The sequence below is a fragment of the Pseudomonas sp. Van50 genome (assembly GCF_055390755.1).
Genome location: NZ_AP024343.1, coordinates 6,123,494 through 6,351,393 on the forward strand (window position 1 = coordinate 6,123,494; position 227,900 = coordinate 6,351,393).

198 protein-coding genes and 4 pseudogenes (2 of these 202 running past the window's edge) are annotated in these 227,900 nt (G+C 62.1%); 85 read left to right on the plus strand and 117 right to left on the minus strand.

The genetic code is table 11. The annotated features are described in order from the left end of the window. The 6 genes from ACZ5M5_RS26485 to ACZ5M5_RS26510 form a co-directional block, all read left to right on the plus strand. Nucleotides 1-2,932, plus strand: partial view of a sensor domain-containing protein gene (locus ACZ5M5_RS26485; protein ID WP_464738190.1) — the 3' portion only. 917 nt of this gene lie to the left of the window's left edge; only the last 2,932 of its 3,849 coding nucleotides appear in the window; the start codon falls outside the window, past its left edge; it ends in the stop codon at nucleotides 2,930-2,932. A gap of 229 nt (nucleotides 2,933-3,161) precedes the next feature. Next, nucleotides 3,162-4,415: a serine hydroxymethyltransferase gene (gene glyA / locus ACZ5M5_RS26490; RefSeq protein WP_060740543.1), complete on the plus strand. Its 1,254-nt coding sequence runs from the start codon at nucleotides 3,162-3,164 to the stop codon at nucleotides 4,413-4,415. A gap of 207 nt (nucleotides 4,416-4,622) precedes the next feature. After that, on the plus strand, nucleotides 4,623-5,168 hold the full coding sequence (locus tag ACZ5M5_RS26495; protein ID WP_464738191.1) for a hypothetical protein: 546 nt from the start codon (nucleotides 4,623-4,625) through the stop codon (nucleotides 5,166-5,168). Nucleotides 5,169-5,490: 322 nt separating this feature from the next. Next, entirely contained in the window at nucleotides 5,491-6,804 is a 1,314-nt protein-coding gene (locus ACZ5M5_RS26500) for a C4-dicarboxylate transporter DctA (protein WP_103311376.1), read from the plus strand. 59 nt (nucleotides 6,805-6,863) lie between these two features. Then, a complete protein-coding gene (locus ACZ5M5_RS26505; RefSeq protein WP_060740540.1) occupies nucleotides 6,864-7,568 on the plus strand; it encodes a FadR/GntR family transcriptional regulator in 705 nt (234 codons plus the stop codon). Nucleotides 7,569-7,590: 22 nt separating this feature from the next. Continuing rightward, nucleotides 7,591-8,304, plus strand: coding sequence for a GntR family transcriptional regulator (locus tag ACZ5M5_RS26510; RefSeq protein WP_103311379.1), 714 nt, complete (start codon nucleotides 7,591-7,593; stop codon nucleotides 8,302-8,304). Here ACZ5M5_RS26510 and yjiA read toward each other — a convergent pair. The 3 genes from yjiA to ACZ5M5_RS26525 form a co-directional block, all read right to left on the minus strand. Further along, a complete protein-coding gene (gene yjiA / locus ACZ5M5_RS26515) occupies nucleotides 8,296-9,264 on the minus strand; it encodes a GTPase (RefSeq protein WP_060740538.1) in 969 nt (322 codons plus the stop codon). The genes ACZ5M5_RS26510 and yjiA overlap by 9 nt on opposite strands. 285 nt (nucleotides 9,265-9,549) lie before the next feature. Next, the gene (locus ACZ5M5_RS26520) at nucleotides 9,550-9,747 is read right to left on the minus strand and encodes a YbdD/YjiX family protein (protein WP_003182142.1); all 198 of its coding nucleotides are present in this window, start codon (nucleotides 9,745-9,747) and stop codon (nucleotides 9,550-9,552) included. A 15-nt stretch (nucleotides 9,748-9,762) separates the two neighbouring features. Next, the gene (locus tag ACZ5M5_RS26525; protein WP_060740537.1) at nucleotides 9,763-11,829 is read right to left on the minus strand and encodes a carbon starvation CstA family protein; all 2,067 of its coding nucleotides are present in this window, start codon (nucleotides 11,827-11,829) and stop codon (nucleotides 9,763-9,765) included. Nucleotides 11,830-11,987: 158 nt separating this feature from the next. Between ACZ5M5_RS26525 and ACZ5M5_RS26530 the strand changes: the two genes are divergently transcribed. After that, nucleotides 11,988-12,344, plus strand: coding sequence for a PilZ domain-containing protein (locus ACZ5M5_RS26530; protein WP_060740536.1), 357 nt, complete (start codon nucleotides 11,988-11,990; stop codon nucleotides 12,342-12,344). A 138-nt stretch (nucleotides 12,345-12,482) separates the two neighbouring features. Here the strand turns inward: ACZ5M5_RS26530 and radA are convergent, their stop codons facing one another. The 3 genes from radA to katB all read right to left on the minus strand — a co-directional run bounded on the left by radA (nucleotide 12,483) and on the right by katB (nucleotide 16,102). After that, nucleotides 12,483-13,850, minus strand: a complete 1,368-nt coding sequence (radA, locus tag ACZ5M5_RS26535) for a DNA repair protein RadA (RefSeq protein ID WP_060740535.1) — start codon at nucleotides 13,848-13,850, stop codon at nucleotides 12,483-12,485. Nucleotides 13,851-13,892: 42 nt separating this feature from the next. Beyond that, complete coding sequence (locus ACZ5M5_RS26540; RefSeq protein WP_464739459.1) at nucleotides 13,893-14,441, minus strand: ankyrin repeat domain-containing protein; 549 nt, start codon at nucleotides 14,439-14,441, stop codon at nucleotides 13,893-13,895. Nucleotides 14,442-14,560: 119 nt separating this feature from the next. Further along, nucleotides 14,561-16,102, minus strand: coding sequence for a catalase KatB (katB, locus tag ACZ5M5_RS26545; protein WP_464738192.1), 1,542 nt, complete (start codon nucleotides 16,100-16,102; stop codon nucleotides 14,561-14,563). A gap of 283 nt (nucleotides 16,103-16,385) precedes the next feature. On the opposite strand from katB, the gene mscL reads away from it, so the two are divergent. Then, nucleotides 16,386-16,799 carry a large-conductance mechanosensitive channel protein MscL gene (gene mscL / locus ACZ5M5_RS26550; protein WP_003205779.1) on the plus strand — a complete coding sequence of 138 codons (414 nt, stop codon included), beginning with the start codon at nucleotides 16,386-16,388 and terminating at the stop codon, nucleotides 16,797-16,799. Between the two features lie 2 nt (nucleotides 16,800-16,801). Here the strand turns inward: mscL and ACZ5M5_RS26555 are convergent, their stop codons facing one another. Beyond that, nucleotides 16,802-17,578, minus strand: a complete 777-nt coding sequence (locus ACZ5M5_RS26555; RefSeq protein WP_464738193.1) for a ferredoxin--NADP reductase — start codon at nucleotides 17,576-17,578, stop codon at nucleotides 16,802-16,804. 292 nt (nucleotides 17,579-17,870) lie between these two features. Between ACZ5M5_RS26555 and ACZ5M5_RS26560 the strand changes: the two genes are divergently transcribed. Next, nucleotides 17,871-18,584, plus strand: a complete 714-nt coding sequence (locus ACZ5M5_RS26560; protein ID WP_103310198.1) for an autoinducer binding domain-containing protein — start codon at nucleotides 17,871-17,873, stop codon at nucleotides 18,582-18,584. A 181-nt stretch (nucleotides 18,585-18,765) separates the two neighbouring features. Next, on the plus strand, nucleotides 18,766-19,905 hold the full coding sequence (locus tag ACZ5M5_RS26565; RefSeq protein WP_060740532.1) for a methyltransferase: 1,140 nt from the start codon (nucleotides 18,766-18,768) through the stop codon (nucleotides 19,903-19,905). Nucleotides 19,906-19,946: 41 nt separating this feature from the next. Here ACZ5M5_RS26565 and ACZ5M5_RS26570 read toward each other — a convergent pair whose 3' ends face one another. From ACZ5M5_RS26570 to ACZ5M5_RS26580, 3 genes are read right to left on the minus strand one after another with little or no spacing between them, the layout of a single operon-like run. Next, the gene (locus ACZ5M5_RS26570) at nucleotides 19,947-20,111 is read right to left on the minus strand and encodes a DUF2474 domain-containing protein (RefSeq protein ID WP_003205785.1); all 165 of its coding nucleotides are present in this window, start codon (nucleotides 20,109-20,111) and stop codon (nucleotides 19,947-19,949) included. An 11-nt stretch (nucleotides 20,112-20,122) separates the two neighbouring features. Then, nucleotides 20,123-21,130: a cytochrome d ubiquinol oxidase subunit II gene (cydB, locus tag ACZ5M5_RS26575; protein WP_053125566.1), complete on the minus strand. Its 1,008-nt coding sequence runs from the start codon at nucleotides 21,128-21,130 to the stop codon at nucleotides 20,123-20,125. A gap of 3 nt (nucleotides 21,131-21,133) precedes the next feature. Continuing rightward, nucleotides 21,134-22,570 (minus strand): cytochrome ubiquinol oxidase subunit I, encoded by a 1,437-nt coding sequence (locus ACZ5M5_RS26580; RefSeq protein ID WP_103310203.1) that lies wholly within the window; start codon nucleotides 22,568-22,570, stop codon nucleotides 21,134-21,136. A 517-nt stretch (nucleotides 22,571-23,087) separates the two neighbouring features. On the opposite strand from ACZ5M5_RS26580, the gene ACZ5M5_RS26585 reads away from it, so the two are divergent. Further along, the gene (locus ACZ5M5_RS26585) at nucleotides 23,088-24,326 is read left to right on the plus strand and encodes an MFS transporter (protein ID WP_060740530.1); all 1,239 of its coding nucleotides are present in this window, start codon (nucleotides 23,088-23,090) and stop codon (nucleotides 24,324-24,326) included. On the opposite strand, the gene ACZ5M5_RS26590 is transcribed toward ACZ5M5_RS26585, so the two are convergent. From ACZ5M5_RS26590 to ACZ5M5_RS26610, 5 genes are all read right to left on the minus strand, one after another. Continuing rightward, nucleotides 24,323-26,524: a xanthine dehydrogenase family protein molybdopterin-binding subunit gene (locus ACZ5M5_RS26590; protein WP_464738194.1), complete on the minus strand. Its 2,202-nt coding sequence runs from the start codon at nucleotides 26,522-26,524 to the stop codon at nucleotides 24,323-24,325. The genes ACZ5M5_RS26585 and ACZ5M5_RS26590 overlap by 4 nt on opposite strands. Then, nucleotides 26,524-27,525, minus strand: a complete 1,002-nt coding sequence (locus tag ACZ5M5_RS26595; RefSeq protein ID WP_192263580.1) for an FAD binding domain-containing protein — start codon at nucleotides 27,523-27,525, stop codon at nucleotides 26,524-26,526. Before ACZ5M5_RS26595 ends, ACZ5M5_RS26590 begins: the two co-directional genes overlap by 1 nt. Then, complete coding sequence (locus ACZ5M5_RS26600; RefSeq protein WP_060740527.1) at nucleotides 27,522-28,043, minus strand: (2Fe-2S)-binding protein; 522 nt, start codon at nucleotides 28,041-28,043, stop codon at nucleotides 27,522-27,524. Before ACZ5M5_RS26600 ends, ACZ5M5_RS26595 begins: the two co-directional genes overlap by 4 nt. 178 nt (nucleotides 28,044-28,221) lie before the next feature. Beyond that, nucleotides 28,222-28,788 (minus strand): DJ-1 family glyoxalase III, encoded by a 567-nt coding sequence (locus tag ACZ5M5_RS26605; RefSeq protein WP_092174023.1) that lies wholly within the window; start codon nucleotides 28,786-28,788, stop codon nucleotides 28,222-28,224. A 138-nt stretch (nucleotides 28,789-28,926) separates the two neighbouring features. Next, nucleotides 28,927-29,379, minus strand: coding sequence for a DUF4879 domain-containing protein (locus tag ACZ5M5_RS26610; RefSeq protein WP_060740525.1), 453 nt, complete (start codon nucleotides 29,377-29,379; stop codon nucleotides 28,927-28,929). Nucleotides 29,380-29,583: 204 nt separating this feature from the next. Here ACZ5M5_RS26610 and ACZ5M5_RS26615 point away from each other — a divergent pair, with 204 nt between their 5' ends. From ACZ5M5_RS26615 to ACZ5M5_RS26630, 4 genes are all read left to right on the plus strand, one after another. Beyond that, nucleotides 29,584-30,879 carry an NCS2 family permease gene (locus ACZ5M5_RS26615; protein WP_060740524.1) on the plus strand — a complete coding sequence of 432 codons (1,296 nt, stop codon included), beginning with the start codon at nucleotides 29,584-29,586 and terminating at the stop codon, nucleotides 30,877-30,879. After that, nucleotides 30,876-31,955: a tRNA (uridine(54)-C5)-methyltransferase TrmA gene (trmA, locus tag ACZ5M5_RS26620; RefSeq protein ID WP_464738195.1), complete on the plus strand. Its 1,080-nt coding sequence runs from the start codon at nucleotides 30,876-30,878 to the stop codon at nucleotides 31,953-31,955. The genes ACZ5M5_RS26615 and trmA overlap by 4 nt, the downstream gene beginning before the upstream one ends. A gap of 300 nt (nucleotides 31,956-32,255) precedes the next feature. Further along, nucleotides 32,256-32,696 (plus strand): type II 3-dehydroquinate dehydratase, encoded by a 441-nt coding sequence (aroQ, locus tag ACZ5M5_RS26625; protein WP_060740522.1) that lies wholly within the window; start codon nucleotides 32,256-32,258, stop codon nucleotides 32,694-32,696. A 5-nt stretch (nucleotides 32,697-32,701) separates the two neighbouring features. Continuing rightward, nucleotides 32,702-33,553 carry a shikimate dehydrogenase gene (locus ACZ5M5_RS26630; protein WP_464738196.1) on the plus strand — a complete coding sequence of 284 codons (852 nt, stop codon included), beginning with the start codon at nucleotides 32,702-32,704 and terminating at the stop codon, nucleotides 33,551-33,553. 150 nt (nucleotides 33,554-33,703) lie between these two features. Here the strand turns inward: ACZ5M5_RS26630 and ACZ5M5_RS26635 are convergent, their stop codons facing one another. Continuing rightward, on the minus strand, nucleotides 33,704-34,381 hold the full coding sequence (locus ACZ5M5_RS26635; protein ID WP_060740520.1) for a TetR/AcrR family transcriptional regulator: 678 nt from the start codon (nucleotides 34,379-34,381) through the stop codon (nucleotides 33,704-33,706). Between the two features lie 103 nt (nucleotides 34,382-34,484). After that, complete coding sequence (gene quiC / locus ACZ5M5_RS26640; RefSeq protein WP_464738197.1) at nucleotides 34,485-36,386, minus strand: 3-dehydroshikimate dehydratase QuiC; 1,902 nt, start codon at nucleotides 36,384-36,386, stop codon at nucleotides 34,485-34,487. A 271-nt stretch (nucleotides 36,387-36,657) separates the two neighbouring features. Between quiC and ACZ5M5_RS26645 the strand changes: the two genes are divergently transcribed. Then, nucleotides 36,658-37,995, plus strand: coding sequence for an MFS transporter (locus tag ACZ5M5_RS26645; RefSeq protein WP_060740518.1), 1,338 nt, complete (start codon nucleotides 36,658-36,660; stop codon nucleotides 37,993-37,995). Between the two features lie 177 nt (nucleotides 37,996-38,172). Here ACZ5M5_RS26645 and ACZ5M5_RS26650 read toward each other — a convergent pair whose 3' ends face one another. Next, nucleotides 38,173-39,051 carry a DMT family transporter gene (locus ACZ5M5_RS26650; RefSeq protein WP_060740517.1) on the minus strand — a complete coding sequence of 293 codons (879 nt, stop codon included), beginning with the start codon at nucleotides 39,049-39,051 and terminating at the stop codon, nucleotides 38,173-38,175. A 252-nt stretch (nucleotides 39,052-39,303) separates the two neighbouring features. On the opposite strand from ACZ5M5_RS26650, the gene ypfJ reads away from it, so the two are divergent. Continuing rightward, complete coding sequence (ypfJ, locus tag ACZ5M5_RS26655; RefSeq protein WP_060740516.1) at nucleotides 39,304-40,188, plus strand: KPN_02809 family neutral zinc metallopeptidase; 885 nt, start codon at nucleotides 39,304-39,306, stop codon at nucleotides 40,186-40,188. Then, nucleotides 40,189-41,136 carry an alpha/beta hydrolase gene (locus ACZ5M5_RS26660; protein ID WP_464738198.1) on the plus strand — a complete coding sequence of 316 codons (948 nt, stop codon included), beginning with the start codon at nucleotides 40,189-40,191 and terminating at the stop codon, nucleotides 41,134-41,136. A 126-nt stretch (nucleotides 41,137-41,262) separates the two neighbouring features. Here ACZ5M5_RS26660 and ACZ5M5_RS26665 read toward each other — a convergent pair whose 3' ends face one another. The 3 genes from ACZ5M5_RS26665 to ACZ5M5_RS26675 form a co-directional block, all read right to left on the minus strand. Next, on the minus strand, nucleotides 41,263-41,856 hold the full coding sequence (locus ACZ5M5_RS26665; RefSeq protein WP_103310987.1) for an HAD family hydrolase: 594 nt from the start codon (nucleotides 41,854-41,856) through the stop codon (nucleotides 41,263-41,265). Then, nucleotides 41,853-42,722: an acyl-CoA thioesterase II gene (gene tesB, locus ACZ5M5_RS26670; protein ID WP_060740513.1), complete on the minus strand. Its 870-nt coding sequence runs from the start codon at nucleotides 42,720-42,722 to the stop codon at nucleotides 41,853-41,855. Before tesB ends, ACZ5M5_RS26665 begins: the two co-directional genes overlap by 4 nt. A gap of 105 nt (nucleotides 42,723-42,827) precedes the next feature. Further along, nucleotides 42,828-43,397, minus strand: a complete 570-nt coding sequence (locus ACZ5M5_RS26675; protein ID WP_072411436.1) for a GNAT family N-acetyltransferase — start codon at nucleotides 43,395-43,397, stop codon at nucleotides 42,828-42,830. 73 nt (nucleotides 43,398-43,470) lie between these two features. Here ACZ5M5_RS26675 and ACZ5M5_RS26680 point away from each other — a divergent pair, with 73 nt between their 5' ends. Further along, nucleotides 43,471-44,391 carry a histone deacetylase family protein gene (locus tag ACZ5M5_RS26680; RefSeq protein WP_092258409.1) on the plus strand — a complete coding sequence of 307 codons (921 nt, stop codon included), beginning with the start codon at nucleotides 43,471-43,473 and terminating at the stop codon, nucleotides 44,389-44,391. 281 nt (nucleotides 44,392-44,672) lie between these two features. Next, nucleotides 44,673-45,914, plus strand: a complete 1,242-nt coding sequence (locus ACZ5M5_RS26685; protein ID WP_464738199.1) for a TIGR03862 family flavoprotein — start codon at nucleotides 44,673-44,675, stop codon at nucleotides 45,912-45,914. Nucleotides 45,915-46,038: 124 nt separating this feature from the next. On the opposite strand, the gene ACZ5M5_RS26690 is transcribed toward ACZ5M5_RS26685, so the two are convergent. Both ACZ5M5_RS26690 and yedA read right to left on the minus strand, forming a co-directional pair. Then, a complete protein-coding gene (locus ACZ5M5_RS26690) occupies nucleotides 46,039-47,376 on the minus strand; it encodes a DEAD/DEAH box helicase (protein ID WP_060740509.1) in 1,338 nt (445 codons plus the stop codon). A gap of 58 nt (nucleotides 47,377-47,434) precedes the next feature. Beyond that, a complete protein-coding gene (gene yedA, locus ACZ5M5_RS26695) occupies nucleotides 47,435-48,337 on the minus strand; it encodes a drug/metabolite exporter YedA (RefSeq protein WP_060740508.1) in 903 nt (300 codons plus the stop codon). A 161-nt stretch (nucleotides 48,338-48,498) separates the two neighbouring features. Here yedA and ACZ5M5_RS26700 point away from each other — a divergent pair, with 161 nt between their 5' ends. Then, nucleotides 48,499-48,951 carry an Lrp/AsnC family transcriptional regulator gene (locus ACZ5M5_RS26700; protein WP_014340343.1) on the plus strand — a complete coding sequence of 151 codons (453 nt, stop codon included), beginning with the start codon at nucleotides 48,499-48,501 and terminating at the stop codon, nucleotides 48,949-48,951. Nucleotides 48,952-49,069: 118 nt separating this feature from the next. On the opposite strand, the gene ACZ5M5_RS26705 is transcribed toward ACZ5M5_RS26700, so the two are convergent. From ACZ5M5_RS26705 to ACZ5M5_RS26715, 3 genes are all read right to left on the minus strand, one after another. After that, complete coding sequence (locus tag ACZ5M5_RS26705) at nucleotides 49,070-49,681, minus strand: 3'-5' exonuclease (protein ID WP_057451857.1); 612 nt, start codon at nucleotides 49,679-49,681, stop codon at nucleotides 49,070-49,072. A 21-nt stretch (nucleotides 49,682-49,702) separates the two neighbouring features. Then, nucleotides 49,703-50,182 carry a LabA-like NYN domain-containing protein gene (locus tag ACZ5M5_RS26710; RefSeq protein ID WP_053182045.1) on the minus strand — a complete coding sequence of 160 codons (480 nt, stop codon included), beginning with the start codon at nucleotides 50,180-50,182 and terminating at the stop codon, nucleotides 49,703-49,705. A 128-nt stretch (nucleotides 50,183-50,310) separates the two neighbouring features. Further along, nucleotides 50,311-51,060 carry a DUF2076 domain-containing protein gene (locus ACZ5M5_RS26715; protein ID WP_103310685.1) on the minus strand — a complete coding sequence of 250 codons (750 nt, stop codon included), beginning with the start codon at nucleotides 51,058-51,060 and terminating at the stop codon, nucleotides 50,311-50,313. A gap of 175 nt (nucleotides 51,061-51,235) precedes the next feature. Here ACZ5M5_RS26715 and ACZ5M5_RS26720 point away from each other — a divergent pair, with 175 nt between their 5' ends. The 3 genes from ACZ5M5_RS26720 (at nucleotide 51,236) to ACZ5M5_RS26730 (ending at nucleotide 54,326) form a co-directional block, all read left to right on the plus strand. Then, nucleotides 51,236-51,898 (plus strand): YciC family protein, encoded by a 663-nt coding sequence (locus ACZ5M5_RS26720; RefSeq protein ID WP_072411456.1) that lies wholly within the window; start codon nucleotides 51,236-51,238, stop codon nucleotides 51,896-51,898. 90 nt (nucleotides 51,899-51,988) lie between these two features. Continuing rightward, the gene (locus ACZ5M5_RS26725; RefSeq protein WP_464738200.1) at nucleotides 51,989-53,068 is read left to right on the plus strand and encodes an endonuclease/exonuclease/phosphatase family protein; all 1,080 of its coding nucleotides are present in this window, start codon (nucleotides 51,989-51,991) and stop codon (nucleotides 53,066-53,068) included. A 13-nt stretch (nucleotides 53,069-53,081) separates the two neighbouring features. Continuing rightward, nucleotides 53,082-54,326: a hypothetical protein gene (locus ACZ5M5_RS26730; RefSeq protein ID WP_464738201.1), complete on the plus strand. Its 1,245-nt coding sequence runs from the start codon at nucleotides 53,082-53,084 to the stop codon at nucleotides 54,324-54,326. Between the two features lie 9 nt (nucleotides 54,327-54,335). On the opposite strand, the gene hrpB is transcribed toward ACZ5M5_RS26730, so the two are convergent. After that, a complete protein-coding gene (gene hrpB, locus ACZ5M5_RS26735) occupies nucleotides 54,336-56,855 on the minus strand; it encodes an ATP-dependent helicase HrpB (RefSeq protein WP_464738202.1) in 2,520 nt (839 codons plus the stop codon). Nucleotides 56,856-56,953: 98 nt separating this feature from the next. On the opposite strand from hrpB, the gene ACZ5M5_RS26740 reads away from it, so the two are divergent. Together ACZ5M5_RS26740 and ACZ5M5_RS26745 are read left to right on the plus strand one after the other, a co-directional pair. Then, nucleotides 56,954-57,373 (plus strand): hypothetical protein, encoded by a 420-nt coding sequence (locus tag ACZ5M5_RS26740; protein ID WP_060740501.1) that lies wholly within the window; start codon nucleotides 56,954-56,956, stop codon nucleotides 57,371-57,373. A gap of 28 nt (nucleotides 57,374-57,401) precedes the next feature. Then, nucleotides 57,402-58,295: a cation diffusion facilitator family transporter gene (locus tag ACZ5M5_RS26745; protein ID WP_207280711.1), complete on the plus strand. Its 894-nt coding sequence runs from the start codon at nucleotides 57,402-57,404 to the stop codon at nucleotides 58,293-58,295. A 130-nt stretch (nucleotides 58,296-58,425) separates the two neighbouring features. On the opposite strand, the gene ACZ5M5_RS26750 is transcribed toward ACZ5M5_RS26745, so the two are convergent. After that, nucleotides 58,426-59,427, minus strand: a complete 1,002-nt coding sequence (locus ACZ5M5_RS26750) for a DUF6515 family protein (RefSeq protein ID WP_464738203.1) — start codon at nucleotides 59,425-59,427, stop codon at nucleotides 58,426-58,428. 414 nt (nucleotides 59,428-59,841) lie between these two features. Between ACZ5M5_RS26750 and ACZ5M5_RS26755 the strand changes: the two genes are divergently transcribed. Continuing rightward, nucleotides 59,842-60,321: an Lrp/AsnC family transcriptional regulator gene (locus ACZ5M5_RS26755; RefSeq protein ID WP_003185723.1), complete on the plus strand. Its 480-nt coding sequence runs from the start codon at nucleotides 59,842-59,844 to the stop codon at nucleotides 60,319-60,321. Nucleotides 60,322-60,561: 240 nt separating this feature from the next. Beyond that, nucleotides 60,562-60,771: a DUF2788 domain-containing protein gene (locus ACZ5M5_RS26760; RefSeq protein ID WP_003228500.1), complete on the plus strand. Its 210-nt coding sequence runs from the start codon at nucleotides 60,562-60,564 to the stop codon at nucleotides 60,769-60,771. Here ACZ5M5_RS26760 and ACZ5M5_RS26765 read toward each other — a convergent pair. The 4 genes from ACZ5M5_RS26765 to ACZ5M5_RS26780 all read right to left on the minus strand — a co-directional run bounded on the left by ACZ5M5_RS26765 (nucleotide 60,766) and on the right by ACZ5M5_RS26780 (nucleotide 67,653). Next, complete coding sequence (locus ACZ5M5_RS26765; protein ID WP_162491256.1) at nucleotides 60,766-61,332, minus strand: pseudouridine synthase; 567 nt, start codon at nucleotides 61,330-61,332, stop codon at nucleotides 60,766-60,768. The genes ACZ5M5_RS26760 and ACZ5M5_RS26765 overlap by 6 nt on opposite strands. A gap of 139 nt (nucleotides 61,333-61,471) precedes the next feature. Further along, nucleotides 61,472-62,971, minus strand: coding sequence for an AMP nucleosidase (gene amn / locus ACZ5M5_RS26770; protein ID WP_162491255.1), 1,500 nt, complete (start codon nucleotides 62,969-62,971; stop codon nucleotides 61,472-61,474). Between the two features lie 576 nt (nucleotides 62,972-63,547). Next, on the minus strand, nucleotides 63,548-65,197 hold the full coding sequence (locus ACZ5M5_RS26775) for an acyl-CoA dehydrogenase family protein (RefSeq protein WP_103311361.1): 1,650 nt from the start codon (nucleotides 65,195-65,197) through the stop codon (nucleotides 63,548-63,550). Between the two features lie 71 nt (nucleotides 65,198-65,268). Further along, on the minus strand, nucleotides 65,269-67,653 hold the full coding sequence (locus ACZ5M5_RS26780; protein ID WP_464738204.1) for a 7TM diverse intracellular signaling domain-containing protein: 2,385 nt from the start codon (nucleotides 67,651-67,653) through the stop codon (nucleotides 65,269-65,271). Nucleotides 67,654-68,068: 415 nt separating this feature from the next. Here ACZ5M5_RS26780 and ACZ5M5_RS26785 point away from each other — a divergent pair, with 415 nt between their 5' ends. From ACZ5M5_RS26785 to ACZ5M5_RS26800, 4 genes are all read left to right on the plus strand, one after another. Further along, nucleotides 68,069-68,866, plus strand: coding sequence for a hydroxymethylpyrimidine/phosphomethylpyrimidine kinase (locus tag ACZ5M5_RS26785; RefSeq protein WP_060740495.1), 798 nt, complete (start codon nucleotides 68,069-68,071; stop codon nucleotides 68,864-68,866). Nucleotides 68,867-68,883: 17 nt separating this feature from the next. Then, a complete protein-coding gene (gene thiE, locus ACZ5M5_RS26790) occupies nucleotides 68,884-69,510 on the plus strand; it encodes a thiamine phosphate synthase (protein ID WP_134925951.1) in 627 nt (208 codons plus the stop codon). A gap of 27 nt (nucleotides 69,511-69,537) precedes the next feature. After that, entirely contained in the window at nucleotides 69,538-70,821 is a 1,284-nt protein-coding gene (gene hemL, locus ACZ5M5_RS26795) for a glutamate-1-semialdehyde 2,1-aminomutase (RefSeq protein WP_464738205.1), read from the plus strand. Between the two features lie 217 nt (nucleotides 70,822-71,038). Continuing rightward, nucleotides 71,039-71,593, plus strand: a complete 555-nt coding sequence (locus ACZ5M5_RS26800) for a tetratricopeptide repeat protein (protein WP_053188388.1) — start codon at nucleotides 71,039-71,041, stop codon at nucleotides 71,591-71,593. Nucleotides 71,594-71,732: 139 nt separating this feature from the next. On the opposite strand, the gene ACZ5M5_RS26805 is transcribed toward ACZ5M5_RS26800, so the two are convergent. Beyond that, a complete protein-coding gene (locus ACZ5M5_RS26805; protein WP_003185742.1) occupies nucleotides 71,733-72,062 on the minus strand; it encodes a DUF1820 family protein in 330 nt (109 codons plus the stop codon). A 133-nt stretch (nucleotides 72,063-72,195) separates the two neighbouring features. On the opposite strand from ACZ5M5_RS26805, the gene miaB reads away from it, so the two are divergent. The 5 genes from miaB (at nucleotide 72,196) to lnt (ending at nucleotide 77,632) form a co-directional block, all read left to right on the plus strand. Continuing rightward, entirely contained in the window at nucleotides 72,196-73,524 is a 1,329-nt protein-coding gene (gene miaB, locus ACZ5M5_RS26810) for a tRNA (N6-isopentenyl adenosine(37)-C2)-methylthiotransferase MiaB (protein ID WP_060740492.1), read from the plus strand. A 216-nt stretch (nucleotides 73,525-73,740) separates the two neighbouring features. Further along, nucleotides 73,741-74,751 (plus strand): PhoH family protein, encoded by a 1,011-nt coding sequence (locus tag ACZ5M5_RS26815; RefSeq protein WP_060740491.1) that lies wholly within the window; start codon nucleotides 73,741-73,743, stop codon nucleotides 74,749-74,751. Next, entirely contained in the window at nucleotides 74,744-75,202 is a 459-nt protein-coding gene (gene ybeY / locus ACZ5M5_RS26820; protein WP_003205868.1) for an rRNA maturation RNase YbeY, read from the plus strand. Before ACZ5M5_RS26815 ends, ybeY begins: the two co-directional genes overlap by 8 nt. 39 nt (nucleotides 75,203-75,241) lie before the next feature. Further along, the gene (locus ACZ5M5_RS26825) at nucleotides 75,242-76,081 is read left to right on the plus strand and encodes an HlyC/CorC family transporter (protein ID WP_003205870.1); all 840 of its coding nucleotides are present in this window, start codon (nucleotides 75,242-75,244) and stop codon (nucleotides 76,079-76,081) included. Between the two features lie 27 nt (nucleotides 76,082-76,108). Beyond that, nucleotides 76,109-77,632: an apolipoprotein N-acyltransferase gene (gene lnt / locus ACZ5M5_RS26830; protein ID WP_464738206.1), complete on the plus strand. Its 1,524-nt coding sequence runs from the start codon at nucleotides 76,109-76,111 to the stop codon at nucleotides 77,630-77,632. 141 nt (nucleotides 77,633-77,773) lie between these two features. Here lnt and ACZ5M5_RS26835 read toward each other — a convergent pair whose 3' ends face one another. After that, nucleotides 77,774-78,535: a YdcF family protein gene (locus ACZ5M5_RS26835; protein WP_103311293.1), complete on the minus strand. Its 762-nt coding sequence runs from the start codon at nucleotides 78,533-78,535 to the stop codon at nucleotides 77,774-77,776. A 103-nt stretch (nucleotides 78,536-78,638) separates the two neighbouring features. After that, nucleotides 78,639-78,958 (minus strand): annotated as a pseudogene (locus ACZ5M5_RS26840) (hypothetical protein). A 292-nt stretch (nucleotides 78,959-79,250) separates the two neighbouring features. Between ACZ5M5_RS26840 and leuS the strand changes: the two are divergent. From leuS to ACZ5M5_RS26865, 5 genes are all read left to right on the plus strand, one after another. Further along, nucleotides 79,251-81,857 carry a leucine--tRNA ligase gene (gene leuS / locus ACZ5M5_RS26845; protein WP_464738207.1) on the plus strand — a complete coding sequence of 869 codons (2,607 nt, stop codon included), beginning with the start codon at nucleotides 79,251-79,253 and terminating at the stop codon, nucleotides 81,855-81,857. Between the two features lie 90 nt (nucleotides 81,858-81,947). After that, nucleotides 81,948-82,553, plus strand: a complete 606-nt coding sequence (locus ACZ5M5_RS26850) for an LPS-assembly lipoprotein LptE (RefSeq protein ID WP_060740486.1) — start codon at nucleotides 81,948-81,950, stop codon at nucleotides 82,551-82,553. A 39-nt stretch (nucleotides 82,554-82,592) separates the two neighbouring features. Then, nucleotides 82,593-83,630, plus strand: a complete 1,038-nt coding sequence (gene holA, locus ACZ5M5_RS26855) for a DNA polymerase III subunit delta (protein ID WP_060740485.1) — start codon at nucleotides 82,593-82,595, stop codon at nucleotides 83,628-83,630. A gap of 227 nt (nucleotides 83,631-83,857) precedes the next feature. Then, nucleotides 83,858-84,022 carry an alternative ribosome rescue factor ArfA gene (gene arfA / locus ACZ5M5_RS26860; protein WP_030140368.1) on the plus strand — a complete coding sequence of 55 codons (165 nt, stop codon included), beginning with the start codon at nucleotides 83,858-83,860 and terminating at the stop codon, nucleotides 84,020-84,022. Nucleotides 84,023-84,094: 72 nt separating this feature from the next. After that, the gene (locus tag ACZ5M5_RS26865) at nucleotides 84,095-85,417 is read left to right on the plus strand and encodes a lytic murein transglycosylase (RefSeq protein ID WP_060740484.1); all 1,323 of its coding nucleotides are present in this window, start codon (nucleotides 84,095-84,097) and stop codon (nucleotides 85,415-85,417) included. Between the two features lie 127 nt (nucleotides 85,418-85,544). Here ACZ5M5_RS26865 and ACZ5M5_RS26870 read toward each other — a convergent pair whose 3' ends face one another. The 13 genes from ACZ5M5_RS26870 to ACZ5M5_RS26930 form a co-directional block, all read right to left on the minus strand. Then, on the minus strand, nucleotides 85,545-86,477 hold the full coding sequence (locus ACZ5M5_RS26870) for a S66 peptidase family protein (protein ID WP_464738208.1): 933 nt from the start codon (nucleotides 86,475-86,477) through the stop codon (nucleotides 85,545-85,547). A gap of 983 nt (nucleotides 86,478-87,460) precedes the next feature. Next, nucleotides 87,461-88,483, minus strand: coding sequence for a lipoyl synthase (gene lipA, locus ACZ5M5_RS26875; RefSeq protein WP_014340371.1), 1,023 nt, complete (start codon nucleotides 88,481-88,483; stop codon nucleotides 87,461-87,463). Nucleotide 88,484: 1 nt separating this feature from the next. Next, on the minus strand, nucleotides 88,485-89,132 hold the full coding sequence (gene lipB, locus ACZ5M5_RS26880; RefSeq protein ID WP_464738209.1) for a lipoyl(octanoyl) transferase LipB: 648 nt from the start codon (nucleotides 89,130-89,132) through the stop codon (nucleotides 88,485-88,487). Beyond that, nucleotides 89,132-89,407, minus strand: coding sequence for a DUF493 domain-containing protein (locus ACZ5M5_RS26885; protein ID WP_053125656.1), 276 nt, complete (start codon nucleotides 89,405-89,407; stop codon nucleotides 89,132-89,134). Before ACZ5M5_RS26885 ends, lipB begins: the two co-directional genes overlap by 1 nt. 80 nt (nucleotides 89,408-89,487) lie before the next feature. After that, entirely contained in the window at nucleotides 89,488-90,645 is a 1,158-nt protein-coding gene (locus ACZ5M5_RS26890) for a D-alanyl-D-alanine carboxypeptidase family protein (RefSeq protein WP_060740482.1), read from the minus strand. 168 nt (nucleotides 90,646-90,813) lie between these two features. Continuing rightward, entirely contained in the window at nucleotides 90,814-91,824 is a 1,011-nt protein-coding gene (locus tag ACZ5M5_RS26895; RefSeq protein ID WP_060740481.1) for a septal ring lytic transglycosylase RlpA family protein, read from the minus strand. Continuing rightward, nucleotides 91,824-92,834 (minus strand): lytic murein transglycosylase B, encoded by a 1,011-nt coding sequence (mltB, locus tag ACZ5M5_RS26900; protein ID WP_060740480.1) that lies wholly within the window; start codon nucleotides 92,832-92,834, stop codon nucleotides 91,824-91,826. The genes ACZ5M5_RS26895 and mltB overlap by 1 nt, the downstream gene beginning before the upstream one ends. Before the next feature lie 17 nt (nucleotides 92,835-92,851). After that, nucleotides 92,852-93,955, minus strand: coding sequence for a rod shape-determining protein RodA (rodA, locus tag ACZ5M5_RS26905; protein ID WP_060743125.1), 1,104 nt, complete (start codon nucleotides 93,953-93,955; stop codon nucleotides 92,852-92,854). Between the two features lie 31 nt (nucleotides 93,956-93,986). Then, complete coding sequence (gene mrdA, locus ACZ5M5_RS26910; RefSeq protein ID WP_060740479.1) at nucleotides 93,987-95,882, minus strand: penicillin-binding protein 2; 1,896 nt, start codon at nucleotides 95,880-95,882, stop codon at nucleotides 93,987-93,989. Between the two features lie 9 nt (nucleotides 95,883-95,891). Beyond that, the gene (rlmH, locus tag ACZ5M5_RS26915; protein WP_047229490.1) at nucleotides 95,892-96,359 is read right to left on the minus strand and encodes a 23S rRNA (pseudouridine(1915)-N(3))-methyltransferase RlmH; all 468 of its coding nucleotides are present in this window, start codon (nucleotides 96,357-96,359) and stop codon (nucleotides 95,892-95,894) included. Between the two features lie 9 nt (nucleotides 96,360-96,368). Next, nucleotides 96,369-96,863 (minus strand): ribosome silencing factor, encoded by a 495-nt coding sequence (gene rsfS / locus ACZ5M5_RS26920; protein WP_058543147.1) that lies wholly within the window; start codon nucleotides 96,861-96,863, stop codon nucleotides 96,369-96,371. Between the two features lie 71 nt (nucleotides 96,864-96,934). After that, entirely contained in the window at nucleotides 96,935-97,621 is a 687-nt protein-coding gene (nadD, locus tag ACZ5M5_RS26925) for a nicotinate-nucleotide adenylyltransferase (RefSeq protein WP_072411928.1), read from the minus strand. Nucleotide 97,622: 1 nt separating this feature from the next. Beyond that, a complete protein-coding gene (locus ACZ5M5_RS26930) occupies nucleotides 97,623-98,894 on the minus strand; it encodes a glutamate-5-semialdehyde dehydrogenase (RefSeq protein WP_464738210.1) in 1,272 nt (423 codons plus the stop codon). A 196-nt stretch (nucleotides 98,895-99,090) separates the two neighbouring features. On the opposite strand from ACZ5M5_RS26930, the gene ACZ5M5_RS26935 reads away from it, so the two are divergent. Both ACZ5M5_RS26935 and ACZ5M5_RS26940 read left to right on the plus strand, forming a co-directional pair. Beyond that, nucleotides 99,091-99,768 (plus strand): DNA-3-methyladenine glycosylase, encoded by a 678-nt coding sequence (locus ACZ5M5_RS26935; RefSeq protein ID WP_060740476.1) that lies wholly within the window; start codon nucleotides 99,091-99,093, stop codon nucleotides 99,766-99,768. A 200-nt stretch (nucleotides 99,769-99,968) separates the two neighbouring features. Next, nucleotides 99,969-101,285, plus strand: a complete 1,317-nt coding sequence (locus tag ACZ5M5_RS26940; RefSeq protein ID WP_464738211.1) for a bifunctional DedA family/phosphatase PAP2 family protein — start codon at nucleotides 99,969-99,971, stop codon at nucleotides 101,283-101,285. A 167-nt stretch (nucleotides 101,286-101,452) separates the two neighbouring features. On the opposite strand, the gene ACZ5M5_RS26945 is transcribed toward ACZ5M5_RS26940, so the two are convergent. Genes ACZ5M5_RS26945 through ACZ5M5_RS26955 form a run of 3 tightly spaced genes read right to left on the minus strand, consistent with a single transcriptional unit; the run spans nucleotide 101,453 to nucleotide 103,132 of the window. Next, on the minus strand, nucleotides 101,453-102,043 hold the full coding sequence (locus tag ACZ5M5_RS26945; protein WP_060740474.1) for an LON peptidase substrate-binding domain-containing protein: 591 nt from the start codon (nucleotides 102,041-102,043) through the stop codon (nucleotides 101,453-101,455). Between the two features lie 10 nt (nucleotides 102,044-102,053). Continuing rightward, nucleotides 102,054-102,770, minus strand: a complete 717-nt coding sequence (locus ACZ5M5_RS26950) for an LrgB family protein (protein ID WP_060740473.1) — start codon at nucleotides 102,768-102,770, stop codon at nucleotides 102,054-102,056. Beyond that, nucleotides 102,767-103,132, minus strand: coding sequence for a CidA/LrgA family protein (locus tag ACZ5M5_RS26955; RefSeq protein WP_192263513.1), 366 nt, complete (start codon nucleotides 103,130-103,132; stop codon nucleotides 102,767-102,769). Before ACZ5M5_RS26955 ends, ACZ5M5_RS26950 begins: the two co-directional genes overlap by 4 nt. Nucleotides 103,133-103,492: 360 nt before the next feature. Here ACZ5M5_RS26955 and ACZ5M5_RS26960 point away from each other — a divergent pair, with 360 nt between their 5' ends. The 3 genes from ACZ5M5_RS26960 (at nucleotide 103,493) to ACZ5M5_RS26970 (ending at nucleotide 106,438) form a co-directional block, all read left to right on the plus strand. After that, nucleotides 103,493-103,948, plus strand: coding sequence for a MaoC family dehydratase (locus tag ACZ5M5_RS26960; RefSeq protein ID WP_060740471.1), 456 nt, complete (start codon nucleotides 103,493-103,495; stop codon nucleotides 103,946-103,948). Nucleotides 103,949-104,050: 102 nt separating this feature from the next. Further along, nucleotides 104,051-105,769: a C13 family peptidase gene (locus ACZ5M5_RS26965; protein ID WP_060740470.1), complete on the plus strand. Its 1,719-nt coding sequence runs from the start codon at nucleotides 104,051-104,053 to the stop codon at nucleotides 105,767-105,769. Nucleotides 105,770-105,796: 27 nt separating this feature from the next. Continuing rightward, on the plus strand, nucleotides 105,797-106,438 hold the full coding sequence (locus ACZ5M5_RS26970) for an oxidoreductase (protein WP_060740469.1): 642 nt from the start codon (nucleotides 105,797-105,799) through the stop codon (nucleotides 106,436-106,438). Between the two features lie 151 nt (nucleotides 106,439-106,589). On the opposite strand, the gene ACZ5M5_RS26975 is transcribed toward ACZ5M5_RS26970, so the two are convergent. From ACZ5M5_RS26975 to ACZ5M5_RS26990, 4 genes are all read right to left on the minus strand, one after another. Continuing rightward, complete coding sequence (locus ACZ5M5_RS26975) at nucleotides 106,590-106,874, minus strand: YceK/YidQ family lipoprotein (protein WP_060740468.1); 285 nt, start codon at nucleotides 106,872-106,874, stop codon at nucleotides 106,590-106,592. Then, complete coding sequence (gene ubiX / locus ACZ5M5_RS26980; RefSeq protein WP_060740467.1) at nucleotides 106,867-107,514, minus strand: flavin prenyltransferase UbiX; 648 nt, start codon at nucleotides 107,512-107,514, stop codon at nucleotides 106,867-106,869. The genes ACZ5M5_RS26975 and ubiX overlap by 8 nt, the downstream gene beginning before the upstream one ends. Then, nucleotides 107,511-108,860, minus strand: a complete 1,350-nt coding sequence (gene mpl / locus ACZ5M5_RS26985) for a UDP-N-acetylmuramate:L-alanyl-gamma-D-glutamyl-meso-diaminopimelate ligase (protein ID WP_192263507.1) — start codon at nucleotides 108,858-108,860, stop codon at nucleotides 107,511-107,513. The genes ubiX and mpl overlap by 4 nt, the downstream gene beginning before the upstream one ends. 352 nt (nucleotides 108,861-109,212) lie before the next feature. After that, entirely contained in the window at nucleotides 109,213-111,120 is a 1,908-nt protein-coding gene (locus ACZ5M5_RS26990) for a sigma-54-dependent Fis family transcriptional regulator (RefSeq protein ID WP_092476839.1), read from the minus strand. A gap of 490 nt (nucleotides 111,121-111,610) precedes the next feature. Here ACZ5M5_RS26990 and exaC point away from each other — a divergent pair, with 490 nt between their 5' ends. From exaC to ACZ5M5_RS27040, 10 genes are all read left to right on the plus strand, one after another. Further along, a complete protein-coding gene (gene exaC / locus ACZ5M5_RS26995; RefSeq protein WP_464738212.1) occupies nucleotides 111,611-113,131 on the plus strand; it encodes an acetaldehyde dehydrogenase ExaC in 1,521 nt (506 codons plus the stop codon). A gap of 260 nt (nucleotides 113,132-113,391) precedes the next feature. Beyond that, nucleotides 113,392-114,762 carry an ethanolamine permease gene (eat, locus tag ACZ5M5_RS27000; RefSeq protein ID WP_060740463.1) on the plus strand — a complete coding sequence of 457 codons (1,371 nt, stop codon included), beginning with the start codon at nucleotides 113,392-113,394 and terminating at the stop codon, nucleotides 114,760-114,762. Nucleotides 114,763-114,964: 202 nt separating this feature from the next. Continuing rightward, complete coding sequence (locus ACZ5M5_RS27005; protein ID WP_103309209.1) at nucleotides 114,965-116,359, plus strand: ethanolamine ammonia-lyase subunit EutB; 1,395 nt, start codon at nucleotides 114,965-114,967, stop codon at nucleotides 116,357-116,359. A gap of 11 nt (nucleotides 116,360-116,370) precedes the next feature. After that, entirely contained in the window at nucleotides 116,371-117,195 is an 825-nt protein-coding gene (eutC, locus tag ACZ5M5_RS27010) for an ethanolamine ammonia-lyase subunit EutC (protein WP_060740461.1), read from the plus strand. 107 nt (nucleotides 117,196-117,302) lie between these two features. After that, nucleotides 117,303-117,764, plus strand: a complete 462-nt coding sequence (locus ACZ5M5_RS27015) for a GNAT family N-acetyltransferase (RefSeq protein WP_053125701.1) — start codon at nucleotides 117,303-117,305, stop codon at nucleotides 117,762-117,764. Nucleotides 117,765-118,164: 400 nt separating this feature from the next. Then, the gene (locus tag ACZ5M5_RS27020) at nucleotides 118,165-118,821 is read left to right on the plus strand and encodes a DedA family protein (protein ID WP_106274660.1); all 657 of its coding nucleotides are present in this window, start codon (nucleotides 118,165-118,167) and stop codon (nucleotides 118,819-118,821) included. Between the two features lie 5 nt (nucleotides 118,822-118,826). Next, the gene (locus ACZ5M5_RS27025; protein ID WP_464738213.1) at nucleotides 118,827-119,639 is read left to right on the plus strand and encodes a M90 family metallopeptidase; all 813 of its coding nucleotides are present in this window, start codon (nucleotides 118,827-118,829) and stop codon (nucleotides 119,637-119,639) included. Nucleotides 119,640-119,751: 112 nt separating this feature from the next. Next, nucleotides 119,752-120,279, plus strand: a complete 528-nt coding sequence (gene ppa / locus ACZ5M5_RS27030) for an inorganic diphosphatase (protein ID WP_053151827.1) — start codon at nucleotides 119,752-119,754, stop codon at nucleotides 120,277-120,279. A 194-nt stretch (nucleotides 120,280-120,473) separates the two neighbouring features. Then, nucleotides 120,474-121,205 carry a LexA family transcriptional regulator gene (locus ACZ5M5_RS27035; RefSeq protein WP_092333808.1) on the plus strand — a complete coding sequence of 244 codons (732 nt, stop codon included), beginning with the start codon at nucleotides 120,474-120,476 and terminating at the stop codon, nucleotides 121,203-121,205. Between the two features lie 825 nt (nucleotides 121,206-122,030). After that, a protein-coding gene (locus tag ACZ5M5_RS27040) for an IS5 family transposase (RefSeq protein ID WP_464738214.1) occupies nucleotides 122,031-122,887 on the plus strand; the annotation gives its coding sequence in 2 pieces (ribosomal slippage) (nucleotides 122,031-122,369 and nucleotides 122,372-122,887; 855 coding nt in all). Nucleotides 122,888-122,947: 60 nt separating this feature from the next. Here the strand turns inward: ACZ5M5_RS27040 and ACZ5M5_RS27045 are convergent. From ACZ5M5_RS27045 to ACZ5M5_RS27115, 15 genes and pseudogenes are all read right to left on the minus strand, one after another. Then, entirely contained in the window at nucleotides 122,948-123,691 is a 744-nt protein-coding gene (locus tag ACZ5M5_RS27045; protein WP_464738215.1) for a hypothetical protein, read from the minus strand. After that, complete coding sequence (locus tag ACZ5M5_RS27050; protein WP_464738216.1) at nucleotides 123,691-124,932, minus strand: DNA cytosine methyltransferase; 1,242 nt, start codon at nucleotides 124,930-124,932, stop codon at nucleotides 123,691-123,693. Before ACZ5M5_RS27050 ends, ACZ5M5_RS27045 begins: the two co-directional genes overlap by 1 nt. Before the next feature lie 201 nt (nucleotides 124,933-125,133). After that, a pseudogene (locus tag ACZ5M5_RS27055) lies at nucleotides 125,134-125,936 on the minus strand (IS5 family transposase). A gap of 301 nt (nucleotides 125,937-126,237) precedes the next feature. Then, on the minus strand, nucleotides 126,238-126,597 hold the full coding sequence (locus tag ACZ5M5_RS27060) for a DUF6124 family protein (RefSeq protein ID WP_464738217.1): 360 nt from the start codon (nucleotides 126,595-126,597) through the stop codon (nucleotides 126,238-126,240). A 595-nt stretch (nucleotides 126,598-127,192) separates the two neighbouring features. Then, nucleotides 127,193-128,466 (minus strand): annotated as a pseudogene (locus ACZ5M5_RS27065) (glycoside hydrolase family 68 protein). A 559-nt stretch (nucleotides 128,467-129,025) separates the two neighbouring features. After that, on the minus strand, nucleotides 129,026-130,030 hold the full coding sequence (locus ACZ5M5_RS27070) for a hypothetical protein (RefSeq protein ID WP_464738218.1): 1,005 nt from the start codon (nucleotides 130,028-130,030) through the stop codon (nucleotides 129,026-129,028). 225 nt (nucleotides 130,031-130,255) lie between these two features. After that, a complete protein-coding gene (locus tag ACZ5M5_RS27075) occupies nucleotides 130,256-131,668 on the minus strand; it encodes an aldehyde dehydrogenase family protein (RefSeq protein ID WP_464738219.1) in 1,413 nt (470 codons plus the stop codon). Beyond that, entirely contained in the window at nucleotides 131,665-132,723 is a 1,059-nt protein-coding gene (locus ACZ5M5_RS27080; RefSeq protein ID WP_464738220.1) for a homoserine dehydrogenase, read from the minus strand. Before ACZ5M5_RS27080 ends, ACZ5M5_RS27075 begins: the two co-directional genes overlap by 4 nt. 1,434 nt (nucleotides 132,724-134,157) lie before the next feature. Then, nucleotides 134,158-134,595 carry an Lrp/AsnC family transcriptional regulator gene (locus ACZ5M5_RS27085; RefSeq protein WP_053125728.1) on the minus strand — a complete coding sequence of 146 codons (438 nt, stop codon included), beginning with the start codon at nucleotides 134,593-134,595 and terminating at the stop codon, nucleotides 134,158-134,160. Nucleotides 134,596-134,606: 11 nt separating this feature from the next. Continuing rightward, a complete protein-coding gene (thrC, locus tag ACZ5M5_RS27090) occupies nucleotides 134,607-135,971 on the minus strand; it encodes a threonine synthase (protein ID WP_464738221.1) in 1,365 nt (454 codons plus the stop codon). A gap of 30 nt (nucleotides 135,972-136,001) precedes the next feature. Further along, entirely contained in the window at nucleotides 136,002-136,886 is an 885-nt protein-coding gene (locus ACZ5M5_RS27095; protein WP_103311159.1) for a LysR substrate-binding domain-containing protein, read from the minus strand. A gap of 59 nt (nucleotides 136,887-136,945) precedes the next feature. Further along, a complete protein-coding gene (locus ACZ5M5_RS27100; protein ID WP_060740446.1) occupies nucleotides 136,946-138,376 on the minus strand; it encodes an amino acid permease in 1,431 nt (476 codons plus the stop codon). Between the two features lie 135 nt (nucleotides 138,377-138,511). After that, nucleotides 138,512-139,765: a cystathionine gamma-synthase family protein gene (locus tag ACZ5M5_RS27105; RefSeq protein WP_072410372.1), complete on the minus strand. Its 1,254-nt coding sequence runs from the start codon at nucleotides 139,763-139,765 to the stop codon at nucleotides 138,512-138,514. A gap of 341 nt (nucleotides 139,766-140,106) precedes the next feature. Beyond that, nucleotides 140,107-140,508 (minus strand): hypothetical protein, encoded by a 402-nt coding sequence (locus ACZ5M5_RS27110; protein WP_081015364.1) that lies wholly within the window; start codon nucleotides 140,506-140,508, stop codon nucleotides 140,107-140,109. A 3-nt stretch (nucleotides 140,509-140,511) separates the two neighbouring features. Next, the gene (locus ACZ5M5_RS27115) at nucleotides 140,512-145,350 is read right to left on the minus strand and encodes an RHS repeat-associated core domain-containing protein (protein WP_464738222.1); all 4,839 of its coding nucleotides are present in this window, start codon (nucleotides 145,348-145,350) and stop codon (nucleotides 140,512-140,514) included. Nucleotides 145,351-145,732: 382 nt separating this feature from the next. Here ACZ5M5_RS27115 and ACZ5M5_RS27120 point away from each other — a divergent pair, with 382 nt between their 5' ends. The 6 genes and pseudogenes from ACZ5M5_RS27120 (at nucleotide 145,733) to ACZ5M5_RS27145 (ending at nucleotide 151,556) form a co-directional block, all read left to right on the plus strand. After that, a complete protein-coding gene (locus ACZ5M5_RS27120; RefSeq protein ID WP_103309243.1) occupies nucleotides 145,733-146,356 on the plus strand; it encodes a CDP-alcohol phosphatidyltransferase family protein in 624 nt (207 codons plus the stop codon). Nucleotides 146,357-146,367: 11 nt separating this feature from the next. Then, a complete protein-coding gene (locus tag ACZ5M5_RS27125; protein ID WP_464738223.1) occupies nucleotides 146,368-148,125 on the plus strand; it encodes a bifunctional alpha/beta hydrolase/class I SAM-dependent methyltransferase in 1,758 nt (585 codons plus the stop codon). Further along, a pseudogene (locus ACZ5M5_RS27130) lies at nucleotides 148,125-149,467 on the plus strand (phosphatase PAP2/dual specificity phosphatase family protein). Before ACZ5M5_RS27125 ends, ACZ5M5_RS27130 begins: the two are co-directional and overlap by 1 nt. Then, nucleotides 149,457-149,912, plus strand: a complete 456-nt coding sequence (locus tag ACZ5M5_RS27135) for a hypothetical protein (RefSeq protein WP_060740440.1) — start codon at nucleotides 149,457-149,459, stop codon at nucleotides 149,910-149,912. The pseudogene ACZ5M5_RS27130 and the gene ACZ5M5_RS27135 overlap by 11 nt, the downstream one beginning before the upstream one ends. An 89-nt stretch (nucleotides 149,913-150,001) precedes the next feature. Next, nucleotides 150,002-150,622, plus strand: coding sequence for a lysophospholipid acyltransferase family protein (locus ACZ5M5_RS27140; protein ID WP_003205972.1), 621 nt, complete (start codon nucleotides 150,002-150,004; stop codon nucleotides 150,620-150,622). Between the two features lies 1 nt (nucleotide 150,623). Further along, the gene (locus tag ACZ5M5_RS27145; protein ID WP_060740439.1) at nucleotides 150,624-151,556 is read left to right on the plus strand and encodes a phosphatidate cytidylyltransferase; all 933 of its coding nucleotides are present in this window, start codon (nucleotides 150,624-150,626) and stop codon (nucleotides 151,554-151,556) included. Between the two features lie 189 nt (nucleotides 151,557-151,745). Here ACZ5M5_RS27145 and ACZ5M5_RS27150 read toward each other — a convergent pair whose 3' ends face one another. The 13 genes from ACZ5M5_RS27150 to ACZ5M5_RS27210 all read right to left on the minus strand — a co-directional run bounded on the left by ACZ5M5_RS27150 (nucleotide 151,746) and on the right by ACZ5M5_RS27210 (nucleotide 168,941). After that, entirely contained in the window at nucleotides 151,746-152,903 is a 1,158-nt protein-coding gene (locus tag ACZ5M5_RS27150; protein ID WP_092172849.1) for a glutathionylspermidine synthase family protein, read from the minus strand. Between the two features lie 12 nt (nucleotides 152,904-152,915). Then, nucleotides 152,916-153,620: a DUF1190 domain-containing protein gene (locus ACZ5M5_RS27155; protein ID WP_060740437.1), complete on the minus strand. Its 705-nt coding sequence runs from the start codon at nucleotides 153,618-153,620 to the stop codon at nucleotides 152,916-152,918. Nucleotides 153,621-153,639: 19 nt separating this feature from the next. Further along, the gene (locus ACZ5M5_RS27160; protein ID WP_060740436.1) at nucleotides 153,640-154,068 is read right to left on the minus strand and encodes a DUF350 domain-containing protein; all 429 of its coding nucleotides are present in this window, start codon (nucleotides 154,066-154,068) and stop codon (nucleotides 153,640-153,642) included. A gap of 15 nt (nucleotides 154,069-154,083) precedes the next feature. Further along, the gene (locus ACZ5M5_RS27165; RefSeq protein ID WP_464738224.1) at nucleotides 154,084-154,746 is read right to left on the minus strand and encodes a DUF2491 family protein; all 663 of its coding nucleotides are present in this window, start codon (nucleotides 154,744-154,746) and stop codon (nucleotides 154,084-154,086) included. After that, on the minus strand, nucleotides 154,733-155,767 hold the full coding sequence (locus ACZ5M5_RS27170) for an ion channel (RefSeq protein ID WP_060740434.1): 1,035 nt from the start codon (nucleotides 155,765-155,767) through the stop codon (nucleotides 154,733-154,735). Before ACZ5M5_RS27170 ends, ACZ5M5_RS27165 begins: the two co-directional genes overlap by 14 nt. Nucleotides 155,768-156,124: 357 nt before the next feature. Continuing rightward, nucleotides 156,125-156,823: a PspA/IM30 family protein gene (locus ACZ5M5_RS27175; RefSeq protein ID WP_003185899.1), complete on the minus strand. Its 699-nt coding sequence runs from the start codon at nucleotides 156,821-156,823 to the stop codon at nucleotides 156,125-156,127. Nucleotides 156,824-156,845: 22 nt separating this feature from the next. Then, the gene (locus tag ACZ5M5_RS27180; RefSeq protein ID WP_003205989.1) at nucleotides 156,846-157,427 is read right to left on the minus strand and encodes a YjfI family protein; all 582 of its coding nucleotides are present in this window, start codon (nucleotides 157,425-157,427) and stop codon (nucleotides 156,846-156,848) included. A 1,319-nt stretch (nucleotides 157,428-158,746) separates the two neighbouring features. Further along, the gene (locus ACZ5M5_RS27185) at nucleotides 158,747-159,580 is read right to left on the minus strand and encodes a YfaP family protein (RefSeq protein WP_464738225.1); all 834 of its coding nucleotides are present in this window, start codon (nucleotides 159,578-159,580) and stop codon (nucleotides 158,747-158,749) included. A 3-nt stretch (nucleotides 159,581-159,583) separates the two neighbouring features. After that, nucleotides 159,584-161,203 (minus strand): DUF2300 domain-containing protein, encoded by a 1,620-nt coding sequence (locus tag ACZ5M5_RS27190; RefSeq protein ID WP_464738226.1) that lies wholly within the window; start codon nucleotides 161,201-161,203, stop codon nucleotides 159,584-159,586. 1 nt (nucleotide 161,204) lies between these two features. Next, complete coding sequence (locus ACZ5M5_RS27195) at nucleotides 161,205-165,773, minus strand: alpha-2-macroglobulin family protein (RefSeq protein WP_464739463.1); 4,569 nt, start codon at nucleotides 165,771-165,773, stop codon at nucleotides 161,205-161,207. Next, complete coding sequence (locus tag ACZ5M5_RS27200; RefSeq protein ID WP_464738227.1) at nucleotides 165,770-166,429, minus strand: DUF1175 domain-containing protein; 660 nt, start codon at nucleotides 166,427-166,429, stop codon at nucleotides 165,770-165,772. Before ACZ5M5_RS27200 ends, ACZ5M5_RS27195 begins: the two co-directional genes overlap by 4 nt. Next, nucleotides 166,414-168,123 (minus strand): DUF2138 domain-containing protein, encoded by a 1,710-nt coding sequence (locus ACZ5M5_RS27205; RefSeq protein WP_060740428.1) that lies wholly within the window; start codon nucleotides 168,121-168,123, stop codon nucleotides 166,414-166,416. The genes ACZ5M5_RS27200 and ACZ5M5_RS27205 overlap by 16 nt, the downstream gene beginning before the upstream one ends. 29 nt (nucleotides 168,124-168,152) lie before the next feature. Then, entirely contained in the window at nucleotides 168,153-168,941 is a 789-nt protein-coding gene (locus tag ACZ5M5_RS27210) for a YfaP family protein (protein WP_060740427.1), read from the minus strand. 487 nt (nucleotides 168,942-169,428) lie between these two features. Between ACZ5M5_RS27210 and ACZ5M5_RS27215 the strand changes: the two genes are divergently transcribed. From ACZ5M5_RS27215 to ACZ5M5_RS27230, 4 genes are all read left to right on the plus strand, one after another. Continuing rightward, entirely contained in the window at nucleotides 169,429-169,671 is a 243-nt protein-coding gene (locus ACZ5M5_RS27215) for an exodeoxyribonuclease VII small subunit (protein ID WP_003185917.1), read from the plus strand. Beyond that, nucleotides 169,668-170,555: a (2E,6E)-farnesyl diphosphate synthase gene (gene ispA / locus ACZ5M5_RS27220; RefSeq protein WP_464738228.1), complete on the plus strand. Its 888-nt coding sequence runs from the start codon at nucleotides 169,668-169,670 to the stop codon at nucleotides 170,553-170,555. Before ACZ5M5_RS27215 ends, ispA begins: the two co-directional genes overlap by 4 nt. Nucleotides 170,556-170,670: 115 nt before the next feature. Beyond that, a complete protein-coding gene (gene dxs / locus ACZ5M5_RS27225; RefSeq protein ID WP_207280649.1) occupies nucleotides 170,671-172,569 on the plus strand; it encodes a 1-deoxy-D-xylulose-5-phosphate synthase in 1,899 nt (632 codons plus the stop codon). 146 nt (nucleotides 172,570-172,715) lie between these two features. After that, complete coding sequence (locus tag ACZ5M5_RS27230; protein WP_103309260.1) at nucleotides 172,716-174,596, plus strand: TonB-dependent receptor domain-containing protein; 1,881 nt, start codon at nucleotides 172,716-172,718, stop codon at nucleotides 174,594-174,596. Nucleotides 174,597-174,710: 114 nt separating this feature from the next. On the opposite strand, the gene ACZ5M5_RS27235 is transcribed toward ACZ5M5_RS27230, so the two are convergent. From ACZ5M5_RS27235 to nrdR, 12 genes are all read right to left on the minus strand, one after another. Beyond that, the gene (locus ACZ5M5_RS27235) at nucleotides 174,711-175,496 is read right to left on the minus strand and encodes a cobalamin-binding protein (RefSeq protein WP_464738229.1); all 786 of its coding nucleotides are present in this window, start codon (nucleotides 175,494-175,496) and stop codon (nucleotides 174,711-174,713) included. Next, nucleotides 175,496-175,915 (minus strand): hypothetical protein, encoded by a 420-nt coding sequence (locus tag ACZ5M5_RS27240; protein WP_060740421.1) that lies wholly within the window; start codon nucleotides 175,913-175,915, stop codon nucleotides 175,496-175,498. The genes ACZ5M5_RS27235 and ACZ5M5_RS27240 overlap by 1 nt, the downstream gene beginning before the upstream one ends. Then, entirely contained in the window at nucleotides 175,912-176,529 is a 618-nt protein-coding gene (gene ribA / locus ACZ5M5_RS27245) for a GTP cyclohydrolase II (protein WP_014340439.1), read from the minus strand. Before ribA ends, ACZ5M5_RS27240 begins: the two co-directional genes overlap by 4 nt. 109 nt (nucleotides 176,530-176,638) lie before the next feature. Then, nucleotides 176,639-177,397, minus strand: coding sequence for a substrate-binding periplasmic protein (locus ACZ5M5_RS27250; RefSeq protein WP_060740420.1), 759 nt, complete (start codon nucleotides 177,395-177,397; stop codon nucleotides 176,639-176,641). An 11-nt stretch (nucleotides 177,398-177,408) separates the two neighbouring features. Beyond that, the gene (locus ACZ5M5_RS27255) at nucleotides 177,409-177,912 is read right to left on the minus strand and encodes a phosphatidylglycerophosphatase A family protein (protein ID WP_186614572.1); all 504 of its coding nucleotides are present in this window, start codon (nucleotides 177,910-177,912) and stop codon (nucleotides 177,409-177,411) included. Beyond that, nucleotides 177,909-178,874: a thiamine-phosphate kinase gene (gene thiL, locus ACZ5M5_RS27260; protein WP_060740419.1), complete on the minus strand. Its 966-nt coding sequence runs from the start codon at nucleotides 178,872-178,874 to the stop codon at nucleotides 177,909-177,911. The genes ACZ5M5_RS27255 and thiL overlap by 4 nt, the downstream gene beginning before the upstream one ends. 18 nt (nucleotides 178,875-178,892) lie before the next feature. Then, nucleotides 178,893-179,393 carry a transcription antitermination factor NusB gene (nusB, locus tag ACZ5M5_RS27265; protein WP_003185935.1) on the minus strand — a complete coding sequence of 167 codons (501 nt, stop codon included), beginning with the start codon at nucleotides 179,391-179,393 and terminating at the stop codon, nucleotides 178,893-178,895. Further along, a complete protein-coding gene (gene ribH, locus ACZ5M5_RS27270) occupies nucleotides 179,390-179,866 on the minus strand; it encodes a 6,7-dimethyl-8-ribityllumazine synthase (RefSeq protein ID WP_003206025.1) in 477 nt (158 codons plus the stop codon). The genes nusB and ribH overlap by 4 nt, the downstream gene beginning before the upstream one ends. A 253-nt stretch (nucleotides 179,867-180,119) precedes the next feature. After that, nucleotides 180,120-181,211 (minus strand): bifunctional 3,4-dihydroxy-2-butanone-4-phosphate synthase/GTP cyclohydrolase II, encoded by a 1,092-nt coding sequence (ribBA, locus tag ACZ5M5_RS27275; protein WP_003206026.1) that lies wholly within the window; start codon nucleotides 181,209-181,211, stop codon nucleotides 180,120-180,122. A gap of 16 nt (nucleotides 181,212-181,227) precedes the next feature. Continuing rightward, nucleotides 181,228-181,905 carry a riboflavin synthase gene (locus ACZ5M5_RS27280; protein WP_464738230.1) on the minus strand — a complete coding sequence of 226 codons (678 nt, stop codon included), beginning with the start codon at nucleotides 181,903-181,905 and terminating at the stop codon, nucleotides 181,228-181,230. 46 nt (nucleotides 181,906-181,951) lie between these two features. Further along, a complete protein-coding gene (gene ribD / locus ACZ5M5_RS27285) occupies nucleotides 181,952-183,085 on the minus strand; it encodes a bifunctional diaminohydroxyphosphoribosylaminopyrimidine deaminase/5-amino-6-(5-phosphoribosylamino)uracil reductase RibD (RefSeq protein ID WP_464738231.1) in 1,134 nt (377 codons plus the stop codon). Then, nucleotides 183,082-183,546, minus strand: coding sequence for a transcriptional regulator NrdR (gene nrdR / locus ACZ5M5_RS27290; protein ID WP_013694316.1), 465 nt, complete (start codon nucleotides 183,544-183,546; stop codon nucleotides 183,082-183,084). The genes ribD and nrdR overlap by 4 nt, the downstream gene beginning before the upstream one ends. 127 nt (nucleotides 183,547-183,673) lie before the next feature. On the opposite strand from nrdR, the gene ACZ5M5_RS27295 reads away from it, so the two are divergent. The 3 genes from ACZ5M5_RS27295 (at nucleotide 183,674) to trxA (ending at nucleotide 185,826) form a co-directional block, all read left to right on the plus strand. After that, nucleotides 183,674-184,144, plus strand: a complete 471-nt coding sequence (locus ACZ5M5_RS27295; protein WP_464738232.1) for a hypothetical protein — start codon at nucleotides 183,674-183,676, stop codon at nucleotides 184,142-184,144. Next, nucleotides 184,141-184,794 carry a class I SAM-dependent methyltransferase gene (locus tag ACZ5M5_RS27300; protein WP_464738233.1) on the plus strand — a complete coding sequence of 218 codons (654 nt, stop codon included), beginning with the start codon at nucleotides 184,141-184,143 and terminating at the stop codon, nucleotides 184,792-184,794. The genes ACZ5M5_RS27295 and ACZ5M5_RS27300 overlap by 4 nt, the downstream gene beginning before the upstream one ends. Before the next feature lie 159 nt (nucleotides 184,795-184,953). Further along, nucleotides 184,954-185,826: a thioredoxin gene (gene trxA / locus ACZ5M5_RS27305; RefSeq protein WP_092172783.1), complete on the plus strand. Its 873-nt coding sequence runs from the start codon at nucleotides 184,954-184,956 to the stop codon at nucleotides 185,824-185,826. 99 nt (nucleotides 185,827-185,925) lie between these two features. On the opposite strand, the gene ACZ5M5_RS27310 is transcribed toward trxA, so the two are convergent. Then, entirely contained in the window at nucleotides 185,926-186,276 is a 351-nt protein-coding gene (locus ACZ5M5_RS27310; protein WP_060740414.1) for a hypothetical protein, read from the minus strand. Nucleotides 186,277-186,396: 120 nt separating this feature from the next. Between ACZ5M5_RS27310 and ACZ5M5_RS27315 the strand changes: the two genes are divergently transcribed. The 5 genes from ACZ5M5_RS27315 to ACZ5M5_RS27335 all read left to right on the plus strand — a co-directional run bounded on the left by ACZ5M5_RS27315 (nucleotide 186,397) and on the right by ACZ5M5_RS27335 (nucleotide 190,596). Further along, nucleotides 186,397-186,984, plus strand: coding sequence for a DUF2796 domain-containing protein (locus ACZ5M5_RS27315; protein ID WP_464738234.1), 588 nt, complete (start codon nucleotides 186,397-186,399; stop codon nucleotides 186,982-186,984). Between the two features lie 157 nt (nucleotides 186,985-187,141). Beyond that, the gene (locus tag ACZ5M5_RS27320) at nucleotides 187,142-187,852 is read left to right on the plus strand and encodes an ABC transporter ATP-binding protein (protein ID WP_464738235.1); all 711 of its coding nucleotides are present in this window, start codon (nucleotides 187,142-187,144) and stop codon (nucleotides 187,850-187,852) included. A 1-nt stretch (nucleotide 187,853) separates the two neighbouring features. Continuing rightward, nucleotides 187,854-189,119 carry an ABC transporter permease gene (locus ACZ5M5_RS27325; RefSeq protein ID WP_060740411.1) on the plus strand — a complete coding sequence of 422 codons (1,266 nt, stop codon included), beginning with the start codon at nucleotides 187,854-187,856 and terminating at the stop codon, nucleotides 189,117-189,119. Nucleotides 189,120-189,130: 11 nt separating this feature from the next. After that, nucleotides 189,131-189,649, plus strand: coding sequence for a DUF3299 domain-containing protein (locus tag ACZ5M5_RS27330; protein WP_025215734.1), 519 nt, complete (start codon nucleotides 189,131-189,133; stop codon nucleotides 189,647-189,649). A 248-nt stretch (nucleotides 189,650-189,897) separates the two neighbouring features. Continuing rightward, nucleotides 189,898-190,596 carry an OmpW/AlkL family protein gene (locus ACZ5M5_RS27335; protein ID WP_060740410.1) on the plus strand — a complete coding sequence of 233 codons (699 nt, stop codon included), beginning with the start codon at nucleotides 189,898-189,900 and terminating at the stop codon, nucleotides 190,594-190,596. A 119-nt stretch (nucleotides 190,597-190,715) separates the two neighbouring features. On the opposite strand, the gene ACZ5M5_RS27340 is transcribed toward ACZ5M5_RS27335, so the two are convergent. Next, nucleotides 190,716-191,645: an NAD-dependent epimerase/dehydratase family protein gene (locus tag ACZ5M5_RS27340; RefSeq protein ID WP_060740409.1), complete on the minus strand. Its 930-nt coding sequence runs from the start codon at nucleotides 191,643-191,645 to the stop codon at nucleotides 190,716-190,718. Beyond that, nucleotides 191,638-192,522: a sugar nucleotide-binding protein gene (locus ACZ5M5_RS27345; protein WP_060740408.1), complete on the minus strand. Its 885-nt coding sequence runs from the start codon at nucleotides 192,520-192,522 to the stop codon at nucleotides 191,638-191,640. Before ACZ5M5_RS27345 ends, ACZ5M5_RS27340 begins: the two co-directional genes overlap by 8 nt. A gap of 293 nt (nucleotides 192,523-192,815) precedes the next feature. Here ACZ5M5_RS27345 and ACZ5M5_RS27350 point away from each other — a divergent pair, with 293 nt between their 5' ends. After that, nucleotides 192,816-197,129: an Lhr family helicase gene (locus ACZ5M5_RS27350; protein ID WP_464738236.1), complete on the plus strand. Its 4,314-nt coding sequence runs from the start codon at nucleotides 192,816-192,818 to the stop codon at nucleotides 197,127-197,129. Nucleotides 197,130-197,252: 123 nt separating this feature from the next. On the opposite strand, the gene ACZ5M5_RS27355 is transcribed toward ACZ5M5_RS27350, so the two are convergent. Next, on the minus strand, nucleotides 197,253-199,340 hold the full coding sequence (locus tag ACZ5M5_RS27355) for a mechanosensitive ion channel family protein (RefSeq protein WP_464738237.1): 2,088 nt from the start codon (nucleotides 199,338-199,340) through the stop codon (nucleotides 197,253-197,255). A 257-nt stretch (nucleotides 199,341-199,597) separates the two neighbouring features. On the opposite strand from ACZ5M5_RS27355, the gene ACZ5M5_RS27360 reads away from it, so the two are divergent. Genes ACZ5M5_RS27360 through ACZ5M5_RS27375 form a run of 4 tightly spaced genes read left to right on the plus strand, consistent with a single transcriptional unit; the run spans nucleotide 199,598 to nucleotide 203,613 of the window. After that, the gene (locus ACZ5M5_RS27360) at nucleotides 199,598-200,524 is read left to right on the plus strand and encodes a DUF72 domain-containing protein (RefSeq protein ID WP_464738238.1); all 927 of its coding nucleotides are present in this window, start codon (nucleotides 199,598-199,600) and stop codon (nucleotides 200,522-200,524) included. Further along, on the plus strand, nucleotides 200,521-201,330 hold the full coding sequence (locus ACZ5M5_RS27365) for an endonuclease/exonuclease/phosphatase family protein (RefSeq protein WP_060740404.1): 810 nt from the start codon (nucleotides 200,521-200,523) through the stop codon (nucleotides 201,328-201,330). The genes ACZ5M5_RS27360 and ACZ5M5_RS27365 overlap by 4 nt, the downstream gene beginning before the upstream one ends. After that, on the plus strand, nucleotides 201,327-202,625 hold the full coding sequence (gene clsB / locus ACZ5M5_RS27370; protein WP_464738239.1) for a cardiolipin synthase ClsB: 1,299 nt from the start codon (nucleotides 201,327-201,329) through the stop codon (nucleotides 202,623-202,625). Before ACZ5M5_RS27365 ends, clsB begins: the two co-directional genes overlap by 4 nt. After that, complete coding sequence (locus ACZ5M5_RS27375; RefSeq protein WP_464738240.1) at nucleotides 202,612-203,613, plus strand: lysylphosphatidylglycerol synthase domain-containing protein; 1,002 nt, start codon at nucleotides 202,612-202,614, stop codon at nucleotides 203,611-203,613. Before clsB ends, ACZ5M5_RS27375 begins: the two co-directional genes overlap by 14 nt. A gap of 132 nt (nucleotides 203,614-203,745) precedes the next feature. On the opposite strand, the gene ACZ5M5_RS27380 is transcribed toward ACZ5M5_RS27375, so the two are convergent. The 3 genes from ACZ5M5_RS27380 to ACZ5M5_RS27390 form a co-directional block, all read right to left on the minus strand. Then, nucleotides 203,746-204,504 carry an alpha/beta hydrolase family protein gene (locus ACZ5M5_RS27380; RefSeq protein ID WP_060740401.1) on the minus strand — a complete coding sequence of 253 codons (759 nt, stop codon included), beginning with the start codon at nucleotides 204,502-204,504 and terminating at the stop codon, nucleotides 203,746-203,748. Beyond that, complete coding sequence (locus ACZ5M5_RS27385) at nucleotides 204,494-205,597, minus strand: DUF3182 family protein (protein ID WP_464738241.1); 1,104 nt, start codon at nucleotides 205,595-205,597, stop codon at nucleotides 204,494-204,496. The genes ACZ5M5_RS27380 and ACZ5M5_RS27385 overlap by 11 nt, the downstream gene beginning before the upstream one ends. Before the next feature lie 349 nt (nucleotides 205,598-205,946). Then, nucleotides 205,947-206,942, minus strand: coding sequence for a GlxA family transcriptional regulator (locus ACZ5M5_RS27390; protein ID WP_060740399.1), 996 nt, complete (start codon nucleotides 206,940-206,942; stop codon nucleotides 205,947-205,949). A 98-nt stretch (nucleotides 206,943-207,040) separates the two neighbouring features. On the opposite strand from ACZ5M5_RS27390, the gene ACZ5M5_RS27395 reads away from it, so the two are divergent. Further along, nucleotides 207,041-207,595, plus strand: coding sequence for a cysteine hydrolase family protein (locus ACZ5M5_RS27395; RefSeq protein ID WP_060740398.1), 555 nt, complete (start codon nucleotides 207,041-207,043; stop codon nucleotides 207,593-207,595). Nucleotides 207,596-207,676: 81 nt separating this feature from the next. Here the strand turns inward: ACZ5M5_RS27395 and ACZ5M5_RS27400 are convergent, their stop codons facing one another. Beyond that, a complete protein-coding gene (locus tag ACZ5M5_RS27400; RefSeq protein WP_464738242.1) occupies nucleotides 207,677-210,976 on the minus strand; it encodes an AAA family ATPase in 3,300 nt (1,099 codons plus the stop codon). Between the two features lie 211 nt (nucleotides 210,977-211,187). On the opposite strand from ACZ5M5_RS27400, the gene ACZ5M5_RS27405 reads away from it, so the two are divergent. The 3 genes from ACZ5M5_RS27405 to ACZ5M5_RS27415 all read left to right on the plus strand — a co-directional run bounded on the left by ACZ5M5_RS27405 (nucleotide 211,188) and on the right by ACZ5M5_RS27415 (nucleotide 214,905). After that, the gene (locus ACZ5M5_RS27405) at nucleotides 211,188-213,113 is read left to right on the plus strand and encodes an MAC/perforin domain-containing protein (RefSeq protein ID WP_060740396.1); all 1,926 of its coding nucleotides are present in this window, start codon (nucleotides 211,188-211,190) and stop codon (nucleotides 213,111-213,113) included. 171 nt (nucleotides 213,114-213,284) lie between these two features. Further along, a complete protein-coding gene (locus tag ACZ5M5_RS27410; RefSeq protein WP_464738243.1) occupies nucleotides 213,285-214,025 on the plus strand; it encodes a hypothetical protein in 741 nt (246 codons plus the stop codon). A gap of 259 nt (nucleotides 214,026-214,284) precedes the next feature. After that, nucleotides 214,285-214,905 carry a hypothetical protein gene (locus ACZ5M5_RS27415; protein ID WP_464738244.1) on the plus strand — a complete coding sequence of 207 codons (621 nt, stop codon included), beginning with the start codon at nucleotides 214,285-214,287 and terminating at the stop codon, nucleotides 214,903-214,905. A 124-nt stretch (nucleotides 214,906-215,029) separates the two neighbouring features. On the opposite strand, the gene ACZ5M5_RS27420 is transcribed toward ACZ5M5_RS27415, so the two are convergent. Both ACZ5M5_RS27420 and ACZ5M5_RS27425 read right to left on the minus strand, forming a co-directional pair. Then, entirely contained in the window at nucleotides 215,030-215,551 is a 522-nt protein-coding gene (locus ACZ5M5_RS27420; protein ID WP_003206078.1) for a single-stranded DNA-binding protein, read from the minus strand. 9 nt (nucleotides 215,552-215,560) lie between these two features. Further along, complete coding sequence (locus ACZ5M5_RS27425; RefSeq protein WP_053125859.1) at nucleotides 215,561-216,958, minus strand: MFS transporter; 1,398 nt, start codon at nucleotides 216,956-216,958, stop codon at nucleotides 215,561-215,563. A 179-nt stretch (nucleotides 216,959-217,137) separates the two neighbouring features. Between ACZ5M5_RS27425 and uvrA the strand changes: the two genes are divergently transcribed. Continuing rightward, a complete protein-coding gene (gene uvrA, locus ACZ5M5_RS27430; RefSeq protein ID WP_060740395.1) occupies nucleotides 217,138-219,972 on the plus strand; it encodes an excinuclease ABC subunit UvrA in 2,835 nt (944 codons plus the stop codon). A 157-nt stretch (nucleotides 219,973-220,129) separates the two neighbouring features. On the opposite strand, the gene bfr is transcribed toward uvrA, so the two are convergent. The 12 genes from bfr to rpsE form a co-directional block, all read right to left on the minus strand. Beyond that, nucleotides 220,130-220,594, minus strand: coding sequence for a bacterioferritin (gene bfr / locus ACZ5M5_RS27435; RefSeq protein WP_003186005.1), 465 nt, complete (start codon nucleotides 220,592-220,594; stop codon nucleotides 220,130-220,132). A 157-nt stretch (nucleotides 220,595-220,751) separates the two neighbouring features. After that, complete coding sequence (locus ACZ5M5_RS27440; protein WP_103308225.1) at nucleotides 220,752-222,200, minus strand: catalase; 1,449 nt, start codon at nucleotides 222,198-222,200, stop codon at nucleotides 220,752-220,754. Between the two features lie 223 nt (nucleotides 222,201-222,423). Then, nucleotides 222,424-222,810, minus strand: coding sequence for a 50S ribosomal protein L17 (rplQ, locus tag ACZ5M5_RS27445; RefSeq protein ID WP_003186009.1), 387 nt, complete (start codon nucleotides 222,808-222,810; stop codon nucleotides 222,424-222,426). A 42-nt stretch (nucleotides 222,811-222,852) separates the two neighbouring features. Next, entirely contained in the window at nucleotides 222,853-223,854 is a 1,002-nt protein-coding gene (locus ACZ5M5_RS27450) for a DNA-directed RNA polymerase subunit alpha (protein WP_003186012.1), read from the minus strand. 22 nt (nucleotides 223,855-223,876) lie between these two features. Further along, the gene (gene rpsD / locus ACZ5M5_RS27455) at nucleotides 223,877-224,497 is read right to left on the minus strand and encodes a 30S ribosomal protein S4 (RefSeq protein ID WP_003176404.1); all 621 of its coding nucleotides are present in this window, start codon (nucleotides 224,495-224,497) and stop codon (nucleotides 223,877-223,879) included. Nucleotides 224,498-224,515: 18 nt separating this feature from the next. Continuing rightward, nucleotides 224,516-224,905, minus strand: coding sequence for a 30S ribosomal protein S11 (rpsK, locus tag ACZ5M5_RS27460; RefSeq protein WP_002555466.1), 390 nt, complete (start codon nucleotides 224,903-224,905; stop codon nucleotides 224,516-224,518). Nucleotides 224,906-224,935: 30 nt separating this feature from the next. Then, nucleotides 224,936-225,292 (minus strand): 30S ribosomal protein S13, encoded by a 357-nt coding sequence (rpsM, locus tag ACZ5M5_RS27465; RefSeq protein ID WP_003186020.1) that lies wholly within the window; start codon nucleotides 225,290-225,292, stop codon nucleotides 224,936-224,938. Between the two features lie 130 nt (nucleotides 225,293-225,422). Further along, nucleotides 225,423-225,539, minus strand: a complete 117-nt coding sequence (gene rpmJ / locus ACZ5M5_RS27470; RefSeq protein WP_002555468.1) for a 50S ribosomal protein L36 — start codon at nucleotides 225,537-225,539, stop codon at nucleotides 225,423-225,425. Nucleotides 225,540-225,569: 30 nt separating this feature from the next. Further along, complete coding sequence (secY, locus tag ACZ5M5_RS27475) at nucleotides 225,570-226,898, minus strand: preprotein translocase subunit SecY (protein ID WP_003186029.1); 1,329 nt, start codon at nucleotides 226,896-226,898, stop codon at nucleotides 225,570-225,572. Beyond that, on the minus strand, nucleotides 226,899-227,336 hold the full coding sequence (gene rplO / locus ACZ5M5_RS27480) for a 50S ribosomal protein L15 (protein WP_003186032.1): 438 nt from the start codon (nucleotides 227,334-227,336) through the stop codon (nucleotides 226,899-226,901). 3 nt (nucleotides 227,337-227,339) lie between these two features. Continuing rightward, nucleotides 227,340-227,516 carry a 50S ribosomal protein L30 gene (rpmD, locus tag ACZ5M5_RS27485; RefSeq protein ID WP_003176408.1) on the minus strand — a complete coding sequence of 59 codons (177 nt, stop codon included), beginning with the start codon at nucleotides 227,514-227,516 and terminating at the stop codon, nucleotides 227,340-227,342. A 2-nt stretch (nucleotides 227,517-227,518) separates the two neighbouring features. Next, nucleotides 227,519-227,900, minus strand: partial view of a 30S ribosomal protein S5 gene (gene rpsE, locus ACZ5M5_RS27490; protein ID WP_003186035.1) — the 3' portion only. Its footprint extends 119 nt past the window's final position; only the last 382 of its 501 coding nucleotides appear in the window; its start codon lies beyond the right edge, outside the window; the stop codon is at nucleotides 227,519-227,521.

The following is a 227,900-nucleotide window of genomic DNA, read 5'->3' on the forward strand; positions in this document are numbered from 1 at the left end:
GGCCCTGTGCGTGCTGGACCTGTCGGGGCTCAAGGCCTTTTTTGAGCGGGTCGGCCTGCACAATGGCGATCAATTGCGCGCCTGGCTGCGAACCGCTCACCAACTCGAGCAATTGCGCCAGGAAGTCCACGTCACCGAGGTCAACCAGATGGCGTTGAAACTGCTCAACGTCGACTCCTGTGCCCAGGCTTGGCAGTTGCTGGTCGGCAAGGGCACGCCAGACAACAACCCCATCGGCTCGAAACTGCTCGAAGCGCTGCTCGACCAACACAAACAACTGGAACTGGAAATCAAGCTCCAGGACGCCCATGGCCGCGACCAGCACCTGTGGCTGGTGCTGCGCCTGCCGGAAAAACAGCCCGACTACAACGCGGTCATCCTGAGCATCAGCGACATCACCAGCCGCAAGCTGATCGAACTCTCGCTGCTCGAACGCGAAGGTTTCTGGTCCGACGTGGTGCGCACCGTTCCGGACCATCTCTACGTGCAGGATGTCATCAGCCAGCGGATGATCTTCAGCAACCATCACCTGGGCCAGACCCTGGGGTACGATCGCACCGAACTGCACCAGATGGGCGAATACTTCTGGGAAATCCTGCTGCACAGCGACGACGCCGATCACTACCACAACCTGCGCCTGGAACAACGCCGTGGCGGGTACACGCAGCTGTTGCAATGCCAATTGCGCTTTCGCCATCGCAATGGCAAATGGCGCTGTTTCGATATTCGCGAACAGGCACTGGCCCGTGACCGGCATGACCAGGTGACCCGGATCATCGGCGTGGCCAAGGACGTCACCGAGCAGATCGAGGCCAGCGAATCGCTGCGCGACAGCGAGCAACGCTACCGGATGCTCGCCGAAAGCATCAGCGACGTGATCTTCTCCACCGACAACAAGCTTTCGCTCAACTACGTCAGCCCGTCGGTGCAAGCGGTGCTGGGCTACACCGCCGACTGGATTTTCCAGAACGGCTGGCAATCGATCATCGCCAATCCACAACAACTGACCGGCATCTACAGCCTGATGGACCGCGTCAGCAAAGCCCTGGACAAGCCCGAGCATCTGGCCGAGCTGCGCAACCAGATGCAGACCCAGCTGTTCCTGTTCGACTGCCTGCGCGCCGATGGGCGCAAGATCCCCATCGAGCTGCGACTGGTGCTGGTGTGGGATGAACACGGCGCGTTCGAAGGCGTGCTCGGCGTTGGCCGCGACATCAGCCAGCAGCGTCGCGCCGAAAAAGACCTGCGCATGGCCGCCACGGTCTTCGAGCACTCGACCTCGGCGATCCTGATCACCGACCCGGCCGGCTACATTGTCCAGGCCAACGAAGCCTTCAGTCGCGTCAGCGGTTATGCCGTGTCGCAAGTGCTGGACCAGTTGCCCAACATGCTGACCGTGGACGAGCAACAGGAAGCCCACTTGCGCTACGTGCTCAAGCAGTTGCAACAGCACAGCACCTGGGAAGGCGAAGTCTGGCTCAAGCGTCGCAATGGCGAACACTACCCGGCCTGGGTCGGCATCACCGCCGTGCTGGACGACGAAGGCGACCTGGCCAGCTATGTGTGCTTCTTCAGCGACATCAGCGAACGCAAGGCCAGCGAGCAGCGTATCCATCGCCTGGCCTACTACGACGCCCTGACCCACCTGCCCAACCGCACGCTGTTCCAGGATCGCCTGCACACCGCGCTGCAATCAGCCGAGCGGCAGAAGACCTGGGTGGTGCTGATGTTCCTCGACCTCGATCGCTTCAAGCCGATCAACGACTCCCTGGGCCACGCCGCTGGCGACCGGATGCTCAAGGAGATGGCCACGCGCCTGCTCGGCTGCGTCGCCGACGACGACACTGTGGCGCGCATGGGTGGCGACGAGTTCACCCTGCTGCTGCAACCCCGCGCCAGCCGGGAAACGGCGCTGAACCGGGCAATTGCCGTGGCCGAGCAGATCCTTGCCAGCCTGGTCCGGCCCTTTGTGCTCGAAGGCCGGGAGTTCTTTGTCACCGCCAGTATCGGTATTGCCCTGAGCCCCCAGGATGGCAACGAACTGAGCCAGTTGATGAAGAACGCCGACACGGCCATGTATCACGCCAAGGAGCGTGGCAAGAACAACTTCCAGTTCTACCAGGCCGACATGAACGCCAGCGCCCTGGAACGCCTGGAGCTGGAAAGCGACCTGCGCCACGCCTTGGAGCAGAACGAGTTCGTGCTGTATTACCAGCCGCAGTTCAGCGGCGATGGCAAACGTTTGACCGGCGCCGAGGCCCTGCTGCGCTGGCGCCATCCGCGACGTGGGTTGGTGCCGCCAGGGGATTTCATCCCGGTGCTCGAAGAGCTCGGGCTGGTGGTGGACGTCGGCGACTGGGTCATCACCGAAGCCTGCCGGCAACTCAGGACCTGGCACCAGGCCAAGGTCCGGGTACCGAAGGTCTCGGTCAACATTTCGGCCCGGCAATTCTCCGACGGCCAGTTGGGCACGCGCATCGCCAATATCCTGCGCAGCACCGGCCTGCCCCCGGCCTGCCTGGAGCTGGAACTGACGGAAAGTATCCTGATGCGCGAAGTCAGCGAGGCGATGCAGATCCTCGCCGGGCTGAAAAACCTGGGCCTGAGCATCGCCGTCGATGACTTCGGCACCGGTTATTCATCGCTCAACTACCTCAAGCAATTCCCCATCGACGTGCTGAAGATCGACCGCACCTTCGTCGACGGCCTGCCGTCCGGCGAGCAGGATGCGCAGATCGCCCGGGCAATCATCGCCATGGCCCACAGCCTCAACCTGGCGGTGATCGCCGAGGGCGTCGAGACCCACGAGCAGTTGGATTTCCTGCGCGAGCACGGCTGCGACGAAGTCCAGGGCTACCTGTTCGGCCGGCCGATGCCGGCCAATCGGTTCGAAGCGCAGTTCAGCAATGATGCGTTGTTCATGCTCGACTGAGGCTCTTCGGTGCCTGTAGTGGCCTCATCGCGAGCAAGCTCGCTCCCACAGGGTGATGGGCACGCAGGTCCAAATGTGGGAGCGAGCTTGCTCGCGATGGGGCCCGCCAAGGCTACGCAGAATGTCGCGTGAATCCCATTCGTCCGCGACATGACGCCCTTTCATATGCCTTCCAAAACCGGTTGAGGTAGAATGCCCCCCTTTTCTGCCCCGATCCTTGAGGACCGCCATGTTCAGCCGTGATTTGACTATTGCCAAGTACGACGCCGATCTCTTTGCCGCCATGGAGCAAGAAGCTCAGCGCCAGGAAGAGCACATTGAGCTGATCGCTTCGGAAAACTACACCAGCCCCGCGGTGATGGAAGCTCAAGGCTCGGTACTGACCAACAAGTACGCCGAAGGTTACCCGGGCAAGCGCTACTACGGTGGTTGCGAGTACGTCGACGTGGTCGAGCAACTGGCCATCGACCGCGCCAAGGAACTGTTCGGCGCCGATTACGCCAACGTCCAGCCGCACGCCGGTTCCCAAGCCAACGCCGCCGTGTACCTGGCGCTGCTGTCGGCCGGTGACACCATCCTGGGCATGAGCCTGGCCCACGGCGGTCACCTGACCCACGGCGCCAGCGTTTCCTCCTCCGGCAAGCTGTACAACGCCATCCAGTACGGCATCGACGGCAATGGCCTGATCGACTACGACGAAGTCGAGCGCCTGGCCCTCGAGCACAAGCCGAAAATGATCGTGGCCGGTTTCTCCGCCTACTCGCAGATCCTCGACTTCCCGCGTTTCCGCGCAATCGCCGACAAGGTCGGTGCCTACCTGTTCGTCGACATGGCCCACGTGGCCGGCCTGGTTGCCGCGGGCGTGTACCCGAACCCGGTGCCGTTCGCCGACGTGGTCACCACCACCACCCACAAGACCCTGCGCGGTCCACGTGGCGGCCTGATCCTGGCGCGCGCCAACGCCGACATCGAGAAGAAGCTGAACTCCGCCGTCTTCCCGGGCGCCCAGGGTGGCCCGCTGGAGCACGTGATCGCAGCCAAGGCGATCTGCTTCAAGGAAGCGCTGCAGCCTGAGTTCAAGGCTTACCAGCAACAAGTGGTGAAGAATGCCAAGGCCATGGCCGGCGTGTTCATCGAGCGCGGCTTCGACGTGGTGTCCGGCGGTACTGAAAACCACCTGTTCCTGCTCTCGCTGATCAAGCAGGACATCTCCGGCAAAGACGCTGACGCAGCGCTGGGCAAGGCGTTCATCACCGTGAACAAGAACTCGGTACCCAACGACCCACGCTCCCCATTCGTCACTTCGGGCCTGCGCTTCGGCACCCCGGCCGTGACCACTCGCGGCTTCAAGGAAGCCGAGTGCAAGGAACTGGCCGGCTGGATCTGCGACATCCTGGCGGACCTGAACAACGAAGCGGTCATCGACGCCGTGCGTGAGAAGGTCAAGGCTATCTGCAAGAAGCTGCCGGTATACGGCGCTTAATCAGCTCGCCCACACGTAGCCAAAAAGGCCCGCATCGAAAGATGCGGGCCTTTTTTATTGGTATGCAAAACATACGACCAGACAACTAACGCCAGCCAGCATTTAACGTCCTGCAATATAGGCAGCCCCACAAGCGACTAATAACTCAATAAGATCCAGCTCGCCCCACCCCAAACTTGATCAACCCTTACAGGAGTCAATATTCACATGGACAGTGAACATTCCTTTCATGCAACACTTGATATGTTTAGCGCTCACGTCAACCTACTGGAAAGGCTGCATGGCAAACCCGCGATGGCGACCGTCAGTTCTTTCAGCGGTGGATTTTATACCGGCAAACCCCAGACCCAGGACCACTCACACCTGCTTGGCATGCGCGCCGAAGATCCGAGGACGCGTGGCGAGCCCTTGCGACTGCATTTCCGGCATACGGCGGGTGGCTATCTGCTGACCATGAAAAACGCCGGCGAGCACTACAACAAACTGCTCAGTAAAAGTTGGTTTGAAGTACTTGGCGCACAGGATCCCAATACTCAAAAGCCGACACTTTTTACTCTTATCGACTTTCAACAGAATGTCCTCACGCCGAAAACCATCAAACCCGGTCACAGCCGTATTTCGCTCATGACAGCCAATAGAAAACATGTGGGGGGATTAAGGCTACGGGGCTCGCCTTATCTCTATCTTGCCGAGACGGAAGAACAGTCAAAGGTGACGTTCATTCTGAGCATCCTCGGAGAAAAATACCCGTAGGACATTTAATGCAAGGCAGGGACAACCCATCTATCCCCCTGTGGCGAGGGAGCTTGCTCCCTCGCCACAGTCCTGGGTTCTCTCCTTAACTGACCACTTAGGCATCTGGCGATATTTTTTTCCGGCCGAGAAAAGGCTCAAGCTCAGGGCTTTCACCGCAACTGGTAAGACCGGTCAAGCCAAATCCTCATCATCGTACTTGCACATCCGCGAAAACAGCGCCTAGACTGCGCCTGCACTGGACAAACCGGTAAGACCACAATAATGAAGTCCCGACGCCAGCCCCCTGGCGAACAAGGACACCGAACCAGGAATCCCTCCCATGCTCAAATGGTGCTCGCGGTCGATCTTCCTACAAGTTGTCCTCGGACTGATGCTCGGCATCGTCTGCGGGCTTACCCTTCCCGAATACTCAGCACAGCTCAAACCCCTCGGCGACGGCTTCATCAAGCTGATCAAGATGCTCATCGGCCTGATCGTTTTCTGCGTGGTGGTCAGCGGCATCTCCGGCGCCGGTGATCTCAAGAAAGTCGGGCGCATCGGCCTCAAGTCGGTCATCTACTTCGAAGTCCTCACCACCATCGCCCTGGTCATCGGCCTGGTCCTCGCTTTCAGCACAGGCATTGGCAGCGGCGCGAACATCCATCTGGAGCAGCTCTCCAGCGCGGACGTGAACGACATCGCCCAACGCGGCGAGCACATGGTCACTACCACCCAGTTCCTGATGAACCTGATCCCAACCTCGGTGATCGGTGCCTTCGCTGAAAACAACATTCTGCAAGTCCTGCTGTTTTCAGTGCTGTTCGGCAGCGCGCTGAACCTGGTGGGCGACGCGGCTTCCGGCATCTCGCGGCTGATCAACGAACTCAGCCATGTGATCTTCCGCATCATGGGCATGATCGTGCGCCTGGCCCCTATCGGTGTGTTCGGGGCCATTGCCTTCACCACCAGCAAATATGGCCTCGACTCGCTGCAGCACCTGGGCAGCCTCGTCGGCCTGTTCTACCTGACCTGCATCGCCTTCGTCACGCTGATCCTTGGTCTGGTGATGCGTGCGTCGGGCCTGCCGATGCTGCCGTTTCTCAAGTACCTGCGCGAAGAGCTGCTGATCGTACTCGGCACTGCTTCGTCCGATGCCGTGCTGCCCCAGATCATGCGCAAGCTCGAACACCTGGGGATCGGCAGCTCCACCGTGGGCCTGGTGATTCCAACCGGTTACTCATTCAACCTGGACGGGTTTTCCATCTACCTGACCCTGGCGATTGTCTTTATTGCCAACGCCACCGGTACGCCCTTGGCCCTGAGCGATCTGTTGACCATCCTGCTGGTATCCCTGATCACGTCCAAGGGCGCCCACGGAATTCCCGGCTCGGCGCTGGTGATACTGGCGGCGACGCTGACCGCGATCCCGGCGATCCCGGTGGTCGGCCTGGTGCTGGTGTTGGCCGTGGACTGGTTCATGGGCATTGGCCGGGCCCTGACCAACCTGATCGGCAACTGTGTGGCGACCGTGGCGATTGCCCGCTGGGAGAAAGACATCGACGTCCCCCGGGCGCGCAAGGTGCTGTCCGGCCAACAAGGCTATACCTTCCAACCCAGAAAACCGGTGGGCAGTGCCCATCACCAGCAATTCTGAAAGACGGCGATGCCGGCCCGAGAGCCGGCATCGCCTGATTGATTTCCAAGGAGTCACATGTGATCAGCTCATCGACCGTCGTCAATTCCGTGGTGGAGAAACTCCGCGCCGCCCTCGCCCGGGGCCAGTGGCGCTCGGGTGACATGCTGCCCGGCCAGCGCGAGTTGGCCGAGCAACTGGGCATCAGCCGGCCAAGCCTGCGTGAAGCGGTGATTGTGCTGGAAACCCTGGGCCTGGTGCGCTCGATGCCCGGCAAAGGCGTCGTGGTGCTGGAGGCCAATCCCGGCGATGCCGTCAGCGAAGGCAGTGCCATGGCCGGCGCGAGCCTGGAAGACTTGCTGCAGCTGCGCTACACCCTGGAGCCCTTCATCGTCGGCCTGGTGGCCCAGTCCATCAGCAGCAAGGATGTCGGCCAGTTGCGCCTGACCCTCATGGACATGCGCGAAGCCCTGGAAGCCAACGACAGCGACGCCTGCGCCAACGCCTACATCGCTTTCCATGAAGAACTGTTTGCCCTGACGTCCAACCCGATCTTCCAGAACGTGGTCCAGCAAACCAGCAACGCCCTCAAGCAAAGCGCCGATGTATTGCGCAACTCGCCCGAGCACCTGGCCGAACGCCTGGAAGAGAACGAAGCCGTGGTCCGCGCCATTCGTGGCAAGAACAGCGCCCAGGCCAGCGCCGAAATGCGTCGGCACATTCTCCGGGAAGGCCAACGCATGGGCATCGAATTGAATATTCCGGACGACAACCTCGGCACTTGAACCTGGGCCTGCGGAGACCGCCATGAACACTCTCGTTTCCCATCAGCACAACCGCAACGTACTCGCCGCCCTGCCCCTGCCCGGCCGGATTGGCAAACCGTCGGTGGACGATATCTACCCGCGGATCTTCGACGCCATTCTTGAACAACGCATCGCTCCGGCCAGCCGTTTCACCGAGGAAAGCCTGGGAGACGTGTTCGGTGTCAGCCGCAGCATCATTCGCCGTGTCCTGGCGCGCCTGTCCCATCAGCAAGTGGTGATATTGCGGCCCAACCATCGGCCACAAGTCGCCGCGCCGGATCTGGAGCAGACGCGGCAGATCCTCCATGCTCGCCGCCTGGCCGAGCAGACCCTGGTGCGCCTGGCCTGCAAGGCGCCGCAACCCAAAGACTTGCAGTGCCTGCGCGACCTGGTGGAGCACGAGCGCCAGTGCCTGGACCGCGGCGAGCGTGGCCCGGCGATACGCCTGTCCGGCGAGTTTCACCTGCACCTGGCCGCCATGGCCGGCAACGCGCCGTTGACGCAATTCCTCGGCAGCCTGGTGCCCTTGACCTCGCTGGCCCTGGCACGCCACGAGGTCAAGTCCCGCCGGCATTGCGCCTGGCAGGAACACCTGGCGATCGTCGACGCGGTGGAAGGCCGCAACGTCAATGAAGCGGTGCGGCTGATGGACGAGCACCTGGACCATCTGGAGCAAAAACTGCTGCTGGTCGCAGGCGCGGGATCGTCAAAGTAGCGCGGCTTCGAAGCCAGCGCGGATCTTCTCTTCGGGCAGTTCGTCGGCGATGAACACGATCACGCTTTCCCGGGCTTCGTCGGGCGCCCATTCAGTGTCCCAATCGAAACCGTACAGCTTGAGCACGCCTTGGAACACCAGCCGGCGGGGTTCGCCGGCGATGTTCAGCACGCCTTTGTAGCGCAGCAATTGCTTGCCGTGCTCTTCCAGCAACTGGTTCATGAACTCGCTGAGCTTGTCGATATCCAGGGCCTTGTCGGTGCGCAGCACCAGGCTGCTGATGCGATCGCCCGGGGTTGCCTTGCCCACCGGGCGCAGGCTGAACCCTGCGCCAAGGTCCGCATTGAGATTGAAACCGCGAATGTCGAGCAGCTCGGCCAGGTCGATCTGGCCGTGTTCAACCACCCTGATCGGTGCCCGTCGGTTGATGCGCGTCAAGCGCTCGCCAAGGGCCTGGACCTGGGCGGCGTCCACCAGGTCGGTCTTGCTCAGGAGCAGGCGGTCGGCAAACCCGACCTGGGCCTGGGCGATGGCCTGGGTCAGGTGGATGTCGGCGTGAGCCGCGTCCACCAGGGTCAGGATCCCATCGAGGATATAGCGCTCGCGCAGGTCCTCGTCGATGAAGAAAGTCTGCGCCACCGGGGCCGGGTCGGCCAGGCCGGTGCACTCGATCACCAGGCGATCGAAGGCAATCTCGCCGCTGTCCAGCCGCTCGAGCAACAGGTACAGGGCTTTGGTCAGGTCGGTGTGAATGGTGCAGCACACGCAGCCGTTGGCCAGGGTCATGACTTGCACCGGCTCGTCGCCCAACAGTTGGGTGTCGATACCGGCATCGCTGAATTCGTTCTCGATCACGGCGATTTTCAGGCCGTGCTCGGCCTTGAGCAGATGGCGCAACAGCGTGGTCTTGCCGGCGCCGAGGAAGCCGCTGAGGATGGTGACCGGGATGGGAGAGGACAAACTGAATCTCCTTGATGCCTGAAAGGAAAACGGTTTTGTGGGAGCGAGCCTGCTCGCGAAGGCGTCGGGTCAGTCGACATTATCATTAACTGACACTCCGCCATCGCGAGCAAGATCGCTCCCACAGGGATTCTGTGGTGTGCGCCAATGTTGAAACCATCCCAAAACAACTGTGGGAGCGAGCTTGCTCGCGATGGCGGTGGATCAGCGACATCATCGTCAACTGACCCACCACCATCGCGAGCAAGCTCGCTCCCACAGGACTACCTCAACCCAAGCGGTGCTTCAACAGCACTTGGGCCCACCCTTGCCACCGTAACGGGCCTCCTGGCGTTCGCGAAAGAACGCCTCGTAGTCCATCATCGGTTTGTCCGGGTGCTTGGTTTGCATGTGCTCGACGTAGTTGTCGTAGTCGGGCATGCCGACCATCAGGCGGGCGGCCTGACCGAGGTATTTACCCAGGCGACTCAAGTCATTGAACATCGTTGCAATCCTCTATCAAGCGTCCGGCAGGGCCTGGAATGGCGCTTCTTTGTCCGTGCGTTCCTTGGTGCCCCAGGCGGCGATGCCGACCTTGAGCGCGTAGAACAGGATGCTGAAGACCACGAACAGGAACAACACCGTCAGCGTCGCGTTGGTGTAGGCGTTGAACACCACGTGCTGCATCTGCTCGATGCTCTTGGCCGGGGCCAGGATCTGGCCGGCGGCCAGGGCATCGTTGTATTTGCGCGCCAGGGCCAGGAAGCCGATCGCCGGGTTGGCGTCGAACAGCTTGATCAGGCCCGCGGTGGTGGTGCAGATCAGCAGCCAGGACGCCGGCAGCAGCGTGACCCAGACGTAGCGCTGGCGCTTCATCTTGATCAGCACCACGGTGGCGAGCATCAGGGCGATACCGGCCAGCATCTGGTTGGAGATGCCGAACAGCGGCCACAAGGTGTTGATGCCGCCCAGCGGATCGATCACGCCCTGGTACAGCAAGTAACCCCATAGCGCCACGCAACCGGCGGTGGCGATCAGGTTGGCGGTCCACGATTCGGTGCGCTTGAGGGCCGGCACGAACGAGCCGAGCAGGTCCTGGAGCATGAACCGCCCGGCACGGGTGCCGGCGTCCACGGCCGTGAGGATGAACAACGCTTCGAACAGGATCGCGAAGTGGTACCAGAACGCCATGGTGTTCTCACCCGGCAGCACCGAGTGCAGGATCTGCGCGATCCCCACCGCCAGGGTCGGCGCACCGCCGGCACGGGCCAGCACGGTGGTCTCGCCGATGTCCTTGGCCACCGCTTGCAGCGCCTCGGGCGTGATGGCAAAACCCCAACTGCTGACGGTCTGCGCCACGGCCACCACGTCACCGCCGACGATGGCCGCCGGGCTGTTCATGGCGAAGTACACGCCCGGCTCGATCACCGAAGCGGCCACCATGGCCATGATCGCCACGAAGGACTCCATCAGCATGCCGCCGTAACCGATGTAGCGGGCGTTGGTTTCATTATCCAAAAGCTTGGGCGTGGTGCCCGAGGAGATCAGCGCATGGAAGCCCGAGACCGCGCCGCAGGCGATGGTGATGAACAGGAACGGGAACAGCCCGCCCTTCCACACCGGCCCGGTGCCGTCGGTGAACTGGGTCAGCGCCGGCATTTTCAGCTCGGGCATGGTGACCAGGATGCCGATCGCCAGGGCGACGATGGTGCCGATCTTGAGGAAGGTCGACAGGTAGTCCCGCGGGGCCAGGATCAGCCACACCGGCAGTACCGCCGCGACGAAACCATAGCCGATCAGCATCCAGGTGATCTGGATCCCGGTGAAGGTGAAAGCCTTGGCCCAGACCGGGTCGGCGGCGATTTGCCCGCCCAGCCAGATCGACCCCAGCAGCAACAGCACGCCGATGATCGAGATCTCACCAATGCGGCCCGGGCGGATGTAGCGCATGTAGATGCCCATGAACATCGCGATCGGGATGGTCGCCATCACCGTGAAGATCCCCCACGGGCTCTCGGCCAGGGCCTTGACCACGATCAGCGCCAGCACCGCGAGGATGATGATCATGATCAGGAAGCAGCCGAACAGCGCGATGGTGCCGGGGATGCGGCCCATTTCCTCGCGCACCATGTCACCCAGGGAGCGACCGTTGCGGCGGGTGGACAGGAACAGGACCATGAAGTCCTGCACCGCACCGGCCAGCACCACACCGGCGATCAGCCAGAGCGTGCCGGGCAGGTAGCCCATCTGCGCCGCCAGCACCGGCCCGACCAGCGGCCCCGCACCGGCAATGGCCGCGAAGTGGTGGCCGAAGAGGATGTGTTTGTTGGTCGGGACGTAGTCCAGGCCATCGTTGTTGAGCACGGCGGGGGTGGCCCGGCGCGCATCGAGTTGCATCACGTTGTTGGCGATGAAGAGGCTGTAGTAGCGGTAGGCGACCAGGTAGATGGCCACGGCGGCGACGACGATCCACAAGGCGTTGATCGCCTCGCCTCGACGCAATGCCACGACGCCCAGGGCGCACGCTCCTACGACGGCCAGCAGTAGCCAGGGCAGATGGCGCAGCAGGCTATTATTGTTTTTCATTTTTATATTCCAGCCAGGGTGGACAAGAAAGATAGCCATTGGAGTTTAGCGCTAACCCGGGCAAAGGCCATACTCGACATTCGTCTGTCTGTTGCCGAACGGTGACGATGCCCCGTCAGTTGGGTCTATAGTCAATGAATCTTCAGAGGGAATGCGTCATGAGCGAGCGTCGCCGCTTCGTACGAGTTGACTTCCATGCCAGGACCGAGCTGAGCCAAGGCCCCTATATCTGGTCGGTGGAACTGCTGGACCTGTCCCTCAAGGGGCTGCTGATCAAGAAACCCGAGCCCTGGCTTGGCGATCCCGAACATTCCTTCATGGCCGATATCCATTTGAGTCCCGATGCCGAGATCAAAATGGAAATTCGCCTGGCCCATGATGACCATGGTCACCTGGGCTTCGTCTGCAAGCATATCGACCTGGCATCCATCGCCCACCTGCGCCGATTGATAGAGCTGAACCTGGGCGACCATGACGAGCTGGAGCGGGAATTGGCGGCATTGATCCAGACTTGAACTGCCATCCCCTTGGTGAGGGACTCATGTGGGAGCAAGGCTTGCCCGCGATGGCTGCAATGCGGCCCTTCAAAATCGAGTCGCCTGCATCGCGAGCAAGCTTTGCTCCCACATACATTCCTTGCGCAATTGCCAGTGTTATTCGAACAGCGCATCCAACGCCTGTTCCAGACGGGTCACTGCGATAATCTGCAACCCCGGCGGCGCTTCCTTCGGCGCGTTGCCCTTGGGCACGATGGCGCGTTTGAAACCGTGCTTGGCCGCTTCCTTGAGCCGCTCCTGCCCGCTGGGCACCGGTCGCACTTCCCCCGACAACCCCACTTCGCCAAACACCAGCAAATCATGGGGCAGCGGCCGGTTGCGCAGGCTGGACATGACCGCCGCCATCAACGCCAGGTCGGACGCGGTCTCCAGTACCTTGACCCCGCCCACGACGTTGAGGAACACGTCCTGGTCGTGAGTCGGAATCCCGCCGTGTCGGTGCAACACCGCCAGCAGCATGGCCAGCCGATTCTGATCCAGGCCCAGGGTGACCCGCCGAGGGTTCGCCAAGTGGCTGTCATCCACCAGCGCCTGCACTTCCACCAACATCGGCCGGGTCCCTTCCCACGTCGCCATGACCACACTGCCCGGGACTTCTTCCTGGGCACGCGTCAGAAAGATCGCCGAAGGGTTCGAGACTTCTTTCAGGCCCCTGTCGGTCATGCCGAACACGCCCAATTCATTGACGGCACCAAAACGGTTCTTCACCGCCCGGAGCAAACGCAGGCGGCCATCGGATTCGCCTTCGAAGTACAACACGGTATCGACCATGTGCTCCAACACCCGCGGTCCCGCCAACGCACCCTCCTTGGTGACGTGGCCCACCAGGAAAATCGCCGTGCCGCTCTGCTTGGCGTAGCGCACCAGCAACGCCGCGCTTTCACGCACCTGGGACACGCCGCCCGGGGCCGATTGCAGCTGTTCGGTGAAAATGGTCTGGATCGAGTCGATCACCATCACCTTGGGCTTTTCCACGCGCGCCGTGGCGATGATGGTTTCGATGCAGGTCTCGGTCATGACCCGCAACTGGTCCTGGGGCAAGCCCAGGCGCCGGGCGCGCATGGCGACCTGTTGCTGGGACTCTTCGCCAGTGACGTACAGCGCCGGCATGCGGGTGGCGAGGTTGCACAAGGTTTGCAGCAGGATGGTGGATTTGCCGATGCCCGGGTCTCCACCGATCAGCACCACCGAACCGTCCACCAGGCCGCCGCCCAGCACCCGGTCCAGTTCACCGGACGCGGTGGAAAATCGCGGGATTTCTTCAACGCTGACTTCGGCCAGGGTCTTGATCTGCGCCTGCTGACCGGCCCAGCCGGTGCGCCCGGTGGGGGCCGCCGCGCCGCCGCTTTCCACCATGGTTTCGGTCAGGGTGTTCCAGGCCCCGCATTCGCTGCATTGGCCGGCCCATTTGGGAAAGGTCGAACCGCACTCGGTGCAGCCGTACATGCGCTTTGCCTTGGCCATCTGAACTCCGGGGTAAAACCGCGATGATAGCCCAGCCAAGGTTCACTGAGGGGCCGGCATTCTGATTTCACCCTTCGCCAGATCTGCCGCGGTATTGCCCAACGGATCCCGGGCCTCCAGGTCGGCGCCCTTGGCCTTCAAGGCATCGAGCAACTCGCCACGCTTGAACAGACCCGCATACATCGCGGCAGTCTGTCCGGCACCGTTGCGTTGGTCCGGGCTGCAATCGGTGGACAGCAAGCGACGGGCAATCTGCACTTCGCCCTTGAAAATGGCCCCCATCAGCGCCGTATTGCCGCGTTTGTCCTGGGCACAGGCATCGGCCCCCGCGGCCAGCAACCGCTCCACCGCCGGAGCGTGGCCGTGATAAGCCGCCAGAATCAGCGCGGTGTAGCCCTTCTCATCCCGGGTATCCAACGAGTAACCGGCCTCGATAAACGTATCGAGCATCGGCACATCGCCCCGGCGAGCGGCGTCGAAATAATAGTTTTGCAGCTGTTCCTGGACCGCAGCCGGTTCGGTGGGTATTGGCTGATCGGCCAGTACGCTCAGTGACCAGGTCGCAAGCATCGATAAAAGGAATTTACCCATCATGACGTCTCCCCATGAACTCAAGACTGTGGGAGCGAGCTTGCTCGCGATGCAGACGCTGCGGTGCACAGCCAGGCCGAGTCGCCTGCATCGCGAGCAAGCTCGCTCCCACAGGTGGATCAGTCAGTCAGTTTTTCCGCCAGCGCCTTGACCCGGGTGAGGTCGCCCTTGGCGACACGGGCCACGCCAGTGCCGTATTCAGGATCGGCCTTGTAGAGGAACGACAGGATGATGTGCTTGCTCTCGTCATCAGTGGTCGCCAAAGAGCCACCAAAGCTTTCGATCAGGTCATCACGTTCTTTCTTGCTGAACGAACGATACAAATCGCCGGCCTGCTTGAAGTTCTGCTCGCGCTGGATTTTCGCCTGCTGGGTGCTGCCACTCAGCGCGGCCTGGCTGTAGCGTGCCGCTTGCGGTTCTTCACGAGGCGTCAGGCGGCTCGGCTGGTAATTCACGCCGGTGCTGGTGCTGCCTGGGTTCATCGCACCGTCCTGGTTACCGTTGTTCACCGCCACCTTGGGGGCGTTGATCGGCAATTGCAGGGCATTGGCGCCTAGACGGTACATCTGCGTATCGGCATAGGAAAACACCCGGCCCTGAAGCAAACGGTCCTCGGAAGGCTCGATGCCTGGCACCAGATTCGCTGGCGCCATCGCCACCTGCTCGGTTTCCTGGAAGACGTTCGCCGGGTTACGGTTCAAGACCATTTGCCCGACCTTGCGTTCAGGCACGCCCGGCCAGATCTTGGTCGCATCCAGTGGGTCGAAGTCGAACTTGGCAAGGTCTTGTGGATTGAGCACCTGGACGTACAAGTCCCACTTCGGGAAGTCGCCCTTATTAATATGGCTCACCAGATCATTGGTCATATGGCTGTAATCTTGACCCTGAACTTTCACAACTTCTTTCGGATCGAGATTTTTCAAGCCCTGCAAACTTTTCCAATGAAACTTCACGTAGTGAATTTCACCCTTGGCGTTAATCAGCTTGTAGGCATGTACACCGTTGCCGTCCATTTCGCGGTAACTGGCCGGTGTGCCGGAGTTGGAATACAACTCGGTCAGGGTACGGGTCGATTCTGGAACATGGGAGAAGAAGTCGAAACGCCGTGAATCATCGTCCAGGTTGGTCCGCGGGTCGGGTTTGAACGCGTGGACCATGTCCGGAAACTTGATGGCATCGCGAATGAAGAAAGTCGGGAAGTTGTTGCCCACCAAGTCCCAGTTACCGTCGGCGGTGTAGAACTTCGTGGCAAAGCCACGGGGGTCGCGCAGGGTTTCCGGCGAATGATTACCGTGCACCACGGCCGAAAAACGCACGAACACCGGGGTGACCTGGCCCGCGGCGAAGACCTTGGCCTTGGTCAGGTCGCTGAGATCGTCGGACACCGTGAATGTGCCGTGGGCACCGGTACCACGGGCATGCACCACACGCTCGGGGATGCGTTCACGATCGAAGCGCTGGAGCTTCTGGATCAACTGCACGTCTTGCAGCAGGGTCGGACCGTTGGGACCTGCCGTCTGCGAATTCTGGTTATCGCCGACCGCCGCACCGTTGTCCCGGGTCAGGGTGGCCGCGTTGACAGACAAGGATAGAAGGCTCGCGGTCAGCACAAAAAGAGCGCGGCGATGGGAGTAAGCCCCGTGGCCGAGGGAAGTGTTCATAGGCATGTTCCTCTGATGTTATAGAGCGCATCCATGTGCGCCATCCAGAGGCTAGTGCCGGGAAAAGAAAAACCTAAATAGAAATGCCGTACCGCACCGATAGAAAAAACGTTATAGGGCCCCCGGGCCGAAACCGCGTATCACGCGCGATTGATGGCACTTTGTAAACTTTTCATCCAAGCCCCGGTCGATAACTGAAGCTTTGTAAGCAGGCGTTTCGAGCAAGACTCGTTGGGCTGATTTACACTGCCACTCATCTTTCATCTGTTACAAGGAATAACTCATGGGCGTGCTAAGCGAGTTCAAGGCCTTCGCGGTCAAAGGCAATGTCGTCGACATGGCCGTCGGGATCATCATCGGCGCCGCTTTCGGCAAAATCGTTTCGTCATTCGTGGGCGACGTGGTCATGCCGCCAATCGGCCTGCTGATCGGTGGCGTGGATTTCAGTGACCTGGCCATCACCCTCAAGGCCGCCCAGGGTGATGCGCCTGCCGTGGTACTGGCCTACGGTAAATTCATCCAGAGCACCATCGACTTCATCATCGTGGCGTTCGCCATTTTCATGGGCGTCAAGGCCATCAACCGCCTCAAGCGTGAAGAAGCCGTAGCCCCCAGCGCCCCTCCGGTTCCGACCAAGGAAGAGCTGCTGCTGAGTGAGATTCGCGACCTGCTCAAGGCTCAGAACGAGCGGCCCTGAGCCTACCAGTAGTTTTCCACCGCCACCTGGCCCGGACGACGGGTCAGGCTCAGTTGCAGGCCCCTGGCCTTGAGCAGCTTGCGTGTGTCGTCGATCATTTGCGGGTTGCCGCACAGCATCACCCGCGAATGCTCCGGCGTCAGCGCTACGCCGGCCGCGAGCTCTAACTCGCCATTGTCGATCAACGTGGTAATGCGCCCACTGAGCGCCCCCGGGTGCTGCTCACGGGTGACGGTCGCAATGAAACGAAACTTGTGAGCGTACTTGGCCAGGTAGTCGCGCTGGGGCAACTCCTTGATCAGGTCCTGATACGCCAATTCCCGCGCCTCGCGCACGCTGTACACCAGGATGATCCGCTCGAATTTTTCCCAGGCCTCGAAATCCTGGAGGATCGAAAGAAACGGCGCCACGCCCGTCCCCGTGGACAGCAACCACAAATCCCGGCCATCGACGAAGCGGTCCAGCGTCAGGTAGCCAAAGGCCTGGCGATCCACCAACAGTTCGTCACCCGGCTGCAAGCGGCTGAGTTCGCTGGTGAACTCGCCCTCGGGCACCACGATGGAAAAGAACTCGAGGAACTCGTCGAAGGGCGACGACACCATGGAGTACGCCCGCCAGACGGTGGTGCCGTCCGCCTTGGCGACGCCCAGCCGGGCGAACTGACCCGCCCGGAAGCGAAAGCCGCGATCCCGGGTCGTGCGTAACGTAAACAAATGAGACGTCACTGGCTGGACATCGAGCAAGGTTTGGCGGGTGAACTTCTCTGCACTGTCGGTCATGAGCCACTCCTAGGGGACAAGACCTGCAGTGTCCCGCAAAGTGAGCGTCTTCACCACCGACGGCAGGTAATGGCACTTTAGTCATAGTCGTTGCCTTCGCCCTCTAAATCCTTCACCAAACTTGTACAAAGTTACAATAATGTAAAACCAACCAAATAAAAGTTTATTCACTTAAACACTTATAAACGTAAGGAAATTAAAAAAATCCCACTACAAATTAGGAATAGTCCTACACTAAAAATTCGCATCATGGATTGGATCCGCATGGACGAATCAAACCCAGGAGAGAGCGATGGACAGGTGGAAGGACTTGTTACTGAGGAAGTTATCCTGTGAAAAAGACCTGCAGGCGGCCTATCGTCTGGTGTTGAATTTCTTTAACAATCAGGGATTTGAATATTGCGCATTTGCAGCCTATCTCGGAAGCCCCGACAAACACACCAGCAAGGTGAACCTGAATAACTACCCTTATGGATGGGACCGGCTTTATGAACAAAACGGTTATGCGTCGAGCGATCCATTAGTAGCACATTGCAATCAATCACCGCTCCCGATCTTGTGGGATGAGACTGTTTTCGCTCAGGCCCCCAAGTTATGGCGAGAACTTAATCGACAGGGACTCAAGTACGGCTGGACCCAGGCCGTTCATGACGACCAAGGGCCACAGTGCAGCCTGTTCAGTCTTGCACGAACCCATTGTCCCATTGATATCGAGGAACACTATGGCAATCTCGGCTACGCCATCTTCGCCAGTCAAAAGCTGCATGCGCTCGCCAGTAAAAAACTGTCTGACGCCATCGTAGTCAAGCAGAACTATCACTTGTCGCCGAGAGAAATCGAAGTACTGAGGTGGTCAGCCGAAGGCAAGACGGCTTCGGAAGTGGGCAGGATTCTCTGCCTTTCCGAACGAACCGTGAATTTCCATGTGTGCAGTTGCATGCGAAAACTGAACGTCAGCAATAAAATTTCAGCGGTGGCCAAGGCTGCCCAGATCCATGTGATCTGACCCGTGGCGCGGCACTGCCGAGCTGAAAAACCCGCGAGTAATGTGCAACAAAAAAACGTACCATTTACGGTCCCTCTTGAATGATGCCGCTTTTTAGCGCGACGCAGTTCATTCAGGCGGTCCCGCACAGACACCTACCTCCAGGCAGCGGGACATTCGTTGATTTCCAGAGTCCCCAGCCATGCCCCTGCTCGACAGTCCTTTCGCCCAACTCGATCTGATCCGCCAACCCGAACAGCAGAACGAACCGCTGCAAGCCTTCGATGCGGCCGATGAATACCTGCTCGCGTATCTGGCCGAACAACAACCGGCCGCGCAGACTCGGGTCCTGGTGCTCAATGACGGCTTCGGCGCCCTGGCCGCCAGCCTGGCCGGCAACGTCCTGGTGACCAGCAGCGGTGATTCTTTCCTGGCATTGCAGGCACTGGAGAAAAACCTGGTGCGTAATGGCCGGCCCTTCGATGCCGTGCCAACGTTGCCGGCCAGCGAAGCGTTGACCGGCCCGTTCGATCGCGTCCTGATCAAAGTACCGAAAACCCTGGCCCTTCTGGAGGAACAACTGATTCGCCTGCAAGGCCAACTGGCGCCGGGCGCCCAGGTGATTGCCGGAGCCATGATCAAGCACCTGCCCCGGGCCGCCGGCGATTTGCTGGAGCGTTACATCGGCCCGGTGCAGGCTTCCCTGGCAGTGAAAAAAGCGCGGCTGTTGATCGCCACACCACCCAGCGCCTCTTCACCCAACAGCACGCCGGTCGTGTCGCCCTACCCCACGCGCTACTGGCTGGACGAGCCGAAGATCGAACTGCTCAACCATGCCAACGTGTTCTGCCGCGAAGGCCTGGACATCGGCACGCGCGCGTTCCTGCCACATCTGCCGAAAAACCTCGGCACGGCCCGGGTCGCGGACCTGGGCTGCGGCAATGGCGTGCTGGCCATCGCCAGTGCCCTGCAAAACCCCGAGGCCCGCTACACCCTGGTGGACGAGTCGTACATGGCCGTGCAATCGGCCGCCGAGAACTGGCGTGCGGCCCTCGGCGAACGCGAAGTGACCATCAGAGCCGGCGATGGCCTGGCCGGGCAAGAAGCGCAGTCACTGGATGTGGTGTTGTGCAACCCGCCCTTCCACCAGCAGCAAGTGGTGGGCGACTTCCTCGCCTGGCGGATGTTTCAGCAGGCTCGCGAAGCGTTGGTGGTGGGCGGTGCGCTGTACATTGTCGGCAACCGGCACCTGGGCTACCACAGCAAACTGGCGCGGTTGTTCCGAGGCGTCGAGCAAGTGGCCGCCACACCGAAATTCGTGATTCTCAAAGCGCGCAAATAGACCGTCCGCTGCGGGAGCGAAGCTCGCTCCCAGCAGGAAAATCAGTGGGTGGTCAGCCCCGCGGCATTCATGAACATCCGCATCAGGCTGGCGACGATGAACAACGCCAGCACACTGCCAGCCCAGATCAACGCCAGCCAGCCGAGCCGCTGCCAGAGAGGCTTGCGTTCGGCGGCCTCGATGTCTTTCAAGTCAGGTTTGGCCATGCTCGACGCCCTCAATGGTAGCCATCGTCGTGGGTCACCTTGCCGCGGAACACGTAGTAGCTCCAGAAGGTGTACACCAGGATCAACGGAATGATGAACAGCGTGCCCACCAGCATGAAGCCTTGGCTCTGGGGCGGTGACGAGGCGTCCCAGATCGAGATGGACGGCGGCACGATGTTCGGCCACAGGCTGATGCCCAAGCCGCTGTAGCCGAGGAAGATCAGCACCAGGGTCAGGATGAAGGGCGTGTAGTTGGCATTGCGGGCCACCGCGCGGAACAAACCGTACATGGTCACCAGCACCAGGATCGGCACCGGCAGGAACCAGAACAGGTTCGGCAATGTGAACCAGCGGGCCGCGATGTCCGCGTGGGCCAGCGGCGTCCAGATGCTGACGATACCGATCACGGCCAGCACCACGAACGCCAAAGGCCGGGCCAGGTCATGCATCTGCTCTTGCAGCTTGCCTTCGGTCTTCATGATCAGCCAGGTGCAGCCGAGCAACGCGTAGGCCGCGATCAACGCCAGGCCACAGAACACCGTGAATGGCGTGAACCAGTCCAGGGAACCGCCGGCGAACTGGCGATTGACCACTTCAAAACCGTCGATGAACGCCCCCAGTGCCACGCCCTGGAAGAAGGTGGCCGTCAGCGAACCGCCAATGAATGCCTTGTCCCAGAGGTGACGCTTCTCAGCCTTGGCCTTGAAGCGGAACTCGAAGGCCACGCCGCGAAAGATCAGGCCGATGAGCATCAGGATCAACGGCAGGTACAGCGCCGAAAGCACCACCGAGTAGGCCAGCGGAAACGCCCCGAACAGCCCGGCACCGCCCAGCACCAGCCAGGTTTCGTTACCGTCCCAGACCGGTGCCACGGTGTTCATCATGACGTCACGGTCGCGCTCGCCCTTGACGAAGGGGAAGAGGATGCCAATCCCCAGGTCGAAACCGTCCATGATCACGTACATCATGATGCCGAAGATGATGACCACGGCCCAGATCAGCGGAAGATCAATACCCATGACTCAATTCCCCTTGTTCGAGCGGTCGTTGTGGTCCACATCGTCGCCGTCGTCGGCGGCCGACAATGGCCGGGCCGGCGTGCGTTTCTGGCCCGGGCCACCATCGCTCGGCTCGGCTTCGTGGGCCTCCGGCCCCTTGCGCACCAGGCGCATCATGTAGCTCAAACCTGCACCGAACAGCGCGAAATACACCACGACGAACAACACCAGGGTGATGCTCATCTGCGCGAAGCTGTGGCCGGACGAAGCATCGGCCGTGCGCATCAAGCCATAGACCACCCAGGGCTGGCGGCCGATCTCCGTGGTAAACCAGCCGGCCAGGATCGCAACCAGGCCGGACGGGCCCATCCACAGCACCATGTAGAGGAACGGTCGGGATTGATAGATCCGATCCTTGCGGCGCAGCCACAGGCTGCACAGCCCAGTGAAAATCATCAGCAAGCCGAGGCCGACCATGATCCGGAACGACCAGAACACAATGGTCGAGTTCGGTCGGTCCTCAGGCGGGAACTCCTTGAGGGCCGGCACCTGCTTGTCCAGGCTGTGGGTCAGGATCAGGCTGCCCAGGTAAGGAATTTCCACGGCGTACTTGGTTTTTTCCGCTTGCATGTCGGGCCAGCCGAACAGGATCAGCGGGGTCGGTTCATTGCCGACGTTTTCCCAGTGGCCCTCGATGGCGGCGATTTTCGCCGGTTGGTGCTTGAGGGTGTTCAGGCCATGGAAGTCGCCGATGACCGCTTGTATCGGCGCCACCAGCAAGGCCATCCACATCGCCATCGACAGCATCCGGCGGATGGCCGGGTTATCGCGGCCGCGCAGCAAATGCCAGGCCGCCGACGAGCCGACGAAGAACGCCGTGGCGACAAACGCCGCAGTGGACATGTGCAGCAATCGATAAGGGAACGAGGGGTTGAACACCACCGCCAGCCAGTCCACCGGGATCACCCGGCCGTCGATGATTTCGTAGCCCTGGGGGGTCTGCATCCAGCTGTTGGAGGACAGGATCCAGAAGGTCGAGATCAGGGTGCCGATCGCCACCATGACCGTGGAAAAGAAATGCAGCCCACGGCCGACGCGGTTCCAGCCAAACAACATCACCCCCAGGAAACCCGCTTCGAGGAAGAACGCCGTGAGCACCTCGTAGGTCAGCAAGGGGCCGGTCACCGCACCGGCGAAGTCCGAAAAGCGGCTCCAGTTGGTCCCGAACTGATAGGCCATGACCAACCCGGACACCACCCCCATGCCGAAGTTGACGGCAAAGATTTTCGACCAGAAGTGGTACAGGTCGCGGTAGGTGTCATCGCGGGTCTTGAGCCACAGCCCCTCGAGCACCGCCAGGTAACTCGCCAGGCCGATGGTGATGGCCGGGAACAGGATGTGGAACGAGATCGTGAACGCGAACTGGATTCGGGCGAGATCAAGCGCCTCCAAACCGAACATAAGTCTTCCTCTGTCAGGTAAAACCGGCTGCGGGCGGGGCTGGCACCAGCCTCCAAGGGATATGGAGTGCGATGCTTTTCAAATCGTTCTTTTTATAACCGTCACAACGCAGGACTCTGGCCGGATGGCCGCCAGCCCAACGCCCCGAAGGGTATTGATCTGGATCAAGCAATGCTCAAAGAGTAGTCGCAATATTGCCGATGGACGGCGTGGTCTTTTGTCGCGTGACAGGTTGTCTCAGCACGGGGTGCCAGCATCGACCCCGTTGTTTTGAAGGCACGATATCCCGTGGCGAGGGAGCTTGCTCCCGCTCGACTGCGCAGCAGTCGCCTTTCTTGGGGCTGCTTCGCGGCCCAGCGGGAGCAAGCTCCCTCGCCACAGTTGTCCGCCATGCCCCTGGCCTACAGAGTTCCAAGGATTGAAGTAGATGTTTGGCTAACTATTTTTTCCAGCGGGCGTAATTTCTGGTTACAGCTCGGTGATAATCTCGATGCCTTCCTCATCGGACCTGTCATAGATGCCCAGCCAAGCGCCGCTGCTGCTCCGTCACCATCGTCCCTTCATCGCCTTCTGGCTGGCCCGGATATTCACCGCCAGCGGCTTCCAGATGCTCACCGTGGCCATCGGCTGGAACCTCTATCAACTGACCGGCAACGTGCTGGACCTGGGCCTGGTGGGGTTGGTGGAGTTTGCCCCGCGCGTGCTGTTCATGCTCCACACCGGGCATGTGGCGGACCGCTATGACCGGCGCAAGGTCGCCGCCATTTGCCAGTCATTGCAGGCCATGATTGCCCTGGCGCTGGCGATTGGCAGCGCCACCGACAACGTCACGCGGGAGATGATCTTCATCCTCGCCTTCCTGCTGGGCGCCGCTCGCTCCTTCGAAATGCCGACCACCCAGGCGTTGCTGCCGAGCATCGTGCCGGCGGGCCTGTTTCCCCGCGCCGTGGCCGCCGCGCAATCGGCCCAGCAATCGGCCACCATCGTCGCACCGGCACTCGGCGGCTTGCTCTACGCCTTCGGCAGCGTCTGGGTCTATGGGCCGACGGTGCTGCTCTACATCATCGCCTGCTGCCTGATGCTGAACCTGCCCGCCCGGCAGACGCCGCTGAACAAAGGCAAGGCGACCTTGGATTCTTTGCTGGCCGGGATTCGCTTCATTCGCAGCCGCCCGGACATTCTCGGGGCGATCTCCCTGGACCTGTTCGCGGTGTTGCTCGGCGGCGCGACGGCGCTGCTGCCGGTGTTTGCCAAGGACATCCTGCTCACCGGCCCCTGGGGCTTGGGCCTGTTGCGTTCGGCACCGGCGGTCGGCGCCTTGCTGATGTCGTTGTGGCTGGCGCGGTTTGCCGTGGAGCGCAAGGTCGGCCGGGTGATGTTCACCGCGGTGGGCGTGTTCGGCGTCGCCACCATTGCCTTCGGCCTCTCCACCTCGTTCTGGTTTTCCCTGGCGGTGCTGGTGGTGCTGGGCGCGGCAGACATGATCAGCATGGTGATCCGTGCCTCGTTCGTGCAACTGGAAACCCCGGATGAAATGCGCGGCCGGGTCAGCGCGGTGAACGGGCTGTTCATCGGCGCTTCGAACCAGCTGGGCGAGTTCGAATCCGGCCTCACCGCCCACTGGTTCGGCACGGTGCCGGCGGTGGTCATGGGCGGTGTCGGCACGCTGTTGGTGACCGGGACCTGGATCAAGCTGTTCCCAACCTTGGCCAACCGCGATCGGATGCACGAACCCGTGGATGCAGCAAAAGCCTAGAGCAACTTGTCGAGGGTGATGGGAAAGTCCCGCACCCGCTTGCCGGTGGCATGGTAAATCGCATTGGCCACCGCCGCGGCCACCCCGACGACGCCGATTTCGCCGACGCCCTTGGACCCGAGCGCATTGACGATTTCGTCATGTTCCTCGACGAAAATCACCTCAATGTCGCCGATGTCGGCGTTAACCGGCAGGTGATACTCGGCCAGGTTGTGGTTCATGTGACGCCCCAGGGTGTGATCGGTCAGGGTTTCTTCGTGCAGGGCCATGCCGACGCCCCACACCACGCCACCGAGAATCTGGCTACGGGCGGTTTTCGGGTTGACGACCCGGCCGGCGGCGATGGCGCTGACCACTCGGTTGACCCTCACCGTTCCCAAGTCCTCATCCACCCACACTTCGACAAACACCGCCGAGTGAGTGGCCGTGGCGTAGGCCTGGCGTTTTGCATCCGGCTCGGCGGTGACCTGGGCCTGCAACGGTGTCTCGCCACTTTTTTGCGCCAGCTCCGCTAATGCGACACTCGCCTCGCCCAGCCGCAGTTGGCCATCCACGAAGGTGACTTGTTCAAGGGTGGCGCCACTGAAGGCCGGGCAGGCCTGGCGAGCCACGGCCAGGAGTTTTTCCTTCAGCGCTTCACAGGCCTGCTGCACGGCGCTACCCACCGACGAGACGGTGAACGAACCGCCCTGCAGCGGCGCAGTGGGCAGCGACGAATCCCCCAGGACAAACGTGACGTCCTCAAGGGAAACGCCTGACGCCTCGGCGGCGATCTGGGTCATGACCGTGTAGGTCCCGGTGCCGATGTCCGTGGTGGCGCTGCTGACAGTCAGCTTGCCATGCGTATCCAGAGAGGCTTGGGCACTGGCCTTCTGCTGCATGGCTTCCCAAACGCCACCGGCCATGCCCCAGCCGACCAGTTGCCGGCCTTCACGCATGCTGCGTGGTTCCGGGTTGCGCTTGTCCCAGCCGAAACGACGGGCGCCTTGGGCATAACACTCACGCAGTTCCTTGCTGGAATACGGCTTGCCCTCGTTCTCGTTGCGTTCGGCGTAGTTGATCAAGCGCAGCTGGATCGGATCGATCGCCAGGGCACAGGCCAGTTCATCCATGGCGCATTCCAGGCCAATCAGCCCGAGGGCGGCACCGGGCGCGCGCATGTCCAAGGGCGTGTAGACGTCCAGCGGCACCAACTTATAGGTCAACGCCACGTTGTCGCAGTGATAAAGCATGCCGCTCCACTCCACCACGTGTTCGGTGAAGTCCTCGAAACGCGAGGTCTGGCCGATAGCGGTGTGCCCCACAGCCAGCAAGCGACCGTTGGCCGCCGCCCCCAGTTGCACCCGTTGGAGGGTTCGCGGCCGATAGCCAAAGGTGAACATCTGCTGGCGCGTCAGGCTGACCCGCACCGAGCGTTTGAGGGCCAGTGCCGCCATCACGGCCAACGGCAATTGATACTGCGGGCGCAGCCCGGAACCGAAGGCGCCGCCGACAAACGCGGCAAACACCCGCACCTGTTCTTTCTCGAGACCGAAGACCTTTTGCACATAGGTTTGGCAGTTCTGCGTGCCTTGGGTCTTGTCGTGGATGTGCAGGGTGCCATCAGGCTGATACAACACGGTGGAGGCGTGTGGCTCCATCGGGTTGTGGTGTTCGACCGGCGTGCTGTAGGACACATCCACGCTGAGCGCGGAGCTGGCGTATTCGCCCTGAAAATTCCCACGGGGCTTGGGCAGTTCGGCCGGTGCCGGATGGGCGTCATATTGCAAGGTGATCAGATCGGTCTGATGCGCCTCGGCGTCGTATTCGATTTCCACCAGCGAACCGGCATACCGGGCCAGCTCAAGGTTTTCCGCCACCACCAGGGCCAGCGGCTGGCCGCTGTAGAGCACCTGGTCGTTGTACAACGGCCGGAACGGCGAGCCGTCCGCCGCATCGGCATCCTGGTAGGGCTCGTCGTAGCTGGCAATCCTTGGCCGGTTGGTGTGGTCGATGACCGCGACCACGCCGGGCAGTGCCAGGGCTCGGGATGCATCGATGCGCACTACGCGACCACGGGCGACCGTACCGGAGACAACGCTGCCGTGCAGCAAGCCGTCCTCGGGGTATTCAGCGGCGTAACGGGCCTGGCCCGTCACCTTGAGCAGGCCGTCGACCCGGTCGAGGGGTTGCCCTATGGATTTGCTCGGAGCGTTCATCAGGCGTGTCCTCCCTGGGGTGCGCAACCCAATGCGGCGTCACTCAAGGCACGGACAATCGCCCGGCGCGCCAGTCTGACTTTGAAGCCGTTGTGCTCCAGTGGCTCGGCGTTTTGCAGCAGCGCGTCGGCAGCGGCGGTGAAGGTTTCACGGCTGACGGTCTGCCCGGTCAGCCAGCTCTCCACGGCGCGGTCGCGCCAGGGTTTGTGCGCGACGCCCCCCAGGGCCAGGCGTGCCTGGCGAATCACCGGCCCGTCCAGCTCCAGCGCTGCGGCCACTGAAACCAGCGCGAAGGCGTAGGAGGCGCGATCACGGATCTTCAGGTAGTGGCTATGGTCGGCAAAACCGGCTGCAGGCAATTCGATAGCGGTGATCAGCTCATCGTCGGCCAGTTGGTTATCCCGCTCCGGAGCAGCGCCGGGCAGGCGATGGAAGTCGGCGAACTCGATGGTCCGCGCCCCGCCCCGGCCCAGGACATGGACCACCGCTTCCAGGGCCGCCAAGGCCACGCACATGTCGGAGGGATGGGTGGCCACGCATTGATCGCTGGCACCGAAAATCGCGTGGATCCGGTTCAAACCGTTCCGGGCCGGGCAACCGCTGCCGGGTCGGCGTTTGTTGCACGGTACGCTCGCATCATAGAAGTAATAGCAGCGGGTGCGTTGCAGCAGGTTGCCGCCGGTGCTGGCCATGTTGCGCAGTTGCGGCGAGGCACCCGCCAGGATGGCTTGGGCCAGCAGTGGATAACGGCGCTCAATCCACGGGTGCCAGGCCAGGTCGGCGTTGCTCACCAAGGCCCCGATCATCACCCCGCCGGAAGGGGTTTCACTGAGGTCCGCCAGGGGCAACCCGGTGATGTCGATCAGGTGCTCGGGACGGGTGATGTTTTCCTTCATCAGGTCCAGCAGGTTGGTGCCGCCGGCGATGAAGCGGGAAACCGGGCTCGACAAATCGACGGCGGCCTGCAGCGTGTCGGGCTTGCTGTATTGGAAGGGATTCATTGATCACCTCCCTGCTGGCAAAGTGGCAGAGCCTCTTCGATGGCATCGCGAATGTTGGTGTAGGCGCCGCAGCGGCACAGGTTGCCGCTCATCAACTCGCTGATCTGCCCACGGGTCTTCGCTCGGCCCTCATTGGCCAAGCCCACCGCCGAGCAGATCTGCCCCGGCGTGCAATAACCGCACTGGAACGCGTCGTGCTTGATGAAAGCCTGCTGCATGGGATGCAACTGGTCGTCGCTGGCCAGGCCTTCGACAGTGATCAGTTCGGCGCCATCACACATGACGGCCAGCGTAAGACACGCATTGATCCGCTTGCCATCGCGCAGCACCGTGCAGGCACCGCACTGGCCGTGGTCGCAGCCTTTCTTGCTGCCCACCAGGTCCAGTTGCTCGCGCAGCAGGTCCAGTAACGTGGTCCAGGCCAGCACTTGCAACTCTCGCACCTGGCCATTGAGGGTCAGACGGATCGGATGACGGACGAAGGACGCCTGCGTCGCTTCGGACAGGGTCGCGCTCATGGAACACCTCACGGTTGGTCGTACTCGCGGCGTTTTGGAGAACCGCCGTCATAAGGGGTACGACTTCAGGGTGGGGGTGAGCGTTCAAGGCAAATGCGCGATGAAAGAATGCCAGCGTCTGCTTCGCAGCCGAGCGGGAGCAAGCTCCCTCGCCACAGGCCGATGTGGATCAAGAGTGTCAGGCCAGCAATTCTGCCGCCACCACGCTCCTCACGCCCTTGCCACAGAGTTGCTCCACCAGCGTCAAGGCAAACGCCAGGGCAGCGGCCGAGCCTTGGGCGGTGATGCAGTTGCCGTCCACCACCACAGGCTGATCGACGAAGCTGCAACCGGACAACTGCTGGCTCACTGCGGGCAGGCAGGTCATGCGGCGCTGGCGCAGGACGCCGGACGCCTGTAGCGCCAGGGCCGGGGCTTCGGCGATGGCGGCGAAGAAACGTCCGGTAGCGGCCTGGTCCTTGAGCCGTTGTTGCAGCGGCTGATGAGCCGCCAAGTGCTGGGCGCCGATGATGCCGCCTGGCAGGACGACCAGGTCGAAATCCTGTGCGAGCACGTCCACCAGCATGCCATCGGCCGTCAGGCGCGTGCCGCGGGCGCAGGTGAGCATGCGCCGCCCTTCGATGCTCGCCACCACGGTTTCGATCTGCGCTCGACGCAGCACGTCGATCAAGGTGACCGTCTGCAAGTCGTCGACACCCTCGGCGACGGCTATCAGGGCTCGGGGGATCTTGGTTCCAGGCATCATGGGCACTCTCCGCTGGGTGATGCTTGTAGTGTAGGAGCTGCCGAAGGCTGCGATCTTTTGATATGCGCTTGGGATTCAAGCGTCGGGGGGAAAGATCGCAGCCTCGCTGCGCTCGGCAGCTCCTACAAGGGCCAGCGATTATTTGATGTACAGCTGGGTCGACATCCGGTTGCCCGGTGCGTTGATCGACTGGTTGCTGAAGCTGAAGGTGCCCTCTTGCTTGCCTTTCAGGTCGAAGATGTACAAATAGCCGACGACCTTGGTCCGCACGGAGCAATCATTGAGATTGCCATTGCTGTACGCGCACACTGGCGAGCGGGTGCCGTCGACTTCAAAGCCGTCCAGGGTGACATGGGGTTGACGGCCATAGCCGACCTCCAGCACATAGACCTTGATCGTCGGGCCGTGATCGCAACGCGTCTGCGCCTGCCCCGGGACGATGTCCTCGAAGCCGCAGGCCGGCGACTCGACCTTGAGCACCTTGACCTCACTCAAGGGCGGCGCCGACGCGGCATGGGCGGCCTGGCCGGGCAACCACAGGCCCAGCGCGCAGCCCATGACCGCTAGCAGCTTTTTATTCATCTGAAGCATAGAGACCTCCCGGAACCGCGCGCAGTATGGCCCACTTGGCGCGTTGGCAAAACATCGACGACGATCGCAGCCACAACGCTACGCTGCTGGTATGATGCGCGGCTTTTTCCGACCCGCAGAAAATTCCCGGGCGCCGCTGGCGACCTGTGCTTTGCTGTTGAGGTCGATACATTCACGGCGCCGGGCGCGCCACGGGGAGCAGACATGCTGGAAAGGCTGTTTCAACTCAAGGCACACAACACCAACGTGCGGACCGAGATCCTGGCGGGCGTCACGACCTTCCTGGCCATGGCCTACATTCTGTTCGTCAACCCGAGCATCCTTGGCGAAACCGGCATGGACAAAGGCGCGGTGTTCGTCGCCACCTGCCTGGCAGCGGCCATTGGCTCCACGGTCATGGGCCTGATCGCCAACTACCCGATCGCCCTCGCACCGGGCATGGGCCTGAACGCCTTCTTCACCTACACCGTGGTCCTGCACATGGGCCATACCTGGCAAGTGGCGCTGGGCGCGGTGTTCATCTCCGCCGTGCTGTTCTTCCTGCTGTCGATCTTTCGCATCCGCGAGTGGATCATCAACAGCATCCCGCTGCCGCTGCGCTCGGCCATCGCCGCGGGCATCGGCCTGTTCCTGGCGCTGATCGCCTTGAACAATGCCGGCATCGTGGTGAAAAACCCGGCGACCATGGTCGGCCTCGGCGACTTGAAGCAACCGGCACCGATCCTCGCGACCCTCGGTTTCGTCCTGATCGTTGCCCTCGAAGCGCTGAAAGTGCGCGGCGCGGTGCTGATCGGCATCCTGGCGGTCACCCTTGTCTCGATCCTGATGGGTTTCACCCCGTTCAGCGGCGTCATCTCCGCGCCGCCGTCCCTGGCCCCGACCTTCCTGCAACTGGACATCAAGGGCGCCTTGGACATCGGCCTGGTGAGCGTGATCTTCGCCTTCCTGTTCGTCGACCTGTTCGACAACTCCGGCACCCTGATCGGCGTCGCCAAGCGCGCCGGGCTGATGGGCAAGGACGGCCACATGCCGAAGATGGGCCGTGCGCTGATCGCCGACAGCACCGCCGCCATGGCCGGGTCGCTGTTGGGCACCTCCACCACCACCAGTTACATCGAATCGGCAGCGGGCGTCAGCGCCGGCGGGCGCACCGGCCTGACCGCCATCGTGGTGGCGATCCTGTTCCTGCTGGCGCTGTTCTTCTCGCCACTGGCCGCCAGCGTCCCGCCTTTCGCCACTGCGCCGGCCTTGCTGTTCGTCGCCGTGCTGATGACCTCGGGCCTGGCGGAAATCGACTGGGACGACATCACTGTCGCTGCCCCGGTGGTGATCACCGCCCTGGCGATGCCATTCACCTATTCCATCGCCAACGGCATCGCTTTCGGCTTCATCGCCTGGACCGCCATCAAACTGGTGTCTGGCCGTGGCCGTGAGCTGAACCCGGCGCTGGTCATTCTGTCGATCCTGTTCGTGATCAAGTTGGGTTGGTTCAACGCATGACTTTTGATTCCCAGGCCTACGCCGCTCAGTTGCAGGACAAGGTCACCCGCTTGCGTGACCTGTTGGCCCCATTCGATGCACCGGAACCTGCGGTGTTCGATTCGCCCCTGAAAAACTTTCGCCTGCGGGCCGAGTTCCGCCTGTGGCGCGAGGCCGGCGAACGGCATTACGCGATGTTCTCCCAGGACGACAAGCGCACGCCGATCCTCATCGAGGAATTTCCCATCGCCAGCCTGCGCATCAACCAATTGATGCTGCAACTCAAGGCCGCCTGGCAAGCCAGCGCGCCCCTGAGCCATAAACTGTTCCAGGTGGAGTTCCTGACCACCCTGGCGGGCGACGCGATGATCACCCTGTGTTATCACCGCCCGCTGGACGAGCACTGGCACGCTGCGGCCTCGAAACTGGCAACCGACCTGGGCGTGAGCATCATTGGCCGCTCCAAGGGCAAGCGGGAAGTGATCGGCCATGACTATGTGGTGGAGCAACTCGAAGTGGGCGGCCGCACTTTCAGCTATCGCCAGCCCGAAGGCGCCTTCACCCAGCCCAACGGCACGGTGAACCAGAAGATGCTCAACTGGGCCTACGAGGCATTGGGCGAGCGCAACGACGATCTGCTGGAGTTGTACTGCGGCAACGGCAACTTCACCCTGCCCCTGGCCACCCGCGTGCGCAAAGTCCTGGCCACCGAGATCAGCAAGACCTCGGTGAACGCCGCGCTGAGCAATCTCAGCGAAAACGCTGTGGATAACGTCACGCTGGTGCGCCTGTCAGCCGAAGAGCTGACCGAAGCCCTGAACGAAGTCCGGCCGTTCCGCCGCCTGCAGGGCATCGACCTGAAAAGCTACGAATTCGGCAGCGTCTTCGTCGACCCGCCTCGCGCCGGCATGGACCCGGATACCTGCGAGCTGACCCGGCGCTTCGACAACATCCTGTACATCTCCTGCAACCCAGACACCCTCGCCGCGAACATCGCGCAACTGAACGACACCCACCGCATCACGCGTTGCGCGTTGTTCGATCAATTTCCTTGGACCCACCACATGGAATCCGGGGTGTTGTTGACTCGGCGGTAAGTCCTTCCTTTTGAGGTGAAGGATTACCCTGTGGCGAGGGGATTTATCCCCGCCGGGCTGCGAAGCAGCCCCAAGCTCTTCAGTCCTGCAAAAAGCTTGCGAGCGCTGCGCACTCGAGCGGGGATAAATCCCCTCGCCACAATGCCCCCCTTTAACCTCGGCAGGCCCCATTGTTCGATCATCGAACACTTATTGCCCGACGTCATCGGCTTTATTTGACCAAATTAACCATCTAGTACAATTTATCTCCACCGGCTGAACCCCCGCCGACACCAACAATAAAAATGTGGAGAAATTGCGATGCCTCCGATCGTTCTGGTGCTCAACGGCCCGAACCTGAACCTGCTCGGCACCCGTGAGCCGGCAACCTACGGCCATGAAACCCTGGCCGACATCTCGGCACTGTGTGGCCGCGCCGCTGAAGAATTCGGCTTGGCGGTGGAGTTTCGCCAGACCAATCAGGAAAGCGAGCTGCTGGACTGGATTCACGCCGCCCGGGGCCGGTGCGCCGGTATCGTCATCAACCCGGCAGCCTGGACCCACACCTCCGTGGCGATCCGCGACGCCCTGGTGGCCAGCGAAGTACCGGTCATCGAAGTCCACCTGTCCAACGTCCACGCCCGCGAAACATTCCGCCATCACTCCTTCGTCTCATCCGTCGCCATTGGCGTGATGTGCGGGTTTGGCAGCCATGGTTATCGCCTGGCCCTTGAACATTTCAGTCAGCGGTTGAAGGGTTGATGTCCATGTCGAATATCACTGTGCTGGCCGGCCTGATCGGTGCGGGCATCCAGGCGTCCCGCACGCCTGCGCTACATGAGCAGGAAGGCGATGCCCAAGGCATGCGCTACCTCTATCGGCTGATCGACCTCGACGCGCTGAAGCTCGACAGCGGCGCCCTGGCTGATTTGCTGGTGGCCGCCGAACGCATGGACTTCACCGGCCTGAACATCACCTTCCCCTGCAAGCAGGCGATCATCCCGCTGCTGGATGAGTTGTCGCCCGAGGCCCGTGGCATCGGCGCAGTCAATACGGTGGTGCTCAAGGACGGCAAGCGCATCGGCCACAACACCGACTGCCTGGGGTTCGCCGAAGGTTTTCGCCGTGGCCTGGGGGATGTGGCGCGCCAGCGCGTGGTCCAGATGGGCGCCGGGGGCGCCGGCGCGGCGGTGGCCCACGCGTTGCTGCTGGAGGGCGTGGAAACCCTGAGCATTTTTGACGTCGAGGTCAGCCGTGCCGAGGCACTGGTCAACAACTTGAACCAACACTTCGGCCCAGGCCGCGCTCGCGCCGGGCATGACCTGCCCAGCGCCATGGCCGAGGCCGACGGCCTGGTGAACACCACGCCCATGGGCATGGCGAAACTACCGGGCATGCCGGTGCCGGTCGAGCTGTTGCGGGGCACCCTGTGGGTCGCGGAAATCGTCTACTTCCCACTGGAAACCGAACTGCTGCGTAACGCCCGCGCCATCGGCTGCCGCACCCTGGATGGCGGCAATATGGCGGTGTTCCAGGCGGTGAAGGCGTTCGAACTGTTCAGCGGCGTGGCGCCGGATGCGCAGCGGATGCTGGAACACTTCCAGAGCATGAACCACTAAAGCCAGGTGATAAATCCCTTGTGGGAGCGACTTGTGGGAGCGAGCTTGCTCGCGATGACGGTATCTCAGTCACAATCGGTGTTGGCTGATCGACCGCTATCGCGAGCAAGCTCGCTCCCACACAAGCCCGCTCCCACATTCGGTTCGGTGTCAGGGCTGCAGGTAGCGCAACACCGACTCACAAACCATCTGCCGATGCCGCTGCTTGACCGCTTCAGCCGACAGGTCGATCTGAAAGATCTCACCGAACGTCTGGCGGTTGGACACTCGGTAGAAACAGAACGAGCTGATCAGCAGGTGTATATCCAGCGGCTCGAGGCCGGCACGGAACACGCCCTCTTCGGCGCCGCGACGCAGGATCACCCCCAGGGAATCGAGGATGGTGTTGGTCATCGCCTTGATCGTGCCTGACTGCTTCACGTACTCGGCGTTGTGGATGTTCTCGATGCAGACGATGCGCACGAAATCCACGTTGCGGTCGTGGTGGTCGAAGGTGAATTCCACCAGGCGCCGGATCGCGTCGACCGGGGCCAGTTCCGCCAGGTGCAAGCGGCTCTCGGTGGTGCGGATATCCCCGTAGAGTTTTTCCAGCACCTCGACGTACAACTGCTCCTTGCTGCCGAAGTAGTAGTAGATCATGCGCTTGGAAGTGTGGATGCGCTCGGCGATGGCATCGACCCGGGCGCCGGCCAGGCCTTGCTGGACGAACTCGACGATGGCTTCCTGAAGAATGTTTTCCCGGGTCTTTTCCGGGTTGTTCTTGCGACTCTTGCGCGGCGTGGCGACGGGTTCGTCGAGCGCTGCGGAAAGCTCTGGATTCATAGTCATTGCGGGGCTCACGGCCATCACTGCACAGGCTGGCGATTATGGGCCGCACCGTGCACTGAAGGAAGCCACGCCACTGCCCATTACCGCCGCGTTTACGATTTCTCTACAACTTGGCGTGCCGCAAGCCACCGCTGCGGGACTTGGCCATGGCCGCCAGGCGCACCGCGACGTTGGCGGCGCCATAACCGGCGTAACCGTTCTTGCGCTGGATGATCTCAAAGAAAAACCGCCCCTCGAACGGCTCGGTGTAAACGTGAAACAGCTCGCCACCCTGGGCGTCGCGGTCGTACAGCACGTTGAAATAGGCCAGTTCGCTAAGGAACTCGTCGTCGAAATCGAAACGCGCCGCCAGGTCGTCGTAGTAGTTGAGCGGGATGTCCAGCAACGGCACGCCCGCCTCTTTGGCACGACTGACCTGGGCGAAGATGTCGTCGCAATCGAAGGCGATGTGATGCACGCCGGAGCCGCGATAACTCGACAGCGCGTGTGAGATCGCGGTGTTGCGGTTCTCGGAAATGTTCAGCGGCAAGCGGATCGAACTGCAGCGGCTGCGCAGCGCACGGCTTTTCACCAGGCCATAGGGGTCGGGCAAGACGACTTCGTCGTCGGCCTCGAAATCCAGCAGGCTCTTGTAGAACAGCACCCAACTGTCGAGGCTGTCGGCCGGCAGCGCCATGGCCATGTGGTCGATGCGCTTGAGCCCGGCCCCGATGACAGCCCCCGGCTGCAGGTTGAAATCGGTGCCGTAGACGTCGGCTTCCTGGTCCACCAGGTAGATCAGGCTGCCGTCCGGTGCACGCACCGCCGCCAGCTCCAGCTCATTGGGCCCCACCAGCCCGCGGTAGGGCTGGCCCTTGTAGGCAATGGCCCGCTCCAAGGCGCTGGCACTGTTTTTCACGCGCACGGCGGTGGCGCACAACGAAGGCCCGTGGGCTTCGAAAAAACTGTGGGCGAAGGAGTACGGTTCGCTGTTGAGGATCAGGTTGATATCGCCCTGGCGCAGCAGGCTGACATTCTTCGAACGATGCTGGCCGGCCTTGACGAACCCCAGCCGCTCCAGCCAATGGGAGAGCTTGGCACCGAGGCTATCGTCCACGGCGAACTCGAGGAATTCGATGCCGTCATATTCGCTGGCCGGCGGGGTGGCGAACAAGATGTCGGCATTGCCGACGACGCTCGCTTCTTCGGCCAGGCGTTGGCGGGTCTTTTCTTCCAGGTACAGCAGCGAGCGCAGACCGTCGGCAGCATTGGCCCGTGGCGGCGCGGCGCGGAAGCCGTCGTTGAAGATCTCCAGCGACAGCGGCCCGGTATAACCACTCTTGATGATCGGCGCCAAGAACCCCGGCAAGTCGAATTCGCCCTGCCCCGGGAAACAACGGAAATGTCGGCTCCACTCCAGGACATCCATGGCCAGGATCGGCGCGTCGGCCATCTGCACGAAGAAAATCTTCTCGCCAGGGATCTCGGCGATCGCCCTCGGGTCGCCCTTGAGGGACAAGGTATGGAAGCTGTCGAGCAACACGCCAAGGCTGGGGTGATCGGCCTGACGCACGATGTTCCAGACCTGTTGATACGTATTGACGTGGCGGCCCCAGGCCAGCGCTTCATAACCAATGCGCAAGCCCCGCGCGCCGGCCCGTTCGGCCAGCAGGCGCAGGTCATCGATCAGGATCTGTTCATCGCCGACGCTGTCGGCCGAGGCGTTGCTGCACACCAGCACCAGGTCGGTGCCCAGTTCCTGCATCAAGTCGAACTTGCGCTCGGCCCGCTCCAGGTTGCGCGACAGGCGATCGCGACGGCAGCCCTCGAAGTCGCGAAACGGTTGGAACAAGGTGATGGCGATGCCCAGGTCGGCGCACATCTGCCTGATTTCCCGCGGGCTGCCATCGTAATAGAGAAGGTCGTTCTCGAAAATTTCCACCCCGTCAAAACCGGCGGCGGCAATGGCTTCGAGTTTTTCCGGCAAGGTACCGCTCAAGGATACGGTGGCAATGGAACGCTGCATGACTTCGGCTCCCGGGACAGGCATCGGCTACAAAAGGTGCGCCGCTTTTGAAAGAGTCAGGCGATTATTGAGCTGCCGGTTTCTTTCAGCAATTTAATATGTACCATCCGGTTAGTTTTTTGGGCGATTATCGAACAAAATGCCGATTGCCGAATTGACGATTTTTTGCTCACTGCGCACCATCGCTCCCCACATCGACGCAAGCCCTGATCGCCGACGTCGATGGACAGACCCAGACCGACCATAAGAATTTCAAAAACGGGTACACGCTATGATTCCTTCCCAAAGTTCCCGCCTGGCCCCTGGCCTGGGGGCCTCCACCGGCAGCGTCGGTGACAAGATCCGCGGCGCCATGGCCGTGGGCAAGACCCGTTGGGGCATGCTCGCCCTGGTGTTTTTCGCCACCACCCTGAACTACATCGACCGCGCCGCCCTCGGCGTCATGCAGCCGATCCTGGCCAAGGAAATGAGCTGGACGGCGATGGATTACGCCAACATCAACTTCTGGTTCCAGGTCGGTTATGCCGTCGGCTTCGTGTTGCAGGGGCGGCTGATCGACCGGATCGGCGTCAAGCGTGTGTTCTTCTGTGCCGTGCTGCTCTGGAGCCTGGCGACCGGCGCCCATGGCCTGGCGACGTCGGCGGTGGGCTTCATGGTCTGCCGCTTCATCCTCGGCCTCACCGAAGCCGCCAACTACCCGGCCTGCGTGAAGACCACCCGGCTGTGGTTCCCGGCGGGCGAACGGGCCGTGGCCACCGGCATTTTCAACGCCGGGACCAACGTTGGCGCGATGTTCACCCCGATGCTGCTGCCGCTGGTCCTGCACGTGTGGGGCTGGCAGGCCGCGTTCCTGTGCATGGCCGCCCTGGGCGGGATCTGGTTGCTGTTCTGGGGCCTGAAATACTTCAACCCCGAAGACCACCCCACCGTCAAACAGTCGGAGCTGGACTACATCCAGGCCCAGGATGAACCGGACCAGGTCCGCGTACCGTTCTCACGCATCCTGCGCATGCGCGGCACCTGGGCATTCGCCCTGGCCTACTCGATCACCGCGCCGGTGTTCTGGTTCTATCTCTATTGGTTGCCGCCGTTCCTGAACCAGCAATACAACCTGGGCATCAACGTGACCCAGATGGGCATCCCGCTGATCATCATCTACCTCACCGCCGACTTCGGCAGCGTGGGCGGCGGGATCCTGTCTTCGTTCCTGATCGGTCGCGGCCTCAATCCGATCAAGGCGCGGCTGGTGTCCATGCTGCTGTTCGCCTGCTGCATCATCGGCGTGATCATGGCCGCCGGCGCAAGCAACCTGTGGATGGCAGTGTTCGCCATTTCCCTGGCCATCGGCGCGCACCAGGCCTGGACCGCCAACATCTGGAGCCTGGTGATGGACTACACGCCCAAGCACATGATGAGTACGGTGTTCGGCTTTGGCGGCATGTGCGCGGCCATCGGCGGGATGTTCATGACCCAGTTGGTGGGCCACATCCTCACGATCACCAACAACAACTACACCGTGCTGTTCACTCTGATTCCGGCGATGTACTTCATTGCCCTGACCTGGCTGTACTTCATGGCGCCGCGCAAGGTGCCGACCCTGGAAAACTGATTCCAGTCAGCCCGGATCATTCATCCAACGGTGGGAGCCAAGCCACTGCTGTGGGAATGACTCTCTACTGTGGGAGCAAGGCTTGCCCGCGATACAGGCGCCTCGGTTCATCAAGGACCGCATCGCCCTCATCGCGGGCAAGCCTTGCTCCCACAATCGATCCCTCCACAATCCGTGCTAAACCCGCCGCTGCTGCCACGCCGCCGCCAACCCACTCAAGCAGATCAGGGCGATGCCCACCACGGTGGTCAGCGTCGGCGTATGGCTGAAGAACAGCCAGCCCAGCAGGCCGGCAAACACGATCTGGCAATACCCGAACGGCGCGAGCAGCGCCGGGGCGGCAAAGCGGAAGGCTTGGGTCAGCATCAGGTGCGCCGTCATCCCACAGGCACCCAGCGCCAGCATCATCACCCCATGCCACAGGCTCGGCACTTGCCAGAAGAACGGCACCAGCGCGCTCATCACCAAGGTGTTGCACAGGCCAGCAAAGAAATTACTGGTGGTCGGGCTGTCGATCTCGCTGAGCTTGCGCGTGAGCAGTTGGTAGAAACAGAAAAACAACGCCGAACAGAAGGGCAACAACACCGCCGGGGTGAACAGATCGCCACCGGGATGGACAATGATCAACACCCCGATAAAACCGAAGATCACCGCGATCCATTGACCGCGCGTCACGTGCTCCCCCAGCAACGGCACCGACAACGCGGTCACCAGCACGGGCGCGAGAAAGTTGACCGCCGTCGCCTCCGCCAGTGGAATGAACATCAACGCGGTGGTGAAAAACAGACTGGTGCCCAGCAGGCACAAAGCCCGGGCCAGTTGCCATAAAGGGCGCTTGGTACGCAGGACACGCAACCCAGAACGGGGCAGGAAAATACCCGCCATCAGCAATGTGTGCACCACATAGCGGGCCCACACCACCATGACGATCGGATAGAAACCCGAGAGATATTTTGCTAAAGCGTCATGACTGGAGAACAGGAACGTTGCGACCAGAATAAGCACGATGCCCTTGAAAGCCTGATTGACGCCGGAGAGCGGTGTGCTGACGGTCATGAGGGAAACCTGCGTTGCTTGATGTAGGGGCCGTGACGCACGTTGCAGTTATTGGGCCAGCGAGCATAGCGATAAGTTCTGAATCCGAAGTGTAATGAAAATTCCGCAGCCAGGCAGGATTGGCTCACCGCTGAACCAAAACCCGTGTCCGTTGCCTGACAGCTCAAGCGCGGCGCGCACCTTGGGCGCCTAAAAGCTAGACTCACCGCCACAGCAGTCATTTTTAGCAGGGTCATTCAGAGGACTTCCCACATGTTATGGAAAAAAGGTCGCCGCAGTGACAACGTGGTGGACGCCCGTGGTGACGGTGGGGGCGGTGGCGGAATGCGTTTCGGTGGCGGCAAGGGATTGAGCCTGACCGCCATTCTCCTGATCGTCGGCATTGGCTGGATCACTGGCCAGGACCCGATGCAGATTCTCGGGCAACTGGCCGGACAGATGGACCAGTCCGCGCCTGCCACTTCACAAACCCGCCAGGCGCCACCGGCCAACGATGAACAGGCCGAGTTCGTGCGCTCGATCCTCGGCGATACCGAAGACACCTGGGGCCAGGTTTTCCAACAGGCCGGACGCCAGTACCAGCAACCCAAACTGGTGTTGTTCAGCGGTCGAGTCAACTCGGCCTGCGGCCTGGCCTCCTCGGCGACCGGTCCGTTCTATTGCCCGGCGGACCGCCAGGTCTACCTGGACATGAGCTTCTTCAAGGAAATGTCCCAACGCTTCGCCGCCGCTGGCGATTTCGCCCAGGCCTACGTCATTGCCCACGAAGTCGGCCACCACGTGCAAACGCTGCTGGGTGTATCGGCGAAGATCCAGGAAGCCCGCCAGCAAGGCCGGCAGATGGAAGGCGACGGCGGCTTGTTGGTACGCCAGGAGTTGCAGGCCGACTGCCTGGCCGGCGTCTGGGCCAACCATGCGCAAAAACGCCTGAACTGGTTGGAGCCGGGGGACATCGAGGAGGCCTTGACCGCCGCCAACGCCATCGGCGATGACCGCTTGCAGCAACAAGGCCAGGGCCGCGTAGTGCCGGACTCCTTCACCCACGGTACTTCGGCGCAGCGGGTGCGCTGGTTCAAGACCGGCTTCGCCCAGGGCCAGGTCAGCCAGTGCGACACGTTCGCGGCGAAAAACCTGTAGATGAAATGGCGCGCGTTGATCGGGCTGGTGCTGTGCTGCGCCGTTGCCCAGGCCGAGGAACACGGCGTCAACGTGGTCGCCCAAGGGCGCCTGCAACTCAAGGGCGGCGCCATGACCGTCGCCGTCAGCCCGCCCCCGGCGTCCATCCAGCGCGTGCTGATCATCCTCCATGGTCGGCTGCGCAATGCCGAGACCTACCTGCACAGCGCCGAAAAAGCCGCCGAGCAGGCGGGTCAATTGGCCACGACCCTGATCATCGCCCCGCAGTTTCTCAACGAACAGGACGTGGCCCGGCATCAATTGCCCAACGACCTTTTGCGCTGGCACGGCAACGACTGGATGGCCGGTGGTTTATCCACAGGGCCGAATCCGGTCAGTTCCTTCCAAGTGCTCGATGACATCCTTGCGCGGGTCAGTGACCGGCAGCAGTTTCCCGAAGTGAAGGAGATCGTCATCGCCGGCCACTCCGGCGGCGCCCAGGTGGTGCAGCGCTATGCCCTGCTCGCCCACGACCAATACCGGATCAAACCGCGTTTTGTCATCGCCAACCCGTCGTCCTATGCCTATTTCGATGGGCAACGGCCCATGGCATTCGACTCCGCCAGTTGCCCTGGTTTCAATCGCTGGAAATACGGCCTGCAGGACCTGCCCGCCTATGCCGCCGGACAGACGCCCGCCCGCCTGGAGGAGAACTACGTCAAACGCGACATCGTTTATCTGCTCGGGCAGCAGGACGTCGACCCGGAGCATCCGGCGCTGGACAAGGGCTGTGAAGCGCAAACCCAGGGCGCGTACCGGTTACTGCGCGGGCATTTCTTTTTCGACTACCTGACCCGGCGTCATCCCGTGGGGCTGAACCAGCGGCTGATCGAAGTGCCGGGGGTTGGGCATAACGGCAATGGGATGCTGACTTCGCCTGAGGGGTTGAAGGTGTTGTTTGGGCAGTGAGTTTTGTATCGGTTGGACGGGCTTCATCGCGAGCAAGCTCGCTCCCACAAAGTTTTCTGCATTCGCCGCATATCCACTGTGGGAGCGAGCTTGCTCGCGATAGCGGCTAGCCAGCCAATATTAATCTCAAGCCAAAAGCATCCGCCGCAACTCAACACAATCGCGCGCATGCCAGTCCGTCAGCTCCGGCCATGGATTGTCCGGCAGGTTCACCAACACCGTCCGCGCACCCGCTGCCCGGCCACAGTCCAGATCGAAGCGGTAGTCACCCACCATCACCAGCGTGTCCGGCGCCACGTTCCAGGCCTCGGCCAGTTTCAGCAGGCCACCGGGATGCGGCTTGGGCGGTGCCTCGTCGCGGCCCAGCACATCCTCCACGGCGAAACAGTCCGCCAGGCCAATGGCCTCCAAGGTCACGTGGGCCAATTCGCGGGCGTTGCGGGTCAGGATCCCCAGGCGATCGCCGCGCCCGGCCAGTTCTCGCACCAACTCGACCGCGCCAGGAGCAGGCTTGGAACCCAGCGCCAGGTCCCGTTCGTGTTCCAGCAACCAGGCATGCTTGGCCGCCGCTTCCTCGGCGGGCAACCCTGCCAGATGAGTGAGGATGTCATCTTCGGCGGGAATCGCCAGGGCCACGCGGATTGCCGCGAAGTCATGCACGGCGATGGTCAGCGTGCCATCCATGTCGAACACCCAGTGACGAACCTCGGACAGGCTCATGCCCAGTCCTTGCGGTGGCGAATCAGGCCTTCCTGGGTAACCGAGGCCACCAGTTGCCCGGCGCGGTTGAACACGCTGCCCCGGGAGAATCCACGGGAATTGCCGGCCCACGGGCTGTCCATGGCGTAGAGCAACCAGTCATCGGCGCGCAGGTCGGCATGGAACCACAAGGCGTGATCGAGACTGGCGACCTGCATATCCTTGTGCCACACCGATTTGCCATGGGGCAGCAGCGAAGTGGTCAGCAGGCCGAAGTCCGACGCGTAGGCCAGCAGGTATTTGTGCAAGGCCGGCGAGTCCGCCAGGGCGCCATCGGCACGGAACCACACGTATTTCACCGGGTCGGCCGGTTGTGGGTTGTAAGGGTCTTTTTCGGTGACCGGGCGCACCTCGATCGGCTTGGGGCACAGCAGTTTTTCGCGCATGTGCTCGGGCAGCAGGTGCGCCCGCTGCTGGGTCAGTTCCAGTTCTGAAGGCAGGTTTTCCGGCCCCACCACCTGGGGCATGGTGCTCTGGTGTTCAAAGCCCTCTTCGTCGTACTGGAATGACGCACTGCAGGTAAAAATCGGGTTGCCCTTCTGGATCGCCGTCACCCGCCGGGTGCTGAAGCTGCCCCCGTCGCGCACCCGGTCCACCTGGTAGACCACCGGCAGCGCGGCATCGCCCGGACGCAGGAAATAACCGTGCATCGAATGCACATGGCGCGCCTCTTCCACGGTCTGGCTGGCCGCCGACAACGACTGGCCCAGCACCTGGCCGCCGAACAATTGGCGAAAGCCCAGATCCTGGCTGCGACCGCGAAACAGGTTCTCTTCGATCGGTTCCAGGGTCAGCAGGTCGACCAGATCTTCCAACACGTGGCTCATTCAGACTTTCCTCACACAGCGCAATGACCGCGCAGTCTACGCTGCGGCGGTGGATCGATTGTTGGCCCGGGCCATTTGGGCGGGCATTGTAAACGTCCGTGTCGGCTAACCGTGCAGGGTCTGCAACCACTGCTCACGATTGATGCGATAGAGCACATGGTGACGCAATGGATGACCGACGGCGAGTGTCGGGTGCTCGAAGTCGTCCGCCGGGTCGTGCTGCATGCCAATGGCCTGCATGACCTTTTGCGAGGGCAGGTTATCGACGGCGGTGAACGCCACCACTTCGTCCAGCGTCAACTGGTCGAAGGCACAACGCAGGGCGGTCCACGCCGCTTCGCTGGCATACCCCAGGCCCCAGTGCTCCCGGGCCAGGCGCCAGCCGATTTCGATGGCCGGCGTGAACGGCGCGTCGAACCCGACCACACCGAGCCCGGTAAAGCCGATGAAGTCTCCGGTGTCCTTGCGTTCCAGCGCCCACAAACCAAAACCATGCTCGGCGAAATGCCCCCGCACGCGGCCGATCAGGGCGGCGCTTTCCAGGCGGCTCAGGCGCTCAGGGAAATAACGCATCACCTGCGGGTCGGCGCACATGGCGGCAAATTCCGGCAAGTCATCATCGCGCCACTGCCGCAAGAGCAACCGTGCGCTTTCCAGTTCCAGTATCGGCTCCATCTTCACTCCCTTTCCATGCTCCAGAGTCTACATCGCTGGTAGGATCCGTCACTCAATCACTACTGAAAACACCATGCCACTGCCGCTGATCTATCACGAAGACTACAGCCCCGAATTCCCGGCGGAACACCGTTTCCCCATGGACAAGTTTCGCCTGCTGCGCGATCACCTGGTGGACAGCGGCCTGACTCGCGACGCGGACCTGTTGCGTCCGGCGCTGTGTCCGCCGGATATCCTCGCCCTGGCCCACGACCGTGCCTATATCGAACGCTACATGGGCGGCGAGTTGTCCCGCGAAGACCAACGGCGACTTGGCCTGCCCTGGAGCGAGGCCCTGGCCCGCCGAACGGTGCGCGCCGTGGGCGGTTCGCTGCTGGCCGCCGAACAAGCCCTTGAACACGGACTGGCCTGTCACTTGGCCGGCGGCACCCATCACGCCCACTACGACCACCCGGCCGGGTTCTGCATTTTCAACGACCTGGCGGTGATCAGCCGTTATTTCCTGGCCAGCGGTCGGGTTTCACGGGTGCTGATTTTCGATTGCGATGTGCATCAGGGCGACGGCACCGCCCGAATACTCCATGACACCCCGGACGCCGTGACAGTTTCCTTGCACTGCGAAAAGAATTTTCCCGCACGCAAGGCGCACAGCGATTGGGACATTCCCCTGCCGATGGGCATGGAGGACGCCGCCTACCTGAAGGTGGTGGACGACGCGCTCAACTACCTGCTGCCGCTCTACCAGCCGGATCTGGTGCTGTATGACGCCGGCGTCGACGTACACAAGGACGACGCCCTCGGTTACCTGAAACTGACCGACGAAGGCCTCGCCGCCCGGGACGAGAGCGTCATGCGCCATTGCCTGGGCCGCGACATCCCGGTGGTCGGCGTGATCGGCGGTGGCTACAGCAAGGACCGCCAGGCCCTGGCTCGCCGCCACGGGATCCTGCACCACAGCGCACAAAGGGTCTGGACGTCATCAGGTTGTCACTGAAACCTGGGCTTTACCCACAATGCCTGTGGAGCGGCCTGTGGATAACCTGAGCGAAACGGCCTACAGGCTATGTTGCCTATAGCTTGCAGGGGCTTGGCTGTTTTTTGATCAGAGTTCTCAACAACACCTACCGACCCAGTTGTGGGAGCGAGCTTGCTCGCGATAGCAGAGGGTCAGCTACATCAATGTCGCCGACACACCGCTATCGCGAGCAAGCTCGCTCCCACCGGGATCTGTGCTGGTAGAATGCCCCGCCTACCCCAGCCCCCACAGTTCAAATCATGACCTCGACCGCCAAGCCCTCCCCCTCAGACATCGCCATCATCGGCGGCGGCCCCGCTGGCCTGATGGCGGCCGAGGTGTTGAGCCAGGCCGGCCTGCGAGTCGACCTGTACGACGGCATGCCATCGGTGGGCAGGAAATTCCTGCTGGCCGGCGTGGGCGGCATGAACATCACCCACTCCGAAGCCTTTCCGGCTTTCCTGTCCCGCTACGCCGAACGCGCGCCAAACCTCGCGCCGCTGTTGCGGGCATTCGGGGCGGATGAGTTATGCACATGGATTCACGGGCTGGGCATCGACACCTTTGTCGGCAGCTCCGGGCGGGTATTTCCTACCGACATGAAGGCCGCCCCGCTGTTGCGCGCCTGGCTCAAGCGCCTGCGCGATGCTGGCGTGGTGATCCACACACGTCATCGCTGGCTCGGCTGGAACCCGGATGGCAGCTTGCGCATCGCCTCCCCGGAAGGCGACAAAACCCTGCACCCCAAGGCCACCTTGCTGGCGTTGGGCGGCGGCAGTTGGTCGCGCCTGGGCTCCGACGGCGCCTGGATGCTACCGCTGGAACAACGCGGCGTAGCCCTGGCGCCACTGCAACCCAGCAACTGCGGGTTCGAGGTAGAAGCCTGGAGCGACCTGATGATCAGCAAATTCGCCGGGGCCCCACTCAAGAACATCGCCATGGGCCTGAACGACGATGTACCGCGCCTCGGCGAATGCGTGCTCACCGCCACCGGCCTCGAAGGCAGCCTGGTCTATGCCCTGTCGGCAACGATTCGCGAAGCCATCAACCAATACGGCAGCGCGACCATTCATCTGGACCTGTTGCCGGGCCGGCCTGTGGATAAAATCCTCCAGGCCCTGAACAAGCCACGGGGCTCACGCTCGATGGCCAAGCACTTGCACAGCCAGTTGGGGATCGACGGCGTCAAGGCGGCGCTGTTACGCGAGCTCACGCCGGCCGAGCGTTTCACCGACCCGGCGCGGCTGGCCCAGGCCATCAAGACCTTGCCGGTCACCCTGGTGAAGCCCCGCCCCTTGGACGAAGCCATCAGCAGCGCCGGTGGCGTGACGTTCGAAGCCCTGGATGAACGCCTGATGCTCAAGCAAGTGCCCGGGGTTTTCTGCGCCGGGGAAATGCTCGACTGGGAAGCGCCGACCGGCGGCTACCTGCTCACGGCATGCTTTGCCAGTGGCCGGACAGCGGGGTTGGGAATGCTGGAGTGGCTACAGCGCCAGGGTTGAAGACCAAGGCGCGCCTATCGCGAGCAAGCTCGCGCCCACATTTACCGCAATCCTTCTGACAGAACCCGATCAACTGTGGGAGCGAGCTTGCTCGCGATAGCGGTTTATCAGACCTGACAGGCCATCAAGGCTTACGCTTACGCGGCCCGGTATTGAACACCGGCACTTTGCGCACAGGCTTGACCGAAGGCTCCACCGGCGCAGCGTCGCCACTGTCCACCCACTTGCCCAGGTTGCGCTTGCCGCCACCACCGGAGGTTTTCGGTTTCTTCGGCTTTTTCGGCTTCTTGATCACCTGGCCGCTGGCATCGGTGTCCGGCACGCGGTGCTCAGGCTCGAAGTCTTGTTCCATCTGGCGAGGCAACGTCTGACGGGTCAACATCTCGATGGCTGACAGCAAATTCACTTCATCGGCGCAGACCAGGGAAATTGCCTGCCCTGTAGCGCCCGCCCGGCCGGTACGGCCGATGCGATGGATGTAGTCCTCGGCCACGATCGGCAGGTCGAAGTTCACCACCAACGGCAAATCCTCGATGTCCAAGCCACGGGCGGCGACGTCGGTGGCGACCAGGATCTGCACCTCGCTGGCCTTGAAGCGGTCCAGCGCACGTTGGCGGGTGGCCTGGGGCTTGTCACCGTGGATACCGTCGGCGTTGACGCCCAGGCCCTGGAGCTTCTCCACCAGCGCATCGACGCCGTTGCGGGTCTTGGCGAATACCAGTACCTGTTTCCACTTGTGCTTGCGCATCAGGTGCACGAACAATTCCGGCTTGCGCTTCTTGTCCACCGTCACCACCCATTGCTTGACGGTGTTGGCAGCCACGTTGCGCGGGCTCACTTCAATGCTTAGCGGATCATTGAGCATCTGCCCGGCCAGCAAGCGGATCGCATCGGAAAAGGTCGCCGAGAACAACAGGGTCTGGCGTTTCTTCGGCAGGGCCTTGTAGATATTCGCCAGTTCCTCTGAGAAACCCAGGTCGAGCATGCGGTCGGCTTCGTCCAACACCAACGTCTGCAGTTGATTGAACTTCAGCGCATTCTGGCGGAACAGATCGAGCAAGCGCCCCGGCGTGGCGACCAGCAGGTCGACGCCTTTGCGCAGCTTCATCATCTGCGGGTTGATGCTGACACCGCCGTACACCGCGTAGGTGCTCAACGGCAGGTTTTGCGCGTACTGACGCACGCTTTCATGGACCTGCTCAGCCAATTCACGGGTCGGCACCAGGATCAGCGCCCGCACCGAATTGGCCGCGACCTTCGGCCCTTCGGTGGTCAGCAACTGCAACAACGGCACCGCAAAGCCGGCGGTCTTGCCGGTACCGGTCTGGGCCGCGGCCATCAGGTCGCGACCGGCGAGCACTGCCGGCATGGCTTGGGCCTGAACCGGAGTCGGGGTCTGGTAGCCGAGCGTCTCGAGGGCGCGCAGCAAGGGTTCGATCAGGCCAAGGGTGGCGAAAGTCATGGAAATACCGTAGGAAAAATCAGCGCAAGGTGTGCAATGCGCGGCAGTTTACCCTAAATCAGGAGACGGCCGGCGCAGGCTTGGGTTTGCGCCACTGCGGCAAACCGATCAACACCACCGCACTGATGATCACCAACATCGCCAAGGCCTCCTCGATGCCGATGGTCTCACCGGCGAATACGATGCCCAGCAACACCGCCACGGCCGGGTTGACGTAGGCATAGCTGGTGGCCGCCGCCGGACGCACATGCTTGAGCAGGTACATGTAGGCGTTGAAGGCGATGATCGAACCGAAGAAGGTCAGGTACGCCAGCGCGAACCAGCCTTCCAGCGGCGGCATGCTGTCCAGGTGTTCACCGCTGGCCACGCTGCCGATCAACAGCACCACACCGCCCACCAGCATCTCCACGGCGCTGGCCATTGCCCCGGCCGGCAGCGGCAGGTGTTTGCTGAGCACCGAGCCGAAAGCCCAGGAGGCCGCCGCGAACACCAGCAAGGTCGCCCCCAACGGGCTGGATTGCAGATTGGAACCGAGGTTGAGCATGGCGATGCCGATCAACCCCAGCACAATCCCCGCCCATTCCAGACGGGTATTACGCGCGCCCCAGAAATATCCGCACAGCAGGGTAAATAAAGGCACCGTCGCCACCGCCAACGCCGCAACCCCGGACGCCACGCCCGTGTGCTCGGCCACACTGACCGCACCGTTACCGAAACTGAGCAACAGCACGCCAATGATGGCCCCGGCTTTCCATTGCGCCCAGGTCGGCGCCGGCGCCCCGCGCCAGCGCAGGAAGCCGTACATCAGCGAACCGGCCAACACAAAACGAATCCCGGCCAGCAACAGCGGCGGCCAATGCTCTACACCGATGCGAATCACCAAGTAGGTCGAACCCCAGATGACGTACAAGGCAAAGAAAGCAGCGATCAATGGCAAGGGGAAACGGCGTGGGCCAGGCATGTTCAGCTCGAAGTCAGGACAATGAGAGACGCTATTCTAGAAAGGCGATAGACGGAAATTAAGCTACAAAACCTGTTTATCCAGGCCATACACTTTTCAAAACACGGCGATCAGCGCTATAAATCGCGCTTTCGAAAGTCGCACCGACAGGAAGCCAAACCGTGGATAAATACGACCGCATGTTGCTCAGTGCTCTGTTGGACAACGGTCGTGCGTCCTACGCCGAACTGGCCCGCAAAGTGAACCTGTCAGCCCCCGCCGTGGCTGAACGAGTCAGCAAACTGGAAGCCAGCGGTGTCATCACCGGTTATCAAGCCAAAGTCGACATGGCGAAGATCGGCCTGCCGGTGCAGTGCGTCATCGAACTGCGAATGAACCAGCACGGCAACCAGAAGACCTACGACGAACTGTGCAAGATCCCACAACTGACCGAATGCCACCGGGTCACCGGGGATCCGTGCGTGATCATGCAAGCGGCGGTTGGCTCGATGCCCGAGCTGGAAGAGCTGATCAACCGCATTGCCAAGTTCGGTTTCAGCAAGACGTCGATCGTGCTGTCCAGCGCCATTGAAAAGCGCGTGCCGTTGGGGCAGTTGGAAGGCAATGGGAAATAACACTGATCAACTGTGGGAGCGAGCTTGCTCGCGATGGCGGAGTGTCAGTCACAAAGCGGCTGACTGATCCGACGCTATCGCGAGCGAGCTCGCTCCCACAGTTGTCCCAGCGGTGTGTTTAGAACCCGCGATGGCGCTTGAGATGCTCGTTGATCTTCGCCGCCGGCACTTTCTGCAAACTGCACAGCAAATCATGGGACAACTCCCGCAACCCATGCTTTTGCCGCAGTTGCGAAGCCAGGTGCGCGGTGAGGTTGGCGGCCATTTCGGCGTCGGCCATGGCCCGGTGAGCCTGGCCGGTGTGGGGCAAGCCGGCGAACGCATTGAGCGTGCCGAGCTTGTGGTTCGGCGCCGCCGGCATCAGGCGCCGGGCCAGCAACAGTGAGCAGGCAAAATTCTGCAAGCGGGTGCGTTTGATACGTCCCAGCTCGAAATCCCAGAACTTCTGGTCGAACGCGGCGTTGTGGGCCAGCAGTGGCGTGATGCCGACGAACTCGTTGACCTCGTTCATGACCTTTTCCGCCGAGGGTGCGCTGCGCAGCATGGCGTTGCTGATGCCGGTCAGTTGCTCGATAAACGCAGGGACGCGCACACCGGCATTCATCAGGCTCTGGTAGCGGTCGACGATCCGGCCTTGCTCGAGCATCACCACTGCGATTTCAGTGGCCCGGCAACTGCTGCTCGGGGTGATCCCGGTGGTTTCAAAGTCGATGACTGCGATGCGTTCCAAACCTTTTGAACTCCGTGAAAATCAATTCTTGAGCAACAACGCGCCTTCGATGGGCACATAGCGACTGGCGGCGCGGATCAGCGAGTTGGCGGTCAACCCCGGCACGCCATAGGCCACGGCTTGCACACCGTGCTTCTGGATGATGCGTTCGAGCAACATGTCGAAATCGCCATCGCCGGAGGCCAGCACCACTTCATCGACATGGTCGGCGGCGTCCATGATGTCCAGCGTGATGCCCACGTCCCAGTCGCCCTTGGCCGAGCCGTCGCTGCGCTGGATGTAGGGCTTGAGCTTCACGACGAAACCCAGGTTGCGCAGGATCTGCTGGAATTGCTGCTGCTTGCTGTCACCGCGATCGATCGCATAGGCATAGGCCTCGACGATCTGCCCCTGTTTGCTGACATCGGCCCACAGCGCGGCGTAGTTGAAATGGCAACCGTAAGCCTGGCGCACGGTGTAGTAGAGGTTCTGGACATCGGCGAACACTGCAATTTTTTTCACCGCGTTTCCTCTTGGATGCACACGTACGCAGCCCACCAGGGCCGAAAAGTCGCCCAGTATGCCAGCCAGAAGGATTGTTCCGCGAATAATCGACCCGAGGCGCCAGGGCGCCCCGGACGAATGGCAGGTCAGACGAAAGAGTCGTCGTCGCCGAAGGAAGATGAATCGTCACTGTAGTCCGCGTCGCTGAACCCGCCCTGGTCGTTGCCGTAGGTGTCGTTGTCGGCCACGCGCGAGTCATCGCCCCAACCGTTGCCTGCGGTGTCGTTGACCGGTTGCGCCGGTTCTTCCTTGATGACCTCGACGATCTCCTGCGGTTGCTGATTGCTGTGGAACAGGCTGCTGATGCCTTGGGCCAGCATCACGCCGCCCGCCACGCCCGCCGCGGTTTTCAGGGCGCCGCCGAGGAAGCTGCCCGCTGCCGGGGCCTGTTGCTGCGGTGCGCCATAATTGCCGGGCGGCGCGCCGAAGCCCTGTTGGGGCGGGGCATTGAAGGACGGTTGCGCCGGTTCGCGCCAACCGCCACCGCTGGCGGCCGGCGCGCTCGCCGGGCGCGAATCCCGCGGGCTGCCGCCGAAAATACTCGAGAGGAAACCACCGCCACCGCTGGGTGCCGGCGCTTGCTTGCGCGCTTGTTGCAGCTCGGCCTGCAATTGCTCGACCTGCTGGGCGAGTTGCCTGTTCTGCTCATCGAGGCGCTTGATCGCGGCCTCCTGCACCAGGATCGCCTGGGCCATGAAATAGCCCGCCGCTGGCTGGCTCGCCAGGTGCTCCTTGATCCGCGCCTCGGCCTGGGCGTCGCGCGGGGCTGAATCCTTTTCGGCCTGTTGCAGCCGTGAAAACAGTCCATCGATCAGGGTTTGTTCTTCGTTGTTCATGGCGACCTCATTCGATTGCCGGGTAGAAACCATTCCGATCCCGAAGACCGGTGCCCATCAGTAATGGGGCTCGCCGGAAAGCTTTCAATGGTCTTTACCTGATGTTTACGTTTGCTTGTGCGGGCGCCTGATCGGTTAAAGTGTCGGACCGCTTTTTCAACTGCGATACCGACCCATGAATCCGTTTGACGTGTTGCGCGACTCTTTGTATTTCTTCAAGCGCCATTTGGGCCGGATCGCCCAGTTGTGCCTGCCACTGGTGATACTCGAGGCCCTGCTGCAGCAAGGCGTGGACAGCGCCCTCGGCCCCGACGGTTTTCCCGGCTACAGCGTGATCGTCGGGCTGCTGGTGTACCCCTTGTACACCGCCGCGCTGATCCTGTTTCTCGACGCCCGCAGCCGCGGTGAAGCACCACGCACGCGGGACCTGCTCGCAACGGCCCTCACGCTGTGGCCACGCTTTGCCTTGCTGACGGCCCTCAACACGTTGTTGATCCTGGTGGGGCTGTCGTTGTACTTCCTGCCGGGCCTGTGGCTGATGGTGACCCTGGCCTTCGGCGAATACCTGTTGGTCCTCAGGGGCCTGGCCCCCCTGGCGGCGATGAAGGAAAGCCTGAACCTGTCCCGCGGCAACTTCTGGCGGATCCTGCTGTGCATTCTCGCGGTGATGGGCCCGCTGTGGCTGCTCAAGGGCGCCAGCGTCTCGGTGTATCCGTCACCCCAGAACCCCGCGGTCAGTTTGCTGATCGACAGCGTCCACAGCTTCCTGCAACTGTTCACCACCGTGGTGCTGTTCCGCCTGTTCATGCTGATCGAGGCCAAGCCCGAGCGCCGCTGATCGCACACGGCGACAGCCCTGGGCTTGGGCTTGAGAACCGCTCTCGGTTATGCTCGGGAGCACTTTTGCGTTTCGCCCATAAGCCGAGCCATGACCCGTCTACTGCGCCACACCTTGCTGGGCCTGCTGTTGATCCTCAGCCTGGCCGCCCTGTCGATCTACGGCCTGACCTGGCGGCCAGAGCCCCGGGAAAGCGTGCCGGTCAGTTGCACCGCCAATGCAGCCGCGCTGGCACCCGGCCAAGCCTTGAAGGTGATGACCTGGAACGTCCAGTTCCTCGCCGGCAAGCGCTACGTGTTCTGGCACGACCTGGCCCAGGGCGACGATGAAAGCCCGACCCTGGAAGACATGGCCTTCAGCCTCGACGAAGTGGCCCGGGTCATCCGCGACGAGCAACCGGACATCGTGTTGCTCCAGGAACTGGACAAGGGCGCCAAGGCCAGCGATTACCAGGACCAGCTCAAGCTACTGCAGGAACGCCTCGCCGACCTCTATCCGTGCGGCACCAGCGCCTTCGACTGGAAAGCCGACTTCATCCCCGACCCGCACATTTTCGGCAGCGTCGGCCGGCAACTGGCGACCCTGAGCCGCTACCGCATCGACCATGCCGAACGGGTGCAACTGCCGGTGGCCGACACCAACGTCATCAGCCGTCAGTTCCAGCCGAAAAATGCCTTGTTGGTGAGCTATCTGTCACTGAGCGACGGCAGCCAGCTGGCGGTGCTCAACACGCACCTGGAACGGGCCACTGAACCGGACGAAACCCTGCCTAGACAAATCACCGCCGTGACCAAGGCACTGGATAAGTTCGAATCCGCAGGCACGCCCTGGCTGATCGGCGGCGACTTCAACCTGCTGCCCCTGGGCCAGTACCGACGCCTGCCGTCAGAACAACGCACGCCCTACTCCGCCGACAGCCCGCTGCACCTGCTGTGGGACAAGTACCCGATGATTCCCACCAACAACGAAGCCAGCGGCATCGACCGCGAGCACTGGCTGACCCACTACCCGAACGACCCCGGCCTCAACGGCCCGGACCGCACCGTTGACTACCTGTTCTACAGCCCCCGGATCAAACGGGTCGAAGCCCAGGTGCGCCAGGACGATACCTTGCGCATCTCCGACCATTTACCGGTGATTGCGCGTTTTTTGTTGCCAGCCATACCTTGAAAGGAATCTCACCATGACGGTAATCGCCCTGATCAACCCCGAGCATGACCCACACTTGATCGCCGACTGCTTGATCAGCGCGGACGGTCCAGACAAGCGCCAGTCGATGTCCGTGTGGGTTCCTTCGCTGGGGCTGATACCCACTGATTGGCATGACGCTGACGGGCCGTTTCATATCGCGCGCATGGGTCGAAAAACCTACATCCTGCCGAACAACAGCGGCATGCTCGCCTTTGCAGGGGATTGTCGGTCGGCCTATGAGTTCTGGGTGGCGCTTGCGAAGTCGATTGACATCAAGCTCGGCTATCAACCCGACGCCATGATCGATGCCAACACGATCGACCAGATTCTAATGGGCATGGGCCAGACCGCGGGTGCATTCCACATGCTGGGCGTTCTACTGGATGGAAAGGGTGGCAAGTGCGCCTATACCCACCGCCCTGAAGCCACGATGACCACCCAGAACTTTGGAACCTGCTACCTCGCCGGTTCAGGGACAAACCAGCTCAAGCAGCGGATCGAAACGGAAGACGAACGCTTCGCTCCCCTGGATGAATGGCCTTGGACGCATATCTCGCCGACTGAAGAACTGGCGGAATCCTTGTGTTCCAACATGCTGTATTACGAATCCGACATCAACAACGGGCGCAAACCCAACACACCCATTCATGACCGGTTCGGCGGATTTTATGAATGGTATGGCATTAAATCCATCGGGATAAAAACCACGCCTCCCAGGATCGACTTGAACATCCTGGTCAAGGACGATGCCCTGTATCTGACCCGGCTCCATTTCTCCGAAAGCGCCCACCCAGCGGTAGATGACCCTGACTTCAAAGGGTCGCAAATCATCTTGAAGGTCTTGACGTTCTGCCTGAGAACACAAGAATTTGACCCACATCGGCTTTTCGACAACCTGGTGTTCACCTTCGAGCAGGTAGAGGGGGTACTCATCGAGCGGTTCTTCAACCACTACGAGAGAGACGCAAGTTCGCCACTGTCGGACCCGAGGATTTCAGGCATTGTCCCAGCGGACGTCTTGCAAAGGGACTTTAGAGAAGGCTTGCCGGTCAAGCGAGTTCGCCTGATCGTCTCGGTCAATGGCTATGCCGTGGTCAAGGGCGTGACCGAAAGCGACGAATCCCTCGCGCCGGCCAGAATCCAGTATGCCAACGGCCAGGTATCCGTGGCCTTTTCCGAAAAAACAGGCCTTTTGATTGCAGATATCGTCAGGAGGCATCTGCAGCAGTCGTTGTGATACAGGGTGCTAGGCCTTACGCGGTTTGACCCGCGCCGTCGCCTCCGCCACCAGCGGATCGTCCGGCCAGTAATGCTTGGGATAGCGCCCCTTCAAATCCTTCTTCACCTCGGCATAGGTGCTGCGCCAGAAGTTCGCCAGGTCCTGGGTCACCTGCACCGGTCGGCGGGCCGGTGACAGCAGGTGCAGCTTGACCACCTGGCGTCCGCCGGCAATGCGCGGGGTGTCGGCCAGGCCGAAGAGTTCCTGCAAGCGCACCGCCAGGATCGGTGGATGTTCGCTGTAGTCCAGGCGGATCGACGAGCCCGAGGGCACGCTCAGATGGTGCGGCGCCAGTTCATCCAGGCGTTGCGGCAACGGCCAGGGCAACAGGTTGTGGACGATGCTCGACAGGTCCAGGTTGGCGAAATGGCTGAGGCGCGAGACACGGCCCAGATACGGCATCAACCAGTGCTCGAGGGTGTTCAGCAGCGCTGCGTCGCTGACGTCTGGCCATTCACTCTCGCCCTTGGCCTCCAGTTCAAGGCGACGCAACAAGGCCACCCGCGCCTGCCATTGCCGCAGTTCCGGGGTCCAGGGCAGCAACTCCAGGCCCTTGCGCCGCACCAGGTTCACCAGGGCCTGGCTACGGGCTGACTCGTCCAGGCCGGTCAACGGTTCGCGGCTGAGGACCAGTTCGCCGACCTTGCGCTGGCGCTCGGCCCGCAGCACACCTTCGCGTTCATCCCAATCCAGTTGATCCACCACGCGGACCTGTTCGGCCAGCACCGAATCGAACAGCGCCGGGTCGAAATCCGTCGCCAGGTAGATCCGCTCTTCCCGCTGGCCCTGGCGGCTGCCCAGGTCGGCGATTACCAGCCATGCCTGTTTCATCAGGCTGTCAGCCTCGGCAAACAGCGCCGCCCGGCCGTTGGCCAGGCGATACTCCGCGCCGCCGGGCCGGCGCTGTTGGGCGACGCGGTCGGGGTAGGCCAATGCCAGCAACGCGCCAAGCCAGCGCGGATGATCGGGATCGGCTACGGCCTCTTCGGCCTTGCCCCGCAGGTAACCGCGATATTGCCGGGCCAATTGCCGCGCCCGCTGCACCCCGCCCTGGGCGCCGCGCGCCGCTCGTTCTTCGCCGGACAGCAAGGCCAGGCGACTGTGCAGGTCGGCACCGGCACCGCGCAGAATGTCGCGCTCGCCCAATAGCGCGGCGACATTGCAAGCCATGTCCGCCAGCCCCAGCGACTGGCCACGCAACAGCAGATGCGCGATACGCGGGTGAGCCGGCAGTTCGGCCATGGCCTGGCCGTGGCGGGTCAGTTGCTCGCCCTCCAGCGCGCCCAGGCGCTGCAGCAGGTCCTGGGCCTGGGCATACGCAGCGGCGGGCGGAACGTCGAGCCAGACCAATTGCTGCGGCGTCACGCCCCAGCGCCCCAGTTGCAGGGCCAACCCGGCCAGGTCCGCCGACAGAATCTCCGCGCTACCGTAAGCGGCCAATTGTTCATGCTGGTCTTCGGACCACAACCGGTAGCACACACCCGGCTCCAGGCGCCCGGCGCGACCGGCCCGCTGGGTGGCGCTGGCCCGGGAAATGCGCTGGGTGTCGAGCCGGGTCATGCCGCTGCCCGGGTCGAAACGCGGCACCCGGGCCAGTCCGGCGTCGATCACCACGCGCACGCCATTGATGGTCAGGCTGGTTTCGGCAATGTTGGTGGCCAGCACCACCTTGCGCTGGCCGGCAGGTGCCGGGTCGATGGCGGCGCGTTGAGCGGCGAGGTCCAGTTCGCCGTGCAACGGGCAGAGCAAGACGTTGCCGCCCTCGCCCAAGGCCTCGGCCAGTTGCTGATGGACCCGACGGATCTCCGCCTGCCCGGGCAAGAACACCAGGACGCTGCCGGTTTCATCGTGCAGGGCTTCGAGCACGGTCTGCACCAGCCGTGGCTCGATGAACTCGCCAGGCTGGAATGGCCGGCCCCAGCGCACCGTCACCGGGAACATGCGGCCTTCGCTGCGCAGGATCGGCGCGTCGTCCAACAACCCGGCCAGGCGCTCGCCTTCGAGGGTCGCGGACATCAGCAGGATTTTCAGCGGTTGGTCTTCGCGAAACAACTCCCGACCGTTGAGGCTCAAGGCCAGGGCCAGGTCGGCATCGAGGCTGCGTTCGTGGAATTCATCGAAAATCAGCAGCCCCACCCCTTCCAGCGCCGGGTCGTCCTGCAATCGGCGGGTGAGGATGCCTTCGGTGACCACTTCAATGCGGGTCCTGGGCCCGACCTTGCTGTCGAGACGAATCCGGTAGCCGACGGTTTCACCAACCTTTTCCCCCAGTTCGCTGGCCAGCCGCTCAGCCGCCGCCCGTGCCGCCAGGCGCCGGGGTTCGAGCATCAGGATGGTCTGTCCGGCCAGCCAGGGCTCGTTCAGCAAGGCCAGGGGAACACGGGTGGTTTTACCGGCACCGGGCGGTGCTTCGAGCACGGCTTCGTGGCGTGATGCCAAGGCTTGACGCAGGGCGGGTAAAACTTCATCAATCGGCAAAGAAATCATGCTGGCTCCAAAACAGAGGGCCGAGTATAACGGCGAACTGTTTAGCGTGGTCTGGACTCCAACCAGCAACGCCTCTACTACCTGTTCAGGAGATTGCTATGCGTATTCCCTTTCGCGTGATCGGTGGCGTGCTGGTCGCCTCCCTGCTGACTCAAATCAGTGCCTGTGGCTCGATCTTCTACCCGGACCGCCGCGGCCAGATCGACGGCAAGATCGACCCGGCCATCGCCGCCCTCGATGCCGTCGGCCTGCTGTTCTACATCATCCCCGGCCTGATCGCGTTCGCCGTGGACTTTGCCACCGGCGCCATCTATTTCGAACCGGGCCGCAGCGTCCAGATCGAGCCAGAGAAACTCAAGCCGGCCATCAACCCCGACGGCACAGTCAATAACCAAAAACTGCAGGCGATCCTGGAACGTGAACTGGGCCGCAGCTTCCCGCTGGACGATCCTCGACTGATCCAGCACAAGGGCAGCGCGCAACAACTGGCCACCCTCGGTCTGAAACCGGCCGCATGACCGGCGCCACTGAAGGAACGACCGCGCCATGACCACCAGCACCGAACACGCTCGCCTGCTGCGCCTGGCCACCCGGGCGTCGGTGGCCGTGGCGCTCACACTGGTGATCGCCAAGGCCCTGGCCTGGTGGCTCAGCGGTTCGGTGAGCATGCTCGCCGGCCTGACCGACTCGGCCCTGGACGGCGTCACCTCGCTGCTCAATCTGCTGGCGGTGCACTATGCATTACGCCCCGCCGACGATGACCATCGCTACGGTCATGGCAAGGCCGAATCCCTGGCCGGCATGGCCCAGGCGCTGTTTATCGGCGCCAGTGCGGTGCTGATTGCCTTGCAGGCCTTCGAACGCCTGAAAACCCCGATACCGGTGGAGGCGCCCTGGCTCAGCGTCGGTGTGATTGTGTTTTCCCTGGGGCTGACCCTGGCGCTGCTGGCGTTGCAGCATCGGGTCATCCGCGCCACCGGCTCCAACGCCGTGCGCGCCGACTCGCTGCACTATCGCTCCGACCTGCTGCTCAATGGCAGCATCCTGGTCGCGCTGGTACTGGCCGGGTTCGGTTGGTATCGACTCGACGCCTGGTTCGGCCTGGGGATCGCCGCGTACATCCTGTGGAGCGCCATCCAGATCGCCCGGGAAAGCTTCGCGGTGCTGATGGATGAAGAACTGCCGCCCGACGTCAGCCAGCGCATGCTGGAACTGGCCTGCGCCGTGCCCGGCGTGCTGGGCGCCCATGACCTGCGTACACGGGTCTCCGGCAACCACTGGTTCGTGCAGCTGCACCTGGAGTTGCCGGGGGACCTGACCCTGTCAGTGGCCCACGGCATCAGCGATCAGGCCGCCGATGCCATCCACCACGCTTATCCGAAGGCCGAAGTGCTGGTGCATGCCGATCCGTCGGACGTGGTGAAGCGCGCCAGCGCGTGATGCCGAACACAGAACCGGAGGCGAGGGAGCTTGCTCCCGCTCGGTTGCGCAGCGACCGCAAGATCCTGGGCCTGCTGCGCAGGCCAGCGGGAGCAAGCTCCCTCGCCACAAGGGGATTTGCACTGGATAGTCAGTACGTCACCTGATACCCACGACTGCTCAAGCAACTGCCCTGGGCCTGGCGATAGGTCTGCACCACTTCCGGTGCCGGCGGGTAGGTGTAGTTGCGCGGATCGAACCCGCTCTGCTGCACCGCCCAGCGATAGCAGTCGTAGCCATCCTGATTGACCTGCTCGGGCGACTGGCCGTTGGCCGGATAGGCCACCACATCGAAACTGTTGCCTTGGGGTTGCGGCTGCGGGTTGGCGACCGGCGCATCGACCACGACATAATCCTGGGTGTTGGCTTCGTAGATGTAATAGGCGCCGGCAGCGAGGAAGAACAGCGAACTGCCGATCCATACTTCCCGGGCGTAATCGGGCAGGTAACGAGTGCGGATGCCCCGCGGTGGCGCGACCACGACGTAACGCGGTCCTTGCGGGCGATACCAGTAGCCGCCGGAATAGAAATAGTCCTGGCCGCGATAGGGCACGCGGTAGTTGCGATCCGGGAAACGGTCGATCACATAACCCGGACGGTATTGCGGCCCCGGGCCCCACCCGTTGCCATGCCCATCCGGCCGACCGGGCCAATGCTGACCGGGACGACCGTCATGGTCTGGTCGCGGACCTGCGTTCGGATAGCCATCGTTGCGCCGAGGGATATCGCGGTAATACCCCGGTTGCGGTTCGCGGGTCTGGGTCACGCTGTCGGGCCGGCCCTGGATGGGCAAGTTGTTGCCAGGCTGCGGCGGACGACCGTGAGCGTTAGGGTCCTGCGGTGGGCGATCGTAGTGTTGTCCACCCGGGTTCTGCGGCTTGACCTCGAACTGACGACTGTTGTCGCCCCGAATGATTTCGTTGCTCTGCGGCCGCGGCTGGCCCGAGTAACCCTGGCCGTTGCCGCCGCGCCCGTCCTGCCCGCGACCGCCGTCCGGGCCGCCACGGTTTTGCTGATCGTCGGCGATTCCCTGCGCACTGACACTTGCCCACAACAGACCAACACCTGCCAAACGCCAGATGCGCGACTTCATGAAATTCCTCACAACGGTTCAGGGCCTGATGATAAGACTGGAAAAGCCCAGGCCGGTTCTGCGACAGATTATCAGCCACGGGGTTTATTTCGCAGGCATTAAAAAAGGGAGGCCCGTCGGCCTCCCCTTGAGAATTTCGTCCGTGCTCGACGCTTATGACGTCGGCTCACCTCACGCCGTCTTCTGGACGGTGTGCAGCTCGGGGGTCTGCCAGTACCGGTGGGTACTGCGACCGCAGCCGGCCGGATTGGGCGGGCTGCACTGGACTGTTTGTCCGAGCAGTGATCTTGGTGGTAAGCATAAGCCTGGGGTGCCGACAGATGATTGCGAAGATTGCGGAAATAAACATCACTTGCGCAATTTTTAACCCCGGATAGATAATCCTCCGCAATTATCAAGATAAAGGCCCGACCGATGAGCAAACTCGACCGTTATGACCTGAGCATTCTGGCGGAATTGCAGCGCGATGCGCGCATCTCCAACCAGGAACTGGCCGAACGCATCGGCCTGTCGCCCTCCCCCTGCTCGCGGCGGGTCAAGCAGTTGGAGGATGACGGCTACATCACCCGCCAGGTCGCCCTGCTCGACCGCAAGCTACTGGGCCTGAGCCTGACGGCTTATGTGCTGATCGGCATGGACCGCCACACACCCGAGCGTTTCGAGAACTTCGAAGCCGCCATCCGCAACCTGCCGCAGGTGCTGGAGTGCAGCCTGGTCACCGGCATGGACGCGGATTACCAGCTCAAGGTGGTGGTGCCGGACATGGACCATTACCAGAAACTGCTGTTGGGGCACCTGACCCGGATCGACGGGGTGACCAGCGTGCGTTCGAGCTTTGTGCTGAACCAGGTGCTCAACAGTACCGAGTTGCCGTTGACTCACCTGCGCAGCTGAATATCGCCATGAACCCTGTGGGAGCCGAGCTTGCTCGCGATGGCGGTGGATCAGCCAAGTCATTGTCAGCCGTAATGCCGTCATCGCGAGCAAGCTCGGCTCCCACAGGTTCCGGGGCAGTCACGCCACCGGTAAGGCGATGAATAGCTGCGACACACCGCCGCAGGCCAATCCCTCGTCGTTCCCCCATGCCGTATACTCGCCCCGCCCTTACAACCCCGCCCACGCCGGAGTGTCCTGATGGATCCTGCTGTTTTCGAAGAGTGGATGATGACCGGCCTGGTCAGCATCCTGATCATTTTCATGGGCTTCATCGTCTGGGACCTGGCGAAGAAGTCCAAGGCCGGACGCTTCGGCTCGTTCATCCTGTTTTTCGTGTTGGGCCTCGGCGTGGCCGCGTTCATCATCAAGAGCGTAGTGATCGGCCTGATCGAATCAGGCGCGTTATAAGCGCGCCGGAACTTCTTTCCACTGGCCCTGATCGAGCCCTTCGATCGTCCAGTCGCCGATCCTGACCCTCACCAGGCGCAGTGTCGGCAAGCCTACCGCGGCGGTCATGCGCCGTACCTGGCGGTTGCGCCCTTCGCGGATCACCAGCTCCAGCCAGCTCGTGGGCACGCTTTTACGAAAACGCACCGGGGGGTTGCGCGGCCATAACTGCGGCTCGTCCAACTGGCGCGCCTCGGCTGGCAAGGTCATGCCGTCGTTCAACTCCACCCCATCGCGCAAACGCTGCAACTGTTCGGCATTCGGTTCGCCTTCCACCTGCACCCAATAGGTCTTGGCCAGCTTGTGCTTGGGGTCGGCGATACGCGCCTGCAATTGCCCATCGTTGGTCAGCAACAGCAAACCTTCACTGTCGCGATCCAGCCGCCCGGCCGGGTAGATGCCCGGTACGTCGATAAAGTCCTTGAGCGTCGCCCGCCCCTCACCGTCGCTGAATTGCGTCAGCACGTCGAAGGGTTTGTTGAACAGGATCAGCTTTGGCTCGGCCGGCGGAGCCTTGGCCACACGGCGCGGCGCAGCGGCGGGAAGCTTCGCGCCAGGGCGACGGGAGGCAGGGCGTGGAGGACGGGGCATGGCGAATACAACATCTAACAGTCGGGGCCGACCATGCTAGTGGCCCGACCGTTAAATGACCACCATCCGATCAGCGGAACGGCGGCTCGTCGAAGCTGCGCAGTTTGCGCGAATGCAACGAGTTGAGTTCGGTGCGCAACAGGTCCAGCGCCTCGATGCCGATCTTCAGGTGCTGGTTGACCGCTCGCTCATAGAACGCGTTGGCCGAGCCCGGCAGCTTGATCTCGCTGTGCAGCGGTTTGTCCGAGACACACAGCAACGTGCCATAGGGCACCCGCAGACGATAACCCTGGGCGGCGATGGTGCCGCTTTCCATGTCCACCGCCACGGCGCGAGACAGGTTGATCAGCGGACGTTCCTGGGCCCAGCGCAGTTCCCAGTTGCGATCGTCGTAAGTCAGCACGGTGCCGGTGCGCAGGCGCTTTTTCAGCTCGTCGCCCTTCTCGCCGGTGATATTCGCCGCCGCCTGCTGAAGCGCCATCTGCACTTCGGCCAGGGCTGGAATCGGAATGTTCGGCGGCACTACCCGGTCGAGAATGCCATCGCGACGCATATAGGCGTGGGCCAACACGTAGTCACCGATGGTCTGGGACTGCCGCAGCCCGCCGCAGTGGCCGATCATCAGCCAGCAATGCGGGCGCAGCACAGCCAGGTGGTCGGTGATGTTCTTGGCGTTGGACGGGCCGACGCCGATGTTCACCAGGGTCACGCCATGGCCGTCGTTGGTCTGCAGGTGATAAGCCGGCATCTGGTAACGGTGCCAGACCACACCGGCAGCGATGGCCGACGCTTCGCCATGGTCCATGTTCTTGTCGATGATCACGTTGCCCGGCAGGACCATGCGCACAAAGCGCGGGTCGCTGCGCAACTGCTCCAGGCCATGGACGATGAACTGGTCGACATAGCGGTGGTAGTTGGTCAGCAGGATCCACGGCTGCACATGGCGCCAGTCGCTGCCGGTGTAATGCACCAGCCGGCGCAGGGAAAAGTCCACCCGCGCGGCATCGAACAGCGCCAGGGGCAGCGGGTCGGTGTTTTCCCAGTCGTAGAGACCGTCGGCGATGCCATCGGTGGCGGCCGACAGGTCGGTGCTGGGGAATACCCGCGCCAGTACGGCGGCGGTCACACCGGAGCCGGCCAGTTCGTCACCCTGCTCCACCACGTACGGATAGGGGATGTTCTGCTCGCTGACGCCCACTTCCACGGTGACGGTAAAGTCGTGCATCAACGGGACCAGCTGTTCCAGCAGGTATTTACGGAACGCGGCGGGATGGGTCACGGTGACGCTGTAGGTGCCCGGCAACTGGACCTTGGCATAGGCCCGCGTGGTTTGCGGGACTTCGCCGTGGCAGTGATAGGTCAGGCGCAAGGCGGGATAGCGAAACAATGCACGCTGCTCGGCATCCGGTTCGATGCGGTCCTTGAGATAACGCATCAGCGCCTGGTTCAGCGCGGTGGTCGCACGCTCGTGCAGGGCCGCTAGACGATCCACGGCTTGTTCGGCGGTTTGAACGACAATAAACGCTTCGGTCACGATCAGCTTCCTGTGTTCTGACTTGCAGGCCTTCATCTTGCCTGCATCGCCGCCCGACGGGAACAGTGGCGTATTGGCGCGCTCGATCATTCGCCGACAATCCCTGTGGGAGCGAGCTTGCTCGCGATAGCGGTGAATCAGTCACCATAGAGGTTGGATGTACCGACGCCATCGCGAGCAAGCTCGCTCCCACAAGGTTCGATGGCGTAATCAGAGGTTGTGTACAACTCAGGTCCACTGTGGGAGCGAGCTTGCTCGCGATAGCGGTGAATCAGTCACCATAGAGGCTGGATGGGCCGACGCCATCGCGAGCAGGCTCGCTCCCACAAGGTTCGATGGCGTAATCAGAGGTTGTGTACAACTCAGGTCCACTGTGGGAGCGAGCTTGCTCGCGATAGCGGTGTGTCAGTCACCATAGAGGCTGGATGGGCCGACGCCATCGCGAGCAGGCTCGCTCCCACAAGGTTCGATGGCGTAATCAGAGGTTGTGTACAACTCAGGTCCACTGTGGGAGCGAGCTTGCTCGCGATAGCGGTGTGTCAGTCACCATAGAGGCTGGATGGGCCGACGCCATCGCGAGCAAGCTCGCTCCCACAGGGGTATGTGGTGTTTCTAAAAGGCGTGCGGGGTCGAGCGGGTAACGATCGCCTCGACATTCAAGCCCCGAGGCAGGGCACCGTACACCCGGCCGGTCGAACCCAGGCGACTGGCGATAAAAGCATCGCTGACCTCACTGTTCCCCGCCTCCAGCAACAGCTTGGCCTGCAGGCCGACGGCGATGTCTTCGGTCAATTGCCGGGCGCGGTACTGGATGTCGTCGGTGTCCTTGAAGGCTGCCTGCAATTGGTGGATATGCCCGGCCAGGCGCTTGTCGCCATGGCCGTCGCCCAATTCGCTGAACAAGACCTCCAGCACACCCGGCTCCTTGGACAGGGCGCGCAACACATCGAGACATTGCACGTTACCAGAGCCTTCCCACGTCGAGTTGACCGGTGCTTCGCGGTACAGGCGCGGCAGGATGCTGTCTTCGACGTAGCCGGCGCCGCCCATGCATTCGGCGGCTTCGTTGATCATCGCGGGGGCGCGCTTGCAGATCCAGTACTTGCCCACCGCCGTCACCAGCCGGGCGAACTTGGCCTCATGCTCGTCATTCAAATGGTCCAGCGCCCGGCCCATGCGCAGGCTCAAGGCCAGGGCGGCCTCGCTTTCCAACGCCAGGTCAGCCAGGACGTTCTGCATCAGCGGCTGTTCGCTCAACAGCTTGCCACCGACCTTGCGGTGCGCACAGTGATGGCTGGCCTGGGTCAACGCCTGGCGCATCAGGGCGCTGGAGCCGACCATGCAATCGAAGCGGGTCATGGCCACCATCTCGATGATCGTCGGCACGCCGCGGCCTTCTTCACCGACCATCCAGGCCAGTGCGCCACGGAACTCGACTTCGCTGGAGGCGTTGGAACAGTTACCCAGCTTGTTCTTCAAGCGCTGGATGTAGAACTGATTGCGCGTGTCGTCCGGGCGATGGCGCGGCAGCAGGAAACAGGTCAGGCCCTTGTCGGTCTGGGCCAGGGTGAGGAAAGCGTCGCACATCGGCGCCGAACAGAACCATTTGTGCCCCACCAGCTCATAGGCCTGGCCCGGACCGCTGGCACCCACCGGATAGGCCTTGGTGGTGTTGGCCCGCACATCGGTGCCGCCCTGTTTTTCGGTCATCGCCATGCCCAGGGTCACCCCGGCCTTGTGGGCCATGCCGACGTTGCGCGGGTCGTACTCGGTGGCGAGCACCTTCGGCAGCCAGCGCTCGGCCAGATCCGGTTGCAGGCGCAGCGCCGGCACGCTGGCGAAGGTCATGGTCAACGGGCACCCCGTACCGGCTTCGGCCTGGCTGTGCAGATAGGTCATCGACGCCCGGGCGACATGTGCGCCGGGCTGTGGATGGGCCCAAGGCAAACTCGGCAGGCCATGCTCGACGGCGGTGCGCATCAACTGGTGATAAGCGGGATGGAACTCCACCAGATCGATGCGATGGCCGTAGCGGTCATGACTGGAAAAAACCGGTTTGTTCTGGTTGGCCAGGAAGCCCGCTTCCATCAACGGCCCGCCGGCCAGCGCCCCATACGCATCGATCCGCGCCTGCGCCCAGCCAGCCCCGAAGCGCTGCGACCACTGCTGCAACGGCAGGTCGATGCGGTACAGATTGGCGCCATCCAGAGACGGCGGCTGATTGGTGACGTCGTGGGTTTCAGCGAACTGGTGCAGGTTCATGACAGGGCTCCTCGATCGGCCAGGGATTCAGTTAAGCACCGCCTCCAGGCCGAACAAAGTGTCATATATGCCTAAATATCGGCGCTTTCACCCTGCCTCGGGCAAAGCACCCGACGCTGGAGCGTGGCCTGCAATGCCTCGAATTTCACCGGTTTGCTCAGGTAGTCGATCAACGCGCCCGAGGGACAGCGCTCCTGCCCCAGGTTCGGGCTGACCACCAGTACCGGCAGCTCTTCGCAGCCAGACAACGCGCGGATCTGGCAGCAGACCGACACACCGTCCAGCGGCGGCGACTGGCAATCGAGCAGCACCGCGTCAAAGCGCTCGCCGTGCAGCAGATCCAGCGCGGCGCGGCCACTGTCGGCGGTGCGCACCCGATAACCCAACTTGAGCAACATGCCACGCATGACCAACTGATCGATGTTGTTGTCATCCGCCAGCAGCACCGTGCAATCCTGGGGCTGGCGCGAGCCCTGGCGGCCACCGAAGGAAAACGGTGTCGGGACCGCCGCCGGCAAGGCCACGTCAAACTCCACGTCCAACTGGAACCGGCTGCCGCGACCAGGCTCGGAAGTGTGGGTCAGGCGCCCGCCCAGCAGCTCCACCAGTTGCCGACAGATGGCCAGGCCCACGCCGAGACCGCCATATTCGCGGGTCATCGAGCCGTCGAGCTGGAAGAAGCGCTGGTACAAGGTCGCTTCCCCCAGGTCGGTAAAGCCGATCCCGGTGTCGATGACGGCAAAGGACAACACCAGCCGATCGAGCTCCGTCGGCCGACCGCTGACACGCAGCGCCAGGCCGCCCAACCGGGTGAACTTGATCGCGTTGTCCAGCAAGCATTCCAGGCATTGGGCCAGTTTACCGCTGTCGCCGATCAACCGGTCCGCCAGGCCCGGGGACACGTCGACCTTGAAATCCAGGCCCTTGGCCGCGGCATTGGCGCCGAACTGCACCTGCAGCGCATCGATCACCCCACGCAGGCTGAACGGCGCCGGATAGACCTTGAGCTTGCCGGCCTGCAACTCGGTGAGGGTGAGGATGCCATTGACCATGCGCATCATGTCCCGCGCCGAGCCGGCGGCAGTCTGTTGATACTGGGTCAGCTCCTCGTCCATCTCGACGGTTTCCATCAACTCCAGGGAACCGATCACACCATTCATCGGCGTGCGCAGTTCGTGGGTCAAGGTGGCGAGGAATTCATCCTTGAGCTTGTTGCCGTGGGCCAGTTGCTGGTTGAGCACTTCGAGTTTCTGCCCGGCGTCCAACAGGGTCTGGGCCTGCTGTTCGCGCATGGCATTGATGCGGTCGGCCAAGGCCAGGGACAACAGCGCCACTTCGATGGCCGAGCCGATCTGGCTGGCGTACATGGTCAGGAAGACGTTCGGCAGGTAGCCCAGCACCATCAAGGTATTGATGATGCCCCCCAGCAGAAACGCCGACCAGGCAATGATGAAATAGCGCGCCACCCGCAGACCACGCCACCAGGCGAACAACCCCGCGGCAAAGATCGCCACCGTGAACACCAGCGCCAACGCCGTCGCCAGGCGCAGGGCCAGGGCATAGCTGGTCATCAGCGACAGGCTGATGACCACGGCGCTGTAGCCGATCAGTGCCAGCAGCATGCGGTCCATCCAGCGGCCATGCTGGGCGGTTTGCAGGAAGCTGCGGGCGAACTGGCTGCCAAACAGGCCCGCGCAGCCGATGAAAAACGGCGTCGCGGCGTTGGCCCACCAGGGGTTGTCCGGCCAGAAGTACTCCACGGCGGCACCGTTGACCGACAATTGGTAGAGGCCGAACGAGGCGATGTAGAAAATGTAATAGAGGTAGCTGGTATCGCGCACGCTCAGGTAGATGAACAGGTTGTACACCAGCATCCCCAGCAGCACGCCATAGATGATGCCCAGCACATACAGGCGCACCGGCTGTTGCTCGAGGTACGCGGTGCTCGACCACAGCGTCAACGGCGCCTGGATCGAACCCTGGCTTTGCAGGCGCAAATAGACGGTCTGTTGCTGTTCGGGTTTGAACGCCAGGCTGAACAGGTAATTGTTCTGGCGGATCTCGCGGCTGGCGAACGGCAACGCATCACCAGTCTGGCGAACCAGCCGATAGGCCCCCGCCGCGTCGGGCAGGTACAAGTCGAGGTGGTCCAGCGGCGGGTATGCCAGCTCCAGCAGCCAGGTGCGCTGGGCGTCCGGATTGCCGGGGCGATAGTGCAGGTCGATTTTCAACCAGAAGGCTGATCGCGAGTAACCGGCGTTCAACGTGGCTTTGTCGTGGGGCTTGAACGCACCCGCTGCGGACTGGGCCAGGACCTCATCCAGGGTGGCCGTGCCGCCCGCGTCCTCGAACACTTGCAAGGCATGGCCCAAGGGTAGGCTTTGGGTGAATTCATCGAATTCCAGGGCACTTGCCAGAGGGGACAAGCACAGCAGTAACATCAGCAAATAGCGCATTTAAGCCCCAGCGTGGCCTGTCCGGTTGAGTCAGGAAGCCCCCCATTCCCTGAGTAGACGTAAAACCGGCATTACCTGTTATGTGTTGGATCCATCTCTAGCATAGCCGCTGATGGCCAATTTGCACCATTGAAATTTTTCCTACTGAAGGCTCTAGAACGGGCGTTTCAGAGCAAAGCATTGAGATAGAGCTGTTGCTTTGGTCAGACAGGAATCTTGAACGATGACTCACCGTGGCGAGGGAGCTTGCTCCCGCTCGGGCGCAAAGCGGCCGCCTGTTATCGGGAGGCGCTTCGCACCTCAGCGGGAGCAAGCTCCCTCGCCACGATGAGCCGGGCCTTGCCATCACAGGCAGCGTACAAATCCTCTGACTCCCGCCACCGATAAAACAGGTTTGGTGGTAAGCTCGCGCACCATGAATATCTACAGCTCTCGCCCCGTTGTCCTCTGTCTCTCCGGCCACGACCCCAGTGGTGGCGCCGGTTTGCAGGCAGATATCGAAGCCCTGCTCGCCCAGGGCTGCCATGCCGCCCCGGCCGTTACCGCATTGACCGTGCAAGACACCGTCAATGTCAGCGATTTCCGCGTGCTCGATCGCGAGTGGGTGCTGGCGCAAGCCAATGCCGTGCTCAACGATTCGCCGGTCGCGGCGGTCAAGCTGGGGATGCTCGGCTCACTGGAAATGGTCGACACGGTGGTCGAACTGCTCCAGGCCCACCCGCATCTGCCGATGGTCTGCGACCCGGTGCTGCGCGCCGGCGGTGGCGGGCGCCTGGGCAAGGATGAAGTCGGCTACGCCATGCGCGAACGCCTGCTGCCCCTGGCCATCATCGCCACCCCCAACCTGCCTGAAGCACGCATCCTCGCCGAACTGCCCGAGGGCAGCGCCGACGAGTGCGCGGAAAAACTGCTGCCCTTCGTCAAACACCTGTTGATCACCGGCGGTCACGGCGACGAACATGAAGTCCATAATCGCCTGTACAGCCGCGATGGCCGCCGCGAAACCTTTACCTGCCAGCGCTTGCCCGGCAGCTACCACGGTTCCGGCTGCACCCTGGCCAGCGCCCTGGCCGGTCGGCTGGCCCAGGGCGAACAGCTCGCCAGCGCCGTCAAGACAGCACTGGATTACACCTGGCGCACCTTGCGCGATGCCGAACAACTGGGCAAAGGCCAGTTCGTGCCGCGTCGCCTGCCGCTGGATTTCTGCTCGTAGCACCGGAGGCCTGTGGAATGAAATTACGTGGCCTGTACGCCATCACCGATAGCCAATTGCTGGCCGGCAAGTTCCTCGCTTATGTAGAAGCAGCACTGGAAGGTGGCGTGACCCTGCTGCAATACCGCGACAAGAGCAGTGACGAAGCCCGCCGCCTGCGCGAGGCCGAAGCCCTGCGCAACCTGTGCGAGCGCTACAAGACCCAGCTGATCATCAACGACGACGCCGAACTGGCCGCGCGCCTGGGCGTCGGCGTGCACCTGGGCCAGACCGATGGCCCGCTGGCGCCGGTGCGGGCGCTGCTCGGGCACAAGGCGATCGTCGGCGCCACCTGCCACGCCAGCCTGGCCCTGGCCGAGCAGGCCGCCAGCGAAGGCGCCAGTTATGTCGCGTTCGGGCGCTTCTTCAACTCCAACACCAAGCCCGGCGCCCCCAGCGCAAACCTTGAACTGCTCGAACAGGCGCGCATCAAGCTGCATATTCCGGTGTGCGCCATCGGCGGCATCACCCTGGAGAACGCCGCCCCGCTGGTGGCCCACGGGGTCGACCTGCTGGCGGTGGTCCACGGCCTGTTCGGCGCCGACAGCAGCGCTGAAGTGACGCGCCGCGCCCGCGCCTTCAACGAGCTGCTGCAGATCAAATAGTCCATTTTCGTTTTCGAGAGCCCAACCATGTCCCGTTCCGAAACCCTGTTTGCCAACGCCCAGAAACACATCCCCGGCGGCGTGAACTCGCCTGTCCGTGCGTTCAAGAGCGTCGGCGGCACCCCGCTGTTCTTCAAGCACGCCGAAGGCGCGTACGTCACCGACGAAGACGACAAGCGCTATGTGGACTACGTCGGTTCCTGGGGCCCGATGATCCTCGGCCACAGCCATCCGGACGTGCTGGATGCGGTGCGCAAGCAATTGGTCCACGGCCTGTCCTACGGCGCCCCGACCGCGATGGAGACCGAGATGGCCGACCTGGTCTGCTCGATCGTGCCATCGATGGAAATGGTGCGCATGGTCAGCTCCGGCACCGAGGCGACCATGAGTGCGATCCGCCTGGCGCGGGGCTACACCGGACGCGACAGCATCATCAAGTTCGAAGGCTGCTACCACGGCCACTCCGACAGCCTGCTGGTCAAGGCCGGTTCCGGCGCACTGACCCAGGGCGTGCCGAGCTCGGCCGGCGTGCCGGCGGCGTTCGCCAAACACACCCTGACCCTGCCGTTCAACGACCTCGAAGAAGTCGAGAAGATGCTCGGCGAAGTCGGCCAGGAAGTGGCCTGCATCATCGTCGAGCCGGTGGCCGGCAACATGAACTGCGTGCCGCCGGCGCCGGGTTTCCTCGAAGGCCTGCGCGGCCTGTGCGACCAGCATGGCGTGGTGTTGATTTTCGATGAAGTGATGACCGGCTTCCGCGTCGCCCTCGGCGGCGCCCAGGCCCATTACGGCGTCACGCCGGACCTGAGCACCTTCGGCAAGATCATCGGCGGCGGCATGCCGGTCGGTTGCTTCGGTGGCAAGCGCGCCATCATGGAATGCATCGCGCCGCTGGGCCCGGTCTACCAGGCCGGCACGCTGTCGGGCAACCCGTTGGCCATGGCCGCCGGCCTGACCACCCTGCGCCTGATCAGCCGCCCGGGCTTCCACGCCGAACTGACCGACTACACCACTCGCCTGCTCGACGGCCTGCAGATCCGCGCCGATGCGGCGGGTATCCCCTTCGTGACCACCCAGGCCGGCGGCATGTTTGGCCTGTATTTCAGTGGCGCCGATGACATCGTCACCTTCGAAGACGTCATGGCCAGCGATGCCGACCGCTTCAAGCGCTTCTTCCACCTGATGCTCGACGGCGGCGTGTACCTGGCCCCGAGTGCGTTCGAAGCCGGCTTCACCTCCATCGCCCATGGCGAGACCGAGCTGAAGATCACCCTCGATGCAGCCGAGCGGGCCTTCGCGGCACTGAAGTAAGCCTGTGGATAACTGACGCTGGCTGAAGCTGGCGTCAGTGATTGCTGACAACCTCCCGCCCTTTTCCTACGTATTTATGCCCGAAGCTGCTATTAGCATTCCCGTGCAGCAGAAAAACGAGTAAAGACTTTGTAAGGATGGCCCCGCTTATTTCATAATGCGCGCTTATTGGATCCCCCGGAGGGTCCGCGCGCCCCTCAGAGGTAAGTCGATTCCCATGAACCGCACCGGCCGCACCCTTGCCTTGGGCTGCCTGTTGCTCCTTCAGCCGCTGCTGGCGAATGCACAGGCAGGCGGCAACTCGTTGTTGATCCCGGCGCTGGGCCGTTGCACGCTCAATACCCAGCCACAAGATCTCGCACCGGCACTCGACGCCTGTCAAAAAGCGGCGGACGCAGGCGATGCACAAGCGCAATACGAGTTGGGCGAGTTCTACTACGAAGGCAAGGCTGCACCCCGCGACCTCAAGCAAGCCCTCAACTACTTCGAAAAAGCCTCGCTGCAAGGCCATGCCCAGGCGCAATTCAAGCTCGGCGGCATGTTCTTCCATGGCGAAGGCGTTCCAGCCAACAACGTCCAGGCCTACATCGTCTTGAAGATGGCCGCGGTCAACGGCGCCGAAGAAGCCCTGGACACCGCCGACGAAGTCGCCGAGCAGATGCCCCGCGACGAGCTGGAAGTGGCGACCCAGGTGCTGGGCCAGATCTTTCGCAAATACCTGATGGAATTGCAGAACGCCGATGGGCGTACGCCTTTTTCACCGCTGCCCTGACTATTGCTTCGGCCTTGATGGCCTAATCGCGAGCAAGCTCGCTCCCACATGGGTTCTCTGTGCGCACAAGTTTGCGAGCATCGACAATCCAGTGTGGGAGCGAGCTTGCTCGCGATTGGGAGCACCTCGGTCTTGAGTCTTACTTCTCAGGCATCGGCATCGGAAACGGCATCACGTTGCCAACCGCGCCGCGGGCTTCGCTGATTTTCGGCGTGCCCAGGCGTTCGACTTCGTCGATGCGCACGATCGAATGCATCGGCACGAAACTGCGCACCACGCCTTCGAACTGCGCCTTGAGCTTTTCTTCGCTCGGATCGACGACCACTTGCGTGCGCTCGCCAAAGACGAACTCTTCCACTTCCAGGAAGCCCCACAGATCACTTTGATAGATCTGCTTGGCGTACATTTCGAACACCTGGCCCTGGTTAAGGAAAATCACCTTGTAGATTGGAGCTTCACGTTTGGTCATGGCTGGCGAAACACATCGGCGGGTAAAAATGAGGGCGCGAACTATAGCATAGCCACTGCTCGCACAGCGGTAGGAACCGGGGGACTTGTTCCCTATAATGCGCGGTTCTTTGAATCACGTGATGACTCCGTCCATGGCCAAGAAGCTTTACATCGAAACCCACGGTTGCCAGATGAACGAGTACGACAGCTCGCGCATGGTCGATCTGCTGGGTGAACACCAGGCCCTGGAAGTCACCGCCCGCGCCGAAGACGCGGACGTGATCCTGCTCAATACCTGCTCGATTCGCGAACGCGCCCAGGACCGGGTGTATTCCCAGCTCGGCCGCTGGCGCGAGCTGAAGCTGGCCAACCCGGAAATGGTCATCGCCGTGGGCGGTTGCGTGGCCAGCCAGGAAGGCGCGGCCATTCGTGATCGTGCCCCGTACGTGGACGTGGTCTTCGGCCCGCAGACCTTGCACCGTCTGCCGGAGATGATCGACGCCGCGCGCGCGACCAAGCTGCCGCAAGTGGATGTCTCGTTTCCGGAAATCGAAAAGTTCGACCACCTGCCCGAACCGCGCATCGACGGCCCGAGCGCCTATGTGTCGGTGATGGAAGGCTGCAGCAAGTACTGCACGTTCTGCGTGGTGCCCTATACCCGCGGCGAAGAAGTCAGCCGACCGTTCGACGACGTGATCGCCGAGATCATCCACCTGGCCGAAAACGGCGTGCGCGAAGTGACCCTGCTGGGGCAGAACGTCAACGGCTATCGCGGCCTGACCCATGACGGGCGCCTGGCGGACCTCGCCGAGCTGATCCGCGTGGTGGCGGCGGTGGACGGCATCGACCGCATCCGCTACACCACGTCCCATCCGCTGGAGTTCTCCGACAGCCTGATCCAGGCCCACGCCGAGGTTCCCGAGCTGGTCAAGCACCTGCACTTGCCGGTGCAATCGGGTTCCGACCGGATCCTCGCGGCCATGAAGCGCAACCACACGGCACTGGAGTACAAATCCAAGCTGCGCAAGTTGCGTGCGGCAGTGCCGGGCATCTGCATCAGCTCGGACTTTATCGTCGGTTTCCCCGGTGAAACCGAGAAAGACTTCCAGCAGACCATGAAGCTGATCGAAGACGTGGGCTTCGACTTCTCCTATTCCTTCGTCTACAGCCAGCGCCCTGGCACCCCGGCGGCCGACCTGGCGGACGACACCCCGGAAGAACTGAAAAAAGAACGGCTCAACGCCTTGCAGCATCGCCTCAACCAGCAAGGCTTCGAGATCAGCCGACAAATGGTCGGTTCCGTCCAGCGGATTCTGGTGACCGATTATTCGAAAAAAGACCCCGGCGAGCTGCAAGGACGTACCGAAAACAACCGCATCGTCAATTTCCGCTGCGACACCCCGGCCCTGATCGGCCAGTTCGCCGATGTGCACATCGACGCCGCGCAACCGCACTCCCTGCGGGGTTCACTGATCCAGTAACCCCACACTTCCTGTGGGAGCGAGCTTGCTCGCGATAGCGGCATGGCAGTCAATTCTCATGTTGAATGTGAGGCCCCCATCGCGAGCAAGCTCGCTCCCACAGTGAATCGTGCCAAGCCTTGTGATCGGATTCGCCTGTTTAAGAGCTTTCGCACCCAGCCTACTGGCGCTATCCTTGGTTTCATCTCAATTGCCCCTGGGCGGCTAAAAACGACCTTGAACGCACCCATCGAACCACATCGCTTTATTCTCGAGCCCTTTGAGGCTCGCCGCTTCGCCAATCTGTGCGGGCAATTCGACGAGCACCTGCGCTTGATCGAACAGCGCCTGGCCATCGAGATCCGCAACCGCGGAAACCAGTTCGAGCTGATCGGCGAACCCAAGCACACCACCTCCGCGGAAAACCTGCTGCGCCGTCTCTACCGGGAAACCAAGGGGAGCGAGCTGTCGCCGGATACGGTCCACCTGTTCCTGCAGGAATCGGCTGTCGAAGAACTCGACAACCACGCCCCGTCGGAACCTGCCGTGGCCCTGCGCACGAAAAAAGGCATGATTCGCCCGCGCGGCTTGAATCAGCAGCGCTACGTGAAGGAAATCCTGGGCAACGACATCAACTTCGGCATCGGCCCGGCCGGTACCGGCAAGACCTACCTGGCCGTGGCCTGCGCCGTCGATGCGCTGGAGCGCGAACAGGTACGGCGCATCCTGCTGGTGCGACCGGCGGTCGAAGCGGGTGAAAAACTCGGCTTCCTGCCCGGCGACCTGGCCCAGAAGATCGACCCGTACCTGCGCCCGCTCTATGACGCGCTGTATGAAATGCTCGGCTTCGAATACGTCGCCAAGCTGATCGAGCGCCAGGTCATCGAGGTCGCGCCGCTGGCCTACATGCGCGGTCGTACCCTGAACAACAGCTTCATCATCCTCGACGAAAGCCAGAACACCACGGTCGAGCAGATGAAAATGTTCCTGACCCGGATCGGCTTCGGCTCCACCGCCGTCATCACCGGGGACATCACCCAGGTCGACCTGCCCCGTGGCACCAAGTCCGGGCTGAACCATGTGATCCAGGTCCTCAAGGACGTGCCAGGCATCAGCTTCACGCACTTCATGCCCAAGGACGTCGTGCGCCATCCGTTGGTCCAGCGCATTGTCGAAGCCTACGAGCGCTTCGAGAATCGCGAGGCCGACGACACGACCGAAGGCAAAGGCAATCGCCACAATGCTTGAACTCGACCTGCAAGTGGCCTGCGAACACGCCGCCCCCAGCGAAGCCCAGTTCCGCCAATGGTGCGAACTGGCCCTGCGCCAGCGCAGCGCCGACTCGGAGCTGACGATCCGCCTGGTGGACGAGCCCGAAGGCCGCGAGCTGAACCATACCTGGCGGCAGAAAGACTACGCCACCAACGTGCTGTCGTTCCCCGCCGACGTTCCCGACGAGCTGCTCGACATCCCGCTGCTGGGCGACCTGGTGATCTGCGTCCCGGTGGTGGAGCGTGAAGCGGCGGAACAAGACAAGACCCCCGAGGCCCACTGGGCCCATCTGGTGATTCACGGCTGCTTGCATCTACTGGGTTACGACCATATAGAAGATGACGAAGCCGAAGAAATGGAAGCACTGGAACGAACGTTGCTTGCAGAGCTGGGTCATCCCGACCCCTACGCCGGCGACGAACACTGATACATCAACTGTAACGACAAAGGATTCAGAGTAATCGCTATGAGCGAAGATCGATCGAGCAACGGGCAGAAGTCATGGCTGGGCAAGCTCACCCAGGCTTTTGCCCATGAGCCGAAAAACCGCCAGGAGCTGCTGGAGCTGCTGCGCGATGCACACCAGAACAAACTGCTGGACAGCGAAGCGCTGGCCATCGTCGAAGGCGCCATCCAGGTCGCTGACCTGCAAGTGCGGGACATCATGGTCCCGCGCTCGCAAATGGTCAGCATCAAGGCGACCCAGACCCCGCGTGAATTCCTGCCCGCCGTGGTCGACTCCGCTCACTCGCGCTACCCGGTCGTTGGCGAGAGCCATGACGACGTCATGGGCGTACTGCTGGCCAAGGACCTGCTGCCGCTGATCCTTCAGGAGAACGGCGACAGCTTCAACATCAAGGACCTGCTGCGCCCGGCCACCTTCGTGCCCGAGTCCAAGCGCCTGAACGTGCTGCTGCGGGAATTCCGCGCCAACCACAACCACATGGCCATCGTCATCGACGAATACGGCGGCGTGGCCGGCCTGGTCACCATCGAAGACGTCCTCGAGCAGATCGTCGGCGACATCGAGGACGAGCACGATGTCGAGGAAGACAGCTACATCAAGCCACTGCCCAGCGGTGACTTCCTGATCAAGGCCCTGACGCCGATCGAGAACTTCAACGAATTCTTCGACAGCCAATTCTCCGACGATGAGTTCGACACCGTCGGCGGCCTGGTGATGAGTGCTTTCGGGCACCTGCCCAAGCGCAACGAAACCACGGAAATCGGCTCCTGGCGCTTCCGCATCCTCAATGCCGACAGCCGCCGGATTCACCTGCTGCGCCTGTCCCCCATTGGCCGATAACCCCTGCGAGACCCGCTAAGGATATACATGCGCTGGATAACCCGCCCCGGCTGGCCCGGTAACCTGCTGGCCGTGGCGGCCGGTGCGATCACCACCCTGGCCCTGGCACCGTTCGACCTCTGGCCGCTGGCATTGCTGGCGGTCGGCTTGTTCTATGCCGGGCTGCGCGAGCTTTCGCCACGCCAGGCCCTGGGCCGTGGCTGGTGTTTCGGTTTTGGCCTGTTTGGCGCCGGCACCAGTTGGATCTACGTCAGCATCCATAACTTCGGCGGAGCCTCGGTGCTGCTCGCCGGGCTGTTGATGCTGCTGTTCATCGCCGCCATCGCCTGGTTCTTCGCCCTGCCCGCCTGGCTGTGGGCGCGCTGGCTGCGCCGCAACGAGGCGCCCTTGGCCGATGCCCTGGCATTCGCCGCGCTGTGGTTGGGCCAGGAAGCCTTCCGCGGCTGGTTCCTCACCGGGTTCCCGTGGCTGTATTCCGGTTACAGCCAGCTCGACGGCCCCCTGGCCGGCCTCGCGCCGCTGGGCGGGATGTGGCTTATCTCCTTCACCCTGGCCCTGACCGCCGCGCTGCTGTACAACGCGCCGCGGCTGATCCGCGGTGCCCGCAAAGGTTTTATTGCCGCGGGCGTGCTGCTGTTGATCGGTCCGTGGGTGGCCGGCATGGCACTCAAGGGGCATGCCTGGACCAGCCCCTCGGGCGATCCGCTGAGCGTCGCGGCGATCCAGGGCAACATCGAACAAAGCATGAAGTGGGACCCCGAGCAGCTCAACGCGCAGCTGGCGCTGTACCGCGACATGAGCTTCGCCTCCAAGCGCGTCGACCTGCTGATCTGGCCGGAAACCGCGGTGCCGGTGCTCAAGGAGTCCGCCCAGGGCTACCTGGACATGATGGGCAACTTCGCTGCCGAGCGGCAGTCGGCGCTGATTACCGGCGTGCCGATTCGGCAACTGGTGCATCACGAGAAGCGTTACTACAACGGCATCACCGTGACCGGCGAAGGTGACGGTACCTACCTGAAGCAAAAACTCGTGCCGTTTGGCGAATACGTGCCGCTACAGGACATCCTGCGCGGCCTGATCGCCTTCTTCGACCTGCCCATGTCGGACTTCGCCCGGGGCCCGGCCGACCAGCCGTTGCTGCAAGCCAAGGGTTACCAGATCGCCCCGTTCATCTGCTATGAAGTGGTCTACCCGGAGTTCGCCGCCAGCCTCTCGGCGCGCAGCGACCTGCTGCTGACCATCAGCAACGACACCTGGTTCGGCACCTCGATCGGCCCGCTGCAACACCTGCAAATGGCCCAGATGCGCGCCCTGGAAGCCGGCCGCTGGATGATCCGCGCCACCAACAACGGCGTGACCGGCCTGATCAACCCCTTTGGCCAGATCACCACGCAGATCCCGCAATTCGAGCGCGGCATCCTCTACGGCGAAGTGGTGCCGATGCACAACCTGACCCCGTACCTGCAATGGCGCTCGTGGCCGCTGATCATTTTGTGCGTGTTGCTGCTGGGCTGGGCATTGGTGGCGAGCCGGATGGCCAAGACGGTTTAAAGCCTTCTGGAAGCACTTGTGGCGAGGGAGCTTGCTCCCGCTGGAGTGCGAAGCGCTCCCAGAAATTTTGGGGCCGCTGCGAAGCCCAGCGGGAGCAAGCTCCCTCGCCACAACTATGTTCAGCCCACACATTTCGTATGCTCAGCGATAGAACAACCAATACCCCACCAACCCCATCGCCTCATTCATCAACTGCCCGGACTGCCAGATCGACTTGAACTCCGGCATCCAGCCACCCAATGGCCGGGCGTTGTCCGGGCCCAGGAAGCCGACAGGCGCCGGCACCACTTCAAATCCTGACCGCTCGAAACTCCAGACCGCACGCGGCATGTGCCAGGCCTGGGTGACCACCACAATGCGCTTTATGTTTTCCGGCAGCAGGATCTCGGCACTCATCTGGGCGTTTTCCCAGGTCGTGCGGCTGCGCTCTTCCTGCCAGCGAACGGTGACGCCAAAGTCGTCCCGCATCGAATCGGCCATCAACTTCGCTTCACTGGGTGGGGTGCCATAGTGCAAGCCACCGGTCGTCAGCACGGGCAAGCCCGACGCCTTGGCCAGTCGCGCCGCATAACGCTGGCGTTCGAGGCCGACACCGGTGGGCTGGTCGGAACCCCAGGCCAGGTCACCGCGCTCGCGACCGGAACCCAGCACCACGATGGCGTCGGCACGCTGGGCCAGGGTCGCCCATTCACTGCGCAACAACGGCGGTTCACGCTCCAGTGCCTTGGCGCTCCACTGCACCACCACCGGCAGACTCATCAGCCAGAAGCCGCCCAGGCCCACGGCGAAACACAGGCGAGCCAGGCGCGGCCGCGAATGACGCCACCACCAGGCAAGCGCCAACAACAGCAAAAGAATGCCGGGCGGCAATAAAAGTTGTTTGATGAAATAGCGAAACGGCATCGGGCATCTCCATAGATGCCCGAAGCCTAGGTGGGTTGACGCAAAGCGACAACAGATTCGAAAAAACCTTGAATCAAAAAAAGCGAAACGCGTGAATCCGGCGTTACTTGAACTGCAGTGACCGGACCTTTACAGCATCCTTGTCAGGCGTCCGGTCCTTGAGCCATACAACCTTGGCCGAACGGGGCGCCTCGAGACGCTTGAGTACCTGGGCCCCACTGGCGGGGGTTGATGTCCGGCCTGTTCGAGGTAAGCCTCGACCAGTTCGAACTCTGCGGGGCTCAAGCCACGCAGCTCCAGCTCTACCGGACGCTCATCCCGCAAGCGGCCGGCGGTTCTTGCAGCGTCCAGGGCCACCCCGAGACGATCGATCAGTTTTTCATACAACTCAGGTGTAGCGACTTTTCGTTGTGATTCAACCATCCCTCACCTCATTGAAGATAAGACTCACTCCCCATTGAGAAGCTTAGCTTCGCTGGGCAAACCGGCAGGGCGCCGCGACCAACGGCCCTGAACACGGGTTCTCGCCGGCGATCGTCGATGGCCAGCACGCAATCAGGGTTTCCCTCGGTAGAGCGCGGTCATGTATGCTACGGCGCTTCCTGTAACTCCACTTCCAGCTTGGCTGGGCATCGAAAACGCCGCATTCGGCGTCGTCTGCGTCCAGCATCGCCACGAAGAGGATTGGGCCACCCCATTCAGTACAAAAGTAGCCATGCACGAACACTACCAGCCCCGTGAAATCGAAGCCGCCGCCCAGTCGTTCTGGGACGAGCAAAAGTCCTTTGAAGTCAGTGAACAGCCAGGCAAGGAGACTTACTACTGCCTGTCGATGTTCCCTTACCCCAGCGGCAAGCTACACATGGGGCACGTGCGCAACTACACCATCGGCGACGTGATCTCCCGCTACCAGCGCATGCAAGGCAAGAACGTCCTGCAACCCATGGGTTGGGACGCCTTCGGCATGCCGGCGGAAAACGCCGCGATGAAGAACAACGTGGCCCCCGCCAAGTGGACCTACGAAAACATCGCCTACATGAAGACCCAGCTGCGCAGCCTGGGCCTGGCGGTGGACTGGTCCCGCGAAGTGACCACCTGCAAGCCGGACTACTACCGCTGGGAACAATGGCTGTTCACTCGCCTGTTCGAAAAAGGCGTGATCTACCGCAAGAACGGCACCGTGAACTGGGACCCGGTGGACCAGACCGTACTGGCCAACGAACAAGTGATCGACGGTCGCGGCTGGCGCTCCGGCGCGCTGATCGAAAAGCGCGAGATCCCGATGTACTACTTCAAGATCACCGCCTATGCGGATGAACTCCTGGAGAGTCTCGACGAGCTGACCGGTTGGCCCGAGCAGGTCAAGACCATGCAGCGCAACTGGATCGGCAAGTCCCGGGGCATGGAAGTGCAGTTCCCGTATGACGTCGCCTCCATTGGCGAAGCCGGCACCCTGAAAGTCTTCACCACCCGTCCGGACACGCTGATGGGCGCCACCTATGTGGCCGTGGCCGCCGAGCATCCGCTGGCCACCCTGGCGGCACAGAACAACCCCGAGCTGCAGGCGTTCATCGCCGAATGCAAGGGCGGCAGCGTCGCCGAAGCCGATGTCGCCACTCAAGAGAAGAAAGGCCTGGCGACGTCGTTGTTCGTCGAGCACCCGCTCACCGGCGAGAAGCTGCCGGTGTGGGTCGCCAACTACGTGCTGATGCACTACGGCGACGGCGCGGTGATGGCCGTGCCGGCCCACGACGAGCGTGATTTCGAATTCGCCCACAAGTACAACCTGCCGGTCAAAGCGGTCGTGCGCACCAGCGCCGGCGACCAGACTCCGACACCTTGGCAGGACGCCTATGGCGAACACGGCGAACTGATCAACTCCGGCGAGTTCAACGGCCTGGACTTCCCAGGTGCATTCGATGCCATCGAAGTCGCCCTGATCAAGAAGAACCTCGGTGCCTCGCGCACCCAGTTCCGCCTGCGGGACTGGGGCATCAGCCGCCAGCGCTACTGGGGCTGCCCGATCCCGATCGTGCATTGCGACACCTGCGGTGACGTACCGGTGCCGGAAGACCAGTTGCCCGTGGTCCTGCCAGAAGACGTCGTACCCGACGGCGCCGGCTCGCCCCTGGCACGCATGCCCGAGTTCTACGAGTGCAGCTGCCCGAAATGCGGCGCACCGGCCAAGCGTGAAACCGACACCATGGACACCTTCGTCGAGTCCTCCTGGTATTACGCGCGCTACGCCTCGCCGCACTATGAAGGCGGCCTGGTGGAAAAATCCGCGGCCGACCACTGGTTGCCGGTGGACCAGTACATCGGCGGCATCGAACACGCCATTCTCCACCTGCTCTACGCACGCTTCTTCCACAAGCTGATGCGTGACGAAGGCCTGGTGAGCTCCAACGAGCCGTTCAAGAACCTGCTGACCCAAGGCATGGTGATCGCCGAGACTTACTATCGTCGCGAAGCCAACGGTGCCTACACCTGGTTCAACCCGAGCGACGTCGAGCTCGAACGCGACAGCAAGGCCAAGGTCATCAGCGCCAAGCTGATCGCCGACGGCCTGCCGGTGGAAATCGGCGGCACCGAGAAAATGGCCAAGTCGAAGAACAACGGCGTCGACCCACAGTCGATGATCGACCAGTTCGGCGCGGACACCTGCCGCCTGTTCATGATGTTCGCCTCGCCACCTGACATGAGCGCGGAATGGTCCGACTCGGGCGTCGAGGGCTCGCACCGCTTCCTCAAGCGCGTCTGGCGCCTGGCCCAGGCCCACGTCACCCAGGGCCTGCCGGGCAAGCTGGACGTCGCCGGCCTGAACGACGAGCAGAAAGCCGTTCGTCGCTCGATTCACCTGGCCATCAAGCAGGCCAGCCATGACGTCGGCCAGAACCACAAATTCAACACCGCCATCGCCCAGGTGATGACGCTGATGAACGTACTGGAAAAAGCCGCGCAAGGCACCGAGCAGGATCGCGCACTGATTCACGAAGGCCTGGAAGCCGTGACGCTGCTGCTGGCGCCGATCACCCCGCACATCAGCCACGAGCTGTGGAATCAACTGGGTCACGCCGACCCGGTGATTGACGCTCGCTGGCCGGTGGTGGACGAAACCGCGCTGGTGCAGGACAGCCTGACCCTGGTCATCCAGGTCAACGGCAAGCTGCGCGGCCAGATCGAAATGCCGGCCGCCGCCACACGTGAAGAAGTCGAAGCCGCTGCGCGGGCCAATGAAAACGTGCTGCGCTTTGTCGATGGCCTGACGATTCGCAAAGTGATCGTCGTGCCCGGCAAGCTGGTCAACATCGTCGCAAGCTAATTGGATCGGGCGCGAGGCTCAAGCCTGGCGCCGAATACAACCTGCGGGGTCGCATGGTCGACCCCCATAGGGTTCAAGGGGAGCAACAAGATGATCAAACGTAATCTGCTGGTAGTGGGCCTGGCGGTCCTGTTGAGCGCCTGCGGCTTCCAACTGCGCGGCACCGGCACCACCGAGCTGGCAATCAAGGAACTGGACCTCAGCGCACGGGACGCCTATGGCGACACCGTCAAGTTGCTGCGCACCAGCCTGGAAAACAGCGGTGTGAAAGTCTACGGCGGGGCGCCGTACAAGCTGGTACTGACCCGTGAACAGCAAACCCAGCGCAGCCTGAGCTATGCCGGTGCCGGTCGGTCGGCCGAGTACGAACTGAACAACGTGCTGAGCTATGAGATCCGCGGCCAGAACGATCTGGTGTTGTTGGACGACAAGCTGCAAGTGCAGAAGGTCTACCTGCACGATGGCAACAACATCACCGGTTCCGACCAGGAGTCGAGCGAAGTGCGCGAAGAAATGCGTCGTGACCTCGTGCAACGCATGATGCTGCGCCTGCAACAGCTGAACCCGGCCCAACTGGACCAACTGCAACAGACCGCCGACGCCAAGGCCAAAGCCGAGGCCGAAGCCCTGGAAGCGGCGCGCAAGGCTGAAGCGGAAACCCCGCAACAGTCGCCGATGCAGATCCCGGCTGAATAAGCCTTGCGGGGCGCTCCGGCGCCCCGCTCGCTTTCTCTTATGAAGCTCGCTCCCGCCCAACTCGGCAAACACCTGCAAGGCGCCCTCGCGCCGGTCTACATCATCAGTGGCGATGACCCGCTGCTGTGCCAGGAAGCCGCCGACGCCATCCGCACTGCCGCACGCCAGCAAGGCTTCGATGAACGCCAGGTCTTCGCCGCCGACGCCAGTTTCGACTGGGGCACGCTGCTGCAGGCCGGGGCGAGCATGTCGTTGTTCGCCGAAAAACGCCTGCTGGAACTGCGCTTGCCCTCCGGTAAACCCGGGGACAAGGGCGCCGCTGCGCTGATCGAATATTGCTCACGCCCGGCCGAGGACACGGTGCTGCTCATCAGCTTGCCGAAACTCGACGGCAGCGCGCAGAAGACCAAATGGGGCAAGGCCTTGGTCGAGGGCCAGCAGACCCAGTTCGTGCAGATCTGGCCGGTGGATGTCAGCCAACTGCCCAGCTGGATCCGCCAACGCCTGTCCCAGGCCGGCCTCTCGGCCAGCCAGGACGCGGTGGAGCTGATTGCCGCCCGGGTCGAAGGCAACCTGCTGGCCGCCGCCCAGGAAATCGAAAAGCTCAAGCTGATGGCCGAAGGCGGGCAGATCACCGTAGAAACGGTACAGGCTGCCGTGGCCGACAGTGCGCGCTTCGATGTCTTCGGCCTGACCGATGCGATCCTCAACGGTGAAGCCGCCCATGCCCTGCGCATGCTCGAAGGCCTGCGGGGCGAAGGCGTCGAGCCGCCGGTGATCCTCTGGGCCCTGGCCCGGGAGTTGCGCCTGCTGGCCAACCTGTCCCTGCAGTACAGCCAGGGCGTACCGCTGGACAAGGCCTTCAGCCAGGCCCGCCCGCCCGTCTGGGACAAGCGCAAACCCCTGATGAGCAAGGCCCTGCAACGCTACTCCGCACCACGCTGGGCGCAATTGCTGCTCGAGGCCCAGCGCATCGATGCGCAGATCAAGGGCCAAGCCGCCGGCTCGCCATGGATGAGCCTGAGTCGGTTGTCGTTGTTGATGGCCGGTCAACGACTGGCGTTGCCTGCCGAGTAAACACACTCTTCAAGCCAGAGGGCTTTTGGTGGCGAGGGAGCTTGCTCCCGCTGGGGCGCGAAGCGGCCCTGTTTTTTTGGGTCTGCTTCGCAGCCCAGCGGGAGCAAGCTCCCTCGCCACAAAAGCGTTACTTCAGGCGACACTTCCTCTTGCATGCAGGGACTGGACAACACCCCAACTCTGTCCCATGATTTGCCCCGCAAAACCACCCCACGAGAGATCCCATCATGAGCAAAAAGCCATCCAGGCATGGCCCCAACAAGGCCAAGTCCATCGTCGCCCAGCCCCTGTTCCGCAGCCGCCAGGAACGACCCGCCAAGGGCAAAGGCAGCTACCGCCGCGAAGCCTTCCAGTCTGACAACTGGGAGGCTTCTTGCTTTCTGGCCGCTTGAAACACTCGGACAAGCCCTACGCCCCTTTCGCATGTTAAGGTCAGCACCTGATTTGTATTTCTGGACCCGTGCATGCCCTTCTGTCTTTCCCATCGTTGGCCACTGCGCCAAATGATTGTTGCCGCAAGCGTTGTCCTGCTTGTCGCCTGCGCCGAAAAACCTACCGCCGCCGACGCCCAACCGCTCCAGACCGTTCCCGCCGTGACCGCTCCGGCCATCGTGCCGCCCGTGGTGCCCACCGGCGATGACCTGGCCATTGCCCCTACCCAGACCTTCGCTGAATGGCAGGCCGGGTTTCGCAGGGAAGCCCTGGCCGCCGGGATCCGCGCCGATTTGTTCGACCGTGCGTTTGTCGGCGTCAGCCCGGACATGAGCGTGATCAAGGCCGACCGCAGCCAGCCGGAATTCACCCGCCCCGTGTGGGAATACCTCGATGGCGCGCTGTCGCCACTGCGGGTCAACAAAGGCAAGAGCCTGATCCAGCAGAACGCCCAGGTCCTGCAAAGCATCGAACAGCGTTATGGCGTCGATCGCGAAGCGCTGGTGGCGGTGTGGGGCATGGAGAGCAACTTTGGCCAGTTCCAGGGCAGCAAGTCGGTGATCAACTCCCTGGCAACCCTGGCCTACGAAGGACGACGCCCGGGCTTCGCCCATGCGCAATTGATCGCCGCGCTGCAAATCCTGCAACAGGGCGATATCACACCGGAAAAAATGCTCGGCTCCTGGGCCGGCGCCATGGGCCAGACCCAGTTCATTCCCACCACATATAACACCCACGCGGTGGATTTCGATGGCGACGGTCGCCGCGACATCTGGGGCAGCTCAACCGATGCCTTGGCTTCGACTGCGCATTACCTGCAAAGCTCCGGCTGGCAACGCGGCCAGCCGTGGGGGTTCGAGGTCAATCTCGCCGAGGGCTTCGACTACACCCTGGCCGATGGCACGATCCGCAAGCCCGTCTCCGAATGGATTCGGCTGGGCGTTTCAGAATATGGCGGCTTGCCGATCACCCCGGATGACAAGCAGCTATCGGCGTCCCTGCTCCTGCCAGCCGGCCATCGCGGCCCGGCGTTCCTGATCTTCGATAACTTCCGTGCCATCCTCAAGTACAACAACTCGTCGTCCTATGCCTTGGCGGTCGGGCTGTTGTCAAAGCGCTTCACCGACGGCGGGCTGGTCTACGGCCAGTGGCCCAAGGAAGACCTGCCCCTGAGCCGCAGCGAACGCATCGAATTGCAAACCCTGCTGGGCAAGCACAACTACGACGCGGGCAACCCCGACGGCATCATCGGCGCCAACACCCGCAAGGCCATCCGCAGCGCCCAGCAGTCGTTCGGCTGGCCGGCGGATGGGTATCCGACGCAGCAGTTGCTGGAGGCATTGCGTAGCCGCTGAATTGCCGTATGGCGGGCTACCGCCATCGCGAGCAAGCTCGCTCCCACAGGTGTTCCCAATCAACCTGCGGGAGCGAGCCGTGGGAGCAAAGCTTGCTCGCGATGGCTGATTCCCAAGCGCTACATGACTAACGACTGACCACCACATCCTGCCCCAACACCAACCTCTTCTCCCCCGCATCCAGCGTCACCAAGGCCCCCATGGGCAAGGTCAGGTTCGGATCGCAATGCCCACTGCGCCAGCCGGACAGCACCGGAATGCGCAACGGTGCGAAGGTCTGCTTGAGCAGCCCGTTCAACGCCTCGACATCGACCCCGGCCACGTCCCCCACCAACACACCGCGCAGTTGTGCCAACGTGCCGGCCAGGCGCAGTTGGGTCAGCAGTCGGTCGATGCGATACAGCGGCTCGTTGACGTCTTCGATGAACAGGATCACCCCTTCGGCGTCGATCTGATAAGGCGTGCCCATGGTCGCGGCAATGATCGACAGGTTGCCGCCCAGCAGACGTCCGTGGGCGATGCCTGGCTCGACGGTGGTCAATGGGTAGGCCGCAGGGTGGTTCAGTTCGCTGCCGGCCTTCAACTGTCCACGCAGCAGGCTGAAAAACGAGGTGACGGTTGGGGGTTCCTTGTCGCCCAGCAGATCGGCGTTGAGCAGCGGGCCGTGGAAGGTCACGAAGCCTGCGTAACGGCTGATGGCCAGGTGCAGGGCGGTGATGTCGCTGTAGCCTACGAATGGCTTGGGGTTGCGTCGCAGGAGGTCGAAGTCGAGGCGATCCAGCAGGCGTGGTGTGCCGTAGCCGCCCCGTAGGCAGATGATGGCTTTGACTTCTGGGTCGGCGAAGGCGGTGTGCAGGTCGTTGAGGCGTATTTCGTCGCTGCCGGCGAGGTAGCCGTTCTTTTCGTAGACGCCTGGGAAGATTCGCAGCTCATGACCTCGGGCGCGCATCCATTGGATGGCTTTTTCCGTGTCCAGGGGGGCGGGGCCGGCGGGGGCGATCACGGCGATCAGGCCTTCTTGAGGGAGGGCTGGGACGGGGTGGTGTGGGGTTAGGTCCATGCGTTTCCCGCTTTGTAGGCTTGTGTGTATATCCGTTTCTTGTGTAACGGCTACTTATGGTTCCGCTCTTACAGCGGGTCACTTTTGGAAAAGCGCCAAAAGTAACCAAAAACGCTTTGCCCCACCACTCGGTGCCTCGCCTAGGCTCGGCATCCCCGAACGCAGGCATTGCTCCGTGGGCCGCCGCGAAGGGCCATCCATGGCCCAGCGCGGCTATCCCGGCATCCATGCCGGGATGCCCACTGCGCAATGCCTGCGTTCGGCCAGCGTGGTTTAACGGGGCGCCTAGATCAAGATCAAGATCAAGATCAAGATCAAGATCAAGATCCAAAGCAAAGCAAGAGCGCGACACATCCAGCATCTATGTAACTGAAGCACCGCCATCGCGAGCAAGCTCGCTCCCACAGGGCCTGGCGGTGTTCACAATATCTGGGCAGGTACACAAGCCCGCTCCCACATGGACTTGCGGGTGATCGCAGCATCTGCACACAACACAAAAACCTGTGGGTGATCACAGCATTTGCACACAACACAAAAACCTGTGGGAGCGAGCTTGCTCGCGATGACGTCGGCACAGCCAACATCACCACAAACTGATCCTCCGCTTTCGCGAGCAAGCCCGCTCCCACAGGAGGAACGCGTTCACTCTAAACCAGGCCGGCTATAAGGCCGCCTCGCGTGTTTTTTGATCTGGGGCGCCCCGTTAACCACGATGGCCGAACGCAGGCATTGCGCAGTGGGCACCTCGGCATGGATGCCGAGGTAGCCGCGCTGGGCCATGGATGGCCCTTCGCGGCGGCCCACGGAGCAATGCCTGCGTTCGGGCACACCGAGCCTAGGCGAGGTGCCGAGTGGTGGGGCAAAGCGTTTTTGGTTACTTTTGGCGCTTTTCCAAAAGTGACCCGCTGTAAGAGCGGAACCGTAAGTAGCCGTTACCGAAGAAACGGATATACACACCACCCCACCACCAAAAAACCGCTAAATCAGGAACCCAAAAGCTCAGCCTTGACCAACTTAGCCTGCTCATCCGCATGATACGAAGACCGCACCAACGGCCCCGAAGCCACGTTCTTGAAGCCCATCTTGTACCCTTCCTCGGCAAACCAGGCAAAGGTATCCGGGTGCACAAAACGCTGCACCGGCAAGTGACTACGCGAAGGCTGCAAGTACTGCCCCAAGGTCAGCATATCGATGTCATGCTCACGCATGCGCTTCATGACCTCGATAACTTCCTCATCCGTCTCACCCAGGCCCAGCATCAAGCCGGACTTGGTCGGAATGTGCGGCATCATCTGCTTGAAGCGCTGCAGCAAGGTCAGCGACCACTGGTAATCCGACCCCGGACGCGCGGCCTTGTATAGGCGCGGTACGGTTTCCAGGTTGTGGTTGAACACATCCGGCGGCTCGGCGGCGGTGATTTCCAGGGCGATGTCCATGCGGCCACGGTAATCGGGCACCAGGGTTTCCAACTGTACGTTCGGCGACAGCTTGCGGATCTCGCGGATGCAGTCGGCAAAGTGCTGGGCACCGCCGTCACGCAGGTCGTCACGGTCCACCGAGGTGATGACCACATACTTGAGCTTCAGGTCGGCAATGGCGATGGCCAGGCTTTCCGGCTCGTTGGTGTCCAAGGGCTTCGGACGGCCGTGGCCGACGTCACAGAACGGACAACGACGGGTGCAGATGTCACCCATGATCATGAACGTGGCGGTACCACCGGAGAAGCACTCGCCCAGGTTCGGGCAGGACGCTTCCTCGCAAACGCTGTGCAGCTTGTGCTTGCGCAGCAAGGCCTTGATGCGGTCGACTTCCGGGGAAACCGGGATGCGCACACGGATCCAGTCGGGTTTCTTCGGCAGTTCGGTGGTGGGAATGATCTTGACCGGGATGCGTGCAACCTTCTCGGCGCCGCGCAGCTTGACGCCGGCCTCTACCTTGGCACGCGGGGCCGGACGCTCGGTGACGTCCAGCGTCGGGATCATGGTTTGCACTGCATCAGTAGTCATATCAGTCGATTCCGCCCGTGAGGGTCGTCTGCTCAGCATAGTCGAGGTGTTTGACGAGCTGCGCGCGCAGCCGGGCACTTACCTCGGCAAATTCAATCGATCCTGCGTGCTCGCTCAACTGGGTCATCGCCAGTCCCGCGTAGCCACAGGGATTAATCCGTCGGAATGGCGCCAGGTCCATGTCCACGTTCAGCGCCAGGCCATGAAACGAACAGCCATGGCGGATCCGCAAGCCGAGGGAGGCGATTTTCGCCCCATCGACGTAGACACCCGGCGCATCCGGCTTGGCCGCCGCCGTCACACCATAGCTGGTCAGCAGCTCGATCAGGCACGTTTCCATGCGGGTGACCAGCTCGCGCACGCCAAACCCCAGCTTGCGCACGTCCAGCAACAGGTAGGCGACCAGCTGGCCAGGGCCATGGTAGGTCACCTGCCCGCCCCGGTCGACCTTCACCACCGGGATATCCCCCGGCAGTAACAGGTGCTCGGCCTTGCCGGCCTGGCCCTGGGTGAACACCGGCGGGTGTTCCACCAGCCAGACTTCATCGTCGGCGGTGGTACCGCGTTCGTTCGTGAAGCGTTGCATGGCATGCCAGACCGGCTCGTAGGCCATCGTGCCCAGCTCGCGAAAGCCCAGCGTGCCCGGCATCACAACACCATGTGCACGAAACCGGTCGCTCGCAGCTCGCTGTTGATGTCGTAGAGCTGTTCCTGACCGGTGGCAATGATGTGCAACTGGATCGTCGTGTACTTGCCGTTGGTACTCTGGCGCTCGGCCAGGGTCTTGTGGTCAACGGTGGCATGTTTTTCAAGGATCGCGATGATCTTGTCCTTGAACCCCACGCCGGTGTCGCCGATTACCTTGATGGGGTAATCCGCGCAGGGAAATTCGATTTTTGGCGCCTTTACTTCAGAGTCTGTCATGGCGTAACGGCCTCGTAAGCCGTGGTAACGCACATGGCCCCGCTCCGGATGGGAACGAGGCCATGCAGGTCAACACTCGATCAGTTGAACAAGCCGTAGAAGAATAGACGGATGCTATCCCAGATGCGGCGGAAGATACCACCTTCCTCGACCGCGTCCAGAGCGATCAGGTCAGCGCTGTGCACCACTTTGTCGTCCAGTTTGACTTCGACTTTACCGATCACGTCGCCCTTGGCGATGGGAGCGGTCAGTTGCGGGTTCATGGTCATGCTGGCAGCGAGCTTCTTGAGCTGGCCTTTGGGCAGGGTCATGGTCAGGTCCTGGGCCAGGCCGGCCTTGACCTGGTTGCTCGAACCTTTCCAGACCTGGGCCTGGGCCAGTTCCGTGCCCTTCTGGTAGAAGGTCTGGGTTTCGAAGAAGCGGAAGCCGTAGGTCAACAGTTTCTGGGTCTCGGCGGCACGGGCCACTTCGCTGCTGGTGCCGAAGACGACAGCGATCAGGCGCATGCCATCACGCACAGCCGAAGACACCATGCAGTAGCCGGCTTCGTCGGTGTGACCGGTCTTCAGGCCATCGACGGTCTTGTCGCGCCACAGCAGCAGGTTGCGGTTAGGCTGCTTGATGCCGTTCCAGAAGAACTCCTTCTGGGAGTAGATGGCGTAGTGGGCCGGGTCTTCATGAATGATTGCCCGGGCCAGCAGCGCCATGTCGTGAGCCGACGAATAGTGCTCAGGGTTCGGCAGGCCGGTGGGGTTCATGAAGTGGCTGTTGGTCATGCCCAGGTCGGCCACGGTTTTGTTCATCATGTCGGCGAACGCATCTTCGCTGCCGGCGATGTGCTCGGCCAGGGCGACGCTGGCGTCGTTGCCGGACTGGATGATGATGCCGTGCAGCAGGTCGCTGACGGTCACTTGCGAACCGACCTTGATGAACATCCGCGAACCGCCAGTGCGCCAGGCGTTTTCGCTGACGGTCACCGGATCGTTTTCACCGATCTGGCCGCGACGGATTTCCAGCGTGGCGATGTAGGCGGTCATCAGCTTGGTCAGGCTGGCCGGTGGCAGGCGCTGGTCACCGTTGTTCTCTACCAGCACCTCGCCGCTGCTGGCATCCATGAGCACAAAGGATTTGGCGGCCAATTGAGGGGGAGCCGGCATCATCTCGACCGCGAACGCGGCCGGTGAGAGAAGCAGCGGGACTAGCAGGCAAAGGCGTTTGGCAAAGGTGGTGATGTTCATCCGTCTCTCGAAATCGCTAATGGGACTGCCCGAAGGCAAAACTGAAACAGGCAGCTTTCTAACGAGCTGCCGCGTATTTAAGTTGCTCACTCACTGCCCTTGCCGGGCTTTTATTATTCATGGAGCCAACAACCTGACCCGCTCCAACCGCCAGCGGGCCTCATTCAATTACTCAGCGGTGACCAGGCTCGGCGAACCGAGATTGGCCAGGCGCACACTGTTCTGCACCTGCTGGACTTCACCCGGAGAACCGATCGGCCCCAGGCGCACCCGATGCAGTGTCTGCTGGTTGCGCACGATCGAGCTGATGAACACCGGGGCGCTCACCATCGAGCTTAGCTTCGACCTCAGCAGTTCGGCAGCGTCCGGGTTGGCGAACGCGCCCACTTGCAGAAACTGGCCAGACGCTGTTGCAGAAGCGTTTTTTTTTGCATCGATCTGCACGGGCAGCACGGCCGCGGCGTGTTGCTGCGGCGGTGGTGTCCACTGCTCGACCGTGCCGGTGGACGCCGTCACGGTTGGCGCGGCATTTTGCGCCACTTTCGGCTCGTTGAGCATCAAAGGCGCCGGACGGCCACGTTGGGCCCACCATTCCTGCGGGTCGATGCCTTCGACCTTGACCCGGGCGGTGCCGATTTCAGCGTAACCGAGTTTTTTCGCCGCCGCATACGACAGGTCGATGATGCGGTCGGAATAGAACGGCCCACGGTCATTGACCCGCAGGATCACGCTCTTGTTGTTGTCCAGGTTGGTCACCCGCACATAGCTGGGCAGCGGCAGGGTCTTGTGGGCCGCGCTCATGCCATACAGGTCATAGACCTCGCCATTGGCGGTGTTCTGGCCATGGAACTTGGTGCCGTACCAGGACGCCGTGCCCGAGGCCACGTAGCGCTTGGACTCGGCCATCGGGAAATAGGTCTTGCCCAGCACCGTGTACGGGTTGGCCTTGTAGGGACCGGTGTGCAGGGTCGGCGTGGCGTCGGGAATGCGCGAGACATCCACGTCCCACCACGGCGCGCCGTCCTTGTGGGCCCGGTTGATGTCCAGGCCCGGCGTCGCGCGTACGGCGGTGGTGTTTTTCTGGGCCGGCGCGCGGCTGGTCGAACAACTGACGACCAACAGCGACAGCGCGGCCAACGCCACGAGCTTCAGGGGTTGATAGGTAGGCAATGCCCGCATTATTTGACGCCCCGTGCTTTGACCAGCTCTTCAGACAGTTGATATACGGCCATGGCGTACATCACGCTGCGGTTATAACGCGTAATCGCGTAGAAATTCTTCAGGCCCATCCAGTATTCGGGGCCTTGTTCGCCTTCCAGGCGCATCGCGGTGACCGGCATGTCGTCACGCAGCGCATCATGACTCGACCAGCCCAACGCCCGCAACTCCCCGACGGTTTTCGTCGGCTCGATGCCCTCGGTCAGGCCCTCGTCCACTTGCTCGCCACGCACGTCGGCACGGCTGACCACCGGCTGGCCGGCTTCCCAGCCGTGGCGCTTGAAATAGCTGGCGACACTGCCGATGGCATCGGTCGGGTTGGTCCAGATATTGATGTGGCCGTCGCCGTCGAAGTCCACCGCGTAGGCGCGGAAACTGCTGGGCATGAATTGCGGCAGGCCCATGGCCCCGGCATAGGAGCCCTTGAGGGTCAACGGATCGACCTGCTCTTCACGGGCCAGCAACAGGAACTCGCGCAGCTCCTTGCGGAAGAACTCGGCACGCGGCGGGTAATCGAAGCCCAGGGTCGACAACGCGTCGATCACCCGGAAATTCCCGGTGTTGCGGCCAAAGAAGGTCTCGACACCAATGATCGACACGATGACCTGGGCCGGCACGCCGTATTCCTGCTCGGCACGGGCCAGGGCCGCCTCGTGCTGGCGCCAGAAGTCCACGCCCCGGGCGATACGCGCCTCGGTGATGAACATCGGCCGGTACTCGCTCCACTGCTTGACCCGCTCGGCGGGCCGGGAGATCGCATCGAGGATCGACTGCTTGCGTTCGGCCTCGCGAAACACCCCCATCAGTTGCTCACCGGCAAAACCGTAGTCGCGGGTCATCTCACCGACGAATTCGGCCACCTGGGGCGAGCCTTCGTATTCACCAGCCAAGGCCTGCGACGCACTGCCCAGGAAGCCGACCAGGCCGATCCACGGCGCATATCGCGTCGACCAGCCGCGCATTGCTTGCATTGAACTCTTCACCTTATTCAAACCTGCGCGATCCACTTGCGATGCGTATGAATCGACATCAAAACCCCAAACGCTGACAGTAGGGTCACCAGCGAAGTTCCTCCGTAGCTAATGAAAGGCAACGGCACCCCCACGACCGGCAACAGGCCACTGACCATACCGATGTTGACGAAAACATAAACAAAAAACGTCATGGTCAGGCTGCCCGCGAGCAATTTCCCAAACAGCGTCTGGGCCTGGGCGGTGATCACCAGCCCCCGGCCGATCAGCAGCAGATAGATCAGCAGCAACACGCAGATGCCCACCAGGCCGAACTCCTCGCCCATGACGGCGATGATGAAGTCGGTGTGGCTTTCCGGCAAAAAGTCCAGGTGCGACTGGGTGCCCATCAGCCAGCCCTTGCCGAACACCCCACCGGAGCCGATGGCGGCCTTGGACTGGATGATGTTCCAGCCAGTGCCCAGCGGATCGCTCTCCGGGTCGAGAAAAGTCAGCACCCGCTGCTTCTGGTAGTCGTGCATCACGAAGTACCACATGGCCACCGACACCGGCACGGCGGCGGCGATCACGCTGAGGATCCAGCGCCAGCGCAGCCCGCCCATGAACAGCACGAAGGCGCCGCCGGCCAGGATCAGCAGCGAGGTGCCGAGGTCCGGCTGACGGACGATCAGGATGAACGGGATGCCGATCAGCAACAGGCTGATGCACACATGCTTGAGCTGCGGCGGCAGGGAACGCTTGGCCAGGTACCAGGCGATGGTCGCCGGCATGATGATCTTGAGGAATTCCGAAGGCTGGAAGCGGATCACCCCGGGAATGTTGATCCAGCGGGTGGCGCCCATGGCGTTGTGGCCCATGATGTCCACCACCACCAGCAAGCAGACCCCCACCACATAGGCCAGTGGCACCCAGCGCGCCATGAACCGCGGTTCGAGCTGGGCGATCACGATCATCGACACCAGGCCGATGCCGAACGAGGTGGCCTGCTTGGCCAGCAGGTCCCAGCTCTTGCCGCTGGCCGAATACAGCACGAACAGGCTGCCGGCGGCCAGGGTCAGCAGCAGGATCAGCAACGGGCCATCGATGTGCATGCGCTGCAACAAGGTGGCGCGACGGCGCATCACGTCTTCGCTGGAGAGGATCCGGTCGAAATTATTCTTCACGGGCCGTAGCCTCCGCAGTGATGGGGCTCGCGTATTCAGGCTTGAGCTGGCCGTGCTCATCCAGCAGCCAGGCGTCCATGATCTGGCGCACCACCGGCGCGGCGACGCCGGAACCCGACTCGCCGTTCTCGACCATGACCGCCACGACGATCTTCGGGTTGTCGGCCGGCGCGAAACCGACGAACAAGGCGTGGTCGCGGTGGCGTTCCTGGACCTTGGAGCGGTCGTACTTCTCGCCCTGCTTGATGGCGACGACCTGGGCCGTACCACTCTTGCCGGCAATCCGGTATTGCGCACCGATGGACGCCTTGCGGGCGGTGCCGCGGGCGCCGTGCATCACCTGCTGCATGCCGTTGTTGACCTTCTGCCAATCCGACGGGTTGCGCAGGATGATGTCCGGCATCGGGTCCGGGTCCACCGGCTTCTGGCCTTCGATGGTCTTGGCCAGGTGCGGGCGATACCACTTGCCCTTGCTCGCCACCAGCGCCGTGGCCTGGGCCAACTGCAGTGGCGTGGCCTGCATGTAGCCCTGGCCGATCCCCAGGATCAGGGTTTCGCCGGGGAACCAGGCCTGGCGCCGGGTCGCCCGCTTCCATTCGCGCGAAGGCATCAGGCCGGGGGATTCCTCGAACATGTCCAGGGAGACTTTCTGGCCGAGACCGAACTTGTTCATGTAGGACGACAACCGATCGATCCCCAGCTTGTGGGCCAGGTCATAGAAGTAGGTGTCGTTGGAACGCATGATCGCCGTTTCCAGGTCCACATAACCGTCGCCGGTACGGTTCCAGTTGCGGTACTTGTGGTCATAGTTCGGCAACTGGTAATAACCCGGGTCGTAGACCCGGCTCGAAGCGGTCACCACGCCGGAGTCCAACCCGGCAATCGCCACGGCCGGCTTGATGGTCGAGCCCGGCGGATACAGGCCGCGCAGCACACGGTTGAACAGCGGCCGGTCGATGGAATCCCGCAACTCGGCATAGGCCTTGAAGCTGATGCCGGTGACGAACAGGTTCGGGTCGAAACTCGGTTGGCTGACCATCGCCAGCACTTCGCCGGTGTTCGGGTCCAGCGCCACCACCGCGCCGCGCCGTCCGCCCAGCGCTGCTTCGGCGGCCTCTTGCAGCTTGATGTCCAGGCTCAGGACGATGTCCTTGCCGGGGATCGGATCGGTGCGCTTGAGCACCCGCAATACGCGACCGCGAGCGTTGGTCTCGACTTCCTCGTAACCCACCTGGCCATGCAGTTCGGGCTCGTAGAAGCGCTCGATACCCGTCTTGCCGATGTGGTGGGTGCCGCTGTAATTGACCGGATCGAGGGTCTTGAGCTCTTTCTCGTTGATCCGCCCCATGTAGCCGACCGAGTGGGCGAAATGCGGCCCCTGGGGATAATGCCGCACCAACTGCGCCACCACCTCGACGCCGGGCAGGCGGAACTGGTTCACGGCGATCAGGGCGATCTGCTCTTCGGTCAGCTCGAACAGGATCGGCACCGGCTCGAACGGCCGTCGGCCCTGGCGCATGCGCTTCTCGAAGATCGCCCGGTCCTCGGGCGTCAGTTGCAGCACTTCGACGATCACGTCGAGCACCTGCTGCCAGTCACCGGAGCGCTCGCGGGTCATGCTCAGGCTGAAGCTGGGCCGGTTATCCGCCACCACCACGCCGTTGCGGTCGAAGATCAGCCCACGGGTCGGCGGAATCGGTTGCACGTGCACCCGGTTGTTTTCCGACAGGGTGGAGTGGTACTCGTACTGGATCACCTGGAGGAAATACAAGCGCGCAATCAGCACGCCGATCAGCGTCACCACCGTAATAGCACCGAACACGACGCGGCCCCGTACCAGACGGGCGTCTTTTTCGTGGTCCTTGATGCGGATCGGCTGGGGCATGGGGCAGGATTACTTGTGGTAAGGGTGCCCGGACAGGACTGTCCAGGCACGATACAACTGTTCGCCGATCAGGATCCGCACCAGCGGGTGCGGCAACGTCAACGGCGACAACGACCAGCGCTGATCGGCCCGGGCACAGACTTCCGGCGCCAGCCCTTCCGGGCCGCCGACCATGAAGTTGACCGTGCGTGCGTCCAACCGCCAGCGATCGAGTTCCACCGCCAACTGCTCGGTGCTCCAGGGCTTGCCATGGACTTCGAGGGTGACGATGCGCTCGTTCGGTCCAACCTTGGCCAGCATGGCTTCGCCTTCCTGGCGGATGAAACGCGCCACGTCGGCGTTCTTGCCACGGGTGTTGAGCGGAATTTCCACCAGTTCCAGGGCCAACTCGGAGGGAAGACGCTTGGCATATTCATGCCAGCCTTCTTCCACCCACTTGGGCATGCGAGAACCGACGGCGATCAGGCGCAGTCGCACAGCGGTCCCTTATTGCTGGTCTTTGTTGAGCTTGGTGAAGTGCTCATGGGGGTTTTCCGGGCTGTGGTGCGCGGCGCTGGCCGAACGGCTCTGCTCGGCACCGGCCCACAGGCGCTCCAGGTCGTAGAACTGACGTGCCGAGGCGGTCATCATGTGCACGATGACATCGTCCATGTCCAACAGCACCCAGTCGCTGTCGCCCTTGCCTTCTTCACCCAGCGGCTTGACGCCCTGGGCCTTGACCGCTTCGCGGACCTTGTCCAGCATCGCGCCAATCTGACGGTTCGAGGTACCGGTGGCGATGATCATGTAGTCCGTGATGCTTTGCTTTTCACGAACGTCGATCACCTGGATGTCCTGGGCCTTGACGTCTTCCAGGGCCGCCACGGCCACCTTGACCAGCTCTTCGCCGACCAGCGCCACGCCGGTATGTGCCTCTACAGGCAGCGGGGCGCTCTTGAACGTGCCCTTGCGCTTTACTTTGTTTACGTCTTTGTCAGTCATATAAAACTCGTTTTGCTCGTATGTTCGGGCGCTTCGCTACACGCATTCACGTGCCTTGAAGCGCGCCTTTTTCAGTTCGACGCACGGTAAAGCCCGTGCGCATCGATGTAGGCCAGGACCGCGTCGGGCACCAGGAAACGTACCGACTTACCGCTGGCCAGCAGTTGACGGATCTGGGTGGCGGATACCGCGAGCGGCGTCTGCCAGACGAATGCAATCTGTCCGCTCGGCCCTTTCAGGGCCAGCGGGTCGCTCACCGAGCGGGCCGCCAGCAGGTTGCGCAAGGCATCCGGCGGCTCGCTGTCGGCATCCGGGCGTTGCAACACCAGGATGTGGCAATGCTGGAGCAACTCTTCCCAGCGATGCCAAGTGGGCAGGCCGCAAAATGCGTCCCAGCCCAGAAGCAGAAAAACCTGGGCATCAACGGCCAGTTCGGCGCGCATCAGCTCCAGGGTATCAATGGTGTAGGACGGTTTGTCCCGCTGCAATTCGCGGGCATCCACCACCAGCGGTGCCACACCGGCCACCGCGCACTCGACCATCGCCAGACGGTCCTGCGCCGACACCTGTGGCGTGTCCCGGTGAGGCGGCCTGGCGCTGGGCGTCAGGCGTAGCTCATCGAGGGCCAGGGCGTCGGCGACTTCCAGCGCACCGCGCAAATGGCCGATGTGCACCGGGTCGAACGTGCCGCCCAGGATACCGATGCGCCGGGGCGGAGTTGTCGTCGTCACAGCGGCTGACGGGTCGAGGTCGCCCAAGTCAGACCGGCTCCTGTCCGCGCAACTGGCCGTCACCGACCACAATGTACTTCTCGCAGGTCAGGCCTTCGAGGCCCACCGGGCCGCGGGCGTGCAGCTTATCAGTAGAAATGCCGATCTCGGCACCCAATCCGTATTCAAAGCCGTCGGCGAAGCAGGTCGGGGTGTTGATCATCACCGACGCCGAATCCACTTCGGCCACGAAACGCCGGGTTTCGCCCTGGTGCTCACTGACGATGGAGTCGGTGTGGTGCGAGCCGTGGCGGTTGATGTGTTCGATGGCCTGGTCCAGCCCGTCGACCACGCGGATCGACAAGATCGGCGCCAGGTACTCGGTGTCCCAGTCTTCTTGCGTGGCCGCAACGGCCTCGATGATCGCCCGGGTGCGCTCGCAACCGCGCAGTTCGACGCCTTTTTCGCGGAACTGGGCGGCCATCGACGGCAGGAAGTCCTGGGCAACGGCCTGGTCCACCAGCAGGGTTTCCATCGCGCCGCAGATACCGTAGCGGTAGGTCTTGGCGTTGAAGGCGATGCGCTGGGCCTTCGGCAATTCGGCGTGGGTACTGACGTAGACGTGGCAGATACCGTCCAGATGCTTGATCACCGGCACGCGGGCGTCACGGCTGACCCGTTCGATCAGGCCTTTGCCGCCACGTGGCACGATGACATCGACGAACTCGGGCATGGTGATCAGGGCGCCGACTGCGGCGCGGTCGGTGGTTTCCACCACTTGCACCACGGCCGCCGGCAGATCGGCCTCGGCCAGGCCGCGCTGGATGCAGGCGGCAATGGCACGGTTGGAATGGATAGCCTCGGAACCGCCGCGCAGGATGGTCGCGTTCCCCGACTTCAGGCACAGGCTCGCGGCGTCGATGGTCACGTTCGGCCGCGACTCGTAGATGATCCCGACCACGCCCAGGGGCACGCGCATCTTGCCGACCTGGATGCCCGACGGGCGGTAGCTCATGTCGCGGATCGCCCCGACCGGGTCCGGCAGGGCCGCGACCTGGCGCAGACCGACGATCATGCCGTCGATGCGGGCCGGGGTCAGCGCCAGGCGCTCGAGCATGGCCGGTTCGAGGCCATTGGCCCGGCCGGCGGCCAGGTCCAGCTCGTTGGCAGCGGACAACTCGGCGCGCGCAGCGTCCAGCGCATTGGCGGCGGCCTGCAAGGCGCGGTTTTTCTGCGCGGTGCTGGCCCGGCCGATGATGCGCGACGCTTCGCGAGCGGCGCGACCCAGGCGGGTCATGTAGTCAAGAACGGACTCAGTCATGGTCTGTGTGGTCTTGGCGATGGGGAAAGCGGCAGATTATAGCTGTCGTAACCCTCGACTAACAGCATGGACTCGCAGTGGTGACCGGCGGAGAAGTAAAACAGGCGTAAACAGCCGGTTGAAGCGAGTGTTCAGCGGTGATTAAGCTTTCCATTGCTATCATCGCGCTTCCTTTGGCCTCACTTCGTCTATCGCCATGACCGATTTGCCATCGCCCAACGCCCTGCCCCACGCCTTTTTCGACCGCGACGCCCAGGTCCTTGCCAAAGACCTGCTGGGCAAAGTCATTCGTCACAAGGTCGGCGACCTGTGGCTCAGCGCGCGGATCATCGAGACCGAGGCGTATTACTTTGCCGAAAAAGGCAGCCACGCCTCGCTGGGCTACACGGAAAAACGTAAGGCTTTGTTTCTGGATGGCGGGCACATCTATATGTACTACGCCCGGGGCGGCGATTCGCTGAACTTCAGCGCCCAGGGTCCCGGCAATGCAGTGCTGATCAAATCGGCCTACCCGTGGGTCGATACCCTTTCCGGGCCGGCGAGCCTGGCGCAGATGCTATTGAACAACCCCGACGCCCAAGGCCGGCCGCGCACACCGCAAAAACTCTGTGCCGGCCAGACCCTGTTGTGCAAAGCTTTGGGGCTGAAAGTGCCGGACTGGGACGCCAAGCGCTTCGACCCCGAGCGCTTGCTGGTGGAAGATGTGGACGTGCCAACGGTCAACGCGATCCAGACCACCCGCCTGGGTATTCCATTGGGACGGGATGAACACCTGCTCTATCGCTTCGTCGATGCCGCCTACGCACCGTGGTGCACCCGTAACCCGCTGCGACGGGGGCAGGTCGAAGGGCGTGATTATTTTTTGCTTTCATGAACACACCGCACAACCCTGTGGGAGCGAGCTTGCTCGCGATAGCGTCGGGTCAGCAGAATTGATGTTGACTGAAACACCGCAATCGCGAGCAAGCTCGCTCCCACAGTTGATCTTCAGTGGCCACAGGCTTTGTGTTCGCAACAGAATCCCACAGGGGGTTCGGTGCATGCCAATCACTAATATTCAATGGAGTTGTCCTTATGGGCCCATGGCTCGATAGCATCACCGGCTGGCTGACCGTCAACCCGCAATGGCTGGCGGTGGCGGTGTTCATCGTCGCCTGCGTGGAATGCCTGGCCATTGCCGGCCTGATCGTGCCGGGTACGGTGCTGTTGTTTGCCATCGCGGTGCTGGCCGGCAGCGGCGCGTTGTCCCTGGGCGAGACGTTGCTGCTGGGCCTGCTCGGCGGCTTGCTGGGGGACGTGGTGTCGTATTTCCTTGGCCGGCACTTCCACCAGAACATCCGCCGCCTACCCGGGCTGCGCCATCACCCCGAGTGGATGAGCGCCGCGGAAAACTATTTCCAGCGCTACGGCATCGCCAGCCTGCTGGTGGGGCGTTTTATCGGCCCGCTACGGCCCATGTTGCCGATGGTGGCCGGGATGTGCGACATGCCGTTCCCGCGCTTCGCCGCCGTCAGCGTGTTGGCCGCGGCGGGCTGGACCGTGGCCTACCTGTTGCCGGGCTGGGCCACCGGGGCGGCATTCCGCCTGCCATTGCCCGAAGGGTTCTGGCCACAGGCCGGCGTGGTCATCGGCAGTATCGCGGTGATGATCGGGCTGAGCGTCAACAGCACCCTGCGTCGCCATCGCCATGCCACGGCGCTGATCGCCGGCATCGGCCTGGTGATCCTGATCGGCCTGTTCATCGGCTTTCGTTACCTGACGGCGTTCGACCAGGGCTTGATGGCCCTGGTCCAGGAGCATCGCAGCCCGACGCTGGATGAAATCGCCGTGACCTTCACGTTGATCGGCGAATTCCGCTACATGTTGATTGTCTGCAGCCTGCTGACCGGGTTGCTGCTGTTGGCACGGCAATGGCGGCAGGCAATCTTTGCCGGGGGCACGATGCTGGTCACCGCCCTGGCCAATACCGGCAGCAAACACTTCTTTGCCCGGATGCGCCCGGAAATCCTCACCGACCCGTTGACCAGCTACAGCATGCCCAGCGGCCATTCCTCCGGGGCGTTCGCGCTGTTCCTGACCCTGGCCGTCCTGGCCGGCCGCGGTCAACCGCCACGCCTGCGCCTGACCTGGCTGCTGCTGGGCTGCTTGCCGGCGCTGGCCATCGCCCTGTCGCGGGTCTACCTGGGCGCCCATTGGCCGAGCGACATCGTCGCCGGCGCCATGCTGGCCGCCAGCATCTGTGCCGCCGCCCTGTGGCTGAGCCAGCGCCAGAGCCCCCTGCCGGCCATGCCACCGAAAGTCTGGTGGTTGATTCTGCCGGCGCTGGTGGCGGTGTTCAGCTTCTTCGCGCTGCGGCATTTGCCCCATGCGATGTTGCGGTATGCCTATTGAGCAATCGCGAGCAAGCTCGCTCCCACAGGAGATTCCTGGCGCAGCTCGAAACCACTGTGGGAGCGAGCTTGCTCGCGATGACGGCAGCACATTCACCATTGATGCAAGCTGACCCTCCGCTATCGCGAGCAAGCTCGCTCCCACAGGGGATCAGTGCTGTTGTGGTGTCAGGCGAAGAGTTCGCCCTGCAGCTCATCGAGCAACGCCTGGATCGCATCCAGGCGCTGTTGCGGGTCGTCGAGTTGCAGCAGGTCGATCTTGTCCAGCTCATTGAACGGCAGCAGGTAAGCCAGTTGATTGGCCAGCGATTGCTGGCCGGTCGCTTCGGTGCCCATGTTCAGGGCCTCGACCATCGGGTGCTCGGCCAGGGCCTTGAGCAGCGCCACCAGGTCAGCGTCTTCCTCTTGCAGCGGTTGCTCCGGCTCCTCCTCCAGCCACTCGACTTCAGCGACCATCAGTTGATCCGCCTGGACGCTGGTGCCATGGACGATAAAGCGCCGCCCACCCTCCACGCGAATGCCCAGCAGACCATTGTCCTGCTGGGAAAAATCGGTGATGCGCGCTTCACAACCGACCCGCGCGAAGCCTTCAGGCGCGTGCCCGACTTCCTCGCCATCGAGGATGCACACCACGCCGAAGCCTTCGCCCTTTTTCATGCAGCGCCCAATCATGTCGAGGTAACGCGCCTCGAAAATCTGCAAGTCGAGGATGCAACCGGGGAACAGCACAGTGTTCAACGGGAAAAGCGGCAAGCTCATAACCAGATCCTTAAACGGTCATCGACACCACCAACGGCAATAGCACCGCCGTGGCCACGCCCATCAGACTCATCGCCAGCGCCGCAAAGGCACCCGACTCCTCGCTTTCCTGCAACGCCACCGACGTGCCCACCGCATGGGCCGCCAGCCCCAGGGCCATGCCCCGGGCCTCGGGGCTATGGACCCCCAACCGGGTCAGAATACTCGGACCGAGGATCGCCCCGAGTACACCGGTGATCAACACGAACACCGCCGCCATGGCCGCCACGCCGCCGATCTGCTCGGCCACCAGCATGGCGATCGGTGAAGTCACGGACTTGGGCGCCATGGTCATCAGGATCATGTGCTCGGCGCCAAAGGCCCAGCCCAACACCACCGCAGAGCCCGTGGCAAACACCCCGGCTATCACCAGCGTAGTAAAAATCGGCCAGAACAACTGCCGGATCCGTCGCAGGTTCAAATACAGCGGCACCGCCAGGGCGACCGTGGCCGGGCCCAGCAGAATGCTGAGGATCTCGGTGCTCTTGCGGTACTCGGCATAGCCGATGCCGCAGCCGACCAACACACCGATCAACAGCACCATCGACATCAACACCGGTTGCAGGAACACCCAGCGGGTCTTTTCGAACGCCGCCAACACCAACTGATAGGCACCCAGGGTAATGCCGATGCCGAACAGCGGATGGTGGATCACCGAGGTCCAGGCGCCCTGCCAGTCGAGCATCATTGGCTGTCCTCCGGGGCGGCGACGTGACGGCGGGCCAGGCGCTGCATCAGCACGCCCGTCAGCGCCACGGACAGCACCAGGGACAAGGTCAACGCGCCAACGATGGCCCAGAAATCGGCGGCAATCGCCCCGGCATAGACCATCACCCCCACCGCCGGCGGCACCAGCAGCAAGGGCAGGTAACGCAGCAGGCTACTGGCGGCCAGGTTCAACGGTTCGCTGACTTCACCGCGCATCACCAGATAGCCCAGCAGCAACAGCAGGCCAATGATCGGCCCCGGCAGCACCGGCAAGAACACATGATTGATCGCAGTGCCCAGCAATTGAAAAAACACCAGCCAGGTCAGGCCCCGTAGCAACATCCGCTCTCTCCCCCTGCAACAGCCCCAATGAACGCGCCAATTCGGTTCACTCAAGCGAGCGGCGTGATTGTGTGACGAGGGAGCTTGCTCCCGCTGGGCTGCGCAGCGGCCCCATTTCATGAGCGCTTCGCACTCAAGCGGGAGCAAGCTCCCTCGCCACGGAATCAAACGCACACGTTAAATGAACGGAATTGCAAAGAATGCGCCGGCATTATAAGCATGCCCGCGCTATGGGTCGGCATTCGTAAAAAGCATGTTCAGTGACCTTACTTGCACGCCATGTTGATCTACAGTGGTTTTTCGGGGACGCCAATCCCCGCTCCAGAAAAAGTAAAACCGATGAACCCAAGGAGAGTCTCAATGCCCTACGTCCCCGTTGCAGCGCTCAAAGATTATGTCGGCAAGGAACTTGGACGTTCCGAATGGCTCACGATAGATCAGGCGCGCATCAACCTGTTCGCCGAAGCCACTGGCGACTTTCAGTTCATCCACGTCGACCCGGTCAAGGCCGCGCAGACCCCGTTTGGCAGCACCATCGCCCACGGTTTCCTGTCGCTGTCGCTGATGCCCAAGCTGATGGAAGACATCCTGATCCTGCCCGAAGGCGTGAAGATGGTCGTCAACTACGGCCTGGACAGCGTGCGCTTCATCCAACCGGTGAAGGTCGATTCCAAGGTCCGGCTCAAGGTCGACCTGGTGGACGCCACCGAGAAAAAACCTGGCCAATGGCTGCTCAAGGCCACCGCCACGCTGGAAATCGAAGGTTCGGAAAAACCGGCCTACATCGCCGAGCCGCTGTCGCTCTGCTTCGTGTAAACCTGCGCGGTCGCGAAACCGCTCGTGCAGTTTCGCATCGCTTCCCTATGTCCAGGGGGGCTAGCTGCGGCATACTCGTGGCTTGATGATCTGGATCCGGTTATGCGCTTATTCGTCCCACTGACCCTGACCCTGTTGCTCACCGCCTGTGGCGGCGGCGAATCGCCGCTGCCGCCCGACGCGCGCCTGCCCGACGGCGGCCGCTATCGCGGCGACCTGGTGGACGGGCTGCTGCAAGGCCAGGGGCGCATCGACTACCCCAACGGCAGCTGGTATGCCGGGCAGTTCGACAAGGGCCAGTGGCACGGCACCGGGGAATGGCACGGCAGCAATGGCGAGGTCTATCGCGGCCAGTTCCACCAGGGCCTGTTCCACGGCCAGGGCAGCCTGACCACACCCTCCAGCAGCTACACCGGCGGCTTCAAGCTGGGGCGACGGGACGGTGAAGGGACGCTCAAGGAAAACGGCATGACCTACCGGGGCGAGTTCAAGGCCGACCGCTATTCCGGTCTCGGGCGCCTGGAACTCGACGACGGCAGCCAGTACCAAGGCCCCTTCGTCAACGGCAAGCCCAACGGTGAAGGCCAGCGCTTCGACGCCAGCGGCAACCAGTTCACCGGCCATTTTGTCGACGGGCAACTGCAGGGCAAGGGCACCTTCAACAGCGCCGATGGCGATGTCTACATCGGCGGTTTCAGGAACAACCAGCTCAACGGTCGCGGTCGCTACGAAAATGCCGACGGCGATGTCTGGATCGGCCGGTTCAAGGACGGCGCGCTGACCGGCAAGGGCGAACTGATCGGCGCCGACGGCAGCCACTACCTCGGTCAATTCAACGATTGGCGCTTTACCGGCCAGGGCCGCCTGAACCTGCCCGACGGCAGTTTCTACATCGGCCAGTTCGAAAGCGACAGCTACCACGGACACGGCACCCTGGTGCTCACCGATGGCACCGTGCAAAGCGGCACCTGGGCCAACGGCCAACGGGTGCGCGACGCGGACGGCAGGCTGTTGCCGGATGTGCTCGAACTTGGCCTGCTGGCCCAGGGCCGCCTGCTGGAGGAGGCCCTGGCCAACATCCCGGCCTCGACCCCGGCGGTGGAGCTGTACAGCCTGACCCTGGGCGGCGACGGCAAGCAAAGCGTGTTCCTGCGCGAATCCGACTATGTCGCCAACATGCTCACCAGCCGTTTCGGCGCGTTCGGGCAGATCCGCCTGGTGAACCACCGCGATCACCTCGGCGACCGGCCCATGGCCAGCCGCGAAAGCCTGCGCCGCGCCGCCGCGACCCTGGCCGAGCGCAGCGGCCCGGAAGACCTGATTTTCATCTACCTGACCAGCCACGGCACCAGCGAGCATGAACTGGTGCTCGACCAGCCGCGCATGGAACTCGCCGACCTGCCCGCCGATGAACTGGCCGTGGTCCTGGCGCCGCTGAAGAACCGCGACAAGATCGTGGTGATCTCGGCCTGCTACTCCGGCGGCTTCATCCCGGCGCTCAAGGATGAACGCACCTTGATCATGACCGCTTCCCGGGCCGACCGGGTGTCCTTCGGCTGCTCCGAGGAAGCCAACTTCACCTACTTCGGCGACGCGCTGTTCGCCCAGGCATTGAACCAAACCGACGACCTGGAACAGGCTTTCAAGCGGGCCAAGGCCACCGTGGCCGAACGGGAACAGGCAGACAATTTCGAAGCCTCCGAACCGCAGATGTGGGCGCCAAGGACAGTCCTTTCCCACTGGCAACTGCTGCGCAAACAGCAGGCCCGGAAAGCATTGCAAAGTACTGCATTGAACGACGAGGCCACAAAGAGCAACTAAGCTGAACCGTATCAAGGGGGAAACACTATGTACTTGACGCCTCAGCATGTTTTGCTCGCCGGAGCCACCGGGCTGACCGGGGAACATCTACTGGACCGGCTGCTCAACGAGCCGACCATCACCCGGGTCCTGGCCCCCACCCGCCGGCCGCTGGCCGAACACCCGCGCCTGAAAAACCCGGTGGGGGAACCGGCCCAGGTGTTGCCTCAACTCAGCGGCCAGGTCGACATCGCTTTTTGCTGCCTCGGCACCACCCTCAAGAAAGCCGGCTCCGAAGCAGCCTTTCGCGCGGTGGACCTGGACCTGGTGGTGGCATTTGCCAAGCGCGCCCGGGAACTGGGCGCGCGGCACCTGGTGGTGATCAGTGCCCTGGGAGCCGACGCCAAGTCATCGATCTTCTACAACCGGGTCAAGGGTGAGATGGAGGCGGCCCTCAAGACCCAGGGCTGGCCGCAATTGACCATCTGCCGCCCTTCCCTGCTGCTGGGCGACCGCGTCGAACCGCGCCTGGCCGAGCAACTGGCCGGGCCGTTGTCGAAGCTGATCCCAGGCAAGTACCACGGCATCGAAGCCTGCCAACTGGCCCGGGCCATGTGGCGCCTGGCGCTGGAAGAGCAGGATGGGGTGCGGGTGGTGGAGTCGGATGAGTTGCGTAAGCTGGGGAAATGATTCTGCAGCGCCTGACTGGACCTCATCGCGAGCAAGCTCGCTCCCACAGTTGACCGAGTTTCGTCAGGAAGAATGAGGTCGAATGTGGGAGCGAGCTTGCTCGCGATGGGCGCGCCACCGCCCCAAAGCCGAGCCCCCATCCTGGTGTTTGCTACATCCCCCCAGTCGCTCGGAACCCCACGCCGATTGCTGTGAACAACGACAACGGCAACAACAAGGTATCCAGCAGCGCACTGCCCGGCAGATCGACGCCAGGATAGCTCGGTGCCTCGGCCCCAAAGCGGTCCTTGGCACAGCATCCGCCGTTGAGGGCGTATAGATCCAGGCGCGTGCCCGCGTACACCAGCGGCGCACCGGGCTTGGCCGCGTCGAGGGTGCGGGCGGTGGCGCAGCCGGTCAGTTGCAGCGCCAGCAGCACGATCAGCAGCTTATTCATCGCTGCTCAAATGATGCTCGCCCCAGCGCGGCAGCATGTCCTGGGGGATGTTCAGCAGATTGAGAATCCGCGCGACGACGAAATCGATCAGGTCGTCGATGGTCTGTGGCTGGTGATAGAAACCCGGCGAGGCCGGCAGGATGGTCACGCCCATGTTCGACAGCTTGAGCATGTTCTCCAGGTGAATGCTCGAGTACGGCGCTTCCCGCGGCACCAGGATCAACGGGCGGCGCTCCTTGAGCGTGACGTCCGCCGCCCGTTCGATCAGGTTGTTGCAGGCCCCGGTGGCAATCGCCGACAGCGTCCCGGTGGAGCACGGCACCACCACCATGGCCGCCGGCGCGCCGGAGCCCGACGCCACCGGTGACATCCAGTCTTCCTTGCCATACACGCGAATCTGCCCCGCCGCCGCACCGGTGTATTCGGTGAGGAAGGCCTGCATCATCTGGGTCTTGGCCGGCAGGGTCACGTCGGTCTCGGTGGCCATCACCAGTTGCGCGGCCTTGGAGATCAGGAAGTGCACCTCGCGGTCTTCGCGCACCAGGCAATCGAGCAGGCGCAAGCCGTACTGGGCGCCGGAAGCACCGGTCATCGCCAGCGTGATGCGTTCGGGACCATTGCTCTCCAAGCGCGTGTTCATTTCAGTGCCTCGGCCAGCTTGCCATGCAGGCCGCCGAAGCCGCCGTTGCTCATGATCACCACGTGGGTACCGGGCTGGGCCTGGCTCTTCACGCGCTCGATGATGCCTTCCAGGGAATCGCTGACAATCGACGGCACCGTGCACAGCGCGGCGGTGGCGCCGAGGTCCCAGCCCAGGTTGGCCGGTGCGTACCAGATCACCTGGTCGGCATCGACCACGCTTTCCGGCAGGCCATCGCGGTGAGCGCCGAGCTTCATGGAGTTGGAGCGCGGCTCGATGATCGCGATCAGCGGCGCCTCGCCGATGCGCTTGCGCAAACCGTCGAGGGTGGTGGCGATGGCCGTTGGGTGGTGAGCGAAGTCGTCATAAATGGTGATGCCGTTGACCTCGGCGACTTTCTCCATCCGCCGCTTCACGCTCTTGAACGCGCTCAACGCGGCGATGCCCATGGACGGCACCACGCCGACATGCCGGGCCGCCGCCAACGTCGCCAGGGCGTTGGCGACGTTGTGCTGGCCGGTCATGTCCCACTCGACCACGCCTTGGGACTGGCCTTCGAACATGACTTCAAATTGCGAACCGTCATCCTTGAGCAACTTCACCTGCCATTGACCGCCCGCACCGGTGGTTTGCACCGGGGTCCAGCAGCCCATTTCAATGACGCGCTGCAAGGCCGGTTCGGTGGTCGGATGGATCACCAGGCCTTCGCTCGGAATGATGCGCACCAAATGGTGGAACTGCCGTTCGATGGCCGCCAGGTCGGGGAAGATGTCGGCGTGATCGAACTCAAGGTTGTTGAGGATCGCCGTGCGTGGACGGTAGTGGACGAATTTCGAGCGTTTATCGAAAAACGCACTGTCGTATTCGTCCGCCTCGATCACGAAGAACGGCGTGCCACCCAGGCGCGCCGACACCGAGAAATTCTGCGGCACGCCACCGATCAGGAAACCCGGGCTCATGCCCGCGTGCTCCAGGACCCAGGCGAGCATGCTGCTGGTGGTGGTCTTGCCGTGGGTGCCGGCCACGGCCAGGACCCAACGGCCCTGCAACACGTGATCGGCCAGCCACTGCGGCCCGGACACGTACGGCAGGCCTTTGTTGAGCACGTACTCCACCGCCGGGTTGCCCCGGGACATGGCGTTGCCGATGACCACCAGGTCCGGTGCCGGGTCCAGTTGCGCCGGGTCGTAGCCTTGGGTCAGTTCGATGCCCTGGGCTTCCAGCTGGGTGCTCATCGGCGGATAGACGTTGGCGTCGGAACCGGTCACGTGATGGCCCAGCTCCTTGGCCAGGACCGCCATCGAACCCATGAAAGTGCCGCAAATACCGAGAATATGGATGTGCATAGTCGACCTCGTAAAACATGGCCGCAGGTTAGCGTAGGGAGGGGGAAATCGCACCTTGTGTTTAGAACGGCAGCCATCAGGACACCGCAAATCCCTGTGGGAGCGAGCTTGCTCGCGATAGCGGTGGGTCAGTTTGCGGCGATGTGGAATGTACAACCCAGCTTTTGTGGCGAGGGAGCTTGCTCCCGCTCGACTGCGCAGCAGTCGCCTTCGGTTTCAGGGTGGGAAAGAAAGCTTGGGGCTGCTGCGCAGCCCAGCGGGAGCAAGCTCCCTCGCCACAACAGCAGTCAGCAGTCAGCAGTCAGCAGTCAGCAGTCAGCAGTCAGCAGTCAGCAGATCAATTATCAGTGGCTCAGCGGGCGATAGCGTGTTTACGCAACTTCCGGTAAAGGGTATTGCGGCTGATCCCCAGTTGTTCCGCCGTGTGGGTCATGTGCCAACGCTGGCGCTCCAGTGCATCGAGCAACGCCAGGCGCTCGGCGTCTTCCAGTGGCCGTTCTGCCACCGTTTCAACCACGGCAACCGGGCGCTGGCGGATCATCGCCGGCAAGTCCTCCAACCCAATCCGCCCACCGTCGCACAGCGCGGCGAGGGTGCGCAGCACATTGCGCAGTTGCCGGACGTTGCCCGGCCAGTCGAACCCCAGCAACGCCTGGCGCGCCGGCTCTTCGATGAGCACCGTCTCGGCCCCGCTCTCCTCAGCCAACAGAAAATCCAGCAACTGCGACTTGTCACTGCGCTCGCGCAACGCCGGGAGGGGGATTTCCAGGCCATTGAGGCGGTAATACAAATCCTCGCGGAAACTGCCGTCCCGCACCCGGTCGAGCAACTGCCGGTGAGTAGCGCTGATGATGCGCACGTTCACCGCCTCGGGCTCGCCGCCGATAGGCACCACCTGGCGATCTTCCAGCACCCGCAGCAAACGAGTCTGCAAGGCCAGGGGCATGTCGCCGATTTCATCGAGGAACAGCGTGCCGCCGTCGGCCTGTTGCAGCTTGCCGCGCATGCCTTCCTTGCGCGCGCCGGTGAAGCTGCCGCCGCGATAACCGAACAGTTCGCTCTCGATCAGGCTTTCAGGGATGGCCGCGCAGTTGAGGGCGACGAAGTGCTTGCCGGCGCGCTGGCTGGCGTGATGCACGGCCTTGGCGAACGCCTCCTTGCCGGAGCCGGTTTCGCCATGGATCAGCAACGGCACATCGCGCTCGAACACCCGCAGCGCCTTGCGGAAATGCTCCTGCAACGCCGCGTCCCCCAGGCAGATGCCCGGCAGCCGCGCGGGTTCGATGGCCTTGAGCAGCGCCGGCGCGACCGGCACCGGCACACTGCGCGGCTGCCCACGCAACACGGCGAACAAATGCCGGCCATCACGGGTGCGCAGCGGCCAACTGGCGCTGGCCTGGGCACTGGCCCGCCCCAGCAACTCGTCCAGTGAACAATCGAAAAAGTCTTCCACCCGCTGGCCCAGCAAGCCGCCGCGAATATGCCCCAACAGATTGAGCGCGCTCTGGTTGACCGCGCAGATCCGCCCTTCGCCATCGAACGCCAGCAGGCCCTCGCTGAACAGCCCCACGGATTCGGCCTGCAAATGAAAGCGCAGCAGCCATTGATTGTCGAAGCAACGGAGGAAATAGCAGCTCTCGATCATCTTCGCCGAGAGATTGACCAAGGCCATGGTGTGGAACTGGCTCTGGCGCGACACGTCCGGCCGAGCCGAGGAGACGTCGAGCACCGCCAGCAATTCGCCCTGGGGATCGAACACCGGGCTGGCCGAGCAGGTCAGGCCGGTGTGGCGGCCACGAAAGTGCTCTTCCTGGTGGATGGTCAGGGCCTGGCGTTCCACCAGGCAGGTGCCGATGCCGTTGGTGCCTTCGCAGGCTTCGCTCCAGTCGGCGCCGAGCCAGAGGCCGGCCCGTTCGAAAATCTTCCGTTCGCTGGGGGCGGTGACGCAGTTGAGGATCACGCCCCGGGCGTCGGTCAGCAACACCGCGTGGCCGGCGCCGGAGAGTTGCTGGTGCAGGCTGGTCATTTCATTGCCGGCGATGTGCAGCACCTGTTGCAAGCGCTCGCGGCTCTCCAGCACCCGGCCATGCTCGAGCACCGTCGGCGCCAGGTTCTGGGCCGGGTCGAGGTGATAGTCCTCGAGACAGCGCAGCCAGGAACGGGCAATCGACGGATCGCTGCCAGGGCCCTGCAGATGGGCCTTGCCCTGGGTGACCGTCAGGACTTGCTGGGCATGGCGACTCAAATGGTTGCTGTGCATTTCTTATTATTCTCCCCGAAGGACCTTTGGACCTGCCAACACATACCCCGTGGCGAGGGAGCTTGCTCCCGCTGGGCTGCGCAGCAGCCCCAAAACCTGAGTTTGCGGTGTATCAGGCTGACCGAGTTGGCTGCCTTGGGACCGCTTCGCGCTCCAGCGGGAGCAAGCTCCCTCGCCACAAAAGCTGTCCTGCCACAAAAATACATTTGCCAGAGATTCCAGGATCGAAGCCCAGCATCCTCCAGCCCAACCGCCTTTGCAATGCTGGCGCGACCTGCCAGTCACAGACTGTCTCGCATCTGGCACAAACTGTCACACCCGCTGTATCGCAAGCGTCACACACCCCCTCCGTTTGTCCGAGCAACTCCTCCTAAAGTCTTGATTTACGGGCCCTGCAAGGCAATGGCCCAACCTTTGCTCTAGGCTTTATTACCAGCGCTCAATTTTGCGCGGCCTCCCGTATAAGCACAAAAGCCAAGGAGAACTCATCATGCGTTACGCTCACCCCGGTACTGAAGGCGCTATCGTTTCGTTCAAGAGCAAATACGGTAACTACATCGGCGGCGAGTTCGTCGCGCCGGTCAAAGGTCAGTACTTCACCAATACTTCCCCGGTCAATGGCCAGCCCATTGCCGAATTCCCGCGCTCCACGGCCGAAGACATCGAAAAAGCCCTGGACGCCGCCCACGCCGCCGCCGATGCCTGGGGCGCCACCTCAGCCCAGGCCCGTTCGCTGGTCCTGCTGAAAATCGCCGACCGCATCGAGCAAAACCTCGAAGTGCTGGCGATCACCGAGTCCTGGGACAACGGCAAGGCCGTGCGCGAAACCCTCAACGCCGACATCCCCCTGGCCGCCGACCACTTCCGCTACTTCGCCGGTTGCCTGCGGGCCCAGGAAGGCAGCGCTGCCGAGATCGACGGCAACACCGTGGCCTACCACATCCATGAACCCCTGGGCGTGGTCGGGCAGATCATCCCGTGGAACTTCCCGCTGCTGATGGCCGCCTGGAAACTCGCCCCGGCCCTGGCCGCCGGTAACTGCGTGGTGCTCAAGCCGGCCGAGCAAACCCCGCTGGGCATCTGCGTGCTCATGGAGCTGATCGGCGACCTGCTGCCGCCCGGCGTGCTGAACGTGGTGCAAGGCTTCGGCAAAGAAGCCGGCGAAGCCCTCGCCACCAGCAAGCGCATCGCCAAGATCGCCTTCACCGGTTCCACCCCGGTGGGCTCGCACATCATGAAATGCGCCGCCGAGAACATCATCCCGTCCACCGTGGAACTGGGCGGCAAGTCGCCGAATATTTTCTTCGAAGACATCATGCAGGCCGAACCGAGCTTCATCGAGAAAGCCGCTGAAGGTCTGGTGCTGGCGTTCTTCAACCAGGGCGAAGTCTGCACCTGCCCATCCCGCGCCCTGGTCCAGGAGTCGATCTACGACGAATTCATGCAAGTGGTGATGAAGAAAGTCCTGCAGATCAAACGCGGCGACCCACTGGACACCGACACCATGGTCGGCGCCCAGGCGTCCGAGCAGCAATTCGACAAGATTCTTTCGTACCTGGAAATCGCCAAGGGCGAAGGCGCCGAGCTGCTGACCGGCGGCAAAGTGGAAAAACTCGAGGGCAACCTGGCGACCGGGTACTACATCCAGCCGACCCTGCTCAAGGGCACCAACAAGATGCGCGTGTTCCAGGAAGAAATCTTCGGCCCAGTGGTGAGCATCACCACCTTCAAGGACGAAGCCGAAGCCCTGGCGATCGCCAACGACACCGAGTTCGGCCTCGGCGCCGGCCTGTGGACCCGCGACATCAACCGCGCCTACCGCATGGGCCGGGCGATCAAGGCCGGTCGCGTGTGGACCAACTGCTACCACCTATACCCGGCGCACGCCGCGTTCGGTGGCTACAAGAAGTCCGGCGTGGGGCGTGAAACCCACAAGATGATGCTCGACCACTACCAGCAGACCAAGAACCTGCTGGTGAGCTACGACATCAATCCGTTGGGGTTCTTCTAAGCCCTTGGGGCGAGGCAGGTTCTCCTGCTTTGCCCCTTAGATAGCTATCGCGAGCAAGCTCGCTCCCACAGGGATCTGTGGATAACTCTTTTTTCAGGGTTGGCAACAGATCCACTGTGGGAGCGAGCTTGCTCGCGATGACGCCCTCACTGACAACATCAATTTACCGTCCCACCGCTCTGGCATGAGCCTTGCGTGCCCGCTCCACAGCAAACCCGAAAGTCCAACAGATCAAACAATAAAAAAGACAGAGAGGACTTATGACTTCTACCACCCAACTCAAACCCACACTCGGCACCCTGCATTTATGGGGCATCGCCGTCGGCCTGGTGATTTCCGGCGAGTACTTCGGCTGGAGCTACGGCTGGGGCACCGCCGGGACCCTGGGCTTTCTCGTCACCGCCCTCATGGTGGCGCTGATGTACACCTGCTTCATCTTCAGTTTCACCGAACTGACCACCGCGATTCCTCACGCCGGCGGGCCTTTTGCCTACAGCCGACGGGCCTTTGGCGAGAAAGGCGGGTTGATCGCCGGGATCGCCACCCTGATCGAATTCGTCTTCGCGCCCCCGGCCATCGCCATGGCGATTGGCGCTTACCTCAACGTGCAATTTCCCGAACTGGACCCCAAGCTCGCGGCGGTTGGCGCGTACATCGTGTTCATGACCCTGAACATCCTCGGCGTCAGTATCGCCGCCGCGTTCGAGCTGGTGGTCACCGTGCTGGCGGTCGCCGAGTTGCTGGTGTTCATGGGCGTGGTCGCGCCGGGCTTCAGCTTCAGTAACTTCGTGCTCAACGGCTGGGCCGGCTCCAATGAATTCAGCCTCGCCTCGATCCCGGGCATTTTCGCGGCGATTCCCTTCGCCATCTGGTTCTTCCTCGCCATCGAAGGCGCGGCCATGGCCGCCGAAGAAGCCAAGGACCCGAAACGCACGATTCCCCGCGCCTATGTCAGCGGCATCCTGACCCTGGTGTTCCTCGCCATCGGCGTGATGATCATGGCCGGCGGCGTGGGCGACTGGCGCACCCTGTCGAACATCAACGACCCGCTGCCCCAGGCCATGAAGGCGGTGGTCGGCAACGACTCGACCTGGATGCACATGCTGGTGTGGATCGGCCTGTTCGGCCTGGTAGCAAGCTTCCACGGGATCATCCTCGGCTACTCGCGGCAGTTCTTCGCCCTGGCCCGGGCCGGCTACCTGCCCCGCGGCCTGGCGAAACTGTCGCGCTTCCAGACCCCGCACCGGGCGATCCTGGCCGGCGGCGTCATCGGCATCGCAGCGATCTACAGCGATGGCCTGGTCAACCTGCAAGGCATGAGCCTGACGGCGGCGATGATCACCATGTCAGTGTTCGGCGCCATCGTGATGTACATCATCAGCATGCTCAGCCTGTTCAGGCTGCGTAAGACCGAACCGAACCTGGAACGCACCTTCCGCGCGCCGGGCTACCCGATCGTACCGGGCATTGCGCTGTTCCTGGCGGTGGTGTGCCTGGTGGCGATGGCGTGGTTCAACATGGTGATTGGCTTGGTGTTCCTGGCGTTCATGGTTGTCGGCTACCTGTATTTCCAACTGACCGCCAAGCAACGCTCCGATGCGCCGGCGGACGCTATGCTCACAGGTATCTGAAAGTTGCACCGGCGCCGGGCTGAGGGCCTGGCGCCTGCCATTTAAAAGTGCACACCAACCCTCTGTGGGAGCGAGCTTGCTCGCGATAGCGGTCTTACATCCGGCACATGTGTTGAATGACACACCGCTATCGCGAGCAAGCTCGCTCCCACAGGGTTATGGGGTGTATTTAAGTTATTTAGAGAACAGGAGGACACCGCCCATGGCCGCATTCGCCCATTCCGTCGGCGCCCAGACCTATCGCTTCGACAGCCTCAAGGACCTGATGGCCAAGGCCAGCCCGGCACGCTCGGGGGATTTCCTCGCCGAAATCGCCGCGCTCAACGATGGCGAGCGGGTGGCCGCGCAAATGGCCTTGGCCGACCTGCCCCTCAGCCATTTCCTGCAGGAAATGCTGATTCCTTACGAGGTCGACGAAGTCACCCGGTTGATCGTCGACACCCACGACAAACAAGCCTTCGCCACCGTCAGCCACCTCACCGTCGGCGGTTTTCGCGACTGGCTGCTCAGCGACGCCGCCGATGAACAGAGCCTGCGGGCGCTGGCCCCCGGCCTGACGCCGGAGATGGTCGCGGCCGTGTCGAAAATCATGCGCGTGCAGGATTTGGTGCTGGTGGCGCAGAAAATCCGCGTGGTCACCAAATTCCGCGGCACCCTCGGCCTGCGCGGCCGGCTGTCCACCCGCCTGCAACCCAACCACCCCACCGACGAACCCGCCGGGATCGCCGCGAGCATCCTCGACGGCCTGCTCTTCGGCAACGGCGACGCCATGATCGGCATCAACCCGGCCACAGACAGCACGGCCTCGATCTGCGCCATGCTGGAAATGCTCGACGCCATCATCCAGCGCTACGACATCCCCACCCAAGGCTGCGTGCTGACCCACGTCACCACCTCCATCGAAGCGGCGAACCGTGGCGTGCCCCTGGACCTGGTGTTCCAGTCCATCGCCGGCACCGAAGCGGCCAACGCCAGTTTCGGCATCAGCCTGAACATCTTGCAGGAAGGCTACGACGCCGGGCTCAGCCTGAATCGCGGCACCCTCGGCAACAACCTGATGTATTTCGAAACCGGCCAGGGCAGCGCGCTGTCGGCCAACGCCCACCACGGCGTCGATCAACAGACCTGCGAGACCCGGGCCTACGCCGTCGCACGGCATTTCAACCCGTTCCTGGTGAACACGGTTGTAGGCTTCATCGGCCCGGAATACCTGTACAACGGCAAACAGATCATCCGCGCCGGCCTCGAAGACCACTTCTGCGGCAAGCTGCTGGGCGTGCCGATGGGCTGCGACATCTGCTACACCAACCACGCCGAAGCCGACCAGGACGACATGGACACCCTGCTGACCCTGCTGGGCGTGGCCGGGATCAACTTCATCATGGGCATCCCCGGCTCCGACGACATCATGCTCAACTACCAGACCACCTCGTTCCACGACGCCCTCTACGCCCGCCAGACCCTGGGCCTGAAGCCGGCGCCGGAGTTCGAAACCTGGCTGGCGAACATGGGCATCTTCACCCAGGCCGATGGCCGGGTGCGGTTTGGCGACAACCTGCCACCGGCGTTCCGTCACGCCCTCGCACATCTGGGATGAGTGAACTGCCCATGGATAAAAAACCTGTCGATCCGCAAAACCCTTGGCTGAACCTGCGCAACCTCACCCCTGCGCGCATCGCCCTCGGTCGCACCGGCACCAGCCTGCCGACCCAGGCGCAACTGGATTTCCAGTACGCCCACGCCCAGGCCCGCGATGCGGTGCACCTGGCGTTCGATCACCAGGGCATTCGCGCACAGTTGACCGAGCGCGGCCGTGAAAGCCTGCTGCTCCACAGCGCCGCGGCCGACCGACACAGTTATCTACAGCGCCCGGACCTGGGCCGACGGCTCGATGAGGCCTCCGCGCAAATCCTGCAAGACTACGCAGCGGCCCATCCCGGCGGTGTGGACCTGGCCATCGTCGTGGCTGACGGCCTGTCGGCCCTGGCGGTGCATCGCCATACCTTGCCGTTCCTGGCGCGACTGGAAGAACAGATCGCCGCTGAAGGCTGGTCGACGTCGCCGGTGATCCTGGTGGAACAGGGCCGCGTCGCCGTGGCCGATGAAGTGGCACAGCGGCTCGGCGCGAAAATGTCGGTGATCCTGATCGGCGAACGCCCCGGCCTCAGCTCCCCCGACAGTCTGGGGCTGTATTTCACCTACGCCCCCAAGGTCGGCCTGACCGATGCCTATCGCAACTGCATCTCCAACGTCCGTCTCGAAGGCCTGAGCTACGGCATGGCGGCCCATCGCTTGATCTACCTGATGCGCGAGGCCTGCCGCCGTCAGCTTTCGGGCGTCAATCTGAAGGACGAAGCCCAGGTGAACACTCTAGAGGCGGAAAACGGAGCCGATATGAAAGGTAATTTCCTACTGGCGCCGCCCCGAAACTGATCCGCTTATCCGATTGCGTTTTTGATCCGCTTTCAGGCAGCATCAAAAGCACGGCAGCGCGACGTTGTTGTCAGAATATCTGTCGACCTTTGCAGACGAGACCTACCATGCGGATTATCCAAGCGACGCTGGAACACCTGGACCTGCTGACCCCATTGTTCGTCAAGTACCGGGAATTCTACGGCTCACTGCCTTACCCGGACTCGTCCCGAGCCTTCCTCGAAAAGCGCCTGCGCCGCAAGGAATCGGTGATCTACCTGGCCCTGCCCGATGACGACGACAACCGGTTACTGGGCTTCTGCCAGCTCTACCCGAGCTACTCATCCCTGTCCCTCAAGCGCGTATGGATCCTCAACGACATCTACGTCGCCGAAGACGCCCGCCGCCAACTGGTGGCCGACAACCTGATCCGCACCGCGAAAAAAATGGCCAAGGAAACCAACGCCGTGCGCATGCGCGTCTCCACCAGCAGCAACAACGAAGTGGCACAGAAAACCTACGAATCGATCGGCTTCAAGGAAGACACCGAGTTCAAGAACTACGTGTTACCGATCAGCGAAGGGCTCTGACCCGATTACCGCGGACTGATCGTTCTGTGGGAGCAAAGCTTGCTCGCGATAGCAGTCTGTCGGGCAACATCAATGCTGACTGCCCCGCCGCCATCGCGGGCAAGCAGGCATATCTATGGGAGATAGATCTGTTGAAGCAAAGCTTGCTCGCGATAGCGGTCCGTCAGGCCCATCAATGTTGACTGAATAGCCACCATCGCGAGCAAGCTTTGCTCCCACGGGTGTTTCACCCTGCGACGACACATCGAAATCCCTGGCTACAAACTCACCCCGCTCCCCGCCCTCCAGCCCGTATAATGCCGCTCTTCCCGGCTTGTAAGAAAAAGCTACACACTCTGTAGCCATACTCCAAGCCCGACCCAAAGCCTGCCGAGCCAGGCCACCACCACAGGTGTTATGCATGGATTTCAATCCCCTCGACCTCATCCTGCACCTCGATGTGTACCTCGACCTGCTGGTGACCAACTACGGCACCTGGGTCTACGCCATCCTGTTCCTGGTGATCTTCTGTGAAACCGGCCTGGTGGTCATGCCGTTCCTGCCCGGCGACTCCCTGCTGTTCATCGCTGGCGCCGTCGCCGCCGGTGGCGCCATGGACCCCGTGCTGCTGGCCGGCCTGCTGATGCTCGCGGCCATTCTCGGCGACAGCACCAACTACCTCATCGGCCGCACCGCTGGCGAAAAACTGTTCAGCAACCCCAACTCAAAAATCTTCCGCCGCGACTACCTGCAGCAAACCCACGACTTCTACGACAAACACGGCGGCAAAACCGTGACCCTGGCGCGCTTCCTGCCGATCATCCGCACCTTCGCCCCCTTCGTCGCCGGCGTCGGCAAAATGAATTACCTGCGCTTCTTCGGCTTCAGCGTCCTCGGCACCGTCCTCTGGGTCGGCGGCCTGGTGACCCTCGGTTACTTCTTCGGCAACGTGCCCTTCATCAAGCAGAACCTGTCGCTGCTGGTGGTGGGCATCATTCTGGTGTCGCTGCTGCCGATGATCATCAGCCTGGTGCGCAGCAAAATGAACCAGCGCGCCTCGAAAGCCCAACCACGCTGATCGCCATGTGGTCCCTGAGCAACTGGCGCCGCCGACGCACCCTCGCCAAACATCCCGTGGCCGAGGACACCTGGCAACGGGTGCGCCAACAATTGAGCTTCCTCGACGGCATCAGCGCCGCCGAGGACCAATGGCTGCGAGAAGCCTGCGTACTGTTCCTGCACGATAAACACCTCACCGCCCTGCCCGGCGTCGAACTGCACCAGGAACAACGCCTGCTCCTCGCCGCCCAGGCCCAATTGCCGTTGATGCACCTCGGCGAGCTGAACTGGTACCAGGGCTTCCACGAAATCGTCCTCTACCCCGACGACTTCCTCAGCCCCCAGCGCTACCGCGACGCCAGCGGCATCGAGCACGAATGGGACGGCGAACACAGCGGCGAAGCCTGGCCCCAGGGCCCGATCATCCTGGCCTGGGACGGCGTGATGTCCAGCGGCGGCTGGGACGGCTACAACCTGGTGATCCACGAACTGGCGCACAAACTCGACATGCTCAACGGCGACGCCAACGGCCTGCCACCACTGCACGCCGACATGCGCGTCAGCGACTGGGCCGAAGCCATGCAACAAGCCTTCGACGACCTCGACCGCCAACTGGACCACAACCCCGACGCAGAAACCCTCATCGATCCCTACGCCGCGGAAAACCCGGCGGAGTTCTTCGCCGTCACCAGCGAATACTTCTTCAGCGCCCCGGACCTGCTGCACCAGGCCTATCCACGGGTCTATGAACAGCTCAAGGCCTTCTACCGCCAGGATCCTTTGGCCCGGCTGCGGCAACTTCAAGCCGAAGATCCGGTCTATCAGGCGTCATACTAAGGTCTCTAAGACCCTGGTAACGTGGCAACAGCGGCCGAATATGCCTATAATCGCCGCCACTTTTTGGTCAATCCGACCAAGTCATTTGGTCAACTAACGGGGGCACCGCCCAATGAGCTACAGCAAGATTCCGGCTGGCAAAGACCTGCCGAACGACATCTACGTCGCGATCGAAATCCCGGCCAACCACGCCCCGATCAAATACGAAATCGACAAAGACAGCGACTGCCTGTTCGTTGACCGTTTCATGGCCACCCCCATGTTCTACCCGGCCAACTACGGTTACATCCCTAACACCCTGGCCGACGACGGCGACCCCCTCGACGTGCTGGTCGTGACCCCATACCCAGTGGCCCCAGGCTCGGTCATCCGCGCCCGTCCAGTCGGCATCCTGAACATGACCGACGACGGCGGCGGCGATGCCAAAGTCATCGCAGTGCCACACGACAAACTGTCGCAACTGTACGTCGACGTGAAGGAATACACCGACCTGCCACCACTGCTGATCCAGCAGATCGAACACTTCTTCGAGAACTACAAAGACCTCGAAAAAGGCAAGTGGGTCAAGATCGAAGGCTGGGCCGGCGCAGACGCCGCCCGCGAAGCGATCACCAAGTCGGTTGCCGCCTACAAAGGCTGAAACAAACTTGAAAAGAACCCCGGTTTGCCCCGGGGTTTTTTTATGCCTTAATGGTTTCTAATACGAAGCTGTATTAACACCGTTTACCCACGTTTAGCCCGCGCCTTTCAAATCCCAAAAACGGAAAGATCGTCTTATATATTTGAACGACACGTTTATTGCCGAAAACACAGTCGCCCCTAAACTTTCCGTTTATGAAAATACTTTCCAGTGGCGACCGCTTCCGAGCCCTTCTAAAAGAAGCGAACATCCGATCCGCCGACTTCGCGAAGTTATACGGCGTGAAATCCCAACACGTGAACAACTGGTTCAACCGTGGCATCCCGCCAGGGCGCATCCACTCCATCGCCAGCCTGCTGACCGTCAGCCCGGAGTGGCTCGCCCACGGCGAAGGCCCGCAAACCCCATTGGGCCTCGGCCCCGGCACCACCTACGAGGCGGCCGAAAACGATGGCGTCTACAGCGTGCTGGAACCCACGGACATCGAACTGCCTTTCTATAAGGAAGTCCCCATCGCCCCCGGCGAAACCAAAACCCACATCGTCGAAATCCCCGACCAATCCATCCGCCTGCCCCGCAGCCACCTCGAAACCCTGGAAATAAACCCCAACGACGCCATCTGCCTCACCATGGTCGGCGACAGCATGGCCGAACGCATCGAAGACGGCTCCACCCTCGCCATCGACCGCGGCCTGACCCAAATCGTCGACGGCCAAATCTACGCCCTCGAACACGACGGCATGCTGCGCATCAAATACCTGCACCGCATCCCCGGCAACCGCCTGCGACTGCGCAGCCACAACAGCGCGGCTTACCCGGACGAAGTCTTCAGCGCCGAACAGATCGAAGCGCAGAACATACGAGTGATTGGCTGGGTGTTCTGGTGGTCCACCCTCAACAAACAGAGACCGCCGGTGTGCGATTGACCCACCCGAACGGAAAGACAGGCAAAGCGCCTTGTGCCGAGGAGCCTTGTGGTGAGGAGCTTTGTAGTGAGGAGCTTTTGTGGCGAGGGAGCTTGCTCCCGCTGGGCTGCCCAGCAGCCCCCTGCTTTTTTACCTGAATCCCCCCTAACCCAATGATTCCACACCACTTACCACTGGGATTCTGCCAAAAACCCGCGTATCCTCCGCCCCACATTTGCGAGCCCACGCCTCGCACCGACAAGGCAGATCACTTTCTGACCAAGTCCCACAGCCGGCCGCAAGAGCCGGATGTACGTTTTGAAGGCTGGTGAGGTTTGTCAAAAACGAACTGAGTTAGTCAACGAGAAGCCGGCCATAAGCCGGCTTTTTAATGGCTGAAACAATATTTTCCGTCCGAAAACTTTCCAGATAACCGTGTTCATATCGGAGAGCAAAAAATCCCCTATCCGATGGTATTAGACTTGGATATCGTTCACCTCCTGACCAAGGATCATTCGGTCAACTCACTATGGCTTGCGTCTGAATCGCTTACCGATAATTGTCTATCGGACGATGCCCACTCGCCATTACTCGGAGCACGGGAATATTCTCCAATCGATTGCCCTTAATTTGGGTGTTCGGTAGGCGTGTTTGCCGTTCGCTTACGGAGCGACTGCATGTCGGCTTGGCGCACTAATCACTGGCGCGACGCGTCGGGTTCATTGAGCAGATCCGCACCATCTCCGTTTACTAGGTTCTGTACGAAATCCCGAGAAACCCAATTGCCGCCCCTCAAACGCTGAGATTTTGTAGAGTCCTCTGCCATCGACGGAAAGGAATTCTGTGATGGCAAAGCGTTACGAACTCTCGGATGAGGCCTGGGGTGTGGTCTCCGACCTCTTCATCGAAACTCATGGCCGAGGGCGGCCGCGCCTGAGCGACCGCTTGATGCTCGATGGTGTGCTCTGGGTGCTCTGCTCGGGTGCTGCGTGGCGAGACATGCCGGAGCGCTTCGGCCCATGGTCAACGGTGTATCAACGGTTTCGCGGCTGGCGAAATCAGGGAACGTTCGAACAGATGCTCAAACGCTTACACCTGAGATTGAATGAGCAAGGCTTGATCGATCTGCAAACCTGGATGATCGACTCAACCGCAGTACGCGCAACCCGAGCCTCATCTGGCGCTCGGAAAAAAGGGGGCCTGACGAGCCTGCCGATCACGCTCTAGGCCGCAGCCGCGGCGGCCTGACAACCAAAATCCACATGCTTTGCGACGCCAACGGAACACCGTTGCGCTTCCTTCTCTCTGGCGGTCAAGCCAGTGACATCAGCCATGCCCAGCCATTGCTGGACGAGGTCGGCATCCCGTCGAGCCAACGTGGCCGCCCGCGAAAACGCTGCAAATGGTTACTTGCTGACAAGGGCTACGACGCCGAGGCACTTCGCCGTTACTGCGACCAATATCGAATGCAGCCCGTCATCCCGCTGCGCTCAATGAAGCGCAAACCCAAACCCGGCTTACCCAGACTGTTTGATAGGCTCAAGTACCGACAGCGCAACATCATCGAGCGCATGTTTGGCTGGCTGAAAGAAAACCGCCGCATCGTGACACGCTTCGACAAGCTCGCAAAAAGCTATGCCGCCATGGTCTCGCTGGCTTGTTCCATGCGGTGTTTGCGACATCTCTTTTCGTACAGAGCCTAAGCCTTCTGAGGCTAGGGGCATAGGTTCGACACAGTTGCGTACCTATGCCCTAGCGCTAAATCAACTAACCACTTGTGCAGCGGGGTGCCCAGGATGAGCTTGAAGAAACTCTCCTGCTATCGAACGAATGCGCGCTGCACAATGTGTGCGATTCGTTATCTCTCTATCTGTACCCAAGAAGCTCGTAAAAAAGGTTTTTGTTATATGAGGATTGTTCACTGTAGATCCACGCTCAGCGATGTATTGAGCGCGTTCTTTTAATATGTTGAGCATCTTATTTTGAGATATACACGGCACTCCATCTTCGAGCGAGTCTGCAGCTTCTGCATACTGAGCTGCAGAATATTGCTGCTTATGCAGTCGCTTGGCATCTTCAATGGAGTAGAATGGCTGTTCCCCACAGACCATAAATAGGTCTTCTAGCTGCAAATTTCGAGGGACGCGTGCCGCCAGTCTGAAATCAATCAACATCTGGGCTTCTTTGTTTTGCAGCCACGGCTCCATATCTACCGGAGTTAGGCACAGGCTCCGTTGTAGCTCTGGCCTGCCACGATCTTTAGAATAAAAACCAAACACAAAAAACATTTTTCGCCAGCGCTCTATGTGACTCATACCGAAATCACGAGCCGTACCAATGTCAAAATTTGTAGAAGACTTAACTTCAACCTCAAATTGATAGGTCATACCATCTACACGGATGTCCGTAAGAAGCGCATCCACTCCGTGTCGTTCATGCGCCGCATCCCACTCTAGCCCGAATAGGGCTGAAAGCTCACGTTCGCGCTCATCATCTTGTACAGTCATTACAATGCACCTAAAGCCAAAGCCACTTCACGAGCCACTGCATACGCTACTGGAGGGCACACGCTATTTCCAATCTGACCAATTGCCTGATACACAGCTCCAGAGAAGCGCCAGCCCTCTGGAAAACCCTGCAACAATGCACAATCAGCCACACAAAGTCTAAAGTGGCCATTCTCTGGAGAGTATACGACGGCCAAGTCATGAGTTAACTGCACACCGCTAGGCCAGATTTCTAGGTCATTCCATATTTTCAACGAGGCTTTGCTATTTAGGATTCCCGTGGTATTCCTTGGGCCAGTGAATCCAGACCTCAAAGTAGGTGCAACCACATCAAAGCCTATGTCAGGCAGGCCAAGGCTTCGTCGGGCAGTATTTCGTGGAAGAAGATTAACGCCCAACAAACTATCTACTTCACCATGCGTGGGCTCGGGCACGCGGAATCGCATAGCATCTCTTGAGGTCCTGAAACCAACAAAAAACACCCGACGGCGAGCTTGAGGCACCCCAAAGTCGTGTGCTGACAACTTGAATTTGAATATCGTATATTGATCGCTTAATGGATCAATAATTGTTTCTTTAACAAAAGACTCGAACTTCTTATCCCAAAGCCCTACAACATTTTCTGCAATAAATGCCCTTGGACGAGTCTGTCTAACGCATCGGACAAACTCTCCCCACATGTTTCTAGGGTCCTCGGCACCTGCTTGTTTGCCTGCAACAGAAAACGGCTGGCACGGAGGGCCACCGTGAACTATGTCTATGCCTCGAAACTGGGAGAATCCTACCTTGGTCACATCTCCCTGAAGGGCACCGGACCTAACATCCCATTGCGGCCGATTAGCGCGTAGCGTTTCACCACAAATGTCCAGGATTTCAAAAGAGGCCGTATGCTGGAATCCTGCTCGCTCGAAACCTACGTCTAGACCCCCGCCACCAGAAAACAGAGACAAGCATGTCAGACCATGATCCGTACACTCCGGCATCAGGTCGAGGGGATCTAGTCTCCTCCCTTGAATAGGAGATGGGATAGGCTCGGAACGCTCCGCAGAAAGAAGGGCTAATTTGCGCTTTTGAGAACGAATTGAGGTCGCTCTGTAGCGGTCTCGTTGCTCCTGAGTAAGCTCGTATCCCATGCGGTCCTCACCAATAATCAAAAAAACACTGTACGAATATACAGTTTTTTTGCTCTGTGTTCTGAAATCTATTTTCGGGGGGCGATTATGGGGATTATTCCCCTCCATGCCTACCGCTAGCTGACGCTACAGTTAGGCAGGTCGCTCTCAGGTCAAGCACTGCTAGGCGTTGAGTCCTCGCGGAGCGATGAATGGTCACCTACACGCTATCGTGTCCCGGCATTTGTGAAGAGGGTCAATTAATGATGAAAGCTCAGCGAGAGTCGCATCCGCAGCAGGGACACTAGATTGGGGCTGCACGCTAGAGGGCTAGGCTCTGTATGAAAAGAGGTGTCGCAAACATCGCATGGAACACACCAGTGAAACCATAGCGGCGTAACTTTTCGCGAGCTTGTCGAAGCGCGTAACGATTCGGCGGTTCTCCTTCAGCCACCCAAACATGCGTTCGATGATGTTGCGCTGTCGATATTTGTGGCGATCAAACAGTCTTGGCAAGCCCGGCTTGGGTTTGTACGTTATCGAACGCATCGGGATCACGGGTTACACTCGATACTGGTCGCAGTAATGGCGCCGTACTTCGGCATCATAGCCTTGTCAGCGAGCAACCATTTGCAACGTTTGCGCGAGCTACCACGGTGACTTGATGGAATACTGACATCATTCAGCAGTGGTTGTGCGTAGCTGATATCACTGGCTTGACCGCCAGAAAGAAGGAAACGCAACGGCTACGGACTAGAGCGTGATCGGAAGGCTCGTCATGCCCCCTTTTTTCCCGGCGCCTGACGAGGCTCGGGTTGCGCGTACAGCTATTGAGTCAATCATCCAAGCCTGAAAATCAATCAAACCTTGCTCATTCAAGCTTCAGGTGCAACGCTTGAGCATCTGATCGAGCGTTCCCTGGTTTCGCCAGCCCCGAAACCGTTGATACACCGTTGACCATGGGCCGAAGCGGTCTGGCATATCTCGCCACGCTGCCCCGGAGCAGAGTACCCAGAGCACGCCATCAAGCATCAGTCGGTCGTTCAAGCGAGGCCGCCCCTGACATGGGGTTCGATGACAAGATCGGAGACCGCATCCCAGGTCTCGTCCGAGAGTTCGTAACGCTTTGCCATCGCAGAATTCCTTCCCATTGATCGCGGGGAACTCTACAAAATCTCCGCGGTCGAGGGGCGACGATTGGGTTTCTCAGTATTTCTTACAGAGCCCAATCAGCAATCAACCATCTGGAAAATGCTCCGCTAGGTCAGCAAATTCCAGAATAACGGCCGCCAACTGCTTCTGGATTGCACTGACTGGGGTGGGGTTGGCCCTGCTGATCTACATGGCAATGACGGCTGAGCTATAAAGCACCATGAAAAAAGGCCTTGCCATGCAAGACCTTTTTTTCATACCCGGGGTAAGCGCGGCCCCTTGTTACCTCACCTCAACAATATCCAAAGCCCGATTCGCCAACAGCTCGCTCACCTCAATCACCTGCAAAATCCCCAACGCAAAATGCCGTCGTGATCCCTCAAGACCAAACGCCAAATCATTGATCATGGCATTGGCCGAAGCTAGGTTTTCACTGAGATTGGCAAGCAGACATTCCGAATCAACATCCGGAGCGATACGGAAGATAGTGTTGGGTTTGTGAGACGTTTCGCTCTTCGGCGTAGGCTTCAGGTAGTAATCCAACGCCCGGTTGGCAGCGTCATCAAGCTTGTTGTTACGAGCAGACTGAGCGCGAGATACATGCTCATCTGCGGTCGGAGGGTTCGGTGTAATTTTTGCCATCGACTTAGGTTCCTGTAAGTGATGCTGTAACCACCTCGCGACTAAACGAAGGGGCGGCAGCTGTGCGCAGGTTAGTCGACCGGTGAACCTAAGAATCCCGGCGCGCCCGGGGGCGCCCTGCGCACAGCCACCATCAATACAGGAACAGCACAGCCTGTCCGACGGGACTTGGTACGCCTTAGGTTGAGACGGGCGACTAAACCCGATCACTGATGCTCAGTGACAGGATTAAAACTACCGACGCGGCCAAAGGCGCACAAGCCGGCGGATTCTGGCGTAGTTGTAGGCAATGGCGCAAGGCGATGTCGGTCTTGGCTAGGCTCGTGGAGTCACGATAAACAGCTGCCTGGAATGTTGCGGATGCACCGCCATCGCGAGCAAGCTCGCTCCCACAGAGGCGCTTGTGTACATACGTCGCAGGGAAATGCATTCGCGACTGGCTGCATCCTTGCAGTCAGTCGCGAAGAGGGTGACGACTCGTTGTTCAATGGGGCTTGCGAGCAACGTCGCAATGAATCAGGCGGGATATCTCGATCATATCCACAACGGTTTTGTCATCGACCTCAAACCCGCTGCCTGAAACCCTGTGTTGCTATTACTTAAGCGTAACGTCGAGCATCGGCGGGATGTACCCGTAGTCGTACTCGGCCACCACGAACGTCTGCTGCCCTTTTATTTTCATGCCCACCGTGGGGGCCTCGGTGCCACCCACACGAATCTGCGTGCCGGTTGCGTCGGTCGGTACGCTGTCGATAAAGGAGGTCACCAGGCCGTTTGGCATCACGTAGTGCGAGTAGGTCTGGAATGGCTGGGAGGACGGGTTGCCCAGCACCAGGCCGGAACCGTTGAGCGGCACGTAGGGGCCGAACAGCGAGTCCGCGACAAAACCGTACACGCCGTCCGGCCCGGTCACACCGTCGCCATAGGTGAAGGTGTGGCTGATCGTGAACAGGTAGTACTTGCCATCCTGGAACACGAAGTGCGGGCGTTCGGTCTGATCGTTGACGCCCACGGCGGTCAGCAGGGGCGGCAACATTTCCCAGTCGTCACCGTCTGCGTCGCGGGCTACGGCGATGCCAACACAGGCGGTCTGGAAGCGCGAGTTGCCGACATCTTCATAACCCGGCGGCACATCGCCGATTTCGGCCTCGCCCACTTTGTGCGAACCGCGCTCGCCGGCCACGTTACCCTCGAACAGCATGTACAGCTTGCCGTCGTTCGGGTCGCGGAATGGCCATGGGTCGCGGAAACCCCAGAAGGCGTTTTGGGCTTCGGTCTGGTACATGTTGCCGTCGGCCTCGAACAGCGGCTTGACCTTCTCGAAGCCGACCATGCTGACACCGTGTTCAGTGGTCACGACCCGACCGCGCACTTTGACGATGGTCGCGCCCGGCGTGACGGCGGTGTAATACAGGTCCACTTCACCTCGGTCGTTCAACAGAATCGGCGTGCCGGCCCATTCGCGAGCGGTCGGCGAAACGCCTTCGGCCATCACACGGCCACCGAATTCCCAGTTCTTGCCGGTGCGAGAATACCAGTAGTACATCTTTGCCCGACCGTGACGATCGTTCCAATCGCGGAGGATGTCGTAGTTGCCGTCCTCATCAAGGTACGCCGGGTCGTTTGGATGACGATCGGCCGTCAGGGTGAAGATCACCGACCAGCCATCGACGGACGTCACGTTACCGTCCAAGTCGCGCAGGGGCATGGTGTCCCAGATGAACACGTCGTTGCTCAATACCGGGAAATCCGCGCGGACCAGCGGCTGAGTGGTGGTGGGATCGTCCGCCCGGACTTTCAACGCATCAGCGCGGGTCCAGAGGCTGGGTTGATGGGGGTTACACCGAATTTTTCAGTGGTGGTTTTCATAAGGTAATACCTCGTCCATGAATGGATTCAAATAAATGATGCTTGAGAAATACTGGATGCGCATACAGTGAAATCACCTTATAGAGACGCACCCTTGCGGGTCAAGGGAAAAATGCATTTGTGCATATTTTGGCTTTTTCTTGTAGCTGATACGTTTCAGCCTTGAACGTTTGCAGAAGTTAATTTGGGGAGAGATCGACGACGTTGCCTGCACACTCGGTGCTTGAACGCTACTCGGTGGGGGAGCCACACGGGGGTTTAGATTTGTCGCCATCGGCGGCATGAAGGGAAGCGGGACGTGGTGAGCGGCTTGTGCGGTGGTGGGTCTGAGGTATTGATGTTGACTGGTGTGCCGCTATCGCGAGCAAGCTCGGCTCCCACGGGGGGGGGGCTCCCACAGGGGGACTGCCCCCAAGGGCTGGGGTGAAATGCTTGTTATGGCGGTGGGTCAGTTGTTTTGATGGGGTTGATTCCGAAGGCTCAGTCACTCAATACCCGGGGTAAGCGCGGATCTGGATTTCACATCCGCCGCAGCTCTTTCGGCGAGGTCAGGCTCGGTCTAGGCAATCGCGCAAACAAAACTCCTGGCGCGACCAGCTTCAACACCCAACAAGCCTATTTCGGTTTCATCGATGGCTTGGAGCAGAACCAAGTCCCTGCCTTCGCGTCGGTAGACTGAACTGCCGCCTGAATCAGCGTGAACCACATATCCTCCGTGTTTTACGCCCACGCGAGCTTTAGCAAGAGCAATGCTGGCCGAGACCAGGATATGGAAATCCAGGACGTTGTTCTTATGCAAAACCGTCGCGCCAATGAAATGTTCTGCGCATATTTCCAAAGCCAGTTGCAGCCCATGGATAGCCGGGGCTTCCCGATAACTGCCCGGCATGAATATCTTATCGGCCCAGAACTGCGCCCCGGCCAGTTCGTCCAACCCATCATTTCCGATATTGGGGTAGCGTTTATGCTGATAGAAGACCTTTCCATTCCAAATGATGAAGCCGGTATTTCTGACGATTCCGTCCCTGGCTTCCGCCCCTCTTGATTCGATTTTCGCGATCTCCTCCTTCGTAGTCGCTGCATGATGGCCATAGATCCCTTTACTGATGCGGTCCCGCGCCGGGATTTCATTCACAACCGCATCCATTTCCACACGATATTTTGCCTTGTTGATATTTCTGGCCGGTCCCCATGATTTCAACTTCCCGGTTTCCCTTTTCAGCGCCCTGGATTCCGGGCGCAACATTGATTTGAACCAGAGCGTCGTGCCAGGGACCAGTATCAGCCACGGATTTCTCGTTGAAATATCTGCCAATGTTGCCCGGATGATTTCTTTTTCCTCCTCCGACATAAACGAGACAGGCATGTCCTTGGAGAAAAGATACTCGGGGGCGACGACCAGGCAATAATTCAGTTGATGTTGATCGACATGTTTGGCGAAGGCCGTTCTCGCCATGGACAACAAAGCCCCGATCCTAAGCTGTATGCCGAGAAGACTATTCTCGACGGGGACCCTTAATCGGCGTGTATCGAAGTCCCAGACCACCACCAGTACGTTCGGCATCCTTCCTCCCGCCTGGCTGCTGAGCGGTGCCGCAAGCCGGGTTGGCCGCATTCGTATGAGAAGGCACTTGGCGCGTTTTCCAGGAAAATTCAGCTTAGATGAGCCAGGACGATTTGCCCGACAGCCCCGGAAAAACATTTGTGAAGCGCAAGACTCGAGGCTCTTTGGGATGCCGCAAAAAATCGGGCAGGTGACCAACCTGCCCGATACCAACGACCTGACCCATCAACCCAACGTATTCAAACAAACCACCTTCGGCTGGGTCATTTCCTCGTACGCAAACCGCACCCCTTCCCTGCCCAGACTGCCGTACTTGGAGCCCCCGAACGGCATCGCATCGAAACGAAAATCGGAGGAGTCGTTGATCATCACCCCTCCCGCCTCGATCCGTCGTGCGGCACTCATAGCCGTGGACAGGTCATTGGTGAAAATCCCGGCATGAAGCGCGTAATCAGGTTCGTTAGCCAGCGCAATGGCTTCATCAAACGTCTCGAACGGCTGCAACACCACCACCGGTGCGAAGACCTCGTTGCGCCAGAGTCGGCTGGCATGGTCGACGTTTTCCAACACGGTCGCGGCGTAGCAGGCGCCTTGGCGGCGGTGGCCGCAGAGTAAGGTAGCGCCTTGTTGCAGGGCTTCGTTGACCACGTGTTCGGCGTTTTGCGCGGCTTGGTGGGTGATCATCGGGCCGATGTCGGTGTTGGCGAGCAGTGGGTTGCCGACGACGAGGGCTTGGGCCTGGTGGACGAAGCGTTCTCGGAAGGCGGCGTAGATCGGTGCGTGGATGAGCAGGCGTTGGGTGCCGATGCAGTTTTGCCCGGCGGCCCAGAAGGCGCCGGAGATGCAGCTGTCGACGGCGGCGTCGAGGTTGCAGTCGGCCATGACGATGACGGGGGCGTTGCCGCCGAGGTCCATGGCGAGTTTTTTCAGGCCTGCGGTGCGGGCGATTTGTTCGCCGGTGACGAAGCCGCCGGTGAAGGAGATCATGCGCACGTCACGGGCGGCGACCAGGGCTTTGCCGAGTTCGGCGCCACCAGTGGCGACGGTGACCACGGTTTCGGGCAGGCCGGCGGCGACCAGGTAAGAGACCAGTTTGAGGGCTGACAACGGTGCCAGTTCGGACGGTTTGAGGATCACCGCATTGCCGCCGGCGATGGCGGGGCCGAGTTTGTGGGCCACCAGGTTCAGCGGGTCGTTGTAGGGAGTGATGGCGACGATCAGGCCCAGGGGGTCACGGGTGAACCAGCCTTGGCGCGATTCGGCGCCTTCGTAGGCGTCGAACGGCACGATTTCGCCGGCGTTGCGCTTGGCTTCTTCGGCGGAGAGCTTGAGGGTGTTGACGCAGCGTTTGACTTCTTTTTCCGCCTGTTTGAGGGTCTTGCCGGCTTCGTCGACGATCAGTCGGGCGAAGGCTTTGGCGTCGCGTTCGATGTTCAGTGCGGCATGTTCGAGAATGCTTGCGCGGCGATGACGCGGCAGTGCGGCGCAGGCTTTGACGCCGTTGCGGCCGGTCTCGAGCAGTTGTGGGACTTCTGAGGCTTTGAGGTCCGCGACGGTGCCGACGACGCTGCCGTCAAAGGGGTTGAGGACTTCGATGTGCGGTTCGACAACCGCCAGGGCCAGGCGCGATACGTTCACAGGTTGTGCTCCTGTTTGCCGGTTGCCGATTGGTGGATGTGGATGATGTCCGACAGCAGCGCGAAGGCGGTTTCGGTGCGGCCTGCGCCGGGGCCCGAGACGGTGACGGCGCCGAGCAGTTCCGAGGTGAACGACACGGCGTTGGTGGCGCCGCTGACGCTGGCCAGTGGGTGGTCGTTGCTCAGCAGGCGCGGTTCGACGCTGGCGCTGATGGAGCCGTCGGCGTTGCGGATGGCGGCGCCGATGAGTTTCCAGCGGACGCCGTCCTCGCGGGCTTTTTCGATGTCGGCGAGGCTGAGGGCGGAGATGCCGCTGCAGGTGACGTCGTTGACGGTGAGCTTGGCGTCCAGCAGTTCGTTGGCGAGGATCACGACTTTGAGGCGCACGTCATGGCCTTCGACGTCCGCGGTGGGGTCGGCTTCGGCGTAGCCCAGTTCCTGGGCTTTTTTGACCGCTTCAGCAAATCCCAATCCGCCTTCCATGCAGGTGAGGACGAAGTTGGAGGTGCCGTTGAGGATGCCCTCGAAACCGCTGATCGAGCTGCCAGCGAGGGATTGCTTGGCGAGGCGAATGACGGGGGTGCCGCTCATGACCGAGCCTTCGTATTCGAAAGCGACGTTGTTGCGTTGGGCCAGGGCTTTGAGTTCGGCGCCGTGCAGGGCGATGGGGCCTTTGTTGGTGGTGACCACGTGTTTACCGCGCTCCAGGGCCCAGCGGCAGAACGAAGTGGCGGGCTCGCCGTCCACCGGGTTGGTGAAGGTGGCTTCGGCGATGATGTCGGCGCCGCAGTCTTTGATCACGGCTTCGTTGAGGGCGTCGATGGTACCGCCGGGGAGTTGGGCCATGGCGCCTTGGGTGGCTGGCAGTCTGGCCAGTGACCCGGCGTCGAGGCCGTGGCGGTCCATCACCGAACCGAGGAACAGGTCGGTGACGCCGACGATTTTCAGGGTGAAGCCGAGGTCGGTTTTCCAGCTTTCGTTACGCTCGGCAATCAGCTGAGCCAATGCCCGGTTCACACCGCCGAAGCCGACCAGCGCCAGTTTGTATTCAGTCATTTTTGTTATGTCCTTGATCCGGGGGTGGGTTGTTGGGATCTAGGTTAGGGGGGGGGTGGGCAGTGAAATATGCCAATTTGCTCTATTTTTTGGGCGTTTTGACCAGGGGGTGGGCAAAGCGGTAAGCCTGCTTGTTCCACTGGCCGAACACATTCCTCTGTGGGAGCGAGCTTGCTCGCGATGGGGCCAGGTCAGGTACATCAGTGGTGGCTGGTGTACCGCTATCGCGAGCAAGCTCGCTCCCACAGGTTTGCTCGGTGCCTGGTCCATTGGTGTCAGGAAATTCACTTGTTTGGCAGACGCACTGCCGGCCGCTCTTGTGGCGAGGGAGCTTGCTCCCGCTGGGCTGCGCAGCGGCCCCCTGGAATTGGCCTGCGCGGTGGGTCAGGTAGATTGCGGTCAACCGGGTTGGGGCTGCTTCGCAGCCCAGCGGGAGCAAGCTCCCTCGCCACGGTAGTGGTTGGGCACATTCCTCCTGTGGGAGCGAGCTTGCTCGCGATGGGGCCAGGTCAGGTACATCAGTGGCGGCTGGTGTACCGCTATCGCGAGCAAGCTCGCTCCCACAGTTTTTTTCAGTGCTTGGTCTATTGGTGTTGGGGCATGCAACTGCTTGGCTGACGCACCGCCGGCCGCTCTTGTGGCGAGGGAGCTTGCTCCCGCTGGGCTGCGCAGCGGCCCCCTGGAATTGGCCTGCGCGGTGGGTCTGGTGGATTGTGGTCAGCCTGGTTGGGGCTGCTTCGCAGCCCAGCGGGAGCAAGCTCCCTCACCACGGTGGTGGCTGGGCACAGTCCTCCTGTGGGAGCGAGCTTGCTCGCGATGGGGCCAGGTCAGGTACATCAGTGGTGGCTGGTGTACCGCTATCGCGAGCAAGCTCGCTCCCACAGGTTTGCTCGGTGCCTGGTCCATTGGTGTTAGGAAATTCACCTGCTTGGCTGACACACCGCCGACCGCTCTTGTGGCGAGGGAGCTTGCTCCCGCTGGGCTGCGCAGCGGCCCCCTGGAATTGGCCTGCGCGGTGGGTCAGGTGGATTGTGGTCAGCCTGGTTGGGGCTGCTTCGCAGCCCAGCGGGAGCAAGCTCCCTCGCCACGGTAGTGTTTGGGCACATTCCCCTGAGGGAGCGAGCTTGCTCGCGATGGGGCCAGGTCAGGTACATCAGTGGCGGCTGGTGTACCGCTATCGCGAGCAAGCTCGCTCCCACAGGTTTGCTCGGTGCCTGGTCCATTGGTGTCAGGAAATTCACCTGCTTGGCTGACACACCGCCGGCCGCTCTTGTGGCGAGGGAGCTTGCTCCCGCCGGGCTGCGCAGCGGCCCCCTGGAATTGGCCTGCGCGGTGGGTCAGGTGGATTGTGGTCAGCCTGGTTGGGGCTGCTTCGCAGCCCAGCGGGAGCAAGCTCCCTCGCCACGGGGTTGTGGTGGCTGGGCGTCTGCGGCATTAGACCACCGACGACAACACAAACGACGTCACGGTGTTCTCTACCCCGGGCAGCGCGGAGATCTCTTTCCACACTTTATGCACCCGCTCCGGGTTCGCCGCGCCCACCCGCAGCATCAAGTCAAACTCGCCACTCATCACATCGCACTGCAGCACTTCCGGCATGGCCTGCAACGCTTGCAACACCTCGGCGCCGCGCATGCGGTCGTAGCGGTAGACGAAGATCACGGCGTTGATGTTCGACGACGCTTGCGCGCCCTCCCCGGTGCGCACTGTATAGCCCTGGATCGCGCCGTCGCGTTCGAGGCGTTCGATGCGTTGGCGTACGGCGTTGCGCGAGAGGTTGACCTTGGCCGCCAGCTCGGCGTGGGCGGCGCGGGCGTTGAGGCGCAGTTCGGCGATGATGCGTTCGTCGAGAGGGTCGAGGATTCGCTTCATGGGGCCTCCGGTTATAGGGCGCCGAGCAGTTGATGGAGGGCACTGAGGTCGTCCGGCTGGATGCGATGAATCTGCGCCGGGCCATGTTCGGAAATCGGACGCTGTTGCGCCGTAATCGTGATCCCCAACTCACCGAGCAACTGCGCCGATTTGGCCGGTGAGATCTCGCCCAAGGTCACCATCGGCGCCACCAGGCTGCGGCGGTACAAGCGCGCCGCGAGCACGCCGGTGGCGGTGTGGGGGTCGATGACATAACCGGTGTCGCGATACAGCGAGGTGATTTCCTCCAGCGTCTGCTCATCGCTGACCGCATACGAGTCGATGATCATCCGCGCCTGTAGCCAGAACTCGTTGGCGATGGTCATTTCGCCACGGGTTTCGAAGGTGTGCATCAGCGCGCTCACCGCTTGATCATCGTGCCCATAGAGCTCCCAGAGAAACCGTTCCAAGTTGGAAAAGATCGACAAATCCATGGCCGGCGACAGGGTCTTGCTGGCGCGCAATCGCGAGTAGTGGTTCTTCAAAAAGAACTGATGCAGCGCGTCATTCTGGTTGGTGGCGACGATCATCTGCGTGATCGGCAAACCCATCTTCTGCGCGATGTAGCCGGCATAGACCTCGGCAAAACTCGCCGCCGGCACGCTGAAGCCAATGGGTCGCTGGCCGCCGCCCAACTGCAGCACCGCGTGGAAATAAAACACCAACTGCGCCATGACGCTGACCCAGTTGCTGGAGTTGAAACTGATCGCCTCGTGCTGTCGGAACAGTTGAGTGACCAAGGTCTGGCATTCATCGAAACTGCCATCGACGGCCACTTGATGAACCCGCGGATGCGCCGTCGCTTGCAGGTCTTGAAGCTGGTCTTGCGGCACTCCGGCCTCGGGATAAATCACCACCACATCGGTCTCGTCACAGTGCTTGAAGGCCTCGATGGCGGCCAAGCCGGTGTCGCCGTTGGTGACGCCGATCACCACGGCGCGACGCCCGCGTTTGCGCAAAAAGTACTGCACCAGTCGCGCTTGCAATTGCGCGGCAAAATCCTTCGAGGAACGGGTCGGTCCATGGAACAATTCCAGGACCCACTCGTTGCGATCCACCTGATGCAACGGCGCCAAAGAACGATGGCTGAACTGGCTGCCCGCTTCCTTGAGCACCCGCTTGAAGTCGGCCTCGGGAATCGCCTCGCCCACGAACGGGCGCATCACTCGATAGGCCAGTTCGTCGTAGGCCAATGTGGACCAGTTAGCGATGTCCTGGGGTTCGAACTGCGGCAGCTCGACAGGGACGAACAGGCCGCCATCCTCAGCGATGGCCGACAGCACAACTTTTTCGAAATCGACCTGCACGGCTGAATTTCGGGTACTCACATAGCGCATGGTCAACTCCGGATATTCACTTGAAACGGCTCACTTGAAACGATGCGCCTGCTCCACCAGCCAGGTGGAAAACCGCGCCGCGTCCGGGTGTTGCTCGGCCCCGGAACTGCGCACCAGGTAAAACGATTCGCTGGCTTCGATACGCTGGGCGAAGGGTTCGACCAGGCGCCCATCGTCCAGCAACTCACTGACCATCGACGACCGCGCCAGAGCGATGCCCTGCCCCAGTTCGGCCATGCGTAACGTGCAGACCAGTGTGTCGAATTGCATGCCGGTCGAGGAATCGACGCTGTCGACACCGACCATTTTCAGCCAGTACCCCCAGCCCTCTTCGTAGCCCAGCACGTGCAACAACGAATGCTTCGCCACGTCCGCCGGCACCTTCAGCGTCGTCATCAAGGCCGGTGAACATACCGGGAACAAGGTGTCCCAGGTCAGGCGTTGCGACACCAGGCCGGGCCACTGCCCGTGGCCCCAGCGGATTTCCATGTCGTCTTCGCCGTCCAGTTCCTTGACCCAGATGTTGCTGATGTAGCGGATGTCGACGTGGGGATGAGCCTGGCGAAAATCCACCAGTTTCGGCGCCAGCCAGTGCACGAAAAACGCCAGGCTGCCGCGCACCTTGATTGGCCGGCGCTTGTGCTGGCCAAAGATTTCGTTGGTGCCCACTGCCAGTCGCGTGATCGCGTCCTGCACCACCGGCAGGTACGCCTGGCCTTCCTCGGTCAGTCCCAGCCCCCGGGGCAAGCGCTTGAACAGCGCCACCCCCAGATGGCTTTCCAATTGGCGGATCTGCTGGCTGACCGCGCCCTGGGTCAAAAACAATTCGTCGGCGGCGTGGGTGAAGTTCAGGCAGCGGGCCGACACTTCGAATGCCCGCAGCCAATTCAACGGGGGCAACGTTTTTTGCTTCATGATCTGGACCTCGTTGACCCCCTCGCACCGGGCACGTTTGCCCGCCCCGTCGACGCGGCTTAGAACGCGTCCGACGGTTGTGCCACGAGGGCAACCGACAAGCGTCGCTCGCGGCTTTTGCGGGTAATGTAATACACGAAGTAACACCAGGCGATGAACGGCAAGCCGAAGTACAGCGCCACCCGCTGTTCAGGGTCGAAGGCGATCCCGACACACGCCAGGCTGCAGCACACCAGCGCCCCCAGCGGCACCCACGGATAACCGCGAACGCGGAACTTGAGGTCGCGAATGTCGCCGCCGTTGGCCACATAGTGACGACGGAACGCGATCTGGCTCGCGGCGATGCTCATCCACACCACCACCACGGCCAGGCCGGAGATCGACACCAGCGCCAGGTAGATGGTGTCGGCGGCGAACACGCTGCTGAGCAACGAGGCGGCGCCGCCGGCCATGCTGACGATGATTGCGTTGAGCGGCGTGCCCATGCGGGTCAGGGCCGAGAATTGCTTGGGCAGGTGGCCTTGGTCGCTGAGGGTCCAGAGCATCCGCGAGGCGGCGTACAACCCGGAGTTGGCCGCCGACAACAGGGCGCTGATGATCACGAAGTTCATGATGTCGGCGGAGTACGGAATGCCGATGTAGGTGAACACCGTGACGAAGGGGCTCTCCACCAGGCCGGCTTGCTCGCGGGGCAGCAGTGTCGCCAGGACAAAAATGGTCCCGACGAAAAACACCGCCAGGCGCAGCACGGTGGTGCGAATGGCCCGCGGTACATTGCGTTGCGGGTCCTTGGTTTCGCCGGCGGCGATGCCGATCAGTTCAGTGCCGGAAAAAGCGAAGGACACCGCCAGCAGCGTCATCGCAATGGGCATGAAGCCGGTAGGAAAAAGTCCTTCGCGGGTGAAGTTGCTCAAGCCGATACTGTGGGCCTGGTCGATGTTCAGCAGGCCGAGAATCGCGCCACCGCCGATCAGCAGGAACACCACCACGGTCAGTACTTTGATCAACGACAACCAGAACTCGGTCTCGGCGAACAAACGCACCGAGACCACGTTGGTGAGGAACACCACGCCGGCGAACAGCGCGCTCCAGATCCACACCGGCGTGTCGGGAAACCAGCGCGACATGAGGATACCGGCAGCGGTGAACTCGGAACCGATGGCCACCGTCCACGTCAGCCAATACAACCAGGCCACGGTGTAACCGGTGCCGGGGCCGAGGAAACGCGTGGCGTAGGTGCTGAACGAACCGGTTTCGGGCATCTGCACCGCCAGTTCCCCCAGGCACATCATCACCATGTAGACCATCAGCGCACCGATGATGTAGGCGATCACCGCGCCCATGGGGCCGGCCTGGTTGACGGTGTAGCCGGACGTGAGGAACAGCCCGGTACCAATGACGCCGCCTAGTGCCAACATGACGATATGGCGCGTCTGCATTTCCTGCTTGAAGCCGGTCCGCGTATTAGTTTGTTGTTCTGTTATGGACATGGTTGTTTCTCATGAAATGTCAGGGCGCGCCTCTACCTCTGCGCGAGTAAGACAAGCGCCACTGAGCTTTTATTATTATTCCTATTCATGAACGCCCCGCTGACAGCCTTGTCGCGGAGTATCAACATTCACACTTCAGGTCACTGTCTCGGTGAGGACTTCATTGAGTTGCGGATCAAGTGTTTTTTTGACAAAGGCGAAGGCCTGTTTGAGGTCATCCAATAAATCGTCCGTGTCTTCGATGCCCACCGAAACCCGCACCAGGCCTTCGGAGATGCCCAGGGCTTGGCGCTCTTCCAAGGTGTTCTCGACATGGCTGGTGGTGCGGGCCGGACCGTAGATGGTTTCCACCGCGCCCAGGTTGCCCGCGCAATGGGCGAAGCGCAGGCGTGGCAGGAGCAGCTTGACGGTGTCCATGCCACCGGCCAGGACAAAACTGACGATGGCGCCGAAGCCAGACATTTGCGCGCAGGCCACGGCGTGGTTCGGGTGGCTGGGCAGGCCGGGGTAATTCACCGACTCCACCAGGGGTTCGGTGCAGAGGAATTCGGCCAGGGCCCGGGCGCTGTGTTGTTGCTGGCGCATGCGCAGCGCCAGGGTCTTCATGCCGCGGATGATCAGGTAGGCCGAGAACGGGTCGAGGCTCGCGCCGTTGATTTCCCGGTAATGACGCACCTTGGCCATCAAGGCTTCGCGGCCGCACACCAGGCCACCGAGCACGTCGCCATGGCCGCTGAGGAACTTGGTGGCGCTGTGAATCACCACGTCCACCCCCAAGGCCAACGGGCTCTGGTTCAGTGGCGTAGCAAAGGTGTTATCCGCCACCACCACCGCGCCGACACGCTTGGCCGCCGCCACCAGGCGCGGGATGTCGAGGATCTTCAGGGTTGGGTTGGTGGGAGTTTCCAGGTACAGCACCTGGCAGCCCTTGGCGATTTCACGCTCGATGTCGTCGTGATCGAAGGTCTCGCACAGGGTCACCGCCACGCCGGTACGCGGCAGGAATTCTTCGAAGATCTTGTTGGTGCCGCCGTAGCTGTCCTTGGTCGATACCACACGATCGCCATGGGCCAGGAAGGTGTAGAGCACGCTGCTGATCGCCGCCATGCCGCTGCTGAAGGCCACCGCGGACTCGGCCATTTCCAACTCGCGAATCTTGGCTTCGAGGGTCTCGACGGTGGGGTTGCTCATGCGGCTGTAGATAAAACCGGGGGCCTTGCCCAAGGCGACGTCGTACCAGACGTCGATGTCGTCGTAACCGTACGCGGCGCTGGCCACGATGGGGGTTTGCGTGGCGTTGTAGGGGTGCCTGACTTGCTCCCCACCCCAGACCGCCCGGGTTCCCGCGCCGGCGTTATCAAGCCCTGTGCTGTCAGGTTTATTGTTCATTGAGGCTACTCACACTGAGGGGGTGGACGTTGAGCCATCCACCGGATCTGAGGGCCAATATAGGGAAAAGCCGCGGGGCCGAGAAACGATGTTATCGGTGCCAAAGGGGTGGTTTTTTTAATGGCTGAGGGCGATTAGCGACCGGCGAATCACCGATGAACCTGTGGGAGCGAGCTTGCTCGCGATGACGGTGGGTCAGTTGCCATTGAGGGTGACTGATACTCCGCTATCGCGAGCAAGCTCGCTCCCACATTGGGATTTCATTGACTTTTGACTGTGCAGTGGACCGCGAGTTATATCGCTAAAATCGATCAAAATATCTTGCTCCACACATCCATACTCTATTCATCCACATCCTTTATAGAATCCAACCAGAGAAAGAAATAATCTTTTTGTAGCTGAGGATCACTCACTATATCTTGGTCTTCATAATCGAATATATTAACAAGATCCGCTCTCGATGCACGCTTACCTAAGACATGTTCATAAGCAGCTATTCCTGAAGACATTTGCGAGGACATACTAGAAGGTCGCACACTAAGTTTAGCTCCCTTGCATAAAAATTTTGAATCAGAATGCTCTTGGATAATTTTGCCAAGGCACTCGTATACATCCACTCCGGAGTATTTTTTTGACCAGCCGTTTTTGAAGGTCAGCAGGACGGTTGATTTACTGGCATTAACATCAAGTACCACCTCTTCTCTTCGACCGTTTGTAATAACTGGGATAACTTGCTTAGTCATTTTTTATTTCCTTTGAGGATTGGGTATAGAATACCCAACATAGGAACCATCTTTATTCAGGGGAGTGGCTCCGAGAATATCTTCAGCTTTTACTCGATCAGGAATGGCAATCTCGCGCTCATAACTATATGGAACATCGTTGCGAGGCAGCTCCTTGTTCACATCACGCCCAGGAATTTTCTTTAGGACATACAGATATCCTTTCCGTGTATTATATTTTGTTCCGAAATAGGTCCCAATATCAACATCCGTAGTTGTACTGACAAAATTACTGGGCGGGTCTCTGTTATCCCAAACATGAAGCAATAAATCAGTGCTTTTCCCCAAGCTCATAAAGCCTTCTTTAAAAATGACTTCTGGCTTCCTCAAGTCTCCACGATAAAGATATGTAGGTTTAGGAGGGGATTTCACCCCCTCATCCACCCCAACCTTCGCCGCCGGATCCTGATCCCCAACCGCCGGCCGACACCCACCCTTCCCCGGACAATCCACCAACCCCAACGGATCCACCCACCCCGTCGGGTTCACCGTGTAGCGATACCCATTGAGCCCACCCGCCAACTTGCTCGGATCAGGCGTCAAATAGCGGCCGGTCTCGGGATTGTAGTAGCGGTGCCGGTTGTAGTGCAGGCCGCTTTCCGGGTCGAAGTATTGGCCCTGGAAGCGCAGCGGTTGTTCCAGTTGTTCGCCGCCGCCGTGGGTGAGTTCGGTGAGCTTGCCGTAGCCGTTGTAGCGCGCCGACCAGACGATCTGGCCGGCGGGGTTGGTCAGTTCCTGGGGGGTGCCCAGGTGGTCGAGGTGGTAGTAGAACGGGCGGGCGTCGGGGCCTTCGCCGTCGAGCAGGGCCAGTGGGCGGAAGGTGCCTGGTTCGTAGATATAGCTGCGGTGGTGGCGCGGGCTGTTTTCGGCGACGAGCTGGTCGCCCTGCCAGAAAAATTCCGTGGTCAGGCCGTCCACGGTCTTGCTGATGCGTCGGCCGAAGGCGTCGTAGCGGTAGGACGTTTCGCGGCCGTCGGCGCCGGTGACGCCGATCAGGCGGTGTTGGCTGTCGTAGCGGTAGGCGCTGACCAGGGCCTGGCCGCGGCGTTCGCGGATCAGGTTGCCGAAGGCGTCGTAGTCGTAGTGGCGGTCGCCTTCCCTCAGCAGGCGGTTGCCCTTGAGGGTGGTCGGCCCGGGGCGGTCCTGCATCAGCAGGTTGCCGGCCGGGTCGTGGCTGAAATGTTCCGGCGGTTCGCTGTGGGAAAAGTCGATGCGGGTCAGGCGATCCAGCGGGTCGTACTGGTAGCGGCGGCGGTTTCGCTGGTCGGAAAGGCTCTGGAGGTTGCCCCGGGGGCTGTAGGCATAGTCGCGCCAGAACAGTTGTTGCTGGGGGTTCTGCCACACGGTCTGGGCCTTGAGGCGGCCCTGTTCGTCGTACGTGTAATCACTGAGCAGCTGGCCCTGCCGGCGTTGCCGTTCGCGGCCGCCGTCAACGCGGTGTTCGGTCAGGCGCGCGCCGTTGAGGTCGATGGCGGTCAGCGCGCCACCGGGGGCGTGGTGGTAGTCGAGCTGGCTGTCGTCCGGCAGGCGCAGGTGGTTGAGGCGCCCGCAGGCATCGTAGCGATAACGCAGGGTGCCCCAGCCCTGGTGTTCCGTGACCAGCCGATCCTGGGCATCGTATTCGAAGGCCAGCGGGTGATCGCTGCCGTCGTCGACCTGGACCAGCCGGCCCAGTTCGTCGTAGCGGTATTCGATGGCCTGGCCGTCGGGCAAGGTCTTGATCCGCAATCGCCCGGCCGCGTCACGCTGGTAGCGGGTGAGCCGTTGCGAACCGTCCTCGCCGTGCTCGGTTTTCTCCAGCAGGTGGCCGTTGAGGTCGTAGGCGTAGGCGGTGCGTTGGCCGTCGAAGCCGACTTGCTGTCGGATCAAGCCGTTGGCCGTGTAGTCCAGCTGATAGCGTTCACCGGATTCGTTTTCGATCTCGGTCAGCAACAGCCGCGCCGAGTCGTAGCGGTACTTCAGCTCGCTGCCGTCGGGGTTCAGGCGGCGGCTGACCAGGTGCAGGTCGTCGGCGTATTCGTAGCGGGTGGTTCGGCCCTGCTCGTCGCGCTCGGCGATGACCTTGCCGTAGGCGTTGTAGCTCCAGGCCCGGGTCGCACCGGTGGGCAGGGTGACTTGCAGCAGGCGGCCGACGGCGTCCCATTGGTAGTGCGTGAGGGCGCCGTGTTCGTCCCGTCGGCTGAGCAAACGTCCCAGGGCGTCGTAGGCAAAACACCGCCGACCGCCGTCGGGCAGGACCTCTTCGGTCAGTTGGCCCAGGCGACTCCAGGTGAAACGATGTTCGCCACCGTCCGGCTCATACCTGGCCAGCAGTTGCCCATGGGCGTCGTAGGCATATTCCGTACGCTGGCCGTCGGGATCGATGCTCGCGATCACATCGCCCCGGGCATTGCGGCGGTAGGTCCACACGGCCTTGCCGCGGGAACGGGCGTGCAGGAAGCCGTTGCGGTACTCGTAGGAAGTCGGCTCTTCGTCCGGCGGAATCAGCGCCACCAGCCGTCCGACGTCGTCGTAGCGGTATTCGCTGACCGCCCCCAGCGGGTCCTGTTCGGCGATCAACCGGCCCTGTTCGTCGTAGGCCTTGAGGTGCTCGCCGCCGTCGGGCTCGACCTTGCGCACCAACCGCGCCCGGTCGTCGTGGACATACACTTCCTGGCTGCCATCCAGGTGCCGGACCGTGACACGGCCGTCCTCGCCCCAGGTGTAGCGGCTGTCCATCTGCGCGAAGGAGGCCCAATGCCGTACGCAGCGGGACGCCGGCCCGACGCCCTGCCACTCCCAGTAGAAACTCGCCCCGCCGGCCAGTTGCCGCTGGAGGATGACGTGCTGGTCGTCGTAGTCGTAGCGTTCGCTTTCACCGGCGGCATTGGTCGCTTCGATCAGTCGGAAACGTCCGTCGTAGCGGTAGGACACCAGCGTCTGCTCGGTCCGCCAGGCTTCGTCGAGGGTGAGGGCCGGGTGGAAGCTCTGGTAGTCGACGGCGACCAAGTGGCGCTGTTCGTAACGCAGGCGCAGGGAGCGCCCGGCGCCGTTGTCCAGGCGGCTGATGTCGCCGTGGATGTTGCGCTGGACGGTCAGGCGGTTGTCGTAGCGGTCACTGAGGGCGATCAGGTGGCCGTCGCGAAAGTGCAGGAACGGGGCATTTTCCCCGGGCTGGGCGATGATCAGTTCGTCCGGCGCGGCCCCCAGGTAGATCGCCGCCCGGGCCAGGCTGTTGTGGATCGCCGGACGTTGGGTGGTGGGCAATGGAAAGATCGTGCGGCGATTTTCCTGGTCGACCCAGGTGATCTGCTCGCCGTCGAGCTCCAGGCGATGGGCCAGGGCATGGCTCCAGCCGCGCCCGAGGCCGACGTCCAGGGCGACGGCGCTGGTGCGGTACAGCCGGGTGAAGACGAACGGCAAGCGCCCGTCGAGGGTGCCGTCGTCCAGGGTCAGCAGTTCTTCGCCGGTGACCATCGACACCGGGCAGCCACTGGTCTGGGTCTGGGCCGCGGTGTCGGCGCTGTCGCCGTTGGGGTTTTTCGATTGGGCCGGGGCGTCGTCGTGGGGTTCGTGTTCGCTCAGGCGGGTAGACGGCTGGGATTTTTCCCGCGCCACGGCGGCCGGATTGCTCACAGACAATGGCGCAGAGTGTTCCGGGGTGATGTGCAAGGGTCCGACAGGCGTCGGTTTTAAAGGTGCGCGTTGGCTGACCACCAACGGTTTGAGCACATCGGCATGTTGATTGAGCCGGTCGGGGGTGAGCTGGCCCAGTCTCAGGCTCGATGCCAGCAACCATTCCCGGGCCCGCTCCGAGCGGACCCGGCCCAATACGTTACCGCTCATGCGCAGACCCAGGCCCAGCCCCCCGGTCAAACGCATCAGCAGGAAATTGATCAGTACCGAGGCGCGCAGTTCTCCGACGACTTCGGCCGCGTACTGAGGCGGCAACATCCGCAGCCAACTGGTGAACGCGGCCACGTGAACGAAGAGCAACGGCTCGTCGCTCAACACCATCAACCCTTTGGCAATTGCCTCGGAGGATGCCTTCAGTAGCTGTTCAAGCTCGGCTTGAGTCAGGTACTCCAACAGTTGTTCGCTGTTGGCCTGCAGATCGGCCAGCAGCCCGAAAACCTGCTTAACGTCGTCCCAGAGTTGATGCAGGGCGTTTTTGAAACCGCGCCAATCAGCCTGCTGCAACACGTTGTAGCGTTGAAGAAACCCGGCGTCGGAAAACTCCGCCCACAGTGGTTGAAACTGCTCCCACTCCGCTTTCAGCCAGCCCTCAAGTTCGTCGATCACACCTTGGTAAGACGCATACAACGCCTTGACGTGATCGGCCGTGACATGGGGGAAAAAGGTGATGCGATAACGCTGGCCTCGCCAACACTCAGGCACTTCCAGGATGCCGCTGGGGCCGATCACGCGATGGATCGGCTCGCCGAAAATTTCCTTCCCCGGCATGCCATCGATGACCGGCTCCAGCATCACCGGTGTGTCGCCAATCGGCACGAAACGCGCCGCCTGGAACATGTGCACCAGCGTCAGTGGCCCTTCCGCCGGGCAAGCCACCACGGCGGCACTGACGGGTTTGTCCAGGTTCTTCGGCGCCGCCAGGGACACCTCGTTGCCGACCTTGAACACTTGCTCAAGATCCAGCGCCCAGCCGGCCCAAAAGCTTTCAGCCCAGGCGTCGTAGTCGTTCAGGCAGGTTCGAAAGTCCTGGAAAACCGCTTCGACATCCGGCTGCTCGGGGTCCATGGCCGCCATCACCAGCGAACCAATGACGTTGCCCTGGGCAAGGATTTTGTCGTAGTCAGGCATGCAGGCAGCTCGCGGCGTAGGAGTGGGCGCGAGACTCTGCCTGCGATGGCGAGGGAAATAAGTCAGGGAAAGAGGGGATGGATGTAGGGCGATTCGCTAAATTCAAACGCTTGGCGTGCGAACCCCGCCGATGACTATAGATGCCACGACATGAGCATGCAGATGGTCAGCCGGCTGAAGATCTTTTTGTTTGATGTACCGCCATCGCGAGCAAGCTCGGCTCCCACAGGAGAGTTGTGGCGAGGTGTCTTGCGCAGATAAATGCGCGAATAGATGCCTACCCGCGCTCATTCTCGAGAAATACCCGCCAGCAACCCCTCAACCTATCGTAATCTCGCATCTGTATAAGCCCAGCCCCGCAACCGGCCGAGATCTTCCCCCGATGCCCTCCATCTACCAACTCAAGCCCGCCTTTCAAAACCTGCTGCGCCCCATGGTTCAACGCCTCTACAACAACGGGGTCACCGCCAACCAGGTCACCCTGCTCGCGGGTATCGTCTCGGTGTTGGTGGGGGCGGTCATTGCCTGGTTCGCCAGCCATCCGTGGATTTTCGTCCTGGTTCCGGTCTGGATGTTCCTGCGCATGGCGTTGAATGCGGTGGATGGCATGCTGGCGCGGGAATTTGGCCAGCAATCCCATCTGGGCGCCTACCTCAACGAGCTATGCGATATCATCGCCGACGTTGCCCTGATCCTGCCTTTTGCCCTGTTTGCCGATACCAGTCTCCTGCTCGTGTTGTTGGTCACGCTGTTGGCGCTGTTCAGCGAATACGCCGGCGTGCTGGGGGCGATGGTAGGGGCTTCGCGGCGCTATGACGGGCCGATGGGCAAGAGTGACCGCGCCTTCGTGTTTGGCGTGTTGGCGACCGGTATTGCCCTGGGTTGGCTCGGGGCGCTCTGGATAAATGGTGTGATGGCGGTGGTTGCCGCCCTGCTGGTTTATACCTTGGTCAATCGGGTGCGTCATGGCCTGGGCCAGGTGAAGGAAAACGCTCCCTCAGCATAAAGGAACTTGCAATGCGCGAAGCCCAACACCGGACATTCACCACCCACGATGGCGTGGAACTGTTCTACCAACACTGGCCGGCTGTCGACGCGGCAGCGGGTGAACCCCGCCAGGCTGTGTTGTTGTTTCATCGTGGTCATGAGCACTCCGGGCGCATCGCGCACCTGGTGGATGAGCTGGACCTGCCCGGGTTCGACTTCTTTGCCTGGGACGCCCGTGGCCATGGCCAGTCGCCGGGTGAACGGGGCGACAGCCCGAGCTTCGCCACCAGTGCGCGGGACGTGCAGACGTTCTGCGATCACATCGGCGCAGCGCATGAGATCGACGAAGCAAACATCGCCGTGGTCGCACAAAGCGTCGGCGCGGTGATCGTGTCCACCTGGGTCCACGACTACGCGCCGCGCATTCGCTCGCTGGTGCTGGCGTCGCCGGCGTTCAAGGTCAAGCTCTACGTGCCGTTCGCCCGTCCAGGCCTGGCGCTGATGCGCAAGTTCCGCGGCAATTTCTTCGTCAACAGCTACGTCAAGGCGAAATTCCTCAGCCATGACCCGGAGCGGGTGGCGTCCTACGACAGCGATCCGTTGATCACCAAGGCCATTTCGGTGAACGTGCTGCTGGGCCTGTACGAAGCCGCCGACCGCGTAGTGGCCGATGCCCAGGCGATCCAGGTGCCGACGCAGTTGTTGATCTCCGGCTCGGACTTCGTGGTACACCGCAAACCCCAGGAACAATTCTTCGAGCGCCTGGGCAGCCTGCACAAGGAAAAGCACATCCTGCCGGGCTTCTTCCACGACACCCTGGGCGAGAAGAACCGTGCGCCAGCCGTTGCCAGTGCGCGCCGCTTCATTCTGCAAAACTTCGCCCGACCGCTGGACCGCCCTTCCCTGCTGGACGCCGATCGCCTGGGCGCGACCTGCGCCGAAGCCGAAACCCTGGCCACGCCGCTGCCCCACAACTCGCTACGCGACCTCTACTGGCGCATGACCCGTGCCAGCATGCGCTTTGGCAGCAAGTTGTCGGCGGGGGTGAAGCTGGGCTTCGACACCGGGTTCGACTCCGGCAGTACCCTGGATTACGTCTATCGCAACCGCCCCACCGGCACCTCGGCGCTGGGCAAGATGATCGACCAGAACTACCTGAACTCCATCGGCTGGCGCGGCATTCGCCAGCGCAAGCTGAACGTCGAGGAGCTGCTGCGCCTGGCGATGGCCGAGTTGCGCGCCCAGGACCGCGAGGTGCGCATAGTCGACATCGCCGCCGGCCATGGCCGCTACATTCTCGAAGCCCTGCAAGGGGTCAGCCCGTTGCCCGAGTCGATCCTGCTGCGCGACTACAGCGACATCAACGTGCGCGATGGCAGTGCGCTGATCGTTGAAAAAGGCTTGGGCGATATCGCTCGATTCGTCAAAGGCGATGCCTTCGACCGCCAGGACCTGGCGGCGCTGGAGCCCAAGCCGACCCTCGCCGTGGTGTCGGGCCTGTACGAGTTGTTCGCCGACAACCAACTGGTCGGCGGCTCCCTCGCGGGCCTGGCCGAAGCCGTGGAGCCTGGTGGTTTCCTGGTCTACACCGGCCAGCCGTGGCACCCGCAGCTGGAACTGATCGCCCGTGCCCTCACCAGCCACCGCGCCGGCCAGGCCTGGGTGATGCGTCGACGTACCCAGGCGGAAATGGACCAATTGGTTGAGGCGGCGGGCTTCCGCAAGATCACCCTGCGGGTCGATGAATGGGGCATTTTCAGCGTTTCGCTGGCGCAGCGAGTGCAGTAATGAACGCCGTCATCGCTCCGGCCCGCGAACCCGCACTGCTGAAACCGGCGGTGCTGTGGCTGCTGTTGTTGGCGCCGCTGTTCTTCACCACCTACGGCTTCGCCACCTGGGTCACTTCCCAGCGTGACGACGTCGGCACGTTGGTGTTCGCCTGGGAAACCCACATGCCGTTCATGGCCTGGACCATCGTGCCTTACTGGTCGATCGACCTGTTGTACGGCCTGTCCTTGCTATTGCCCAGCAGCCGTGACGAACTCAAGCGCCATGCCTTGCGCCTGCTCACGGCCCAGGTGATTGCGGTCAGTTGCTTCCTGCTCTGGCCGTTGCGCTTCACCTTCCCCGGCCAGAGATGGATGGTGTGTTCGGTTGGTTGTTCGAGGTGCTGGCGGGTTTCGACAAGCCGTTCAACCAGGCGCCGTCACTGCACATTGCGTTGCTGGTCATCCTTTGGGTCTGCTATCAGCGGCATTTGCAGGGGGTCTGGCGTTGGCTGATGCACGGTTGGTTCGCGTTGATCGGCGTGTCGGTGCTGACCACGTATCAGCATCACTTCATTGACCTGCCCACGGGCGCGTTGGCCGGTTGGCTGTGTGTCTGGTTGTGGCCGCTGGATCGACCCAGTCCGCTGCTGAGTGCGCGTCTGGCGGCGGATCCTGCTCGCCGACGCTTGGCCTGGCGTTATGGCCTGGGCGCGGCGGCGCTGTTCATTCCGGCGTTTGCCTTGGGCGGCGCGTGGCTCTGGCTGATCTGGCCGGCGGTCGCGGTGCTCATGGTGGCGCTGAATTACCTGGTGTTCGGTGCCGACGGTTTCCAGAAGCGTGCCGATGGGCGCTTGAGTCCGGCAGCGCGCTGGTTGCTGGCGCCGTATCTGGCGGCGGCGTGGATCAATTCTCGTTGGTGGACGCGCAAGCATCCGCAACCGGATCAGGTGGCGGATAACGTCTGGCTGGGGCGAATCCCCACGCCGATGGAATTGAACGACAGTGCGTTTACCGGCGTGCTCGACCTGTGCGCGGAACTGTCCATGGACAGCACGGGCGTCGCCTATCGCTCATTGCCGGTGCTCGACCTGACGGCGCCGACCGCCGAACAATGCCTGACAGCGGCAGAAGCTATCGAAAGCCTGCGCCAGCACGGGCCGGTGCTGGTCTGCTGCGCCTTGGGTTATTCGCGCAGCGCCACGGCGGTGGTGGCCTGGCTGCTGCACAGTGGCCGGGCGGCGAACGTTGATGCGGCGATCGTGCAAATCCAGCGCGCCCGACCGCGTATCGTTTTGCAGGCGGCGCACCGTCGGGCGCTGGAGCAATTATCCACAGCACAGGGGCATGTCCATGATCAGTGATATGGAGCTCCACACCGTGGCGAGCCTGTTGCGCCGGGGTCATTCGCTGGACCAGCTGTCCACCGGGCTGACGCTGCTTGGGGCGCTGCTGGGGTTGGGGCAGTGGCTGGTGGGCCTCATCGATCCATGGTTGCTGCTGCTGAGTGCGGCGCTACTGGTGCTCGGCGTGCTGGAAAAATACTGGGCGCTGCGCGTGGCGTTTGACGCCGATCTGTTCCAGCGCATGGCTGACAGCACCCAGTCCCTGGCCGAGCGCACCTATACCCTGGATCAGGCCCTCACCGCGCTGGGCCTGCAACCGGCCGCACGTGCTGGTCGCCTCTGGACCGAACGCCGGCATGGCGCATTGTTGCTGCTGCGTCGGCAGTCACGCTTATTGGCCGTACAAGTCGTCCTGGTGCTGGGCTTCATCCTGGCCAGTCCCTGGTTGGCTTCAAGTATCTAGATAGGCTTCTGTGGTGAGGGAGCAAGCTCCCTCACCACAGCTGTTAAAGATTGCGTCACTACCCGAACTTCTCAGGACAAGGAATCTTCATGTTCGAACCCGTGGTCGCCAACCTCATCACCTCCGCCGCCCGCATGGTCACCGGCGCGCGCAGCCTGTGGCTCGGCTGCGCGCCGACGCCGGTGCAACGGATCTACTTCGCCAACCACAGCAGCCACGGTGACTTCGTATTGCTCTGGGCCTCGCTGCCGCCGGCGCTGCGCAAGCTTACCCGCCCGGTGGCGGGGGCCGACTATTGGCAGACCAGCCCGGTGCGTCGCTACATCATCAACCGGGTGTTCAACGGCGTGCTGGTGGACCGCGAGCGCAAGGATCCTTCCTACAGCCCATTGCAGCCGATGCTCGATGCACTGGAAAACGGCGACTCGCTGATCATCTTCCCGGAAGGCACGCGTAATCCGGAGGAAGGCCTGTTGCCCTTCAAGAGCGGGATCTATCACTTGATGAAAAATCACCCCGAGGTCGAGGTGATCCCGGTGTGGATCGCCAACCTCAACCGCGTCATGCCCAAGGGTCGTGTGCTGCCGCTGCCGCTGTTGTGCACCACCAGTTTCGGCGCGCCGTTGTGCATCGAAGAAGGCGAAAGCAAAGAGCAATTCCTTGAACGCAGCCGCGCCGCGCTGCTGGCACTGGCCCCGGAGCACGTCTGACATGGATCGATATACCCTGATGTTGTTTGGCGGGATCGGCGCCATTCTGGTGCTGGCTTCGTTGATCGGTTTCATTCTCAGGCTGAAAACCCGCGGCGCGCCGAATTCGGTGATCGATAACCTCAACGCCCGGATCAACGCCTGGTGGATCATGGTGCTGGTGATCGGCGTGGCGTTCTGGCTCGGCAACGCGGCGGTCATCCTGTTGTTCTACGCCGTGTCGTTCTACGCCCTGCGGGAATTCCTGACCCTGACACCGACCCGGCGCAGTGACTACCCGGCCCTGGTGGCGGCGTTCTACCTGGCGCTGCCGCTGCAATACCTGTTGATCTACTACGACTGGTACGGGCTGTTTTCGATCTTCATCCCGGTGTATGTGTTCCTGCTGCTGCCGATCCTGGCGTCCCTGGGCGGCGATAGCACACACTTCCTTGAGCGCGCCTCCAAGGTCCAGTGGGGCTTGATGATCGCGGTGTTCTGCATCTCCTTCGTCCCGGCCCTGCTGACCCTGGACATCGCCGGTTTCGAAGGCCGCAACCTGTTGCTGATCGCCTACCTGGTCATCGTGGTGCAGCTGTCGGATGTGTTGCAGTACGTGTGCGGCAAGCTGTTCGGCAAACACAAGATCGCGCCGAATCTGTCGCCCTCGAAAACCGTCGAGGGCTTTGTCGGCGGCATTTTCCTGGCCTCGCTGATCGGTGGCGCGCTGTGGTGGATCACGCCGTTCAATCCGTGGCAGTCGTTCCTCATCGCCTTGCTGATCAACCTGCTGGGCTTTGCCGGTGGCATCGTCATGTCGGCGATCAAACGCGACCGCGGCGTCAAGGACTGGGGCCACATGATCGAAGGCCACGGCGGCATGCTCGACCGCCTGGACTCGGTCTGCTTCGCCGCGCCGATCTTCTTCCACCTGGTGCGGTACTGGTGGACCTGAGCAAAGTCTTCGGTGAACACCTGAACCTGTGGGAGCACAGCCTGGGGGCAGGTACTCACCCGTCCCTGTGGGAGCAAAGCTTGCTCGCGAAGCAGCCGCCTCGGTCAGTCAGAAAGACCGCGTCGCCTTCGTCGCGGGCAAGCCTTGCTCCCACAGGGAAGCACACAGCACCTGGGGGACTTGTGGCGGTCAGTCGAGGATCAGGTGCGGCAGGAACCGGCTGGAATCCTTGGTGATCAGGCTGTTGTCTTCCCGCACGCCAATGCCGGCTGCCTGGTCGCCGATGACCCAGGAACCGATCAGGGTGTAGCTGTCGTCAAACTTCGGCAGCGGCGCGAATTCCTGGAGGATGAACGGCGCGTCGGTGTAGGGGCCGTCTTCTTTTACAATCAAGCCGTCAGCGGTCTGCAGCTCGATGTTGGCACCTTCCCGGGAAAAGAACGGCTTGCGCACCCAGCCCTTGGGCACCGCTTTACTGGTGTCGGTATCCAGGTGAGCCGCGAGCAGGTTCGGGTGGCCTTTGTTGAATTCCCACAGCAGCGGCAGGATGCCTTTGTTCGAGATGATCGACTTCCAGGCCGGCTCGAAAAACTGCGTATCACACTGGGCAATCGCCGCACCAAAAGGCTCATGGAAGATGAACTCCCAGGCATGCAGCTTGAACAGGTGTGGAATCCAGCGCTCTTCCAGGTCGACGAAACGCCCGTCACTGTTGAGGCCGATGTCTTCGATATCGATGTGCCGCGACTCGATGCCGACTTTTTCCGCGATCAGGCGCAAGTAGTCCGTGGTGCCTTTGTCTTCGATTGAGTCTTTCATCGAGGCGAAATAAAACGGCTGGGTGAGCTGCAACTGGGCGAAGGCCTGGTGCAGCTTGGTGTCGATGCTGTTGAACTGGTCGGCATGGGCCGGCAGCGTGCCGCGCTCGATGCATTGCTCCAACCAGCCCCACTGGAACGCCGCCGCTTCGTAGAGGCTGGTCGGCGTGTCGTAGTTGAGTTCCAACAGCTTGGCCGGACCGCTGCCGTTGTAGGAGAAATCCATGCGCCCATACAGGTGCGGGTGGCCTTCAAGCCATGAAGTGCGCACCAGGTCGAAGAACGGCGCGGGAATGCTCAGGCGCTCCAGCAACTCTTCGCTCTGGACCACGCGGGCCACGAGGTCCATGCACATGTCATGGATCTCGGTGGTCGGGTCTTCCAGGTCGTCCTCGATCTGCTTGAGGGTGAACTGGTAGTACGCGCTTTCGTCCCAATAGGGTTCATCGTCGATGGTGTGGAACAGAAAGCCGAGCTGCTCGGCGGTCTGCTTCCAGTCAGGACGCTCGGCGCAATGGATCTTCTTCATGGCGCTGGTTCCTCAACCGCCGGAGCTGCTCGAACCGCCCCAACCGCTGCGGGCACTGGACTTGCTGCCGAAGCCGCCACGGGAGGTGGATGAGGCAACGGACATCGGCTTGCTGCTGGACTTGATGGAGTCGGTGTAGCTGCCGTATCGCGCCTGGTTGGACCTGGTGAACGTCGAGCCTGTCGACACCCGCTGGCTGAGCGTGGAGGAGCCGAAGCTGCCACGATCATCGCGGTAGCGGTAGACCGGCTCGGAGAAATAGCTGTTGCGGTTGCTGCTCAGCATGTTGCCGATCAGCAATCCGGTCAGCAGGTTGCTGAAACCTCCACCGGTATTCATCGCTTCCGAGGCCGGCAATTGGGCCCTGGCCGCGTCCACTTCCGATTGCGTAACCTCGCCCTCGGCACTCAGCTCGAAACCACCCAGCTTGGGGATGAACTTGCCGGCGGAATCCTGCTGGCACCAATCGGGGACAAAGTCGGCATCGCAATCGGCCTGGTTGTCGTACACCGGCGCAATGCGGCGATGCTCCGTCATGGCAGTCATGTAGGCGTCAGCACAAATGTCTACCGGCAGCTTTTCATCGACACATTGCTGCACGGACTGGAAGTTGTACTTCTTTTTCAACTCGTAGGTTTTTTCCGTCGGCCCGCAGCCGGATATCGCCATGGCGACCGACGCGGCCAGCGAAAGCTGGACATACTTGCTTCGTTTCATCGCGTTCTCCGTGGCGCAATCAGTTCGTGGACGGCGTCATGCACGCGGCGTTCAACAGGCCGACGCTGATGGCCACGGCGGCGATGTAGATACCGGCGGCGATTTCACCCTGCTTGATGCGCGCCGAAGCGCCCTTGAGCACCAGGCTGGTCACCAGGAACGCCAGCAACTGGACGACCGCGGCGATCACCGTCCAGACGACGAAGTCCAACATGCTGATCGAGTAGGCAATCACGTTGCTGGCCGGGATGGCGAAACCAATGAGGGCACCGCTCAGGGCGATCGCCGCAGCCACGTTGCCCGAGCGGATCAGTTCGAACTCTTTGTGCGGCGTGACATGGATGTAGATGAACTGGAACAGCGCAAACAGCACGGCGGCGCCGAGGATGTACAGGGCGAAGCCGAACACGGCGGCCTTGTTCAGGGAAATGGAGAGCGCTTCAAGCATGGACTTCTTCCTTATTCAAAGAGTGTTCAGGTCAGTGGTGTACAGCGAAATACCCAGCGAAGTGCTCAGGCTGACGGTGCCTTCGGCGTCCTCTTCGACGGAGAACAACAGGAACTCCCGGCGATCCGTCAGGCCGGTGTCGCGGGCGTACAGCATCGAACGGTGCTCGACGCTGTAGGACTCATCCGGATTGCTCACGCGCTCGCTCAACGTCACCAATTCTGTCTGGCCCGCCTCGGTGCCCCATTCGCGGGTGTATTCGACGCCGTCGTGGGTGTAGGTCGGCAGGCCGATCAGGCTTTCAGGGCCGGCCAGGCGACGCAACTCCGCTTCGCTGTTGATCGTGACGTAGCTGAGGTAGTTGAACAGGATCACCGACTCGACCTGCCCGGCGATGTCGCCGCTGGTGTGCACTTGCAGCCAGTAGTCTTCGTCGTTCATGTAGCAGCGCGACAGCCAGTTCGACTGCCCGAGGTCGACGATGCCCAGGCTCCAGATCTGTTGGGAACCCGGGATGACCACGGTGCTGTTGCCGTCGAGCAACAACTTGAGCGTGGCATCGAACATGACCTGCTTGCCGGAGGCCAGGCCCAACGGCCCGGTGACGGGCGCGCCCTGGCTGGCTGTGGTGTTTGCGTTCGGGGCCTCGAGCCCCATCAACTGTTTAAACCACCCCATGGGAAATTTCCTTGAGTCGCGTGGAGGCGATGTAGAAGAGTTCTCCGCCCACGACGCGCGTGGCGCCCGGCGGGTTGATCGCTGGGTGTCGGGCGCCCTGGGCGCGGTAGCCGATCAGCGTAGCGTTATGCTGCTCTTTCATCCGGGTGTAGAGCTCGCCAAACGTCGCTTCAAACGCCTCGGGCAGTTTCATCAGGTACTGGGTGGCGCCTTCGCCCACACAGAGCAACTCATTGATGACCACTGACGAGCCCGGGTCCTGGGAGGCCCGCACCAGCATTTCGATGGCCATGCTGGAGGTGCATTCCAGACTTGGGGCATAGGCGCTGGCGAGGGCGGCGATTTCGCTGTCATTGAAGTGGGCGACCACATGCCCGGCAGGCCCCAGTTGATTGACCGCCAGTACGGTGGCCAGGGTCAAGTCGTCGGAATGGGTGCGCACCAGCACGCGTTCGGCACCCGGCACGCCAGCGCGCTGCAGCAGTGCGACGGAGGACAGGCTGTCGCCCTTGATGAAGGACGCCTTGCCGGGCATGGGGTTTTCTTCGAGATCGCAATCGCAGATGACGATCAGGTTGTCATTGGAGGTTTCGTCCTGCAGCAGCAGGTCAATGACCCGTTCGCTGGAGGCGCCCTCCCAGCCGATGAGAACCGTGTGGCCGACCTTGCCGGTGAAATCGCCTTTGCCCTTCATGCCTTTTCTCCAAACATCGATGACGCTGCTGGTGGTTTTGCCGATGACCGTCGTCAACAGGGCAATGCCCCCGAGCATGATCCAGGTCGCCACGAAAATTCGCCCGGCGGATGTCTGTGGCAACAGATCGCCATAGCCGACGGTGAGCGTAGTGGTGAGATAGAAGTAGATAAACGTGGCGGCGGCGATGAGGTGTTGCTCGCCCAGCAGCACCAGGCCGATCCAGGCCGTGGACAGGTGCACGCCCAACGCAATGGCCAGGCCGGCCCAGCCGAACCGATGGAAGAAGGACGATGCGTACGAGCGCAACAAAAGGAAAATCGACATTTCGTCCCTGACTCCGTGGGGCTTCGTTCCTGGCGGGATCATCGCTCTGGCGTGTGAGCGCTCGAACGTAGTGGCCGGACAGCATTAAACCTGTTGCGGCGCTTGGATAAAAGTACCTGCGTCACAATTAAATCCAGGAGCGCCGGACACTATTGTGGCGAGGGAGCTTGCTCCCGCTGAGCCCTAGAGGCTGTGTAGGAGCTGTCGAGTGCAACGAGGCTGCGATCTTTCCCCAAACACTTGAATCCCAAGCGAAAGATCAAAAGATCGCAGGCTTCGCCAGCTCCTACAAAGTCGAGCGGGAGCAAGGCCACAGGTTTTGTGCTCGGCGTGCCTTGATTGTTCAGCCCGAACAGATCACTCAGCCGATTTTTTCTTCAGGCGTTCCAGGATCGCATTGGCGCTGCCTTCGTTCGGCGTGATGCCGGCATCGCGCAGCTTGCGTTCCAAGTCGGAGCCGGTCGAAGCTTCGGCCAGTTCGTCCTGGGCTTGCAGTTCAGCGGCACGTTGCTGTTGCTTGGCCTGCAGGCGGTTGAGCGTACCGACGGCGGTTTCCAGCTTGCCATTGGCGCCACCGCTGGCGATCGAGGCACTGACCTGGGCCTTCTGCACACTTTCGCGGGCCTTGGCCATGTCCACTTGCTGACGCAGGCTCTTGATGCGGCTTTCGGCCTTGGTGATGTCCTTGCGCATGTTGTCCGCGTAGCCGCCGAATTCGGTCGCGTGCTTTTGCTCGGCGTCCAGTTCGTTGGTCAGGGTCGAAATGGCTTCGGCCACTTCCAGCGCCAGGTCTTCGCGGTTGGCCTGGATCGCGGCCAGGGCCTTGGCTTCCAGGTCCTTGATCTTGGCGTTGTATTCGCCGACGCGATCGGTCGCCAGCTTGTGCTTGGCCATGATGGTGACCAGCTCACGCTTGGCATTGGCCAGCGCGCTGTCGGCATCGCGGATTTCCTGGTCGAGGATGCGCAAGGCCTGTTGGTCGACGATCGATTCGCCGACTTCGTTGGCACCGCCACGCAGGGCGGTGAACAATTTGCTCCAGATGGACTGAGTCATTGGATGGTTCCTGTTCGGCGAATTAGATGAAGAAGCGTTCGAACGCTTCGCTGGCGCGCTGGACGTTGTCGACGAGGGTTTTGACCTCGGTGACGACGTTGGTCAGGCTGGAGTCGGAGCTCAGCGCGCCGAACATGTTGTAGACGACCTGTCCGTTGGGCATGGTCTCGATGCCGATGGACGACAGCGGGAACATTTCCCGGCTGCGCAACACGGCGTCGTTGAAGGCCGCCACGTCGCTGATCGACTCGACATCCACCAGGACGGTATCGACGATGATCTGGTCGCCCACGACTGCGATGTAGATCGGCAAGCCACCGAAGTCATTCATTTCCAGCTTGATGCTGGACTCGGAGCCTTGGACGAGGGAGAGAGTGATGTCGTTCGCGACCACTTCGTCCAGGGCCTGAAGGGCGCTGTAGAGGCGATCGATGTTCCAGTTATTACCTGCGCTCATGTAATCCTCCGACATGAATGAGCCAGCCAGAATCGGTTGGCGTAGCTGTTTCTCCATTTGCTTGAGCAGGCTTCGGTTTTCGGGAAGCACCCAAGTCTCGTGTTTCACATACCCGGCGGCACTCAGGCCCGCACGCATCTGCTTCATGTAGAAGCTCGACGGTTTTTTCGCAGAGGGCTTGGCGCGCTCTCCCGTGCGGCTCGCTGAATCGGTCACAGACCCGTCAGGCGGATCTGATGGAGCGCTGGTTGGCATGGTACTGACCCCACTGTGAAAAACTCACGCGTGAGAAACACTACAGGTAGTTTCAAAAGCCCACAATAGCTCACGCGTGAGTTTTTTATCTGTCACAAATGCTGACACCCCCTGTGGGAGCGAGCTTGCTCGCGATAGCGGTTTATCCGTTTGCAGAGAGGCTGGATTTACCGACGCCATCGCGAGCAAGCTCGGCTCCCACAGTTTTTTTTGAGCGTTCACAGATCAGGCATCCACCATCGATCCTCTGCGGGAGCTGAGCTTGCTCGCGATAGCGGTTTATCCGTTTGCAGAGAGGCTGGATTTACCGACGTCATCGCGAGCAAGCTCGCTCCCACAGTTTTTTTGAGCGTTCACAGATCAGGCGTCCACCATCGATCCTCTGTGGGGGGAGCTGAGCTTGCTCGCGATAGCGGTTTATCCGTTTGCAGAGAGGCTGGATTTACCGACGCCATCGCGAGCAAGCTCGGCTCCCACAGTTTTTTTGAGCGTTCACAGATCAGGCGTCCACCATCGATCCTCTGTGGGAGCTGAGCTTGCTCGCGATAGCGGTTTATCCGTTTGCAGAGAGGCCGGATTTACCGACGCCATCGCGAGCAAGCTCGGCTCCCACAGTTTTTTTGAGCGTTCACAGATCAGGCGTCCACCATCGATCCTCTGTGGGGGAGCTGAGCTTGCTCGCGATAGCGGTTTATCCGTTTGCAGAGAGGCTGGATTTACCGACGCCATCGCGAGCAAGCTCGGCTCCCACAGTTTTTTTGAGCGTTCACAGATCAGGCGTCCACCCTCGATCCTCTGTGGGGGGAGCTGAGCTTGCTCGCGATGGCGGTTTGCCCGTTTGCAGAGAGGCCGGATTTACCGACGCCATCGCGAGCAAGCTCGGCTCCCACAGTTTTTTTGAGCGTTCACAGATCAGGCGTCCACCATCGATCCTCTGCGGGAGCTGAGCTTGCTCGCGATAGCGGTTTATCCGTTTGCAGAGAGGCTGGATTTACCGACGCCATCGCGAGCAAGCTCGGCTCCCACAGTTTTTTTGAGCGTTCACAGATCAGGCGTCCACCATCGATCCTCTGTGGGAGCTGAGCTTGCTCGCGATGGCGGTGGGTCAGCTTGCATTGATGCTGGATGCAAGACCGTCATCGCGAGCAAGCTCGGCTCCCACAGGGGGATCTCCACAGGCTGCAACATCAGTTGTCGCTGCTGATGGCGGCTTACGGATAGCTGAAGCTCTTGACCAGCGTCAGCTCACCCACCGCCCGCATCGGCACGACGAAGGTTTCCATCTTCTCGTTCAGCGTGCCTTCCTCCGTGATCACGGTGACTTGTGCGGTGGTCAGGGCTTGTTGCGCTTGCTCTCCACCGCCCTCGCCCTCTTCGCCGTCCTCTTCACTGCGATAACCGCCGCCGTAATAGTTCACATACACCAGGTACTGGCCTTTGATCGGCGCGGGCATGGCGAAGATTTCCGGGCCGTAGCCGGTGGTGACGTCGACGTCGAGGGCGGCGCCGTTGGCAGCGGCGCGGTCGCCGTACCAGATGTGCGCACCATCGGGGGTGACCAGGTGCAGGTCCAGGTCGGTGCCGTCGCTGTCCCAGGTCAGCAACACCCGCAGCTTGGCCGGCGTGGCGCCGCCACTGGTGTTGAGAAATTGCGTGCGGTGGCGCTGCTGGCCGTCGGCGCTGCGCACTTCCACGCTGTTGCTGCCGTTGGGGAACGAGAACGGCCGGTCGAAGCGACCTTCGCCATCCAGCTTCAGCGGCAAGCTGACACCATTGACGATCAACTGGCCCGGCGCATTGCTGTCCTTGGGCGCACCTTTGATCTGCCCGGTAATGCGGGCGGTATTGGCCTGGCCTGGGGGCGTGTTGACCGACGAGGCCGGGTAGTTGACGGTCTGGCTGAAGCTTTCGCCTTCACCGCCCGGCGCCCCGCTGCGCCAGCCGCCAATGGGGGTGTCGAGCTTGATGGCGTCAGCGGCCATGGCCGGTGGCAACGCGGTCAGGGCGCAGAGCAACAGCAAGACCTGTGGATAACGGAGTGTCATGGTCTATTCCAGCAAGAGGTGACGGGCGAGCCCTTCGATATAGGTTTCGTCCTGGCCGTTGGGGTGAGCTTCGAAGGCCAGGTGCAGATATTCATGGGTCAGGTCGAGGCGGTCTTGCAGCGACAGCACGCCGCGCACATAGATGCGCTGGCGCTCGCGGTCGACATACGGCCGGCCAAAGGCAACGCGGCAGACGGCGAAAGTGCTGATTTCGTTGTAGCCCACTTCACCTTCCAGCCGCTCACGCCAGCCCCGGCGCTGCTTGAGCAGCCAGTCCTGGGCGGCGGGCAGCGCCTCGCAGGACGCCACCGGATTGTCCCAGCGGCTGAGGCTGGCACGCGGGTAGGCGTGCAGCAGGATGGCGTCGTAGCGTTGACCGGCGTTGGCTTGTTCTACGGCTTGCGCCCAGGAAAGTTTGTCCGGGCCGGGCTGGTCGGAGTGGTAGGTGACGTCGGTGCCGGCCAGGACCAGGTCGCTGGTCCAGGCGGCAATGGCGCGGGTTTCAGGCGCCGCCGGGCGTGGCGCGACGCGCTGGCGATGGCTGCTGTCGTCGATGCTCAAGCAATCACCGTTGCGTTGGGCGTTCTGCAGCAGATAGGTGCGGATCGCCACGGCCAAGGCCTTGGCGGCTTCGACGGGCTCGGCCTTGGCTTCGCGCTGCAGGACCCGGGCGACGTATTCCTCCCGGTCCAGGCGCGCCACCAGCTTGCCGGGCATCAGGAACAGCTCGCCATCGCTGTGGATGTCCAATTGGTTGCCGTTGGTGAATTCGACGCGGTAATCACCGCGCAATTGACCCGGCGCGGCAGGCCGGTCACCGGCCATCACCCGCTGCCAGGGATAGCGGGCAAACAGGCCGACTTCCACGCAACGCCCGGTTTCCGCCGGCCAGCGGGACGGCAATGCCGCCGCCAAACCTTCGCCGTAGACCTTCAGGACTTGCTGGCTGGTGCCACGGCCCCCGGCCCACACCGGAGTGCCGTCGGCCAGCCAACCGGCGAAACCGCCTTGTCGGGAGGAAGGCCCCTGGTCACCCAGCCAGCTCCAGGTCTTGACCCGCAGGCGACTGCCCAACTCGCCGACCAGCCGCCCGTCCGCCGCGCCGAGCACCACATCCAGCAGCACCCGACGGGCCTGGTCCTGGGCCGGCAGCATGGCCAGGGCCTTGAGCAGTTCCGTGACCGGTACCTGCGTCTGGGGCTGCAAGGCCGGCAGGTCCAACAACCAGGCCGGCGCCTGGCGGGCCTGCCAGTAAGCGCGCCAGTTCGAGGCCGAAAGCCCGAGCCGCTGCGGTTCGAAATACAAACCGCAGGATTTCACCAAGGCTTGATCGCGACCGATGCTCTGCCCGGCATTGCAGCAATAGACCTCTTCCTTCGACTCGCCGCGGCACTCATAGACCGGCTCGCGAGCGTCGGTGTCCACCAACCAGGCGTAGACAAACAGTTTCCACAGACTGCCCAGTGGCGCCTGCAAGGAAGCAGGCAGCGGCTGGCGATCCAGCACCTGGGCCTGGCTCACTCGCAGCAATTGACCGTCGAAGGCCAGGCGCAACGGCTCGTCCTGCGCCGTTGCCAGCGCAGGGATCAAGCACAACAACCACCCAACCCACCGCCTGCGCATGTCAGTTGACCGTGACCTGACCAAGCGCAGGTTTCTGTTCACGAGCCTGATTCTGCGGCGCGTAGACCTGGGTGAAGCGCACTGGTGGCAAGGTGAACTGGCCTTTCTGGGAGAAGCGCACCAAGTGCCGCAGGCGCAGCTCGCCACTGAGGGCGTCCACCGGTACCGCGTACGCCATCTGGCCGGGCTCGAAGCGGGCCTTTTCCAGGGACGTCGGTTCGCTGTCGGCCTTGCCCATCAACTGGATGCCCCACGTGGTGCGCTCCACATCGGCCCCCGGCGGCAGCGGCACTTCGAGCATGCCATAGCGCAGCGGCGTCGAGGCCTTGCTGTTGATGATCACTTCATCCAGGTAGAGGCTGTCGCTGGACAACGGCTTGTTGCCCACGGCTTCGAGCTTGAAGGTGAAGGCCTCGTCCCCCGGTACCAGGCGCGACAGACGCCGGGTGATGGACACCGCCATTGGCGCTACCGGTGGTTGCTGACTCTGGAAGCTCAGTGCCGCTTGCAATGGGCGCTCCTGGGCACCGGTCAGGGTCAGCGTCGTTGGAAGCTGCGCGCCCTGCCACTGCCAGTAGGTTTCACCGGTCACGCCCTGCTTGACGGCCCAGCCTTCGCCCGGTGCCAAGGCCACGGCCGGCGCTGCCTGTTCGATGCTGCGCTGCAACCAGGTCAGGGCCAGGGCCCGTTCCAGGGTGGACTGCTGTGGCAACACGCGCTCCAGCAGCGCGGTGGCGCGGGCCTGATCGAAGCTCTGCAACGACAGTACCAGGGCCTCGACGAACGGCTGGGAGCTGAGTTCCAGTTGCTGTTGCGCCGCATCGGCTTGACGGCTGAAGGCCGCCGGCAACGGCACCTTGGCCTGTTTCGCCAGGGACGCGGTCAAGACACGGGCGCTGGCCAAGCCAAGGGCCGAATCCGGCGCGTACATGACCAGGCTGTCTTCACCGCTGTCCAGCACGCTCTCGCTGCTGTCTTCACTGGCCTTCGCCAGATCGTCCATCAGGCCGCTGAGCAAGGTGTTCACCGGGAGTTGCATCTGCTTGGCGAACGACAGGATCAACGCCCGTTGCAGCAGCGGCGTATCACTGGCCTGCTTGGCGTAGACCTCCAGCACCCGCTGCCAGTGTTCCGGCGGCAGGCTCAGGGCCAGGGCCTGGCTGGCGTGCCAGTCGGCGTAATAGGCATAGGCGGTGAGGAAGGCATCCGGCTCACCGTCCTGGCCCCACCAGGTGAAGCTCGCCGACGGCCCGGCCATCTGCACCAGGCGCAAGCGGCTGTTTTGCATGATCAACCGCAAGCGGTCGCGGATCTGCGGGTTCGACGCCAGGGTCGGATAGGCGATGCTCAACGGCAACAGACGGCTGGCGGTCTGCTCGACGCCTCCGTACGGGTAGCTCAGCAGGTCGTCCAGGGCCGAACGGAACAATGCTTGCGGGCTGTCATCCAGGCGCAGGCGAATATCGCTGGCGTCGGCCGGCAGGGTCAGCGGGGTGTCGACGCCTGCCACGTCAACGCGCTGGCTCTGGGTGACTTGCCAGCCGTTGCCAATGGCGTTCAAGTGCATGGCCAGGGCGTCCTGGGTTTCGCCGTTCAACTGCAACTGCACGTTCAAGTCGCCACTGCTCAGCTCCATGGCCGGCAGCGCCACGTAGTTGATGCCGTTTTTCAGCTCCGCCACCACACGCTGCTCAGCGCCGGCGTAACGGATCAGCAGTTCGGCCTTCAGTGGTTTTTCCGATTGGCTGAACGCGAACAGGCCCAGTTGCGGCTTGTCGCCCGTGCGGAAACGGGTCGGGCCGCTCCACTTCAGGTACAGCGGTTTTTCCGAGGCGATGAACTGCTTCTTCTGCCCCACCTGGCCGTCGTCAGCGATCGCCTTGGCCGTGATGCGCCAGCGGGTCAGGGAGTCGGGCATCTTGAAGGTGAAGCGCGCCTTGCCGCTGGCGTCGGTGACCAGCTCCGGCTGCCAAGCGGCGGTGTCGACGTCTTCACGCCGCGGCCGCTCCAGCACCTTGACCCCACGTTCGCTGCGGTTGGCCTTGCCCGGCGCACCGGGGCTGCCTGGCAGCGCCACGTCGTAGCTGATGAACGACAGGCTGGCACTGGTGCGCACGTTGTTGCGACGCGGGTGATAGAAGAACTGGTCGATGGTCGGCGCGACTTCCGGTTGCAGGGCATAGACCATTTCGTCCACCACGCTGACCGTCAGGTGCGCCGGGATCGCCTTGCCGGCGAACTGGGTGCTCAGGTCCACGGTCACCGTGTCGCCGGGGCGGTAAGTCGCCTTGTCGGTGACGACGGCAACGTCGATCTGCGGCGTGACCACCTTGATGCCGGCGTTCTGGAAGCTGTACTGGCCGCCCTTGGTGTACAGCACCGAGAAGGTCAGGTTGGGCGCAAAGCTATCCTTCACGGCGATGCGCGCGCGGTATTGGGTGTCGCTGAGTTTTTCCATCTTCAGCCAATCGCCGCCCTTGGACAGCAGCGCCGTGGCCTCGACCTTGTCCCGCTCCAGCGACAGCAACGCATCGCTGACCGGTTCCGGGAAGGTGATCAGCGCCAGCGCTTCGTCACCGGTCTTGTATTCAGGCTTGTCGAAGACGATCTCGACCGTGCCCGGCACGGCCTTGATGCCTTCACCGGTCACCGCATGGGCGGCGGCGCCGATGACCCGGCCATGGTCGTCCTTGAGCGTCAGGTTGTAGGTACCCGGGCGTTCGAAGGTCAGGCTGAAGCCCTTGTCCTTGGCCGCCAGCTTGCCTTCGCCGGTGCTCTGGTCTTCCAGGCGCACCCAGGCGTAGCTGCCGGGTGTCACGGCCTTGGCTTGCTCGTTGCCGCCTTCGTTGGCGTAGCTGAACGCCACTTTCTGGCCGACGGCGCTGAAGCGCTGGGGTGCGCTCAGGCGGAAATTCGCCGCGCCACGGTCGATGAGGATTTCCTTGGTGGTCTTGACCCGATACGCCGCACCATCGCTGGCGAACACGGTGAGGGTGTAGCGGCTCGGCTTGTCGGCGGCCGGCAGGTCGAGGGTCGCGTTGCCCTTGGCGTCGGTGGTCACTTCGCTGCTGGTCAGTTCCACCGGGAATTGCCCCAGGTATTGCAGCTCGTTATCCACCATCGACAGTTGCTGGGCGCGCAGGCTCAGGCTCACTTTGGCATTCACCACGGGCTTGCCGTCCGGGTACAGCAACACGAGGCTGCCCTTGACCGGCTCGCCAGTACGGTAATCCTGCTTGGCCAGGTTCAGGGCGATCTCGAAGTGCGGCTTGATGTATTCGGCCACGCGAAAGGCGCTGCTGTAGAGCTGGTCCTTGTAGCTGAAGCGCAGTTCATAACCGCCGGCCACGGCGTTTTCCGGCAGTTGGAAACGACCTTGGGTGCCGGCCTTGGCGTCCAGCTTCAGGGCCAGGGTTTGCAGCGCGGTGCCGGTGGCGTCCAGCACGCTGACATTCACGTCGGCGGCGGTCGGCTGTACCGAATCACGGGCGTTCTTGAACTCACGGCCAACGATTTTCAGCGACACCCAATCCCCCGGGCGGTACAGCGGCCGGTCGGTGAAGGCATAGAGCTTGGTGTCGTAGATTTCGCTGTCGTAATAGAAGTTTTCCGAGACGAATACCCCGCCCTCCTCGTCTTCACCGATCACGAACGAACGTTCCGGACTGACGTGCTTGAGGCGCAGCAGACCGTCTTCATCGGTGGCACCGCTGCTCATCACGCCCAGGCCGTCGGTCCACAGCACATTGACCTTGGGCACCGAACGCCCTTCATGCTTGCGTGCGGCCCAGACCAGCAATTCGTCGCCGGCAATCTTGCTCACGGCCACGGTGTTGGAGACGAAGACCATGGTGGTCGCGCGGTACTTGCCGATCAGCGCTTCCACCAGGTACAGGCCCGGCTTCAACTGGCCCAGCGGCACATAGACGTTGCCTGGCGCGACGCTGACGAACTCACTGGAGGAACCGGCCAGGTTGACCCCGGCTGGCGGCTGGATCGGCTTGGCCTGCCACAGCGGATAACGGAACTGGCTGACCACCGGCAAGCCCGGGATCAAGGCGAACTGTGCCGGCGCTTCATACGGCGTCGGCGCGACCAGGGCGTCGCCAATCTTCAATTCCGGCACTTCTTCGGTGACTTGCTGGCGGGACTCGTAGGAGAACGCCCGTTGCATCACCCGACGAGACTTGCGGTACCAGTTGTCCCACAGGTACGCGAGGGTGTTCGACAGGCCTTCGCCCTTGAACTGGCCGTCGCTGACCACGCGGTGCAGGTTCTTCTGGCGCTTGAGGAAATCCAGCGGCTTGTCGATGCGATAGACGCGGATGTCGGCGCCGCCGTAGGGCTCCATGCGGAACCGACGGTAGTCGCGGCCCGGCGCTTCGAGGCGAACCATGGCCTGTTCGTCGCTGGCGAAGCTGCTGTCGGCCAGCAGGAAGAAACTTTCACCGGCCACCGGCGTGTAGCCGCTGGGCTCCACCGTGTCTTCGGCATTCACGACAGGTGCCAGCAACAAGGCGAACAGCAGGGGCAATTTTGAACACAAGCGCAACATGCGGGCACCGGTCATTGGGAGAGAAAGTTGAGTCGATAGACGCCGATGAAGTTGGGGTTGGCTGCGTCGGGTATCCATCGGGTGTCCTTCCAGTTCATGAGTTGTTGCAGGCTTGCGGAGCGCATGCCGTTGTCAGTAGGGGTTGTAGTGCCGGTGTGATAGGCGATGTAGCGGCCCATCCAGATCATCAGGTGCTGGTCGTCGCCCTGGTCGAAGAACATCAGGTCGCCGGGACGGGCCTGGGCGACATCGCGGCCCACCAGGCGACTGTTGAACTGGATCAGCTTGATGGCGTTGACGTAGGGCCCGACCTTGCCGCCGCCCTGCTGCCATTGCTGGGCGAGGCGCCGTTGCGCATCGCTGAGCGGCAGTTCCGGCGGCAGGTAGCGATTGGACAGGCCATTGCTGCGCAGCCATTTTTCATCGTGGACCTTGAGCGCTCCGTTGGCGGCAAAACGCACCAGCCCGGCGCAGTCCTGCTGATACCAGCGCGGGCTCGGGCCTCTGCTCAGTTGTTCCTGGGCAATGCGCACGAACCAGGCGCGAAAGACCTGGGATTGCTGCACATCCAGCGCCGGCGCCTCGACGGCAAGCGCCGGCCCGCCGAGCAACAACGCCAGCAGCAACGTCAACGCGGGGTTGCGGATCAGTGCTGTCACAGCGCTTTCCATTCCAGCGGCAGCCACTGCCAGTGACCATCCGGCTCGCTGCCTGCAGGCAAGGTCAGCGCGTACTTGCCATAGCCACCGAGGGTGCGCAGTTTCGGGATCAGGTAGGTTTGCGCGGCGTTGTAGAACACCGGTTCCATGTCCTGGGGCAAGCTGTCGAGGGTTTCACGCTGCATCAGTTGCGCCATGGAATCCGGGCCGAAGTAGACCGGCATCAGCAGGTCCTTGGGCACGACGTCGGCCATGGGCGGGAAGCGTTTGTCGAGGGTGCCGAGGGCCTTGTCCACGAGTTTGTCATCGAGGGAGAACAGCAAGGTCGAACCATGGCGTGCCAGGCTGACCCGCAGGAACGCCTTGCCGGTAATCGCCTCGGGCTGCTCCGCTTCCTTGGCCAGGTAGGGGCCGAAATTGGAGCTGACCTGACGCAACCACTGGTGTGTCGAGCCTTGTTGTTTCTCGACGACCGGGAAGGCATGTTCGGCGACATTGTTTTCGTAGGCGCCGACCATCGAACCGAACAGGTTGCCCAGGTCGGCATCGAGCTTGCCATCGTCTTCATTCAGGCTCGCCACCAACAGCGGCGTGTACAGGCGCGAATCGGCGTACCAGCACAGGCCTGCGGCGCCGGCCACATGGTCGACCATGGCCTGGGCGGCTTTTTCGTCGGCGCCGAGTTTGACCAGCAACGGTTTCTGTTGCTCGGCGGCCAGGGGCAAGGCTACGCAGGCGCTGGCGCCCATGGGCATGGCTTGCCAGATCGGCTTGAAGTCGAAGTCCGGCTGGTTCTCCAGTTCGTCCATGGCCAGGAAGCTGTGCCAGCCCTTGTCGTCCATGTCGAAACGCAAACCGGCGAAGTTCGGGATGAAACGCTGGTAGCCCATGGCGAGCACGCTGGCGTTGACCGAGATGCGTTGCTTGACCTCCGGCGCCTTGGGCGGCAGGCCGAAGGCTTCGGGGAACAGTTTGTCGCCGTTGAGCAAGGCAGCCAGGGCAGTCGTCGAAACGCTGCCCGGTTCAACCGCGGAGCCGCTGGCCGGGTCGTACAGCTTGGTCGGGTTGGACAGCACCACCAGCTTGTCGCCATGGGAGGCGAAGAGCAGGGATTTGCTGGCGTTGTAGCTGAGCTGGTAGAGCGCAACGTCGTCACCGCCGACCTTCAGGTCGCTGAGCTTGCTCAGTTGCGCGTCATCCAGTGCGACTTTCGCCAACGGCTCCAGCACCTTCGCCAGGCCGCCGCGATCCATCACCAACAGGAAATCCTTGAGGCGACCGTCCGCACCGCGCCACAACGCGACATCGGCCGGCTGGTCGAAAAGCTCTTCGATCAGGCTGTCCTGCAGCTTGAGGTCATGCTCGTAGATGATCCGGCGCAGGCTGCCGATCAGCCCGAGGCGGTCGGCGTGGGCCTCGTAATAGAAGACGAAGTCCTCGGTGAGCGTGGCCTTGAGGAACGGCACCGCCAACAGGTCCTTGGGCAACTGGCTCAGGGAGTGCGCCTCGAGCAAGCCGTCGGGGCGACTCAGGCCGAGTTTTTCCAACGCCAACTCCATGGGTGGCGCCTTGGGCTTGGTCATGAACCAGCCCAACCCGGCGGCCACACCCGCGACCAGGCACAGCCCGATCAGTATCGCCGGCCAGCGGCGCACAGGTTTGGCGACAGGGGTCGGCGTGGTCGGGGAAGCAGTGTTGTCGCTCATATTCACAAGGGCCTGTTCATCCGTGGAGCTTAGTAATTGAAAGTCTTGACCAGCAACAGATCGCCAATGGCGCGCAGGGGCACGACAAAGGTCTCGCGTTTTTCATCGACGGTGTTTTCGTTGAGCACCAGGTTGATCTGCGAGGTGATCACCTCGTTCTGGTTGCTGGCCTCATCAAAGTTGTAGCCGCCGCTGCCGTAGTTGCCCCAATAGTTCACGTAGACCAGGTAAGTGCCGTGCATCGGCGCGGTCATGGTGAACATTTCAGGGCCGGGGCCGTCGACGCCGTCCGGGTCGAGACCGCCGCCGTTGGTCAGCGCCGGCCGACCGAAGAACGCATGTTGGCCGTCGGGTGTGACGATATGCAGATCGAGTTCGGCCTGGGGATCGTCCCAGCCCAGCACCACGCGGATCTGTGCCGGGGTGCGCAGGTTGTTGGCTTCATAGAATTGCACGCGCTTGAGGGAGCGACCTTCGGAGCTGCGCACCTCGACGCTGTTGGAACCGGCGCCGAACGCATACGGCCGGGCGAAACGGCCCTCGTCGTCGGTATAGAGATTCAGTGGATTGCCGTTGACCGCCAGGCTATGGGGCTGGCGAGCCGTGCCCATGTCCTTGATCCGGCCCTCGATCATCGTGCGGTTGCGCTGCACGCCCCGGTCAATGGGCGGGGTGGGATAGGCGACCTGCGGGTTTTCCGTGCGATCGAGCAGGCCACTGTAGCGCCAGCCCCCGACCGGCTCCGACAGCTCGGCCGAAGGCTCGGCCCACGCCAACGGCGCACCGAGCAACACGATCAATAAAGAAAGAAAACGCACGTATGCCTCCTGCCATGCACAACGCAACCCGGCGCCCTTCCTCGGCGCTGCTTGTCATTATTCGGGTTTCGTCTGGAGGCCCCGTTACAAGGGGCCGTAGATGGCGCGAAGAGTAGCTATTCGGCGGATTTTCCACAATCGGGGAACACGCGATTCTGTGTGGGAAATCACGTACCGGGAGGTGCGTGAGCCGAATAGCAGGCGTATTCGGCTCACGAAATGAGCCGAATACGAAAACTGACGTTTATTTCGGAGGCAAACCCGTGGCGAGGGAGCTTGCTCCCGCTGGGCTGCGAAGCGGCCCCTACCTGCTGGGCTTGAACCGAATTGCGACTGCTGCGCAGTCGAGCGGGAGCAAGCTCCCTCGCCACAAAAGCAGGCCGGTGCAAGCCCGTTGTCCCGCTTCGATCCCCCCTGCCCTGATTTGCCCCAAAACCCCATGTCTGCTAGTGTCGCGCCGGTTTAACAGTCAACCGGAATAGCCGCCATGGCCCGCAAAAAAGCTGCACTGGATTTCGAACAATCTCTGGCCGACCTGCAAACGCTGGTGGAACGGCTGGAGAACGGCGAATTGTCGCTGGAAGACTCGCTGACCGCCTTCGAGCAGGGTATCGGCTTGACTCGCGACTGCCAGGCGGCGCTGGCCCAGGCCGAGCAGAAGGTGCAATTGCTGCTCGAACGCGACGGTGAGCTGACCGAAGAGCCTTTCGACGCGGAACAACCTGAATGATCGGTGCCTATCAGGCCAGCAGCCAGGCCCGGGTCAATGCTGCACTGGATACGTTGTTCAGCGCCCCGAGCCCGGAACTGGCGCGCCTGTACGAAGCCATGCGCTACAGCGTCATGAACGGCGGCAAGCGTGTGCGGCCGCTGTTGGCCTATGCCGCGTGCGAAGCCTTGGGCGGCCAGGCCGAACAGGCCAACGGCGCGGCCTGCGCGGTGGAGCTGATCCACGCGTATTCGCTGGTGCACGACGACTTGCCAGCCATGGACGATGATGACCTGCGCCGCGGCCAGCCGACCACCCACAAACAATTCGACGAAGCCTGCGCGATCCTGGCCGGCGACGGCTTGCAGAGCCTGGCCTTCAGCGCCCTGCTGGACCCGGCCCTGAGCGACTGCCCGGCGCAGATTCGCCTGGACATGGTCAGCGCCCTGGCGTTGGCGGCGGGCCCCGCTGGAATGGTCGGCGGCCAGGCCATCGACTTGGGTTCGGTGGGCCTGAAGCTGGACCAGGACGCCCTGGAATACATGCACCGGCACAAGACCGGCGCGCTGATCGAGGCCAGCGTCCAACTCGGTGCCCTGGCCAGCGGTCGGTCCACCCCCGAGCAGTTGCAAGCCTTGCAGACCTACGCCCGGGCCATTGGCCTGGCGTTCCAGGTGCAGGACGACATCCTCGACGTGGAAAGCGATACCCAGACCCTCGGCAAACGCCAGGGCGCCGATATCGCCCGGGACAAGCCGACCTACCCGGCCCTGCTCGGCCTCGCCGCGGCCAAGGCCTACGCCCTGGAGTTGCGCGACCAGGCCTTGGCCGCGCTGCGACCCTTTGACGCGGCGGCCGAGCCGTTGCGCGACTTGGCGCGCTATATCGTCGAACGACGCAGCTGATACAGGGTCAACCCATTCATAAGTGCGTATCGGCCAAGTTCCGGCCTACGCGTGGGCAGCTTGCGATGCATAAGGTAAACTGCCGCCTCTTTCTATACCTATAACGATTCGCCTGATGCCCACGACGTTTCAAGAGATTCCCCGCAAGCGCCCGACCACGCCCCTGCTGGACCGCGCCAACACGCCGGACGGCCTGCGTCGCCTGGGTGAAGCCGAGCTGGAAACCCTGGCCGATGAGTTGCGCCTGGAACTGCTCTATACAGTCGGCCAGACCGGTGGGCACTTCGGTGCCGGCCTGGGCGTCATCGAGCTGACGATCGCGCTGCACTACGTGTTCGACACCCCGGACGATCGGCTGGTGTGGGACGTCGGGCACCAGGCCTATCCGCACAAGATCCTCACCGATCGTCGCGAGCGCATGGGCACGCTGCGCCAGAAGGACGGCATCGCCGCCTTCCCGCGTCGCTCCGAGAGTGAATACGACACCTTTGGCGTCGGCCATTCCAGTACGTCCATCAGCGCCGCCCTGGGCATGGCGATTGCCGCCCGCCTGCAAAACAGCGAGCGCAAGGCCATTGCCGTGATCGGCGACGGCGCACTGACCGCGGGCATGGCCTTCGAGGCGCTGAACCATGCGCCGGAAGTCAACGCCAACATGCTGGTGATCCTCAACGACAACGACATGTCGATCTCGCGCAATGTCGGCGGGTTGTCCAACTACCTGGCGAAGATCCTCTCCAGCCGCACCTACGCCAGCATGCGCGAAGGCAGCAAGAAGGTGTTGTCGCGCCTGCCCGGTGCCTGGGAAATCGCCCGCCGTACCGAAGAGTACGCCAAGGGCATGCTGGTGCCCGGCACGCTGTTCGAAGAACTGGGCTGGAACTACATCGGCCCCATCGACGGCCACGACCTGCCGACCCTGATCGCCACCCTGCGCAACATGCGCGACCTCAAGGGCCCGCAGTTCCTGCACGTGGTCACCAAGAAAGGCAAAGGCTTCGCCCCGGCGGAGGTCGACCCGATCGGCTACCACGCCATCACCAAGCTCGAACCCCTGGACGCACCGGCCGCCGCGCCGAAAAAAGCCGGTGGACCGAAGTATTCCAGCGTTTTCGGCCAATGGCTGTGCGACATGGCCGCCGCCGATCCACGCCTGGTGGGCATTACCCCGGCGATGAAGGAAGGCTCGGACCTGGTGGCGTTCAGCGAACGCTACCCGCAGCGCTATTTCGACGTGGCGATTGCCGAGCAGCACGCCGTGACCCTCGCCGCCGGCATGGCCTGCGAAGGTGCCAAGCCGGTGGTGGCGATCTATTCGACCTTCCTGCAACGGGCCTACGACCAGTTGATCCATGACGTGGCGGTGCAGAACCTCGACGTGCTGTTCGCCATCGACCGCGCCGGCCTGGTGGGCGAAGACGGCCCGACCCACGCCGGCAGCTTCGACCTGTCGTTCCTGCGCTGCATCCCCGGCATGCTGGTGATGACCCCGAGCGATGAAAACGAGCTGCGCAAGATGCTCACCACCGGCCACCTGTTCAATGGCCCGGCGGCGGTGCGCTACCCTCGTGGCACCGGCCCGAACGCGACCCTCTCGACCGACCTCGAACCCATCGAGATCGGCAAGGGCGTGATCCGCCGCCAGGGCAAGCAAACCGCCCTGCTGGTGTTCGGCGTGCAACTGGCCGAGGCCTTGAAAGTCGCCGACACCTTGGACGCTACCGTGGTGGACATGCGTTTCGTCAAACCCCTGGACGAAGCCCTGGTGCGCGAGATGGCCGGCAGCCATGACCTGCTGGTGACCATCGAGGAAAACGCCATCATGGGCGGTGCCGGCGCGGCGGTCAGCGAGTTCCTGGCCCGGGAGAACATCCTCAAGTCGGTGCTGCACCTGGGCCTGCCGGACAGCTACGTCGAACACGCCAAGCCGGCACAGATGCTGGCCGAATGCGGGCTGGACGAGGCGGGGATCGAAGCGGCGGTGCGCCAGCGGTTGCAGCTGTTGGGCCTGTAAGTTCAGCCAACACAGATCCCCTGTGGGAGCGAGCTTGCTCGCGATAGCGGTGTGTCAGCCAATGGATGACTTGACTGATCTTCCGCCATCGCGAGCAAGCTCGCTCCCACAAGGGGTTTGTGCAGATCAGAAATGTCCGGACCCCCATGAAACTCCGCCTCGCCCTAACCCTGTCCCTACTGCCAACCCCCGACCTGCTGGCCGACACCTTCGAACGCGACCAGGCCTTGAAGCTGCCCGACATCGTGATCAGCGCCAACCGCCAGGTCGAGGCCCGCAACGACAGCAGTGCCGCCAACACCGTGTTCACCCGCGACGACATCGAGCGCTTGCAACCGACCAGTGTCACGGACTTGCTCAGCCGCGTGCCGGGTGTCCAAGTGGCGCCGCTGGGTGGGCGCGGCAGCCTGCCGGGGATTTACATTCGCGGGACCAAATCGGCCCAGAGCCTGGTGCTGGTGGACGGCCAGCGCATCGGCAACGCCACCTCCGGTGACAGCAACCTGCAACGCCTGAACATCAACCAGATCGAGCGCGTGGAAGTGCTACGCGGTTCGCGCTCGGTGATCTACGGCGCCGACGCAGTGGGCGGGGTGATCCAGATTTTCACCCGGCGCGGCAACACCCAGGGTCTGCAACCGCGCCTGCACGTGGGGGTCGGCAGCCACCAGACCTGGGAGCGCAGCCTGGGCCTGTCCGGCGGCGACGAGCAGACCCGTTTCAACCTCGGTGCCAGCCTCGACGACAGCGCCGGCAGCAACCGGACCCACGAGTCCTACGCCAGCGACCGCGACGACGATGCCAACCGCAACCAGTCCTTCAGCCTGAGCCTGAGCCATGCGGCCAGCGATGACCTGGAAGTTGGCCTGAACCTGCTGGATAACCGCGGCAAAAGCGAATACGACAACCCGTTCGGCCGCTTCGACCCGAGCACGTTCGAGTCGCTGCCCCAGCAACCCTACAGCGAGTTCGCGGTGAGCAGCTTCAGCACCTATGTGGACGGGCGCATCAACGACACCTGGAAATCCCGCCTGGAACTGGGCCACAGCGAGAACCGCGAAAAGACCTTCGACAAGCTCAGCGATGTCCGCGAAGTCTTCAACACCTACCGCGATTCGGTGACCTGGCAGAACGATGTGACGCTGGACGAGCGCAACAGCCTGATCGTCGGCGGCGACTGGTATCAGGACCGGGTCAACAGCAGCACACCGTTCGACGAGGACAGCCGCTGGAACCGTGCAGCGTTCATCCAGCACCGCTTCCAGGCCGAAACGTTCTCGACGGAACTGGGCCTGCGTCGCGACCAGAACCAACAGTTTGGCGGCCAGAACAGTTGGAGCGGCACCCTCACCGTGCCGGTCAATCCGGCCAACGACCTGTTGCTGACCTACAGTGAGAGCTTCCGCGCACCGACCTTCAACGACCTGTACTACCCGGACTTCAGCAACCCCGACCTGAAGCCCGAGACGGCCAAGAGCTACGAGCTGCAGTGGCGCAGCCAACTGAGCGACAGCGCCCGCCTGGAAACCTCGCTGTACCGCACCGACCTGGAAGACGCGATCATTTTTGGCCGCGACTCACGCCCGCAGAACGTCGCCTCGGCGCGGATCGACGGCTTTGAAATGGCCTACCTGCAGGATGTCTTCGGCTGGCAGGGCAATCTGGCCCTGGCCATCATCGACCCGCGCGACCGCGACAGCGGTCACACCCTGGCCCGCCGCGCCCGGCGGACCTTGAGCCTGGACCTGGACCGGCAATTCGATCGCCTCGGCCTGGGCGCCACCTGGCAAGCGGTGAGCGGCAGCTATGACGACGAAGACAACCGCAACGCCTTGGGCGGCTATGCCCTGCTCGGGTTGCGCGGCAGTTGGGCGCTGACCCGGGAGGTGAAGCTGGAGATGAAGGTGGATAACCTGCTGGACAAGGGTTACAGCCGGGCGCTGTATAGCCATGATGGCGGGCAGTATGGGTATCGGGAGGAAGGTCGGGCGTGGTTGTTTGGGGTGACTTGGACCCCGTCACTCTGATCCAGGAACTGTGGTGTCTGGCCTGGCCTCATCGCGAGCAAGCTCGCTCCCACAGTTAATCTGTCGTGAAATCCCTGTGGGAGCGAGCTTGCTCGCGATTACAGGCGCCGCGGTCTATCGGTCTGGCGCAATCAACTCACATAGCCGCGCCGTCGCCTCGATCATCTGCCCACTGGGCCGTTCCAGGCCTTTGTCATTGACCAACAACAAGCGCCCCTGCGCCACCGGCCAGGTTTTCCAGGCATCGAGCTGCGTCTGTTCCGTGGCCAGGATGACGTGCGGACTACGTTGCAGCACCGCTTCCACACTCACCTGCGGCGCCGGCACGCTCAGATCGGCAAAAACGTTGTGGGCACCGCACACGCTCAGCGCATCACTGATGATCTGCCCGCCACCAACGGTGTACAGCGGCCGGTCCCAGACCTGGTAGAACACCGGCAACGGCGGGTCCCGTCGATAGCGCTGGCGTAGCGCCTCGAGACGTCCGCGCAACTGCGCCGCCCGTTGTACGCCCCGCTCCGGGCGGCCGAGCTGCTTGGCGATGGCTTCGATTTGCGTGATGAGTTGGTCGAGGCTGCGGGGCTCGGCGACATGGATGGGGATGCCCAGGCCCTTGAGCTGCTCGCGCTGGGCCGGGCCGACACTGCCAGGCCAGAGCAGGAGCAGATCGGGCTTGAGGCTGAGCAAGCGCTCCATGTCCAGTTGCCCGTAACGGCCTACCGAAGGCACGTCCTTGAGCGCCGGCGGGCGATCCCCGCCATCCAGCACGCCCACCAACAGGTCGGCGGCGCCCAGTTCAACGACGATTTCCGACAGCGACGGCGCCAGGCTGACGACCCGCGAGGCGGCCATCGTCGAGGCGCTGACGGCCAGCAGCAAAACCGTCAGCCAGCGGTTCATCAGCCGAGTTGACGCGGGATGCGGTACAGGTAGAACAACACGGCGGTCGACAAGGCCAGCAGCATCAACGGCACGGCTTCCAGGCCCACGAACACCGCCAGGGCGCCGATCCAGGCTGGCAGCCCGGCCACCAGGAAAGCGGCGCGGCGACGGGCCGCCAGGTCGATCCAGGCCTGGGGCTCTTCGGGTGTGTCGAGGGCTTTCTGGGTGGCAACCAGGGCCTGTTTATACGGCCCGAAGAATCGCAGGCTGACAAACATCGACGCCAGGCCGGCAATGAACAACGGCATCGCCAGCACCGGCAGAATCGCTTCGCCCTGGCCGAACACCGCATTGATCACAAACAGTGGCAGCAAGGCCAGGGCCAGGTATTTCCACCAACTGACCGACAGCCGCCGCCGAACCTGACCGCGCGTCACGCCCGGTCAACCTCGCCTTGGTGCTCGTTGCCCATCATGTGGTCGAGCTTGCTGGCCTTGGTTGCCAGGTAGAGTTTGTTGTGGGGGTTGTGACCGGTGTGCAGCGGCACACGCTCGGCCACCACGATGCCCATGTCGGTCAACGCCTTGACCTTGCGTGGGTTGTTGGTCATCAAGCGCAGCGACTTCACGCCCAGATGCTCCAGCATCGGCAGGCAGATGCTGTAGTCACGCAGGTCGGCAGCAAAGCCCAGGCGTTCGTTGGCTTCCACGGTATCGGCGCCGCCATCTTGCAGTTCATAGGCGCGGATCTTGTTCAACAGGCCAATGCCACGGCCTTCCTGGCGCAGGTACAGCAACACGCCACGGCCTTCGCGGGCGATGGCCTGCAGCGCGGCCTCGAGTTGCGAACCGCAATCGCAGCGCTGGCTGAACAGGGCATCACCGGTCAGGCATTCGGAGTGCAGGCGACCCAGCACCGGAGAACCGTCGGCGAAATCACCCAGGCTGAGCACGACGTGCTCGCGGCCGGTGGCTTCATCGAGAAAACCATGCATGGTGAATTGCGCAAAGGGCGTTGGCAGCTTGGAAGCGGCAACAAAAACGACAGGCACCGGTGTGCTCCTGATCTAGTACTGGAGTTTCGCAGAGGCGGGCATTGTAACAGCACGTCCCGACCGACGCTTAGGCTGAATTGTCGGCCATAACCATCGAAAAGTTTGATTACGGCTTCGGTGGCTTGCCATTCTCGTCGAAAGGATAGGGTTGCTTCCAGTGTTCGAAAATCGGCTTGAGCTGGCCGCTTTTCACCAGCACTTCCATCCGCCGGTCGAACAGCTCGCTCAGTGCCCGTCCGTTGGCGGTGTTGGCAAAGCCCAGGTAGAGAGGCAAATTGATCAGCGGCGAGAGTTTGAACTGCTTCGGGTTATCGGCCTTGGCGAGCACTTCTTCGATTTCCATCGACGCATCGATGTAAAAATCCGCTCGCTCATGGATCAGCATCGGCAAGATACCCACCGCCCGGTGGATCTCATTGAAACGCCGGATGTTGGGCAGGTAGTTGTTGTATTCGTACCCACGCATCCATACCAGCCGATAGTTGCCAATCGTCGCCAGGGTAGGCGTCGGCTTGGAGGCCAACCCCAAGGCATAGATGTGATCGACGTCGTAGTGCCACTTCGGGTAAAGCACGCCTTCGGATTCATCCCGATAGGCGCCGACCTGCACATCGACCTCGCCGCGCTGCACCAGCCCTATCGAACGGGTGTAGGGCACGCTGCGGATTTCCAGCTTGACGCCTTCAGGCTCGAACACCGCGCGCAAGATGTCCCAGCCCATGCCCTGGCCGTCGGCCTGGGTGTAATCGGCCCACTCCTCACTCGCCGCGCGAACCTTGTCAGGCTGCGGCGCCGACTCGGCCACCCTCACCCCCACACAGGCTCCTAAACACAGCAACAGCAGTAGTGCGCGGCTTACGCCCATGCCTGGCTCCTTCAGGTGAAACACCACACCAATCCTTGCATTGCCAGCCAGGCGAAAACCCCGGCCAATACATCGTCGAGCATGATCCCGACGCCTCCGTGCACCTGTCGGTCGATCCAGCGGATCGGCCACGGCTTGAGGATATCGAAGAAACGGAACACCAGAAATCCCGTCAGCAACCAATACCAGCCTTCCGGCACCAGCCACAAGGTGATCCACATGCCGACCATTTCGTCCCAGACGATGCCTTCATGATCGTGCACCCGCAGGTCGTCCGCCACTTTGCCACACAGCCAGAAGCCAAACAGCATGGTGATGCCGAGCATCAACCAGTAGCCCCAGTCCGGCAACATCTGCCACAACGGAATGAAGGGTAGCGCAACCAGCGAGCCCCAGGTGCCCGGCGCTTTAGGTAAAGTGCCCGAACCAAAGCCAAATGCCAGGAAATGCCAGGGATTGCGCCAGACCGAAGGCGGAACGAACTCTGCCGGGACCTGGTTGGGATGATCTGTCACGGTGTCTCCCGAAAATGTTGATAGCCCCGTACGTGCGGGGTGATGTCGTGCCCGTCGCTGTCCACCAGCGTGACGCCTTGCCCGGCCAGGACGCTGCCGATCACATGGATCGGCCAGCCTGCGGCCTGCAACGCCGACAATCGGCTCGGTGGCAGGGCGAACAGCAGCACGTAGTCGTCACCGCCGCTCAGGGCGGCCTGCGCGGCATCGGCCTCGCCAAGAAACGCGACCAGAGCGCTGGACAGCGGCAGTCGGTCCCGTTCAACCTGCAAGGCTACCCCGGACGCCAGGGCGATATGCCCACAATCGGCCAGCAGGCCATCGGAAATATCCATCGCCGCGCTGGCCTTTCCCCGCAACGCCAGGCCCAAGTCGATCTGCGGTCGGGGTGACCAATAATGAGCCAGCAGTGGCTCGGCAATCCCAGGCTCGGCGCGCCGCTGGCCAAGCACCAACGGCAAGGCGCCGGCGGCATTGCCCAGTTCGCCGCCGACACACAGCAGGTCGCCGGGCTGTGCGCCGCTGCGGGTCAGGGCCTGGCCGGAAGGCACGTGGCCGAACACGGTCATGGTCAGGCTCAACGGCCCACGCGTGGTGTCCCCTCCCACCAACGCCACGCCACAGGCCTGGGCCATCTGGTTCAAACCGCGGGCATAGGCTTGCAGCCAATCGGTGGTCACCGTCGGCAAGGTCAGGGCAAGGGTAAAGGCCAAAGGCTTGGCGCCCATGGCGGCCAGGTCGCTGACCGCCACGGCCAGCGAGCGCTGGCCGAGCAGGAACGGGTCGCAAGGGTCTGGAAAATGCACACCGGCCACGAGCGTGTCGGTGGAGACCGCCAGCTGTTCTCCGAAAGGAGCTGCCAGCAAGGCGCAGTCGTCGCCGATCCCCAGCGCAACGCCCTCGCCGCCCTGCGCGCAAGGCGCGGCGGCGAAGTAGTTACGGATCAGCTCAAACTCACCCATTGGGATAACAAGCGCCAATCAGCGCTTGAACGCCTTCACTTCAGCTTCACGCAGGCGCGGGGCGAGCTTGTCGAGCACACCGTTGACGAACTTGTGGCCATCGGTGGAACCGAAGACTTTCGCCAGTTCGATCCCTTCGTTGATCACCACGCGGTACGGTACGTCGACGCGCTTGAGCAGTTCCCAGGTGGACAGGCGCAGAACCGCCAGTTCAACCGGATCCAGCTCTTCGATGGTCAAGTCCAGGCAAGGCGTGAGCGCGGTGTCGATTTCGGTCTTGAACTGCGGGACCCCATGCAGGATCTCGCGGAAATAAGCACCGTCGACATCACTGAAATCGTTATCGACCCGAAACTGCGCTTCGATCTCGTTCAGCGATTGCTTGGCCATGTGCCATTGATACAGCGCCTGGGTCGCGAGCTGACGGGCTTCGCGACGCTTGACGCTTTTCGATGGCTTGCCGGCGTCCGCAGGCTTTGGATCGCGCGGGTTGAAACGATCGCTTTCGTCGCTAATCACTTGGCCTCCAACTGCGCCAGCAGGCTGACCATTTCCAGGGCGGACAGGGCAGCTTCGGCACCTTTGTTACCGGCCTTGGTGCCGGAACGTTCGATGGCTTGTTCGATGGAGTCAACGGTCAGCACGCCAAAAGCGACCGGCACGCCGAATTCCATGGACACCTGGGCCAGGCCCTTGGTGCATTCGCCAGCCACGTATTCGAAGTGCGGAGTACCGCCACGAATGACCGCGCCCAGGGCGATGATCGCCGCATATTCGCCCTTTTGAGCGACTTTCTGCGCAACCAGCGGAATTTCGAAGGCGCCAGGGGCACGGATGATGGTGATGTCGCTTTCGCTCACGCCATGGCGAACCAGGGCATCGACCGCACCGCCAACCAGGCTCTCGACCACGAAACTGTTGAAACGGCCCACTACCAGAGCGTAGCGGCCTTTAGGGGCGATGAAGGTACCTTCGATGGTCTTCAGGGTCATTCGTCAGATCTCTTAAAGAGCCAGAGCGCGTTCTATACGCGCTCCTTCAGTGATATTAGCCACGAATACTGCATCGGAAATCCCGTCATGCTGTTCATTTTCAAGCTTTTGTGGCGAGGGAGCTTGCTCCCGCTGGGCTGCGAAGCGGCCCCTGTTGTGGGTGCTGCGCACCCAAGCGGGAGCAAGCTCCCTCGCCACAATGAATCCAACCAGCCTTACTCAAGTGAACAACAATGCCGAAATCTCCGGGCCATTATTCGGAGGGCACGTATTCTACAACTTCCAGATCGAAACCGGATATCGCATTAAATTTCATCGGTGCGCTCATCAGGCGCATTTTACGCACGCCCAGGTCGCGAAGGATCTGCGAACCGGCACCGACGATGCTGTAGGTGGTCGGTTTTTTCACCGCTGCCTGATCGCCGGTTTCACGAATGTGCGCCAGCAGCACGTCGCCATCGAGCGGGTGGCCGAGCAGCAACACCACGCCGCTGCCGGCCTCGGCCACCGCGGCCATGGCGGCCCGCAGGCTCCAGCGGCCGGGTTGCTTGACCATCAGCAGGTCGCGCAGCGGGTCCATGTTGTGCACGCGCACCAGGGTCGGCTCTTCGGCGCATACAGTACCCAGGGTCAGCGCCATGTGCACGTCGCCTTCCACCGAGTCGCGGTAGGTCACCAGGTTGAACTGGCCCAGTTCGCTGTCCAGCGGCTGCTCGGCAATCCGCTGAACGGTACGTTCGTGGATCATCCGGTAGTGGATCAGGTCGGCGATGGTGCCGATCTTGATGTTGTGTTCGGCGGCGAAGGTTTCCAGTTCCGCACGACGGGACATGGTGCCGTCGTCGTTCATCACTTCGCAGATCACGCCGCTGGGTTCGAAGCCGGCCATGCGCGCCAGGTCGCACGCTGCTTCGGTGTGGCCGGCGCGGGCCAGGGTGCCACCGGCCTGGGCCATCAGCGGGAAGATGTGGCCGGGGCTGACGATGTCTTCGGCCTTGGCGTCCCGGGCGGCGGCAGCCTGTACGGTGCGCGCGCGATCAGCGGCGGAGATCCCGGTGGTCACGCCTTCGGCGGCCTCGATGGACACGGTGAACTTGGTGCCGAAGCCCGAGCCGTTGCGTGGCGCCATCAGCGGCAACTTCAGCAGTTCGCAGCGCTCGCGGGTCATCGGCATGCAGATCAGCCCACGGGCGTGCTTGGCCATGAAATTGATGTGTTCGGCCTTGCAGCACTCGGCGGCCATGATCAGGTCGCCTTCGTTCTCGCGGTCTTCGTCATCCATGAGGATGACCATCTTGCCTTGGCGGATGTCTTCAACCAGTTCTTCGATGCTATTGAGCGCCACGCGGCACCCCCTTGGGTCAGGATTTGAGGTAGCCGTTGGCGGCCAGAAAACTTTCGGTGATGTTACCGGCCCGCCCTTGTGAAGAGTCAGACTCTGCGGCCTTGTCTCCCATAAGCAGGCGTTCCAGGTAACGGGCCAGCAAGTCGACTTCCAGGTTGACCCGGCGACCAGGCCGGTACGAAGCCATGATGGTTTCGCTCAGCGTGTGGGGAATGATCGTCAGCAGGAATTCGGCGCCATCCACCGCGTTGACCGTCAGGCTGGTGCCGTCGACGGTGATCGAGCCTTTATGGGCGATGTACTTGGCCAGCTCCTTCGGGGCGCGGATGCGAAACTCCACGGCCCGGGCGTTATCCGTGCGCGAGACCACTTCGCCGACGCCGTCCACGTGGCCGCTGACCAGGTGCCCGCCCAGGCGAGTGGTGGGGGTCAGGGCTTTTTCCAGGTTGACCGGGCTGCCACTCTTGAGGTCGTTCATGGCCGTGCAGTCGAGGGTTTCGCGGCTGACGTCCGCCAGGAAGCCGTTGCCTGGCAGTTCAACGGCGGTCAGGCAAACGCCGTTTACCGCGATGCTGTCGCCCAACTTGACGTCGCTCAGGTCGAGCTTGCCGGTTTCGACGTAGACCCGCACATCGCCGCCCTTGGGGGTGAGTGCACGGATGCTGCCGATGGATTCGATGATGCCGGTAAACATGGAGTCCTCCTCGAGAACGGGCCGCCGCGTGAGCGAAAGCCGGGAATTATACGCTCGCCTGCGCGACGGGAACGGCGATGACTCGCCAGTCATCGCCCACGGCGCGGATTTCGGTGATTTTCAGCTGGGGAGCGTCCTTCATCTGCGCCAGCGGCCAGTCCAGCAGTGGCCGCGCCGAAGAACCGAGGAACTTGCCGGCGATGAAAATCTGGAACTCGTCCACCAGCCCCTGCCGGGCGAAAGCCCCCGCCAGGCGCGGACCGGCCTCCACCAGCACTTCATTGACATCCCGGGCAGCCAGCGCCACCAGCAGCCGACGCAGATCGACCTGGCCGTCATCGCCCGCCACGATCATGCATTCAGGACCGTTGGCGTATTGTTCTTCCACCGCCATGCAGGTAGCGACCAGCGCCGGGCCGGCCTTGAAAAACGGCGCATCCAGCGGCACCCGCAGGCGCCCGTCCACCAGTACCCGCAACGGCGGACGGCTCATGACCAACGCAGTCTGCTCGGCATCCAGCCCGAGTTCATCGGCGCGCACGGTCAGCCGGGCATTGTCCGCCAGCACCGTGTCGGCGCCGGTCAGCACCACACTGGCCTGGGCGCGCAGGCGTTGGACCGCCGAACGTGCGGCCGGGCCGGTGATCCACTGGCTTTCGCCGCTTTCCATGGCGGTGCGGCCATCCAGGCTCATGGCGAGCTTGACCCGCACGAACGGCAGGCCCTGTTCCATGCGCTTGAGAAAACCTTCATTGAGCTTGCGCGCCTCACCTTCCTGCACGCCGCTTTCGGTGGCGATGCCGGCCTGGGCCAGGCGTTGCAGGCCGCGCCCGGCGACTGCCGGGTTAGGGTCCTGCATCGCTGCCACCACCCGCGCCACGCCGGCATTGACCAGCGCATCGGCACAAGGCGGGGTACGCCCGTGGTGACTGCAAGGCTCGAGGGTCACGTAGGCCGTGGCGCCCCGGGCGTTGTCACCGGCGGCCCGCAGGGCATGGACTTCGGCATGGGGCTCGCCAGCGCGGATGTGCCAGCCTTCGCCGACAATCTGCCCGTCACGCACGATCACGCAACCGACCCGGGGGTTGGGGTGGGTGGTGTAGTGACCGCGCCGCGCCAACTCCAGGGCGCGGGCCATGTAGTGGGCGTCGAGGACGGCCTGCTGCGCCGGGACGGTCATTCTTTCACCGGTTCGCGGGCCAGGCGGTCGATTTCTTCACGGAACTCGTTCAGGTCCTGGAAGCGCCGGTATACCGAGGCGAAACGGATGTAGGCGACTTCGTCGAGCTTCTGCAGCTCGGCCATCACCAACTCTCCGACCACCAGGGACTTGACCTCGCGCTCGCCGGTCGCCCGCAGCTTGTGCTTGATGTGCACCAGCGCCGCTTCCAGGCGCTCGACGCTCACCGGGCGTTTTTCCAGGGCGCGCTGCATGCCGGCGCGCAGTTTTTCTTCGTCGAACGGCTGGCGGCTGCCGTCGGTTTTGATCAGGCGCGGCAACACCAGTTCAGCGGTCTCGAACGTCGTGAAACGCTCGCCGCAAGCCAGGCATTCGCGGCGGCGGCGGACTTGTTCGCCCTCGGCGACCAGTCGCGAGTCGATGACCTTGGTGTCGTTGGCACCGCAGAAGGGACAGTGCATGGTGGCAGGCAACAAAAAAAGGGAGGGCCATGGTAGCGCATCCCACTGGCAAGACAAGCCATAGGGTTTACGGTATACAGACGGGCTTACCGTCAGATCCATGGAATTCACCTTGCTGGAGCCACACATGCCGCTACGATCGCTCGTTTTGCTCAGTTTTTTCAGCCTGCTGATGGCGTGCAGCAGCGATGCCCCCAAGCCCGCCGCTCCCGCTCCCGCTCCGGCCCCCGCGCCGAAACAGGCCCAGGAAAAGGCCCGGCAGGCCACCGAGCTGGGACCGCTGCCGGCGTACCAGCGCGAGTTGAGCGGCACCCTGCAAGGCGTGCCGGCCGGAGCCGAAGTGGAACTGGCGCTACTGGTGATCGACGACAAGGACCGTCCACAACAACTGCTTGCCAGTTCCAGCCTGATCGGCACCAACCAGGCCCTGTCCTTCCGCTTGCGCTTCAACCCGGAAGCCTTCCCGGTGGGCGCCCGCGTGGAACTGCGTGGCCGCGCCAGCCAGTCCGGCCAGTTGATCCTGCACTTGCCGGAACAACGCATCAGCCAACCGACCACCCAGGCGTTGGGCACCCTGCAATTCGTCAAAGCGCCATGAGTGCACCGCAAGACCTGCAACGGGCGTTGAGTGAATTGCTTGGCGACGCGCGTCTGGTGGCTTGTCCGCTATCCGGCGCTGACTTGAAGTTGTGGCTGATCGACGGCGACAACATGGACCGCGCCTTCAGCCCGGAAGAAACCCGGCGCATTCTCCACGAGCCGCCCTATTGGAGTTTCTGCTGGGCCAGCGGCTTGGCGATGGCCCGCTACCTCGCCGAGCAGCCGCAGTGGGTCGAAGGCAAGCGGGTGCTGGATTTTGGTGCCGGTTCCGGCGTGGCGGGCATCGCAGCGGTCAAGGCTGGGGCGCTGGAGGTGGTGGCCTGCGACCTCGACCCACTGGCGATTGCCGCCTGTCAGGCCAATGCTGCGCTCAATGACGTGGCGTTGGGTTATTCGACGGACTTTTTCGCCGAGGCCGATCGTTTCGACCTGATCCTGGTCGCCGACGTGCTCTACGACCGGGCCAACCTGCCACTGCTCGACCAGTTCCTCAGCCGTGGTCGCGAGGCGTTGGTGGCCGATTCCCGGGTGCGGGATTTCCAGCATCCGCTGTACCGGCGCATCGAAATGCTCCAGGCCATGACCCTGCCGGACCTGGCCGAGCCGGAAGAGTTTCGGCATGTGAGCCTGTACCACGCGCGGCGCTGACCCTGAAAGCATCGCGAGCAAGCTCGCTCCCACAGGGGCTGAGATCCCTAGTGGGAGCAAGCTTGCTCGCGATGGGGCCCTCTCTCACCGCCACCCCGCTTTCAGCCACCCCCACCACGCCGTATAGTTGCCCCATTCAAGCGCTCTACGAGATTGCCCATGACTCAGGAAACGCCCTACATCTTCGACGCTACCACGGCCGATTTCGACCAATCGGTGATCGCGAACTCTTTCCACAAACCGGTACTGGTGGATTTCTGGGCCGAGTGGTGTGCGCCGTGCAAGGCTCTGATGCCAATGCTGCAAACCATTGCCGAGAGCTATCAAGGCGAATTGCTGCTGGCCAAGGTCAACTGCGACATCGAGCAGGACATTGTGGCCCGCTTCGGCATTCGCAGCCTGCCGACGGTGGTGTTGTTCAAGGACGGTCAGCCCGTTGATGGCTTTGCCGGTGCCCAGCCGGAATCGGCGGTACGCACGATGCTCGAACCCCATGTGCAGATGCCACCGCCGGCCGCCGCCGACCCGTTCGAACAGGCCCAGGCGCTGTTCGACGACGGTCGCTTCGCCGACGCCGAAGCCGTGCTCACCGTCTTGCTGGGTGAAGACAACACCAACGCCAAGGCCCTGATCCTGTATGCCCGCTGCCTGACCGAGCGTGGCGAGCTGGACGAAGCGCAGACGGTGCTCGACGCGGTGAAAAGCGATGAGCACAAGGCCGCCCTCGCCGGTGCCAAGGCGCAGATCCAGTTCCTCGGCCTGGCCAAGCACCTGCCGGACGCCGCCGATCTCAAGGCGCGCCTGGCGAAAGACCCGCAAGACGACGAAGCGGTGTACCAACTGGCGATCCAGCAACTGGCGCGCCAACAGTACGAAGCGGCCCTGGATGCGCTGCTCAAGCTGTTCGTGCGTAACCGCGGCTACAGCGAAGGCCTGCCCCACAAGACCTTGCTACAAGTGTTCGAACTGCTGGGCAACGATCATCCCCTGGTGACGACCTATCGCCGCAAGCTGTTTGCCGCGTTGTATTGACTCCCCTGTAGGAGCTGCCGAAGGCTGCGATCTTTTGATCTTTCGCTTGAGACTCAAGCGTCAGGGGAAAGATCGCAGCCTCGCTTCGCTCGTCAGCACCTACGCGGTTTCGTGCCAGCTATAGAGTGGTGTGTCGCCGCCACTGATGACTTTTACATCCGGGCTATGGCGCAGGCGCACCAACAGGCGCTTGCCCGCCGAGGCGCTGCCGGTCAGGCCTTCGAGCTGCTCCAGCAGGTCCGGACCGCTCAGTTGGCCGGCCTTGCGCAGCAGTTCCTTGGCGATCTGCCATTGGGCATCGTCCTGGTTCGTCGGTTTGGCCGCCGGTGCCGCCGTGCCTTCGGACTTGGCCACTTGCAACTGCGCGCCGAGCTGCGCCCAGTCGCCCTCATCCATTTCGATCGTCAAGTCCACCGGCCACTCGCCGACGGTTCCGCGTATCCGCAACATCACCGTGCTCCTGAATATTTCATGTACGCATGCTCCCATGGCCCTTGCGCGACGCCAAGCAGACGGTCAAACTCTCCGCGCTTTCGTTATAAGATTACATAACCTTTTCGGAGACTCGTCATGCGTCGTCTGCTTCTCGCTTTGCCGTTCGCCCTGCTGCCATTGGCCGTCGCTCATGCGGCGGTGGAGCATGACCACGACCATGATCACGAACATGGCAGCCTCGGTGCCCATGAACACGGCGTTGCTCGACTGAACGCGGCACTGGATGGTCAGACCTTGGAGCTGGAACTGGAAAGCCCGGCGATGAACCTGGTGGGCTTCGAACACGCCGCCACCAGCGATGCCGACAAGGCCAAGGTCGCCGCGGTACGGGCGCAGTTGGACAAGCCGCTGGCACTGTTCAACCTGCCGGCCGCCGCCAAGTGCACCGTGGCCCAACAGGAACTGGAAAGCCCGTTGTTCGGCGATGAACCGGACCACGAAGACCATGACGAAGACGCCGATGGCGACGCACATCACGAGCACAGTGAGATCCATGCCCACTATCAATTCACCTGCACCGTCCCTGGCGCCTTGAAGAACCTGGACCTGGCGACACTGTTCAAAACCTTCCCGGCCACCCAGAAAATTCAGGTACAACTGATCAGCCCGAGTGGCCAACAAGGCGTGGAAGTGACGGCCAAGGCGCCAACCCTGAAATTCTGATTCACCGCAAACCCGATGTGGGAGCGAGCTTGGTGGGAGCAAAGCTTGCTCGCGATAGCGGTCCAACGGTCAACATCCAAGTTGAAGGTGATGGCCTCATCGCGAGCAAGCTCAGCTCCCACAGGTCTCCCGCAGGTTCCACTTTGAAACGACAAACATGACCCAAGCACTCATCGAACTGTCCGACCTGGGCTTCAGTTGGCCCGGGCATCCGCCCTTGCTGGATATCCCGGCGTTTCGCCTGGAAGCGGGTGAAACCTTGTTCCTCAAGGGCCCGAGTGGCAGCGGCAAGACCACGCTGCTGGGGCTGTTGGGCGGGGTGCAAACGCCGGATCGCGGCAGCATCCGCCTGCTCGGCCAGGAACTCAGCGAACTGGCCGCCGGCCGCCGCGACCGCTTTCGCGTGGACCATACCGGCTACATCTTCCAGCAGTTCAACCTGCTGCCGTTTCTCTCGGTAAGCGAGAACGTCGAACTGCCCTGCCACTTCTCGAAACTGCGCGCGCAGCGGGCCACCCAGCGCCATGGCAGTATCGATCAAGCGGCCGCCACGCTGCTGGCCCACCTGGGCTTGACCGACCCGAACCTGTTGGAGCGTCGCGCCGACTCGTTGTCCATCGGCCAGCAACAACGGGTCGCCGCCGCCCGGGCCTTGATCGGTCAACCGGAACTGGTGATCGCCGACGAACCGACTTCAGCCCTGGACTACGACGCCCGGGAAAACTTCCTGCGGCTGTTGTTCGCCGAATGCCGCGAGGCCGGGTCGAGCCTGTTGTTCGTCAGCCACGACCAGAGCCTGGCGCCGCTGTTCGACCGCCACCTCTCGCTGGCCGATCTCAATCGCGCCGCCACGCCACTCGAGGTCTGAGATGTATTTGTTCCGTCTAGCCATGGCCAGCCTGGCGAACCGCCGCTTCACCGCGATCCTCACCGCGTTTGCCATCGCCCTCTCGGTCTGTCTGCTACTGGCGGTGGAACGTGTGCGCACCGAAGCGCGAGCCAGTTTCGCCAGCACCATCAGCGGCACCGACCTGATCGTCGGAGCCCGCTCCGGCTCGGTGAACCTGCTGCTGTATTCGGTGTTTCGCATCGGCAACGCCACCAACAACATCCGCTGGGACAGCTTCGAACAGTTCGCCCAAAACCCGAAAGTGAAGTGGGCGATCCCCATGTCCCTGGGCGATTCTCATCGCGGCTATCGGGTGATGGGCACCACCGAGGCCTACTTCGAGCATTACCAGTACGGCCGCCAGCAACACCTGGAACTGGCCGATGGCCGGGCCTTCGCCACCGATCCGTTCGAAGTGGTGCTCGGTGCCGAAGTGGCCGAGGCGCTGCACTACAAGCTCGGTGACAAGCTGGTGCTGGCCCACGGCGTGGCGGCGATCAGCCTGGTCAAGCATGACGACAAGCCCTTCACCGTGGTCGGGATTCTCAAGCGCACCGGCACCCCGGTGGACCGCACGCTGCACATCAGCCTCGGCGGCATGGAGGCGATTCACATCGACTGGAAGAACGGCGTGCCAGCCCAGGGCAATGGGCGCATCAGCGCCGACCAAGCCCGAAACATGGACCTCACGCCCCAGGCGATCACCGCGTTCATGCTCGGCCTCAACAGCAAGATTTCGACCTTTGCCTTGCAACGCGAGATCAATGAGTTCCGTGGCGAACCGCTGCTGGCCATCCTCCCTGGCGTAGCACTGCAGGAGTTGTGGAGCCTGATGGGCACGGCGGAAAAGGCCTTGTTCGTGATTTCGCTGTTCGTGGTCCTGACCGGGTTGATCGGCATGCTCACGGCGATCCTCACCAGCCTCAACGAGCGTCGCCGGGAAATGGCGATCCTGCGTTCGGTGGGCGCGCGGCCGTGGCACATCGCGACGCTGCTGGTACTTGAAGCCTTTGCCCTGGCGCTGGCCGGGGTCACCGCCGGGCTGGCGTTGCTGTACATCGGCATCGCCGCCGCCCAGGGCTACGTGCAGTCGGCCTATGGCCTGTACCTGCCACTGGCGTGGCCGAGCGAATATGAATGGACGCTGCTGGCTGGCATCCTGGTCGCCGCCCTGCTGATGGGCAGCGTGCCGGCCTGGCGCGCGTATCGCCAATCGTTGGCCGACGGCCTGTCGATCCGTCTATGAGGACCTTGAAGATGCCCCGCGCCCTGCTAGCGCTGTTGATGATGGTCGCCCTGCCGCTGTGGGCGGCCGAGCCGAGGGACCTGGCCTGGTCGGAAATGATCCCGCCGGACGCACCGCCGGAAGTGCCGAACATGACGCCGCTGCACGACCTGTCGAAGATGAGCGACGCTCTGGCCGCCGAGTCCGCTCCAGCCGCCAAGCAGGATTTGCCCAACGCGCCGGTGGTCAAGGCCCTCGATGGCCAGCAGATTCGCTTGCCGGGCTACATCGTGCCGCTGGAAGTCAGTGAGGAAGGTCGCACCACGGACTTCCTGCTGGTGCCGTATTTCGGCGCCTGCATCCACGTGCCGCCACCGCCGTCGAACCAGATCGTGCATGTGAAAAGCGAGGTCGGCGTGAAGCTCGACGAGTTGTACCAGCCGTATTGGGTCGAGGGGCCGATGCAGGTCAAGCCGTCCACCAGTGAACTGGCCGACGCTGGGTATCAGATGGAGGCGCAGAAGATTTATGTGTATGAGTTGCCGGAGTGAATCGGGTGGTGATGGGCAGTCCGTCAGATAGCTATCGCGAGCAAGCTCGCTCCCACAGGAGATCTCAGTGCCTATGCGACCTGTGTGGGAGCGAGCTTGCTCGCGATGGGGCCGTCAAGGCTTGCTCATCATCATTTCATTGAGCTGGGTCAATTAATCGACCAAGACTCATTGAGCTGTGTCAAAAGACCGGGCCAGGCGGCTCCGTACCATGGGACATCAATTTTGAAATGTCCTCTGGAGCCCCCATGCACAAGTCCTTGCTCAGCGCTTCCCTCGTTGCCCTCGCGCTCGCAGCCCCGCTCGCCCAGGCCCATACGGCCGGTGACATCATCGTTCGCGCCGGCGCTATCACCGTCAATCCAGAGGCCGACAGCTCCAGCGTCAAGGTCGACCGTGGCCCGCTGGCCGGCGCCGACCTGGGCGGCAAGGCCACCATGAGCAGCGACACGCAACTGGGCCTGAACTTCGCCTACATGCTGACCAACAATTGGGGTATCGAACTGCTGGCGGCCTCGCCGTTCGAGCACGACGTGAAAATCAAAGGCACCGCCCTCGGCGCGGCCAATGGCAAGCTCGGCACCCTCAAGCACCTGCCGCCCACACTGAGCCTGGTCTACTACCCGCTCGACGCCAAGTCGGCGTTCCAGCCCTATGTCGGCGCCGGTATCAACTACACCTGGATCTACGACGAACACGTGGGCAGCGAAGCCAGCGCCAATGGCTTCAGCAACTTCCGGGCGAAAAACAGCTGGGGCATGGCGTGGCAAGTCGGTGCCGACTACATGCTGACCGACAACATCATGATCAACGGCCAGATCCGCTACATCGACATCGACACCACCGCCTATGTGGACAACAACGCCGTGGCCGGCGGTACCCGGGCCAAGGTGGATGTCGACGTGGATCCGTTCATCTACATGGTGGGGTTGGGCTACAAGTTCTAAGCCGAACTTAAAGGTACGAATATCCCTGTGGGAGCGAGCTTGCTCGCGATGACGGTGGATCAGCCAGCAATGATGCTGACTGACCCAGCGCTATCGCGAGCAAGCTCGCTCCCACAGTTTTAGCGCCCCAGCAACCGCGCCAACCCCACACTCATCGGTGTTTGCGGAGGAAAGCTGAAGCGCTCCAACAACCGGTGGTTGTCGGCCCGGGAATGGCGAATGTCACCGGAACGCGCCGGGCCGTAGCTGATCGGTGGCAGGTCGCCCACCACGGCGGCCAGGGCCTGGAGCATCTGCTTGAGGGTCGTGGCCTGGTTCCAGCCGACGTTCACCGCGCCCACTTCCACCTCGGGCTTCTCGATGGCCTGCACCAGCAAGTCCACCAAATCTTCGACATAGACAAAGTCACGGGTCTGCTCGCCGTCGCCGAATACAGTGATTGGCAGGCCTTTCTGTGCCCGTTCGCTGAAGATGCTGATGACCCCGGAGTACGGCGATGACGGATCCTGGCGCGGCCCGTAGATGTTGAAGAAGCGGAACACCACCGGTTCCAGCGCGTGCTGGCGGCGATAGAAATCGAAGTAGAACTCGCTGGCCAGCTTGTCCGAGGCATAGGGCGTGAGCGGGGCCTTAGGGGTTTCTTCGTCGATGGACTCGCCTTCGCCGTTGTTGCCGTAGACCGCTGCGCTGGAAGCGAACAACACCCGCTTCACACCGGCCTGGCGCATGGCTTCGCAGACATTCAGCGTGCCGATGAAATTGCTCTGGTGGGTGCGCACGGGGTCGTCCACCGAGGCTTGCACCGAGGCCACCGCCGCCAGGTGCGCCACGGCGCTGCAACCGGCCATGGCCCGGGCCACCAGCGCGGCATCGGCGACGTCGCCTTCGATCAGTTCGACCGCCGGGTTGTCCAGCGGCAGGTTGCTGCGCTTGCCGGTGGACAGGTCATCGAGGATGCGCACCGCATGCCCCTTGGCGAGCAAGGCGTCGGTCAGGTGCGAACCAATGAAACCCGCGCCGCCGGTGATTAAAACAGGGCCTTCAGCCATGGCGATAAAACCTATCCAGTAAGCCCGGGAGTGCGGCGCGCCAGGCGCGGGGCTTGATCCCGAAAGTGTGCAGAATTTTCTTGCAGGCCAGCACCGCGTGCTGCGGTTCTTCCGCGGCGTCCGGCCGTGCGGCGTGGGCCTGGGGCGTGGGCGACTCGATGGCCAGCGGATGCAGGGCGCGGGCTTCGGTGAGGATCGCCTGGCCCAGCGCCAGTGGCGTGGTCGCCTCATGCCCGGCGTAATGATAGGTGCCCCACAGCGGCGCCGCGCAATCGAGCTGCTTGAGCACCGAGATGATCACCCGCGCGGCATCGTCCACGGGCGTCGGATTACCCCGGCGGTCGTCAGCCAGCAACAGTTCTTCGGGCTGCTCGGCCCGGGCCAGGAAACGGCCGAGGGTACCATCGGCGCTGTCGTCCAGCAGCCAGCCGAAACGCAGCAACACATGCTGCGGGCAGGTGGCGCGCACGCTTTGCTCGATCCGCCACAGCGCCTGGCCGCGCACGCCCAGGGGCACGGGCTCGTCTTTCTCGCTGTAGGCGGTGGCACGGGAACCGTCGAACACTCGATAGCTCGACGGTTGCAGCAAGATGATGTTGTGATGCTGGCACAGCCCGGCCAGACGCTCGACAGCGCGCTCCTGGCTGGCCAGGCGCTGCTCGCTGACGGCCTCGGCCTGGAACCAGTCGAAGTAGTACGCCAGGTTGATCAAGGCGTCCGGGCGGGTGTCGTCGAGCAGTTGCGTCAGGCTCGCGGCATCCCAGCCGTCTTCGGGCGGGCGGGGGGCAAGAAAACCGATGTCTTCTTCTGCACCGAGGCGAATCAGCGCCTGCCCAAGGGCATTTCCGCCGCCCAGTAACATAAGGCGCATTCGCATAAAGTCAGCAGGCCCACTCTATTGGCACAAAAAATTGGGTCGACAACGCCCGCAGGCGTTGCCGGAATCGTTGCATTTTGCGGGTTTAGTGCGCAACCGTCACCCGTAAAGTGTGGATCCGGCATTTGTGTGCGCCTTGAGGCCGCTATCGCGAGCGAGCTCGCTCCCACAGGGATCGCATAGGCACTGATATCTTGTGTGGGAGCGAGCTTGCTCGCGATGAGGCCCCGACAGGCGATGCAGATCTCAGCCGATACTTGCATCTCCCCCGCTCCGCCCGCATAAACTGCCCTATGAATCTGCCCCTTGCAGCCGACCACGCCATGGCAGGCTTTCACCCCGCCGTTCGCGCCTGGTTCAGCCAGACCTTCCCGGCGGTCACGGCCGCCCAGGCCCGGGCGTGGCCGTTGATCGGCCAGCGGCGTTCGGTGCTGGTCGCGGCACCCACCGGCTCGGGCAAGACCTTGACCGCGTTTCTCGCGGTGCTCGATGACCTGGTGCACCGCGGCCTGGAACAAGGCGGCCTGCCGGACCAGACCCTGGTGGTCTACGTCTCGCCGCTCAAGGCCCTGAGCAACGATATACAGATCAACCTGCAGAATCCCCTGGCCGGCATCACCGAGCAGTTGCAAAAAATGGGCTTGCCACCCTTGCCGATCACCACCGCCGTACGCACCGGCGACACGCCGCAAAAAGACCGCTCGGCAATGCGCAAGACCGCGCCGCACATCCTGGTGACCACGCCTGAATCGCTCTACGTGCTGCTCGGTTCCGATTCCGGCCGGCAGATGCTCGCCAGCACCCGCACGGTGATCGTCGATGAAATCCACGCCATCGCCGCCAGCAAGCGCGGCAGCCACCTGGCCTTGAGCCTGGAGCGCCTGCAAGCCCTGTGCGCCGAACCCCTGATGCGCATCGGCCTGTCGGCCACGCAAAAGCCCATCGAAGCGGTGTCACGGTTTCTCGTCGGTGAAGGCCGCGCCTGTGAAATCGTCGACATCGGCCACGCCCGTCCCCGGGACCTGGACATCGAGGTGCCACCGGTGCCGCTGTCGGCGGTGATGGCCAATGACGTGTGGGAGCTGGTCTACAACCGTCTCGCCGAGCTGGCCCGGGCGCATCGCACCACCCTGGTGTTCGTCAACACGCGGCGCCTGGCCGAGCGCCTCAGTCGTCATCTGAGCGAACGCCTGGGCAAGGACGCCGTGGCCGCCCACCACGGCAGCCTGGCGAAGGAGTTTCGCCTCGACGCCGAACAACGCCTCAAGCGCGGCGAACTGCAGGTACTGATCGCCACCGCCTCCCTGGAGCTGGGCATCGATATCGGCGATGTCGACCTGGTCTGCCAGATTGCCTCGCCCCGTTCGATCTCGGCGTTCCTGCAAAGAGTGGGACGCTCTGGCCACCAGGTCGGCGGCACGCCCAAGGGCCGCCTGTTCGCCACCACCCGCGACGACTTGATCGAATGCGCCGCCCTGCTCGATTGCGTGCGCCGCGGCGAACTCGACATCCTGCACATCCCCAAGGCGCCGCTGGATGTGCTGGCCCAGCAGATCGTCGCCGAAGTCAGTTGCCAGGAATGGCCGGAACAGGCGCTGTTGGAGACCTTCCGCCGCGCCGCGCCCTACGCCGAGCTGGACGAAGGGCATTACCAGGCGCTGTTGCAGATGCTCGCCGAAGGCCTCAATGGCCGCCAGGGCGTGCGCAGCGCCTACCTGCACCGCGACGCCGTGACCCGGACCCTGCGCGGGCGCCGGGGCAGCAAACTGACGGCGGTGACCAGCGGCGGCACCATTCCGGACAACGCCGACTACAGCGTGCTGCTCGAACCCCAGGGCTTGAACATCGGCAGCGTCAACGAAGACTTCGCGGTGGAGAGCATTGCTGGCGATGTGTTCCAACTGGGCAATACGTCTTACCGCATCATCCGCGTCGAGACCGGTCGCGTGCGGGTCGAGGACGCCCAGGGCCAACCGCCGACCATTCCGTTCTGGCTCGGCGAAGCCCCGGGGCGCAGCGACGAATTGTCTTGGGCCGTGGCACGCCTGCAAGCCCGGCTCGACCACCTGCTCGGCGCCACGCCGGGCAACCTGCAACCGGCCCTCGACTGGCTGACCGGTACCTTGCGCCTGAACCTCGCCAGCGCCGAACAATTGGTCGACTACCTGGCCCCGGCGCGCCTGGCCTTCGGCGCCCTGCCGTCCCAGGACACGCTGCTGATGGAGCGGTTTTTCGACGAGTCCGGCGGCACGCAACTGATCATCCACACGCCCTTCGGCAGCCGCATCAACCGCGCCTGGGGCCTGGCCTTGCGCAAGCGCTTCTGCCGCACCTTCAACTTCGAATTGCAGGCCGCCGCCAGTGAAGACGCCATCGTGCTCTCGCTGTCCACCAGCCACAGCTTCGAACTGGACGAGGTCTGGCGTTACCTGAACAGCCACAGCGCCGAACAGATCCTGATCCAGGCGGTGCTGGATGCACCGCTGTTCGGCGTGCGCTGGCGCTGGAACGCCGGCGTGGCCCTGGCCCTGCCGCGCTACACCGGCGGGCGCAAAGTCGCCCCGCAGATCCAGCGGATGAAAAGCGAAGACCTGATCGCCAGTGTGTTTCCGGACCAGATCGCCTGCCTGGAAAACCTCGCCGGCGAGCGGGAGATCCCCGATCACCCGCTGGTGGAACAGACCCTCGACGATTGCCTGCACGAAGCCATGGACAGCGAAGGTTGGCTGACGCTGTTGCGGCGCATGGAAGCGGGCCAGATTCGCCTGATCAGCCGCGACCTGCCGGTGCCCTCGCCGCTGGCGGCAGAAATCCTCAGCGCCCGTCCCTACACCTTTCTCGACGACGCGCCGCTGGAAGAACGGCGGACCCAGGCGGTGATCAACCGGCGCTGGAGCGATCCACAATCCACCGACGACCTTGGCGCGCTGGACGCCGAAGCCATCCAGTCGGTCCGGGATGAGGCCTGGCCGACGCCGGCCAATCTCGATGAGATGCACGAAGCCTTGATGAGCCTGGCCTGCATCGCCGACAGCGAAGCCGACGCCCACCCATCGTGGCGGGATTGGCTGCGGGCACTGGCCGCGAGTGGTCGCGCCAGCCACATACAGATCAGCGCCGAGCGAGGTCTGTGGGTACCGCTGGAGCGCCTGACCTGCTTGCAAGCCCTTTATCCACAGGCTCGCTGGGAACCGGCGCTGACCCCACCGGCCGATTTCGATGAAGCCTGGAACGTCGACGAAGCCCTGGTGGAAGTGCTCCGCGCCCGGCTCAGTGCCTTCGGTCCGCTGCCGTTGAAGGCCATCGCCTACCCGCTGGGGTTATCGACCCCGCAGGTCACCCAGGCCCTGGCGCAGCTCGAGCAGCAAGGCTACGTGCTGCGCGGGCGCTTCACGCCGGGCATCGGGCAGGAGGAATGGTGCGAGCGGCATTTGCTGGCGCGGATCCATCGCTACACGGTCAAGCGCCTGCGCCGGGAAATCGAGCCGGTGATGTTGCAGGACTTCATGCGGTTCCTGTTCGACTGGCAGCACCTGTCGTCGTCCACCCAGGGCCGGGGCAATGCCGTGCTGCCGTCGATCCTCGGCCAGTTCGAAGGCTACCCGGCCGCCGCCTCGGCCTGGGACAGCGACCTGTTGCCCGGGCGGATCAAGGACTATTCGCCCAGTTGGCTCGATGAGTTGTGCCGCAGCGGCAAATGGGTATGGACGCGCCTGAGCGCGCGCCAGAAGCCGTCCGCCAGTGCCCTGCGCAGTACGCCGGTGGTGTTGCTGCCGCGCAGCCAGGTGGCGTTGTGGAGCAGCCTGGCCGGGCAAACAGCCCTTGATGAGTTGTCACCCAAGACGCAGAAAGTCCATCAGGCCCTGAGGGAGCATGGCGCGCTGTTTTTCGATGAACTGGCCCATGAAGCCCACCTGCTGCGCAGCGAACTGGAAATCGCCTTGCAGGAACTGGTGGGCGCCGGGTTGGTGAATGCCGACAGCTTTGCCGGCTTGCGCGCGCTGATCACCCCGGCCAGCAAACGCCAGGCCCGCAGCAGCCGGCGCGGGCGCGGCGCGTTTGTCGGCGGCATGGACGACGCCGGGCGCTGGGCCTTGTTGCGCCGCAGCCAACCCGCCCCCGTGGAAGGCCACCGCCCGGCGCCCACCGCGCCGCAGACCCTGGAACACATCGCCATGACCCTGCTGCGCCGTTACGGCGTGGTGTTCTGGCGCTTGCTGGAGCGGGAGGCCGAGTGGCTGCCGAGTTGGCGCGAGCTATTGCGCACGTTCCATCGCCTGGAGGCGCGGGGCGAGATTCGCGGCGGGCGGTTTGTCAGCGGCCTGGCGGGGGAACAGTTCGCCCTGCCCGAAGCGATTCCGCTGCTGCGCGAAACCCGCCGCCGCCCCACCGATGGCAGCTTGGTGGCGGTGTGCGGGGTCGACCCGCTGAACCTGGCCGGCACCTTGCTGCCGGGGGCGAAAGTGCCGGCGCTGGCGAGTAATCGGCTGGTGTATCGGGACGGGTTGCCGGTGGCGGCGCAGATTGCCGGCAAGCAGCATCTTTGGATGGAGTTGGATGCTCAAGGGATGGCTGAGGTCCGGAACAAGCTTGTTCAGAAAAGTTGAGGGTGTCTGGGCGGGCCCTATCGCGAGCAAGCTCGCTCCCACAGGGGTACATTCACCACAAACCTACTGTGGGAGCGAGCTTGCTCGCGATAGGGCCGGCAACCCCACCACAAACCTCACCCACTACCGAGGTTGATCAGGTACCTCCTCCCCCTCTTTCCTCTCCTCAACCAACCGCTTGGGCAACATCACCTGCTGTGGATAAGTCTGCGCAAAGTGCACCGCCGGGTGGTTATCCACAAGCTTCTTCAACTGCTGGTTGAACGCCCGGCTCACCGCATATTGCCCACCCGACACGGTGCGGAACTGCGCCGTGAGCACCACGCCGTTGAGGTCCATCTTGTCCACGCCGAACACATCCAGCGGCCCTTGCAGGTTGAACTTGAGGAACGGGTCTTCGGCGATCGAGCGCCCGGCTTCGCGGATCAGCTCGATGGCCTGGTCGACATCGGTGTCGTAAGTGAATTGCACGGAGAAAAACGCAAAGGCGAATTGCCGGGATTGGTTGGTCACCGCCTTGATCTGGCCGAACGGCACCGAGTGCACGAAACCCTTGCCGTCGCGCAGGCGCAGGGTGCGGATGGTCAGGCCTTCGACCGTGCCGGCGTGGCCCGAGCTGAGCACCACCCAGTCGCCGATGGACAGCGTGTCTTCAATGATGATGAACAGCCCGGTGATCACGTCCTGCACCAGTTGCTGCGAACCGAAACCGATCGCCAGCCCCACCACTCCGGCACCGGCCAGTAACGGTGCGACGTTGATGCCCAGGTTGGCCATGGTGGTGATTGCGCAAATCACCACCAGGATGATTTTCGCTGCGTTGCGCAACAGCGGCAGGATGGTCTTGACCCGGGTGCTGGGCTGGCGGGCCCCGCGCTTGTTCAGTGGCGGCTTCAAGGCTTCCTGGATCGCCGTGTCGAGCACCACCCACGTGAGCCAGGTCATCAGGAAGATCAGGCCGATGCGGCTCAAGGAATCGCTGATCGCCCGGCCTATGGCGTTGCGCGAGGCGAACTCGAACAGGGAAATGCCCCAGATCCGCCCGAGGACTTCAATGAATACCACCGCCATGACGATCCGCAACAAAGCGTGCAACAGGCTCAACAGCCGCCCCTTGTAGGCGCTGTTGTGCTGGATGGCCTCGGCCTTGGGCGACTTGAAGACATGCTGGAACACCGTGCTGAGAAACACCGTGGCGATCAGCAGGATGGTGGTGAACAGCGCGCAACGCAGGGCTTTCTGGTTGTCCTCGCCGACACCGATCAGGCTCACCGCCGACACCAGCACCATCAACAGGATCGGCCAATACCAGAGCCCGGAAAAAATCCGCAGCGACTCCTGCAAGGCCGGTTGTTTCAAGCGCTGGGCCAGCGGGCGGTTGCGGATCAGGTGCGCCACCGGTCGGCGCATGCGGATCACCAGCCAGCCAAAGATCATCGACGCCGACAACCCGGTGAACACCGCGACGCTGCTGGTGATGTTGCCGCCCAGTTGCCGGGCGATCTGCGGGCTGGTCAGGGCATCGCTGAGGGCGGCGAGAAAGCCGATCAGGAACAACGGTCGGGGGCTGAAACGCCGGATCATCGCCACCGCCCGGCGTTTGTGGCCGGCGTTGAACATCACGATCACGCACAGCAACACCGAGGTGGAGAAAATACCGCTGCTGGTGGCGTAGGCGAAGCACAACGCCAGGGCGCGACCGACCGAGACTTGCAGAAAGTGACTGACATAGAGGGTCAACGGCAGGCAGATCAATGCCGCAGCGGTGTACGGCAGCAGATAACCGAGCAGGTCGCGCAGGCGCCGGCGGGTGCGCAGCCAGCGCCGGTGGCCCAGATGTCGCAACAGCAACCGCGCCGCGGACCAGATCAGCGCAAACGCGCCGAGCCAGACACTGGACAACAACAGGAAATCCCCCGCCACGCGCCAGGACGAACGGGATGTCTGGTCCACCAGCCGGTCCACCTCGTCCGCCGCCCGGTCCGCCCGCAGGCGCCAGGCATCCACCAGGCTTTGGTTGAGGTCGAGTTTGTCCTGGACGTCGTCGATGCTCGAACTGATGGCCCCCAATAAACCGCCCTGCACCAGCGGCGCAGGTTCGGCGGGCGGTTCATCGGGCTTGGAGGTGCCAGGGACGGCGGCGGTCCCGTAGGCGCTGGTGCCGGTCAGCGCCAGCAAGAACAGCAGCAATACAGTGCTCAATCGAGACAAAACGCGAGGCTCCTTCACGCGGGATCGGTAAGGAACTGATCAATATTGCGCCGGCAAGTTCGCTCACAAGGCCAATACAAACCTTGTGGCGAGGGAGCTTGCTCCCGCTGGGGCGCGCAGCGGCCCTGTTTTTGGGACTGCTGCGCCTCCCTCGCCACAGGTTCACTGCCGCCGGGCATCCCATCGAAACTTTCCGGGCCGCGCAACAGTCATCAAAAGACACAGGCGGTACGAGGTCATTGGCACGGGAGGGATACATGACGGCGATCCACATTGGCATTTCCGGCTGGCGCTACACGCCTTGGCGGGGAGATTTCTACCCCAAGGGGCTGACCCAGAAACGGGAACTGCAATTTGCCTCGCGAGCGGTCAACAGTATCGAAATCAATGGATCGTTCTACGCCCTGCAACGCCCCGAACGGTATGCCCAGTGGTATGCCGAGACGCCGCCCGGCTTCGTGTTCAGCGTCAAGGCCCCGCGCTTCATCACCCACATCAGGCGCCTGCGGGACATCCACAAGCCTTTGGCCAACTTCTTCGCCTCCGGCGTGCTGGAACTCAAGGAAAAACTGGGGGCGATCCTCTGGCAGTTTCCACCCAGCTTCAAATTCGACCCCGAGCTGTTCGAAGACTTCCTCAAGCAATTGCCCCACGACACCGAAGGCGCCGCCGCCCTCGCCCGCGAGCATGAGCCGCGCCTGGACGGCCACGCCAGCACCACGACTGACAAAAAGCGCCCACTGCGCCACGCCGTGGAAATCCGTCATGAGAGTTTCATCGACCCGCACTTCATCACGTTGCTCAAGCGCTACGACGTGGCCCTGGTGATCGCCGACACGGCCGGCAAATGGCCCTATCGTGAAGACGTCACCAGCGATTTCGTCTACCTGCGCCTGCATGGCGCCGAGGAGCTGTACGCCAGCGGCTACACCGACGAGGCGTTGAAGCGCTGGGGCGACCGGATCGAGGCCTGGAGCCACGGCAAGCAGCCGAGCGACGCGCACCTGATCGACCCGGACAAGAAACCCCGGGCACGCCAGAGCCGGGAAGTATTCTGCTATTTCGACAACGACATCAAAGTCCGCGCGCCCTACGACGCACGCCATTTGCTGGAACATTTCCATCTGGACAAGGACCTCGCCACCGCGCCCGGCCAGCGACCAGCCGAAGGGGTGTTGCCATGAACCGTCCGCAAACCAGCGAAGCGACCTGCGAGCCGACCCGACAAGGGGGGCAGGATCTCGACAGGGTGAGCCGTTTCACCGTGCTGACCGTCAACACCCACAAGGGCTTCACCGCCCTGAACCGGCGCTTCATCCTGCCGGAACTGCGCGAAGCGGTGCGCAGCGTGTCCGCCGACGTGGTGTTCCTGCAGGAAGTCCACGGCACCCACGAACACCATCCCCAGCGCTACAGCAACTGGCCGAGCATGCCGCAATACGAATTCCTCGCCGACACCCTCTGGCCACAGTTCGCCTATGGGCGCAACGCGGTGTACCCGGCGGGCGACCATGGCAATGCGTTGTTGTCGAAATTCCAGATCATTCGCCACGACAACCTGGACGTGTCCATCAGCGGCCACGAAAACCGCGGCATGCTCCACAGCGTGCTGCGCCTGCCGGGCGATGGGCAGGATGTGCATGCCATCTGCGTCCACTTGGGTCTGCGCGAGGGTCATCGTGTCGAGCAACTCAAGCTGCTTCGCCAACGCTTGAGCGAACTGCCGGCCGATGCACCGGTGATCGTTGCCGGCGACTTCAACGATTGGCGCGGCAAAGCCAGTGAACTGCTCGAACCCTGCGGCCTGCGGGAAGTGTTCGCCGAGCAGTGGGGCAAGCCGGCCCGCAGCTTTCCGGCGCGCCTGCCGATCCTGCGCCTGGACCGCATCTACGTGCGCAACCTCAAGGCCCATCATCCCAAGGTGTTGAACGTACGACCCTGGTCGCACCTTTCCGACCATGCACCGCTGTCGGTGGAGATCGAATTATGAGCGCGACGATGGACAAGGCGACGGTGGAACAGGTCGACACGACGCCCACCGAACGCAACCCGGCGCTGGCCGATATCGAATACAGCTGGCACGGCAACAATCGCGTCACGTTGCTGGAAAACGGCGAGGAATATTTCCCCAGGGTCTTCGAGGCCATTCGCCGGGCCGAAACAGAAATCCTGCTTGAGACCTTCATTCTGTTCGAGGACAAGGTCGGCTACGAACTGCGGGACCTGCTGGTGGAAGCCGCCCAGCGTGGCGTACGCATCACCGTCAGCCTCGATGGCTTCGGCTGCGGTGAGTTGACCACCGCTTTCCTGGCCTCGTTGAGCGACGCCGGGGTGCGCTTGCAGATGTTCGACCCGGCCCCCCGGCGCTTGGGCATCCGCACCAACTGGTTCCGCCGCCTGCACCGCAAGATCGTGGTGGTGGACGGGGTGATTGCCTTCATCGGCGGGATCAACTTTTCCGCCGACCACTTGGGGGATTTCGGCCCCGAGGCCAAGCAGGACTATTCCGTGGAGATCAAGGGGCCGGCGGTGGTGGACATCCATCACTTCGCCCTGCTGCAAAGCGGCCGTCCGTCCCGGGCCAAGTATTGGTGGCAACGCCGCCGCAGCCGCCGCAACGAGCTGGCCTTCAACGACCATGACGGCCAGGTGCGCCTGGTCTACCGGGATAACCACGAGCATCAGACCGACATCGAAGAGGTCTACCTGCAAGTGCTGCGCAGTGCCCAGCGGCGGGTGGTGATCGCCAATGCGTATTTCTTCCCCGGCTACCGGTTGCTGCGCGAGATCCGCAACGCGGCGCGGCGCGGCGTGGAGGTGCGGCTGATCCTGCAAGGGCAACCGGACATGATGATCGCCAAGCTCGCGGCCCGGATGCTCTACAGCTACCTGCTCAAGGCCGGCGTGGTGATCTACGAATACTGCGAGCGGCCGCTGCACGGCAAAGTCGCCTTGGTGGATGAGGACTGGAGCACGGTGGGGTCAAGCAACCTCGACCCGCTGAGCCTGTCGCTGAACCTGGAGGCCAACGTGCTGATCCGGGACCGGACGTTCAACCGCGAGCTGTTCGAGCGCCTCGATTACCTGAGCCGCGAACACTGCACGGTCATGCCCGAAAATCATGCGCCGCAGGGCCTGCTGTGGCGCATGACCATCGGTTTCATGGTGTTCCACTTTTTGCGCCATTTCCCGGCCTGGGCCGGCTGGCTGCCGGCCCATAAACCACGCCTGAAACCTTTTTCACCGCCGACGGCGGTCCGGAGCGAACCCCATGAACCACTCTGAAGCGCACACCGCGCCGAGAGACGCCCATGCGCCGGAACAGGCCAAGCCCAAATCCCGCTGGAGCCGTTGGAAAAGACCGCTGACCCTGGCGTTTTTCCTGCTGTTGATCGTGCTCTTCACCACCCTGGCCCGGCGCATCGATTGGTCCGAGGTGTTCGCCACCCTGGCCGATTTCAAAGTGCGCACCTTGATCATCGCCGCTGCGCTGACCATCACCAGCTTCATCACCTACGCCTGCTTCGATCTGATCGGACGCACCTACATCCGCCAGAAACTCGGTTGGCGGCAGATTTTGCCGGTGGGGGTGATCAGTTATGCCTTCAATCTCAACCTCAGCGCCTGGGTAGGCGGTATCGCCATGCGCTATCGCCTGTATTCGCGGCTGGGCGTCAGCAGCGGGAACATCGCCAAGATCCTCGGCCTGAGCCTGGCCACCAACTGGTTCGGCTACATGACATTGGCCGGGGTGGTGTTCAGCAGCGGCCTGGTGACCATGCCGCCGGGCTGGAAACTCAGCAGCGATGCGTTGCAAGGCGTGGGCGTGCTGTTGTTGCTGGCGAGTGCCGGGTACCTGGTAGCCTGCCGGTTTTCCAAGCGTCGGGCCTGGACCATCCGCGGCATGGAGATCAACCTGCCGTCGCTGCGCATGGCGGTGCTGCAACTGGCGTTAGGCGCGCTGAACTGGTCGTTGATGGCGGCGGTGATCTTCACCTTGCTGCCCGGCAAACTGGATTACCCGATGGTGCTCGGGGTGTTGCTGATCAGCAGCATCGCCGGGGTCATCACTCACATTCCGGCGGGGCTCGGGGTGTTGGAGGCGGTGTTCGTTGCCCTGCTGCAACATGAGGTGTCGCGGGGCAGCCTGCTGGCGGGGCTGATCGCTTACCGGGCGATCTATTTCATCCTGCCGTTGCTGATTACCGTGGTGATGTACCTGGTGATCGAGGCGAAGGCCAAGGCGTTGCGGGTCAAGCCTGGGGTCAAGTGAAGTGATGGGTTGCCTGGCCTGGCCTCATCGCGAGCAAGCTCGCTCCCACATTGGATCGGTCGTGAACACACCTATCTCGATCGCCACACACCCTCCTGTGGGAGCGAGCTTGCTCGCGATGAGGCCCCACGATCAGCGCGCCTGAATAATGCTCAACCGCTCTCCCACCACCATTTCCGTGATCCAGTCCACCAGGATCGAGGTGTAGGCCTGTTGTGACACGGGGTCGCTCAAGGCATGGTCGGCGCCGTCGATGATCCGGTGGGTCAGCGAATGGGTCTGCTGGCACGCCGCCCGGTAGCTCATGATGGTGGCATGGGGCACGTAGGCATCGGTCTCGGATTCCACCAGCAACACATCGCCGGTGAACTGCGAGCACGCGTGCAGCGCGCGATTGGTGCTGGCGTGCACCAGAGTGCTGCGGTAATCCAGCAGGTCAGTCTTGTCCAGGTCGCGCTTGGGCGTGTGCCATTGCTCGTCGCGGTACAACGCCGGCACCCGCAGGGCCAGCCAGCGCACCGGGCGCAGCGACGTCAGGATCGAGGCCAGGTAACCGCCATAACTGGTGCCTACCACGGCAATCGCCGAGGTATCCAGGGCGGGGTGGGCGAGCAAGCGGTCGTATGCCGCCAACAGATCCCGCAGGTTGTCCTCACGGGTCACTCGGGACAACGGGATGCCCGCCCCGCCGGTGTGCCCGCGCAAGTCGAAGGTCAGGCACACGCAACCGAGGCCGGCGATGCCTTTGGCCCGTTCCAGGTCACGCTCCTGGCTGCCGCCCCAGCCGTGTACGAACAACACGCCAGGGACCTTCGATTTGGGGCTCAGGAACGTCCCGTCCATGCGTTCATCGTCGATTTCGATTTGAATGGTTTCACTTCTAGCCGTCATAGGATTGAACCGTTACGTATTTGAGAAGAAAGTCGCTGTTGTGGGCCTCGCCGCGATAAACCTCCCTGGCCCCGGCTGGCAGCGGTTGGTCGAGGTAGGTTTCCACCGAAGACACCCGCACCGCGCTGGTCTCAGGCGTTTCGACGAACACCTGCAACGCCGCCAGTTCGGCGCTGCTGGCCCCGCCCATGCGCCACGACTGTTCCAACACGCCGCCACGAGGCTGGCCGGCGGCATCCAGGCCCTGGGCAATGTCGTAATTGCGCCGCGACGCAAAAAAGCTCGGGTAGGCCTGGTTGGCGGCGTCATCGAACACTTGCGCCAGCCGCACCGCCTCGCGCACATCGTCGGGCAGTTCGAGCCTGAGCAACTCGATGTAGCCGCCCTGCACCACCAGCAGGTCCGACCCGCCGTACACCTCCAGCCCTTCGCTGTCGTGGGTCAGGTGTTGCACGCCGCAATAGCTCAGGACCTGGCCGTTGATGAAGCTCTGGCCGACGCTCTGGGTCTTGACCTCGTTGAGGTGCTGTTCCAGCGCCACGCCTTCACCAAACAGCGCCTGGGCGTCGGGCCCGGCGGCGATTTCATCGAACTGTGCCAGGCTCTTGATCAGCCGTTGACCACGTCCGGCGCAGGCATGGATCGGCTTGATGCGGATCGGCCCGGTGTAGAGCAAATGTTCGGCGGCCGGGCGGGCGTCCTTGAGCGAAAAGACCGTCACGCCGTCGAGCACCGCGCCTCGCGTCAGCTTGGCAAACAGCGGCGACCAGCCTTTGGGCGCCACCGCGTCCTTATTCAACAGACCGTGGGTAATCGCCTTGGTGCAGATAAAATCATGCTCGACATACCCACCCCACACATCCTCCGGCCCCTTCACCCCCAGGCGCATCAAGGTTTCGGTGCCGATCAGGGTTTGCGTGGGCAACAGATAAAGATCCTGACCGGCACTGGGGTCATGGCTGTCGCCGTACTCCCAACCCAGGATCTGCGCCAGCCACTGGGCCAGTGCACGGTTGGTCTCGACCTCATGGCGCGGCGCTTGTGGATTGACCGAATAGGCCACGACTCGTTTGTTGCGATTGACTGATGTCATGCGGTGCCCTTCCTCCTGCGCTCGATGGCTTTAGGTAAGGATAGGTGCAGAGATCAGGCCAATGATGTCATCGGCAAGGAGGGGTCAGCCAAGCGGGCGCATCGCAAGCAATTGATAGCACCGGGCCTGTTTCATTCTGCACGACACTCGCTTGGCATCCCGCAAATTGCACGATATCCAGCAGCAGACGCAGCCCCCTGTGGGTGTAGGAGCTGGCGAAGCCTGCGATCTTTTGATCTTTCGCTTGGTACTCAATGGGTGATGGAAAGATCGCAGCCTCGTTGCACTCGACAGCTCCTACAGGCGCAGCCCAGGGGGAGCAAGCTCCCTCGCCACAAAGGGTCCAGTGTCAGCCTTTGGGAATGCCCGTCGGGCTCACCCCAAACCTCGCCCGATAATCGCTCGGCGCCAACCCGGTGATTTTCCTGAACGTCGCGCGAAAGGCACTGGGGTCCTGGTAGCCGACGGTCCAGGCAATGTGGTCGATGGTGCCATTGGTGAACTCCAGCATTTCCCGGGCCTTGCCGACCCGCAGGTGCTGGCAGTATTCGGTGGGCTTGAGCCCGGTGGCAGCCCGGAACCGGCGCAGGAAGGTGCGCTCTTCCAGCCCGGCCCGTTCAGCCATCGCACCGAGGGAAACCTCCACCGCGCCGTTGCTTTGCAACCAATGCTGGACCTTGAGAATCGCCGCATCGCCATGGCCGAGGATGGGCGCGAAGTTACTGCCGCACTGGCTCGCGCTGTCGCTGTGTTCGATCACCAGAAATTGCGCGGTGCGTGTGGCGATGCTGGGCCCGAGCAGGCGGTCCACCAGGCGCAGTCCCAGTTCCGACCAGGCCATCAGCCCGGCGGTGGTGATCAAGTCGCCGTCGTCGACAATCGGTTTGTCGGCGTTGAGTTTGATCTTCGGGTAACGGGCGGCGAAATCCTTGGCCGAGCTCCAATGGGTGGTGGCGCTGCGCCCATCGAGCAGGCCACTTTCGGCCAACAGGATCGAGCCAACACACACACCGCCCAACACGGTGCCGCCCGCATGCTGCGCACGCAGCCAATCCATCAGCGTCGGCGAGGCCAGGTCGTCATCGAAGCCGGCGAGGGACGGCGGAATCAGCAACGCCACCAAATGGCCCGCCGGGCCGGTTTCGCTGTCGAACACCCGCCGCGGCGCCTCGCCGTTGTCGGTCTGCCAGTGACTGACCCGCAACCGTGGCAATGGTGCACTGGCGTGCTCGGCCGCGATCCGCTGGGCCACGGCGAACAGATCGGTCAAGCCATGCACCGCCGCCATTTGCGCGCCGGGGTAGATGAGCACGCCAAGCTCGGCGACTGCCCTTTGCTGCGCCATTGTCAGTTTTCCCTCGCTTATTGTCGTTGCGGCCAATCCTCGAACCGGCGGTAAAGGCCAATACTGGCGCCCTACCCCACCTGATCAAGGAAGCCCTCATGTCCAAGCAAGCGCTCATCGTAGTCGATATCCAGAACGACTACTTCCCCCAGGGCAAATGGCCGTTGGTCGGTGCCCATGCCGCCGCCGATAACGCCGCACGGTTGATCGAAGCCTTTCGCCAGGCCGGCGACAGCGTGGTGCACATCCGCCACGAATTCACCTCCGCCGACGCGCCCTTCTTCACCCCAGGCTCCGAAGGCGCACAGTTGCACCCCAAGGTGCTCAACCGCGCCGATGAGCCGGTGGTCCTCAAGCACTTCGTCAATTCGTTTCGCGAAACCGAACTGCAAGCACTCCTCGACCAGCACGGCATCGAACAATTGGTGGTGGTCGGCAGCATGAGCCACATGTGCGTCGATGGCGTGGTGCGGGCGGCGGCGGACCTGGGCTACGGCGTCACGGTGATCCACGACGCCTGCGCGACCCTCGACCTGGAGTTCAACGGCGTGGTCGTACCGGCTGCCCAGGTGCATGCGGCGTTCATGGCAGCGCTGGGGTTTGCCTACGCGAGTGTGGTGAGTACCGAGCAATTCCTGGCCGACCATCAGTAAACCCACGGCACAGCTAAAAAACCGCGCTTCATCACCCAAGTGCGGTTTTGCCTCGGGCATCAACGGCGTGTCTGGAGGCGATCAAGTCTCCAGCACGAGCAACAACCGCGGCATCGTCGCCACGAACCCCATCTGCTGCGCTTCGCGCGTCATCCCCTTCAGCTTCTCGCCGCTGGCTTGATCGGCGTTGCGCAGCCACTGCCCCGCCACATCGATCAACCGCACATGATGGTTGATCCAGGCGCACGACGCCGACTCGGGCAATGCCGCCATCTGTTGCCCATGCCAGATAGCCTTTTCGGTATTACCCGCCAACAGGCAGGTTTCAGCGGCAGCCACGCGAAAGCGCAAGGCGTTGTGGGCCAGGCAGGCTTGGGTGAGCTGGGCTTCGCCCTTCGCCAAGGCCTGCTGGCTGAACGGTCCGTCATCGCTGATCATCGCCAGGCTGCCGTAGACCCAAGGCCCGATATAGCGCTGCAACTCGAAGCGCTCCACCAGGCTCGCCGCCTCCATGATCAAGGTCTGCGCCAGCCCGCGCTCGCCCTGGCGCAACGCCACCCGCGCCAACCCTTCCAGCAGGATCGCTTCGAAACGGCTGGCGCCAAGGCTGCGTGCCAGCGTCAGGGCACTGCTCAGCTCTTGTTCCGCCAAGGCATCCTGGCCGCCCGCCACCAGCACCCAGGCCGCAGTGAGCCGCGAGAAAACCTGCGCTCGATGATTGCCCAGCCGGGCGCTGCATTCGATGGCCTCCATGGCGTCACGCAAGGCGGGCTCTGGCTGACCCAGGTACAACTGCGCCGATCCACGGGCGCTGCGGTTGGCCGCCTCCACGTGTGTCCACCCATTGCGCTCGCACAGGCGTACGCATTGATCGAAGACCTCGTAGGCGGTCTGCATGCGCCCTTGTGCGTAGTAGGAGTCGCCAATGCCACTCAAGGCCTTGGCCTCGGTTTCCAGGTCCCGGCCGATGCGAGCAGAAGACAAAGCCTCTTCGTGAAGGCGGCGACACTCGGCGTAATCACCCCGTGGAAAATAGATATTCCCGCGCAGGTGATTCAACCGGGCAAGCGCCGCATGGGCCTGCATGGACCGGGCGATGGGCAGCATGTCCTCGATGAGGCGCTCCTCCTCGTCCAGGCAATCGAGGGTATTGAGGACTGCCGCCAGCCCCAACGCGGCCTCGATCCGATCCTGCGGCTGCTCGGCCAATGCCAAGGCGCGCTGGAAATGCGCCCGGGCCTCCACGGTCTGTCCCAGGCCCGAGCACGCCTGGCCGCACAGCAACGCGAAAGGAAAATTGCCCTGCGCGCGTTCGGCAAACGCCGAGCATTGCCGCGCCAGCGCAAGGACGCTGTCGTACTGGCAGGCCAGTCGTTTTTCGCCCATCGCCACCAACAGCGCGTCGAACGCCGCCGGATCGTTGGCCCGCAGCAAATGCTGGGCATAAAGCACCCGGTCGCGCGCGCGATAGAGATTCGCCACCTCACCGTGCAACTGCTCGCGCAGCAACGTGGGCATTGAATCGTAGAGGCAGTGCATGACCAGGTCGTGGACAAACAGATAGCTGCCTGGCTCGACCTCCCGCAACAGCCCCTGGCGCATGTCCGCGGTCGGCAGATAAGCGGGCTGCCCCAGTGCTTCGCGCCACAGCGTCAGCTCGAAGCGATTGCCCAGCACCGCGGCGTAATGCAGGGCGCGACGTTGCTCGGGGGCCAATTTGTCAAAGCGGGTCTGGACCAGATGCCGCAGGCTGTCAGGGAAAACCCCTTGCTGGCTCGACAGCAGTTGCGTCAGGTACAGCGGGTTGCCCTGGGCACGGGCGACACATTCGGCCCGGTAGCGCGGATCGACCTCAGTGAATTGCTCCGCCAGGACCGTGGCCTCCCGCGCCCGGATCGGCGCGATGTCGAGCAGACTCATGGGGCTGGAGGAATGCGTACGGATTTCGCTTTCCAGCGGATCGCCTTCGGGACGGGACGTCAGCAGCCAGACCACTGGCGCTTCGTCAGTGGCATCGAGCAGCCTGCCCAGCAGCATAAACAGCGTGGCATCGCCCCAGTGCAGGTCTTCGACGCAGATCAGCAAAGGCTGTTGCACCGCGCTGCGCAGCAACACGTCGAGCAAGGCCTGGAACAGCCCCTGGGTACGGGCCTGGTTGCTCATCGCGGCATACAGGGCCGGAGGCTCGGCAGACGACACCCCCGTCAGCACTTGCAAGAACATGCGATGTTCGGCGGCCACTTTCAGGCGGGACAACGCGGCATCCAACAGCGAGGCGCTGACGGACGCCGCGCCCCCCAGGTTGAGCAGGCTGGCCAGCAGTTGCCCCAGGGGCCAAAGGCTGTTGTCCATGCCGAAATCCAGCACATCGCCGCGATGGCAGGCAAAGCCACGCTGCCGGGCCATTTCGAAAAACTCGCTGACCAGACGGGTCTTGCCAATACCCGCCATGCCGCGCACATAGACGATGTGGCCGTCCTGGCATTCCTGGGTGGCCTCGATCACCGCCTTGAACTGCAAGAGCTCGATGGCCCGCCCCACCAACGGGCGCGGCGCGTTTTCGTCGAGGCTGCGCGGGCGCAGGCATTTGCGATAGGCCTGGAACTCATCGTCGCCGGACGAAAACTCAAACCGTGCAGCGAGCTGTTCCAGCAGGTTTTGCGCAACATACACCGGCGCGTGCCCATGACGCTCCAACAGCGGCTTTTGCGCGAGCAAGACAGGCTCGACCGCAGGCTCCATGGTGTCGGCACTCAGGCGCACAAGCCGCAGTAACAGGGCATGCCCGGACGTGACGAATTGCTCCCGACTCAGGGCCAGCGCGCAGAGCAGGCCCCGCTCGCTATCGCTGCGATAGGCCTGTGGCGAACCGAACTGGGCGATCACCACATCCTGCGTCATCCCCAGTGGAACGCCACCGAACTGACGTACCAAGCGCTCGATTTCTTCCATGAACGTCGTCACGGGCAGCCCATCGATCCGAAAGGACAGCTCCAGCACGTAGCGGATGACGCTGTCATCGACCTGTTTCAGCGCCTGTTGCGCAAAGGCCGTCTGGTGCACCGCGTTCATCGTCTGTTGGATGTGCGCCAAAGCCACCGAGGCGGGAGTGCTCAGCAGCTCACTCACATCGACCCCGAAGGCCGTCGCCAAGTGCCGAGCCGTGCGGTAAAGCACCGGCTTGCCGGTTTCGGCCCGCTTGATGGAGGCGATCGAGACGCACAAATGCCGGTTCAGGCAGGCCTCGGCCAGGGTTTCCTGGCTCAGGCCATGCTGTTTGCGCAGGCCTTTCAACGACACGGCGTCCAACAGGACACGGCCGTCGGATATCGAAGCATCACGCCTGGGCAGGGCAACAAAGGTGTTTGGTCGGGAGTCCATGTCGATAGCCCTTTCTACCCTGGGACAACGGCAGCCGATCGAGTGTACTCCTGCGCCTCGCCCGGGTTAATGAAAAGATGGCATTTTGCCTGATACCAAACTGATACCGGACTGACACCGCTCTGGACTGTCCGCCTATCACCGCCCTCCCGATACTCACTCCCATCAATTGACACCCAGTTGATACAACCTGAGCGATGGGAGAAAGGCGATGAGCGATGGACTGAAGGGCAACGCAGGCGATGACGTGCGGGATATCGGCGGCTCGCAATTACTGGGGCGCGGACTGAACCGGCTCGATTGGGCCGGCGACAGCAAGGAGTGCCTGAAGGTCGGCGATACCGAGTCGGGCAAACGTGCGGTGCCGTACCGGAAAACGTCTTACAACGTGGGGAAAAACGTCACCATGTCCACGGTCGTGGCCAACGACAATTTCTCCACCGAGACGTTTGCCTCCCGCGACGAATTCGAAAGACATACCCAGACGAGTGTCGAAGCCTCCGGCAAATACGGCGCCTTTTCCGCCGGTTTCAAAGCCACCTTCGGCAGCGACATCAAGACGCTCGAAGAGCGTGAAGCCGCGCTCTACAGTCACACGGTGCGGTTATGGAAACTGACCCTCGAGGTCAGCCCCGCCAATGCCACGGAAGCGTTCAAGAAGCGCATCGATGAGTTGCCCAAGGCCTTCGACTCGAGCAATCCGGCGCCATTCTTCAATTTCCTGGTCGACTTTGGTGCCGATATCGTCAGCGAAGTGACTGTCGGTGGTTCGCTGAACTATGCGATGACCGCACTCAAGAGTTTCCTCAGCAAGACCAACACCCTCGATGCCATGGTCAAGGCCGAATACGGCACCTTTGTCAGCGGCAGCGCGACCACCTCGGTCTCGGAAACGGTCAAGAAAAACATCGCCCATCGCAACGCCAACCTGACCACCCGGGGTGGCACGCACGCCATCGCTTTCAACTCAGTGGACCCGAACAATTGCAATGCGGAGTTCGGCAAATGGCGCGAATCGCTGCCCGACGACCCGACCGTCGTGGAGTTGGCAATCGCGCCGGTCTATCGCTTCGTCAAGGAAGGCGAGACCCGTACGGCACTGGAGCAGGCCTACCAGTGGTACACCAGCTACAAGGCGGAAATCGAAGCCACTTGGCAAGACTCGGTGGTTGTCCTCGGCCGCTCCGGGCGGCAAGCCACCTCCAAGGCCGAAGCAACCCGCCCTGCCTTGCGAATGGTGTTCGTCGACAACAAAAGCAAGGAAACCAGCGAAAGCTTCCACTACCCACCCGCCGCGAATGCATCGACCACGGAATTTGAACAGTTCTGGGATGCGCTGGCCCTGCTGCTGAGACAAAAAAACGGGCAAAAATTGCTGATGGCCACTGAGCGCTGGCCGCGCGACGCGCGCTACTACCCGACGTATGCCATGCGTGAGGCCCTGCTGTCCAACGGCGCCAGCGAAGTATCGCTGATGCGCTGGGACACGCTGACCAAGCACATGCAGCCCAACCCGTTGTCCGGCCTGACCTATGTGCTGGCGGGAAATGACTTCGAGGCACCCGGTGTCGATGGACTCATTGCCGGTTTTGGCCAGGCAGGCAAGGACCTCAACCCAACGGTGAAGGTCAAGGCTCGGTTTTCCCACGACTCGTTCGGCAAGGTCAAGTTGGTAAAAACCGCAACGACCGAGGAAGACCCTCGCACCGCGCTGTACATCGTGCGCAACAATACCGACGCCAAACCGGCCCTGGCGGTCGATCCGCAAAACCGGACCCGTATCGCCATGCAGACGCCGGACAGGCACAATCCAGGGCAATACTGGTACATGCCCGAGCTGGAAAAACCTTATCCGGAAATCAACCACCCGGTGCTGCTGATCAACTACGAGACGGGAACCTGCCTGCAGGGCATGCACGACCAGGGCGACTGCCGGCTCAAGCCCATCGAACCGGGTCGCCAGCAGGACGACGTCATCTGGGACCGACGCGGCGATGAGGTATTTCACCTGTTGATGGTCTACTACTGGATGGACGCCCTGTGCCTGACCCAGGTTGAAAAGCGCGCCGCCGTCCGGCCGTGGCGCCAACCTCACGGCATGGACTGGTTGCGTGAGCAGCATCGTCCGTACAGTTGACACCCGATAGTGACATCCCCTGTGGGAGCGAGCTTGCTCGCGATAGCGCTGCTTCAGCTTGCTTCAATGTTGAATGTGCCGCCGCCATCGCGAGCAAGCTCGCTCCCACAGGTTCATCGGGCGATTGAGCGCCCTTTTCTCTAGCCTTCTTGCGTGCGTGGTCCCCATACGATGCAAGTCTTCAACAGTGTTCCCTTTATCGGCGATGGCGTGGAAACCGCCCTCGATCCCCGCCGGTTTCCCTACCTGTTCAACGACCATGGCCTGGCACGACCGAGTGTCCAGGAGCGCGGCCACCCGATCCAGCTCAGCCCCGAGAACCCGGCCCTGTCCCTAGGCACTCGCTACTCGGGCATCAGTTGGCGGGACCGTGAGGTTGCAACGAACAGCGGTTCCTACTGGATCAAGACGTTCGACTTCCACGCCAGCGAAGTGCACTACGCACCGATCTGGGCAACCAAGGAAACGGCGCAGGCCTTTGGCATGACCCTGCTCGGCAACGGCGAATGCCTGCGTTTCGAATACGACCAACTGATCCTGGGCCAATACACCTACGGGAAATGGGCCGGCCACCAGTCGCCCTACCTGGGCCCGGCGCGCCAGCGCGAGCTGCTGACCTACAACCCGACCGACCTCGAATACCACAACTTCCCCCACGCGTTCTTTTCCCGTTATGGCCGCCTGCCGCTGGTGATCAGCGTCGCCCGCTGGCGGCCTGCGTCAAGGGAAATCCATTTGGCCGACCTATGGCTGCGGCCCGGCGATGCGCTGGTCCTGCCGCCCAAGCACTACCCCGACATCGCCCCAGTGACGCCCATGGCGTCGAAAACTGGCCATCCGTCGTGGACCTGCACGGCAATCGAAACTCGGCGCTGGCCTGCTGGTTCGGGGAAGGTGAAGACTGTTTGCTGACGGAGACAATCCTGGCCAATTCGACCTTGATGAGCTCTCCCCAGGGCAAACCGCACTATCACGAAGAAAAAGCGCCGACGCGGCATGAATTACCGGCGGACTATCGGCCGTGAGGGGTGATAGCACGGCAAGTCAGACAGATAAAACCTGGATTGGCGGGGGCCAGGAAGAACCCAACCTCGGGCGAACCGTTTTTTACTAGGCGTACTTGAAGAATAACGATAAGAATGGCCGGGCATTTTTCCCAAGAGCCAGCCGTATGAAACGCAAACGCCCGCCGCGCCTGGTCGAATCCCCGTTCCCGACCGCTACATCAGCGCCACCGCACCCGCCCACGTGGGATTGCTCAAGCGAGATATCGAGGCCGGGATACCTGGGCACGATGGTGTATGCCGTGGTGATACTGCTGGCCTTGCCGGTCTACGGGCTGGCAGTGCTATCGACGAAGCTGTTTCATGTCGGACAAAACCTGTCGCCCATCCACACAAGAGTGATCGAGGACCCTCTGTTCATAGCACTCATGTTAATCAGCGCATTCGCAGCCGTCTGCGTGCTCAACTGGCTGGCATCCGAACCTAAGGTGCTCGGCTTCTGCTTTGACGAACGCCAGCAACGCCTCACCTTCACCCAACGCCGCCCTGCCCGGCAAACCACCGAAGAATGCGTGCCGTACAGCGATATCCATTACATCAAGCCTTACAAAACGACCGCTTCCGCCAACATCTGTCACTTTGTGGTGGGCTTCGCCGGAGGCGATGGCAAAGCCATCGCACTTCGGGTAGGGGTTGATCTGACGGATCAGGACATGGCGTTTCATGCCGCGTGGTTGAGTCAGTCGATTGGCGAGAGGATGCAGGAGGTATTGGATCTGGATCTGTGAGCGAGGCCGGGCTTGCCCGTGTCCCCAAATTCACGAATCGGTTTGCGCCAGACAAATAAAAAGCCCCAAGTGCTGAGCGCTTGGGGCTTTCGTGACCTACCTGCGTAATGCGCTCAGGCGAGGATCAGAACGGGATATCGTCATCGAAGCTGTCGAAATCCGGAGCCGGTTGCGGCGCGGCCTGTTGTGGGGCCGGGCGCTCACGTTGTGGCTGTGGTGCCGACTGTGGACGAGGCGCCTGCTGACGCGGGGCCGGAGCCGACTGCTGGTAGTTGTTGCCACCTTGTTGCTGGTCGCCCTGTGGACGGCCACCCAGCAATTGCATGGTGCCTTGCATGTCGACCACGATTTCGGTGGTGTAGCGCTTGATGCCGTCTTTTTCCCACTCGCGGGTCTGCAGCTTGCCTTCGATGTACACCTGCGAACCCTTGCGCAGGTATTCGCCGGCAATCTCGGCCACCTTGCCGAACATCGACACGCGGTGCCATTCGGTCTTCTCGACCTTCTGGCCGGTCTGCTTGTCGGTCCACTGTTCGCTGGTCGCCAGACTCAGGTTGGTCACGGCGTTGCCGTTCGGCAGGTAGCGAACTTCGGGATCCTGGCCGCAAGTACCGACCAATATGACTTTGTTAACCCCACGGGCCATAACGTTCTCCTAGGCTTCGCACGTGGTCGGGGCCGGGTTGTTCACCAGGCGCTCGAGCGTCGCGCGATCCAATAATTCGGTGTCGAGTTTGATATACACGGCCGCCTCGTCGGCGACCACCACTGCATCGGTTACTCCAACGACGGCCTTCAGACGCTCGGTCAGGCCAGCCTCACGAATCGCCTCGGGCGATAAGGGCAAGCGCAGGCTCGTCACATAGGGAGGTTCGCGCATGGTAACAGCAAAGGCTAACCAAAGTGCAGCCAGCGCGGCGCATCCCAGGAACACAACCGACAAACCGCCATGCTGGAACAGCCAGCCGCCGAGGATCCCGCCCAACGCCGAGCCCAGGAACTGGCTGGTGGAGTAGACCCCCATCGCCGTGCCCTTGCCGCCCGCCGGCGAAACCTTGCTGATCAGCGACGGCAGCGAGGCTTCCAGCAGATTGAACGCGGTGAAGAACACCACCGTGCCGATCACCAGGGCCCGCAAGCTATCGCCGAACTGCCAGAAGAATAGCTCAGTGAGCATCAGCGTCACGACGGCGCCGAGCAAAACTCGTTTCATTTTGCGTCGTTTCTCGCCATAGATGATGAACGGGATCATGGCGAAGAACGATATCAGCAACGCGGTCAGGTAAACCCACCAGTGCTGTTCCTTGGGCAGGCCGGCCTTCTCGACCAGGGCCAGCGGCAAGGCCACGAAGCTGGACATCAGCATGGCGTGGAGCACGAAAATACCCAGGTCCAGGCGCAGCAGGTCCGGGTGCTTGAGCGTCGGGATCAATGCCTGGCGCGCCACCCCGGATTCCCGGTGCTGCAACGGCCCGGTGGCGCGCGGCACCATGAACGCCACGATCAGGATCCCCACCAGTGCCATGGCACCGGTCGCCAGGAACAGGCCCGACAAACCAAAGGCCCGGGTCAGCAAGGGACCGACCACCATGGCCACGGCGAACGACAGACCGATGGTCATGCCGATCATGGCCATGGCCTTGGTCCGATGCTGTTCGCGGGTCAGGTCCGACAGCAGCGCCATGACGGCCGCGGAAATGGCCCCGGCCCCCTGCAGGATGCGTCCGGCGATCACGCCCCAGATCGAGTCGGCATTGGCCGCCAGCACGCTGCCGAGGGCGAAGACGATCAGCCCCAGGTAGATAACCGGACGCCGGCCGATGCGGTCGGAAATGATCCCGAACGGGATCTGGAAGATCGCCTGGGTCAGGCCATAAGCGCCAATCGCCAGGCCGATGAGGGCCGGGGTGGCGCCTGCCAGGTCCATGCCATAGGTCGCCAGCACCGGCAACACCATGAACATGCCCAGCATACGGAAGGCGAACACCAGGGCCAGACCGCTTGCTGCGCGTGTCTCGCCACGACTCATGCGTTCGCTGTGGGGATCTTGCATGGAAAAACCTCATGTGAACCGGCGGCGATTCTACCAGTCCCATCGATTGAGAGGGTATATGGCGACCGTTTGCCGCGCAGTCTTCATGTATGGCTGCAATCGCGCCTTCAATAGTGTGCATCCATCCAGTATTTGCCCGTATACTCCTACGTTTTCGACGCCCGCCGAGCGAGGCCACTTTGGACAAGATCCTGATTCGTGGGGCCCGTACCCACAACCTGAAGAATATCGACCTGACCCTGCCACGGGACAAGCTGATCGTCATCACCGGCCTGTCCGGATCCGGCAAATCATCCCTGGCCTTCGACACGTTGTACGCTGAAGGCCAGCGACGCTATGTCGAATCGCTGTCGGCCTATGCCCGGCAGTTCCTGTCGATGATGGAAAAACCCGACGTCGACACCATCGAAGGCCTGTCGCCGGCAATCTCCATCGAACAGAAGTCGACCTCCCATAACCCGCGGTCGACGGTCGGCACCATCACCGAGATCTACGACTACCTGCGCCTGCTGTATGCGCGGGTCGGCATTCCTCGCTGCCCCGACCACGACATTCCCCTGGAAGCCCAGACCGTCAGCCAGATGGTCGACCTGGTGCTGGCCCAGCCCGAAGGCAGCAAGCTGATGCTGCTGGCCCCGGTGGTTCGCGAGCGCAAGGGCGAACACCTGATGGTGTTCGAAGAACTGCGCGCCCAAGGCTTCGTGCGGGCCCGGGTCAACGGCAAGCTGTGCGAGCTGGACGAACTGCCGAAGCTGGATAAACAGAAGAAGCACTCGATCGATGTGGTGGTCGACCGCTTCAAGGTCCGCGCCGACTTGCAGCAGCGGTTGGCCGAGTCCTTCGAGACCGCCCTGAAACTGGCCGACGGCATCGCCCTGGTCGCACCGATGGACGACGAGCCCGGCGAGGAGATCATTTTCTCCGCACGTTTCGCCTGCCCGATCTGCGGCCATGCCATCAGCGAGCTGGAACCCAAGCTGTTCTCCTTCAACAACCCGGCGGGCGCCTGCCCGACGTGCGACGGCCTGGGGGTCAAGCAGTTCTTCGACACCAAGCGCCTGGTCAATGGCGAGCTGACCCTGGCCGAAGGGGCGATTCGCGGCTGGGACCGGCGCAACGTCTATTACTTCCAGATGCTCGGCTCGCTGGCGGCCCATTACAAGTTCAGCCTGGACAAGCCGTTCAACGAGTTGCCCGCCGACCAGCAGAAATCCATCCTGCACGGCAGTGGCTCGCAGAATGTCGACTTCAAATACCTCAACGACCGTGGCGACATCGTCAAGCGTTCCCACCCGTTCGAAGGCATCGTGCCGAACCTGGAGCGACGCTACCGCGAGACCGAATCGGCCAGCGTGCGCGAAGAACTGGCCAAGTTCCTCAGCACCCAGCCCTGCCCCGATTGCCGTGGCACCCGTCTGCGTCGCGAAGCGCGGCATGTGTGGGTCGGCGAGAAGACGCTGCCGGCGGTGACCAACCTGCCGATTGGCGACGCCACCGATTACTTCGGCGGCTTGAAGCTCACCGGTCGTCGTGGCGAAATAGCCGACAAGATCCTCAAGGAAATCCGCGAGCGCCTGCAGTTCCTGGTGAACGTCGGCCTGGACTACCTGACCCTCGATCGCAGCGCAGACACCTTGTCTGGCGGCGAAGCCCAGCGTATCCGCCTCGCCAGCCAGATCGGCGCCGGCCTGGTGGGGGTGATGTACATCCTCGACGAACCGTCCATCGGCCTGCACCAGCGGGACAACGACCGGTTGCTCGGGACCCTGAAGCACCTGCGGGACATCGGCAACACGGTGATCGTGGTCGAGCACGACGAGGACGCCATCCGCCTGGCGGACTACGTGGTGGACATCGGCCCGGGCGCGGGCGTCCATGGCGGGCATATCGTTGCCCAGGGCACGGCTGCCGAAGTCATGGCGCACCCTGACTCGCTGACGGGCAAATACCTGTCGGGCCGAGTCAAGATCAAGGTCCCGGCCAAACGCACGCCGCGCAACAAGAAGCTGTCGCTGACCCTCAAGGGCGCCCGTGGCAACAACCTGCGCAACGTCGACCTGGAAATCCCGATCGGCCTGCTGACCTGCGTGACCGGCGTGTCCGGCTCCGGCAAGTCGACGCTGATCAACAACACCCTGTTTCCCCTCAGCGCCACGGCCCTGAACGGCGCCACCACCCTCGAAGCTGCCGCCCACGACAGCATCAAGGGCCTGGAGCACCTGGACAAGGTGGTCGACATCGACCAGAGCCCAATTGGTCGTACGCCGCGCTCCAACCCGGCGACCTATACCGGGTTGTTCACACCGATCCGCGAACTGTTCGCCGGCGTGCCGGAGTCCCGCTCCCGAGGCTACGGCCCAGGGCGCTTCTCGTTCAACGTCAAGGGCGGGCGCTGCGAGGCCTGCCAGGGCGATGGCCTGATCAAGGTGGAAATGCACTTCCTGCCCGACATCTACGTGCCGTGCGATGTGTGCAAGAGCAAGCGCTACAACCGCGAGACCCTGGAGATCAAATACAAGGGCAAGAACATCCACGAAACCCTGGAGATGACCATCGAAGAAGCCCGGGTGTTCTTCGATGCGGTGCCGGCCCTGGCGCGCAAGCTCCAGACGCTGATGGATGTCGGCCTGTCGTACATCAAGCTGGGGCAGTCGGCAACGACCCTGTCCGGCGGTGAAGCCCAGCGGGTCAAGTTGTCCCGCGAGCTGTCCAAGCGCGACACCGGCAAGACCCTGTATATCCTCGACGAGCCGACCACCGGCCTGCACTTCGCCGATATCCAGCAATTGCTCGACGTGCTGCATCGCCTTCGCGATCACGGCAACACCGTGGTGGTGATCGAACACAACCTGGACGTGATCAAGACGGCTGACTGGCTGGTGGACCTGGGGCCGGAAGGCGGTTCCAAGGGCGGCCAGATCATTGCCGTGGGCACGCCTGAACAAGTGGCCGAAATGAAGCAGTCCTACACCGGTTACTACCTCAAGCCGTTGCTGGAGCGTGATCGGGACTGATTTCACCCGGGCACGAAAAAGCCCCTGTCATCTCATCGATGGCAGGGGCTTTTTGCTTTTCTTCTGTGGGAGCGAGCTTGCTCGCGATAGCGCGGTGTCAGTTTGCATTTATGCGACGATTTAACCGCAATCGCGAGCAAGCTCGCTCCACACGCGATCAGAACTGTGATTGCAGGTAGTTTTCCAGGCCAATCAACTTGATCAGACCCAACTGCTTCTCCAGCCAGTAGGTGTGGTCTTCTTCGGTGTCGTTAAGCTGGATACGCAGGATCTCGCGGGTCACATAGTCGTTGTGCTGCTCGCAGAGCTCGATGCCTTTGCACAGCGCGGCGCGGACTTTGTATTCCAGGCGCAGGTCAGCGGCCAACATATCGGGCACGGTGGTCCCGACATCCAAGTCATCCGGACGCATCCGCGGCGTGCCTTCGAGCATCAGGATCCGGCGCATCAATGCATCGGCGTGCTGGGCTTCTTCTTCCATCTCATGGTTGATACGTTCGTAGAGCTCGGTGAAACCCCAGTCCTCGTACATCCGCGAGTGGATGAAATATTGATCACGGGCTGCCAGTTCGCCTGTCAGCAACGTGTTGAGGTAATCGATTACATCTGGGTGACCTTGCATCGCCCTACATCTCCACAAGCTTTGAAGGCTCTAGTTTGAACCAACCTGACGGAGAGGTCACTCGTTCATCGCAATAAAAGTGAAGAAAATCCGAGAAAACCGGGCTAAATAACGCAAAAACCGCCCAAATGAGGGCGGTTCTGCTTCTCGTTTAGACTTAGTTAAGCTGTACGCCCAACGCCTTTGCGATACCTTCTCCATAAGCGGCGTCCGCCCTGAAGAAATGCTGGAGCTGACGGTCAACGACATCCGCCGATACACCGGCCATCGCGCCGGCGATATTGTTGATCAGCAACGCTTTCTGCTCGTCGCTCATCAAACGGAACAGCGCACCGGCGTGGCTGTAGTAGTCCGTGTCTTCGCGATGATCGTAACGATCCGCCGCGCCACTGAGGGCCAGTGCCGGCTCCGCATAACGCGGCGCCTGCTTCGGTGCCTCCACATAGCTGTTAGGCTCGTAGTTCGGAGCCGCCCCGCCATTGCTGCCAAACGCCATGGCACCGTCGCGCTGATAAGTGTTGACCGGGCTACGTGGCGCATTCACCGGCAACTGCTGGTGATTGGTGCCCACACGGTAGCGGTGCGCATCGGCGTAGGCGAAGACACGGCCCTGCAGCATGCGATCCGGCGAGAGACCAACCCCTGGCACCATGTTGCTCGGGCCAAACGCCGCCTGCTCGACTTCAGCGAAGTAATTCAGCGGGTTGCGGTTGAGTTCGAGCACACCCACTTCGATCAACGGAAACTCTTTCTGCGACCAGGTCTTGGTCACGTCGAACGGGTTCTCGTAATGGGCCGCGGCCTGGGCCTCGCTCATGATCTGGATGCAGACGCGCCATTTCGGGAAGTCACCGCGCTCAATGGCCTCGAACAAGTCACGCTGGGCATAATCCGGGTCGGTACCCGCCAGGCGTGCCGCTTCTGCCGGCGCAAGGTTCTTGATGCCTTGCAGGGTCTTGTAGTGCCACTTCACCCAGTGCCGCTCACCCTGTGCGCTGATCAGGCTGTAGGTGTGGCTGCCGAAGCCGTGCATGTGGCGGTAGCCATCCGGAATACCTCGGTCGGAAAACAGGATGGTGACCTGGTGCAGCGCCTCAGGCGAATGGGACCAGAAATCCCACATCGCCTGGGCACTTTTCAGGTTGCTTTGCGGCAGACGCTTCTGGGTGTGGATAAAATCCGGAAATTTCAACGGATCACGGATGAAGAACACCGGCGTGTTGTTGCCAACGATGTCCCAGTTGCCTTCCTCGGTGTAGAACTTCAGGGCGAAACCCCGCGGATCGCGTTCAGTGTCGGCCGAACCACGCTCGCCACCCACGGTGGAGAACCGCAGGAAGGTCGGTGTTTGCTTGCCGATCGACTCGAACAACTTGGCGCTGGTGTACTGGGTGATGTCCTGGGTGACGGTAAAGGTGCCGTAGGCCCCCGATCCTTTGGCGTGCACGCGACGCTCGGGAATGTTCTCGCGGTTGAAGTGAGCAAGCTTTTCGATCAGGTGAAAATCGTCGAGCAGCAGCGGGCCGCGCGGGCCGGCGGAACGAGAGTTCTGGTTATCGGCGACAGGAGCGCCGCTGGCGGTCGTAAGCGTTTTGATCTGGCTCATGCTCAATCTTCCTAGGTCGGTCTTCAAACTGCCGGCTAATCGGCTGGAAAGGAGTATCGATCATGTTAGTGACAGTATCCAAATTCATTAAATCATGGACATCGATAGTCATTATCTAATGCTGAAGACTTGCCGATAGCCGAACCAGGCGAAACGGTCCGGGCACTTTTCAGCAGGCAACAAAAAACCGGGCACAAGGCCCGGTTTTTCGTTTGTTGCCGACTTACTCAGCGGATACAGCTTCACCGCTGGTAGCACGATCAACCAACTCGACGTACGCCATAGGCGCGTTGTCGCCAGCGCGGAAACCGCACTTGAGGATGCGCAGGTAGCCACCCTCACGGGTAGCGTAACGCTTGCCCAGGTCGTTGAAGAGCTTACCAACGATAGCTTTCGAACGAGTACGGTCGAAAGCCAGACGGCGGTTAGCCAGGCTATCTGTCTTGGCCAGAGTGATCAGCGGCTCAGCAACGCGACGCAGTTCTTTGGCTTTCGGCAGTGTAGTTTTGATCAGCTCGTGCTCGAACAGCGACACCGCCATGTTTTGGAACATGGCCTTGCGGTGCGAGCTGGTGCGGCTCAGGTGACGACCACTTTTACGATGACGCATGGTTCATTCCTTACCAAACACAACGTTCGGTGATTACGACGATCAGGCAGTCGCCTTGTCGTCCTTCTTAAGACTTGCAGGCGGCCAGTTGTCGAGGCGCATGCCGAGGGACAGACCGCGGGAGGCCAGAACGTCCTTGATTTCAGTCAAGGATTTCTTGCCAAGGTTCGGAGTCTTCAACAGCTCTACTTCGGTACGCTGAATCAGGTCGCCGATGTAGTAGATGTTTTCCGCCTTAAGGCAGTTAGCCGAACGTACAGTCAGTTCCAGATCGTCAACCGGGCGAAGCAGGATCGGATCGATCTCGTCTTCCTGCTCGACAACCACTGGCTCACTGTCACCCTTGAGGTCGACGAACGCAGCCAACTGCTGTTGCAGGATGGTTGCAGCACGGCGGATAGCCTCTTCAGGATCCAGGGTACCGTTGGTTTCCAGATCAATAACCAGCTTGTCCAGGTTGGTACGCTGTTCGACACGGGCGTTTTCCACCACGTATGCGATACGGCGAACCGGGCTGAACGAAGAGTCAAGCTGCAAGCGACCGATGCTGCGGCTTTCGTCTTCATCGCTCTGACGCGAGTCTGCCGGTTCATAACCACGACCACGAGCTACGGTGAGCTTCATGTTCAGGGCGCCGTTAGACGCCAGGTTAGCGATTACGTGATCGGGGTTAACGATCTCGACATCATGATCCAGCTGAATATCGGCAGCGGTAACCACCCCCGAACCCTTCTTCGACAAGGTCAGCGTAACTTCGTCACGACCGTGCAGCTTGATAGCCAGACCTTTCAGGTTCAACAGGATTTCAATTACGTCTTCCTGTACACCTTCGATGGCGCTGTACTCGTGGAGCACACCGTCAATCTCGGCCTCGACTACTGCACAGCCGGGCATTGAGGACAACAGGATGCGGCGCAGCGCGTTGCCCAGGGTGTGGCCGAAACCACGCTCGAGAGGCTCGAGTGTGATCTTGGCGCGGGTTGGACTGACAACCTGCACATCAATATGGCGGGGTGTCAGGAACTCATTTACCGAAATCTGCATGGATGCACCTATTTTCTAGCCCTTACTTGGAGTAGAGCTCGACAATCAGGCTTTCGTTGATGTCGGCGGACAGATCACTGCGAGCTGGAACGTTCTTGAAAACGCCCGACTTCTTCTCAGTGTCTACTTCTACCCATTCTACGCGGCCACGTTGGGCACACAGATCGAGAGCTTGGACAATGCGAAGTTGGTTCTTTGCTTTCTCGCGAACAGCAACCACGTCACCAGCACGAACCTGGTAGGACGGAACGTTTACGGTCTGACCGTTAACGCTGATCGACTTGTGCGATACCAGCTGACGGGATTCGGCACGAGTAGAACCGAAGCCCATACGGTATACAACGTTGTCCAGACGGCATTCGAGCAGTTGCAACAGGTTTTCGCCGGTTGCGCCTTTCTTGCCAGCTGCTTCTTTGTAGTAGCCGCTGAATTGACGCTCGAGAACGCCGTAGATACGACGGACCTTCTGCTTTTCACGCAGTTGGGTGCCGTAATCGGACTGGCGACCGCGGCGCTGGCCGTGGATACCAGGTGCTGCTTCAATGTTGCACTTCGATTCGATCGCGCGCACGCCGCTCTTCAGAAAAAGATCGGTGCCTTCGCGACGAGCGAGTTTGCATTTTGGACCAATGTAACGAGCCATTCTTTACAATCTCCTGGATTACACGCGGCGCTTCTTCGGCGGACGGCACCCGTTGTGCGGGATTGGCGTCACGTCGGTGATGCTGGCGATCTTGTAGCCACAGCCGTTCAAAGCGCGGACTGCGGATTCACGACCTGGACCTGGACCCTTGACGTTCACGTCGAGGTTTTTCAGGCCGTATTCCAGCGCAGCTTGACCAGCACGCTCAGCAGCTACTTGAGCAGCGAACGGGGTGGACTTGCGGGAACCGCGGAAACCCGAACCACCGGAGGTAGCCCAGGAAAGAGCGTTACCTTGACGGTCGGTAATGGTCACGATGGTGTTGTTAAAAGAAGCATGGATGTGGGCGATGCCATCAACCACTGTCTTTTTAACTTTTTTACGAGGACGAGCAGCAGGTTTTGCCATGATTAAATTCCTGTCGATTCGCTGGGGCGATTACTTGCGGATCGGCTTACGCGGACCTTTACGGGTACGCGCGTTGGTCTTGGTACGCTGACCGCGTACTGGCAGACCACGACGATGACGCAGACCGCGATAGCAACCGAGGTCCATCAAGCGCTTGATTTTCATGTTGATTTCGCGACGCAGGTCACCTTCAGTGGTGAACTTCGCCACTTCGCCACGCAGCTGTTCAATCTGCTCGTCGCTCAGATCTTTGATCTTTGCCGCTGGGTTGACCCCAGTCACTGCACAAATTTTCTGTGCAGTAGTGCGACCAACACCATAGATGTAGGTCAGCGAGATAACAGTATGCTTGTTATCTGGAATGTTGACGCCTGCAATACGGGCCATTCAGTGGGACTCCAATTGACAGCTACCTACGCCCCGGAAGCCAAGAAATAGGGCGCGAGATAATATCGCTGTAATAACAAATAATCAACCCGGCAGCGCACTAGCTGCCGGGCTTAAAGCACAATCACACTCAGCCTTGGCGCTGTTTGTGACGCGGTTCCGCGCTGCAAATTACCCGAACAACACCTTCGCGGCGAATAATCTTGCAGTTGCGGCACAGCTTTTTCACCGATGCACGAACTTTCATCACCAACTCCTCGAACCTTATGGACGCTACTCAGCGCAACATGCCGCTGCCGTAGCCCTTCAGGTTGGCTTTCTTCATCAGGGATTCGTACTGGTGCGAAACGAGGTGCGATTGTACTTGGGACATGAAGTCCATCACAACCACGACCACGATCAGCAACGAGGTCCCGCCAAGGTAGAACGGTACGTTTGCCGCAACCACCAGGAACTGGGGCAACAGACAGACGGCCGTCATGTAAAGAGCACCGAACATGGTCAAGCGAGTCAGAACGCCATCAATGTAGCGCGCAGACTGCTCACCTGGACGGATGCCCGGAATAAAGGCACCGGACTTCTTCAGGTTTTCCGCTACGTCTTTCGGATTGAACATCAACGCCGTATAGAAGAAGCAGAAGAAAATAATCCCTGCACTAAACAGCAGAATATTCAACGGCTGACCAGGAGCGATCGACTGCGAGATGTCCTGCAACCAGCCCATACCTTCAGACTGGCCGAACCAGGCACCCAACGAAGCCGGGAACAGCAGGATGCTGCTCGCGAAAATAGCCGGAATTACGCCGGCCATGTTCACCTTCAACGGCAAGTGGCTGGTCTGCGCAGCAAACACCTTGCGGCCCTGCTGACGCTTGGCGTAGTGAACGGCAATACGCCGCTGACCACGCTCGATGAACACCACGAAACCGATAATCGCTACTGCCAGCAGACCGATGGCAACCAGGGCGAAAATGTTGATATCACCCTGACGCGCAGACTCGAAAGACTGCCCGATCGCTCTCGGAAGACCGGCGACGATACCTGCGAAGATCAACATCGAGATACCGTTGCCAACACCACGCTCAGTAATCTGCTCACCCAGCCACATCATGAACATCGCGCCCGCCACAAACGTGGTTACCGCAACGAAATGAAAGCTGAAGTCAGCAGTGAACGAAACGCCCTGCCCCGCCAGGCCAATGGACATGCCAATGGCCTGAACGAGAGCGAGGACGACAGTGCCGTAGCGGGTGTACTGGCTGATCTTGCGACGGCCAGCTTCACCTTCCTTCTTCAACTGCTCCAGCTGCGGGCTGACGGCGCTCATCAGTTGCATGATGATCGATGCCGAAATGTACGGCATGATCCCCAGTGCAAAGATGCTCATCCGCTCCAGCGCGCCGCCGGAAAACATGTTGAACAAGCTAAGAATGGTCCCCTCATTCTGTCGAAACAGGTCCGCGAGTCGGTCCGGGTTGATACCTGGAACCGGGATGTGTGCGCCTATTCGGTAGACGATAATCGCCAGGAACAGAAAACGCAGACGAGCCCAGAGTTCAGACATACCGCCTTTGCCGAGCGCAGAGAGAGCACCTTGCTTAGCCATTTATTCCTCGAACTTGCCGCCAGCTGCTTCGATAGCCGCACGCGCACCTTTGGTGGCGCCGATTCCCTTTCCGATGGTGACAGCACGAGCAACTTCGCCCGACAGCATGATTTTCACACGCTGTACGTTCTGGTTGATCACGTTGGCATCCTTCAGGGACTGCACGGTGACGATGTCGCCGTCCACTTTGGCCAGCTCGGACAGACGCACTTCTGCGCGGTCCATGGCTTTCAGGGAAACGAAACCGAACTTCGGCAGGCGACGATGCAGCGGCTGTTGACCACCTTCAAAGCCTGGAGCAATGGTGCCACCGGAGCGGGAGGTCTGACCTTTGTGGCCACGGCCACCGGTCTTGCCCAAACCACTACCGATACCACGGCCCGGACGATGCTTTTCGCGACGGGAACCCGGCGCTGGACTCAGATCATTGAGTTTCATCGATTAACCCTCGACACGCAGCATGTAGTAAGCCTTGTTGATCATCCCGCGATTCTCGGGAGTATCCTGGACTTCTACAGTGTGACCGATGCGACGCAGACCCAGACCCTTAACGCACAGTTTGTGGTTAGGGATGCGGCCGGTCATGCTTTTGATCAGCGTTACTTTTACGGTAGCCATGATCAGAAGATCTCCTTGACGCTTTTGCCACGCTTGGCGGCAATGGATTCAGGAGACTGCATTGCTTTCAAACCCTTGAAAGTGGCGTGAACCACGTTTACCGGGTTAGTCGAGCCGTAGCACTTGGCCAGAACGTTCTGAACGCCAGCAACTTCGAGGACAGCACGCATAGCGCCGCCAGCGATGATACCGGTACCTTCAGAAGCAGGCTGCATGTACACCTTCGAAGCGCCATGGGCGGACTTCATTGCGTACTGCAGGGTGGTGCCGTTCAGATCAACCTGGATCATGTTGCGGCGAGCAGCTTCCATTGCCTTCTGGATCGCAGCAGGCACTTCACGCGACTTGCCACGGCCGAAGCCAACACGGCCTTTACCATCACCC

What these genes read in the sequence shown, in the direction of transcription:
- glyA (WP_060740543.1), top strand. Translation starts at nt 3,162, where the DNA reads ATGTTCAGCCGTGATTTGACTATTGCCAAGTACGACGCCGATCTCTTT.
- ACZ5M5_RS27230 (WP_103309260.1), top strand. Translation starts at nt 172,716, where the DNA reads ATGAAACTCCGCCTCGCCCTAACCCTGTCCCTACTGCCAACCCCCGAC.
- ACZ5M5_RS27195 (WP_464739463.1), bottom strand. Translation starts at nt 165,773, where the DNA reads ATGACCGGTGCCCGCATGTTGCGCTTGTGTTCAAAATTGCCCCTGCTG.
- ACZ5M5_RS26635 (WP_060740520.1), bottom strand. Translation starts at nt 34,381, where the DNA reads ATGACTATGAATCCAGAGCTTTCCGCAGCGCTCGACGAACCCGTCGCC.
- ACZ5M5_RS26525 (WP_060740537.1), bottom strand. Translation starts at nt 11,829, where the DNA reads ATGAAAAACAATAATAGCCTGCTGCGCCATCTGCCCTGGCTACTGCTG.
- ACZ5M5_RS26540 (WP_464739459.1), bottom strand. Translation starts at nt 14,441, where the DNA reads ATGGGTAAATTCCTTTTATCGATGCTTGCGACCTGGTCACTGAGCGTA.
- ACZ5M5_RS26895 (WP_060740481.1), bottom strand. Translation starts at nt 91,824, where the DNA reads ATGCGGGCATTGCCTACCTATCAACCCCTGAAGCTCGTGGCGTTGGCC.
- ACZ5M5_RS27345 (WP_060740408.1), bottom strand. Translation starts at nt 192,522, where the DNA reads ATGCGAATGCGCCTTATGTTACTGGGCGGCGGAAATGCCCTTGGGCAG.
- ACZ5M5_RS26800 (WP_053188388.1), top strand. Translation starts at nt 71,039, where the DNA reads ATGAACCGCACCGGCCGCACCCTTGCCTTGGGCTGCCTGTTGCTCCTT.
- rpmD (WP_003176408.1), bottom strand. Translation starts at nt 227,516, where the DNA reads ATGGCTACCGTAAAAGTAACGCTGATCAAAAGCATGACCGGCCGCATC.
- cydB (WP_053125566.1), bottom strand. Translation starts at nt 21,130, where the DNA reads ATGGGTATTGATCTTCCGCTGATCTGGGCCGTGGTCATCATCTTCGGC.
- ACZ5M5_RS27050 (WP_464738216.1), bottom strand. Translation starts at nt 124,932, where the DNA reads ATGGAGGGGAATAATCCCCATAATCGCCCCCCGAAAATAGATTTCAGA.
- ACZ5M5_RS26605 (WP_092174023.1), bottom strand. Translation starts at nt 28,788, where the DNA reads ATGATGCCTGGAACCAAGATCCCCCGAGCCCTGATAGCCGTCGCCGAG.
- radA (WP_060740535.1), bottom strand. Translation starts at nt 13,850, where the DNA reads ATGGCCAAGGCAAAGCGCATGTACGGCTGCACCGAGTGCGGTTCGACC.
- ACZ5M5_RS27235 (WP_464738229.1), bottom strand. Translation starts at nt 175,496, where the DNA reads ATGAACCGCTGGCTGACGGTTTTGCTGCTGGCCGTCAGCGCCTCGACG.
- ACZ5M5_RS27315 (WP_464738234.1), top strand. Translation starts at nt 186,397, where the DNA reads ATGCGTCGTCTGCTTCTCGCTTTGCCGTTCGCCCTGCTGCCATTGGCC.
- ACZ5M5_RS26775 (WP_103311361.1), bottom strand. Translation starts at nt 65,197, where the DNA reads ATGAACCTGCACCAGTTCGCTGAAACCCACGACGTCACCAATCAGCCG.
- holA (WP_060740485.1), top strand. Translation starts at nt 82,593, where the DNA reads ATGAAGCTCGCTCCCGCCCAACTCGGCAAACACCTGCAAGGCGCCCTC.
- ypfJ (WP_060740516.1), top strand. Translation starts at nt 39,304, where the DNA reads ATGTTATGGAAAAAAGGTCGCCGCAGTGACAACGTGGTGGACGCCCGT.
- ACZ5M5_RS26950 (WP_060740473.1), bottom strand. Translation starts at nt 102,770, where the DNA reads ATGATGCTCGACTGGCAGGGCGCCTGGACCTCGGTGATCCACCATCCG.
- mpl (WP_192263507.1), bottom strand. Translation starts at nt 108,860, where the DNA reads ATGCACATCCATATTCTCGGTATTTGCGGCACTTTCATGGGTTCGATG.
- ACZ5M5_RS26935 (WP_060740476.1), top strand. Translation starts at nt 99,091, where the DNA reads ATGACCGATTTGCCATCGCCCAACGCCCTGCCCCACGCCTTTTTCGAC.
- ACZ5M5_RS26945 (WP_060740474.1), bottom strand. Translation starts at nt 102,043, where the DNA reads ATGAGCTTGCCGCTTTTCCCGTTGAACACTGTGCTGTTCCCCGGTTGC.
- thiE (WP_134925951.1), top strand. Translation starts at nt 68,884, where the DNA reads ATGAAATTACGTGGCCTGTACGCCATCACCGATAGCCAATTGCTGGCC.
- katB (WP_464738192.1), bottom strand. Translation starts at nt 16,102, where the DNA reads ATGAACACTTCCCTCGGCCACGGGGCTTACTCCCATCGCCGCGCTCTT.
- rpmJ (WP_002555468.1), bottom strand. Translation starts at nt 225,539, where the DNA reads ATGAAAGTTCGTGCATCGGTGAAAAAGCTGTGCCGCAACTGCAAGATT.
- ACZ5M5_RS26960 (WP_060740471.1), top strand. Translation starts at nt 103,493, where the DNA reads ATGCCCTACGTCCCCGTTGCAGCGCTCAAAGATTATGTCGGCAAGGAA.
- ACZ5M5_RS26755 (WP_003185723.1), top strand. Translation starts at nt 59,842, where the DNA reads ATGAGCAAACTCGACCGTTATGACCTGAGCATTCTGGCGGAATTGCAG.
- dxs (WP_207280649.1), top strand. Translation starts at nt 170,671, where the DNA reads ATGCCCACGACGTTTCAAGAGATTCCCCGCAAGCGCCCGACCACGCCC.
- ACZ5M5_RS26530 (WP_060740536.1), top strand. Translation starts at nt 11,988, where the DNA reads ATGAGCGAGCGTCGCCGCTTCGTACGAGTTGACTTCCATGCCAGGACC.
- bfr (WP_003186005.1), bottom strand. Translation starts at nt 220,594, where the DNA reads ATGCAAGGTCACCCAGATGTAATCGATTACCTCAACACGTTGCTGACA.
- ACZ5M5_RS27390 (WP_060740399.1), bottom strand. Translation starts at nt 206,942, where the DNA reads ATGGCGCAGCAAAGGGCAGTCGCCGAGCTTGGCGTGCTCATCTACCCC.
- thiL (WP_060740419.1), bottom strand. Translation starts at nt 178,874, where the DNA reads ATGGGTGAGTTTGAGCTGATCCGTAACTACTTCGCCGCCGCGCCTTGC.
- secY (WP_003186029.1), bottom strand. Translation starts at nt 226,898, where the DNA reads ATGGCTAAGCAAGGTGCTCTCTCTGCGCTCGGCAAAGGCGGTATGTCT.
- ACZ5M5_RS26930 (WP_464738210.1), bottom strand. Translation starts at nt 98,894, where the DNA reads ATGACTGAGTCCGTTCTTGACTACATGACCCGCCTGGGTCGCGCCGCT.
- ACZ5M5_RS27125 (WP_464738223.1), top strand. Translation starts at nt 146,368, where the DNA reads ATGCGCGAAGCCCAACACCGGACATTCACCACCCACGATGGCGTGGAA.
- trxA (WP_092172783.1), top strand. Translation starts at nt 184,954, where the DNA reads ATGACTCAGGAAACGCCCTACATCTTCGACGCTACCACGGCCGATTTC.
- ACZ5M5_RS26510 (WP_103311379.1), top strand. Translation starts at nt 7,591, where the DNA reads ATGAACACTCTCGTTTCCCATCAGCACAACCGCAACGTACTCGCCGCC.
- ACZ5M5_RS26870 (WP_464738208.1), bottom strand. Translation starts at nt 86,477, where the DNA reads ATGGACCTAACCCCACACCACCCCGTCCCAGCCCTCCCTCAAGAAGGC.
- ACZ5M5_RS27425 (WP_053125859.1), bottom strand. Translation starts at nt 216,958, where the DNA reads ATGCAAGATCCCCACAGCGAACGCATGAGTCGTGGCGAGACACGCGCA.
- ACZ5M5_RS27335 (WP_060740410.1), top strand. Translation starts at nt 189,898, where the DNA reads ATGCACAAGTCCTTGCTCAGCGCTTCCCTCGTTGCCCTCGCGCTCGCA.
- ACZ5M5_RS26990 (WP_092476839.1), bottom strand. Translation starts at nt 111,120, where the DNA reads ATGCACAGCAACCATTTGAGTCGCCATGCCCAGCAAGTCCTGACGGTC.
- miaB (WP_060740492.1), top strand. Translation starts at nt 72,196, where the DNA reads ATGGCCAAGAAGCTTTACATCGAAACCCACGGTTGCCAGATGAACGAG.
- ACZ5M5_RS27110 (WP_081015364.1), bottom strand. Translation starts at nt 140,508, where the DNA reads ATGACTAAGCAAGTTATCCCAGTTATTACAAACGGTCGAAGAGAAGAG.
- ACZ5M5_RS26725 (WP_464738200.1), top strand. Translation starts at nt 51,989, where the DNA reads ATGACCCGTCTACTGCGCCACACCTTGCTGGGCCTGCTGTTGATCCTC.
- ACZ5M5_RS26560 (WP_103310198.1), top strand. Translation starts at nt 17,871, where the DNA reads ATGGACAGGTGGAAGGACTTGTTACTGAGGAAGTTATCCTGTGAAAAA.
- ACZ5M5_RS27360 (WP_464738238.1), top strand. Translation starts at nt 199,598, where the DNA reads ATGACGGCGATCCACATTGGCATTTCCGGCTGGCGCTACACGCCTTGG.
- rplO (WP_003186032.1), bottom strand. Translation starts at nt 227,336, where the DNA reads ATGAAACTCAATGATCTGAGTCCAGCGCCGGGTTCCCGTCGCGAAAAG.
- rodA (WP_060743125.1), bottom strand. Translation starts at nt 93,955, where the DNA reads ATGCGCCGTCGCGCCACCTTGTTGCAGCGCATGCACATCGATGGCCCG.
- ACZ5M5_RS26650 (WP_060740517.1), bottom strand. Translation starts at nt 39,051, where the DNA reads ATGACCGTCAGCACACCGCTCTCCGGCGTCAATCAGGCTTTCAAGGGC.
- ACZ5M5_RS26760 (WP_003228500.1), top strand. Translation starts at nt 60,562, where the DNA reads ATGGATCCTGCTGTTTTCGAAGAGTGGATGATGACCGGCCTGGTCAGC.
- ACZ5M5_RS27250 (WP_060740420.1), bottom strand. Translation starts at nt 177,397, where the DNA reads ATGGGCGTAAGCCGCGCACTACTGCTGTTGCTGTGTTTAGGAGCCTGT.
- ACZ5M5_RS27080 (WP_464738220.1), bottom strand. Translation starts at nt 132,723, where the DNA reads ATGACTGAATACAAACTGGCGCTGGTCGGCTTCGGCGGTGTGAACCGG.
- ACZ5M5_RS27365 (WP_060740404.1), top strand. Translation starts at nt 200,521, where the DNA reads ATGAACCGTCCGCAAACCAGCGAAGCGACCTGCGAGCCGACCCGACAA.
- ACZ5M5_RS27180 (WP_003205989.1), bottom strand. Translation starts at nt 157,427, where the DNA reads ATGAAGCAGATGCGTGCGGGCCTGAGTGCCGCCGGGTATGTGAAACAC.
- yedA (WP_060740508.1), bottom strand. Translation starts at nt 48,337, where the DNA reads ATGCCTGGCCCACGCCGTTTCCCCTTGCCATTGATCGCTGCTTTCTTT.
- ACZ5M5_RS26630 (WP_464738196.1), top strand. Translation starts at nt 32,702, where the DNA reads ATGTCGAATATCACTGTGCTGGCCGGCCTGATCGGTGCGGGCATCCAG.
- ACZ5M5_RS27395 (WP_060740398.1), top strand. Translation starts at nt 207,041, where the DNA reads ATGTCCAAGCAAGCGCTCATCGTAGTCGATATCCAGAACGACTACTTC.
- ACZ5M5_RS27035 (WP_092333808.1), top strand. Translation starts at nt 120,474, where the DNA reads ATGAAAATACTTTCCAGTGGCGACCGCTTCCGAGCCCTTCTAAAAGAA.
- ACZ5M5_RS26785 (WP_060740495.1), top strand. Translation starts at nt 68,069, where the DNA reads ATGAATATCTACAGCTCTCGCCCCGTTGTCCTCTGTCTCTCCGGCCAC.
- ACZ5M5_RS27405 (WP_060740396.1), top strand. Translation starts at nt 211,188, where the DNA reads ATGAGCGATGGACTGAAGGGCAACGCAGGCGATGACGTGCGGGATATC.
- ACZ5M5_RS26500 (WP_103311376.1), top strand. Translation starts at nt 5,491, where the DNA reads ATGCTCAAATGGTGCTCGCGGTCGATCTTCCTACAAGTTGTCCTCGGA.
- ACZ5M5_RS27320 (WP_464738235.1), top strand. Translation starts at nt 187,142, where the DNA reads ATGACCCAAGCACTCATCGAACTGTCCGACCTGGGCTTCAGTTGGCCC.
- rpsM (WP_003186020.1), bottom strand. Translation starts at nt 225,292, where the DNA reads ATGGCCCGTATTGCAGGCGTCAACATTCCAGATAACAAGCATACTGTT.
- hrpB (WP_464738202.1), bottom strand. Translation starts at nt 56,855, where the DNA reads ATGATTTCTTTGCCGATTGATGAAGTTTTACCCGCCCTGCGTCAAGCC.
- trmA (WP_464738195.1), top strand. Translation starts at nt 30,876, where the DNA reads ATGACTTTTGATTCCCAGGCCTACGCCGCTCAGTTGCAGGACAAGGTC.
- ACZ5M5_RS27170 (WP_060740434.1), bottom strand. Translation starts at nt 155,767, where the DNA reads ATGTCGATTTTCCTTTTGTTGCGCTCGTACGCATCGTCCTTCTTCCAT.
- ACZ5M5_RS26660 (WP_464738198.1), top strand. Translation starts at nt 40,189, where the DNA reads ATGAAATGGCGCGCGTTGATCGGGCTGGTGCTGTGCTGCGCCGTTGCC.
- lipB (WP_464738209.1), bottom strand. Translation starts at nt 89,132, where the DNA reads ATGCCGGGCACGCTGGGCTTTCGCGAGCTGGGCACGATGGCCTACGAG.
- rpsD (WP_003176404.1), bottom strand. Translation starts at nt 224,497, where the DNA reads ATGGCTCGTTACATTGGTCCAAAATGCAAACTCGCTCGTCGCGAAGGC.
- ACZ5M5_RS26680 (WP_092258409.1), top strand. Translation starts at nt 43,471, where the DNA reads ATGCCACTGCCGCTGATCTATCACGAAGACTACAGCCCCGAATTCCCG.
- ACZ5M5_RS27280 (WP_464738230.1), bottom strand. Translation starts at nt 181,905, where the DNA reads ATGTTTACCGGCATCATCGAATCCATCGGCAGCATCCGTGCACTCACC.
- ACZ5M5_RS26570 (WP_003205785.1), bottom strand. Translation starts at nt 20,111, where the DNA reads ATGGCCAAACCTGACTTGAAAGACATCGAGGCCGCCGAACGCAAGCCT.
- ACZ5M5_RS26665 (WP_103310987.1), bottom strand. Translation starts at nt 41,856, where the DNA reads ATGAGCCTGTCCGAGGTTCGTCACTGGGTGTTCGACATGGATGGCACG.
- rpsK (WP_002555466.1), bottom strand. Translation starts at nt 224,905, where the DNA reads ATGGCAAAACCTGCTGCTCGTCCTCGTAAAAAAGTTAAAAAGACAGTG.
- ACZ5M5_RS26955 (WP_192263513.1), bottom strand. Translation starts at nt 103,132, where the DNA reads ATGTTGCTACGGGGCCTGACCTGGCTGGTGTTTTTTCAATTGCTGGGC.
- ACZ5M5_RS26610 (WP_060740525.1), bottom strand. Translation starts at nt 29,379, where the DNA reads ATGCTTCAGATGAATAAAAAGCTGCTAGCGGTCATGGGCTGCGCGCTG.
- ACZ5M5_RS26615 (WP_060740524.1), top strand. Translation starts at nt 29,584, where the DNA reads ATGCTGGAAAGGCTGTTTCAACTCAAGGCACACAACACCAACGTGCGG.
- arfA (WP_030140368.1), top strand. Translation starts at nt 83,858, where the DNA reads ATGAGCAAAAAGCCATCCAGGCATGGCCCCAACAAGGCCAAGTCCATC.
- ACZ5M5_RS26890 (WP_060740482.1), bottom strand. Translation starts at nt 90,645, where the DNA reads ATGAACATCACCACCTTTGCCAAACGCCTTTGCCTGCTAGTCCCGCTG.
- ACZ5M5_RS27410 (WP_464738243.1), top strand. Translation starts at nt 213,285, where the DNA reads ATGCAAGTCTTCAACAGTGTTCCCTTTATCGGCGATGGCGTGGAAACC.
- ACZ5M5_RS27120 (WP_103309243.1), top strand. Translation starts at nt 145,733, where the DNA reads ATGCCCTCCATCTACCAACTCAAGCCCGCCTTTCAAAACCTGCTGCGC.
- ACZ5M5_RS27450 (WP_003186012.1), bottom strand. Translation starts at nt 223,854, where the DNA reads ATGCAGATTTCGGTAAATGAGTTCCTGACACCCCGCCATATTGATGTG.
- tesB (WP_060740513.1), bottom strand. Translation starts at nt 42,722, where the DNA reads ATGAGCCACGTGTTGGAAGATCTGGTCGACCTGCTGACCCTGGAACCG.
- ribD (WP_464738231.1), bottom strand. Translation starts at nt 183,085, where the DNA reads ATGACCGTCCCGGCGCAGCAGGCCGTCCTCGACGCCCACTACATGGCC.
- eutC (WP_060740461.1), top strand. Translation starts at nt 116,371, where the DNA reads ATGGATAAAAAACCTGTCGATCCGCAAAACCCTTGGCTGAACCTGCGC.
- ACZ5M5_RS27045 (WP_464738215.1), bottom strand. Translation starts at nt 123,691, where the DNA reads ATGACTGTACAAGATGATGAGCGCGAACGTGAGCTTTCAGCCCTATTC.
- ACZ5M5_RS27150 (WP_092172849.1), bottom strand. Translation starts at nt 152,903, where the DNA reads ATGAAGAAGATCCATTGCGCCGAGCGTCCTGACTGGAAGCAGACCGCC.
- ACZ5M5_RS27060 (WP_464738217.1), bottom strand. Translation starts at nt 126,597, where the DNA reads ATGGCAAAAATTACACCGAACCCTCCGACCGCAGATGAGCATGTATCT.
- rsfS (WP_058543147.1), bottom strand. Translation starts at nt 96,863, where the DNA reads ATGACTGACAAAGACGTAAACAAAGTAAAGCGCAAGGGCACGTTCAAG.
- mscL (WP_003205779.1), top strand. Translation starts at nt 16,386, where the DNA reads ATGGGCGTGCTAAGCGAGTTCAAGGCCTTCGCGGTCAAAGGCAATGTC.
- ACZ5M5_RS26580 (WP_103310203.1), bottom strand. Translation starts at nt 22,570, where the DNA reads ATGTTCGGTTTGGAGGCGCTTGATCTCGCCCGAATCCAGTTCGCGTTC.
- ACZ5M5_RS26745 (WP_207280711.1), top strand. Translation starts at nt 57,402, where the DNA reads ATGACCACCAGCACCGAACACGCTCGCCTGCTGCGCCTGGCCACCCGG.
- ACZ5M5_RS27205 (WP_060740428.1), bottom strand. Translation starts at nt 168,123, where the DNA reads ATGAGCGACAACACTGCTTCCCCGACCACGCCGACCCCTGTCGCCAAA.
- ACZ5M5_RS27415 (WP_464738244.1), top strand. Translation starts at nt 214,285, where the DNA reads ATGAAACGCAAACGCCCGCCGCGCCTGGTCGAATCCCCGTTCCCGACC.
- ACZ5M5_RS27330 (WP_025215734.1), top strand. Translation starts at nt 189,131, where the DNA reads ATGCCCCGCGCCCTGCTAGCGCTGTTGATGATGGTCGCCCTGCCGCTG.
- ACZ5M5_RS26565 (WP_060740532.1), top strand. Translation starts at nt 18,766, where the DNA reads ATGCCCCTGCTCGACAGTCCTTTCGCCCAACTCGATCTGATCCGCCAA.
- ACZ5M5_RS27375 (WP_464738240.1), top strand. Translation starts at nt 202,612, where the DNA reads ATGAACCACTCTGAAGCGCACACCGCGCCGAGAGACGCCCATGCGCCG.
- ACZ5M5_RS27085 (WP_053125728.1), bottom strand. Translation starts at nt 134,595, where the DNA reads ATGAAGCGAATCCTCGACCCTCTCGACGAACGCATCATCGCCGAACTG.
- ACZ5M5_RS27135 (WP_060740440.1), top strand. Translation starts at nt 149,457, where the DNA reads ATGATCAGTGATATGGAGCTCCACACCGTGGCGAGCCTGTTGCGCCGG.
- ispA (WP_464738228.1), top strand. Translation starts at nt 169,668, where the DNA reads ATGATCGGTGCCTATCAGGCCAGCAGCCAGGCCCGGGTCAATGCTGCA.
- ACZ5M5_RS27165 (WP_464738224.1), bottom strand. Translation starts at nt 154,746, where the DNA reads ATGGGGTGGTTTAAACAGTTGATGGGGCTCGAGGCCCCGAACGCAAAC.
- ACZ5M5_RS27200 (WP_464738227.1), bottom strand. Translation starts at nt 166,429, where the DNA reads ATGGAAAGCGCTGTGACAGCACTGATCCGCAACCCCGCGTTGACGTTG.
- ACZ5M5_RS27100 (WP_060740446.1), bottom strand. Translation starts at nt 138,376, where the DNA reads ATGTCCATAACAGAACAACAAACTAATACGCGGACCGGCTTCAAGCAG.
- ubiX (WP_060740467.1), bottom strand. Translation starts at nt 107,514, where the DNA reads ATGAACACGCGCTTGGAGAGCAATGGTCCCGAACGCATCACGCTGGCG.
- lipA (WP_014340371.1), bottom strand. Translation starts at nt 88,483, where the DNA reads ATGACTACTGATGCAGTGCAAACCATGATCCCGACGCTGGACGTCACC.
- ACZ5M5_RS26645 (WP_060740518.1), top strand. Translation starts at nt 36,658, where the DNA reads ATGATTCCTTCCCAAAGTTCCCGCCTGGCCCCTGGCCTGGGGGCCTCC.
- ACZ5M5_RS26675 (WP_072411436.1), bottom strand. Translation starts at nt 43,397, where the DNA reads ATGGAGCCGATACTGGAACTGGAAAGCGCACGGTTGCTCTTGCGGCAG.
- ACZ5M5_RS27115 (WP_464738222.1), bottom strand. Translation starts at nt 145,350, where the DNA reads ATGCCTGACTACGACAAAATCCTTGCCCAGGGCAACGTCATTGGTTCG.
- ACZ5M5_RS27020 (WP_106274660.1), top strand. Translation starts at nt 118,165, where the DNA reads ATGGATTTCAATCCCCTCGACCTCATCCTGCACCTCGATGTGTACCTC.
- ACZ5M5_RS27190 (WP_464738226.1), bottom strand. Translation starts at nt 161,203, where the DNA reads ATGCGCAGGCGGTGGGTTGGGTGGTTGTTGTGCTTGATCCCTGCGCTG.
- ACZ5M5_RS27380 (WP_060740401.1), bottom strand. Translation starts at nt 204,504, where the DNA reads ATGACGGCTAGAAGTGAAACCATTCAAATCGAAATCGACGATGAACGC.
- ACZ5M5_RS27005 (WP_103309209.1), top strand. Translation starts at nt 114,965, where the DNA reads ATGGCCGCATTCGCCCATTCCGTCGGCGCCCAGACCTATCGCTTCGAC.
- ACZ5M5_RS27440 (WP_103308225.1), bottom strand. Translation starts at nt 222,200, where the DNA reads ATGAGCCAGATCAAAACGCTTACGACCGCCAGCGGCGCTCCTGTCGCC.
- leuS (WP_464738207.1), top strand. Translation starts at nt 79,251, where the DNA reads ATGCACGAACACTACCAGCCCCGTGAAATCGAAGCCGCCGCCCAGTCG.
- eat (WP_060740463.1), top strand. Translation starts at nt 113,392, where the DNA reads ATGACTTCTACCACCCAACTCAAACCCACACTCGGCACCCTGCATTTA.
- ACZ5M5_RS26850 (WP_060740486.1), top strand. Translation starts at nt 81,948, where the DNA reads ATGATCAAACGTAATCTGCTGGTAGTGGGCCTGGCGGTCCTGTTGAGC.
- ACZ5M5_RS27025 (WP_464738213.1), top strand. Translation starts at nt 118,827, where the DNA reads ATGTGGTCCCTGAGCAACTGGCGCCGCCGACGCACCCTCGCCAAACAT.
- ACZ5M5_RS27155 (WP_060740437.1), bottom strand. Translation starts at nt 153,620, where the DNA reads ATGAAACGAAGCAAGTATGTCCAGCTTTCGCTGGCCGCGTCGGTCGCC.
- ACZ5M5_RS26555 (WP_464738193.1), bottom strand. Translation starts at nt 17,578, where the DNA reads ATGACCGACAGTGCAGAGAAGTTCACCCGCCAAACCTTGCTCGATGTC.
- mltB (WP_060740480.1), bottom strand. Translation starts at nt 92,834, where the DNA reads ATGCAAGCAATGCGCGGCTGGTCGACGCGATATGCGCCGTGGATCGGC.
- ACZ5M5_RS27340 (WP_060740409.1), bottom strand. Translation starts at nt 191,645, where the DNA reads ATGGCTGAAGGCCCTGTTTTAATCACCGGCGGCGCGGGTTTCATTGGT.
- ACZ5M5_RS27070 (WP_464738218.1), bottom strand. Translation starts at nt 130,030, where the DNA reads ATGCCGAACGTACTGGTGGTGGTCTGGGACTTCGATACACGCCGATTA.
- ACZ5M5_RS26520 (WP_003182142.1), bottom strand. Translation starts at nt 9,747, where the DNA reads ATGTTCAATGACTTGAGTCGCCTGGGTAAATACCTCGGTCAGGCCGCC.
- ACZ5M5_RS26825 (WP_003205870.1), top strand. Translation starts at nt 75,242, where the DNA reads ATGAGCGAAGATCGATCGAGCAACGGGCAGAAGTCATGGCTGGGCAAG.
- clsB (WP_464738239.1), top strand. Translation starts at nt 201,327, where the DNA reads ATGAGCGCGACGATGGACAAGGCGACGGTGGAACAGGTCGACACGACG.
- ACZ5M5_RS27140 (WP_003205972.1), top strand. Translation starts at nt 150,002, where the DNA reads ATGTTCGAACCCGTGGTCGCCAACCTCATCACCTCCGCCGCCCGCATG.
- ribH (WP_003206025.1), bottom strand. Translation starts at nt 179,866, where the DNA reads ATGACCCTGAAGACCATCGAAGGTACCTTCATCGCCCCTAAAGGCCGC.
- ACZ5M5_RS27175 (WP_003185899.1), bottom strand. Translation starts at nt 156,823, where the DNA reads ATGACTCAGTCCATCTGGAGCAAATTGTTCACCGCCCTGCGTGGCGGT.
- ACZ5M5_RS27310 (WP_060740414.1), bottom strand. Translation starts at nt 186,276, where the DNA reads ATGTTGCGGATACGCGGAACCGTCGGCGAGTGGCCGGTGGACTTGACG.
- ACZ5M5_RS26585 (WP_060740530.1), top strand. Translation starts at nt 23,088, where the DNA reads ATGCCCAGCCAAGCGCCGCTGCTGCTCCGTCACCATCGTCCCTTCATC.
- ACZ5M5_RS26940 (WP_464738211.1), top strand. Translation starts at nt 99,969, where the DNA reads ATGGGCCCATGGCTCGATAGCATCACCGGCTGGCTGACCGTCAACCCG.
- ACZ5M5_RS27215 (WP_003185917.1), top strand. Translation starts at nt 169,429, where the DNA reads ATGGCCCGCAAAAAAGCTGCACTGGATTTCGAACAATCTCTGGCCGAC.
- ACZ5M5_RS27015 (WP_053125701.1), top strand. Translation starts at nt 117,303, where the DNA reads ATGCGGATTATCCAAGCGACGCTGGAACACCTGGACCTGCTGACCCCA.
- hemL (WP_464738205.1), top strand. Translation starts at nt 69,538, where the DNA reads ATGTCCCGTTCCGAAACCCTGTTTGCCAACGCCCAGAAACACATCCCC.
- ACZ5M5_RS26780 (WP_464738204.1), bottom strand. Translation starts at nt 67,653, where the DNA reads ATGCGCTATTTGCTGATGTTACTGCTGTGCTTGTCCCCTCTGGCAAGT.
- ACZ5M5_RS26720 (WP_072411456.1), top strand. Translation starts at nt 51,236, where the DNA reads ATGAATCCGTTTGACGTGTTGCGCGACTCTTTGTATTTCTTCAAGCGC.
- ACZ5M5_RS26715 (WP_103310685.1), bottom strand. Translation starts at nt 51,060, where the DNA reads ATGAACAACGAAGAACAAACCCTGATCGATGGACTGTTTTCACGGCTG.
- ACZ5M5_RS27095 (WP_103311159.1), bottom strand. Translation starts at nt 136,886, where the DNA reads ATGAAGCAAAAAACGTTGCCCCCGTTGAATTGGCTGCGGGCATTCGAA.
- ACZ5M5_RS26730 (WP_464738201.1), top strand. Translation starts at nt 53,082, where the DNA reads ATGACGGTAATCGCCCTGATCAACCCCGAGCATGACCCACACTTGATC.
- ACZ5M5_RS26595 (WP_192263580.1), bottom strand. Translation starts at nt 27,525, where the DNA reads ATGAATCCCTTCCAATACAGCAAGCCCGACACGCTGCAGGCCGCCGTC.
- ACZ5M5_RS26835 (WP_103311293.1), bottom strand. Translation starts at nt 78,535, where the DNA reads ATGCCGTTTCGCTATTTCATCAAACAACTTTTATTGCCGCCCGGCATT.
- ACZ5M5_RS27300 (WP_464738233.1), top strand. Translation starts at nt 184,141, where the DNA reads ATGAGTGCACCGCAAGACCTGCAACGGGCGTTGAGTGAATTGCTTGGC.
- ACZ5M5_RS27420 (WP_003206078.1), bottom strand. Translation starts at nt 215,551, where the DNA reads ATGGCCCGTGGGGTTAACAAAGTCATATTGGTCGGTACTTGCGGCCAG.
- ACZ5M5_RS27350 (WP_464738236.1), top strand. Translation starts at nt 192,816, where the DNA reads ATGAATCTGCCCCTTGCAGCCGACCACGCCATGGCAGGCTTTCACCCC.
- ACZ5M5_RS26685 (WP_464738199.1), top strand. Translation starts at nt 44,673, where the DNA reads ATGACCTCGACCGCCAAGCCCTCCCCCTCAGACATCGCCATCATCGGC.
- ACZ5M5_RS27145 (WP_060740439.1), top strand. Translation starts at nt 150,624, where the DNA reads ATGGATCGATATACCCTGATGTTGTTTGGCGGGATCGGCGCCATTCTG.
- ACZ5M5_RS26805 (WP_003185742.1), bottom strand. Translation starts at nt 72,062, where the DNA reads ATGACCAAACGTGAAGCTCCAATCTACAAGGTGATTTTCCTTAACCAG.
- ACZ5M5_RS26690 (WP_060740509.1), bottom strand. Translation starts at nt 47,376, where the DNA reads ATGACTTTCGCCACCCTTGGCCTGATCGAACCCTTGCTGCGCGCCCTC.
- ACZ5M5_RS27400 (WP_464738242.1), bottom strand. Translation starts at nt 210,976, where the DNA reads ATGGACTCCCGACCAAACACCTTTGTTGCCCTGCCCAGGCGTGATGCT.
- ACZ5M5_RS27160 (WP_060740436.1), bottom strand. Translation starts at nt 154,068, where the DNA reads ATGCTTGAAGCGCTCTCCATTTCCCTGAACAAGGCCGCCGTGTTCGGC.
- ACZ5M5_RS27325 (WP_060740411.1), top strand. Translation starts at nt 187,854, where the DNA reads ATGTATTTGTTCCGTCTAGCCATGGCCAGCCTGGCGAACCGCCGCTTC.
- rplQ (WP_003186009.1), bottom strand. Translation starts at nt 222,810, where the DNA reads ATGCGTCATCGTAAAAGTGGTCGTCACCTGAGCCGCACCAGCTCGCAC.
- amn (WP_162491255.1), bottom strand. Translation starts at nt 62,971, where the DNA reads ATGAAGGCCTGCAAGTCAGAACACAGGAAGCTGATCGTGACCGAAGCG.
- ACZ5M5_RS26740 (WP_060740501.1), top strand. Translation starts at nt 56,954, where the DNA reads ATGCGTATTCCCTTTCGCGTGATCGGTGGCGTGCTGGTCGCCTCCCTG.
- ACZ5M5_RS26965 (WP_060740470.1), top strand. Translation starts at nt 104,051, where the DNA reads ATGCGCTTATTCGTCCCACTGACCCTGACCCTGTTGCTCACCGCCTGT.
- ACZ5M5_RS27185 (WP_464738225.1), bottom strand. Translation starts at nt 159,580, where the DNA reads ATGACACTCCGTTATCCACAGGTCTTGCTGTTGCTCTGCGCCCTGACC.
- ACZ5M5_RS27295 (WP_464738232.1), top strand. Translation starts at nt 183,674, where the DNA reads ATGCCGCTACGATCGCTCGTTTTGCTCAGTTTTTTCAGCCTGCTGATG.
- mrdA (WP_060740479.1), bottom strand. Translation starts at nt 95,882, where the DNA reads ATGCCCCAGCCGATCCGCATCAAGGACCACGAAAAAGACGCCCGTCTG.
- ACZ5M5_RS26495 (WP_464738191.1), top strand. Translation starts at nt 4,623, where the DNA reads ATGGACAGTGAACATTCCTTTCATGCAACACTTGATATGTTTAGCGCT.
- nrdR (WP_013694316.1), bottom strand. Translation starts at nt 183,546, where the DNA reads ATGCACTGTCCCTTCTGCGGTGCCAACGACACCAAGGTCATCGACTCG.
- quiC (WP_464738197.1), bottom strand. Translation starts at nt 36,386, where the DNA reads ATGCAGCGTTCCATTGCCACCGTATCCTTGAGCGGTACCTTGCCGGAA.
- ACZ5M5_RS26975 (WP_060740468.1), bottom strand. Translation starts at nt 106,874, where the DNA reads ATGAATAAGCTGCTGATCGTGCTGCTGGCGCTGCAACTGACCGGCTGC.
- thrC (WP_464738221.1), bottom strand. Translation starts at nt 135,971, where the DNA reads ATGCGCTATGTGAGTACCCGAAATTCAGCCGTGCAGGTCGATTTCGAA.
- ACZ5M5_RS26590 (WP_464738194.1), bottom strand. Translation starts at nt 26,524, where the DNA reads ATGAACGCTCCGAGCAAATCCATAGGGCAACCCCTCGACCGGGTCGAC.
- ACZ5M5_RS26865 (WP_060740484.1), top strand. Translation starts at nt 84,095, where the DNA reads ATGCCCTTCTGTCTTTCCCATCGTTGGCCACTGCGCCAAATGATTGTT.
- exaC (WP_464738212.1), top strand. Translation starts at nt 111,611, where the DNA reads ATGCGTTACGCTCACCCCGGTACTGAAGGCGCTATCGTTTCGTTCAAG.
- ACZ5M5_RS26600 (WP_060740527.1), bottom strand. Translation starts at nt 28,043, where the DNA reads ATGAGCGCGACCCTGTCCGAAGCGACGCAGGCGTCCTTCGTCCGTCAT.
- lnt (WP_464738206.1), top strand. Translation starts at nt 76,109, where the DNA reads ATGCGCTGGATAACCCGCCCCGGCTGGCCCGGTAACCTGCTGGCCGTG.
- ACZ5M5_RS26750 (WP_464738203.1), bottom strand. Translation starts at nt 59,427, where the DNA reads ATGAAGTCGCGCATCTGGCGTTTGGCAGGTGTTGGTCTGTTGTGGGCA.
- ACZ5M5_RS26885 (WP_053125656.1), bottom strand. Translation starts at nt 89,407, where the DNA reads ATGACAGACTCTGAAGTAAAGGCGCCAAAAATCGAATTTCCCTGCGCG.
- ACZ5M5_RS27105 (WP_072410372.1), bottom strand. Translation starts at nt 139,765, where the DNA reads ATGAACAATAAACCTGACAGCACAGGGCTTGATAACGCCGGCGCGGGA.
- ppa (WP_053151827.1), top strand. Translation starts at nt 119,752, where the DNA reads ATGAGCTACAGCAAGATTCCGGCTGGCAAAGACCTGCCGAACGACATC.
- ybeY (WP_003205868.1), top strand. Translation starts at nt 74,744, where the DNA reads ATGCTTGAACTCGACCTGCAAGTGGCCTGCGAACACGCCGCCCCCAGC.
- aroQ (WP_060740522.1), top strand. Translation starts at nt 32,256, where the DNA reads ATGCCTCCGATCGTTCTGGTGCTCAACGGCCCGAACCTGAACCTGCTC.
- ACZ5M5_RS26970 (WP_060740469.1), top strand. Translation starts at nt 105,797, where the DNA reads ATGTACTTGACGCCTCAGCATGTTTTGCTCGCCGGAGCCACCGGGCTG.
- ACZ5M5_RS27385 (WP_464738241.1), bottom strand. Translation starts at nt 205,597, where the DNA reads ATGACATCAGTCAATCGCAACAAACGAGTCGTGGCCTATTCGGTCAAT.